The 202,030-nt window shown below is 60.6% G+C and carries 180 protein-coding genes, 1 tRNA gene, 1 other RNA gene and 2 pseudogenes; 96 read left to right on the plus strand and 88 right to left on the minus strand.

Going from position 1 to position 202,030, the window contains the following annotated elements; all coding sequences use genetic code 11:
• The first annotated feature begins 369 nt into the window (after nucleotides 1-369).
• The 5 genes from MF6394_RS10560 (at nucleotide 370) to MF6394_RS10580 (ending at nucleotide 5,672) form a co-directional block, all read left to right on the plus strand.
• A complete protein-coding gene (locus MF6394_RS10560; protein WP_078466651.1) occupies nucleotides 370-1,191 on the plus strand; it encodes an SDR family oxidoreductase in 822 nt (273 codons plus the stop codon).
• A gap of 31 nt (nucleotides 1,192-1,222) precedes the next feature.
• Complete coding sequence (locus MF6394_RS10565; RefSeq protein WP_078466652.1) at nucleotides 1,223-2,203, plus strand: substrate-binding domain-containing protein; 981 nt, start codon at nucleotides 1,223-1,225, stop codon at nucleotides 2,201-2,203.
• The gene (gene araG / locus MF6394_RS10570) at nucleotides 2,200-3,699 is read left to right on the plus strand and encodes an L-arabinose ABC transporter ATP-binding protein AraG (RefSeq protein WP_078466653.1); all 1,500 of its coding nucleotides are present in this window, start codon (nucleotides 2,200-2,202) and stop codon (nucleotides 3,697-3,699) included. The genes MF6394_RS10565 and araG overlap by 4 nt, the downstream gene beginning before the upstream one ends.
• A gap of 22 nt (nucleotides 3,700-3,721) precedes the next feature.
• Nucleotides 3,722-4,687 carry an L-arabinose ABC transporter permease AraH gene (gene araH, locus MF6394_RS10575; protein ID WP_032895695.1) on the plus strand — a complete coding sequence of 322 codons (966 nt, stop codon included), beginning with the start codon at nucleotides 3,722-3,724 and terminating at the stop codon, nucleotides 4,685-4,687.
• Between the two features lie 181 nt (nucleotides 4,688-4,868).
• A complete protein-coding gene (locus MF6394_RS10580; protein ID WP_032895696.1) occupies nucleotides 4,869-5,672 on the plus strand; it encodes an IclR family transcriptional regulator in 804 nt (267 codons plus the stop codon).
• Here MF6394_RS10580 and MF6394_RS10585 read toward each other — a convergent pair whose 3' ends face one another.
• Nucleotides 5,673-6,725 carry an NAD(P)-dependent alcohol dehydrogenase gene (locus tag MF6394_RS10585; protein WP_078466654.1) on the minus strand — a complete coding sequence of 351 codons (1,053 nt, stop codon included), beginning with the start codon at nucleotides 6,723-6,725 and terminating at the stop codon, nucleotides 5,673-5,675. It lies immediately after the preceding gene.
• A gap of 180 nt (nucleotides 6,726-6,905) precedes the next feature.
• Between MF6394_RS10585 and MF6394_RS10590 the strand changes: the two genes are divergently transcribed.
• Nucleotides 6,906-7,799, plus strand: a complete 894-nt coding sequence (locus tag MF6394_RS10590) for an AraC family transcriptional regulator (protein WP_003193483.1) — start codon at nucleotides 6,906-6,908, stop codon at nucleotides 7,797-7,799.
• 593 nt (nucleotides 7,800-8,392) lie between these two features.
• On the opposite strand, the gene MF6394_RS10600 is transcribed toward MF6394_RS10590, so the two are convergent.
• Nucleotides 8,393-10,057, minus strand: coding sequence for an electron transfer flavoprotein-ubiquinone oxidoreductase (locus MF6394_RS10600; protein WP_003193481.1), 1,665 nt, complete (start codon nucleotides 10,055-10,057; stop codon nucleotides 8,393-8,395).
• Nucleotides 10,058-10,573: 516 nt separating this feature from the next.
• Here MF6394_RS10600 and MF6394_RS10605 point away from each other — a divergent pair.
• The 14 genes from MF6394_RS10605 (at nucleotide 10,574) to MF6394_RS10670 (ending at nucleotide 22,250) form a co-directional block, all read left to right on the plus strand.
• Nucleotides 10,574-11,323, plus strand: a complete 750-nt coding sequence (locus MF6394_RS10605; protein ID WP_014719538.1) for an electron transfer flavoprotein subunit beta/FixA family protein — start codon at nucleotides 10,574-10,576, stop codon at nucleotides 11,321-11,323.
• Nucleotides 11,324-11,325: 2 nt separating this feature from the next.
• Nucleotides 11,326-12,255, plus strand: coding sequence for an electron transfer flavoprotein subunit alpha/FixB family protein (locus MF6394_RS10610; protein WP_032895698.1), 930 nt, complete (start codon nucleotides 11,326-11,328; stop codon nucleotides 12,253-12,255).
• Between the two features lie 160 nt (nucleotides 12,256-12,415).
• The gene (locus tag MF6394_RS10615) at nucleotides 12,416-13,231 is read left to right on the plus strand and encodes a substrate-binding periplasmic protein (protein ID WP_044275149.1); all 816 of its coding nucleotides are present in this window, start codon (nucleotides 12,416-12,418) and stop codon (nucleotides 13,229-13,231) included.
• Between the two features lie 9 nt (nucleotides 13,232-13,240).
• Nucleotides 13,241-13,603, plus strand: coding sequence for a DUF4398 domain-containing protein (locus tag MF6394_RS10620; protein WP_003193475.1), 363 nt, complete (start codon nucleotides 13,241-13,243; stop codon nucleotides 13,601-13,603).
• On the plus strand, nucleotides 13,600-14,412 hold the full coding sequence (locus MF6394_RS10625; protein ID WP_003193474.1) for an OmpA family protein: 813 nt from the start codon (nucleotides 13,600-13,602) through the stop codon (nucleotides 14,410-14,412). Before MF6394_RS10620 ends, MF6394_RS10625 begins: the two co-directional genes overlap by 4 nt.
• 265 nt (nucleotides 14,413-14,677) lie before the next feature.
• Nucleotides 14,678-16,117 carry an aminotransferase-like domain-containing protein gene (locus MF6394_RS10630; protein ID WP_003193472.1) on the plus strand — a complete coding sequence of 480 codons (1,440 nt, stop codon included), beginning with the start codon at nucleotides 14,678-14,680 and terminating at the stop codon, nucleotides 16,115-16,117.
• 93 nt (nucleotides 16,118-16,210) lie between these two features.
• Entirely contained in the window at nucleotides 16,211-16,702 is a 492-nt protein-coding gene (locus tag MF6394_RS10635) for a hypothetical protein (protein WP_044275146.1), read from the plus strand.
• 162 nt (nucleotides 16,703-16,864) lie between these two features.
• On the plus strand, nucleotides 16,865-17,119 hold the full coding sequence (locus MF6394_RS10640; protein ID WP_078466655.1) for a YkgJ family cysteine cluster protein: 255 nt from the start codon (nucleotides 16,865-16,867) through the stop codon (nucleotides 17,117-17,119).
• A 41-nt stretch (nucleotides 17,120-17,160) separates the two neighbouring features.
• Entirely contained in the window at nucleotides 17,161-17,766 is a 606-nt protein-coding gene (locus MF6394_RS10645; RefSeq protein WP_044275142.1) for an START domain-containing protein, read from the plus strand.
• Nucleotides 17,767-17,869: 103 nt separating this feature from the next.
• Nucleotides 17,870-18,106, plus strand: coding sequence for a hypothetical protein (locus MF6394_RS10650; RefSeq protein ID WP_047711587.1), 237 nt, complete (start codon nucleotides 17,870-17,872; stop codon nucleotides 18,104-18,106).
• Between the two features lie 213 nt (nucleotides 18,107-18,319).
• Entirely contained in the window at nucleotides 18,320-18,661 is a 342-nt protein-coding gene (locus MF6394_RS10655) for a ribonuclease E inhibitor RraB (RefSeq protein ID WP_003193463.1), read from the plus strand.
• A gap of 445 nt (nucleotides 18,662-19,106) precedes the next feature.
• On the plus strand, nucleotides 19,107-20,516 hold the full coding sequence (locus MF6394_RS10660) for a circularly permuted type 2 ATP-grasp protein (RefSeq protein WP_078466656.1): 1,410 nt from the start codon (nucleotides 19,107-19,109) through the stop codon (nucleotides 20,514-20,516).
• A 4-nt stretch (nucleotides 20,517-20,520) separates the two neighbouring features.
• Nucleotides 20,521-21,471, plus strand: a complete 951-nt coding sequence (locus MF6394_RS10665; RefSeq protein ID WP_060765933.1) for an alpha-E domain-containing protein — start codon at nucleotides 20,521-20,523, stop codon at nucleotides 21,469-21,471.
• Nucleotides 21,468-22,250, plus strand: a complete 783-nt coding sequence (locus MF6394_RS10670) for a transglutaminase family protein (RefSeq protein ID WP_047711586.1) — start codon at nucleotides 21,468-21,470, stop codon at nucleotides 22,248-22,250. Before MF6394_RS10665 ends, MF6394_RS10670 begins: the two co-directional genes overlap by 4 nt.
• A gap of 131 nt (nucleotides 22,251-22,381) precedes the next feature.
• On the opposite strand, the gene MF6394_RS10675 is transcribed toward MF6394_RS10670, so the two are convergent.
• Nucleotides 22,382-23,182 (minus strand): c-type cytochrome, encoded by an 801-nt coding sequence (locus MF6394_RS10675; RefSeq protein ID WP_078466706.1) that lies wholly within the window; start codon nucleotides 23,180-23,182, stop codon nucleotides 22,382-22,384.
• A gap of 653 nt (nucleotides 23,183-23,835) precedes the next feature.
• Here MF6394_RS10675 and MF6394_RS10680 point away from each other — a divergent pair.
• The 3 genes from MF6394_RS10680 to MF6394_RS10690 all read left to right on the plus strand — a co-directional run bounded on the left by MF6394_RS10680 (nucleotide 23,836) and on the right by MF6394_RS10690 (nucleotide 28,133).
• A complete protein-coding gene (locus MF6394_RS10680) occupies nucleotides 23,836-25,041 on the plus strand; it encodes an acetyl-CoA C-acetyltransferase (protein WP_044275134.1) in 1,206 nt (401 codons plus the stop codon).
• Between the two features lie 16 nt (nucleotides 25,042-25,057).
• A complete protein-coding gene (locus MF6394_RS10685) occupies nucleotides 25,058-27,202 on the plus strand; it encodes a 3-hydroxyacyl-CoA dehydrogenase NAD-binding domain-containing protein (protein ID WP_078466657.1) in 2,145 nt (714 codons plus the stop codon).
• A gap of 205 nt (nucleotides 27,203-27,407) precedes the next feature.
• The gene (locus MF6394_RS10690; protein WP_014719523.1) at nucleotides 27,408-28,133 is read left to right on the plus strand and encodes an amidotransferase; all 726 of its coding nucleotides are present in this window, start codon (nucleotides 27,408-27,410) and stop codon (nucleotides 28,131-28,133) included.
• Here the strand turns inward: MF6394_RS10690 and MF6394_RS10695 are convergent.
• The 3 genes from MF6394_RS10695 to MF6394_RS10705 all read right to left on the minus strand — a co-directional run bounded on the left by MF6394_RS10695 (nucleotide 28,130) and on the right by MF6394_RS10705 (nucleotide 30,908).
• Entirely contained in the window at nucleotides 28,130-29,101 is a 972-nt protein-coding gene (locus tag MF6394_RS10695) for a magnesium and cobalt transport protein CorA (protein ID WP_003193449.1), read from the minus strand. The two genes, MF6394_RS10690 and MF6394_RS10695, sit on opposite strands and share 4 nt — an antisense overlap.
• A gap of 158 nt (nucleotides 29,102-29,259) precedes the next feature.
• A complete protein-coding gene (locus MF6394_RS10700; RefSeq protein ID WP_069557576.1) occupies nucleotides 29,260-30,003 on the minus strand; it encodes a 1-acylglycerol-3-phosphate O-acyltransferase in 744 nt (247 codons plus the stop codon).
• A gap of 212 nt (nucleotides 30,004-30,215) precedes the next feature.
• Nucleotides 30,216-30,908 (minus strand): crotonase/enoyl-CoA hydratase family protein, encoded by a 693-nt coding sequence (locus MF6394_RS10705; RefSeq protein ID WP_078466658.1) that lies wholly within the window; start codon nucleotides 30,906-30,908, stop codon nucleotides 30,216-30,218.
• Nucleotides 30,909-31,229: 321 nt separating this feature from the next.
• Between MF6394_RS10705 and MF6394_RS10710 the strand changes: the two genes are divergently transcribed.
• Nucleotides 31,230-31,319: transfer RNA gene (locus MF6394_RS10710), tRNA-Ser, on the plus strand.
• 147 nt (nucleotides 31,320-31,466) lie between these two features.
• Here the strand turns inward: MF6394_RS10710 and MF6394_RS10715 are convergent.
• From MF6394_RS10715 to MF6394_RS10735, 5 genes and pseudogenes are all read right to left on the minus strand, one after another.
• A complete protein-coding gene (locus MF6394_RS10715; protein ID WP_044275130.1) occupies nucleotides 31,467-32,507 on the minus strand; it encodes a DMT family transporter in 1,041 nt (346 codons plus the stop codon).
• A gap of 68 nt (nucleotides 32,508-32,575) precedes the next feature.
• A complete protein-coding gene (locus MF6394_RS10720) occupies nucleotides 32,576-32,911 on the minus strand; it encodes a hypothetical protein (protein WP_032895768.1) in 336 nt (111 codons plus the stop codon).
• Nucleotides 32,912-33,136: 225 nt separating this feature from the next.
• On the minus strand, nucleotides 33,137-33,502 hold the full coding sequence (locus MF6394_RS10725) for a DUF2784 domain-containing protein (protein WP_044275129.1): 366 nt from the start codon (nucleotides 33,500-33,502) through the stop codon (nucleotides 33,137-33,139).
• Between the two features lie 50 nt (nucleotides 33,503-33,552).
• Entirely contained in the window at nucleotides 33,553-33,879 is a 327-nt protein-coding gene (locus MF6394_RS10730; RefSeq protein WP_078466659.1) for a helix-turn-helix domain-containing protein, read from the minus strand.
• Nucleotides 33,863-34,001, minus strand: a pseudogene (locus MF6394_RS10735) (type II toxin-antitoxin system RelE/ParE family toxin); the annotation flags it as partial. The gene MF6394_RS10730 and the pseudogene MF6394_RS10735, both read right to left, overlap by 17 nt.
• 160 nt (nucleotides 34,002-34,161) lie before the next feature.
• On the opposite strand from MF6394_RS10735, the gene MF6394_RS10740 reads away from it, so the two are divergent.
• Nucleotides 34,162-34,848, plus strand: coding sequence for an HAD-IA family hydrolase (locus tag MF6394_RS10740; RefSeq protein WP_047711581.1), 687 nt, complete (start codon nucleotides 34,162-34,164; stop codon nucleotides 34,846-34,848).
• A gap of 131 nt (nucleotides 34,849-34,979) precedes the next feature.
• Here the strand turns inward: MF6394_RS10740 and MF6394_RS10745 are convergent, their stop codons facing one another.
• Nucleotides 34,980-35,726 carry a 3-oxoacyl-ACP reductase family protein gene (locus tag MF6394_RS10745; RefSeq protein ID WP_047711580.1) on the minus strand — a complete coding sequence of 249 codons (747 nt, stop codon included), beginning with the start codon at nucleotides 35,724-35,726 and terminating at the stop codon, nucleotides 34,980-34,982.
• A gap of 107 nt (nucleotides 35,727-35,833) precedes the next feature.
• Between MF6394_RS10745 and MF6394_RS10750 the strand changes: the two genes are divergently transcribed.
• Nucleotides 35,834-36,757 carry a LysR family transcriptional regulator gene (locus tag MF6394_RS10750; protein WP_069557573.1) on the plus strand — a complete coding sequence of 308 codons (924 nt, stop codon included), beginning with the start codon at nucleotides 35,834-35,836 and terminating at the stop codon, nucleotides 36,755-36,757.
• A 105-nt stretch (nucleotides 36,758-36,862) separates the two neighbouring features.
• Here MF6394_RS10750 and MF6394_RS10755 read toward each other — a convergent pair whose 3' ends face one another.
• The 3 genes from MF6394_RS10755 to MF6394_RS10765 form a co-directional block, all read right to left on the minus strand.
• Complete coding sequence (locus MF6394_RS10755) at nucleotides 36,863-37,591, minus strand: aspartate/glutamate racemase family protein (RefSeq protein WP_034136192.1); 729 nt, start codon at nucleotides 37,589-37,591, stop codon at nucleotides 36,863-36,865.
• Between the two features lie 13 nt (nucleotides 37,592-37,604).
• Nucleotides 37,605-39,134 carry an NCS1 family nucleobase:cation symporter-1 gene (locus MF6394_RS10760; RefSeq protein ID WP_078466660.1) on the minus strand — a complete coding sequence of 510 codons (1,530 nt, stop codon included), beginning with the start codon at nucleotides 39,132-39,134 and terminating at the stop codon, nucleotides 37,605-37,607.
• Between the two features lie 493 nt (nucleotides 39,135-39,627).
• A complete protein-coding gene (locus tag MF6394_RS10765; protein WP_078466661.1) occupies nucleotides 39,628-40,362 on the minus strand; it encodes a phosphoadenylyl-sulfate reductase in 735 nt (244 codons plus the stop codon).
• Between the two features lie 151 nt (nucleotides 40,363-40,513).
• Between MF6394_RS10765 and thrH the strand changes: the two genes are divergently transcribed.
• The gene (thrH, locus tag MF6394_RS10770; protein WP_014719505.1) at nucleotides 40,514-41,131 is read left to right on the plus strand and encodes a bifunctional phosphoserine phosphatase/homoserine phosphotransferase ThrH; all 618 of its coding nucleotides are present in this window, start codon (nucleotides 40,514-40,516) and stop codon (nucleotides 41,129-41,131) included.
• A gap of 110 nt (nucleotides 41,132-41,241) precedes the next feature.
• On the opposite strand, the gene pabB is transcribed toward thrH, so the two are convergent.
• The 4 genes from pabB to rloA form a co-directional block, all read right to left on the minus strand.
• Nucleotides 41,242-42,585, minus strand: coding sequence for an aminodeoxychorismate synthase component I (gene pabB, locus MF6394_RS10775; protein ID WP_078466662.1), 1,344 nt, complete (start codon nucleotides 42,583-42,585; stop codon nucleotides 41,242-41,244).
• A gap of 99 nt (nucleotides 42,586-42,684) precedes the next feature.
• The gene (locus MF6394_RS10780) at nucleotides 42,685-43,671 is read right to left on the minus strand and encodes an alpha-L-glutamate ligase-like protein (RefSeq protein WP_069557568.1); all 987 of its coding nucleotides are present in this window, start codon (nucleotides 43,669-43,671) and stop codon (nucleotides 42,685-42,687) included.
• A complete protein-coding gene (gene rloB, locus MF6394_RS10785; protein ID WP_003193324.1) occupies nucleotides 43,671-45,203 on the minus strand; it encodes an osmotic stress tolerance membrane protein RloB in 1,533 nt (510 codons plus the stop codon). Before rloB ends, MF6394_RS10780 begins: the two co-directional genes overlap by 1 nt.
• 18 nt (nucleotides 45,204-45,221) lie before the next feature.
• On the minus strand, nucleotides 45,222-45,746 hold the full coding sequence (gene rloA, locus MF6394_RS10790) for a retropepsin-like aspartic peptidase RloA (RefSeq protein ID WP_014719501.1): 525 nt from the start codon (nucleotides 45,744-45,746) through the stop codon (nucleotides 45,222-45,224).
• Nucleotides 45,747-46,016: 270 nt separating this feature from the next.
• Between rloA and MF6394_RS10795 the strand changes: the two genes are divergently transcribed.
• The 6 genes from MF6394_RS10795 (at nucleotide 46,017) to prpD (ending at nucleotide 54,457) form a co-directional block, all read left to right on the plus strand.
• Nucleotides 46,017-46,730: a GntR family transcriptional regulator gene (locus tag MF6394_RS10795; RefSeq protein ID WP_003193321.1), complete on the plus strand. Its 714-nt coding sequence runs from the start codon at nucleotides 46,017-46,019 to the stop codon at nucleotides 46,728-46,730.
• A complete protein-coding gene (prpB, locus tag MF6394_RS10800) occupies nucleotides 46,727-47,620 on the plus strand; it encodes a methylisocitrate lyase (RefSeq protein ID WP_078466663.1) in 894 nt (297 codons plus the stop codon). The genes MF6394_RS10795 and prpB overlap by 4 nt, the downstream gene beginning before the upstream one ends.
• A gap of 42 nt (nucleotides 47,621-47,662) precedes the next feature.
• Nucleotides 47,663-48,790, plus strand: coding sequence for a bifunctional 2-methylcitrate synthase/citrate synthase (gene prpC, locus MF6394_RS10805; protein ID WP_078466664.1), 1,128 nt, complete (start codon nucleotides 47,663-47,665; stop codon nucleotides 48,788-48,790).
• A 188-nt stretch (nucleotides 48,791-48,978) separates the two neighbouring features.
• Nucleotides 48,979-51,573, plus strand: coding sequence for a Fe/S-dependent 2-methylisocitrate dehydratase AcnD (acnD, locus tag MF6394_RS10810; protein ID WP_078466665.1), 2,595 nt, complete (start codon nucleotides 48,979-48,981; stop codon nucleotides 51,571-51,573).
• An 11-nt stretch (nucleotides 51,574-51,584) separates the two neighbouring features.
• Nucleotides 51,585-52,775, plus strand: coding sequence for a 2-methylaconitate cis-trans isomerase PrpF (gene prpF / locus MF6394_RS10815; RefSeq protein ID WP_078466666.1), 1,191 nt, complete (start codon nucleotides 51,585-51,587; stop codon nucleotides 52,773-52,775).
• Between the two features lie 197 nt (nucleotides 52,776-52,972).
• Nucleotides 52,973-54,457: a 2-methylcitrate dehydratase gene (gene prpD, locus MF6394_RS10820; RefSeq protein ID WP_078466667.1), complete on the plus strand. Its 1,485-nt coding sequence runs from the start codon at nucleotides 52,973-52,975 to the stop codon at nucleotides 54,455-54,457.
• A 137-nt stretch (nucleotides 54,458-54,594) separates the two neighbouring features.
• On the opposite strand, the gene MF6394_RS10825 is transcribed toward prpD, so the two are convergent.
• From MF6394_RS10825 to MF6394_RS10845, 5 genes are read right to left on the minus strand one after another with little or no spacing between them, the layout of a single operon-like run.
• On the minus strand, nucleotides 54,595-55,341 hold the full coding sequence (locus tag MF6394_RS10825) for an alanyl-tRNA editing protein (RefSeq protein WP_032895793.1): 747 nt from the start codon (nucleotides 55,339-55,341) through the stop codon (nucleotides 54,595-54,597).
• Nucleotides 55,342-55,343: 2 nt separating this feature from the next.
• Nucleotides 55,344-56,336 carry a serine O-acetyltransferase gene (locus tag MF6394_RS10830; protein ID WP_044275112.1) on the minus strand — a complete coding sequence of 331 codons (993 nt, stop codon included), beginning with the start codon at nucleotides 56,334-56,336 and terminating at the stop codon, nucleotides 55,344-55,346.
• Between the two features lie 37 nt (nucleotides 56,337-56,373).
• The gene (locus MF6394_RS10835) at nucleotides 56,374-57,288 is read right to left on the minus strand and encodes a PLP-dependent cysteine synthase family protein (protein ID WP_047711572.1); all 915 of its coding nucleotides are present in this window, start codon (nucleotides 57,286-57,288) and stop codon (nucleotides 56,374-56,376) included.
• A 16-nt stretch (nucleotides 57,289-57,304) separates the two neighbouring features.
• Nucleotides 57,305-59,167 carry a molybdopterin-synthase adenylyltransferase MoeB gene (gene moeB, locus MF6394_RS10840; RefSeq protein ID WP_078466668.1) on the minus strand — a complete coding sequence of 621 codons (1,863 nt, stop codon included), beginning with the start codon at nucleotides 59,165-59,167 and terminating at the stop codon, nucleotides 57,305-57,307.
• Between the two features lie 23 nt (nucleotides 59,168-59,190).
• Nucleotides 59,191-60,135, minus strand: a complete 945-nt coding sequence (locus MF6394_RS10845; RefSeq protein ID WP_032897827.1) for a DMT family transporter — start codon at nucleotides 60,133-60,135, stop codon at nucleotides 59,191-59,193.
• Nucleotides 60,136-60,244: 109 nt separating this feature from the next.
• Here MF6394_RS10845 and MF6394_RS10850 point away from each other — a divergent pair, with 109 nt between their 5' ends.
• Complete coding sequence (locus MF6394_RS10850; RefSeq protein WP_078466669.1) at nucleotides 60,245-61,669, plus strand: aminotransferase-like domain-containing protein; 1,425 nt, start codon at nucleotides 60,245-60,247, stop codon at nucleotides 61,667-61,669.
• Nucleotides 61,670-61,790: 121 nt separating this feature from the next.
• Here the strand turns inward: MF6394_RS10850 and ppsR are convergent, their stop codons facing one another.
• Nucleotides 61,791-62,609 carry a posphoenolpyruvate synthetase regulatory kinase/phosphorylase PpsR gene (ppsR, locus tag MF6394_RS10855; RefSeq protein WP_003193298.1) on the minus strand — a complete coding sequence of 273 codons (819 nt, stop codon included), beginning with the start codon at nucleotides 62,607-62,609 and terminating at the stop codon, nucleotides 61,791-61,793.
• Nucleotides 62,610-62,787: 178 nt separating this feature from the next.
• On the opposite strand from ppsR, the gene ppsA reads away from it, so the two are divergent.
• The 8 genes from ppsA (at nucleotide 62,788) to MF6394_RS10895 (ending at nucleotide 70,926) form a co-directional block, all read left to right on the plus strand.
• A complete protein-coding gene (gene ppsA, locus MF6394_RS10860) occupies nucleotides 62,788-65,163 on the plus strand; it encodes a phosphoenolpyruvate synthase (protein WP_032895796.1) in 2,376 nt (791 codons plus the stop codon).
• A 106-nt stretch (nucleotides 65,164-65,269) separates the two neighbouring features.
• Nucleotides 65,270-66,259, plus strand: a complete 990-nt coding sequence (locus MF6394_RS10865; RefSeq protein WP_078466670.1) for an alpha/beta fold hydrolase — start codon at nucleotides 65,270-65,272, stop codon at nucleotides 66,257-66,259.
• 229 nt (nucleotides 66,260-66,488) lie between these two features.
• The gene (rraA, locus tag MF6394_RS10870; protein ID WP_003193293.1) at nucleotides 66,489-66,980 is read left to right on the plus strand and encodes a ribonuclease E activity regulator RraA; all 492 of its coding nucleotides are present in this window, start codon (nucleotides 66,489-66,491) and stop codon (nucleotides 66,978-66,980) included.
• Between the two features lie 25 nt (nucleotides 66,981-67,005).
• The gene (locus tag MF6394_RS10875; RefSeq protein ID WP_014719487.1) at nucleotides 67,006-68,001 is read left to right on the plus strand and encodes a zinc transporter ZntB; all 996 of its coding nucleotides are present in this window, start codon (nucleotides 67,006-67,008) and stop codon (nucleotides 67,999-68,001) included.
• Between the two features lie 86 nt (nucleotides 68,002-68,087).
• Nucleotides 68,088-68,333: a hypothetical protein gene (locus MF6394_RS10880; protein WP_003193290.1), complete on the plus strand. Its 246-nt coding sequence runs from the start codon at nucleotides 68,088-68,090 to the stop codon at nucleotides 68,331-68,333.
• A 2-nt stretch (nucleotides 68,334-68,335) separates the two neighbouring features.
• A complete protein-coding gene (locus MF6394_RS10885; protein WP_003193288.1) occupies nucleotides 68,336-69,160 on the plus strand; it encodes a mechanosensitive ion channel family protein in 825 nt (274 codons plus the stop codon).
• An 87-nt stretch (nucleotides 69,161-69,247) separates the two neighbouring features.
• Entirely contained in the window at nucleotides 69,248-69,838 is a 591-nt protein-coding gene (gene sigX / locus MF6394_RS10890) for an RNA polymerase sigma factor SigX (protein ID WP_003193286.1), read from the plus strand.
• Nucleotides 69,839-69,945: 107 nt separating this feature from the next.
• Nucleotides 69,946-70,926: an OmpA family protein gene (locus MF6394_RS10895; RefSeq protein ID WP_003193285.1), complete on the plus strand. Its 981-nt coding sequence runs from the start codon at nucleotides 69,946-69,948 to the stop codon at nucleotides 70,924-70,926.
• A gap of 60 nt (nucleotides 70,927-70,986) precedes the next feature.
• On the opposite strand, the gene cobA is transcribed toward MF6394_RS10895, so the two are convergent.
• From cobA to MF6394_RS10935, 8 genes are all read right to left on the minus strand, one after another.
• Entirely contained in the window at nucleotides 70,987-71,730 is a 744-nt protein-coding gene (cobA, locus tag MF6394_RS10900; RefSeq protein WP_047711569.1) for a uroporphyrinogen-III C-methyltransferase, read from the minus strand.
• A gap of 10 nt (nucleotides 71,731-71,740) precedes the next feature.
• On the minus strand, nucleotides 71,741-74,449 hold the full coding sequence (locus tag MF6394_RS10905; RefSeq protein WP_078466671.1) for a nitrate reductase: 2,709 nt from the start codon (nucleotides 74,447-74,449) through the stop codon (nucleotides 71,741-71,743).
• Nucleotides 74,449-74,766 carry a nitrite reductase small subunit NirD gene (gene nirD, locus MF6394_RS10910; protein WP_003193279.1) on the minus strand — a complete coding sequence of 106 codons (318 nt, stop codon included), beginning with the start codon at nucleotides 74,764-74,766 and terminating at the stop codon, nucleotides 74,449-74,451. The genes MF6394_RS10905 and nirD overlap by 1 nt, the downstream gene beginning before the upstream one ends.
• On the minus strand, nucleotides 74,763-77,216 hold the full coding sequence (nirB, locus tag MF6394_RS10915; protein WP_044275100.1) for a nitrite reductase large subunit NirB: 2,454 nt from the start codon (nucleotides 77,214-77,216) through the stop codon (nucleotides 74,763-74,765). Before nirB ends, nirD begins: the two co-directional genes overlap by 4 nt.
• A gap of 233 nt (nucleotides 77,217-77,449) precedes the next feature.
• Complete coding sequence (locus tag MF6394_RS10920) at nucleotides 77,450-79,117, minus strand: bifunctional protein-serine/threonine kinase/phosphatase (protein WP_078466672.1); 1,668 nt, start codon at nucleotides 79,115-79,117, stop codon at nucleotides 77,450-77,452.
• A complete protein-coding gene (locus MF6394_RS10925; protein WP_003193275.1) occupies nucleotides 79,117-80,328 on the minus strand; it encodes a nitrate/nitrite transporter in 1,212 nt (403 codons plus the stop codon). Before MF6394_RS10925 ends, MF6394_RS10920 begins: the two co-directional genes overlap by 1 nt.
• A 147-nt stretch (nucleotides 80,329-80,475) precedes the next feature.
• The gene (locus tag MF6394_RS10930; RefSeq protein WP_034136176.1) at nucleotides 80,476-81,051 is read right to left on the minus strand and encodes an ANTAR domain-containing response regulator; all 576 of its coding nucleotides are present in this window, start codon (nucleotides 81,049-81,051) and stop codon (nucleotides 80,476-80,478) included.
• A gap of 13 nt (nucleotides 81,052-81,064) precedes the next feature.
• A complete protein-coding gene (locus tag MF6394_RS10935; RefSeq protein WP_078466673.1) occupies nucleotides 81,065-82,264 on the minus strand; it encodes a CmpA/NrtA family ABC transporter substrate-binding protein in 1,200 nt (399 codons plus the stop codon).
• Nucleotides 82,265-82,510: 246 nt separating this feature from the next.
• On the opposite strand from MF6394_RS10935, the gene MF6394_RS10940 reads away from it, so the two are divergent.
• The 5 genes from MF6394_RS10940 (at nucleotide 82,511) to MF6394_RS10965 (ending at nucleotide 86,124) form a co-directional block, all read left to right on the plus strand.
• Nucleotides 82,511-83,242, plus strand: coding sequence for a secretin N-terminal domain-containing protein (locus MF6394_RS10940; RefSeq protein ID WP_078466674.1), 732 nt, complete (start codon nucleotides 82,511-82,513; stop codon nucleotides 83,240-83,242).
• A gap of 15 nt (nucleotides 83,243-83,257) precedes the next feature.
• Nucleotides 83,258-83,473 (plus strand): FliM/FliN family flagellar motor switch protein, encoded by a 216-nt coding sequence (locus MF6394_RS10945; RefSeq protein WP_003193267.1) that lies wholly within the window; start codon nucleotides 83,258-83,260, stop codon nucleotides 83,471-83,473.
• A gap of 702 nt (nucleotides 83,474-84,175) precedes the next feature.
• Nucleotides 84,176-84,565 carry a winged helix-turn-helix domain-containing protein gene (locus MF6394_RS10955; protein WP_044275094.1) on the plus strand — a complete coding sequence of 130 codons (390 nt, stop codon included), beginning with the start codon at nucleotides 84,176-84,178 and terminating at the stop codon, nucleotides 84,563-84,565.
• Nucleotides 84,552-85,019 (plus strand): transglycosylase SLT domain-containing protein, encoded by a 468-nt coding sequence (locus MF6394_RS10960; protein ID WP_044275092.1) that lies wholly within the window; start codon nucleotides 84,552-84,554, stop codon nucleotides 85,017-85,019. The genes MF6394_RS10955 and MF6394_RS10960 overlap by 14 nt, the downstream gene beginning before the upstream one ends.
• Nucleotides 85,020-85,104: 85 nt before the next feature.
• A complete protein-coding gene (locus MF6394_RS10965; protein ID WP_069557139.1) occupies nucleotides 85,105-86,124 on the plus strand; it encodes a quinone-dependent dihydroorotate dehydrogenase in 1,020 nt (339 codons plus the stop codon).
• Between the two features lie 121 nt (nucleotides 86,125-86,245).
• Here MF6394_RS10965 and rmf read toward each other — a convergent pair whose 3' ends face one another.
• Nucleotides 86,246-86,461 (minus strand): ribosome modulation factor, encoded by a 216-nt coding sequence (rmf, locus tag MF6394_RS10970; protein WP_002553055.1) that lies wholly within the window; start codon nucleotides 86,459-86,461, stop codon nucleotides 86,246-86,248.
• A 532-nt stretch (nucleotides 86,462-86,993) separates the two neighbouring features.
• Between rmf and rlmKL the strand changes: the two genes are divergently transcribed.
• Nucleotides 86,994-89,258 carry a bifunctional 23S rRNA (guanine(2069)-N(7))-methyltransferase RlmK/23S rRNA (guanine(2445)-N(2))-methyltransferase RlmL gene (rlmKL, locus tag MF6394_RS10975; protein ID WP_034128371.1) on the plus strand — a complete coding sequence of 755 codons (2,265 nt, stop codon included), beginning with the start codon at nucleotides 86,994-86,996 and terminating at the stop codon, nucleotides 89,256-89,258.
• 253 nt (nucleotides 89,259-89,511) lie between these two features.
• Nucleotides 89,512-91,923 (plus strand): sensor domain-containing diguanylate cyclase, encoded by a 2,412-nt coding sequence (locus MF6394_RS10985; protein WP_078466677.1) that lies wholly within the window; start codon nucleotides 89,512-89,514, stop codon nucleotides 91,921-91,923.
• A gap of 81 nt (nucleotides 91,924-92,004) precedes the next feature.
• Here the strand turns inward: MF6394_RS10985 and dacB are convergent, their stop codons facing one another.
• Nucleotides 92,005-93,465, minus strand: coding sequence for a D-alanyl-D-alanine carboxypeptidase/D-alanyl-D-alanine endopeptidase (gene dacB, locus MF6394_RS10990; protein WP_003193256.1), 1,461 nt, complete (start codon nucleotides 93,463-93,465; stop codon nucleotides 92,005-92,007).
• A 236-nt stretch (nucleotides 93,466-93,701) separates the two neighbouring features.
• Between dacB and MF6394_RS10995 the strand changes: the two genes are divergently transcribed.
• A complete protein-coding gene (locus MF6394_RS10995) occupies nucleotides 93,702-94,046 on the plus strand; it encodes a YggL family protein (protein WP_003193255.1) in 345 nt (114 codons plus the stop codon).
• A 37-nt stretch (nucleotides 94,047-94,083) separates the two neighbouring features.
• On the opposite strand, the gene MF6394_RS11000 is transcribed toward MF6394_RS10995, so the two are convergent.
• Nucleotides 94,084-95,274, minus strand: a complete 1,191-nt coding sequence (locus tag MF6394_RS11000; RefSeq protein WP_019820510.1) for a benzoate/H(+) symporter BenE family transporter — start codon at nucleotides 95,272-95,274, stop codon at nucleotides 94,084-94,086.
• A gap of 339 nt (nucleotides 95,275-95,613) precedes the next feature.
• Here MF6394_RS11000 and MF6394_RS11010 point away from each other — a divergent pair, with 339 nt between their 5' ends.
• Nucleotides 95,614-96,378, plus strand: a complete 765-nt coding sequence (locus MF6394_RS11010; RefSeq protein WP_014719469.1) for a GntR family transcriptional regulator — start codon at nucleotides 95,614-95,616, stop codon at nucleotides 96,376-96,378.
• A 140-nt stretch (nucleotides 96,379-96,518) separates the two neighbouring features.
• Here the strand turns inward: MF6394_RS11010 and guaD are convergent, their stop codons facing one another.
• From guaD to xdhA, 4 genes are all read right to left on the minus strand, one after another.
• Complete coding sequence (gene guaD, locus MF6394_RS11015) at nucleotides 96,519-97,823, minus strand: guanine deaminase (RefSeq protein WP_078466679.1); 1,305 nt, start codon at nucleotides 97,821-97,823, stop codon at nucleotides 96,519-96,521.
• A gap of 12 nt (nucleotides 97,824-97,835) precedes the next feature.
• Nucleotides 97,836-98,675 carry a xanthine dehydrogenase accessory protein XdhC gene (xdhC, locus tag MF6394_RS11020; RefSeq protein WP_069557136.1) on the minus strand — a complete coding sequence of 280 codons (840 nt, stop codon included), beginning with the start codon at nucleotides 98,673-98,675 and terminating at the stop codon, nucleotides 97,836-97,838.
• A 115-nt stretch (nucleotides 98,676-98,790) separates the two neighbouring features.
• The gene (gene xdhB / locus MF6394_RS11025; RefSeq protein ID WP_047711560.1) at nucleotides 98,791-101,190 is read right to left on the minus strand and encodes a xanthine dehydrogenase molybdopterin binding subunit; all 2,400 of its coding nucleotides are present in this window, start codon (nucleotides 101,188-101,190) and stop codon (nucleotides 98,791-98,793) included.
• Nucleotides 101,183-102,631, minus strand: coding sequence for a xanthine dehydrogenase small subunit (gene xdhA / locus MF6394_RS11030; RefSeq protein ID WP_069557135.1), 1,449 nt, complete (start codon nucleotides 102,629-102,631; stop codon nucleotides 101,183-101,185). The genes xdhB and xdhA overlap by 8 nt, the downstream gene beginning before the upstream one ends.
• A gap of 280 nt (nucleotides 102,632-102,911) precedes the next feature.
• Here xdhA and MF6394_RS11035 point away from each other — a divergent pair, with 280 nt between their 5' ends.
• From MF6394_RS11035 to ligA, 4 genes are all read left to right on the plus strand, one after another.
• Nucleotides 102,912-103,571: a GntR family transcriptional regulator gene (locus tag MF6394_RS11035; RefSeq protein ID WP_044275079.1), complete on the plus strand. Its 660-nt coding sequence runs from the start codon at nucleotides 102,912-102,914 to the stop codon at nucleotides 103,569-103,571.
• A gap of 2 nt (nucleotides 103,572-103,573) precedes the next feature.
• Complete coding sequence (gene smc / locus MF6394_RS11040) at nucleotides 103,574-107,062, plus strand: chromosome segregation protein SMC (RefSeq protein ID WP_078466680.1); 3,489 nt, start codon at nucleotides 103,574-103,576, stop codon at nucleotides 107,060-107,062.
• Between the two features lie 258 nt (nucleotides 107,063-107,320).
• Nucleotides 107,321-108,184 (plus strand): cell division protein ZipA, encoded by an 864-nt coding sequence (gene zipA, locus MF6394_RS11045; RefSeq protein ID WP_032895820.1) that lies wholly within the window; start codon nucleotides 107,321-107,323, stop codon nucleotides 108,182-108,184.
• 87 nt (nucleotides 108,185-108,271) lie between these two features.
• Nucleotides 108,272-110,638: an NAD-dependent DNA ligase LigA gene (gene ligA, locus MF6394_RS11050; protein WP_078466681.1), complete on the plus strand. Its 2,367-nt coding sequence runs from the start codon at nucleotides 108,272-108,274 to the stop codon at nucleotides 110,636-110,638.
• Between the two features lie 14 nt (nucleotides 110,639-110,652).
• Here the strand turns inward: ligA and MF6394_RS34555 are convergent.
• Nucleotides 110,653-110,775 (minus strand): annotated as a pseudogene (locus MF6394_RS34555) (outer membrane lipoprotein carrier protein LolA); the annotation flags it as partial.
• Nucleotides 110,776-110,823: 48 nt separating this feature from the next.
• Here MF6394_RS34555 and MF6394_RS11055 point away from each other — a divergent pair.
• The 5 genes from MF6394_RS11055 (at nucleotide 110,824) to MF6394_RS11075 (ending at nucleotide 116,095) form a co-directional block, all read left to right on the plus strand.
• Entirely contained in the window at nucleotides 110,824-111,990 is a 1,167-nt protein-coding gene (locus tag MF6394_RS11055) for a zinc-binding metallopeptidase family protein (RefSeq protein WP_078466682.1), read from the plus strand.
• A 98-nt stretch (nucleotides 111,991-112,088) separates the two neighbouring features.
• Nucleotides 112,089-112,185: signal recognition particle sRNA small type (gene ffs, locus MF6394_RS11060), an RNA gene on the plus strand.
• Between the two features lie 151 nt (nucleotides 112,186-112,336).
• Nucleotides 112,337-114,298, plus strand: a complete 1,962-nt coding sequence (locus MF6394_RS11065) for a hypothetical protein (RefSeq protein WP_078466683.1) — start codon at nucleotides 112,337-112,339, stop codon at nucleotides 114,296-114,298.
• Between the two features lie 158 nt (nucleotides 114,299-114,456).
• The gene (locus MF6394_RS11070) at nucleotides 114,457-115,503 is read left to right on the plus strand and encodes an N-acetylmuramidase family protein (protein WP_047711554.1); all 1,047 of its coding nucleotides are present in this window, start codon (nucleotides 114,457-114,459) and stop codon (nucleotides 115,501-115,503) included.
• A 1-nt stretch (nucleotide 115,504) separates the two neighbouring features.
• Complete coding sequence (locus MF6394_RS11075; RefSeq protein WP_078466684.1) at nucleotides 115,505-116,095, plus strand: hypothetical protein; 591 nt, start codon at nucleotides 115,505-115,507, stop codon at nucleotides 116,093-116,095.
• A gap of 121 nt (nucleotides 116,096-116,216) precedes the next feature.
• Here MF6394_RS11075 and MF6394_RS11080 read toward each other — a convergent pair whose 3' ends face one another.
• The gene (locus MF6394_RS11080) at nucleotides 116,217-117,080 is read right to left on the minus strand and encodes a LysR family transcriptional regulator (RefSeq protein ID WP_003193202.1); all 864 of its coding nucleotides are present in this window, start codon (nucleotides 117,078-117,080) and stop codon (nucleotides 116,217-116,219) included.
• Between the two features lie 98 nt (nucleotides 117,081-117,178).
• Between MF6394_RS11080 and MF6394_RS11085 the strand changes: the two genes are divergently transcribed.
• The 6 genes from MF6394_RS11085 (at nucleotide 117,179) to MF6394_RS11110 (ending at nucleotide 123,854) form a co-directional block, all read left to right on the plus strand.
• Nucleotides 117,179-118,120 carry a DMT family transporter gene (locus MF6394_RS11085; protein ID WP_078466685.1) on the plus strand — a complete coding sequence of 314 codons (942 nt, stop codon included), beginning with the start codon at nucleotides 117,179-117,181 and terminating at the stop codon, nucleotides 118,118-118,120.
• A gap of 77 nt (nucleotides 118,121-118,197) precedes the next feature.
• Nucleotides 118,198-120,273, plus strand: coding sequence for a DNA polymerase III subunit gamma/tau (gene dnaX, locus MF6394_RS11090; protein WP_069557129.1), 2,076 nt, complete (start codon nucleotides 118,198-118,200; stop codon nucleotides 120,271-120,273).
• A gap of 43 nt (nucleotides 120,274-120,316) precedes the next feature.
• A complete protein-coding gene (locus MF6394_RS11095; RefSeq protein WP_003193199.1) occupies nucleotides 120,317-120,655 on the plus strand; it encodes a YbaB/EbfC family nucleoid-associated protein in 339 nt (112 codons plus the stop codon).
• Between the two features lie 139 nt (nucleotides 120,656-120,794).
• Nucleotides 120,795-121,829 (plus strand): NADP-dependent oxidoreductase, encoded by a 1,035-nt coding sequence (locus MF6394_RS11100; protein WP_078466686.1) that lies wholly within the window; start codon nucleotides 120,795-120,797, stop codon nucleotides 121,827-121,829.
• 66 nt (nucleotides 121,830-121,895) lie between these two features.
• On the plus strand, nucleotides 121,896-122,498 hold the full coding sequence (recR, locus tag MF6394_RS11105; RefSeq protein WP_032895829.1) for a recombination mediator RecR: 603 nt from the start codon (nucleotides 121,896-121,898) through the stop codon (nucleotides 122,496-122,498).
• A 207-nt stretch (nucleotides 122,499-122,705) separates the two neighbouring features.
• On the plus strand, nucleotides 122,706-123,854 hold the full coding sequence (locus tag MF6394_RS11110) for an acyl-CoA dehydrogenase family protein (RefSeq protein ID WP_003193193.1): 1,149 nt from the start codon (nucleotides 122,706-122,708) through the stop codon (nucleotides 123,852-123,854).
• Nucleotides 123,855-123,966: 112 nt separating this feature from the next.
• On the opposite strand, the gene MF6394_RS11115 is transcribed toward MF6394_RS11110, so the two are convergent.
• Both MF6394_RS11115 and fnr read right to left on the minus strand, forming a co-directional pair.
• A complete protein-coding gene (locus MF6394_RS11115) occupies nucleotides 123,967-124,515 on the minus strand; it encodes an adenine phosphoribosyltransferase (RefSeq protein WP_003193191.1) in 549 nt (182 codons plus the stop codon).
• Between the two features lie 76 nt (nucleotides 124,516-124,591).
• The gene (gene fnr, locus MF6394_RS11120) at nucleotides 124,592-125,326 is read right to left on the minus strand and encodes a fumarate/nitrate reduction transcriptional regulator Fnr (RefSeq protein ID WP_005790290.1); all 735 of its coding nucleotides are present in this window, start codon (nucleotides 125,324-125,326) and stop codon (nucleotides 124,592-124,594) included.
• Nucleotides 125,327-125,480: 154 nt separating this feature from the next.
• On the opposite strand from fnr, the gene MF6394_RS11125 reads away from it, so the two are divergent.
• Nucleotides 125,481-125,942: a hypothetical protein gene (locus MF6394_RS11125; protein WP_044275063.1), complete on the plus strand. Its 462-nt coding sequence runs from the start codon at nucleotides 125,481-125,483 to the stop codon at nucleotides 125,940-125,942.
• A 6-nt stretch (nucleotides 125,943-125,948) separates the two neighbouring features.
• Here MF6394_RS11125 and hemN read toward each other — a convergent pair whose 3' ends face one another.
• The 16 genes from hemN to ccoN (MF6394_RS11205) all read right to left on the minus strand — a co-directional run bounded on the left by hemN (nucleotide 125,949) and on the right by ccoN (MF6394_RS11205) (nucleotide 140,756).
• Nucleotides 125,949-127,331, minus strand: a complete 1,383-nt coding sequence (hemN, locus tag MF6394_RS11130) for an oxygen-independent coproporphyrinogen III oxidase (protein WP_078466687.1) — start codon at nucleotides 127,329-127,331, stop codon at nucleotides 125,949-125,951.
• 103 nt (nucleotides 127,332-127,434) lie between these two features.
• The gene (locus tag MF6394_RS11135) at nucleotides 127,435-128,118 is read right to left on the minus strand and encodes a sulfite exporter TauE/SafE family protein (protein ID WP_032895833.1); all 684 of its coding nucleotides are present in this window, start codon (nucleotides 128,116-128,118) and stop codon (nucleotides 127,435-127,437) included.
• On the minus strand, nucleotides 128,111-128,323 hold the full coding sequence (gene ccoS / locus MF6394_RS11140) for a cbb3-type cytochrome oxidase assembly protein CcoS (protein WP_003193184.1): 213 nt from the start codon (nucleotides 128,321-128,323) through the stop codon (nucleotides 128,111-128,113). The genes MF6394_RS11135 and ccoS overlap by 8 nt, the downstream gene beginning before the upstream one ends.
• A gap of 22 nt (nucleotides 128,324-128,345) precedes the next feature.
• Nucleotides 128,346-130,790, minus strand: coding sequence for a heavy metal translocating P-type ATPase (locus MF6394_RS11145; RefSeq protein ID WP_069557125.1), 2,445 nt, complete (start codon nucleotides 130,788-130,790; stop codon nucleotides 128,346-128,348).
• 100 nt (nucleotides 130,791-130,890) lie between these two features.
• Nucleotides 130,891-131,430, minus strand: coding sequence for a FixH family protein (locus MF6394_RS11150; protein WP_014719446.1), 540 nt, complete (start codon nucleotides 131,428-131,430; stop codon nucleotides 130,891-130,893).
• Between the two features lie 14 nt (nucleotides 131,431-131,444).
• Complete coding sequence (gene ccoG / locus MF6394_RS11155; protein ID WP_034128398.1) at nucleotides 131,445-132,848, minus strand: cytochrome c oxidase accessory protein CcoG; 1,404 nt, start codon at nucleotides 132,846-132,848, stop codon at nucleotides 131,445-131,447.
• A 207-nt stretch (nucleotides 132,849-133,055) separates the two neighbouring features.
• On the minus strand, nucleotides 133,056-133,466 hold the full coding sequence (locus tag MF6394_RS11160; protein WP_032895837.1) for a type II toxin-antitoxin system VapC family toxin: 411 nt from the start codon (nucleotides 133,464-133,466) through the stop codon (nucleotides 133,056-133,058).
• The gene (locus MF6394_RS11165) at nucleotides 133,466-133,720 is read right to left on the minus strand and encodes a type II toxin-antitoxin system Phd/YefM family antitoxin (RefSeq protein WP_003193175.1); all 255 of its coding nucleotides are present in this window, start codon (nucleotides 133,718-133,720) and stop codon (nucleotides 133,466-133,468) included. The genes MF6394_RS11160 and MF6394_RS11165 overlap by 1 nt, the downstream gene beginning before the upstream one ends.
• Nucleotides 133,721-133,886: 166 nt before the next feature.
• Nucleotides 133,887-134,864, minus strand: a complete 978-nt coding sequence (ccoP, locus tag MF6394_RS11170; protein ID WP_069557123.1) for a cytochrome-c oxidase, cbb3-type subunit III — start codon at nucleotides 134,862-134,864, stop codon at nucleotides 133,887-133,889.
• Nucleotides 134,861-135,046, minus strand: a complete 186-nt coding sequence (locus MF6394_RS11175; protein WP_003193169.1) for a CcoQ/FixQ family Cbb3-type cytochrome c oxidase assembly chaperone — start codon at nucleotides 135,044-135,046, stop codon at nucleotides 134,861-134,863. Before MF6394_RS11175 ends, ccoP (MF6394_RS11170) begins: the two co-directional genes overlap by 4 nt.
• Nucleotides 135,047-135,051: 5 nt before the next feature.
• Nucleotides 135,052-135,660 carry a cytochrome-c oxidase, cbb3-type subunit II gene (ccoO, locus tag MF6394_RS11180; RefSeq protein WP_003193167.1) on the minus strand — a complete coding sequence of 203 codons (609 nt, stop codon included), beginning with the start codon at nucleotides 135,658-135,660 and terminating at the stop codon, nucleotides 135,052-135,054.
• Nucleotides 135,660-137,102 (minus strand): cytochrome-c oxidase, cbb3-type subunit I, encoded by a 1,443-nt coding sequence (gene ccoN, locus MF6394_RS11185; RefSeq protein ID WP_003193164.1) that lies wholly within the window; start codon nucleotides 137,100-137,102, stop codon nucleotides 135,660-135,662. Before ccoN (MF6394_RS11185) ends, ccoO (MF6394_RS11180) begins: the two co-directional genes overlap by 1 nt.
• A 462-nt stretch (nucleotides 137,103-137,564) precedes the next feature.
• Nucleotides 137,565-138,512, minus strand: coding sequence for a cytochrome-c oxidase, cbb3-type subunit III (gene ccoP / locus MF6394_RS11190; protein ID WP_078466688.1), 948 nt, complete (start codon nucleotides 138,510-138,512; stop codon nucleotides 137,565-137,567).
• Entirely contained in the window at nucleotides 138,509-138,709 is a 201-nt protein-coding gene (locus MF6394_RS11195) for a cbb3-type cytochrome oxidase subunit 3 (RefSeq protein WP_003193161.1), read from the minus strand. The genes ccoP (MF6394_RS11190) and MF6394_RS11195 overlap by 4 nt, the downstream gene beginning before the upstream one ends.
• 3 nt (nucleotides 138,710-138,712) lie before the next feature.
• The gene (gene ccoO / locus MF6394_RS11200; RefSeq protein ID WP_003193159.1) at nucleotides 138,713-139,321 is read right to left on the minus strand and encodes a cytochrome-c oxidase, cbb3-type subunit II; all 609 of its coding nucleotides are present in this window, start codon (nucleotides 139,319-139,321) and stop codon (nucleotides 138,713-138,715) included.
• A 10-nt stretch (nucleotides 139,322-139,331) separates the two neighbouring features.
• Nucleotides 139,332-140,756, minus strand: a complete 1,425-nt coding sequence (ccoN, locus tag MF6394_RS11205; RefSeq protein WP_003193158.1) for a cytochrome-c oxidase, cbb3-type subunit I — start codon at nucleotides 140,754-140,756, stop codon at nucleotides 139,332-139,334.
• Between the two features lie 79 nt (nucleotides 140,757-140,835).
• Here ccoN (MF6394_RS11205) and MF6394_RS11210 point away from each other — a divergent pair, with 79 nt between their 5' ends.
• Nucleotides 140,836-141,549: an alpha/beta family hydrolase gene (locus MF6394_RS11210; RefSeq protein WP_078466689.1), complete on the plus strand. Its 714-nt coding sequence runs from the start codon at nucleotides 140,836-140,838 to the stop codon at nucleotides 141,547-141,549.
• 32 nt (nucleotides 141,550-141,581) lie between these two features.
• On the opposite strand, the gene MF6394_RS11215 is transcribed toward MF6394_RS11210, so the two are convergent.
• The 4 genes from MF6394_RS11215 to MF6394_RS11230 form a co-directional block, all read right to left on the minus strand.
• A complete protein-coding gene (locus tag MF6394_RS11215; protein WP_078466690.1) occupies nucleotides 141,582-142,034 on the minus strand; it encodes a hypothetical protein in 453 nt (150 codons plus the stop codon).
• A 142-nt stretch (nucleotides 142,035-142,176) separates the two neighbouring features.
• Entirely contained in the window at nucleotides 142,177-143,019 is an 843-nt protein-coding gene (locus MF6394_RS11220; RefSeq protein ID WP_078466691.1) for a hypothetical protein, read from the minus strand.
• A 164-nt stretch (nucleotides 143,020-143,183) separates the two neighbouring features.
• The gene (locus MF6394_RS11225; protein WP_032895841.1) at nucleotides 143,184-144,749 is read right to left on the minus strand and encodes a methyl-accepting chemotaxis protein; all 1,566 of its coding nucleotides are present in this window, start codon (nucleotides 144,747-144,749) and stop codon (nucleotides 143,184-143,186) included.
• A 204-nt stretch (nucleotides 144,750-144,953) separates the two neighbouring features.
• Nucleotides 144,954-145,745: a CPBP family intramembrane glutamic endopeptidase gene (locus MF6394_RS11230; RefSeq protein ID WP_032895842.1), complete on the minus strand. Its 792-nt coding sequence runs from the start codon at nucleotides 145,743-145,745 to the stop codon at nucleotides 144,954-144,956.
• A 421-nt stretch (nucleotides 145,746-146,166) separates the two neighbouring features.
• Between MF6394_RS11230 and MF6394_RS11235 the strand changes: the two genes are divergently transcribed.
• Entirely contained in the window at nucleotides 146,167-147,027 is an 861-nt protein-coding gene (locus MF6394_RS11235) for a DMT family transporter (protein ID WP_032895843.1), read from the plus strand.
• A gap of 136 nt (nucleotides 147,028-147,163) precedes the next feature.
• On the opposite strand, the gene MF6394_RS11240 is transcribed toward MF6394_RS11235, so the two are convergent.
• The gene (locus MF6394_RS11240) at nucleotides 147,164-148,045 is read right to left on the minus strand and encodes a DMT family transporter (protein ID WP_047711542.1); all 882 of its coding nucleotides are present in this window, start codon (nucleotides 148,043-148,045) and stop codon (nucleotides 147,164-147,166) included.
• A 161-nt stretch (nucleotides 148,046-148,206) separates the two neighbouring features.
• Here MF6394_RS11240 and aceK point away from each other — a divergent pair, with 161 nt between their 5' ends.
• From aceK to MF6394_RS11270, 5 genes are all read left to right on the plus strand, one after another.
• Entirely contained in the window at nucleotides 148,207-149,916 is a 1,710-nt protein-coding gene (aceK, locus tag MF6394_RS11245) for a bifunctional isocitrate dehydrogenase kinase/phosphatase (RefSeq protein WP_047711541.1), read from the plus strand.
• Between the two features lie 207 nt (nucleotides 149,917-150,123).
• Complete coding sequence (gene hrpA / locus MF6394_RS11250; RefSeq protein ID WP_078466692.1) at nucleotides 150,124-154,035, plus strand: ATP-dependent RNA helicase HrpA; 3,912 nt, start codon at nucleotides 150,124-150,126, stop codon at nucleotides 154,033-154,035.
• A 306-nt stretch (nucleotides 154,036-154,341) separates the two neighbouring features.
• Nucleotides 154,342-155,463 carry a beta-ketoacyl-ACP synthase III gene (locus tag MF6394_RS11255; RefSeq protein ID WP_003193141.1) on the plus strand — a complete coding sequence of 374 codons (1,122 nt, stop codon included), beginning with the start codon at nucleotides 154,342-154,344 and terminating at the stop codon, nucleotides 155,461-155,463.
• Nucleotides 155,464-155,608: 145 nt separating this feature from the next.
• The gene (locus MF6394_RS11265) at nucleotides 155,609-156,223 is read left to right on the plus strand and encodes an RNA polymerase sigma factor (protein WP_032895849.1); all 615 of its coding nucleotides are present in this window, start codon (nucleotides 155,609-155,611) and stop codon (nucleotides 156,221-156,223) included.
• Complete coding sequence (locus MF6394_RS11270) at nucleotides 156,217-156,450, plus strand: anti-sigma factor family protein (RefSeq protein WP_078466694.1); 234 nt, start codon at nucleotides 156,217-156,219, stop codon at nucleotides 156,448-156,450. The genes MF6394_RS11265 and MF6394_RS11270 overlap by 7 nt, the downstream gene beginning before the upstream one ends.
• 104 nt (nucleotides 156,451-156,554) lie before the next feature.
• On the opposite strand, the gene MF6394_RS11275 is transcribed toward MF6394_RS11270, so the two are convergent.
• The gene (locus MF6394_RS11275; RefSeq protein ID WP_003193136.1) at nucleotides 156,555-157,877 is read right to left on the minus strand and encodes a putative porin; all 1,323 of its coding nucleotides are present in this window, start codon (nucleotides 157,875-157,877) and stop codon (nucleotides 156,555-156,557) included.
• A 284-nt stretch (nucleotides 157,878-158,161) separates the two neighbouring features.
• On the opposite strand from MF6394_RS11275, the gene MF6394_RS11280 reads away from it, so the two are divergent.
• The 3 genes from MF6394_RS11280 to MF6394_RS11290 all read left to right on the plus strand — a co-directional run bounded on the left by MF6394_RS11280 (nucleotide 158,162) and on the right by MF6394_RS11290 (nucleotide 159,868).
• On the plus strand, nucleotides 158,162-159,286 hold the full coding sequence (locus MF6394_RS11280) for a GNAT family N-acetyltransferase (RefSeq protein WP_044275043.1): 1,125 nt from the start codon (nucleotides 158,162-158,164) through the stop codon (nucleotides 159,284-159,286).
• Nucleotides 159,287-159,363: 77 nt separating this feature from the next.
• Nucleotides 159,364-159,642, plus strand: a complete 279-nt coding sequence (locus tag MF6394_RS11285; RefSeq protein WP_003193132.1) for a BrnT family toxin — start codon at nucleotides 159,364-159,366, stop codon at nucleotides 159,640-159,642.
• The gene (locus MF6394_RS11290; protein WP_032895852.1) at nucleotides 159,620-159,868 is read left to right on the plus strand and encodes a BrnA antitoxin family protein; all 249 of its coding nucleotides are present in this window, start codon (nucleotides 159,620-159,622) and stop codon (nucleotides 159,866-159,868) included. The genes MF6394_RS11285 and MF6394_RS11290 overlap by 23 nt, the downstream gene beginning before the upstream one ends.
• Before the next feature lie 148 nt (nucleotides 159,869-160,016).
• Here the strand turns inward: MF6394_RS11290 and aqpZ are convergent, their stop codons facing one another.
• The 5 genes from aqpZ to MF6394_RS11315 form a co-directional block, all read right to left on the minus strand.
• Entirely contained in the window at nucleotides 160,017-160,718 is a 702-nt protein-coding gene (aqpZ, locus tag MF6394_RS11295; RefSeq protein WP_044275039.1) for an aquaporin Z, read from the minus strand.
• Between the two features lie 175 nt (nucleotides 160,719-160,893).
• Nucleotides 160,894-162,726, minus strand: a complete 1,833-nt coding sequence (locus MF6394_RS11300) for an ABC transporter ATP-binding protein (protein WP_003193125.1) — start codon at nucleotides 162,724-162,726, stop codon at nucleotides 160,894-160,896.
• 82 nt (nucleotides 162,727-162,808) lie between these two features.
• The gene (locus MF6394_RS11305) at nucleotides 162,809-163,372 is read right to left on the minus strand and encodes a peptidylprolyl isomerase A (RefSeq protein ID WP_014719428.1); all 564 of its coding nucleotides are present in this window, start codon (nucleotides 163,370-163,372) and stop codon (nucleotides 162,809-162,811) included.
• 3 nt (nucleotides 163,373-163,375) lie between these two features.
• Complete coding sequence (locus MF6394_RS11310; RefSeq protein ID WP_047711538.1) at nucleotides 163,376-164,179, minus strand: alpha/beta fold hydrolase; 804 nt, start codon at nucleotides 164,177-164,179, stop codon at nucleotides 163,376-163,378.
• A 14-nt stretch (nucleotides 164,180-164,193) separates the two neighbouring features.
• The gene (locus tag MF6394_RS11315) at nucleotides 164,194-165,117 is read right to left on the minus strand and encodes a LysR family transcriptional regulator (protein ID WP_078466695.1); all 924 of its coding nucleotides are present in this window, start codon (nucleotides 165,115-165,117) and stop codon (nucleotides 164,194-164,196) included.
• Between the two features lie 49 nt (nucleotides 165,118-165,166).
• On the opposite strand from MF6394_RS11315, the gene MF6394_RS11320 reads away from it, so the two are divergent.
• The 3 genes from MF6394_RS11320 to MF6394_RS11330 all read left to right on the plus strand — a co-directional run bounded on the left by MF6394_RS11320 (nucleotide 165,167) and on the right by MF6394_RS11330 (nucleotide 167,305).
• Nucleotides 165,167-165,481 (plus strand): 3-phosphoglycerate kinase, encoded by a 315-nt coding sequence (locus tag MF6394_RS11320; RefSeq protein WP_078466696.1) that lies wholly within the window; start codon nucleotides 165,167-165,169, stop codon nucleotides 165,479-165,481.
• 151 nt (nucleotides 165,482-165,632) lie between these two features.
• Complete coding sequence (locus tag MF6394_RS11325; RefSeq protein WP_044275035.1) at nucleotides 165,633-166,232, plus strand: FMN-dependent NADH-azoreductase; 600 nt, start codon at nucleotides 165,633-165,635, stop codon at nucleotides 166,230-166,232.
• A gap of 203 nt (nucleotides 166,233-166,435) precedes the next feature.
• Nucleotides 166,436-167,305: a carboxylate/amino acid/amine transporter gene (locus tag MF6394_RS11330; protein WP_078466697.1), complete on the plus strand. Its 870-nt coding sequence runs from the start codon at nucleotides 166,436-166,438 to the stop codon at nucleotides 167,303-167,305.
• Here the strand turns inward: MF6394_RS11330 and MF6394_RS11335 are convergent.
• Together MF6394_RS11335 and MF6394_RS11340 are read right to left on the minus strand one after the other, a co-directional pair.
• A complete protein-coding gene (locus MF6394_RS11335; protein WP_032895858.1) occupies nucleotides 167,262-168,290 on the minus strand; it encodes an NADP-dependent oxidoreductase in 1,029 nt (342 codons plus the stop codon). The two genes, MF6394_RS11330 and MF6394_RS11335, sit on opposite strands and share 44 nt — an antisense overlap.
• Nucleotides 168,291-168,351: 61 nt before the next feature.
• Nucleotides 168,352-169,140 (minus strand): SDR family NAD(P)-dependent oxidoreductase, encoded by a 789-nt coding sequence (locus MF6394_RS11340; protein WP_047711536.1) that lies wholly within the window; start codon nucleotides 169,138-169,140, stop codon nucleotides 168,352-168,354.
• A gap of 126 nt (nucleotides 169,141-169,266) precedes the next feature.
• On the opposite strand from MF6394_RS11340, the gene MF6394_RS11345 reads away from it, so the two are divergent.
• On the plus strand, nucleotides 169,267-169,833 hold the full coding sequence (locus MF6394_RS11345) for a TetR/AcrR family transcriptional regulator (RefSeq protein ID WP_032895860.1): 567 nt from the start codon (nucleotides 169,267-169,269) through the stop codon (nucleotides 169,831-169,833).
• A 16-nt stretch (nucleotides 169,834-169,849) separates the two neighbouring features.
• Here MF6394_RS11345 and MF6394_RS11350 read toward each other — a convergent pair whose 3' ends face one another.
• Nucleotides 169,850-171,142 (minus strand): mechanosensitive ion channel family protein, encoded by a 1,293-nt coding sequence (locus MF6394_RS11350; protein ID WP_078466698.1) that lies wholly within the window; start codon nucleotides 171,140-171,142, stop codon nucleotides 169,850-169,852.
• 192 nt (nucleotides 171,143-171,334) lie between these two features.
• Between MF6394_RS11350 and MF6394_RS11355 the strand changes: the two genes are divergently transcribed.
• A complete protein-coding gene (locus tag MF6394_RS11355) occupies nucleotides 171,335-172,681 on the plus strand; it encodes a DEAD/DEAH box helicase (protein ID WP_003193110.1) in 1,347 nt (448 codons plus the stop codon).
• Between the two features lie 47 nt (nucleotides 172,682-172,728).
• Here the strand turns inward: MF6394_RS11355 and MF6394_RS11360 are convergent, their stop codons facing one another.
• Complete coding sequence (locus MF6394_RS11360; RefSeq protein WP_044275027.1) at nucleotides 172,729-173,004, minus strand: hypothetical protein; 276 nt, start codon at nucleotides 173,002-173,004, stop codon at nucleotides 172,729-172,731.
• 153 nt (nucleotides 173,005-173,157) lie between these two features.
• On the opposite strand from MF6394_RS11360, the gene MF6394_RS11365 reads away from it, so the two are divergent.
• The 3 genes from MF6394_RS11365 to MF6394_RS11375 all read left to right on the plus strand — a co-directional run bounded on the left by MF6394_RS11365 (nucleotide 173,158) and on the right by MF6394_RS11375 (nucleotide 176,224).
• Nucleotides 173,158-173,547, plus strand: coding sequence for a hypothetical protein (locus MF6394_RS11365; protein ID WP_044275025.1), 390 nt, complete (start codon nucleotides 173,158-173,160; stop codon nucleotides 173,545-173,547).
• Between the two features lie 126 nt (nucleotides 173,548-173,673).
• Nucleotides 173,674-175,386 carry a copper resistance system multicopper oxidase gene (locus MF6394_RS11370; RefSeq protein WP_078466699.1) on the plus strand — a complete coding sequence of 571 codons (1,713 nt, stop codon included), beginning with the start codon at nucleotides 173,674-173,676 and terminating at the stop codon, nucleotides 175,384-175,386.
• Between the two features lie 10 nt (nucleotides 175,387-175,396).
• On the plus strand, nucleotides 175,397-176,224 hold the full coding sequence (locus MF6394_RS11375) for a copper resistance protein B (protein WP_047711533.1): 828 nt from the start codon (nucleotides 175,397-175,399) through the stop codon (nucleotides 176,222-176,224).
• Between the two features lie 13 nt (nucleotides 176,225-176,237).
• Here the strand turns inward: MF6394_RS11375 and MF6394_RS11380 are convergent, their stop codons facing one another.
• The 3 genes from MF6394_RS11380 to MF6394_RS11390 all read right to left on the minus strand — a co-directional run bounded on the left by MF6394_RS11380 (nucleotide 176,238) and on the right by MF6394_RS11390 (nucleotide 178,285).
• On the minus strand, nucleotides 176,238-177,104 hold the full coding sequence (locus tag MF6394_RS11380) for a DUF6279 family lipoprotein (RefSeq protein ID WP_069557111.1): 867 nt from the start codon (nucleotides 177,102-177,104) through the stop codon (nucleotides 176,238-176,240).
• 66 nt (nucleotides 177,105-177,170) lie between these two features.
• Nucleotides 177,171-177,893, minus strand: a complete 723-nt coding sequence (locus MF6394_RS11385) for a TorF family putative porin (RefSeq protein ID WP_044275019.1) — start codon at nucleotides 177,891-177,893, stop codon at nucleotides 177,171-177,173.
• A gap of 212 nt (nucleotides 177,894-178,105) precedes the next feature.
• Nucleotides 178,106-178,285: a hypothetical protein gene (locus tag MF6394_RS11390; protein WP_003193095.1), complete on the minus strand. Its 180-nt coding sequence runs from the start codon at nucleotides 178,283-178,285 to the stop codon at nucleotides 178,106-178,108.
• Nucleotides 178,286-178,608: 323 nt separating this feature from the next.
• On the opposite strand from MF6394_RS11390, the gene MF6394_RS11395 reads away from it, so the two are divergent.
• Complete coding sequence (locus MF6394_RS11395) at nucleotides 178,609-179,445, plus strand: CvfB family protein (protein WP_044275017.1); 837 nt, start codon at nucleotides 178,609-178,611, stop codon at nucleotides 179,443-179,445.
• A 111-nt stretch (nucleotides 179,446-179,556) separates the two neighbouring features.
• Nucleotides 179,557-179,955: a DUF2177 family protein gene (locus MF6394_RS11400; RefSeq protein WP_044275016.1), complete on the plus strand. Its 399-nt coding sequence runs from the start codon at nucleotides 179,557-179,559 to the stop codon at nucleotides 179,953-179,955.
• On the opposite strand, the gene MF6394_RS11405 is transcribed toward MF6394_RS11400, so the two are convergent.
• Nucleotides 179,899-181,077, minus strand: coding sequence for an MFS transporter (locus MF6394_RS11405; RefSeq protein WP_069557110.1), 1,179 nt, complete (start codon nucleotides 181,075-181,077; stop codon nucleotides 179,899-179,901). The two genes, MF6394_RS11400 and MF6394_RS11405, sit on opposite strands and share 57 nt — an antisense overlap.
• A 104-nt stretch (nucleotides 181,078-181,181) precedes the next feature.
• Here MF6394_RS11405 and ptrR point away from each other — a divergent pair, with 104 nt between their 5' ends.
• Nucleotides 181,182-182,075, plus strand: a complete 894-nt coding sequence (ptrR, locus tag MF6394_RS11410) for a putrescine utilization regulator PtrR (RefSeq protein ID WP_069557109.1) — start codon at nucleotides 181,182-181,184, stop codon at nucleotides 182,073-182,075.
• A 142-nt stretch (nucleotides 182,076-182,217) separates the two neighbouring features.
• Complete coding sequence (locus MF6394_RS34930; protein ID WP_003193089.1) at nucleotides 182,218-182,340, plus strand: PA1414 family protein; 123 nt, start codon at nucleotides 182,218-182,220, stop codon at nucleotides 182,338-182,340.
• A 177-nt stretch (nucleotides 182,341-182,517) separates the two neighbouring features.
• Here MF6394_RS34930 and MF6394_RS11415 read toward each other — a convergent pair whose 3' ends face one another.
• Nucleotides 182,518-183,900 carry a sodium:solute symporter gene (locus MF6394_RS11415; protein ID WP_078466700.1) on the minus strand — a complete coding sequence of 461 codons (1,383 nt, stop codon included), beginning with the start codon at nucleotides 183,898-183,900 and terminating at the stop codon, nucleotides 182,518-182,520.
• 134 nt (nucleotides 183,901-184,034) lie between these two features.
• Complete coding sequence (gene speB, locus MF6394_RS11420; protein ID WP_078466701.1) at nucleotides 184,035-184,985, minus strand: agmatinase; 951 nt, start codon at nucleotides 184,983-184,985, stop codon at nucleotides 184,035-184,037.
• A 257-nt stretch (nucleotides 184,986-185,242) separates the two neighbouring features.
• On the opposite strand from speB, the gene MF6394_RS11425 reads away from it, so the two are divergent.
• The 7 genes from MF6394_RS11425 to MF6394_RS11455 all read left to right on the plus strand — a co-directional run bounded on the left by MF6394_RS11425 (nucleotide 185,243) and on the right by MF6394_RS11455 (nucleotide 193,026).
• Nucleotides 185,243-186,136 carry a LysR family transcriptional regulator gene (locus MF6394_RS11425; protein ID WP_032895879.1) on the plus strand — a complete coding sequence of 298 codons (894 nt, stop codon included), beginning with the start codon at nucleotides 185,243-185,245 and terminating at the stop codon, nucleotides 186,134-186,136.
• A 7-nt stretch (nucleotides 186,137-186,143) separates the two neighbouring features.
• Nucleotides 186,144-186,743 carry a tRNA-uridine aminocarboxypropyltransferase gene (locus MF6394_RS11430; RefSeq protein ID WP_069557106.1) on the plus strand — a complete coding sequence of 200 codons (600 nt, stop codon included), beginning with the start codon at nucleotides 186,144-186,146 and terminating at the stop codon, nucleotides 186,741-186,743.
• Between the two features lie 105 nt (nucleotides 186,744-186,848).
• Entirely contained in the window at nucleotides 186,849-187,751 is a 903-nt protein-coding gene (gene cysM, locus MF6394_RS11435; protein WP_003193080.1) for a cysteine synthase CysM, read from the plus strand.
• Nucleotides 187,751-189,103, plus strand: a complete 1,353-nt coding sequence (gene rlmD / locus MF6394_RS11440; RefSeq protein WP_044275009.1) for a 23S rRNA (uracil(1939)-C(5))-methyltransferase RlmD — start codon at nucleotides 187,751-187,753, stop codon at nucleotides 189,101-189,103. Before cysM ends, rlmD begins: the two co-directional genes overlap by 1 nt.
• Before the next feature lie 121 nt (nucleotides 189,104-189,224).
• Nucleotides 189,225-191,468: a GTP diphosphokinase gene (gene relA / locus MF6394_RS11445; RefSeq protein WP_003193076.1), complete on the plus strand. Its 2,244-nt coding sequence runs from the start codon at nucleotides 189,225-189,227 to the stop codon at nucleotides 191,466-191,468.
• A 153-nt stretch (nucleotides 191,469-191,621) separates the two neighbouring features.
• Nucleotides 191,622-192,455: a nucleoside triphosphate pyrophosphohydrolase gene (gene mazG, locus MF6394_RS11450; protein ID WP_078466702.1), complete on the plus strand. Its 834-nt coding sequence runs from the start codon at nucleotides 191,622-191,624 to the stop codon at nucleotides 192,453-192,455.
• 25 nt (nucleotides 192,456-192,480) lie between these two features.
• Entirely contained in the window at nucleotides 192,481-193,026 is a 546-nt protein-coding gene (locus MF6394_RS11455; protein ID WP_003193073.1) for a DUF2058 domain-containing protein, read from the plus strand.
• 66 nt (nucleotides 193,027-193,092) lie between these two features.
• Here MF6394_RS11455 and MF6394_RS11460 read toward each other — a convergent pair whose 3' ends face one another.
• The 7 genes from MF6394_RS11460 to purM form a co-directional block, all read right to left on the minus strand.
• Nucleotides 193,093-195,213, minus strand: a complete 2,121-nt coding sequence (locus MF6394_RS11460) for a TonB-dependent receptor (RefSeq protein WP_078466703.1) — start codon at nucleotides 195,211-195,213, stop codon at nucleotides 193,093-193,095.
• Nucleotides 195,214-195,215: 2 nt separating this feature from the next.
• The gene (locus MF6394_RS11465; protein WP_078466704.1) at nucleotides 195,216-196,436 is read right to left on the minus strand and encodes an MFS transporter; all 1,221 of its coding nucleotides are present in this window, start codon (nucleotides 196,434-196,436) and stop codon (nucleotides 195,216-195,218) included.
• A complete protein-coding gene (locus MF6394_RS11470; RefSeq protein WP_078466705.1) occupies nucleotides 196,426-198,351 on the minus strand; it encodes an IucA/IucC family protein in 1,926 nt (641 codons plus the stop codon). The genes MF6394_RS11465 and MF6394_RS11470 overlap by 11 nt, the downstream gene beginning before the upstream one ends.
• Before the next feature lie 186 nt (nucleotides 198,352-198,537).
• Nucleotides 198,538-198,726, minus strand: coding sequence for a hypothetical protein (locus tag MF6394_RS11475; RefSeq protein ID WP_003193064.1), 189 nt, complete (start codon nucleotides 198,724-198,726; stop codon nucleotides 198,538-198,540).
• A gap of 841 nt (nucleotides 198,727-199,567) precedes the next feature.
• Nucleotides 199,568-200,281: a DUF3108 domain-containing protein gene (locus MF6394_RS11480; RefSeq protein WP_032895894.1), complete on the minus strand. Its 714-nt coding sequence runs from the start codon at nucleotides 200,279-200,281 to the stop codon at nucleotides 199,568-199,570.
• Between the two features lie 8 nt (nucleotides 200,282-200,289).
• Nucleotides 200,290-200,940, minus strand: coding sequence for a phosphoribosylglycinamide formyltransferase (purN, locus tag MF6394_RS11485; RefSeq protein WP_044268401.1), 651 nt, complete (start codon nucleotides 200,938-200,940; stop codon nucleotides 200,290-200,292).
• On the minus strand, nucleotides 200,940-201,998 hold the full coding sequence (gene purM, locus MF6394_RS11490; RefSeq protein WP_014719398.1) for a phosphoribosylformylglycinamidine cyclo-ligase: 1,059 nt from the start codon (nucleotides 201,996-201,998) through the stop codon (nucleotides 200,940-200,942). The genes purN and purM overlap by 1 nt, the downstream gene beginning before the upstream one ends.
• Nucleotides 201,999-202,030 lie beyond the last annotated feature (32 nt).

Here is a 202,030-nt window from a genome sequence, read left to right on the forward strand (position 1 = left end):
ATGGGTTGGGTTGGTGGTCAGTCTATGTATTAGTCTGAGAGTGCGTTTGAATTGATTCAGTGTGTAGTTAGTGGCAGGAGGGTAGTAGAGAATGTGGATGATGGGTGTTTGGTGTTTTTTTTAATGAGGCGACGACCACCGGGTTCTACGCCTCTCTCTTCGTCGGCAGCGTCAGATGTGTATAAGGGACGGGTGTATCAGTCAGCCATGCTTTAACTGACACACCGCATTCGCGAGCAAGCCCGCTCCCACATTTTTTTTAGCTTTGTCCATTATATGGGATGATAATTTATATATTGAGATATTTCAGGCGATGGGTTTATAGTCGCCAGCATCAGCACTCACTACTAAAAATAAAAAGGTGAAGCGATGCAGGCACAACCGTTGTCCCTACCCGCCGTGCCCGAGCCCACTTACGGCGAGCGCCTGAAGAACAAGGTGGTGATCATCACCGGCGCCGCCCAAGGCATTGGCGAAGCCATCGTTGCCTGTTTCCAGGCTCAGCAGGCGCGGTTGATCATTGCCGATATCCAGGGCGACAAAGTCGAGAAGGTCGCCGCCCATTGGCGCGAACGCGGCGCGCAGATTTACGCCCAGCCGGTTGATATCACCTCCAAGGATCAATGGCAGGCACTGGTCAACCTGGCCATCGAGCGCTTTGGCCGCGTGGATGTGCTGGTCAACTGTGCCGGGGTCAATGTGTTCCGTGACCCGCTGGAGATGAGCGACGAGGACTGGCGCCGCTGTTTCGCCATCGACCTCGACGGCGCCTGGTACGGCTGCCGGTCGGTGTTGCCGCACATGATCGAGCAGGGCGTCGGCAACATCATCAATATCGCGTCCACCCATTCCAGCCACATCATTCCCGGCTGCTTTCCTTACCCTGTCGCCAAGCACGGCCTGCTCGGCCTCACCCGTGCCCTGGGCATCGAGTACGCGCCCAAAGGCATCCGCGTGAATGCCATCGCCCCCGGCTATATCGAAACCCAGCTCAACGTCGATTACTGGAACGGTTTCCCAAACCCCCACGCCGAACGCCAGCGCGCGTTCGACCTGCACCCGCCCAAACGCATTGGCCAGCCCATCGAAGTGGCCATGACGGCTCTGTTCTTGGCGACCGACGAGGCGCCCTTTATCAATGCCACTTGCCTGATGATCGATGGCGGGCGGTCTGTGATGTACCACGACTAAGCGTTTTTCAATAACAAGAAGGAGGTGGTCCATGTTCAAGCAAACACTCGGTGCCGTGGCACTGGCGATGGCGTTCAGCGGCTGGGTATCGGCTGAAGAAGTGAAGATCGGTTTCCTGGTCAAGCAGGCTGAGGAACCCTGGTTTCAGACGGAGTGGGCATTCGCGGAAAAGGCCGGCAAGGAGCATGGTTTCACCGTGATCAAAATCGCCGTGCCCGATGGTGAAAAGACCTTGTCGGCTATCGACAGCCTGGCCGCCAACGGCGCGAAAGGCTTTGTGATCTGCCCGCCAGACGTGTCCCTGGGCCCGGCCATCGTCGCCAAGGCCAAGGTCAACGATTTGAAAGTGATGGCCGTGGATGACCGATTTGTCGATGCCAAAGGCAACTTTATGGAAGAGGTGCCGTACTTGGGCATGGCCGCATTTGAGGTGGGCCAGAAGCAGGGCGCTGCCATGGCCGCCGAAGCGAAAAAACGCGGTTGGGACTGGAAGGACACCTATGCGGTGATCAACACCTTCAACGAACTCGACACCGGCAAGAAGCGCACTGACGGCTCGATCAAATCCCTGGAGGAGGCCGGTATTCCCAAGGACCACATCCTCACCTCTGCGCTGAAAACCCTCGACGTGCCCGGCAGCATGGACGCCACCAACTCGGCCCTGGTCAAGCTGCCGAGCGGGGCGAAGAACCTGATCATCGGCGGCATGAACGACAACACCGTGCTCGGCGGCGTGCGCGCCACCGAAAGTGCCGGCTTCAAGGCCGCCAACGTGATCGGCATCGGCATCAATGGCACCGACGCCATCGGCGAATTGAAAAAAGCCGACAGCGGCTTCTTCGGTTCCATGCTGCCCAGCCCGCATATCGAGGGCTACAACACCGCGCTGGCGATGTATGAATGGGTCACCACTGGCAAGGAACCGGCCAAATACACCGCCATGGACGAGGTGACCTTGATCACCCGCGCCAATTTCCAGGAAGAACTGACCAAGATCGGCCTGTGGAAATGAGCGGCGCGGCCCTGCGTTTCAATGGCATCGGCAAGGAGTTTCCCGGTGTGAAAGCCCTGGCGCAGATCAGCTTTGAAGCGCGGCCGCATTCGGTGCACGCGCTGATGGGCGAGAACGGCGCAGGCAAGTCGACCCTGCTGAAAATCCTCGGCGGCGCCTACATTCCATCCACCGGCACCGTGCAAATCGGCGCGCAAACCATGGCGTTCAAATGCGCCGCCGACAGCATCGCCAGCGGTGTGGCGGTGATTCACCAAGAGCTGCACCTGGTGCCGGAAATGAGCGTGGCCGAGAACCTCTTTCTCGGGCATTTGCCCACGCGCTTTGGCGTGGTCAACCGAGGCCTGCTGCGCAAGCAGGCCCTGACCTGCCTCAAGGGCCTGGCCGATGAAATCGACCCCGACGAGAAGCTCGGGCGCCTGTCCCTGGGCCAGCGCCAATTGGTGGAAATCGCCAAAGCGCTGTCCCGCGGCGCCAACGTGATCGCCTTTGATGAACCCACCAGCAGTTTATCGGCGCGGGAAATCGACCGCTTGATGGCGATCATCGCGCGCCTGCGCGACGAGGGCAAAGTGGTGCTCTACGTGTCCCATCGCATGGAAGAAGTATTCCGTATTTGCGATGCGGTGACGGTGTTCAAGGACGGCCGCTATGTGCGCACCTTCGAGGACATGAGCACGCTGACCCATGACCAGTTGGTGACCTGCATGGTCGGTCGCGATATCCAGGATATCTACGATTACCGAGTGCGTGAGCAAGGCGAGGTGGCGCTCAAGGTGGACGGCTTGCTCGGTCCCGGCCTGCGTGAACCAATCAGTTTCCAGGTGCGCAAGGGCGAGATCCTGGGCCTGTTCGGGCTAGTGGGCGCGGGGCGTACCGAGCTGTTTCGCCTGCTCAGTGGGTTAGAGCGCGCCAGTGCCGGCAGCCTGGAACTGTGCGGGCAAGCGCTGCAACTGCGCTCACCCCGCGACGCCATCGCCGCCGGGGTATTGCTGTGTCCGGAGGACCGCAAGAAAGAGGGCATCATCCCGCTGGGCAGCGTCGCTGAAAACATCAACATCAGCGCCCGTGGCGCCCATTCCACCTTTGGCTGGCTGTTGCGCGAAGGCTGGGAGAAAGGTAACGCCGACCGGCAGATCCAGGCGATGCGGGTCAAAACGCCGAACGCAGCGCAGAAGATCATGTACCTGTCCGGCGGCAACCAACAGAAAGCCATCCTTGGCCGCTGGTTGTCGATGCCGATGAAGGTGTTGCTGCTCGACGAACCTACTCGCGGTATCGACATCGGCGCCAAGTCGGAGATCTACCAGATCATCCATAACCTGGCGGCCAGTGGCATCGCGGTGATCGTGGTGTCCAGCGACCTGATGGAGGTGATGGGCATCTCTGACCGCATCCTGGTGATGAGTGAAGGCGCCTTGACCGGTGAGTTGCCCCGCGCCCAAGCGGATGAAGCGCGCCTGCTGCAACTGGCGCTGCCACAGTCGCGGGCTTGAACAAGAATAAGAGGGTTAGGCTATGTCTGAGGTAAAAACTGCAAAGGGCTTCTGGCCGGGTTTCAATCAGCGCAAATTTCTCGATGACTGGGTGATGCTGTTGGCGGCGCTGGGCATTTTTGTGCTCAGCGCGGTGTTCATCGATAACTTCCTGTCGCCGTTGAACATGCGCGGCCTCGGTCTGGCGATTTCCACCGTGGGCATTGCCGCGTGCACCATGCTGTTCTGCCTGGCGTCGGGGCACTTCGATTTGTCGGTGGGTTCGGTGATCGCCTGTGCCGGGGTGGTGGCGGGCATCGTGATGCGCGACACCGACAGCGTGCTACTCGGCGTGTCGGCGGCCTTGGCCATGGGCCTGGTGGTCGGGCTGATCAACGGCATCGTGATCGCCAAGCTGCGCATCAATGCGTTGATTGCCACCCTGGCGACCATGCAGATCGTGCGCGGCCTGGCCTACATCTTCTCCAACGGCAAAGCGGTGGGGGTGATGAATGAAGGATTCTTCGTATTCGGCAACGGCCAACTGCTGGGCGTGCCGGTGCCGATCATCATCACCGTGTTGTGCTTTGTGTTCTTTGGCTGGCTGCTCAATTACACCACCTACGGGCGCAACACCATGGCCATTGGCGGCAACCAGGAAGCCGCGTTGCTCGCCGGGGTGAATGTCGATCGCACCAAGATCATCATCTTTGCCGTGCACGGTTTGATCGGCGCCCTGGCCGGGGTGATCCTCGCGTCACGCATGACCTCGGGCCAGCCGATGATTGGCCAGGGGTTCGAACTGACCGTGATCTCGGCTTGTGTGCTGGGCGGGGTGTCGCTGAGCGGCGGCATCGGCATGATCCGCCATGTGATTGCCGGGGTGTTGATTCTGGCGATCATCGAGAATGCGATGAACCTGAAGAACATCGATACCTTTTACCAATATGTGATTCGTGGCTCGATCCTGTTGCTGGCCGTCATCATCGACCGCATGAAACAACGTTAATGTTCGCCCTGTGAAGATCAAACTGTGGGAGCTGGCTTGCCTGCGATAGCGGTGTGTCAGCCAGCCTATCTTTAATTGACCCACCGCCATCGCAGGCAAGCCAGCTCCCACCTTGGATCTCCTGTGTTCAAGAGGGCGGTATTTGCCATAATGCCCCCGCTTTCATACTTATAGGCCCGATATGCAGGAAAACGCCCACACCCCCGTCAAAGACGCCGCCCCCACCGGCACCCAGACCCTGTTGCGCGGCCTGGGCGTGGTGCAAGCGGTGGCGGCCGGTGCGCGGGATCTCAAGGAGATCGCCCGGCGCATCGGCACCACGCGCAGCACGACGCACCGCCTGGCCAGTTGCCTGGTGGACGAGCGCTACCTGCGCGTGGTGCCCCAGGTCGGTTACCTGCTGGGCCCCAAGCTGATCGAGTTGGGGTTCCAGGCCCGTGAAGAGTTGCCCTTGGTGAACCTGGCAGTGCCGTACCTGGACGAGTTGTCGGCGCTGACCGGCGACACCATTCACCTGGCGATTCGTGAATACGACGAGGTGCTTTACCTGCACAAGAACCCCGGCCGCAACGGCCCGGAAATGCGCTCTCGGGTCGGCCATCGCATGCCGCTGGCGCGCACCGGTATCGGCAAGGCGTTGATGCTCGATGATTCACCGCAGGAATGGCAGCGCTTGTACGAGGCCAGCTTGCCGGCGGCGGGCAAGAGCCTGCAATGGCCGCAGCACCCGGAGCAATCCTGGGCGCAGTTCGAACAGCGCATGCATGAGTATGTGGAGGGGGGGTATGCGTTTGACCTTGAAGACAACGAGCCTTCGATTCGCTGCGTGGCGGCACCGGTGCGTGATGCCAGCGGGCGCATTGTCGCCGGCATCAGCATCGCCAGTACGGTGCCCTACATGCCGCTGGAGAAAATGGCCGAGCTGATCCCTGTGATCAAACAGGTCGCAGCCCGGCTGTCAGCGGAGTTGGGCGCCAAGGCCTGATCAGGCTTTGAGGCTCGCCATGTCGATGACAAAGCGGTACTTCACATCACCGGCAATCATGCGCGCGTAAGCTTCGTTGATCTGCCGGATGTCGAGCATCTCGATGTCGCAGGTAATGCCATGCTCGGCGCAGAAATCCAGGACTTCCTGGGTTTCGGCAATACCGCCGATCAGCGAACCGGCCAACACTTTACGGCCCAGCACCAGCTTGGCGGCGTTGACGGGTGGGTCCACCGGCTCGATCAGGCCGACCAGGATATGCACGCCGTCAAAGCGCAGCACATCGAGGTAGGGGTTCAGGTCGTGCTGCACCGGGATGGTGTCGAGCAGGAAGTCGAAGTGCCCGGCAGCGGCTTTCATCTGCTCGGCATCGGTGGACACGATCACATGGTCGGCGCCCTGGCGACGGCCTTCCTCGGCCTTGCTGGCCGAACGGGTGAACAGCGTGACTTCGGCGCCCATGGCCTTGGCGAACTTGATGCCCATGTGGCCCAGGCCGCCCATGCCGAGGATCCCGACTTTATCGCCGGCCTTTACGCCGTAGTGCTTGAGTGGCGAGTAGGTGGTGATGCCTGCGCACAGGATCGGCGCAGCGCTGGCCAGGTCAAGCTTGGCCGGGATCTTCACCACAAAGTGCTCACTGACCACGATGCTGTCGGAGTAGCCGCCCATGGTGTTGCTGCCATCCACGCGGTCCGGCGTGGCGTAGGTCATGGTCGGGCCTTCGAGGCAATACTGCTCAAGGTCTGATTGGCAGGCTTGGCAGTGGCGGCATGAGTCCACCATGCAGCCTACGCCCACCAGGTCGCCGACTTTATGGGCGGTGACGTTGGCGCCGACGGCGGTGACTTTGCCGACAATCTCGTGGCCCGGCATCAGCGGGTACACGGCGATGCCCCATTCGTTGCGCGCCTGGTGGATGTCGGAGTGGCATACGCCGCAGTAGAGAATCTCGATGGCCACGTCATCGACGCGCGGGCTGCGGCGTTCAAATGACATCGGGGCGAGGGGCGTGGTGGCCGACTGGGCGGCGTAACCGATGGCGATGTACATAGTAAACCTCACAAAAGCTTGGACTGCAGAGGCGGCAAAGTCTGCGCGCCGGCCCCTGGCGCGAACATGGCAATTGCTCCGAGTCTCATGCCTATTCGTCCGGCAGTGCCTGAGGTTTGGATATATTGGCCGCCAGACCTGCGATGATGCTGTCATCCCTCATTCGCGAAGTTTTTTGCCATGCTGTTGACCCGCCATTTGGACGCCAATGCCACGCTGGTTGCCTTGATCGAAGGGCTCACGCCCCGCGACGGTTTTTCCCCGACTCACCTGCCCGGCGTGCAGGTACTGCGCGCCAGTTGCGATGTGGCGCGTGGGCCGCAGATCTATGAGCCAAGCCTGATGTTCGTGGCCCAAGGCAGCAAAGTCGCCTACCTTGGCCCGCGCACACTGGAGTATGGCGCCGGGCATTACCTGATCCAGGCCATGCCGGTGCCGTTCGAATGCGAGACCTTTGCCATGGCCCCCGAGGCGCCGCTGTACGGCGTCACGGTCGGCATCGACCGCGTGGTGTTGGGCGAGTTGGTGATTGCCATGGGCATGCAGGCCGGGCCGCCGCCGACCGCGCAGACCCTGGAGTCGATGAGTTCGGTGGTGCTGGACGATGCGATGCGCGGCTGCGTCGAGCGGTTGTTGCAGTGCCTGCACGATCCGCTGGAAAGCCGGATCATGGGCCCGGCGCGGGTGCGCGAATTGTTGTTCACCGCCTTGCGTGGGCCTCAGGCCGATGTGTTGCGTGCGCTGGTGGAACAGCAGGGGCAGTTTTCGCGCATCGCCACCTCATTGAACCACCTGCATGCCCATTACGCCGAGCCGCTGAATATCGAGACCTTGGCCGGATTTGCGCACATGAGTGCCTCGACCTTTCATGAGCATTTCAAGCGCTGCACCTTGTTATCGCCGGTGCAGTACCTCAAGCGCTTGCGGTTATTGAAGGCCCAGCAGTTGTTGCTGGTGGAAGGCATGAGTGTGGCGCAGGCGGCGCACAAGGTGGGGTATCAGAGTACGTCGCAGTTCAGTCGGGAGTACAAACGCTACTTCCTGCGCAACCCAGGCGAAGAGCGGGCCGCCTGACACCACGCGGTCATTGTGGGAGCTGGCTTGCCTGCGATGACGGCCTGCCAGCCGCCCCCTATCTACCTGACACCCCAACGATCCAACTTGTGGGAGCGGGCTTGCTCGCGAAGGCGGCCTGTCAGTCAACACAGTTGGATTGTGTGCATATTCATTGCTGCGGTAACGGCCGCTTAGGGTTCCGCCTGACGGCGGGTCACTTTGGAAAAGAGCCCCAAAGTAACCAAAGGGCTCTTGCCCCACCACTCGGCACCTCGCCTAGGCTCGGTGTGCCCGTAATCCGCCAGTGATTTGGGGGGCCGCCGCCACGCGCCATCCATGGCGCGGGGCGGCTAAACCGGCATCCCTGCCGGTTTACCCCCCAAATCCCTGTCGAATTCCGGCCAGCGTGGTTCAACGGGGCGCCTGAGATCAAAAGCAGATCAAGATCAAGAGCGGCTCGCTTCGCATCGTGGTTACCGGTGGCTGCGGCGAACTACACAATTGTGTAGATACCTATGGCCATCGCAGGCAAGCCAGCTCCCACATTTTGATCGATGTCGCCCACAAAAAAGGCCCCCATCTCGGGAGCCTTTTCTGGTTAAGCGAACGACTTACATATTCGGGTAAGTCGGCCCACCCGCACCTTCCGGCGTTACCCAGGTGATGTTCTGCGAAGGGTCCTTGATGTCACAGGTCTTGCAGTGCACGCAGTTCTGGGCGTTGATCTGGAAGCGCTTCTCGCCGTCTTCCTTGGTCACCACTTCATACACGCCAGCCGGGCAGTAGCGCTGCGCCGGTTCATCGTAGAGCGGCAGGTTGGTGCCGATCGGGATGCTTGGGTCCTTGAGCTTCAAGTGGCACGGCTGCTCTTCTTCGTGGTTGGTACCAGAGATGAAGACCGAGCTCAGCTTGTCGAAACTCAACTTGCCGTCGGGTTTGGGGTAGTCGATCTTCTGGCTGTCTTTGGCCAGCTTCAGGCAGGCGTAGTCCGGCTTGGTGTCGTGCAGGGTGAAAGGGATCTTGCCGCCGAAAATGTTCTGGTCGAGCCAGTTGAAACCGCCGCCGATGATTGCGCCGAACTTGTGCACGGCCGGGCCGAAATTACGGCTGGCGAACAGTTCTTCGTACAGCCAACTGGCTTTGAAGCTGTCGACATAGGTGGTCAGTTCGTCGCCGCCCTCGGATTCGGCAAACAGGCGGTCGGCCACGGCGTCGGCGGCGAGCATGCCGGACTTCATCGCGGTATGGCTGCCCTTGATCTTGGCGAAGTTGAGGGTGCCCAGGTCGCAACCGATCAGCGCGCCGCCCTTGAAGACCATCTTCGGCAGCGAATTCAGGCCGCCTTTGCAGATCGCACGGGCGCCGTAGCTGATGCGCTTGCCGCCTTCCAGGTACTGGGCCAGCACCGGGTGATGCTTGAGGCGCTGGAATTCATCGAACGGCGACAGGAAGGTGTTGCTGTAGGACAGGTCGACGATCAGCCCGACCACCACCTGGTTGTTTTCCAGGTGATAAAGGAACGAGCCACCGGTGTTCTCGTTACCCATGATGTCCAGCGGCCAACCGGCGGTGTGCACCACCAGGCCCGGCTGGTGCTTGGCCGGATCGATTTCCCAGATTTCCTTCAGACCGATGCCGTAGTGCTGGGCGTCGGCGTCGCTGTCCAGGTTGAAGCGCTGGATCAGTTGCTTGCCGATGTGGCCACGGCAGCCTTCGGCGAACAGCGTGTACTTGCCACGCAGCTCCATGCCAGGGGTGTACAGGCCGTCTTTTGGCTTGCCTTCACGGTCAACGCCAAGGTCGCCGGTGATGATGCCGCGCACCACGCCGTTCTCGTCGAACAGCGCTTCCTGGGCGGCGAAGCCTGGGTAGATTTCCACGCCCAGGTTCTCGGCCTGTTGGGCCAGCCAGCGGCACAGGTTGCCCAGGGAAATGATGTAGTTGCCCTCGTTGTGCATGGTCTTGGGCACAAAGAAGTCGGGCACCTTGGTGGAAGCTTCCGGGCTGCGCAGCACATAGATGTCGTCGCGCACCACCGGCGTGTTGAGCGGGGCGCCGAGTGCTTTCCAGTCCGGGAACAGTTCATTCAGGGCACGTGGCTCAAACACCGCACCGGAGAGGATGTGGGCGCCGACTTCGGAGCCTTTCTCGACCACGCAGACGCTGATTTCCTTACCGGCTTCGGCGGCCTTCTGCTTCAGTCGGCAGGCGGCAGACAGGCCCGCCGGGCCAGCGCCGACGATGACCACGTCGAATTCCATGTATTCGCGTTCCACAGGCTATCTCCTACTCAAGGCTCAACAGGCTTTTTTTTCTAATGGGTGGAGGTTCGGTGTGGTTCTGCGCGAAGGCAGCACCCACCTGTCTCTCTAGGTGGCGCATTATATATAGACCACTGACAGCGTCCAATACAAACGTTTGTTTGAATTGCCTGCAGCCTAGATAAATCAAAGCAACGGGGCTTATGACTGACCATTTTGCCGTATTGACCAGAATAGGCGTTCCGGTCAAGATACGGTCGGTTTTGCGCTTCCCGTAGGCAGACTGCAGGTTTCAAGAGCACGTCCAAAGACAGGCCGAAGGCAATAAAGGTGATGCGCACCCAAACGTTGGGGCGCAGTTTACACGCCGCGATAAAGAATGACCTCTCAGTCACCACTGACGAACGGTCGTCATTTCCCGTGTGCAAGGCCACTGCCGAGGTCTTTGGAGGTGCCCTTGTGTGCCGATGAGCATCAACCGCCAGGTTCGCCTAGGCGACTTTCTTTTCACCGGAGAGTAACGAGGAATCCATGAAGGTTCTTGTAGCTGTCAAACGCGTTGTCGATTACAACGTGAAAGTTCGCGTCAAGGCGGACAATTCCGGCGTCGACCTTGCTAACGTCAAGATGTCGATGAACCCTTTCTGCGAAATCGCTGTGGAAGAAGCCGTACGCCTGAAAGAGAAAGGCGTGGCGACGGAAATCGTCGTGGTGTCCATCGGCCCGACCACCGCCCAAGAGCAGTTGCGTACCGCTCTGGCCCTGGGCGCCGACCGCGCCATTCTGGTGGAGTCCGCTGAAGAGCTGACCTCCCTGGCCGTGGCCAAGCTGCTCAAGGCCGTTGTCGACAAGGAACAGCCACAACTGGTGATCCTGGGCAAACAAGCCATCGACAGCGACAACAATCAGACTGGCCAGATGCTGGCTGCACTGACCGGTTACGGCCAGGGCACCTTCGCTTCGAAAGTCGAAGTGAGCGGCGACAGCGTTGCGGTCACCCGTGAAATCGACGGCGGCGCGCAGACGGTTTCCCTGAAACTGCCGGCCATTGTCACCACCGACCTGCGTTTGAACGAGCCGCGTTATGCGTCCCTGCCAAACATCATGAAAGCCAAGAAAAAGCCCCTGGAGACGCTGACTCCGGATGCTTTGGGCGTTTCTACCGCCTCTACCAACAAGACCGTCAAAGTCGAAGCGCCGGCTGCGCGCAGCGCGGGTATCAAGGTCAAGTCGGTGGCTGAACTGGTCGAGAAACTGAAAAACGAAGCGAAGGTGATCTGATCATGACTATCCTCGTAATCGCCGAACACGATAACAAGGTGCTGGCCCCGGCCACCCTCAACACCGTGGCCGCCGCCGCTAAAATCGGTGGCGACATCCACGTCCTGGTAGCAGGGCAGGGCGCTGGCGCCGTGGTTGAAGCCGCTGCGAAAATTGCGGGCGTGAGCAAAGTCCTGAACGCTGACAATGCCGCTTACGCGCATCAGCTGCCGGAAAACGTTGCACCACTGGTCGCAGAGTTGGGCAAGAGCTACAGCCACATCCTGGCTGCCGCCACCTCCAACGGCAAAAACATCCTGCCACGCGTTGCCGCGCAGCTGGACGTTGACCAGATCTCCGAGATCATCTCGGTAGAAAGCGCCGACACTTTCAAGCGCCCGATCTACGCCGGTAACGCCATCGCTACCGTACAGTCCAACGCTGCGGTCAAGGTCATCACCGTGCGCGCCACCGGTTTCGACCCGGTTGCCGCCGAAGGTGGCTCGGCTGCCGTTGAAGCCGTCTCCGCTGCCCACGACGCTGGCACTTCCAGCTTTGTCGGCGAAGAGCTGGCCAAGTCGGACCGTCCTGAACTGACCGCTGCCAAGATCGTCGTCTCGGGCGGTCGTGGCATGCAGAACGGTGATAACTTCAAGCACCTGTACGCCCTGGCCGACAAGCTGGGCGCTGCGGTCGGCGCTTCTCGCGCAGCCGTTGACGCAGGTTTTGTACCCAACGACATGCAGGTCGGCCAGACCGGCAAGATCGTTGCGCCACAGCTGTACATCGCCGTCGGTATCTCCGGCGCGATCCAGCACCTGGCCGGTATGAAAGACTCCAAAGTGATCGTAGCGATCAACAAGGACGAAGAAGCGCCGATCTTCCAGGTTGCCGATTATGGCCTGGTAGCGGACTTGTTCGAAGCCGTACCGGAGTTGGAGAAGCTGGTCTAATCCAGCTGCTTCACTTATAAAGAGCCCGGTCTTATGACCGGGCTTTTTTATTCCCTGTAGGCGCGAGCTCGCTCGCGAAAAACCCACAGGCGCCGCATTTATTCAGAAAGCACGCGTTATCGTTGACGTTTTTCGCGAGCACTTTAGGAAGGAACATGCCATGGCGCTGCGCCCCTGGACTGTACTGCTGGGCCTTACGCTGCTGCCGAGCCTGACACTCGCCGCCGGCAAGTGCGAGCGCCTGGTGATCACCGGCAGCCCGGACGCACCGCCTTTACTCTGGCGTGACCCTCAGGACCCTACGCACCTGATCGGCGCGACCGCTGACGTGCTGCAACAAGTGGGCAAGGAGCTCGGGCTGAAAATCGACCTGCTCTACGGCGGAAAACGCTCCCTGGCCCTGGAGGAAGCGCGTAGCGGGCGCATGGACATCCTCGCCGACGCACCGCTGAACCTGGGCGAGCTGGACCACTTCGACTACATTCATCCAGCGCTGATGCAGACCGACTACCTGGTGTGGACGCGTAAGGATTCCGCCCTGGTCTATTCCACCGCCGCCGATTTGCACGGCCACAAAGGTGCGGTATCGGAGCGTGCGCGCTTGAGCGCCGAATTCGAGACCTTTGCCGGCCAGCAACTCAACCTGCAACGCCTGCCCAACTTGACGCCGGCCTTCCAGAAACTGTTGTTGGGTGAGGTGGACTACGTGCTGGCCGGGCGCTATTCCGGCATGGCCATGGCCCAGACGCTGGGCATGAGTAATGACCTGGTGGCCCATGCGGTGCCTGTCGATCAGCCGGGCCTGTACCTGGCGATTTCCCACAACTCGGCCTGCAATGATCCGTGGCTGCGCGGACAGCTGACGAAAAAGATGACAGAATTGCCCGCCTCCGGTGTCGCGCAAGCCGCGCTGCAGCGCAATCTGGAGCGCTGGAAGGCGCAACTGCAACAACCTGTCGGCACCCCAACAAAGTAGGGATTTACAGTGATTTTTCGAGCTCTTTTCGCGGCCCTCGCCGTTGTCGCGCTGGCGGGATGTGCAACCGATCCTGCGCCGATCGAACAAATGCGCCTGACCCAGCAAGCCTTGGAACAAGCCACCGCGGTCGGGGCCAACACCGATGAATCCCCCGAACTGAAACTGGCCGAAGAAAAATTCGCCCGGGCCAAGGGCAACATGGCCGACCAATCCTACAAGCGTGCGCGTATGCGCGCCGAGCAGGCTGAGCTGGACGCGCGTCTGGCCGAGGCCAAAGTGCTGACCGGCAAGAGCCAGGAACAATTGAACGTGCTCAATACCCGTATCACTCGCCTGCGTAAGCAGCTGCAGTTGGGAGAGGCACAATGAGCCCGATGATCCGTGGTTTGAGTTGTGTACTGCTGCTGGGCAGCGTGGCCTTGGGCGGTTGTGCCAGCCAACCCACCAGCGAGCAGGCGTTGCAGCAGGCTGGCGATGACTTTCAGAAGGTCAAGGAAGACGCCAACGTGCTGCGCTTCGCGCCCAAAGACGTGATCCGCGCCGGCGAGTCCCTGGCTCGCGCAGACCGCCTGTCCAGCTACTGGGGCAGCGGCGCCGACGTGGTGCATTACGCCTATCTGAGCCAGCGTTACAGCGCCATCGCCCGAGAGCACACCCAGCAGGGCCTGAATGCCGAGCGCGGTACCCAACTGGAACTGGAGCGTCAGCGTCTGCAACTGGCCTTGCGCGAAAACAAGTTGGCCAGCGTGCAACAGCAGGGCAAGTGGGTTGAAGCGCAGATCGCCAGCCTCACCACCCAGACCGACCGTGGCCTGGTGATGACCCTGGGGGACGTACTGTTCGACACCGGCGAAGCTGAACTGCAGAACTCGGCCAACCGCACAGTGCTCAAGATCGTGCAATTCCTGCAACTGAACCCCAAGCGTCGGGTGCGCGTCGAGGGCTACACCGACAACACCGGTGGCGAGCAGGAAAACCTGAAACTGTCCCGTGATCGGGCTCAATCGGTGGCCGACCTGTTGATGGACCTGGGTATCGATGACAAGCGCATCGAAGTCGAAGGTTATGGCGACCAATACCCGGTGGAAGCCAATGCCTCCGAGCGTGGTCGTGCGCAGAACCGCCGCGTGGAAATTGTATTCTCCGACGAAAAAGGCCAATTGGGCGCTGCCCGCTAACAGCTGACGCAGATCCAAATTGTGGGAGCGGGCTTGCCCGCGAATGCGGTGGCTCAGCACTGGATGTGCTGACTGACACACCGCTTTCGCGAGCAAGCCCGCTCCCACATTTCGTTTCGGCGATGCCCACCCCAGCTCCCCCCGCAGTTTTTACTGTCACTCCCGCACGCGCTCGACTATTGTGGCAACTGTCCCCGTACACTTCTAAACTGTGCCGGTATGTTTCACACAAAAATAAAATACCCGTGAAATCGAGTGCTGCGTCATGACCAATCTGTTGCTTTACCAACGTATTGCCCAGCAACTGGCTGAGGACATCCGGCGCGGTGTCTATCAACCGGGGGAGCGCGTGCCGTCGGTGCGCAAAATGAGCTCCCAGCTCAATGTGAGCCATGCCACGGTGCTGCAGGCCTACGCCAACCTGGAAGACCAGGGGCTGATCCGGGCGCGGCCGCAGTCGGGCTATTACGTGCATCAGACGCCAGCACTCACGGCGCCTACGCCCGATATCGCACGGGTCGAGCGCCCAGGGTTGGTTACCCGTAGCAGCATCATCCAGCAGGTGTTGGTCGAGTCGCGCCGTGAAGGGGTGTTTCCCCTGGGGGCGGCGGTGCCAAGTGTCGACTACTTGCCGGTGCGGGCCCTGCATCAGCAGTTGGCCAAGGTCACGCGTTTCCAGAGCCCACGGGCCTTCAGCTACATGTTCAGCCCTGGCTTTGAACCCCTGCGCCGCCAGGTGGCGATCCGCATGCGCGATGCCGGGGTGGTCGTGGACCCTTCCGAAGTGGTGATCACCCATGGCTGTGTCGATGCATTGCAGATGTCGCTGCGCGTGCTGACGCGCCCTGGCGACCTGATCGCGGCTGAATCACCCACCTATTACGGCTTGCTGCAATTGGCTGACCTGCTGGGCCTCAAGGTGATCGAAATCCCCAGCGACCCCGCCACGGGCATGAGCCTGGAGGCCTTGCAACTGGCCGCCAACCAATGGTCGATCAAGGCGCTGGTGCTGACCACGCGCCTGAGTAACCCGCTGGGCGGCACCATGCCGGAGGAGCGGCAGAAACAGTTGCTGCGCCTGGCGTCGGACTTCGATATTCAGATTGTCGAAGATGACATTTACGGCGAGTTGATGTTCGAACTTGGCCGCACCAAAGCCCTGAAGGCCTACGACCGCCTTGACCGGGTGATCTATTGCTCAAGCTTTTCCAAGACCTTGTCGCCGGGCGTGCGCATTGGCTGGATGATTGCCGGTAAATACCAGCAGGAAATCCAGCGCCTGCAGATGTTCAGCACGCATTCTGCTTGCAGCGTCACCCAGATGGGCGTCGCGGCCTATCTGGAAAACGGTGGCTACGACCGTCATTTGCGCTACATCCGCCAGGAATACCGCAAGAACCTCAGCGCCTTCCAATTGGCGGTGCAGCAATATTTCCCCGAAGGCACCCAGATGACCCGCCCGACCGGCGGCTTTATCTTGTGGGTCAGTTTGCCGGGGCGGGTCAATACCCAAGAGCTGCATGTGCGTGCCCTGCAACAAGGCATCAGCATTGCGCCAGGGCTGATTTTCAGTAATACCGAACAGTTCAACCACTGTATTCGCCTCAATTGCGGCACGCCATGGAACCGCGAGGCAGAGCGGGCGTTGATGACCCTGGGAATGCTTGCCAGCCAGCTGTGCCAGGAGGCCGCAGCGGGTTTTTGAGGTATGCAAAGGGGACAAGACTGATCTGTGCCCTTGTCATGCCGCGCACAACAAGCGAGCATATGGCCTTCTGCCGTTAATGCTGTTGGCGATATGACTTCTATTTTTCGCGTTACGTTGATGCTTGGTCTGCTGAGCCTGTGCAATGCCGGCAGCGTGCTGGCTGCAGCGCCGGTGGCCGATGGCAAGCCTGCTGTGAGTGCCGAGCAGAAGACCTCAGCCAAGCAGCCAGCGCCTGCGAAAAAATCCCCCACCGCACAAAAGAAAGCCGCCTCGACCAAAAAGCGTGCACCCGTGGCGAGCAAGTCCAAGTCGGCCCATGAAGTCGCCCAGACCAAACTGCCACCGGCACAGTTGGACCTGTCCCTGCCTTCGGACATGGTCAGGCACCTGCAACCCATCGGCACCATGCCCAAGCCCAAGAGCGTGCCCTTGTTGCCGCCAATGTTTGGCGAAAAACCCACCGACAACAGCGCGTTCCAGATCAACGGCCGCTTGCTCAGCAATGAGATGAAGCTGCAACTGCGTAACGAGGAGCGCCGTGATGTTGAAGGCGCTGCGCTGGATTTCGAATTCAAGCAATAAACTTTCTGAGCTCAGGTGACCCGGGTCGCCGACCATCTGTCGCAGACTGGTCGGTCATTTTTGTTTTGCGCGAAAAACCCCTGTTGGGCCATTTTAAAACGGCTGTTTAAGGGCGTACTCTAGCCCGGCCATCCCTATTGAGTCGTCGAGGACCTGCTGGTCATGAAATGCCGTGAAGGCTGTGGCGCATGCTGCATTGCCCCCTCCATCAGTTCACCATTGCCGGGAATGCCCCTGGGCAAACCCGCTGGCGTTCGCTGCGTGCACCTGTCGGCGGAACAACTGTGCCAGTTGTTCGGTCAACCGCAGCGGCCCGCCGTGTGCAGTGATTTCAAGGCGGATATCGACGTCTGTGGCACCGACCAGGCCGATGCCATCCGGCTGATCGGCTGGTGGGAGCAGATGACGGCGGCTTGATGGGCTTTACTATCGGAACTTCAACAATAAGGAATACAACGATGGGTTCGCTGAAACGAGTGGCTGTGCTGTGCGGTTTTACGCTGTTGTTTGCGGCCACTGCCCAGGCTGAAGATTGGCAAGTCGCCAAGGACGAAGACGGTATCAAGGTGTCCCTGAGCGAGATTGCCGGTTCCAAGTACAAGGCGTATCGCGGTGTGACGGTGATCAAGGCGCCTTTGGCCAAGGTCCAGGCGCTGCAGGAAGACGTGGCCGGTGCTTGCGCATGGATCCATGAATGCAAATCCCAGAAACTCGTCGACAAGAAAGGCGACGAGGCCTGGACCTACACCCAGTTCAAGGCGCCGTTCCCCGTGACGGACCGCGACTCGTACATCCACGTCACCACCACCAAAGCCGCAGACGGCACCGTCACGCGCAAACTGGAAGGTGTGCCGACCTACAAGCCCGAAGCAAAAGGCTACGTGCGGGTCGCCCAGGTGGAGGGTTTCTGGAAACTGGTGCCAAAGGGCGATAACCAGACCGAAGTCACCTATCAGGTACACACCGAGCCAGGCGGCAGCGTACCTTCGTGGCTGGCCAACAAGTTCGTGGTGGACGCGCCGTTCAACACCTTGAAAGCCTTGAAAGAACACGCTGAAAAATAAGTGCAGTTGATCCGGTGCCTCCGGGCTTGAGCGGAACGTTTTGCGCGCCGCCAAGGTCCAGATACTTGTAAGCCCACCTATGGGTTTTATCGAGGAGGCACCGATGCAAACGTGGCAAATTACCTTCGTTGATGATCACGGTGAAAAGTCCGTGCAGCAGTTCACCTGCGAACAAAAGCCCAGCCTCGAAGACGCTGCGCATATGATTCGTGCGAAGCTGGTGCCGATTGCTGCCGAACTCGATCTCAATGACCTGGAGGGCCGTAAACCCGAGCCAACGGTCAAGATTCTCAAAGACCAGAACAGTATCCAGATTCTCGATATTTCCCCCGCCGTCTAAACATTTTTCACACGCCACACGAGCACCTCTGGTGGAGGTGATAGCTTCGCGCTACTCTGCAATCGAGATCAGCGAATGAATCGCTAAGGTCTGGTCTTGTCAGCTACATGCTTGTTTTCCTGCGGCGTTGTTATGCCGTGGTGCCCGCGCCAGCAGGGCGCGGGGCTTCAGGAAGCACGGAAAGTCTATCCATCGGTTTGAGGAGGACGTTTCATGAGCACAGCCTATCAAGAAGACATCAGCACCAACGTACTGCGCCGCATGAAAGAAGGCGGCTTTGATTTCTCGCGTTTTCACCCCATCGAGTTCTACGCCATTTTCCCGGATGAGGAACGGGCGCGCAGGGCTGCGGGTCGATTTCGTGGGGAGTCCCTCAATGCTCAGGTCAGCGCGCGCGACGATGGCGCCTGGTACCTGGAACTGAGCAAAATCATGTTCGCAACCTACGACGGCATAGGAGATTTCGAGCAAGACTTTGAGGCAGTGGTGGAGCCCCTGGGTGGGATTATCGAGGGATGGGGCGTCAAGCAGGAGGTGCGTGGGTTACCCATGTAGTTGGTATTTATGAGCAGCACAGCGTATCGGCTGACCTTTGGGTCGGCCGATTTTGTTTGGGCGGCCGCCGCATCGTGTACGGCCGTTTTACGCGCAAAAAAAAGCCACCCGGATAGGGTGGCGGAAAGGGAAGACTGAGGAGTCATCAGTACACGAATTAACACGTTACTGAATGTGCAAAGGGTTTGGCTGTAGGACGTGTCCTGTTCAACCGATGTGAGCGATTATCCGTATGTGCAGGCGGGCAGTGAAATCAACTCTGACTATGCTGTTGATAGCCAAAGACCGCATTGCAATGAAGCGCACGGTCTGCCCCAGGCAACTGCGCGCACCAGGACGGTGCGGTGCATCCGCTGGGATTATTCAACTGATTGATTATTAAGTGTTTATGCCGCTGGCACGGGCCTTGCGAAGGTTCTTGCGTCCGGGTGACAAGGAGTACGGCATGATCCGCACTTATTACGATGAAATGTACGATGGGGCAGGGCAGGTTCGCCCCCATTACCGCGAGTTTGCCCTTTGGCTGGCCGACACCCCTGCCGAACTGCTGGCCCAGCGCCGGCGTGAAGCCGATTTGCTGTTCCACCGCGCCGGCATCACCTTCACCCTCTACGGGGACGAACAAGGCACCGAGCGCCTGATCCCCTTCGACACCATCCCCCGCAGCATTCCGGCGAGTGAATGGCGGATTGTCGAGCGCGGCTGCATCCAGCGGGTCAAGGCGCTGAACCTGTTCCTCGCCGACCTGTACCACGACCAACGCATCATCAAGGCCGGCATCATTCCTGCCGAACAGGTACTGGCCAACGAGCAATACCAACTGGCAATGCAGGGCCTGGATTTGCACCGCGATATCTATTCGCACATCTCCGGGGTCGACCTCGTACGCGATGGCGACGGCACGTACTACGTACTTGAAGACAACCTGCGCACGCCCAGCGGTGTCAGCTACATGCTTGAAGACCGCAAAATGATGATGCGTCTGTTCCCCGAGCTGTTCGCCGCCCAGCGCATCGCACCCATCGACCATTACCCCAACTTGCTGCTCGATACCCTCAAAAGCGCCAGCCCTCTGGATAACCCCAGTGTGGTGGTACTGACGCCCGGGCGTTTCAACAGCGCGTTCTTCGAACATGCCTTCCTGGCCCGGGAGATGGGCGTGGAGTTGGTGGAGGGCGCGGATTTGTTCGTGCGCGATGACCGTGTATTCATGCGCACCACCGACGGGCCCAAGGCTGTCGATGTGATCTACCGTCGCCTCGATGATGCATTTCTCGACCCCTTGGCATTCAACCCCGACTCGATGCTCGGTGTGCCCGGCCTGCTCGCCGCCTATCGCTGCGGCAATGTGGTGCTGGCCAATGCCATTGGCACCGGGGTTGCGGACGATAAATCGGTTTACCCATTCGTCACTGAGATGATCCGGTTCTATCTGGATGAAGAACCGATCCTGCAGAACGTTCCGACCTTCCAATGCCGTAAGCCTGACGAGTTGTCCCACGTACTGGCCAACCTGCCCGATCTGGTAGTTAAGGAAACTCAAGGCTCAGGCGGCTACGGCATGTTGGTTGGCCCGGCGTCTACAATCGCAGAAATCGAAGCGTTCCGGGCGCGTATCAAGGCCAAGCCACACGCCTATATCGCGCAGCCAACCCTGTGTTTATCCACGTGCCCGACCTTTGTCGAAAACGGCATCGCCCCACGCCACATAGACCTGCGCCCCTTCGTGTTGTCCGGCAAGGAGACCCGTGTGGTACCGGGTGGCCTGACCCGCGTGGCGCTGCGCGAAGGCTCGCTGGTGGTCAACTCGTCCCAGGGCGGCGGGACCAAAGACACCTGGGTGGTCGAGGACTGATGCCATGTTGAGTAGAACTGCCTCGGATTTGTACTGGATGTCGCGCTACCTGGAACGCGCCGAAAACCTCGCGCGCATGCTCGATGTCAGCTATTCGCTGTCGCTGATGCCCCAGGATGGGCGCGGTGATGGCCTGCACGAATTGGCCATGCCGCTGTTGATCACCGGCACCCTGGAGGATTACCACGCGCGCCATGGCCCCTTGCACGCTGAACGCTTGCTGCACTTTTTTGCCCTGGACGCGGCCAACCCGGCGAGCATCTATAGCTGCCTGGGCGCGGCGCGGGCCAGCGCCCATGCGGTGCGTGGGCGCATCACCGCCGACATGTGGGAAAACATCAACGCCACCTGGCTGGACATTCGCGATATCGCCCAGCAGGGGCTGAGCCACTACGGCATGAGCCGGTTTTGTGAGTGGGTCAAGGAGCGTTCCCACCTGTTCCGCGGGGCCACTTACGGCACCATCATGCGCAACGATGCCTTCCGCTTTATTCGCTTGGGCACCTTCATTGAGCGCGCCGATAACACCCTGCGCCTGCTGGATGCCCGCTACGAAATGGCCGGCGAACAGGCTGAGGCGGTCAGCGATGGCACGGCTCACGCGTATTACCAATGGAGTGCGTTGCTGCGCGCCCTGTCGTCATTCGAGGCGTACACCGAGATTTATCGCGATGCACCGGGGGCTCGGCAAGTGGCCGAGCTGCTGCTGTTACGCGCCGATGTGCCGCGTTCGCTGCGCGCTTGCAGCGAAGAGATCGACCAGATCCTCGCCAGCTTGCCCGGCATCAATGGCCGCCCGGCCCAGCGCCTGGCCGCCGAGATGGATGCGCGCCTGCGCTTTACCGCCATCGACGAAATCCTCGAGGAAGGCCTGCATGCCTGGCTGACCGACTTTATCCCCTTGGTCCGCCAGTTGGGCGACGCCATCTACAGTTCCTACCTGGAGGCGGCATGAGACTCTCCATCAGCCACGACACCACCTACCACTACGAAGACCAGGTGCGCGCCAGCATCCAGTACCTGCGCCTGACGCCCCATGACAGCGAGCGCCAGCACGTGCTGAGCTGGCAACTCGACCTGCCGCGCCCGGTGCGGGCGCAGGTGGACCCCTTCGGCAACATCTTGCATGTGCTCACGCTGGATGAACCCCACGACGCCATCATCATCGGCGCCCGGGGCGTGGTGGAGATCGATGAATTGCGCGAGGCCGAACACGAAAGCCAGTCTGCCTTTCCGTTCCTGCGCTCCACGCGTCTCACCGAGCCCGACGACGCCCTGCGCGGGTTTGCCGAGCAACACTGCCATCAGCGCCGCGACCGCACGGCGCTTATCGACTTGATGCAGGCGCTTAACCACGCCATGGTTTACACCCCCGGCGCGACCGACGTCGATACCTGCGCCGCCCAGGCCTTTGCAGGTGCCGCTGGGGTGTGCCAGGACCACACCCATGCGTTCCTGGCCTGCGCACGCAGCCTGGGGATCCCGGCGCGGTATGTGTCGGGGTATTTGTACACCGAAGACAGCGCGCACCTGGCCAGCCATGCCTGGGCCGAAGCCTGGCTGGATGACGCCTGGTACAGCTTTGACGTGACCAACCAACTGGCGCGGCCGGAGCGGCACTTGAAGCTGGCCGTGGGCCTGGACTACCTCGACGCCTGCCCGGTACGCGGCATGCGCCGTGGCGGTGGGCATGAGCAGATGCATGCCAAGGTATTCGTGGCGCCGCAGCAATGATCGCCCCCGCGCTCTGCGTGGGAATGATCGATAACTGTAGGAGCGAGCTTGCTCGCGAAAAACGTTAACGATAACGCAGCGCCATCAGGTGACCCGCGTCGCTTATACGTTTTTCGCGAGCAAGCTCGCTCCTACAACTTGCGGCCTGCCATGTGCCGCAGATACCCCACCAGCAAATCCAACTCATTGTCTGGCAATACACTGGCTGTAAACGCCGGCATCTTCGCCTGTGGCCAATGCCTCAGGCTTTGCGGATCGCGGATGTAACGCTTGAGGAAATCTCCGCTGAAATACTCGGTGGGGTTGTAGGGCACATTCAGGTCCGGGCCCATCTGGGCATCACCGCCGCCATTGAGGCGATGGCACGCCAGGCAGTTCTTCTGGAACAACGCAAAGCCCTGGTTGATCGGGTCGTTCGCCGCCAGTTTCGGGTCGGGCAATAACGCCGGGAAACGCTCGCCAACCGTCTGCAACTGTTTGAATTTCGATACCTGGAACGGCCACTGTTCGGGGCTGATATGCCCGGCTTGAGGGTGGGTCCAGACCAGATAGAACGGCCCGGCGCTGGGCTTGCCCTGTGCCAGCGGTGGCCATGGATGGGCCGGGTCTTCCACGGCCAGCCAGGCGCGGGCGCCGTTTTTTTCCAGTAACGGCGCGGCGGCAAGTTCGGCGGCAAAACCATCAAGGGCAACGGCTTGCAGGTGTTTCGCAGGCTTAAGGCCCGGTAAGAGCACCGCGAGGGGCACCGCGCGATAGGTCATCGTGCGCTTGTAGGACACATCATCGATGATCTGCACCGTCTGAGCGTCGGGGTGCTTGAGCAACTCGGCGGTCTGCCAGGTCTTTTGGCTGTGGTCCAGCTCGATGGTCAAGGGTGCCGCCGCCGCAGGCAGGCTGAGCAGCAGGGCAAAAAGGGCTAGGATCGGTTTCAAGGCACAGGCCCGTTGCAAGAGAGTAAGGGCGCACACGATAACGGAAAACGGCAGGTAAAAAGACAGCCCCTGCAACAGGCGCGCTAAGCGCAATGTCCTGGCAGGTGCTGCCAAAAGCTGCTGGCCTGGTGCGGTGCGTTCACCACAGGTGGGAGCGCAATCGTCACCCAATAACCTTGGGTAAATTGGGCAAGATCAGAATCAGGGTGGTGGCGAACAGAATAAGTCCCGCCTGACGTACTTTCGATTGTTTGAACATGGCTGACTGCCTTTTCTTTTGTTGTTATTCCTGAGCGTCAAATGCGTGCCGTTGTATCCAGTATCGCGAGGTGACGTTGCACTTTTCTTACAGCTGCTCCAGCAAAACCCGGCAGCAGCGTCTTACAAGTTCAACCTTAGAGCGCCCGTTCTTTCTGGCTTAGACCCATTTCATATCAGCTAATAAGCATTTGCGCTAAAAACGGCATGAGGCTTATTGCCATCTTGGCGCCAACCCTAGGGCTAGACCGCTAAAACGATTAATCAGGGTTTTCCCATAGGGACCTACCGTTCGTCCGAGCGAGGGGGTCAAAAGCAATGAGCGCATCCGTCATTGAAACCGTGTCAATCGGGCCTAAGGTAGGGGCACACACCCACAGCGGTTCGAGGATGTCATGACCCAAGCTTTGATCTTTGATGCGATACGCACGCCCCGGGGTAAAGGCAAGGCCGACGGTGCCCTGCACAGCGTCAAGCCGGTAAACCTGGTGGCGGGCCTGCTTACGGCGCTGGCGCAACGCAGCGACCTCGACACCCGCCAAGTGGATGACATCGTCCTGGGCTGCGTCACACCGGTGGGCGACCAAGGCGCCGATATCGCCAAGACCGCCGCGCTGGTGGCCGACTGGGATGTCTGTGTTGCCGGTGTGCAGGTCAATCGCTTCTGCGCTTCAGGCCTGGAAGCGGTGAACCTGGGGGCGATGAAGGTGCGTTCCGGCTTCGAAGACCTAGTGGTGGTTGGCGGTGTCGAATCCATGTCCCGCGTGCCCATGGGCAGCGATGGCGGCGCCTGGGTGCTCGACCCGCAAACCAATATGCACAGCCACTTCACCCCCCAAGGCATTGGCGCCGACCTGATCGCCACCCTGGAAGGCTTCACGCGCCAGGATGTCGACAGTTTTGCCCTACAGTCCCAGCAGAAAGCCGCCAGGGCGCGGGCAGACGGTTCCTTCAATAAGTCGCTGATCGCAGTGCACGACCAGAACGGCATCGTGCTGCTGGACCATGACGAATTTATCCGTGGCGACTCAACCCTCGAGGGCTTGGGCAAGCTCAAGCCCAGCTTCGAAATGATGGGCCAGATGGGCTTCGATGCCACCGCGCTGCGGGTCTACAGCCACGTGGAGCGCATCCACCATGTGCACACGCCGGGCAACAGCTCCGGGATCGTGGACGGCGCCGCGCTGATGTTGATCGGCTCCGAGGCCAAGGGCCGCGAGCTGGGCCTGCAACCACGGGCGCGCATTGTCGCCACGGCGGTGACCAGCACCGACCCGACCATCATGCTCACCGGCCCCGCGCCGGCCACTCGCAAGGCGCTGGCCAAGGCCGGCCTGCGGGTTGAAGACATCGACCTGTTCGAAGTCAACGAAGCCTTTGCTTCGGTGGTGCTCAAGTTCATCAAGGACATGGGCATCGACGCCGCACGGGTCAATGTCAACGGCGGCTCCATCGCCATGGGCCACCCCTTGGGCGCCACCGGCTGCGCGATCCTCGGCACCTTGCTCGACGAGCTGGAGGTGCGCCAGCAACGCTACGGCCTGGCCACCTTGTGTGTCGGCGGTGGCATGGGTATCGCCACCATTATCGAACGCCTCTGAGCCTAAGGAATTTGTCATGACCGATGCCATTCGTTACGAAAAAGGCCAGGACCAGATCGTGGTGCTGACCCTCGACATGCCCGGCCAGAGCGCCAACACCATGAACGCCGCCTACCGTGAAGCCATGGCGGCCACCCTCACGCGCCTGGAAGCGGAAAAGGACGAGATCGCCGGGGTAGTGATCACCTCGGCCAAGAAAACCTTTTTTGCCGGCGGCGACCTCAATGAGCTGATCAAGGTCGACAAAGCCCAGGCCAAGGCGTTCTACGACAGTGTGTTGGTGTTGAAAGCGCAGTTGCGCCGCCTGGAAACCCTCGGCAAACCGGTGGTGGCCGCGATCAATGGCGCGGCCCTGGGCGGTGGGTGGGAGATTTGCCTGGCCTGCCACCACCGGGTCGCGCTGGACGACAAGTCAGTGCAACTGGGTTTACCGGAAGTGACCCTTGGCCTGTTGCCAGGGGGCGGCGGCGTGGTGCGGATGGTGCGCATGCTTGGCCTGGAAAAAGCCTTGCCGTATTTGCTCGAAGGTAAAAAAGTCCGGCCTGCCCAGGCCCTGCAAGCGGGCTTGATTGATGAGGTGGCGGCGGATCGCGAGGCATTGCTGGCACAGGCCCGTGCCTGGGTTCTGGCTAATCCCGAAGTCAGGCAACCTTGGGACAACAAGGGTTACGCGATTCCCGGCGGCACGCCGTCCCACCCTAAAGTCGCGCAGATGCTCGCCATTGCGCCGTCGATTTTGCGCAGCAAGACCCAGGGCTGCTTCCCCGCGCCGGAGAAAATCCTCTGTGCCGCCGTTGAGGGCGCCCAAGTGGACTTCGACACCGCGCACCTGATCGAAACCCGCTACTTCACCGAACTGGTGACCGGGCAAGTGGCAAAAAACATGATCGGCACCTTCTGGTTCCAGCTCAACCAAATCAATGCCGGCAGCTCACGCCCCCAGGGCTATGCGCCCTACGTCACGCGTAAGGTCGGTGTGCTCGGCGCCGGGATGATGGGCGCGGGCATCGCCTATGTCAGTGCCTGTGCGGGTATCGAGGTGGTGCTCAAGGACATCACCCTGGCCGCCGCCGAAAAAGGCAAAGCCCATTCGGCTGCATTGCTGGACAAGAAGGTCAGCCGTGGGCAACTGACCGCCGAACAGCGCGAAACCACCCTGGCGCGCATTCATCCTACCCAGGATGACGCCGACCTGGCCGGCTGCGACCTGATCATCGAGGCCGTGTTCGAAGACCGCGCACTCAAGGCCAAGGTCTCGGCTGCGGCGCAAAACGTGGTGGGGGCCGACGCGGTGATCGCCTCCAACACCTCCACCTTGCCCATCAGCGGCCTGGCCACGGCGGTGCCCGATCAAGCCAAGTTCATCGGCCTGCACTTCTTCAGCCCCGTGGACAAGATGCCCCTGGTGGAAATCATCAAAGGTGCGCGCACCAGCGACGAAACCCTGGCCCGAGGGTTTGACTTCGTACTGCAAATCAAGAAAACCCCGATTGTGGTCAACGACAGTCGCGGCTTTTTCACCTCGCGGGTATTCGGCACCTTTACCAACGAAGGCATCGCCATGCTCGGCGAAGGCGTGGCTGCGCCGATGATCGAGACCGAAGCGCGCAAGGCCGGGATGCCAGTGGGGCCGTTGGCGGTGTCCGATGAAGTGTCCCTCAGCCTGATGAGCCATATCCGACAGCAAACGGCCAAGGACCTGCAGGCCGAAGGCAAGGCCATGCCGAACCATCCGGCGACGGCGGTGATTGATCTGTTGGTCAACGAATACAAGCGCACGGGCAAGGCGGCCGGCGCTGGTTTTTACGACTATCCCGCTGGCGGCCAGAAGCATCTGTGGCCTGAGCTGAAAACCCGCTTTGAACAGCCCGGCAAGCAAATCTCCCCCCAGGATGTGCGTGACCGCTTGCTGTTTATCCAAGCCATCGAAACCGTACGCTGCGTGGAGGAGGGCGTGTTGATGTCCACGGCGGACGCCAACGTTGGTTCCATCTTCGGCATCGGCTTTGCCGCATGGAGTGGCGGCGCGTTGCAGTTTATCAACCAGTACGGGCTGAACGACTTCATCGCCCGCGCCCGCTACCTCGCCGAGGAGTACGGGGAGCGTTTCTCGCCACCGGCGTTATTACTGGAAAAAGCCGCAAAAGGCGCACTGTTTTAGACGCTTCACTGTAGGAGCGAGCTTGCTCGCGAAGAACGCACAGGCAACACTTTTATCCAGGCTACCTGCGTTATCGTTGACGTTTTTCGCGAGCAAGCTCGCTCCTACAGTGTGTGTGGGTGCCCATTGAGGGCTTGCTTTGGGGGTGTATTTCAGGGCAGGCTCTGGGTGTGCAATATTCCCATCGCCGTGTCAGGTATTTTTTATGTCGCTACGCGTCTGCATCCTGGAAACCGATATTCTGCGTCCCGCTTTGATCGATGAGTACCAAGGCTATGGGCAGATGTTCAAGCGCCTGTTCGCCAAGCAACCGATTGCCGCCGAGTTTGTCGTCTACAACGTGGTGCAGGGCGAGTACCCGCCGGATGACGAAGTGTTTGACGCGTACCTGATCACCGGCAGCAAGGCCGACTCGTTCGGTACCGACCCTTGGATCCAGACCCTCAAGACCTACCTGCTCACGCGCTATGAGCGTGGCGACAAGCTGCTGGGGGTGTGCTTCGGCCATCAGTTGCTCGCGCTGCTGCTGGGCGGCAAGGCCGAACGTGCCAGCCAGGGCTGGGGCATGGGCACCCACGCCTACAAACTGGATGCCAAGACGCCATGGATGAGCCCCGAGGTGCCGGAGCTGACGCTATTGATCAGCCACCAGGATCAAGTGACCACCTTGCCGGAAAACGCCACCGTGATCGCCTCCAGCGAATTCTGCCCGTTTGCCGCGTACCACATCGGCGACCAGGTGCTGTGCTTCCAGGGCCATCCGGAGTTTGTTCACGACTATTCCCGTGAGTTGCTGGAAATACTTCAGACAACCCTGGGTGAAAAGGTCTACAGCAACGGCGTGGCCAGCCTGGAACGCGACCACCACGGCGTCACCGTGGCGGAATGGATGATGCGCTTCGTTGCGCATCAGCCTGAAGCCAAGGCTTAAAGCCAGCCCGAACGCTTGAAGCTGGCCCATAACCCGGTACAGCCCAGGGTAATAAACCCGAGCACCGCAAAATAGCCGTAGTGCCATTGCAGCTCGGGCATGTTCTGGAAGTTCATCCCATAAATCCCCGCCACCGCCGTGGGGAACGCCAGGATCGCCGCCCACGCGGCGAACTTGCGCTGCACCACGCTCTGGCGCGAGGCTTCCAGCAGCACACCGATCTCGATGGTCTGGCTGGCGATGTCGCGCAAGGTGGTGAGGTCTTCCATCTGCCGCGTGACATGGATCTGCACGTCACGAAAATACGGGCGCATGTTCTTGTCGATAAACGGGAAGCTGAGCTTCTGCAACTCCTGGCTGATTTCCACCATGGGCGCCACATGCCGCTTGAGCCGCAACACATCGCGGCGCAGGCCGTGGAGGTGCTGGATATCACGCTCGTTGAGTGAACTGCACAGCACGTTACGCTCCAGTTCATCGATTTCGGCGTGGATCGCCTCGCTCACCGGCTGATAGTTTTCGGTGACAAAATCCAGCAACGCATAGAGTACGAAATCTTCCCCATGCTCCAGCAACAACGGGCGCGCCTCACAACGCTGGCGCACAAAACCGTAGGACGCCGAGTGGCCGTTGCGGGCGGTGATGATATAGCCGTTGCCGGCAAAGATATGGGTTTCGATAAACTCCAGCTTGCCGTTCTCGCGCACCGGTGAGTAGGTGACGATAAACAGCGCGTCGCCGAAGGTTTCCAGCTTCGGGCGGCTGTGTTTTTCCATCGCGTCTTCAATCGCCAGCTCGTGCAGGTTGAACTGGCGTTGCAGGTTGTTCAGTTCCTGGGCGCTGGGTTCTTCCAGGCCGATCCACACAAAGTGCCCAGGTTTGGCGGCCCAGGCCGCGCCTTCATCGAGAGTAATATCCGAGACTTTCTTACCGGCGCTGTAGACGGCAGCCGCAACAACTCTACCCATGGTGCTGATCACTTCTTATCAAGAGGACAGATGTTGGGCAGCTTAGCCTGAATGGCGTTCCGTTGTTGCTCACCGACATTGCCCACTCCCCTGTAGGAGCGAGCTTGCTCGCGAAAATCGTCACCGATAACGCAGCGCCATCAGGTGACCCGCGTCGCTTATACGTTTTTCGCGAGCAAGCTCGCTCCTACAAGCTCACGGTCCATCTGCGCGATGCACTCATCCATCTGCGTTTGACACGTCAGCAGCAAATGAGGGATGTCATCCACCGTCAACCCACAGGTAGGAATCGGCGGCAACGAGCGTATCAGCACACTGCCACTGGCCCAACGATTGAGCTTCATCTGCGTCACATAGTTACTTACACACACCTGCACGATAGGCACACCGGCCGCAATCGCCATATGGAACGCGCCTTTCTTGAACGGCAACAACCCTTTGCCCAGGTTGCGCGTGCCCTCCGGGAACACCCAGATCGACGTGTCCTCATGCTGCAAGGTATGCGTGGTGGTCAGCATCGCACGCCGCGCCTTGTGTGCATTGCCACGGTCAATCAGCACATTGCCCGCCAGCCAGAACAGCTGGCCGAACAGCGGTACCCATTTCAGGCTTTTCTTGGCGATGCAGACCGTGCGATGCGGCACTACATTGCCGAGCACAAACAGATCGTAGTTGGACTGATGGTTGGCGATCACCACGCAGGTACCGGGCTTGTTGCGCAGCGAGTCGACGTCGGCCTTCACGTTCAAGCCCAGGATCCGCATGGCTGGCAACGCATAGAGGCGAGCGCAGAGACGGCTGTTGTCCGGATTGAACGGCCGGCACACACCGACCAGCACACCCAGCACGCCGGCGATCATAAAATGCAGGCCCATCAACAACATACGCAACAGAAAAAGCATCGACACGGCCCATCGGGACAAAAGGTGGCGCAGTGTACGGATGTGCACTGTATTCGGCAATTGCCCCTACAGACGTAGGAGATAGCCGATGTTTAAGCGCATGTGTCCACATTGGCCGATAACGGCTAACTAGAGCGGTTATGGAGGTTTCACATTCATAGGTAAGAAAAAGCCCGACTCAAGGTCGGGCTCAGGCACGAAAGGTGTAGGACTTAGCTCAGGCTATGGCCCTGATCCTGGATAATTGCATCGTCCAGGGCTTCGAGCAGTGTGCGGCGTACTTTCAACTTAGTGTGTTTGTGCGCGTTCATATTGATCTTCTTCAACTGCCGTGCCGCTTCCAGTGCAGCCGCTTGCAGTTCTTCCGGTGCAACCACCTTGTCGAGGAAACCTGCGTGCAGGGCGCCTTGTGGATCAAACATCTCGGCATTGATCACCGAACGCTGAAACGCCGACTTACGCAGGCGATCGCGCGCCAACTCGATACCGGCGTGGTGCATGGTCATGCCAATCGCCACTTCATTGAGGCCAATGCTGAACGGGCCTTCGACGCCAATCCGATAATCGGCCGACAACAACAGGAACGCGCCCTTGGCCACCGCATGGCCTGGGCAGGCCACGATCACCGGGAACGGATGCGCCAACATCCGCCGCGCCAGGGTCGAACCTGAAGTCACCAGGCTGATTGCCTCTTTAGGGCCGGCGGTCATCACCTTCAAATCATAACCGCCCGACAAAATCCCCGTCGTGCCCGTGATGATCACCACCGCCCGATCCTTCTCGGCCTGATCCAGCGCCGCATTAAACTCACTGACCACCGCCGGAGAAATGGCATTTACCTTGCCGTTGCTCAGGGTCAGGGTCGCGATACCGTCTTCGAAGTGGTAGGCAATCAACTCACTCATGACGCGGTTCCTTGTAGGGCTTGTTATAGAGATAGATGCACAGACGTTACTCACCACGCCCCCGCGGGTAAAGCGCCGTGACTGACTACCCAGTCAGGCTTTTCCCGCGTCCCCATGGGTAGACACCCCGCAGCAGGGCGCAGCAAGCGCTCCAGACGCCTGCCGCCGATGCCCGAGAATGGCACAATCACCACCCCTCGCCGGGAGGGGAATGGCATAACCGTCTAACCGCATGAAAATTCTGAAAAAAACCTTTGCCATCAGAAAGGCTTTCGACTACATTAGCGCGCCTCGACAGACTGAACTGGTTTGACGAGATACGGTGAAGTGTCCGAGTGGCTTAAGGAGCACGCCTGGAAAGTGTGTATACAAGAAATTGTATCGAGAGTTCGAATCTCTCCTTCACCGCCAAATTCGATGTAAACAAAACCCCTGGTTTCGAAAGAAACCAGGGGTTTTGTGATTTCTGGGTTTGAAAAGTACAACTTTTATCAGCTCAGTTGTCTGGCCTTTCAGTCTGCGGCCGCATGACGTCACACCCTATGCCTAAGCCCGCCCTCAATGCCTATGCCGATGATGCACATCCGGAAAATGCGCATGGCTATGCCTCATCACCCCATGTGCATGCACATGGCTATGAGGCACCTTCGAGTCCCACTCAAACCCATGCTCATGTTGATGATGCTCATCATGCACATGCCAATGCCCATGTTGCGTTGCCTCATGCAGATGCTCATGGGCATGCCGCTCCGTCAGGTGCAGCCACACGCCCACGGCCATCAGCGCCGAGGCAATCCAGAAGGCCACGGTCACCGACTCGCCAAACACCAGCAACGCCACTGCAGCACCGAGAAAGGGTGCCGTGGAGAAGTAAGCGCCGGTGCGCGCGCTGCCCAGCCCGCGGAGGGCCAGCACGAACATCACCAGGCTGATGCCATAGCCGAGGAAACCTACCAGTAGAATCGGCGCCAGTTGCGCCATGCCGGGAATCTGCGCCCCGAGGTAAAGTGCCAGGCTGCAATTGACCAGCCCCGCAATCAAGCCTTTGGCACCTGCGATAAACAATGCGTCAGACGCGGACACTTTGCGCGTGAGGTTGTTATCGATCCCCCAGCACAAACACGCCAGCGCAACGGCAAGCGGTCCGGTCCAGTCCTGGCGGCTGCCGTCAGCACCGGACCCTGACAACACCACGCCGCCCAGCACAATGGCGAGCATGCCGAGGACGATGCGTCGGTCGGCGTTTTCGCGGAACACGACCCAGGCGATCACGGCGGTCAGTACCGACTCAAGGTTGAGCATTAGCGAGGCGCTAGCGCTGGTGGTGCGGGTCAGGCCGAACATCAATGCAACGGGGCCGAGGATGCCGCCGAAGGCTATGGCGCCGAGTAGCCAGGGCCATTCCGATGGGGTTAGCCCGGTAGGTTTCCAGCCGCGATCACGGATCAAGCGCACACCGGCAAGGCCGATGCCGCTGCCGAGGTAGAGCAGGCCGGCGAGCAGGATGGGAGAGAGGCCCAGGCCAAGGCTTTTGGCCAGCGGGGTGCTGGCCCCGAACAGGGCGGCGGCGGCGAGTGCGTAAGCGATACTGAGATTCATGGGCCATCCTCGAAGGTCAGGCCCATGATACGTCGCTTGCCGGGGTCAGCGCCCTGGCAGTTTCATACTTACTGCGCGGTTTTCAGCTTGATCACATCACCGGAGATCTTGGTGGTGTAGCCGTTCAATACCCAGGCCCAGAACCACTTTTCCTGCACTTGGGTGTTGATCAGCGCGTCGCCGCCCTTGGCCTTGATGGCTGCATCCTGGGCGCGCACGAAGCGGTTGTTCTGGCCAATGGGGATAACGCCCAACAGCATGATGCCGGTGGCGCTGGCTTCGCTGTGGCCCAGCACGGTGTATTGGCTGGCGTCGTATTGCTGGGTTTTCATGGCGGTGCCGGTGCAACCTGCCAGGGTGAAACCAAGTACGGCTGCTGCTACGACTTTACTGAGGTATTTCACTTATAACTCCATAGATTCAAGCTCGAGATTCAATTCTCGGGGGCGACACTTTAAGCGCTCAGATGGCAGATTGAAATCGATCAGCGAGGCTGGGATGCAGATGGCTCAGTCTGGCGCGTGCTCTGCGGTGATCCCATCGCAGCCTCGCTGGGGCTCGACAGCTCCCACATATAGATGCAACCACGACGGATTGAGGTGCGCTGATTTTTCACCAGCGCCGCTGTCTCAAGCCTGTACGTAACGGCGAATAACCCGCCCATACACCGCGAGGTTGATCACCACCACCACGGCTCCCAACAGCAATTGGATATTGGCAGTCAGCCCGGCGGGGTAGATCAGCGTGAGGATGTAGTGCTCGATAAACCCGCCGCCATAACCGTCCTGCCCGGCCAGGTGGCGAAACAGGTTTTCCCAACGGGTGAGCGGGCAGGGCAGGTGCAGCACCTCCACCGCGATGCCCCAGGCAACGGCGGGCAAGTGCAGCCACATTACCCTGGGCCACTTCAGGGTGAGCAGGCCACCGAACAGCACGAACAGGATAAAGGCCAGGTGGAACAGCACGAGGCCGTCGGCGGCTAGGCGGTAGAGCATGTTTGAGCTCGATCTGAGTAAAGGAATACGTGAATTCTTGCCGGGTGACGTTATAGCTCCAGTTGACTGGCATTGATACCGAACGCCTTGGCTATCTTTTCCCGCGTGGTGCGGCGAGGTTTGCTGACCGCTTCCTGCTGGGCAAATGCCGATTGTGAAAGACCCAGGCGTTGGGCGACTTCTTCCTGGGTCAAGCTCAGGTGCTCGCGCCACGCGCGGATAGGTGTTGCGCCATCCACCAGGCGGCTGACTACCGCATGGGGGATCAGGTTTGGATCGTTTTGCTGCGCCACATAGTGTTCATAGGGAATCACCACATAGGCTGGCTTGCCCTGCGTATTGTGGATGATCTGTACGGCAGTAGGTTCGCTCGTCACGTTTTTTAACCTCTTGGATGCTGACGACCTGGATGCTGCCGTCCCAGTCGAAAATGCTGATGGTACGAATGCAACCGAAGCAATTGTTTGACGGCTTTTCGCGCCCATTGGATTGAGTTCATGGAAGTCTAATAAGTCTTTTATAAGGTTTTCAATCGATATTTTCAGAACCGCGTCAACGGGTCATGAATCAACGGTCGTGGTCCACGAAGGTTGCTTGCAGGCAACGAGGGCCGTTATTGTGCTGAATCCTTTTAGTCCTCGCCCCAAGGTTGTGTTGTGATGAATGCACCGCGTACCGCTGTCCCGATCAAGGCCGTGATTTTCGATATGGACGGGTTGTTGCTGGATACCGAAGGTATCTACACCGAAGTGACGCAGATCATTGCCGAACGCTATGGCCGTACCTACGACTGGAGCATCAAACAGCACATCATCGGGCGGGGGGCCCAGGATTTGGCCGACTATGTGGTCAAGGCGCTGGACCTGCCGATCACGCCCGCCGAGTTTCTGGAAATTCGTGAACCGCTGATGAGCGAGCGTTTTCCCAAGGCCCTGGGCATGCCCGGCGCCGAGGCGTTGGTGCGGCACTTGAAGGCGCACAATATTCCGATTGCGGTGGGCACCAGTTCATCGCGTAATTCGTTTGGCCACAAGACCACCCTGCACCGTGAATGGTTTGGCCTGTTCGACACCATCGTCACCGCCGACGACCCGGAAGTCGGCGCCGCCAAGCCCGCGCCGGATATCTTCCTCACCGCCGCGCGTCGGTTGGGTGTAGCACCTGAGGATTGCCTGGTGTTCGAAGACTCGCCGTTCGGCGTGACGGCGGCGAAGGCTGCCAACATGACCGCCATTGCGGTGCCCGATGAGGCGATGGCGGACAGCAAGTACCAGCATGCTGACCTGATTATTCGCAAACTCGCCGACTTTGACCTGGCCGCCTACGGCTTGCCTCCCATGGCCTGACCCCGCGCGGTCAAAAATGTGGGAGCTGGCTTGCTCGCGAATGCAGGGTGTCAGTCAGTAGATTTATCAACTGACCCACCGCCTTCGCGAGCAAGCCCGCTCCCACAGTTGGGTTGCGGTTCTGCAAAGAATCAGGCGCTGAACCCACCATCGATGGTCAGGCTGGCGCCCGTGATATAGCCCGCTTCCGGCCCGGCCAGATACGCCACAAAACTGGCGATCTCCTCCACATGCCCATACCGACCTACCGCCATCAACCCGATCAGGCTTTCGGCAAAATCACTGTTCGCCGGGTTCATATCGGTGTCCACCGGGCCAGGCTGCACGTTGTTGATGGTGATGCCCCGTGGCCCCAGGTCCCGTGCCAACCCCTTGGTCAACCCCACCAGCGCCGCTTTGCTCATGGCGTAGGGCCCGCCACCGCCAAAGGGCATGCGTTCGGCGTTGGTGCTGCCGATATTGATCACCCGGCCACCTTCGCCCATGTGCTTGGCGGCTTCCTGGGTGGCGATAAATACGCTGCGTACGTTGATCGCCAAGGTCTGGTCGAAGTCTTCCAGCTTGAATTCGTCCAGCGGCGCGATGGCCAGCACGCCAGCGTTATTCACCAGGATATCCAGGCGTCCAAACGCCTCGACTGTAGCCTTCACCGCAGCGCGAATCGCCGTGGCATCGGCGCTGTCGGCCTGTATCGCCAGGGCTTTGCCGCCTTCGCTGATCACTTCGTTCTGCAACGCTTGGGCCTTGGCGGCCGAGCTGACGTAGGTAAAGGCAACCGCTGCCCCCTGAGCGGCGAGGCGCTTGACGATGGCGGCGCCGATGCCGCGGGAACCGCCTTGAATCAAGGCGACTTTGCCGGTGAGGTTGTGTGTGGTCATGTCGATCTCCGAGGTAGTTGATGGGGCGAGTATCGACCTCACCCGCGCAGCTCGGTAGCCCGTGGTTGCTATAGTCTGTGTAAACCAAAAGTTTAGAGTGGGGCGATATGGAAAGCTTTGGCAGTATCGAATGCTTTGTGCGCAGCGCCGAGGGTGGCAGCTTTGCCGAGGCTGCACGGCACCTGAGCCTCACTCCCGCAGCGGTGGGTAAAAGCGTCGCCAAGCTGGAGGCGCGCCTCGGTGTGCGGCTGTTTCAGCGCAGCACTCGGCGCCTGGCGCTGACCGAAGCCGGCAAGATGTTCCTGGCGGAAGTCAGCGGCAGCCTCACCACCATCCAGAATGCGGTCGCCAACCTGGCCAGTGCCGAAGGGCGGCCGGTGGGTACACTCAAGGTCAGTATGGGGCCGGTGTTCGGCAATCGGTATGTGGTGCCTTTGTTGGGCGAATTTATGCGGCGCTTTCCGGATATCAGTCCGGACTGGCACTTCGATAACCGCCAGGTCGACCTGATCGGCCAAGGCTTCGATGCCGCTATCGGCGGTGGTTTTGAGCTGCCCCAAGGCGTGGTGGCGCGCAAGTTGACCCCGGCGCACCGGGTGCTGGTGGCGTCGCCGGATTACCTGGCGCGGCGCTCGCTGGTGCTGGCGCCCGATGACCTGTCGCACTGCCTTGGCATCTTGATCCGCTCGCCACAAACAGGCCGGGTGCGTTCATGGCAACTGACCCACCGTGAGCGCGAGCACAGCCCTTTAGTGCTGAAACCGGCGATGACCATGAGCGACTCCGAAGCCGCGTGCTGCGCCAGTGCCCAGGGCCTTGGCATCGCGCTGGTGAGCATGCCGATGGCGGTGCCGTTCCTGGACAGCGGTGCGTTGGTGCGGGTGTTACCCGATTGGTATGTGGACGACGGCAATATTTCCATCTACTACGCCGAGCATAAATTGCTGCCGGGCAAGACGCGGGCGTTTGTGGATTTCGTTATTGAGCAGTTTGCCGAGCAAAAACTGGCTCAACGGTTCAGTGCTATCTGAGCACGGCCTTACATCGAGTCGTGGCCATCGCGGGCAAGCCCGGCTCCCACAGTGATCGCGATCCAATGTGGGAGCCGGGCTTGCCCGCGATGCAGGCGCATCGGTCTACCGCCCGAACTTGCCCGGCCAGCCGATGACCTTCTTTGGTCGCGGCGTGGCGTACGTCCTGACCTTCGACGTCGACAACCCCAACCGCACCAACGACTCGGCCACCATCACCGCCGCCGTCACCCCGTCCACCACCGGAACCCCGGTGCGCTGGCGGATCTGCTCATCCAGCCCGGCCATGCCGCCGCAGCCCAGGCAGATCACCTCGGCCTTGTCGTCGCGGATGGCCAGTTCGGCCTGGCGCACGATGGCCTCCATGGCGCCCAGCGGGTCTTCTTCCAATTCCAGCACCGCCATGCCGCTGGCGCGCACCGAAGCGCAACGCTGGTAGAGGCCGGCGAGTTTCAGCCGGTCTTCAATCAGCGGCACAGTGCGGTCCAGGGTGGTCACCACCGAGTAGGCGTGCCCCAGGAACATCGCGGTACTGGCCGCCGCTTCGGTGATATCCACCACCGGTACATTGAGCAGTTCCTGCAGGCCTTCACGGCCATGCTCGCCATAGCCGGCCTGGATCACCGCATCAAAGGGCTGGTCGTAGGCCATCACCCGGTCCATCACGGCGATGGCCGCCAGGTAGCTCTCAAAATTGCCTTCCACCGATTCGGCGCCGAAGTACGGGGTGAGCCCGACAATCTCGGTGCCCGGTGAAGCCACCGCCCGTGCTTGCTGGGCGATGGTCTCGGTGATGGATTCGGTGGTGTTGACGTTGACCACGAGGATACGCATGGAAAGTCCTTGTTTAATGACTGACGTTATCGACGGCAATGCTTTCGCCGCTGACATCGGCGTAGTGCGGTTGACGCTTGGCAATCAGCAGGTACAGCAACCCGGCAATGCCTGCGCCAAACAACCAGGAAAACGGCGAGACGCTGGCAAACCCCGGCAACAGCGCCAGCAGGATGGCGATCACCGCCGCCGGTATGAACGCCGCCACCGCACGCATATTCACCCCCCGGCTGTAGTAATAAATGCCTTGGGGGTCTTCGCTGTACAGCTGCGGCACGTCCACCTGGCTTTTACGGATCAGCCAGTAATCGACCATGATCACCCCGTACAACGGCCCCAGCAGCGCGCCCAGGCCAGAAAGGAAATACACGATCACCAACGGGCTGTTATAGAGGTTCCACGGCAGGATCAGCACGGCAACGAAGGCGCTGATCAACCCGGCGCGGCGGAAGTTCAGGTACTTGGGCGCCAGGTTGCTCAGCACAAAGGCCGGAGCGACGAAGTTGGCCATGATGTTTACCGCCACGGTGACGATCAGGAAAGCCAGGCAGCCGAGCACAAGAAAGAAGGTGTTAGGGATCGCCGCGATGATTTCGGTCGGGCTTTCGATCACGCGGCCATTGAGCTGGAACTGCCCGCCGCACAGCAGCACGGTAATCGCGGCGAACACCAGGATATTCACCGGCAGGCCCCAGAAGTTGCCGACCTGGATGGTCTTGCTGCAGGGTGAGGAACGGGCGAAGTCGCAGAAGTTGAGGATCAGGGTGCCGTAGATGGCCAGCCACAGCGCGCCGCCGGCAAAGATATTGCGCCACATCTCGCCGCCACTCAGGGGCTCGCGGATCGACCAGGCAATTTGCCCGTTCGCCTGGAAGTACATCCAGCCGGCCAGCGCAGCCACGGTCAGCAGAATCACCGGCCCGGCGAAGCCTTCATAGCGACGTACCATTTCCATGCCATAGGCGAGGATCACCAACTGCACCAGCCAGATCGCCACAAAGCACGCCCAACCTAAGGTCGACAGGCCGAGAACCGAGTCGTGGTCATAATCGGCAAACCCTGGATGAATGGCCGTCAGCAGTACGCGGAAAACCACCGAGGCCAGGTAGGTCTGGATACCAAACCAGGCAATCGCAATCACCGCCCGAATCAACGCCGGAATTTGCGCCCCGTGAATGCCGAAACTGATGCGGCTGATAACCGGAAACGGCACACCGGTCTTCTGCCCCATGTAGCCCGACAAGTTCATGAAGAAGTACACCAGCGCCGCGCCGATCCCCAGGGACAGCAATATTTGCCAGCCGCCCAGGCCTAATGCATATAAGCCGATGGCGAATGAGTAGTTGGCGATGTTGTGCACGTCATTGGTCCACAACGCGAAGATGCTATAGCGCCCCCAGCGTCGTCCTTCGACCTTGGTGGGCGCCAGGTCCTTGTTGTGCAGGCGTGGGCTGAGCACCAGCGGGCCGGGGCCTGTGGCTGCAGGATTTAATGGGGAGGAGGGCAGATCCAGTGCGAGGGTGTTCGAGAGACTTGTACGCATTCCGGCAGGCTCCAGCGCATCTGCAGCAAAGCGGCGGATGGCAAAGTGTATGTAGGTTCTGTATTGATTGTATACAAAGCGTACTTCTGCCTAAGCCATATGCGTGCCAATTCTCGATATATGAAAATATTGGCTAATTTCGTTTTTATATAGGTTGAGAATAACTTACTGAATTACGGGCACTATAAGTTGACCGTTTGAACAGGTATTTATTTTTTTGTTAATTGGAGGGCTATTTATAGACGGCGCCATTGGCGCAGGGAGATGTTACGTTTTGGTGCGTTGTATATTAAGTTGCACACAAAAATGGCACTTATGGTTACAGGGTTGTGTACAAGATTTGCCCGGCCACAAAGCAAATCTCGCTTTCTGTAGGAGCGAGCTTGCTCGCCAAAAACTTAACGACCCCGCGTTTATTCAGGAAGCACGCGTTATCGTTGACGTTTTTCGCGAGCAAGCTTGCTTCTACAGGGTTTTTGACCGCGTCAGAGGCTCAAGCCTTGCTGATGATATTCCCCGCATGCAGCCCGCATTCCTTCTGCGTGGCTTCTTCCCACCACCAGCGGCCTTCGCGCTCATGCTGGCGGGGCAATACCGGCCGGGTGCAGGGCTCGCAGCCGATGCTGATAAAACCGCGCTCATGCAGGCTGTTGTACGGCAGCTCCAGCATGCGGATATAACCCCACACCTCCTCGCTGGTTATCTGCGCCAGCGGGTTGAACTTGTACAGGGTACGTTCCGGCGTGGAGAACGCCGTGTCGATTTCCAGCGCCGCCACCTGGCTGCGAGTGCCGGGGCTCTGGTCGCGGCGCTGGCCGGTGGCCCAGGCACTCACAGCTGCGAGTTTGCGGCGCAGCGGTTCGATCTTGCGGATGCCGCAGCATTCGCCATGGCCGTCCTTATAGAAGCTGAACAGGCCTTTGTCTTTGACGAAGGGCTCCAGCTTGCTTGAGTCCGGCGAGATCAGCTCGATGTCGATCTTGTAGAACTCACGCACCTGCTCGATAAACCGGTAGGTCTCGGGGTGCAGGCGGCCAGTGTCGAGGCTGAACACCTTGACGTTCTTGTTCAGCTTCCAGGCCATGTCCACCAGCACCACATCCTCGGCACCGCTGAAGGAAATCCACAGGTCATCGCCGAACTGGCTGAACGCCAGCTTGAGAATGTCCTGGGCAGACTTGTTGGCATAAGTCGTGGCGAGTTCAACGACGTCGAAGGCTTGGTTCATCAGGACGGTTCCTACAGGTCAGTGGCGCTGAGCGCTCTCTAGGAGGGCGATGGTATCAAAATCTGTCCCGCGTTGCGGCGGCGGGCTTGAGTCGCTAGAGTTCGGCAGTCCTTTTGCTCGCTCAACTAACAACATCTAATAGGAGTGTCGTGTGGAAATTGCCTGCCTTGACCTGGAAGGGGTGCTGGTTCCGGAAATCTGGATCGCCTTCGCCGAAAAAACCGGTATCGAATCCCTGCGCGCCACCACCCGTGACATCCCCGACTACGACGTGCTGATGCAGCAACGCCTGCGCATCCTCGACGAGCATGGGCTCAAGCTGGCCGATATCCAGGCCGTGATCGCCACACTCAAGCCGCTGGACGGCGCCATCGAGTTCGTCAACTGGCTGCGTGAGCGTTTCCAGGTGGTGATCCTGTCCGACACCTTCTACGAATTCTCCCAACCGCTGATGCGTCAGCTGGGTTTCCCGACTTTGCTTTGCCACCGCTTGATCACCGATGAAAACGACCGGGTGGTCAGCTACCAACTGCGCCAGAAAGACCCCAAGCGCCAATCGGTGCTGGCATTCAAAACCCTCTACTACCGCGTGATCGCTGCCGGTGATTCCTACAACGACACCAGCATGCTGGGTGAAGCTGACCGCGGGATTCTGTTCCATGCGCCGGACAATGTGATTCGCGAATTCCCGCAGTTCCCGGCGGTGCATACGTTTGAAGACCTGAAGAAAGAGTTTATCAAGGCGTCGAATCGGCAGTTGAGCCTGTAAGTGTTTCTGCGAGGCTGATTGCCCCATCGCAGGCAAGCCAGCTCCCACCTTTGATCGCGGCGCGGTCGAAGGTGGGAGGGGGCTTGCCCCCGATGGGGCCGGTACAGGCCCTACAAACTTTCCAATGTCTGTAACAACACCCGCACCTTCGTCAGCGACTCCTGATACTCCGCCTGCCACTCTGAGTCCGCCACAATCCCACCGCCACCCCAGCAACACACCTGCCCGTCCTTGACCAGCAAGCTGCGGATGGCAATGGAGCTGTCCATCTCGCCGCGCACGTCCAGGTACACCAGCGACCCGCAATAGAGCCCGCGGCGGGTGGGTTCAAGTTCGTCGATAATCTGCATCGCACGAAGCTTCGGCGCGCCCGGGATGGAGCCGCCGGGGAAGCTGCCGGCGATCAGGTCGAGGGCGTCTTTGTCGTCGGCCAATACGCCGGTGACGCTGCTCACCAGGTGGTGCACGTTGGGGTAGCTTTCCAGGCTGAACAGCTCCGGCACTTTCACTGAGCCTATGCGGCAACTGCGGCCGAGGTCGTTGCGCAGCAGGTCAACGATCATCAGGTTTTCTGCGCGGTCCTTGGGGCTGGCGAGCAACTCAGCGGCGTTGGCGGCATCCTCTTCGGGGGTTAAACCGCGAGGGCGGGTGCCCTTGATCGGGCGGGTTTCCACCTGACGCTCGCTGATGCGCACAAAGCGTTCCGGCGACAGGCTCAGCACCGCGCCGTCATCGGGCAAACTCTGGAACCCGGAAAACGGCGTCGGGCAGGCTTCGCGCAGCGCGCAGTAGGCTGCCCATGGATCGCCGATGCACGGCGCACGAAAGCGTTGGGCAAAGTTGACCTGGTAGCAGTCGCCGGCCTGGATGTAATCCTGAATGCGAATGATGGCCTGGTGATACGCCTCGGCGCTGAGGTCCGGGACCATGGGGCCGTGAAGCTTGAAGGTCGTCGGCGCATCGCTTTGTGCCTGACTGAACACGTTGATCAAGCGTTGCCGCTCGCTGTCGGCCAGCGCAGGGTGAAAGACCAACTGGCTGGTTTGCACCTGGTGATCGCTGACCAGCGCCCAGGCATAGAGCCCGAAACGCGCATCGGGCAGATGCAAATCGTCCACGGCCAGGTGTGAAACCTGCTCCAGGTGCCGACCAAAGTCATAGCTCAGGTAACCGATCAAACCACCGGCAAACGGTAAGTCATAGCCGTCAGGCAATGTCGCTTGACCCAACTGCGTCAGGTTCTTGCGCAAGCGTTGCAGGAAATCACCGCCACTTTCGTCCGGCCCAACCGTCAGGGTCGCTTCGGGCCAGGCACTGAGCAGGTCATACCGGCCGCGAACAGCCATCGGGCGGCCGCTGTCGAGCAGCACCGCACCAGGGGCGTGGCGAATGACCGCAAAGAACTCGGTGGGATTGGCCCGGTAGGGCAACGGGTATACGGAACAGGTCGACATGCGGGGGTGGATCAGCCAGTGGCGCGGGGGAGGGATTGTAGTCCCCTGTAGGATTTGCTCCTAGAGGGGATGTCGGGGATAGACAGTTCGAAGACCGGATCAGCCTTCCACGGGCGGTATATGGCCGAACATTTCCTGCACGAACTTCACACGCTCTTCCGGCGTTTCTATCACGCCGGCCGCCTTGAGTTCTTCCAGTCGTGCCTCCACCGCATGGGTGCGCAGAGTCAGGCCGCAGTCGTTGGCAATCTGGATGTTCAGCCCAGGCCGTGCGTTCAGCTCAAGGATCAGCGGGCCTTTTTCCTGGTCCAGCACCATGTCCACGCCGATATAACCCAGCCCGCACAGCTCGTAGCAGCCGGCGGCGAGCTTCATGAAACCGTCCCAGTTGGGCAGTTGCACGCCATCTACCGCGTTGGTGGTGTCGGGGTGCTTGGTGATGATGTTGTTCAGCCAGGTGCCGCGCAGGGTCAGGCCGGTGGCCAGGTCTACACCCACGCCGATCGCGCCCTGGTGCAGGTTGGCCTTGCCGCCGGACTGGCGGGTGGGCAAGCGCAGCATCGCCATCACCGGGTAGCCCATCAGCACGATGATGCGAATGTCTGGCACGCCTTCGTAGCTGATGCTCTTGAAGATCTGGTCGGGCACCACGCGGTACTCGATCAATGCGCGGTCGCGGTGGCCGCCCAGGGAATACAGGCCGGTGAGGATGCTGGAAATCTGGTGCTCGATCTCCTCATGGCTGATGATTTTGCCGGACACCGTGCGATAGCGCCCTTCAAACCGGTCGGCCACCACCAGGATGCCGTCACCGCCGGCGCCCTGGGCGGGCTTGATCACGAAGTCGCTGCGCCCACCGATAATCTCGTCGAGCTTGTCGATTTCCTTTTCGGTGGAGATCACCCCGTACATTTCCGGCACGTGGATGCCGGCCGCCAGGGCCCGTTCCTTGGTGATGATCTTGTCATCCACGATAGGGTACAGGCTGCGCTTGTTGTACTTGAGCACGTAGTCGGCATTACGCCGATTGATGCCCATGATCCCCCGCGCTTCCAGGGCCTTCCAGGTCTTCCAGAAGCCGAACATCAAGAGTCAGCCTTCAGGAACGCCTTGAAGCGCACCAGCTCGGTGAGGCGATAGCCGCGATAGCGACCCATGGCCAGCATGAAGCCCACCAGAATCAACAGGATCGCCGGGAAGGTGAACACGAAGTACACCAGCTCCGGCACGCTCATGATCAGGTGCGCCAGGGAGGCGGCGAACAGCGTGCCAATCGCGACTTTCAGCGCATGGTTGGCACCACGTTCCTCCCAGGTGATCGACAGGCGTTCAATGGTCATGGTCAGGATCACCATCGGGAACAGCGCCACCGACAAGCCACGCTCCAGCCCCAGCTTGTGGCTGAACAGGCTGATGGCGGCAATCAACACCACCACGAAGGTCAGCACCACCGACAGCCTCGGCAGCATTTGCAGTTTCAGGTGTTCAAGGTACGACCTGAGCGACAGGCCCAGGGCCGTGATGATCGTGAACAGCACAATCCCGAAGCCCAACTGGGTCTCGCGGAACGCCAGGGCGATCAGCACGGGGGTGAAGGTGCCCAGGGTCTGCAGGCCGATGAGGTTACGCAGGATCAGGATCACCAGCACGCCAATCGGGATCATCACCATGATCATGAAGGTCTGTTGGGTTTGCAGCGGCAGGCCGTACAGCGAGTATTCGAGGAAGTTGGCGTCGGTGTTTTCGTCGGTCAGCTTGGCCAGGCGAATCGCGTTCATTTCGCTGTTGTTGAGGCTGAAGGTCACCATGGCCTTCTTGCCGCCATCGACCGTAATCAGGTTTTCATCGCCGGTCCACCACAGCAGGCGGTCGGCGGGCAGGCCCTGTTCGCCGGTCTCCGGGTTGAAGTACAGCCAGTCGTTGCCGTTGAAACTGCGCAGCCACAGCTCCGGGGTTTGCGGCTGGTCGGCCACCAGGCGGATGGTGTGGACTTTCTCTACTGGCACGTGGGCGATGGACAGCAGCAGTTCGACGATCTTGGCTTTGTGCGGCGTCGAGGGGTCGCCGGCCAGCAGCAACTTCACATTGTCGTCGTTGAGGTTGTTGGTGCGCTTGATGGCTTCGCTGATAAAGGTCTCGACGTCGGCCGAGTGCTGGCGGATCGGCGCCAGCAGGGCTTCGGCGGCGATCTTCTCGGGGCCTTCCACGGCGATGCTGTCGCGGAAGGTCGGGCCTTTGATCTTGACCTTCTCGCCGCTGTAGCGCTTGGTCAGCACCAGGCGGTAATAGAGGGTCTGGTTGCCCTTGGCCCGGCGCGCCGACCAGGTGACCTTGCGGTTGCCGTCGATACGGTTGACGCTCACCCCATAGTTGTTGGAGATAAAGCTTTCATTGAGGCTGACGAAGTCGCGGCTCAGGGGCGGCACGAACATCTGGATCTTGACCGGGTCTTTCGGGTTGGCGACGAACTCGACCTTGGCGTCGATGTTCCACAAGTCGTCGGTGGCATCTTCGGTGACGGGAATCCCCAGCACGAAGATCTGATAGGCGGTGACCGAAATGCCCAGCACCACCAGCAAGGTGATCAGGATTTTCAGGTGCAGGGTCAGAGAGCGCATTCGGTTTACTCGGCGGTATTAAGCGTCGGCGGCGCAGGCAGGTTTGCCTGCTGCATATTTAAGACTGGGGTCGACCAGCGCATCAAAGCGTTTCAAGGCTTCGGAGCCAATCAGCAGCGGGTATTGGAATGCGCTGCGGTCAGTCAAGTTCACTTCGATGCTGCGTAAAGCACTGCCCATGCAGATATCCAGCGCAATCACTGGGCGGGCGGTGTAGTTCTTGTCTTCATCGGGGTCGTAGTCGCCGGCGCGGCGCTTGATCTTGCTGACACGCGCCAGGGGCAGTTCGATGGGGTGGGAATGGGCGGTGTCGATGGCCAGGTAGAAGCGGACCCAGGATTCGCCATTGCGCTTGAAGCGCTTGATATCGCGGGCACTCAACGAGGCGGTCTTGGCGCCGGTGTCGAGTTTGGCCGCCACTTCCAGGTCGATACCTGCAAGCTTGGCGTATTCATTCAGGCCGTACACGGTCTTCTCGGCGCCAGCGCCAAGGCTCGGTATGCACAGCAGGCACATCACTAGTAGGTAAGGCTTGAGTCTCATAAATCCTGAGGCAGGGCAGTGCACTGTTCATTTCAAGGCGACTGGCATTGCTGCGCAATCTCGGGTGCGCCCTTTCATCATCTGATGTCAGGCAAAAGCGGCGGGCATTCTAACATGATGCTTTTTTGGCGCCAGCGCTGGCAGGCGGCCATGCCTTGGCAAGCGAATGAGGCGGTTATTAGACGATTGTCGACAATGTGTATTTATTCTTTGACTATGCGGGGCTAATTGGCTAGTTTTTGCGGCATTGCTTTTAAAGGTGTCGACAATATGTTGGAGCAACTGGAAAAACCAGCCGTGGCACCAGACGATTCCCAGACCATGTCGGAGAACGTCTTCCGGCGTATCCAGGCCGCCATCGTCAAAGGCGAAATCGCCCCCGGCAGCAAGATTTCCGAGCCGGAGCTGGCGCGCACCTACGGCATCAGCCGCGGCCCATTGCGCGAAGCGATCCATCGCCTGGAAGGCCAGCGCCTGCTGGTGCGGGTGCCTCACGTCGGCGCGCGCGTGGTGTCTTTGAGCCACGCCGAGTTGGTCGAACTGTACGAAATTCGCGAGTCCCTGGAGGGCATGGCCTGTCGCCTGGCCGCCGAGCGCATGACCGACGCGGAAATCGAAGAACTGCGCCAGGTATTGCACACCCATGAACGGGATGCCGCGTTCCAGGCCGGTGTCGGCTATTACCAGCAGGAAGGCGACTTCGATTTTCACTACCGCATCATTCAAGGCGCCGGTAACCGCACCCTCACCCAAATGCTCTGCGGCGAGCTGTACCAATTGGTGCGCATGTATCGCATCCAGTTCTCCGCCACCCCCAATCGTCCACGCCAGGCCTTTGCCGAGCATCACCGCATTCTGGACGCGATTGCCGATCGCGACGGTGAACTGGCCGAACTGTTGATGCGCCGGCATATCGGCGCCTCCAAACGCAACATTGCCCGTCACTTCCCGGACGGTGCGCCTTCATCACGAGGTGAGTCATGAGTTCCAACAACAACAGCACTCCCGGCCAGCGTTTCCGTGACGCCGTCGCCAGCGAACAGCCCTTGCAAGTGGTGGGCGCCATCAACGCCAACCACGCGCTCTTGGCTAAGCGCGCTGGTTTCAAGGCGATTTACCTGTCAGGTGGCGGTGTAGCCGCCGGCTCCCTCGGCGTGCCAGACCTGGGCATCACCGGCTTGGATGACGTGCTCACCGACGTGCGCCGCCTTACCGACGTGTGCGACCTGCCGCTGCTGGTGGACGTGGACACCGGTTTCGGCTCCTCGGCGTTCAACGTGGCGCGTACCGTCAAGTCGATGATCAAGTTCGGCGCCGCCGCCATTCATATCGAAGACCAGGTCGGCGCCAAGCGCTGCGGTCACCGCCCGAACAAAGAAATCGTGTCCCAGCAGGAAATGGTCGACCGCATCAAGGCCGCCGTGGATGCGCGTACCGATGACAGCTTCGTGATCATGGCGCGCACCGACGCCCTGGCGGTCGAGGGCCTGGAGTCTGCCCTGGAACGTGCTGCCGCGTGCATCGAGGCCGGTGCCGACATGGTGTTCCCGGAAGCCATCACTGAACTGGAGATGTACAAGCTGTTCGCCTCCCGCGTGAAGGCGCCGATCCTGGCGAACATCACCGAGTTCGGCGCGACACCGCTGTACACCACCGAACAGTTGAAATCTGCGGATGTTTCCATTGTGCTGTACCCGCTCTCGGCCTTCCGTGCCATGAACAAGGCCGCCGAGAATGTCTACACCGCGATTCGTCGCGACGGTACCCAGCAGAACGTGATCGACACCATGCAAACGCGCATGGAGCTTTACGATCGCATCGACTACCACACCTTCGAGCAGAAGCTCGACGCGCTGTTCGCCGCGAAGAAATAAACCCTGTGGTTCCCTGAACAACTACAAAATTGGAGAACGAACATGGCTGAAGCTAAAGTATTGAGTGGTGCTGGCCTGCGTGGCCAGGTCGCCGGGCAGACTGCACTGTCCACCGTGGGCCAGGCCGGCGCCGGCCTGACCTACCGTGGCTATGACGTGCGCGAACTGGCCGCCGACGCCCAGTTTGAAGAAGTCGCCTACCTGCTGCTGTACGGTGAATTGCCAACCCAGGCAGAACTGGACGCCTACAGCAACAAGCTGAGCAAACTGCGTGACCTGCCCCAAGCCCTGAAAGAAGTGCTCGAACGCATCCCCGCCGACGCCCACCCGATGGACGTGATGCGCACCGGTTGCTCGTTCCTGGGCAATATCGAGCCCGAGAAAGATTTCAGCGTGCAGCGCGATGTCACCGACCGCCTGCTCGCCGCGTTCCCAGCGATCATGTGCTACTGGTATCGCTTCAGCCACGACGGCCAGCGCATCGACTGCGTGACCGACGAACCGAGCATCGGCGGCCACTTCCTGCACCTGCTGCACGGCAAGAAACCAAGCGAGCTGCACGTCAAAGTGATGAACGGGTCGCTGATCCTCTACGCCGAACACGAATTCAACGCTTCGACCTTCACCGCACGGGTGTGTGCATCGACCCTGTCCGACCTGTATTCCTGCGTCACCGCTGCCATCGGCTCCCTGCGCGGCCCGCTGCACGGCGGTGCCAACGAAGCGGCGATGGAAATGATCGAGCGTTTCTCCTCGGCCCAGGAAGCGGTTGAAGGCACCCTTGGCATGTTGGCGCGCAAAGACAAGATCATGGGCTTTGGCCACGCGATCTATAAAGACAGCGACCCGCGCAACGAGGTGATCAAGGGCTGGTCGAAAAAACTCGCTGACGAAGTGGGCGACACCGTGTTGTTCCCGGTCTCCGAAGCCATCGACAAGACCATGTGGGAACAGAAAAAGCTGTTTCCCAACGCCGATTTCTACCATGCCTCGGCGTACCACTTCATGGGCATTCCGACCAAGCTGTTCACGCCGATCTTCGTGTGCTCGCGCCTGACCGGCTGGGCTGCGCATGTGTTCGAGCAGCGCGCCAACAACCGCATCATCCGTCCAAGCGCCGAGTACACCGGCGTTGAGCAGCGCAAGTTCGTGCCAATCGAACGTCGCTGAAAAACTACTATCTCGGGCTGGAAACCCGATCAAAGTGTGGGAGCGGGCTTGCTCGCGAATGCGGTGTAACAGTCGCCGAGTGTGTTGAATGACACGCCGCTTTCGCGAGCAAGCCCGCTCCCACATTTAGGTCTCATTCCAACTCTGGATCCGGCTTCTTTTGCACTTACCGTGACCGAGTCCTGACGATGAACACTGAATTTCGCAAACCGCTCCCCGGCAGCCGCCTGGATTTCTTCGACGCCCGTGCGGCTGTCGAAGCAATCACCCCCGGCGCCTACGCCACCTTGCCTTACACCTCGCGCGTCCTGGCCGAGAACTTGGTGCGCCGTTGTGACCCTGCCACCCTCGACGCGTCCCTGAGCCAACTGATCGAGCGCAAGCGCGACCTCGACTTCCCCTGGTTCCCGGCCCGCGTGGTGTGCCATGACATCCTTGGCCAGACCGCCCTGGTCGACCTCGCCGGCCTGCGTGATGCCATCGCCCAGCAAGGCGGCGACCCGGCGCAGGTCAACCCGGTGGTGCCCACCCAATTGATCGTCGACCACTCCCTGGCCGTCGAGGCCGGTGGCTTTGACCCGCAAGCGTTCGAAAAAAACCGCGCCATTGAAGACCGTCGCAACGAAGACCGTTTCCACTTTATCGAGTGGACCAAAAAGGCCTTCAAGAACGTCGATGTGATCCCGCCGGGCAACGGCATCATGCACCAGATCAACCTGGAGAAAATGTCTCCGGTGATTCAGGTGCGTGACGGTGTGGCCTTCCCGGATACCTGTGTTGGCACCGACAGCCACACGCCCCACGTGGATGCCCTGGGCGTGATCGCCATCGGCGTCGGTGGCCTGGAAGCCGAGAGCGTGATGCTCGGCCGCGCGTCGTGGATGCGCTTGCCGGAAAGCGTGGGCGTGGAACTGACCGGCAAGCTGCAACCGGGCATCACCGCCACTGATATGGTGCTGGCGCTCACCGAGTTCCTGCGTCAGCAGAAAGTTGTTGGCGCCTGGCTGGAGTTCTTCGGCGAAGGGGCTGCGGCACTCACCTTGGGTGACCGAGCGACCATCTCCAACATGGCCCCGGAGTACGGCGCCACCGCCGCGATGTTCTACATCGACGCGCAAACCATCGCTTACCTCAAACTCACCGGCCGCGAAGATGAGCAGGTCGCTCTGGTCGAGCAATACGCACGTCACACCGGCCTGTGGGCCGACGACCTGAAAGGCGCGCGGTACGAGCGCAGCCTGAGCTTTGACCTCTCCAGCGTCGTGCGCAACATGGCCGGCCCGAGCAACCCCCATGCCCGCCTGGCCACCCGCGACCTGGCGTCAAAAGGCATTGCCGGCCAATGGGATGACGTGCCGGGGCAAATGCCCGACGGCGCGGTGATCATCGCTGCCATCACCAGTTGCACCAACACGAGCAACCCGCGCAACGTGATCGCCGCCGGCCTGTTGGCACGCAACGCCAACAAGCTGGGGCTGACCCGCAAGCCGTGGGTCAAGTCGTCCCTGGCGCCAGGCTCGAAAACCGTGGCCATGTACCTGGAAGAAGCGGGACTTGGCCATGAGCTGGAAAAACTCGGTTTTGGCGTGGTGGCCTTTGCCTGCACCACCTGCAACGGCATGTCGGGCGCGCTCGACCCGGTGATCCAGCAAGAGATCATCGACCGCGACCTGTACGCCACCGCAGTGTTGTCGGGTAACCGCAACTTTGACGGGCGCATTCACCCCTACGCCAAGCAAGCCTTCCTGGCGTCGCCTCCGCTGGTGGTGGCCTATGCGATTGCCGGCACCATCCGTTTCGACATCGAGAAGGACGTGCTCGGCCTGGACGCCGACGGCAAGGAAATCCGCCTGCAGGACATCTGGCCGAGCGATGAAGAGATCGACGCGGTGGTCAAGGCTTCGGTAAAACCCGAGCAATTCCGTGCGGTGTATATCCCGATGTTCGCCATCCACGAAGACGCCGGGCCCAAGGTCACGCCGCTGTACGACTGGCGCCCACAAAGCACCTATATCCGCCGCCCGCCGTACTGGGAAGGCGCGCTGGCCGGAGCACGACCGCTCAAGGGCATGCGTCCGCTGGCGGTGCTGCCGGACAACATCACCACCGACCACTTGTCGCCGTCCAACGCGATCATGCTCGACAGCGCCGCCGGTGAATACCTGGCGAAAATGGGCTTGCCCGAGGTCGACTTCAACTCCTACGCCACCCACAGGGGCGACCATTTGACGGCGCAGCGCGCCACCTTCGCCAACCCGAAACTGTTCAACGAAATGGTGCAGGAAAACGGCAAGGTCAAGCAGGGCTCTCTTGCGCGTATCGAGCCGGAAGGCAAAGTCACGCGGATGTGGGAAGCCATCGAGACTTACATGGAGCGCAAGCAACCGCTGATCATCATCGCCGGCGCCGACTATGGCCAGGGCTCGTCCCGTGACTGGGCGGCCAAGGGCGTACGCCTGGCCGGTGTGGAAGCGATTGCCGCCGAAGGCTTCGAGCGCATCCACCGCACCAACTTGGTGGGCATGGGCGTGCTGCCCCTGGAATTCCTGCCAGGCACCGACCGCCACACCCTCAAGATCGACGGCAGTGAAACCTATGATGTGGTCGGCGAGCGCACCCCGCGTGCGCAACTGACTCTGGTGATCAACCGCAAGAATGGCGAACGTGTCGAGGTGCCGGTGACGTGTCGCCTGGACACCGCTGAAGAAGTGTCGATCTACGAGGCGGGTGGCGTGTTGCAACGTTTCGCCCAGGACTTCCTGGAATCAAAGGCGACCGCCTGAAGAGGATAACCATGGCACACGTAGCGCAAATCAGAATCCCCGCCACGTACATGCGTGGCGGCACCAGCAAGGGCGTGTTCTTCAGCCTACAGGACCTGCCCACAGCGGCGCAGGTACCAGGCCCTGCACGCGACGCCTTGTTGCTGAGGGTGATTGGCAGCCCCGACCCCTATGACAAGCAGATCGACGGCATGGGTGGGGCCACCTCGAGCACCAGCAAGACCGTGATCCTGGCCAAAAGCAGCCGCGCCGATCACGACGTGGATTACCTGTTCGGCCAGGTCTCCATCGACAAGCCATTTGTCGATTGGAGTGGCAACTGCGGCAACCTGTCGGCGGCGGTGGGCTCGTTCGCCATCAGCGCCGGCCTGGTCGATGCGGCCCGCGTACCCCATAACGGCGTGGCCGTGGTGCGGGTGTGGCAGGCCAACATCGGCAAGACCATCATTGCCCACGTGCCGATCACTGACGGCGCGGTGCAGGAAACCGGCGACTTTGAACTGGACGGCGTGACCTTCCCGGCCGCCGAAGTGCAGCTGGAGTTCATGGACCCGGCGGCGGAAGAAGAGGGCGGTGGTGGCTCGATGTTCCCCACCGGCAACCTCGTCGACGACCTGGAGGTGCCCGGCGTCGGTACCTTCAAGGCCACGTTGATCAACGCCGGTATCCCGACGATTTTCATCAATGCCCAAGACCTGGCCTACACCGGTACCGAGCTGCAAGGCGCGATCAACAGCGACCCCAAGGCCTTGGCGATGTTCGAGACTGTGCGGGCGTATGGCGCGTTGCGCATGGGCTTGATCAAACACCTGGACGAAGCCGCCCAGCGCCAGCACACGCCCAAGGTGGCGTTCGTGGCCAAGCCTGCCGATTACGTGGCCTCCAGTGGCAAGGCGATCAAGGCCAGCGATGTGGACCTGCTGGTGCGTGCCTTGTCCATGGGCAAACTGCACCACGCGATGATGGGCACCGCGGCGGTGGCGATTGGCACCGCCGCGGCGATTTCCGGCACCTTGGTCAACCTCGCGGCAGGCGGCGTGGAACGCAATGCCGTGCGCTTCGGGCACCCGTCCGGCACCTTGCGCGTCGGCGCCGAGGCCAGCCAGGTGGACGGTGAATGGGTGGTGAAAAAAGCCATCATGAGCCGCAGTGCGCGGGTGTTGATGGAAGGCTACGTGCGCATCCCCGGCGACGCCTTCTAAAGGTCTACACAGCGCCCCTGTGGGAGCGGGCTTGCCCGCGATGACGGAGTATCAGTCGACATTTTTATCAACTGAAAAATCGTAATCGCGGGCAAGCCCGCTCCCACAAGGGATCTTTGTTCCAAGGCAGGCAACCAGACCCGCCCTGATGATTAACCGTGAGCTTGAGGAATAAACCCACCTTTAGGAGAACTGCCATGAGCGCCAACGTCGACCAGAACAACCGCCCCGACTACGACCCGGTGTTGCAGGACATCGCCGACTACGTCCTCAACTACCGCATCGACTCCCAGGACGCCCTGGATACCGCCCGCAACTGCCTGATGGACACCCTCGGCTGTGGCCTGCTGGCCCTGCGCTTCCCCGAATGCACCAAGCACCTGGGGCCGATGGTGGAGGGCACCGTGGTGCCGTTCGGCGCACGGGTGCCGGGCACTTCGTATCGCCTGGACCCGGTCAAGGCCGCTTGGGACATCGGTTGCATCGTGCGCTGGCTCGACTACAACGACACCTGGCTCGCCGCTGAATGGGGCCACCCTTCGGACAACCTTGGCGGCATCCTCGCCGTGGCCGATCACCTGTCGCAAAAGCGCCTGGCCAATGGCGACGCGCCGCTCACTGTGCGTGCGGTGCTGGAAGCGATGATCATGGCCCACGAAATCCAAGGTGTGATTGCCCTGGAAAACTCCTTCAACCGCGTAGGCCTCGACCATGTGTTGCTGGTGAAAGTCGCTACCACGGCGGTCACCGCCAAGCTGATGGGGGCCAACCGCGAGCAACTGCTATCGGCGTTGTCCCACGCGTTTGTCGATGGCCAGGCGTTGCGCACCTATCGGCATGCGCCGAATGCCGGCTCGCGCAAATCCTGGGCGGCAGGCGATGCATCGAGCCGCGGCGTGCGCCTGGCAGACATCGCCTTGCGTGGTGAAATGGGCATCCCCGGCGTGCTGAGTGCGCCGCAATGGGGCTTCTACGACGTGCTGTTCAGCCACACCAACAAGGACCTGGCGCTCAAGCCCGAGGACAAGCGCGCCTTCAGCCTGCCCCAACCCTACGGCACCTACGTGATGGAAAACGTGCTGTTCAAGATCAGCTTCCCGGCTGAGTTCCACGCGCAAACCGCCTGTGAAGCGGCAGTCGCCCTGCACCCGCAGGTCAAGCATCGCCTGCATGAAATCGAGCGCATTGTGATCACTACCCACGAGTCGGCGATTCGCATTATTTCCAAGGTCGGCCCATTGGCCAACGCCGCTGATCGCGACCACTGTCTGCAGTACATGACCGCCGTGCCCTTGGCGTTCGGCAACCTGGTGGCCGAGCAGTATGAAGACGATTTCCACGCGGCCCACCCGATCATCGATGAGCTGCGCGACAAGATGGTCATCGTCGAAGACCCGCGCTACAGCCGCGAATACCTGGAGGCCGACAAACGCTCGATTGCCAACGCGGTGCAGGTGTTTTTCACGGACGGCACCTGCACCGAGCAGGTAGCGGTGGAGTACCCGATTGGCCATCGTCGCCGTCGGGTGGATGGCATTCCACTGCTGGAAGACAAGTTCAAGGCCAACCTGGCCACGCGGTTTACCGCGCAACGCAGCGCGCAGATTTTTGCGTTGTGCAAGGATCAGGCACGGCTTGAGGCGACGCCTGTGAACCGTTTCATGGACCTGCTCACCATCTGAAAAACAACACGGTCACTGTGGGACCTGGTTTGCCCTAACACCTGTAGGAGCGAGCTTGCTCGCGACAAACCCATAGGCGCCGCGCTTATTCAGGAAGCACGCGTTGTCGTTGACGTTTTTCGCGAGCAAGCTCGCTCCTACAAAGGCAATGACGCAGGTTCGAACCGCAGTATCACCCGGCGGTTATGCTTGCTCTTCTTCTCGATCTTCTCGCAGAACACCCGGCCGATTTCCTCGGTGTTGAGCACGTGGGTACCGCCGCAGGGCTGGATATCGATGCCGGGGATTTCTATCACTCGCACCGAGCCCGAGACCACCGGCGGCGCAACCGCCTGGGTGCGGGTGATCTGCAGCAGCGTCGCGTACTCGGTGGCGGGCATCGACAGGGTCTTGACCGCGTGGGCCTGCTCGATCAGGGCGTTGAGGTCGTGGGTGAGGCGGTCTTTGTCCAAGGTCATTTCCGGCAGGTCGAAATCCAGGCGGCCTTTATCTGCGCTGATGCTGCAACCGGTCACGGGCGCGTCGATCAGCGAACACAGCAAGTGCAGGCAGGTGTGCATCTTCATGTGCTGGTAGCGCCGTTCCCAATCCAGCCCGGCGTCAACCTGGACGCCAGCGGCCAACTGTTCGGGGCAGTGGTCCACCTGATGCCAGATGATCGAGCGCAACACCGGGTCGCGCACCGTGCCGGTCACTTGCACCCGTGTGCCGTCGGCCAGGGTGAGGTGGCCGGTATCGCCCGGTTGCCCGCCGCCGGTGGGGTAGAACAGGGTGTGCTCCAGGGCGATACCCTGTTCGCTGACGGCAATCACCCGGGCGCTGAAGGCGTTCTGGTAGGGCGCGCTGTCGAACAGCGCCAGGGTTTCCATGGTATGCACGGACATGTTCAACCTCCGACGATCAATGGGGTGGCTTGCAAGAGGTGGCGCACCAGTGCGCTCAAGCCAGGGGGAGAGAGCAGGGTGATTTCAAATTCCGGCCCGCACACCTTCAGGTTCAGCGGCAGGCGAGGCAGTTGTTCATCGTTGTCGAGGCGACGCAGACGAAACTGCAGGTGGTGCCGCTCTTTCACCGTGGGTTCGAGCATCAGCCCTTGCAGCGGATGAAAGTCGGCGTCCAGCACGGTGACCTTGTGGCCGACACTCACTTCGCCCACCACGTGCAAGCGCTCATCCAGGGCAAAGGCGCCGAGGTAGTTGCTGTGGTCCGATTCATCGTTTTTTTGCAGTTGGATCTGGTTGACCACCTTGACCTTGGTGCCTGCCGGCACGTCCTGGGTAATCACGCAGGAGGGGCTGATAAACACGTTGTCGCCGATCGAAACATAGCCCAGCACCCGGGCGCCGGCGCCGACTTCGACGTTGTTGCCCAGGCGCGGGTGGCGCTTGCCGTCCGGGTTGTTGGCGATACCCCGCGCGCCCAGGGTTACGCCGCAGAGGATGTAGCAGTCGTTGCCGATCACGCAGGTTTCGCCGATGACCGTGCCGTAGCCATGGTCCAGCACAAAGCGCCGGCCAATGCGCGCTGCCGGGTGAATCTCGGCGCCGGAGAGGATCTTGCCCTGGTTGCTGAGCTTGAGGGCGATGCGCGAAAAGTCGCCGTTGTCAGCGGCCTGGAAATGCCACACCAGGTGCGCAAGGCGGTAGAACAGTACGGCCTTGAACGAGGCGTAGGATTCCAGGATCAACTCACCGCGCCCACGGGACGCCGGGTCCCGATAGGCATAGGCGATCAGGTCTTCGGCCACTGCCTGGGCGGCGTTCTGGATCAACGGCGCCAGGTGCGGTTCCAGCTGCTTCATCTGCCCGGGCGTCAGGGTGGTGATGAGGTGGGTCAGCAACTCATCGTGCAGCTGTTGCATGTCGATAAAGCCCCCCATGGAGACACCCCCGTATGTTGAATGGTTAAAAGCCCGGTTATTCGAAGCTGGGCAGGTAGCTGTCGGCATTGTCGTAGACCATGGTCAACACCACCGTTTCGGGCGGCAGTTCGGGGGCAAGTTGGGCGATGGCGACCATGTTGGCGGCCGAAGACAGCCCCAGGCTGATGGCATCGGTGCGCATGATGCGTTTGATCATGTCCAGGCAATCGGCGTGCGACACCTTGAGCATGCCGTCGATCACATCCAGGTTGAGGATGCTGGGGATCAAGCCAATCGACAGGCCCTGAATCGCGTGCGGCGCGTGCCGGTCTTTGAGCAGGTCGCATTCCTCCGGTTCTACGCCCATCACCCGCAGCGCCGGCCAGGCGGCCTTGAGGGTTTCGCCGATACCGGTGATATGGCCCCCGGTGCCTATGCCGCTGACGAAGTAGTCCACGCGCTGTTCGCCGAAGGCGCGCAGGATTTCCGGGGCGGTGGTGTCGCGGTGGGTTTGGGGGTTGGCGCCGTTGCGTTGCTGGTTGAGCATCACGTAGTTGGGGTTCTCCAACTGCAGCTCCATGCACTTTTCACCGTGGGAGTTATTGCCCAGGCGACTGTCGGACAGCACGACCCGGGCGCCGTACAGGCGCAGCAGTTTCTGTTTTTCCGGGCTGTAGTTGTCAGGGATCACCAGCACCACTTTGTAGCCCAGCACATTGCCGGCCATCACCAGACCAATGCCGGTGTTGCCGCCACTGGGTTCGATGATGGTCTGCCCGGAATCACGGATCAGCACACCGCGGCGCTCGGCATCCAGGATCATGCCCAAGGCGATGCGCGCCTTGTGGCTGCCGCCGGGGTTGAGGGACTCCAGCTTGGCGTAGACCTCGATGCCGAGGTCTTCCGAAAACTGGGCCAGACGCACGATCGGCGTTTGGCCGATGACGTCGAGGATGGAGTTATGCAGCATCAGTACGCCCCCACCCTTAGTACAACGGCATGTCAGGTTCGACGTCGCGAACCCAGTGTTTCATGCCGCCCTGCAAGACTTTGGTATTGGCAAAGCCGGCTGCCAACAGGGTGCTGGCGGCTTGCTCGGCGCGAGTGCCTGCGTAGCAGATCAGGTAGTGGGTATTGTCGCGGCTCAGGCTGGCGAGTTGCCCATCCAGTTCTGCCAGCGGGATATGCACCACGCCGGGTAATTTGCACACTTCCAGTTCGCTGGCGTCACGCACGTCCAGCAATACATCGGCGCTGCTGGGGTGTTCGAGCACTTGCTTGAGCACCTGGGGCTTGATGTAGCGTTCTGCGGCCAGGGAGGGCTGGTTCGGTACGGCATCGGCGCAGGTGGCCGGCGCGACGGTTTCGCTGTGGCGCAGGTCTGAACAGCAGGGGCAGTCGGTGCGGCGCTTGAAGCGGATCTCGCTGAACTTCATCGCCAGTGCGTCGAAGCGCATCAAGCGGCCGGACAAAGGTTCGCCAATGCCGATCAGCAATTTGATCGCCTCGGTGGCCTGGATCATGCCGACCACGCCCGGTAGCACACCGATCACCCCGCCCGCGCTGCAATTGGGCGCCAGCTCAGCGGGCGGGGCCTTGGGGAACAGGCAGCGATAGCACGGCCCACCTTTATAGTTGAGCACGCTGATTTGCCCGTCGAAACGGTAGATGGCGCCGTACACCAAAGGTTTGCCCAACTGCACACAGGCGTCGTTGACCAAGTAGCGGGTGTCGAAATTGTCGGTGCCGTCGATCACCAGGTCATAGGCGCCCACCAGTTCCAGGGCGTTGTCAGTGTCAAGCGCGGTGTTGTGCGCGTTGATCTGGATATAGGGGTTGAGGTCCAGCAGGCGTTGCTTGGCGGACTCGACCTTGGGCATGCCCAGGGTGCTGTTGCCATGCACAATCTGGCGTTGCAGGTTGCTGCTTTCCACCACGTCAAAGTCCACCAGGCCCAGGGTGCCGATGCCGGCCGCCGCCAGGTACAGGCTGATGGGCGAGCCCAGGCCGCCGGTACCGATGACCAGCACCTTGGCTTTCTTCAGGTTCAATTGGCCCTCGCGGCCGACGCCCGGCAGGGTGATGTGGCGCACGTAGCGCTGTACTTCTTCGTTGCTCAGTGTGTCGATGTCCATGCCGCCGGAGGTGGCGAGCAATACTTCGATCCGGGCTTTTGCTGGCAGCGGTTCATCGGCGTCGATCAACTCCTCCTCGGCGGTAAACAGGAAGTGTTCCTTGAGCTGGTCGTTCTTTTCATGGAACAGGTGCTGACGCAATTGGGGGTGATCGGTGCAGAGATTTTCAATGACTTCGCGCAATGTCGATCCGGCGCCCTCAAGGGTCGATTCCGGCAGCTTGGCCACGCGAACCAGAATGTCGGGGAAAGAGACAGCGTTCATGGACAACTCCGTGTGCAGGTCGTTGAAAGGTTGAAGGGAGAAATGCTTGCCATCCCAGGCAAACAGCTTGGAGCCCAGGGCCTGGCCCTGACGAACATCCACCACCAGGTAACTGACGGGGAAGATCGGCTCGCCCAGGAACAGCGCCTTGTCCTGGTCTTCGTCACTGAAATAGGCGCCCACATCCGGGTGTGAGTGGTAGATCACCACCACCGGGTTGTCGCTGCGAAACGCCTTGTTCATCAGCAGGGTGTCGGCCACCGAAAAGGTGTAGCCGTTGGCCGCGCTGCGTGGGTACATCTGGGGGTTCTTGCGGTGCAGCTCATTCTGGATATTGCTGCCCAGGTACACGCTGCCGTCGGCGAAGACAAAACCACAGCACTCCTCGGGGTAGCTGCGGCTGGCGTGGGCGTAGATCTGTTCCAGGGCGGTGGGGCGGAGGACGTCCATGTTTCTCTCGCGTTGGTTGAGGGTCACTTTTTCTTGGCCATGAGTTTTTCAATCGGCAATTTGGTGATCGCAAAGCCGGCCAGCAGGATTGCCGAGTACAGCATCAGGTCGCGGGAAATTTCCACGCCTTCGTACCAGGCACCGATGATGACCGCGAACACCGGGAAGATGATGAAGACGAACGACAGGATGATCGGGCTCAGGCGCTTGAGCAGCATGAAATACACAATGAACCCGCCCACCGAGGCCACCAGGCCCAGGTAGAACAGCGCGCTCCAGGAACGCAGGGTGATGGCGTCGAACGTCGGCGTTTCAAACCACAGGCCGGCCAGGAACAGCATCAGCCCGGCAATGCCGATGGGCAGGGTGTTGTAAGTGATGACGCTGATGGCGCTGCCTTTTTGCTTGGTAATGACATAGCACAAGGCGTGCATGATCGCGGCGCTCAGAATGGCCAGCACCCCGAGGAACTCGGCGTGGTCCAGGTGCAGGCCCTGGCTCTTGATGATCATGTAGAGGCTGCCGAAACCGATGCCGATGCCGACCACCTGAGAAAAATAGATGCGCTCGCGCAGGAACAGCGCGGAGAAGATCAGGATGAACACCGGCATGCAGCTGAACAGCAGGGCGGTGAGGCCCGACGACACATGCATTTCGCCGTAGTTGAGCAAATAGTAGGGAACGCTGAAGTAGGACAGGGTCACGAATACGAAGAACCAGCGGCTTTCCCGGGGAAACAGGATCGGCTCACGGCGCACCATGGCAAAACACAGGAACAGCGGAAACGCGATGAGAAAGCGCAGGCCGGCGGATGTCAGCGGCGGCACGCTCTCGACGGCAATCTTGATGCCCAGCCAGGTGGTGCCCCAACTCAGGCACACGATCAGGAACATCACGCTGGTCACCAGCCCGGCGAGCCACTGTTTTTGCGTTTTTGTTTTTGCAGTGTTTTCGAGAACGGCGGACATTGGCATCGTTTATTGCTTCCCTGAGCCGGAATTGAACTCTATATTGAACTTGTAATGAGTTATGTTTATCGGCGATTGAACCCGTAAAAGCACACTATTAGGGCGAAAGATGGCTGTCAAAACAAATATTGACATGGTGTCAATTATGCGTGAAGGCTTGTCCAACGGGCAGGGCGTGAAGTACAAGCGCCTGTCCGATGTGATGGAACGGGGCATCCTCGAAGGCTTGATTGAACCGGGACGAAAACTGCCGCCCCATCGGGTGCTTTCCGACAATTTAGGCGTGACCATCGGCACCATCAGCCGGGCCTACGGTGAGCTGGAACGCCTGGGCCTGGTGGTTGCACGAGTCGGTGACGGCACTTTCGTGCGCAAGCGTGGGATGGAGCGCCAGCGTGATGAGGGCTTTCGCAATTTCAGCGAGGAGCCGCGCCAGTACTTCGACATGAGCCGCAACATGCACATTCCCGGGCAAGAGACGGTATTTCTCGCCCAGAGCTTCCAAACCCTGTCGACCAACGCCAAGTTCCTCCAGGACATCAGCGCCTACACCCCCGACGCCGGCCTGCCGCGTTACCGTGAAGCGGGCGCGCAATGGCTGGTGCAGCGCGAGTTTCATCCGATTCCGGAGCAGGTCATCTGCGTCAACGGCGGCCAGCACGGCTTGCTGTGCGCCATGATGGCGTTGCTGCGCGCTGGCGATACGGTGGTCACCGAGCAGTTGACTTACCCCGGGCTGATTACCGCTGCGCGTATGCTGGGGGTGCGGCTGATCGGCCTGGAGATGGACGAGGAGGGTGTGCTGCCCACGGCGCTGGATGAGGTCTGTCGTAATCACCGGATTTCGGCGTTGTATTGCACGCCGACTATCCAGAATCCGACGACCGCCGTGTTATCGGTTGCGCGCCGAGAAGCCTTGGCCAGGGTGTGTCGCGAACATAACCTGCTGATTCTGGAGGACGAAGCCCACGGTGTGCTGGTGGAGGACCGTCCGCCGCCCCTCAGCTATTTCGCGCCTGAACGTACGATTTTGATCAGCAGCCTGAGCAAGGCGGTGTCGGCCGGTTTGCGGGTGGGCTACGTGCATGCGCCACCGGCACTGGTCAGCCGCATCTCGGCGGCGATCCGTTCGACCTGCTGGATGGCCACACCTGTGACCTTGGAACTGGCGACCCAGTGGATCGAAAACGGCACGGCAGAATATTTGTTGCGTCAGCAGATCAACGAGATCAGTCGGCGCAAGACGCTGGTCGAAGATTTATTGACCGGCCTGGCCTATCGCACTCACCTCAACAGCCCGCACTTCTGGATCGAAGTCCCCGAGCCCTGGCGGGCCTCGGAAATCGAGGCAGAGCTCAAGCAGAACAATTACCTGATCGCCACCGCCGAGGCGTTTGCCGTGGGGCAGACGGCGGTGCCGCAGTTTATTCGGGCAAGTATCTGCAACACGTCGAGCGATGATCAATTATTGCGCGAGGGGTTTGATGCGCTGGCGACGGCGTTGGGGCAGGGGGGCGGGCGGTTTCATCTGTGAGACCGCGTTATCGTTCTTCGCGAGCAAGCCCGCTCCCACATTAGACCGAGATCCTGCTTTGGAATACGGTCAAAATGTGGGAGCGGGCTTGCTCGCGAAAGCGCCAGTTCAGGCAATACAACTATTTGAATCTGCGCTCCACACCCTTCTCCACCAAAATCTTCGCCGAAATCTCTTCCACCGAAAAATGCGTGGAATTGATGTGCGCAATATTCTCGCGGCGGAACAGATTTTCTACTTCACGCACTTCAAATTCACACTGGGCATAGCTGGAGTAGCGGCTGTTGGGCTTGCGTTCGTTGCGGATGGCGGTCAGCCGGTCCGGGTCGATGGTCAGGCCGAACAGCTTGTGTGAATGCGCGCGCAAGGCGGCGGGCAGGGTCAGGTGTTCCATGTCGTCTTCGGTCAGCGGGTAGTTGGCCGCACGGATACCGAATTGCATGGCCATGTACAGGCAGGTCGGGGTCTTGCCGCAACGCGATACGCCCACCAGGATCAGGTCGGCCTTGTCGTAGTAGTGGGTGCGGGCGCCGTCGTCGTTGTCGAGGGCGAAGTTCACCGCCTCGATACGCTCCATATAGTTGGAGTTATGCCCGATGGAGTGGGACTTTCCGACGGAATAGGACGAATGTTCACTCAACTCCTGTTCCAGCGGCGCCAGGAAGGTAGAGAAAATGTCGATCATGAAACCATTCGACGTTGCGAGAATCTCACGAATGTCTTGATTGACGATGGTGTCGAAAATGATCGGGCGAAAACCGTCTTTTTCAGCCGCCAGATTGATTTGTTGTACCATGGCCCGCGCTTTATCCACGCTGTCTATATAAGGCCGGGTGAATTTGGCGAAGGTAATGTTTTCGAACTGCGCGAGCAGGCTCTGACCCAATGTTTCGGCTGTAATGCCGGTGCCGTCGGAAATAAAGAAAGCAGATCGTTTCATTTGAGCCCTGGGCCTTAAGCTGATGGCGAATCTTGGATATGATAGGCGCGATTTTGCCGTCCCGCAGTGGGCTGCATTCTCACTTATTTTCCAGGTCCAGGCCACAAGCGCTGGCGTTAGCTCCTACTGAGCAACCCGCGTCCTGAGCTTTTCCAACACAGAAAGTGGAGAGATCACCTTGGTAGAGTACGTAGTTTCCCTCGATAAGCTCGGCGTCCATGATGTAGAGCATGTGGGGGGCAAGAACGCATCCCTCGGCGAGATGATCAGTAATCTTGCAGGCGCTGGTGTCTCGGTGCCCGGTGGTTTCGCCACCACGGCCCAGGCTTACCGCGACTTCCTCGAGCTGAGCGGCCTCAACGCCCAGATCCACGCCGCGCTGGACGCCCTGGACGTCGATGACGTCAACGCCCTGGCCAAGACCGGCGCCCAGATCCGCCAGTGGATCATGGAAGCCGAGTTCCCCGAGAAGCTCAACGAAGAAATTCGCACCGCCTTCGCCACCCTGTCCGCCGGTAACCCGGACATGGCCGTTGCCGTGCGCTCCTCGGCCACCGCCGAAGACTTGCCGGACGCCTCCTTTGCCGGCCAGCAGGAAACCTTCCTCAACATTCGCGGCGTCGAAAACGTGATCCGCGCGGCCAAGGAAGTGTTTGCCTCCCTCTTTAATGACCGTGCGATTTCCTACCGCGTACACCAGGGTTTCGACCACAAGCTGGTGGCCCTGTCTGCCGGCGTGCAGCGCATGGTGCGTTCGGAAACCGGCACGGCCGGCGTGATGTTCACCCTCGATACCGAATCCGGTTTCCGTGACGTGGTGTTTATCACCGGCGCCTACGGCCTGGGCGAAACCGTCGTACAAGGCGCGGTCAACCCGGACGAATTCTACGTACACAAGGGCACCCTCGAAGCGGGTCGCCCGGCCATCCTGCGCCGTAACCTGGGCAGCAAGGCCATCAAGATGATCTACGGCGACGAGGCCAAGGCCGGTCGCTCGGTTAAAACCGTTGACGTCGACAAGGCAGAGCGCGCGCGTTTCTGCCTCACCGACGCTGAAGTCAGCGAGTTGGCCAAACAAGCGATGATCATCGAAAAGCACTACAAGTGCCCGATGGACATCGAGTGGGCCAAGGACGGTGACGACGGCAAGCTGTACATCGTGCAGGCGCGCCCGGAAACCGTGAAGAGCCGCACCTCGGCCAACGTCATGGAACGCTACCTGCTCAAGGAAACCGGCACCGTGCTGGTGGAAGGCCGTGCCATTGGCCAGCGCATTGGCGCAGGCAAGGTGCGGATCATCAAGGACGTGTCCGAGATGGACAAGGTCCAGCCGGGTGACGTACTGGTTTCCGACATGACCGACCCGGACTGGGAACCGGTGATGAAGCGCGCCAGTGCCATTGTCACCAACCGTGGCGGGCGTACCTGCCACGCGGCGATCATCGCTCGTGAACTGGGGATTCCGGCCGTCGTGGGTTGCGGCAACGCCACCCAACTGCTCAAGGATGGCCAGGGCGTGACCGTGTCCTGCGCCGAGGGCGATACCGGCTTTATCTTCGAAGGTGAGCTGGGCTTCGATATCAAGCAAAACTCCATCGACGCCATGCCCGACCTGCCGTTCAAGATCATGATGAACGTCGGCAACCCGGACCGCGCCTTCGATTTCGCGCAATTGCCGAACGCCGGTGTGGGCCTGGCCCGCCTGGAGTTCATCATCAACCGCATGATCGGTGTGCACCCCAAGGCACTGCTGAACTATGACGGTCTGCCGCTGGACATCAAGGAAAGCGTCGACAAGCGCATCGCCGGCTACAACGACCCGGTAGGGTTCTACGTCGAGAAGCTGGTCGAAGGCATCAGCACCCTGGCTGCGGCGTTCTACCCGAAAAAGGTCATCGTGCGTCTATCGGACTTCAAGTCCAATGAATATGCGAACCTGATCGGCGGCAAGCTCTACGAGCCAGAAGAAGAAAACCCGATGCTGGGCTTCCGCGGTGCCTCGCGTTACATCAGCGAAGCCTTCCGTGACTGCTTCGAGCTCGAATGCCGTGCGCTCAAGCGCGTGCGCAACGAGATGGGCCTGACCAACGTCGAGATCATGGTGCCGTTCGTGCGCACCCTGGGCGAAGCGAGCCAGGTGGTGGACCTGCTGGCCGAAAACGGCCTGACCCGTGGCGAGAACGGCCTGCGCGTGATCATGATGTGCGAATTGCCGTCCAACGCCATCCTGGCTGAAGAGTTCCTGGAGTTCTTCGACGGTTTCTCCATCGGCTCCAACGACCTGACCCAGTTGACCCTGGGCCTGGACCGCGACTCGGGGATCATCGCCCACCTGTTCGACGAGCGTAACCCGGCGGTCAAGAAGCTGTTGGCCAACGCCATCCAGGCCTGCAACAAGGCTGGCAAGTACATCGGTATCTGCGGCCAAGGCCCTTCGGACCACCCTGACCTGGCCAAATGGCTGATGGAACAGGGAATCGAGAGCGTTTCGCTGAACCCCGATTCCGTGCTGGAAACCTGGTTCTTCCTGGCTGAAGGCCAAGCGTCCGCCTAAGATCGCCTGGTCAAAAGTGCCGGTCACTCGTTGCGGGTGACCGGCATTCTTATCTGTACAGGGCGGGAATCCTTGCGGACGCCGCCCTTTTTTGTGCAAGAGCATTATGCAAAGCAGCAGCAATCTATTTCCTGTCGCCCTGATCAGCGCTGAACGTCGTGGCGACCTGAGTGAAGATGTCTATCGGCTCAAACCCGGTAACAGCCCGGACGGCACCGTCGAGCTGGCGGTGACCCGTTTGGGCCTGGCCGATGTCCCGGAAAACCGGGGCACGCCGATTATTTTATTGCATGGCAGTTTTTCCAATCGGCGTTTCTGGTATTCGCCCAAGGGCATCGGCCTGGGGGCCTACCTGGCGCGTCGCGGATTTGATGTGTGGATCCCGGAAATGCGCGGCCATGGCTTGTCCAAGCGCAATCACGACTACGCCAGAAACCGTGTCGCCGATTACGCGCGCTACGATTTGCCGGCTGTGGGGGCGTTTGTGTCTGAGCAAAGCGGGCAGGTTCCGCACTGGCTCGGGCATTCCCTCGGCGCCACCACCTTGGCTGCGGCCTTGGGCGGGCAGCACTTGGATGCATCTGCGGTGGCATCGGTGGCGTTGTTCGGCTGCCAGGTCAGTCGTAACCATTGGCCGTTGAAAATCCCACCGGTGCAGTGGGGTGGGCGCTTTATTCTCAAGCGCCTTGGCCACCTGTCGGGCCCGCGCTTCAAGCGTGGGCCCGAGGACGAACCGGCCGGGGTGATGATCGAGGCGATGCGTTGGAACGGCCTGTTCGGCCGGTTTGGCGATGCCGAGCATGACTGGTGGAAAGGCTTGGCGCAGGTCGATGTGCCACTGTTGGCAGTGAGCGCAGCGGGCGACCGGCAAGACCCGGACTGGGCCTGCCGCAAGCTCTTCGAGCAAGTGGGCAGCGAGCATCGCCAGTACCTGTGCCTGGGGCGTCAGCAAGGTTTCAGCGAGGATTTCGGGCATGTGCAGATGCTGGTCAGCAAAGCCGCCCAGGCCCAAGTGTGGCCTTTGGTCGAGCGTTGGTTGAACGACCCGCTGACACCTTTATTCGGCCCGCAGCCCGAGGTGGCTGCAACGGTTTGACGAAACGCTCTGCCAGGGGCGTTTCACTCTTGAAGGGTTGCGGCTAAGATATGACGCGCCAGGCGCTTCTGGTCATATTCAGTCGCGTAACGTGTATTGCGTTGCGCTGATCGTGGTTTGATCATGGCCGCCGCCAAGGCGCAGGCACTTAAAGAATGCCTGTCGCGGGGCGTTTTCTTGATGTACACCGTGGATGTTCGACCTCTTCTTTGATGACAGGAGTTTCTCGATGAACCATTACGTGACCCCCGACCTGTGTGACGCCTACCCGGAGCTGGTGCAGGTAGTGGAGCCGATGTTCAGCAACTTCGGCGGACGAGACTCCTTTGGCGGCGAAATTGTCACCCTCAAATGCTTCGAGGATAACTCCCTGGTCAAGGCGCAGGCTGACCTGCCGGGCGCTGGCAAAGTGCTGGTGGTCGACGGTGGCGGTTCCCTGCGCTGCGCGCTGCTGGGTGACATGATTGCCGAGAAAGCCGCGAAAAACGGTTGGGAAGGGCTGGTGATCTACGGGTGTATCCGTGACGTCGACGTCATTGCCCAGACCGACCTGGGTGTGCAGGCCCTGGCCTCGCATCCGAAAAAAACCGACAAGCGCGGCCTTGGCGACCTGAACGTGGCGGTGACATTCGGGGGCGTGACGTTCCGCCCCGGTGAGTACATTTACGCCGACAACAACGGGGTGATCGTGTCGCCCAGCCCACTGAAAATGCCTGAATAAACTGCCGTAACCGATTGGGGTGAGGATGTTCGAAGAAGAAAACGCGCAATGGGGGCTGGTGCATGCCCTGGTGCTGGACGGTAAAGGTGGTGCGCGTTCGATTGCCCGGACTGAGCTCGACGATCTGCAGTTGCAGCCCCAGGAAAGCCTGTGGCTGCACTGGGATCGCAGCCATCCTCAAACCCAGACCTGGCTGCGTAAATCCAGCGGCCTGAGCGAGTTTGCCTGTGACCTGCTGCTGGAGGAGAACACTCGCCCACGCCTGTTGCCGCTGCCGGACGCCGAATTGCTGTTGTTTCTGCGCGGGATCAACCTCAACCCAGGCGCCGAGCCCGAAGACATGGTGTCGGTGCGCATCTTCGCCGCTGCCAACCGAGTGATCTCGTTGCGTTTGCGCCCCTTGCGCGCCACCGATGAGTTGCTGGTGCAACTGGCAGACGGTAAAGGCCCCAAGACCGCATCCGAGCTCATCCTTTATATGGCTCAGTACCTGACCAATAAAGTGCAGGATCTGGTCGCTGGCTTGTCTGAAATCGTCGATTCCGAGGAAGAAAAGCTCGATGCCGACGAACGGTATACCCCGGAGCATGGCAGCGTTCTGCAGATCCGTCGAAGAGCCGCCGGACTCAAGCGCTTCCTGGCCCCCCAGCGGGATATTTTCGCCCAACTGACACGAATCAAATTGGCGTGGTTCTGCGACGACGATGCCGACTATTGGAATGAATTGCACAACAGTCTGACCCGTTACCTGGAAGAGCTGGAATTGGCCAGAGAGCGCGTGGGGCTTGTGCTTGAGGCCGAAGACCGGCGTTTGAGCCTGCGCATGAACCGCACCATGTACCGCTTCGGGATCATCACCGGGATCTTCTTGCCGATGAGTTTTCTCACCGGTCTGCTCGGTATAAATGTGGGCGGCATTCCGTTCTCTGCCAGCCCTTATGGATTCATGATTGCGTGCCTGTTGATGGTGTCTGTGGCATTGGGGCAATGGTGGTTATTTCGACGATTGCGCTGGGTTTGACCTGAATATGACCTGAACGTAAGAAAGGGCCGATGTGACCCGATGAATTTTACCCTCGTCTTTTAAATCACTTGCGAGAGGTCTCTATGCACGATCCGTTCGAACAGTCTTTGCGTGACATGCTCAATGCTTCGCCATCCAACCGTGATGACGATGCTTGCCTGGGCCGCGTACTGAAAACCGCCAACCGTCAGGTAGGGGCGGGTGACCTGTTCGGTCTGCTCGGGCGTTGGGTGCCGGCATTGATGATGGCCCTGAACAACGGTTCGGCCCATGTGTCACCGGTTTCCCGTCGTAAACCTCTTGCTAGCACTGCTGATAAGGCTGATTGAATATGGAACTTGATCTCTGGACCCAGAGCCTGGTCACCGCGATGACCGCATTGTGGACCAAGGTGGCGAATTTCATTCCCAACTTGTTTGGTGCCCTGGTCCTGGTATTGCTGGGTTTTGTCGTCGCCAAGCTGCTCGATACCCTGCTGTCCAAATTGCTCGCCAAACTGGGCCTCGATCGCCTGATGGCCGGCACTGGCCTGACCAAATTGCTCGGCCGCGCGGGGTTGCAAGTACCGATTTCCACCCTGATCGGCAAGATCGTCTATTGGTTCGTTCTACTTATTTTTCTGGTTTCTGCGGCGCAGTCCCTTGGACTTGAGCGAGTTTCAGCTACGCTCGACATGCTGGCACTGTATTTGCCGAAAGTGTTCGGCGGCGCGCTGGTGCTGCTGGTGGGGGTTTTACTCGCGCAATTGGCCAACGGGCTGGTGCGCGGGGCCGCCGAAGGCGTGGGCTTGGACTACGCGGCGGGCCTTGGGCGAATCGCCCAGGGGCTGGTGATCATCATCAGTATTTCTGTCGCGATCAGCCAGTTGGAGGTCAAAACTGACCTGCTCAACCACGTGATTGTGATTGTTTTGATTACCGTTGGTCTGGCAGTTGCGCTGGCCATGGGGTTGGGAAGCCGGGAAATTGCCGGTCAGATTCTTGCGGGAATCTATGTGCGTGAGCTGTATCAAGTTGGGCAACAGGTGCGTGTGGGCGAGGTCGAAGGGCAAATCGAGGAGATCGGCACAGTCAAGACGACCGTGCTGACCGATGACGGGGAACTGGTGTCGCTGTCTAACCGGATTCTCCTGGAGCAGCAGGTCAGTAGCCGCTAATCCGGCAAATCCTGCTAATGTACGCCGCCGCAAACCCGGGTGACCGGGTTGCAGCGGACATTGACCTGACTGTCGGCACGACTTGTTTTGAATAAAGCCCAAACGCTGTCCACGCGCTATGACCCCCGTGAGCTCTCTGATGAGGAGTTGGTCGCGCGCTCGCACACGGAGCTGTTTCACGTAACACGCGCGTACGAAGAATTGATGCGCAGGTATCAACGCACTCTGTTCAACGTTTGTTCAAGGTATTTGGGGAACGATAGAGACGCGGATGATGTCTGTCAGGAAGTGATGCTCAAGGTGCTATACGGCCTGAAGAACTTCGAGGGCAAATCGAAGTTCAAGACCTGGCTGTACAGCATCACGTACAACGAGTGCATCACGCAGTATCGCAAGGAACGGCGAAAGCGTCGCTTGATGGACGCTTTGAGTCTGGACCCCCTTGAGGAGGCGTCTGAAGAGAAGGCGCCGGCACCCGAGGAAAAGGGCGGACTTGATCGCTGGTTGGTGCATGTGAACCCGATTGACCGCGAAATTCTGGTGCTTCGCTTTGTCGCAGAGCTGGAATTTCAGGAAATCGCTGACATCATGCATATGGGTTTGAGTGCTACAAAAATGCGGTACAAGCGTGCTCTTGATAAATTACGTGAGAAATTTGCGGGCGAGACTGAAACTTAGTGCGTAGCAAATATCTCTTACGTGTAGGCAAGTTCTGTTAGACTTGTCGCCGAGTTGTCCCCCGGTTTGTGGGACTGCTTTACAATCACCAGATGGGGATTTAACGGATGAAACTGAAAAACACCTTGGGCTTGGCCATTGGTTCTCTTATTGCCGCTACTTCTTTCGGCGTTCTGGCACAAGGCCAAGGCGCAGTTGAAGGCGAGCTGTTCTACAAGAAGCAGTACAACGATAGCGTTAAGCACATCGAAGACGGCTTCAACCCAGGCGCTCGCATTGGTTACTTCCTGACCGACGATCTGTCGTTGAATCTGTCGTACGACAAGACCAACCACACCCGTTCGAACGACGGCACTGGCAACCAGAAGATCAAAGGTGACACTGGCAGCCTCGTTGCTCAGTACCACTTCGGTCAGGCTGGCGTTGATAGCCTGCGTCCATACGTTGAAGGCGGTTTCGGCCACCAGAGCCGTGGCAACGTGCGCGCTGACGGCCACACCGGTCGCGATCAGACCACTTTCGCTACCATCGGTACCGGCGTGAAGTACTACTTCACCAACAACCTGTACGCTCGTGCTGGTGTTGAAGCTGACTACGGTCTGGACAACGGCAAGTGGGACTACTCCGCACTGGTTGGCCTGGGCGTGAACTTCGGCGGTAACGCTGGCGCAGCTGCTCCAGCTCCTACCCCAGCACCAGCTCCAGAGCCAGTTCCAGAGCCAGAAGCTCCGGTTGCTCAGGTTGTTCGTGTTGAGCTGGACGTTAAGTTCGACTTCGACAAGGCCGTTGTTAAGCCTAACAGCTACGGCGACGTTAAAAACCTGGCCGACTTCATGGCTCAGTACCCAGCTACCAACGTAGAAGTTGCTGGTCACACTGACTCCGTAGGTCCAGACGCTTACAACCAGAAGCTGTCCCAGCGTCGTGCTGACGCTGTTAAGCAAGTCCTGGTTAAAGACGGCGTTGCTCCTAGCCGTGTAACTGCTGTTGGTTACGGCGAATCCCGCCCAGTTGCTGACAACGCAACTGAAGCTGGTCGCGCTGTTAACCGTCGCGTAGAAGCGTCGGTTGAAGCTACCGCTCAGTAATTACTGAGTAGTAAAGAAAAGCCCGGCTCAGGCCGGGCTTTTTTTCGCCTGGGATTTGCCTCAGGCGCTTGCCGCAGCGGCGATGCTAGCCATCTGTGCGGCGCCGGCAACCTGGCCAATCACCAGGATGGCCGGGCTTTTGAGTGCAAAGGCTTTTGCAGCTTCATGCATGGCCGCCAGCGAGCTGCGGCATTCGCGTTGTTGGGGCAATGAAGCGTTTTCGATCATTGCCACTGGCATATCCGCAGCCATGCCGCCGTTGAGCAGCTGTTCGCGGATTTCGTCCAGCTTGGCCACGCCCATATACACCACCAGCGTGGTGCCTCCCTCCGCCAGCGCACGCCAGTTCAGGCTGCTGTCATCCTGGGTATGCGCGGTGACCAAGGTCACTCCACGGCTCACGCCACGCAAGGTCAACGGGATATCGCACTGGGTCGCCCCGGCCAGCCCTGAGGTGATGCCATTGACCAATTCCACCTCGACGCCACGCTCGCGCAGCCAGGTTGCCTCTTCGCCACCGCGGCCAAAAATACATGGGTCACCGCCTTTAAGGCGTACCACGCACTTGCCCTGGCGTGCATAACGCAGCATCAGGCGGTGAATAAACTCCTGCGGGGTAGAGCGGCAGCCGCCGCGCTTGCCGACGGTAATCACCCGGGCGCTGGCGCAGTGTTCCAGTACTGCCGGGTTGACCAAGTCATCAATCAGCACCACGTGCGCTGCCTGCAGAGCCCGGACCGCTTTGAGGGTCAGCAACTCCGGATCACCCGGCCCTGCGCCTACCAGCCATACTTTTGCGCTCATGTTGTTCCCCTTACACACTGATGGCGATTGGCTGCGGGTTGCTGGCCAAAAGACGTTTGATTTCCGGCACGCAGGAGCCGCATTGGGTGCCGCAGCCCAGTGCCTGTTTGAGGCCATCCAGGTCCAGGCCGCTGCCGATACCAGCACACACGGCGTTTTCGCTGACGTTTTTGCAGTTGCACACAATCTTGTTGCTGGCCGTGTTACCGCCCGGTGGCGCGCTCAAGGGCGCCAGCAACCAGCGCCGCAGTTGCTCGTCGGCGCGGCCTTCCAGCCACAGGCTTTGCAGCCAGTGACGGGCCAGGGTTTCGCCGGCCAGGCGCAGGGCGGTGATGCGGCCTTTCTCGATTTTCACGCGCTTGCCGATTGAGCGGCGCGGGTCGTCATAGGCCATTACCGGGCCGTCGTTGAGGCCCAGCAGGTGGTCGATGCGGGTCAACAGTTGCAGGTCGGGCGCCTCGGTATGCGCGGCGCGCACCAGCAGCGCGGGGCGTTCACGGCCGGCCAGGCTCAGGCTGACGTAGGCAAAGGTTTCACACAGTGGGCGCAACGCTTCGAAGTGCTGCTGCACATCGCCTTCGATCAGCGCAAACAGCTGCCATGGCAGTTGCACTGCTTCCAGGCGCACGCCGCTGTGCTTGAGCTCCGGCTGCTTGGACAAAGGGTCGAACGCCGGTTGCGTGAGGGTATTGACGCCGCCCTTGAGAAAGCGGTCGCCCCAGTGCATGGGCAGAAACGCTTGGCCGGGGCGCACACTGTCATCGCTGCCCACCGCGACGATCACGCTGCCGCGACGGCTTTTCAGGCTGACCAGGTCACCCTCTTTGAAACGGTGACGGCGCAGCTCGTCCGGGTGCAGGCTCAGCAACGCCTCACTGACGTGCCCGAACAGCTGGGCGGCGGTGCCGGTGCGGCTCATGCCGTGCCACTGATCACGCAGGCGACCAGTGATCAGGGTCAACGGGAATCGCGCATCGCGCTGTTCCTTGGCGGCGCGATAAGGCTCGGCGACAAACCGCGCCCGCCCACTGTCAGTGGGGAAAATACCGTCGGTGTACAAGCGCGACGTACCCGCCTGCGCACCCTCGGGAAACGGCCACTGCTGCGGGCCGAGCCGGTCGAGCAGGGCATGGCTGATGCCGGACATATCCAGGTCACGGCCTTGAGTCAGTGGCTTGAATTCATCAAACAGCTGCGCCGCTTGTTCAAAGGCGAACAGGCTCGGCAACCCCGGACGCAGACGGCGCTCCAGGCGCTGGGCGAAATCCACCGTGATCGCCCAGTCCGCGCGTGCTTCACCCGGTGGGTTGATGGCGCGGCGCACGTGGGAAATACGCCGCTCGGAGTTGGTCACCGTGCCGTCTTTTTCACCCCAACTGGCGGCGGGCAGTAGCAGGTCGGCATAGGCGGCGGTTTCGGTGGTACGAAACGCTTCCTGCAACACCACGAACGGGCAAGCGGCCAAGGCGGCGCGCACCGCGTTCTGGTCGGGCAGCGATTGGGCTGGGTTGGTACAGGCGATCCACAACGCCTTGATCTTGCCAGCCTGCACCTGTTCAAACAGTTCGATGGCGGTAAGGCCGGTGTTCGCGGGCAGTTGTTCCACGCCCCAATAGGCCGCCACTTCAGCGCGGTGTTCAGGGTTGGCCGCGTCGCGGTGGCCCGGCAGCAAGTTGGACAGGCTGCCGGTTTCGCGCCCACCCATGGCGTTCGGTTGGCCGGTCAGGGAAAACGGCCCGCAGCCCGGCCGGCCAATGGTCCCCGTGGCTAAATGCAGGTTGATCAGTGCACTGTTTTTGGCGCTGCCAGCGGTGGATTGGTTAAGCCCCATGCACCACAGCGACAAAAAGCTGCTGGAGGTGCCGACCCACTGCGCACACAGGCGCAACTGTTCGACGCTGATGCCGCACAACTGCGTGACCATCTGCGGCGTGTAGTCATGCACCAGGCGCTTGAGTTCGGCCAGGCCGTCGGTGTGGGCCTGGATAAACGCGCGGTCGACCCAGTCTTCCCACAGCAACAGATGCAAAATCCCGTGGAACAACGCCACATCCGTGCCCGGCAAGATCGCCAGGTGCAGGTCGGCCAAGTCGCAGGTGTCGGTACGGCGAGGGTCAATCACCAGCACTTTCATCTGCGGGCGCTGCGCCTTGGCTTGCTCCAGGCGTCGGAACAATACCGGGTGGGCGTAGGCCATATTGCTGCCGACGATCATCACGCAGTCGCTGTTTTCCAGGTCTTCATAACTGCACGGCGGTGCATCGGCGCCCAGGCTGCGCTTGTAGCCGACCACCGCCGAAGACATGCACAGCCTAGAATTGCTGTCGATATTGTTAGTGCCCACCAACGCCCGCGCCAACTTGTTGAAGCTGTAGTAGTCCTCGGTCAGCAGTTGCCCGGAGATATAGAACGCCACACTGTCGGGCCCGTGTTCGGCAATGGTATCGGCGAACACGTTGGCCGCGTGCTCCAGGGCGGTGTCCCAGTTGGTGCGAGTGCGTGCCAGTGCTTTGCCCAAGCGCAATTGCGGGTAAAGCGCACGGGCGCTCAAGTCGCCGGTCAGGTGCAGGCTCGCGCCTTTGCTGCACAACTTGCCGAAGTTGGCCGGATGGCTGGGGTCGCCTTGCACCCCCAGGATCTGTTCGCCGTCATGCTCGATCAGCACGCCGCAGCCCACCCCGCAATAACAGCAGGTGGACGCGGTGGTCTGACGGTTCATCAACCCGCGTCCCGCAGGGCCAGCATCACCCGGCCGTTTTCGACCCGGGCCTGATGATGGTGGGCACAGCCGATATCCGGGGCCTGGGCTTGGCCGGACTCAAGGTCGATCTGCCAGTTGTGCAGCGGGCAGGCCACCCGCTTGCCGTAGATCAAGCCTTGGGATAGCGGCCCGCCCTTGTGCGGGCAGCGGTCGTCGAGGGCAAAGACTTCATCGTCACTGGTGCGAAAAATCGCAATGTCACCTTTGGGCCCGCTGATGATGCGCGAGCCCAAGGCGTTGATTTCGTCGAGGGCGCAGATATCCAGCCAGTTCATAGCGAGACCTCCAGGTGTTTGACAGGGATCACGTCGAATTCCTTTTTCAGCAGCGGCTGTTCCAGGCGTTCCTTCCACGGGTCCTGCTCGAATGACAACGAGAACTGCAAACGCTCATTCAGGGCCTGGCGGCGCGCCGGGTCTTCCAATACGGCCTTCTTGATATGCTCCATGCCCACCCGCTGCAGGTAGTGCACGGTGCGCTCCAGGTAGAAGGCTTCTTCGCGGTACAACTGCAGGAACGCGCCGTTGTATTCGCGCACTTCTTCGGCGGTTTTCACCTTGACGAAGAACTCCGCAACTTCGGTCTTGATCCCGCCGTTGCCGCCGATGTACATCTCCCAGCCCGAGTCGACACCGATAATGCCCACATCCTTGATGCCCGCTTCCGAGCAGTTGCGTGGGCAACCGGAGACCGCCAACTTGACCTTGTGGGGCGACCACATATTGAACAGGTCATGCTCCAGCTCAATGCCCAGTTGCGTCGAGTTCTGCGTGCCAAACCGGCAGAACTCGCTGCCCACACAGGTTTTGACGGTGCGGATGGATTTGCCATAGGCATGCCCGGACGGCATATCCAGGTCCTTCCATACCCCTGGCAAGTCCTGCTTCTTGATACCGAGCAAGTCAATGCGCTGGCCGCCGGTGACCTTGACCATCGGCACGTTGTACTTGTCGGCCACATCGGCGATGCGGCGCAGCTCCGAAGGATTGGTCACGCCGCCCCACATCCGTGGCACCACAGAATAGGTGCCGTCTTTTTGAATATTGGCGTGGGCCCGTTCGTTGATCAGCCGCGATTGCGGGTCGTCCTTGGCTTCGCCGGGCCAGGTGGAGATCAGGTAATAGTTGAGCGCCGGGCGGCAGGTGGCGCAGCCATTGGGGGTGCGCCAGTTCAAGTAGCGCATGGTGCTGTCGATGGTCAGCAGGTGCTGCTCGCGAATGGCCTGGCGGATCTGCCCGTGGTTGAGGTCGCTGCAGCCGCAGATGGCTTTTTCACTTTTGGGTTTTACGTCGGCGGCGCCGCCTACAGTGTTGATCAGGATCTGCTCGACCAACCCGGCACAGGAACCGCAGGAGCTGGCGGCCTTGGTGTGTTTTTTCACCTCATCGACACTGAACAACCCTTGTTCCTGGATCGCCTTGACGATGGTGCCCTTGCATACGCCATTGCAGCCGCAGACTTCGGCGCTGTCGGCCATGCTCATGGCTTTGTCCTGGCCTTGGTGGCCGACATCGCCGAGTGCATTTTCACCGAACATCAGGTGGTCGCGGATTTCACCGATGGCGTGGTTCTCACGGATCTGGCGGAAGTACCAACCGCCATCGGCGGTATCGCCGTACAGGCAGGCGCCGACCAGGATGTCGTCCTTGATCACCAGCTTTTTGTACACGCCACCAATCGGGTCGGAGAGGGTGATGGTCTCGGTGCCTTCGCCACCCATGAAGTCGCCGGCGGAGAACAGGTCGATGCCGGTGACTTTCAGCTTGGTCGAGGTCACCGAGCCCTTGTAAGTGGCAAAGCCCAATTGGGCCAGGTGGTTGGCGCAGACCTTGGCCTGTTCGAACAAGGGCGCCACCAGGCCATAGGCGATGCCGCGATGGCTGGCGCATTCACCGATGGCGTAGATGCGCGGGTCGTAGGTTTGCATGGTGTCGTTGACCAGGATCCCACGGTTGCAGGGGATGCCCGACTTTTCCGCGAGTTCGGTGTTGGGGCGGATGCCGGCAGCCATCACCACCAGGTCGGCGGGGATGATGTCGCCATTTTTGAACTGCACCGAGCCGACGCGGCCGTTGCCGGCATCGTGCAGGGCCTGGGTCTGCTCGCACAGGCGGAACACCAGGCCGCGACTTTCCAGTTCGGTTTGCAGTAGCTGGCCGCTGGTCTTGTCCAGTTGCCGCTCCAGCAGCCATTCACCGATGTGCACCACCGTCACGTGCATGCCGCGCAGCATCAGGCCGTTGGCCGCTTCCAGGCCGAGCAGGCCGCCGCCGATCACCACTGCATGCTTGTGAGTCTTGGCGGTGTCGATCATCGCTTGGGTGTCGGCGATGTCGCGGTAGCCAATTACGCCCTGCAGGGTATTGCCGGGAATCGGCAGGATAAACGGCGTGGAACCGGTGGCGATCAGCAGGCGATCATACTCGGCCTCGGTGCCGTCTTCGGCGATGACTTTGCGCTTGACCCGGTCGATCTGCACCACCTTGCGGTTGAGCAGCAGCTTGACGTTGTTGTTCAAGTACCAGTCCAGGTCGTTGAGCACGATCTCCTCGAAGGTTTGCTCACCGGCCAGTACCGGCGACAGCAGGATGCGGTTGTAGTTGGTGTGAGGCTCGGCGCCGAACACGGTGATGTCGTACAGCTCGTTGCTCAGCTTGAGCAGTTCTTCCAGGGTGCGAACCCCGGCCATGCCGTTGCCGATCATCACCAGTTTGAGTTTTTTCATGTCGTTCTCCGCAATGGCTCGACAAATCGTGCGCAAACAAAAAAGGCGTCCCCGCTAGTCAGCTAGCGAGGACGCCTTTGTCCTGGTCCCGTTCTCTCGGGAAGCTCGACCCTTCGACGTTGAAGGGGCGGCTATATGTGGGGTGTTGGGAAAGCTAATGCAGCAGCTGTGCCAAGTCCCTATAGCCCCAGTTTTACTGGGCGTTTACACGCAGAACCGGCGGATTCTGCCCGTTAGTGGTGCAGCAGCCAGTACAGCAGCACCAGATTGAGCAGCAGCGAAGCCACCGCCAGGGTTTGCCAGACCTTCAAGGGTTCGCGTTCGAGCAAAGGCCGTGGGCGTAGGCTCAATTCGCGGCGGTCGGCCTGCTCCAGCACCAACAGCCATTCTTCGGCGGTTTCATAACGTTGGGCCGGGGCTGCGGTCACCGCCCGTTCCAGGCTGTGTGGCAACCACTCCGGCAAGTCGGGGCGATAACGGCTGGCGCTGACGGGCTGGTTAAACCTGGGCCGTTGGAAGGCCTCGATTTCACCGTAGGGGTAATGCCCGGTCAGCAGGTAATACAAGGTCACGCCGACGCTATACAAATCCTGTTGCGCCGTAGGCTGCTCGCCAGCGAACGCCTCGGGCGCGATAAAACTCGGGGTGCCGGGCAGCAGGTGGGCACGGTCTTCGGAGAGCCCGGGGCAATAGGCCAGGCCGAAGTCCAGCACCCGCAGTTCGCCATCTTCTCCCAGCAGCAGGTTTTCCGGCTTGATGTCGCGGTGCAGGATCTGCCGGCGATGCAGCAGGCCCACGGCGCGCAGCAAGCGTTCGGCAACCGACTGCCATTGCGCCAGTGGCAGCGGGCCCTGTTGTTGGAACAGTTGGGCCAGGGTTTGTCCGGCGTATTCGCGCATCACGTAGTACAAATGCTGACGACCGCTGGCGGCATGCACTTCGGGAAAGGCGCGGCCGGCGACCCGGCGCAGAAACCATTCCTCCGATAACAAGGCCTGGGCCGCATCGGTATCCTCGCAACGCAACGGCAAGGTCTTGAGCAGCCAGGGTTGCCCCTGGGCGTCGTGCACGCGGTACAGCAATGACTGGCGACTCTGCGCCAGCACGCTTTGCACCTCCCAGCCTTCAAAGGTTTGCCCGACTTTCAGCGGTGGCGGCAGTGGCCATTGCTGCAACTGCACCAGGGCGTCGCCGAGGGTGGCGGCGCCGAGTTGATCGATGCGCACCAGCAAGGCGCTGGCGTTGTCTTGGCTACCCGCCAGGTGGGCGGCGTTGACCAGGGTGTTGACGGCCAGGTCGAGGTCGCTTTGCTCGCGCAGGATCGCGCCGATGCTGTGATCGCCCAGCGTGGCCCACACCCCATCGCTGAGCAGCAGGAAACTTTCGCCCTCGCGCAGTTGGCCATCAAGGAAGTCCAGCACCAGGTGCTGATCCAGGCCGAGGGCGCGCTTGAGCACATGCTGCATGCCCGGCTGTTCCCACACATGGTCTTCGCTGATGTGTTGCAACTCGCCGTCAAGCCAACGATACGCCCGGCAATCACCGACATGGGCCAGGGTGAAACGTTGGCCGCGAAACACCAGGGCGCTGAGGGTGGTGAGCAACGGTTGCCCGCCGCCGTTGGCTTGCAACCAGCGATTCTGCGCCAGTAACAGACGCTCCAGCGCCTGGGCCACGCTCCAGGTCTGTGGCGTGGCGTAGTAGTCCAGGGCCAGGGCCTGCACGGTCGAGCGTGCGGCCAGGCCACCGTCGGCGCATTGGCTGACGCCATCGGCCAGTGCGCACAGGTAGCCTTTGCTGGCGGCCAGTTCCGCCATGGGCGTGACCACCCGCAGGGCATCCTGGTTCTCGCTGCGCGGGCCGATGGCACTGGCCTGGGCGACGCTCAGTCGTAGGCTCATCAGACGCGGGCGGCGGTCACGGCGGCCGAACCCCAGGTGGTTCTCCAGCGCCGTTTCACCCCATGCAGGCCGAACCAGGCCAGCACACCGAGGCTGGCGAACAACCACAGGGCCAGTTGATAGCTGCCGGTGCTCTGCTTGATAGCGCCCATGCCCGCCGCGAGGGCGAAGCCACCAATGCCACCGGCCATGCCGATCAGGCCGGTCATGACGCCGATCTCACTGCGAAAACGCTGCGGCACCAGCTGGAATACCGCGCCATTGCCGGCGCCCAGGCCGAGCATGGTGCAGACGAAAAGCGCCAGCGCCGCGTAGGAACTGGGCAGATTGAACCCCACTGCCGCAATGCAGATCACCGCCACGCTGTACATGCCGAGCAGAGTCTTGATCCCGCCGAACCGGTCTGCCAGGGCGCCGCCCAAGGGGCGCATCAGGCTGCCGCCGAACACACAGGCGGCGGTGTAGTAGCCGGCGGTCACCGGGCTCAGGCCGTACTGGTCGTTGAAGTAGCCGGGCAGGGCGCTGGCCAGGCCGATAAACCCGCCGAAGGTCACGCTGTAGAAGAACATGAACCACCAGCTGTCACGGTCGCCCAGGGCCTTGAAGTAGTCGGCCATGGCTTTGGCTTTTGGCCGCTGAGGCGCGTTGCGCGCCAGCCAGGCGAACACGATCAGGGTCAGCACCAGTGGGATCAGCGCAAAACCGAACACGTTGCTCCAACCAAACGCGGCAGCCAGCACGGGCGCCAGTAGCGCGGCAAACACGGTACCGGAGTTGCCGGCGCCGGCGATGCCCATGGCTTTGCCCTGGTGCTCCGCCGGGTACCACTGGGACGCCAAGGGCAGGGCGACCGCAAAGGACGCGCCGGCCATGCCCAGGAACATGCCCAGCAGCAACGCTTGTTCGTAGCTGTGGATCCCCAGTTTCCAGGCGCAGAACAGTGCCACGATCACAATTACCTGGCCAATCAGCCCGGCGGTCTTGGGCGACAGCTTGTCGGCCAGCATCCCCATCAAGAAGCGCAGCACCGCGCCCGCCAGGATCGGTGTGGCCACCACCAGGCCACGTTGTTGGGTGGTCAGGTGCAAGTCAGCGGCAATCTGCACCGCCAGGGGGCCCAACAGGTACCAGACCATGAAGCTCAGGTCGAAATACAGGAACGCGGCAAACAGGGTCGGGGTGTGCCCGGATTTCCAGAAGCTTGATTTCATCACGCACCTCAACGGTTGGGGGTCTAGAAACGAAAAAACGCCGCCACCGGGTTCGCGAGGGCAAACCGGGTGGGCGACGTCTTTGTCGTGGAGGGGGCAACCGCCGTTGGCTACCTGTGATAATTCTTTAGCAAGAGCTGAGCCACATCAGCCGAGCAACTCGCTCATGGCAATAATCTGCTCTGCCACCTGGATCAGTTTCTGTTGACGGCTCATGGCCTGGCGGCGCATCAGGGTGTAGGCCTCTTCTTCGTTACAGCTCTTCATCTTCATCAACAGGCCCTTGGCCAATTCGATGCGCTTGCGTTCGGCCAGTTGCTGGTCGCGTGCATGCAGCTGGGCGCGCAGGGCCTGGTCACTCTCGAAGCGCGCCATGGCCACATCGAGGATCGGTTGCAGGCGCTGGGCCTGGATGCCTTCGACGATATAGGCACTGACGCCGGACTTGATGGCCTGGCGCATCACAGTCGGGTCGTGCTCGTCGGTGAACATCACGATGGGCCGGGGCTGATCGCGGCTGACCAGCACCACTTGCTCCATCACATCGCGCCCAGGTGACTCGGTATCGATCAGGATCACATCCGGGCGCACTGTTTCGACGCGTGCGGGCAGGTCGATGGTCAAGCCGGACTCATCGATCACCTCAAAGCCGGCCTCGGTCAATGCGGCCTTGAGGCGTCCGACCTTGCGCGGGGTGTCGTTGATCAACAGGATTCGCAGCATCGTCAGGCTCCTGTCAGCGCAGCGCTTGGCGGTTGGCGTCACCGGCCAGGGCATGCAGCTGGAAGCTGCGCGCATAGCCGGCGGGGTCGCTGCCGTCCCAGGTCTTGCCGTCGAGAAATTGGCTGCGGCGCATGTCCGAGTTGCCTGCGGCCATGCCCAGCGCCTCGGCCGCCTGGCGGTACAGCGCCAGTTGCTGCACCGGCCGGGCGACGCCCAGGTAGTCCGGGTCTTCACGCAGCAAGCCCCAGCGCCGGAACTGGGTCATGAACCACATGCCATCGCTGAGGTAAGGCAGGTTCACCTCGCCGTCGGCGAAAAAGCGCAGTGCATGGGGATCCTGCCACTGGTTGCCCAGGCCGTCGTCATAGTGCCCCAGCAGGCGTGGTTCGATGCAAGCCACAGGCGCATCGAGGTATTCAGGGGCACTGAGCAACTGGGCGGTAGAGCGGCGGTTTTCAAGGCTCTGCTCGATAAACCGGCTGGCCTCCAGGATCGCCATGACCAGCACGCGTGCGGTATTGGGGTAGGCGTCAACGAAGGCTTGGGTGCAGCCCAGGACTTTTTCCGGATGGTCCGGCCAGATCGCCTGGCTGGTCGCCAGGGTAAAGCCCTGGTTCTGTTGCACTGCGCTGGCGCACCAGGGTTCACCCACGCAAAGGCCGTCGATGCGGCCGGCTTGCAGGTGCGCCACCATTTGCGGCGGCGGCACTACTACGCTGTTCACATCCTGCAAGGGATGAATGCCTTGGCTCGCCAGCCAGTAATACAACCACATGGCGTGGGTGCCGGTGGGAAACGTCTGGGCGAAGGTCAGTTTTGTCCGGCTTTGGTGCACGTGGCGTTTCAATGCTTCAGGAGTGATCACCCCTTGCTGTTGTAGGCCATGGGACAGGTTGATGCCCTGGCCATTCTGGTTCAGCCCCATCAGCACCGCCATGGGGCTGGGGGCGACGCCGCCGATGCCCAGGTGTACGGCATAGATCAGCCCGTAGAGACTGTGGGCGGCGTCCAGTTCACCGCTGACCAGCTTGTCGCGCAGGTTGGCCCAGGACGCCTGGCGCTTGAGGTTGAGGGTGAGGCCGTAGGGTTGGGCGAAGCCCTGGGTGGCGGCGACCACCAGCGAGGCGCAATCGGTCAGGGCCATGAACCCCAGGTCCAGGCTGCTCTTTTCCGGGGCATCGCTGCCGTTTACCCAAGCCAGCGGATCGTTCATCAATACCTGCCTTTTTCTGAAAAAAAAGCGCCGTTTCCCAGGTTGGCGTATAGGCCATTGCAGGGGAACGACGCCTTTGTCCGTAGGCCCGTGCCGCCGTTGGTGCGAGCCTGATACAGAGTGCAAAGCAAGGCACATGCCATGGGTGGGGCGGTGCAACTGGCCGTCAGCTTTCGATCATGATTGAACCTCGTGCGCCTCGCAGTATGGCCGCTTCTTCAGGCCAGACCGCCAGGTATACCCACGGTGCACGCTGATTTACTCGCAACCCTCAATTGCCGCTGGCTGTTCAGCGCGCTGCTGTGCGCCGCGCTGTTGCTGGGCAGTCGCACGGCCTGTGGCGAGGTGTTGCAGCTCTACGCTTTCGACGACACGAGAAGCTCGGCGGTGGTGCTGCGGCATATTTCCGTCAGTAGGCTGCGCGGCATCATGCGCCGTGCAGGGCTGGAAGAGCCGCGTTACCCACTGCGTGAACACGGCGGGCGTACGTTCTATGTAACCGGCCCTTCCAGCTATGTCGACCAGGTGTTGCGTCTCGCCCAACGGATGGACCGACCCCCTCGCAAGGTGCCAGAGCGCGCCCCGGTGTTCGGCGTGGTGAAAGTGATCAATGTCCTCGTGGACGATCACCTGCAAGGCGCGGGCGCCAACAAGGTCCAGGTACCGGGCATGGCCTCCATGCTCGAAGCTCGGCTATCCCAGGCGCAGAAGGATCAACTGGCCGATGGCCGCCTTGCGGTGATGGCCTATCCGGATACCAACAGTCTGTTGGTCAAGGGCCCACCCGCCCAGGTGAAGGTTATCGAAAAACTGGTGGCCGAGCTGGATGTCGCCCAGCCGCTGGATGACGCCTCGCCAGGGCAGGCTGGCGTAGATGGCGACGTACTGCCCTGGATTGGCCCACCTCAGTTGAGCGCCGCGCAACACGAGCGTGTGCGACGTGCGTTCCTGGGAGCGGACCCTGAGTTTTCCCCCTAAAAAAGGCGTTTGTCCATGCACCTGGAAATATTGCTGCAGGAGCAACTGATCAGCCGCAAGCGTTTGGCCGCATTCGCACCGGGGAAGGTGCTGCCCTTGGACCCAGGCGTCACCCGCTGTGTGGAGGTGCGGGTCAATGGACAACTGATGGCAGTGGGAGAGTTGGTGCAGTTGGAGGATCGGCTAGGGGTTGAATTGCAGGAGACGTTTCAGGAGTGGTTGCCGCGATAAGCATAGGTATCTACACAACTTTGTGGGTTGTAACAGCAGACGGTAACCACGATGCGAAGCGAGTCGCTCTTGATCTTGCTCTTGATCTGCTTTTGATCTTAGGCGCCCCGTTAAACCACGCTGGCCGGAATTCGACAGGGATTTGGGGGGTAAACCGGCAGGGATGCCGGTTTAGCCGCCCCGCGCCATGGATGGCGCGTGGCGGCGGCCCCCCAAATCACTGGCGGATTACGGGCACACCGAGCCTAGGCGAGGTGCCGAGTGGTGGGGCAAGAGCGTTTTGCTTACTTTTGCGCTTTTCAAAAGTGAGCCGCCGTCAGGGCGGAACCCTAAGTGGCCGTTACCGCAGGAATGGATATGTACACAATCCAACTGTGTCGACTGTCAGGTCGCTATCGCAGGCAAGCCAGCTCCCACATTTGGATCGCGGGGCGTCAGTTAGAACAGCGTCGGCTATCCGGTCGTCACGGGAGCAAGCTCTCTCGCCGCAGGTCCAGCGTCGCACCAAAGTTGTGTAGATACCTATGCCGCGATAAGGGTGCGTTAGCGAATTGTCTGACCGGCAGTGGCCAAAAAAAGGCGAATGAATGGGTTTTTTCCTAACGCGGGTCTTCGAGCCGTTTTTTTATAGTCGTGCCAATGGCAGATGAGCTGGTCACACAGTAAGGATTTGAATGTCAGTAGTCGACTACAGAGGTGCGTATGGCCGTCGTGACGGATGAAACGACGACGTCCCTGGTTTTCGCGCGTTGGACCTTGCATGGCGACGGCCGGTTGACGGGCGTGGAGGCGGATATTCAGTTGCCTCCCAAGGAGGGGCACGTGCTGCGGTTGCTGCTGGCCTCCGGTGGCGCGCTGATGACCAAGGACCGTTTGCTGGAGCTGGCCTGGCCTCGGGGTGAAGTGGCCGAAGAGTCACTCACGCGGTGTATCTATTCCCTGCGCAAGCACTTGAGGGCCGACAAAGGCTTTATCAAGACGATTTATGGCAAGGGCTATCGCTTTACCTGCCCGGTGCGCACAGGTGATCAACCCAGGGCAGTGGCACACGTGTGCGCCGTCTGTGGTCAGGCCAGCAATGTCCAGGGTTAAGGCATGGGGCAAAGGCCTGATGCTCGGGGTATTGATGGGCAGCAGCCAGGCCTGGGCCTTTTGCTGGGAAGAGGCGGCCAGCCGCTACGACCTTGAGCCGGAGTTGCTGCAAGCTATCGCCTCGGTCGAATCGGGTTACCGGGCCCAAGCGATGAACTACACCAACCGCAATGGCACGCGGGATATCGGCTTGATGCAAATCAACAGCATCCACTTGCCGCGCTTGCTCAAGCAGGGCATTACCGAAGAACGGCTGTTGAGCGAGCCTTGCCTGTCGGTGGAAGTAGGCGCCTCGATTCTTGCCGAATTCATCCAGCGGTTTGGCTACAACTGGACGGCGGTGGGAGCTTACAACGTGGGGCCGGGGCCCGGGCCACAGCGTGAGGCATTGCGTCTGCGCTACGCCGAAAGGATCTGGGTGCGTTATGAGGCGTTGACGGCGCAACGTCAATGAGATCAGGTGGCACGCCTCGCATGCAGGCCGCCACCCTGGCTATAATCACCGCCACCTTTTGTCGCCATCCGAGTCTAGCCCGCCCATGTATACCCTGGCCCGCCAGCTGTTGTTCAAACTCTCCCCGGAAACCTCCCACGATCTGTCCCTGGACCTGATCGGTGCCGGTGGCCGCCTGGGGCTCAATGGCCTGGTATGCAAGGCACCGGCGAAAGTGCCGGTGTCGGTGATGGGGCTGAACTTCCCCAACCCGGTCGGGCTGGCAGCCGGCCTGGACAAGAACGGCGCGGCCATCGACGGGTTTGCGCAGTTGGGTTTCGGCTTTGTCGAAATCGGCACCGTGACGCCGCGGCCGCAACCGGGCAACCCCAAGCCGCGCATTTTCCGCCTGCCGGAAGCGGAGGCGATCATCAATCGCATGGGCTTTAACAACCTCGGGGTCGACCATCTGCTGTCGCGGGTTCAGGCGGCGAAGTACACCGGCATCCTCGGTATCAACATCGGCAAGAACTTCGACACGCCGGTGGAGCGTGCGGTGGATGACTACCTGATTTGCCTGGACAAGGTCTACGCCCACGCCAGCTATGTCACCGTCAACGTCAGCTCGCCCAACACCCCGGGCCTGCGCAGCCTGCAATTTGGTGATTCCCTCAAGCAACTGCTCGAAGCCTTGCGCCAGCGCCAGGAAGACTTGGCCGTGCGTCATGGCAAGCGTGTGCCGCTGGCTATCAAGATAGCGCCGGACATGAGCGATGAAGAAACCATACTGGTGGCCCAGGCCCTGGTGGATTCAGGGATGGATGCGGTGATTGCGACCAACACCACCCTCAGCCGCGTGGGCGTCGAAGGTCTGGCCCATGGTGACGAGGCGGGCGGCCTGTCGGGCGCGCCGGTGCGTGACAAGAGCACCCATATCGTCAAGGTGCTGGCAGCCGAGTTGGCCGGGCGTTTGCCGATCATCGCGGTGGGCGGTATCACCGAAGGCAAACACGCGGCTGAGAAGATCGCGGCCGGCGCCAGCCTGGTGCAGTTGTACTCCGGCTTTATCTACAAGGGGCCGGCGCTGATTCGCCAGTCGGTGGACGCCATCGCTGCCTTGCGCTGAGCAGGCAATAAAAAGGGCTCCGTAAAGGAGCCCCTGGGCCGAAGCCCGCCGCCCGGATGGGGCGCGCGTGGTTAAGTCGTTACAGATTCAAAGATGTGTGTGTCGCAATTAAATCCCCTGATTAGCCGACGGCGTGAAGTTCGTTGAGTCTGTGGATGCCCGCAGTGCCAGTCATACCGTCCCAGTTGTCGCCGCGTCCTTCTCGCCAGCCGTTGATCCAGGCTTGGCGTACCGACGGTAGAGTAAATGGGCAAAGCTCACGGGATTTTCCATGAACGCCATATTGATATCCGCGTAAAAATGCTCTTTCCAACGGATCACGCTTAAGTCTTCTCATAGGGTGTTTCCCTCACTTGTTGACTGTCTAGATATCCTTCGGCCTTGTCCAAGGCCGGGCAGAGTTTTTCTGCCGTTGGTGGGCTCGCTGCCGGCGTGGCGAGCCGATGTGTTGGCACCGTTACGGCGCCAACCTGTGTTGAGTTCTAACCAATAGGTCACATGTATTCAATGATCGTTTTGTCATAAGCACGTAACGATAACGATGCTATAGCCATAAGCTGCGCTGGTTATTCGCCCCTTTTATAGGGCAAAGCCAGCTATGATGTGCCCTGCAAAGAGGAAAGGTTTAATTCCTTAGTGAGAATGCCCGCCTGTTGCAGTCGGTTATTATTCGACGAAGGGTCGGAATATTTCTTTTTGTTGCGCAACATTCTTCTTCTGCCTCGCCAATAAAGGCTCAAGAGCCCGCCAGACGGGGTGGAACGGCACATTCGTGCCACGCGAGCACTCTTCGAGAAAAGTGCTTGATTGAAAACCGAACCGGCGATGCGTCGCCTGTTCACTTATTGCTGAAAAGCCTGGAATGCCCCATGTCGGACCGTTTTGAACTCTTCCTCACCTGCCCCAAGGGCCTCGAAGGCCTGCTGATCGAGGAAGCCGTCGGGCTTGGCCTTGAGGAAGCCCGCGAGCACACCTCGGCCGTGCGCGGCATGGCCGACATGGAAACCGCCTACCGCTTGTGCCTCTGGTCGCGCCTGGCCAACCGTGTGTTGCTGGTCCTCAAGCGCTTCCCTATGAAGGACGCCGAGGATCTTTACCACGGCGTGCTGGACATCGAATGGGCTGACCACATGGTCCCCGACGGTACCCTCGCGGTGGAGTTCAGCGGCCATGGCTCGGGCATCGACAACACCCACTTCGGCGCGCTGAAGGTCAAGGATGCGATCGTCGACAAACTGCGCACCCCGACCGGCGAACGTCCGTCCATCGACAAGATCAACCCTGACCTGCGCATTCACCTGCGCCTGGACCGTGGCGAAGCCATCCTGTCCCTGGACCTTTCCGGCCACAGCCTGCACCAGCGCGGCTACCGCCTGCAGCAGGGCGCGGCACCCCTGAAGGAAAACCTGGCGGCGGCGATCCTGATCCGCGCCGGTTGGCCGCGTATTGCAGCCGAAGGCGGCGCACTCACAGACCCGATGTGCGGTGTGGGTACCTTTCTGGTCGAGGGCGCGATGATTGCCGCCGACATGGCCCCCAACCTCAACCGTGAACTCTGGGGGTTCACTACCTGGCTGGGCCACGTCCCGGCGCTGTGGAAAAAACTGCACGCAGAAGCCACTGAGCGTGCCGCCATCGGCATGAACAAGCCGCCGTTGTGGGTACGTGGCTATGAAGCCGACCCACGCCTGATCCAGCCTGCGCGCAATAACATCGAGCGCGCCGGGCTGAGTCATTGGATCAAGGTGTACCAGGGCGAAGTCGGCACGTTCGAGCCGCGCCCGGACCAGAACCAGAAAGGCCTGGTCATCTGCAACCCGCCTTACGGCGAGCGCCTGGGTGATGAAGCCAGCCTGTTGTACCTCTACCAGAACCTCGGCGAGCGTCTGCGCCAGGCCTGCATGGGCTGGGAGGCGGCGGTGTTTACCGGCGCGCCAGACCTGGGCAAGCGCATGGGGATCCGTAGCCACAAACAGTATTCGTTCTGGAACGGCGCATTGCCGTGCAAGTTGCTGCTGATCAAGGTTAACCCGGATCAGTTCGTCACTGGCGAGCGCCGCACCCCTGAGCAGCGCCAGGCCGAACGTGAGCAAGCGGCTTACGACCAGGCCCCGAGCGAGCCGGCAGAGCGTCAGTACAACAAGAACGGCAACCCGATCAAACCCGCCCCGGCCCCCGTGGTGGAGCAGGCGCGCTTGAGCGAAGGCGGGCAGATGTTTGCCAACCGCCTGCAGAAGAACCTCAAGCTGTTGGGCAAATGGGCCAAGCGCGAAGGCGTGGATTGCTACCGTGTGTATGACGCCGACATGCCTGAGTACTCCATGGCCATCGACCTGTACCACGATTGGGTGCACGTGCAGGAATACGCCGCGCCTAAATCCATCGACCCTGAAAAAGCCTCGGCCCGCATGTTCGATGCCCTGGCGGCCATTCCCCAGGCATTGAACGTCGACAAGAGCCGTGTGGTGGTCAAGCGTCGTGAGCGTCAGAGCGGCACCAAGCAATACGAGCGTCAGAGCGCCCAAGGTAAATTCACCGAGGTCAGCGAAGGCGGTGTGAAGTTGCTGGTCAACCTCACCGATTACCTGGACACCGGCCTGTTCCTCGACCATCGCCCGATGCGCATGCGCATTCAGAAGGAAGCGGCGGGCAAGCGTTTCCTCAATCTGTATTGCTACACCGCCACCGCCAGTGTGCATGCTGCCAAGGGCGGCGCGCGCAGCACCACCAGCGTCGACCTGTCCAAGACCTACCTGGACTGGGCGCGTCGCAACTTCTCCCTCAACGGCTTTTCCGACAAGAACCGCCTGGAACAGGGTGACGTGATGGCGTGGCTGGAAGCGAGCCGCGATGAATTCGACATGATCTTCATCGACCCGCCGACCTTCTCCAACTCCAAGCGCATGGAAGGCATCTTCGACGTGCAGCGTGACCATGTGCAGTTGCTCGACCTGGCCATGGCGCGCCTGGCGCCGGGTGGCGTGTTGTACTTCTCCAACAACTTCCGCAAGTTCCAGCTGGAAGACAACCTCAGCGAACGCTATGCGGTCGAGGAAATCAGCGACAAGACCATCGACCCGGATTTTGCGCGCAATGCCAAGATCCACCGCGCCTGGAAAATCACCGCACGCTGATTTTCCCCTGTAGGAGCGAGCTTGCTCGCGAAGATCGTCAACGGTAACGCGGATATCCTGGATGAACGCGGTGCCTGTGAGTTTTTCGCGAGCAAGCTCGCTCCTACGGTAAGCCTCTGTGGCGAGAGAGCTTGCTCCCTCGCCCCAATAAGCCTGTTGACGGTTTTGCACTGGTCAAACCCCTGACCGATGGCTATAACTTAAGCCCTAGCCAAAGTGACACCCCCGCACACTGGCGCTGTGAGTGTTGCCTATGCCGATGCAAGTCGTTCGCCCGAAAATCCTTGGTTTTATCAGTGAGCAGGCATCGGCTTGGCTGGTGGCATTGGTGGTGTTATTAATCGGTAGCGCGCTGACGGTGGTTGTCGCGTGGGCGGCATCCGACTTATATCAGCAACAGGTGCGCCAGCGGTTCCAGTTGCTGGTCAACGAGCGCTACACCCGCATTCAGGAACGTTTCGAAGACCAGGAGCAACGCCTGGGCAGCTTGCAGCGCTTTTTCGTCAATTCCGGCGAGGTGTCTCGCGCCGAGTTCGACGGTTTCGCCAAACCGCTGTTGTTGCATGCCCGTGCTTATGCCTGGGCTCCACGGATATTTCGCACGCAGCGCAGCCTGTTTGAGCAGGACATTTCTCGCCAGCGCGGCATTCCTTTCAGTATCCGCGAACTGAATACTGCAGGTGAGTTGGCGCCAGCGGCCGAACGCGATGAATACGTACCGGTGCTGTACAGCCAGACACAAAGTCTGCTGGGCTCGCCGCTGGGCTTTGATCTGCTGGCCCAACCCCTGCGTCGCTCAGCCCTGGAGCGTGCGCAACAAAGCGGCCAGTTGGCGGTGTCGCAACCCATGCAACTGGTGGGGGTGGAACCCGCTTATGCGGCAGGCGTGTTGTTGGTGGCGCCCGTGAGCAAGCTCGCAGGTGTCGAGCCCTACGGCTATGTGATGGCGGTGATCAGCATGCGTCAGCTGGTAGCCGAGGGGTTGCCCAGGCCCAACCGGGACAACCTGGTGATGCAGATCGTAGACACTTCCGACACCCAGCAACGGGTGTTGTATGCCTCCAGCAACGCCTTGGGCAGCAGTGGCTTGACGGCTGCGCGCCGCCTCACCCTGGGCGACCATGTCTACGCCCTGAGCCTGAGCGCCAGCGAAGTGTTCGACAGGGCCAACCATTCCTCGATGCACGCCATTCTGGCGATGGGCGTGTTGCTCAGCGCCTTGCTCAGTGCGCTGCTTTACATGCTGGTGAGCCAGCGCCAGCGCGCACTGAAACTGGTGGAGCAACGCACCGTGCAATTGCGTGCCCGTGAGCAGGAGTTGCGTGGCGCCCATGGGCAACTGCGCAGTGTGCTGAATGCGGCGACTCAAGTGGCGATCATTGCCACGGACCTGCGCGGCGTGATCAACACCTTCAATGCCGGTGCCGAGCAGATGCTGGGCTTTACGGCCGAGGAGGTGCTGGGGCATATGACCTTGGACCGTCTGCACGTAGCCATGGAACTCGACGCCCGCGCTGAGCCGTTGAGCAGGGCGCTGGGCAAGCGCATCCCCGCGAGCCAGGCGATGCTGGTGGAGAGCCCGGACAGTCAACATGAAGGACGTGAGTGGACGCTGGTGCGCAAGGACGGCAGCCAACTGACGGTCAACATGTTGCCGACCGTGCTCTTGGATGACCATGGCCTGTGGGTCGGGCACCTGGCGATTTACCTGGATGTCACCGAGCAAAAGCGCGCCTATGAGGCCCTTGCCGTACGCGACCGCCTGCTGAAAAAACTCAGCGCCCATGTGCCGGGTGGGATCTTCCAGTTCACCCTGGAACCCCAGGACACCTGGCGTTTCATCTATGCCAGCGAAGGCATGCGCGATATCTATGAAATCGAGTTGGGCGTGCTGCAGCAGGATGGGAGCACGGTCCTGGAGCGCATTCATCCTTTGGACCTGGAGCGCGTGCGTGCGTCGATACGCCTTTCTGCGTTGCAACTGAGCCATTGGCGTGAAGAGTACCGCGTGCAATTACCCCAACGAGGCCTGCGCTGGATTCGCGGCGAAGCGACGCCGGAAGAGTTGCCGGGAGGCGGTACGCTTTGGCACGGTTATGTCTCGGATATTTCGGATCTCAAACGGGTCGAGGAAGAACTGCGTGCGCTGTCCATCACCGACTCTCTGACAGGGATCTATAACCGCCGCTATTTCCAGGATCGCCTCAAGGGCGAAATGCTCCGGCTCAACCGTATGTCTGGCGCGCTGTCGTTGATCATGCTCGATATCGACCACTTCAAGCGCATCAACGATCAGCACGGCCATGCCGTGGGCGACGGCGTGCTGCAGGAGTTGTGCAAGCGTATCGGCCAACGCTTGCGCCGCACCGATGTATTTTGCCGGATCGGCGGGGAAGAGTTTGTGGTGCTGTGCCCCAACACCGATGGCGCCCAGGCCTACAGCCTGGCGATGCAGTTGTGGCAGTCGCTGCGCGATGCGGCGATGGAACCGGTGGGGGTGGTTACCGCCAGTTTTGGCGTGGCCAGTTGGCGAGTCGATGAAGGTATCGATGGGTTGCTGCTGCGCGCGGATTCGGCGGTGTACGTGGCCAAGCAGGCGGGCAGGGATCGGGTCGAGGAAGCCCTTATGCCTGTAGGAGCGAGCTTGCTCGCGAAAAAACCATAGACGCCGCGTTTATTCAGTAAGCACACGCTATCGTTGACGTTTTTCGCGAGCAAGCTCGCTCCTACAGGGCAATGTTAGGCTTTAGAGGACCGGCGCGGCGGCAACGGCCTTCGGCTGGCGATACAGGTCCAGCAGCACCTGATCCAACACCGACGAGGCTCCCCAAGGCTTGGGGTCGTTGAGAATCGCCACCACCGCCCAGGTATTGCCATTGTTGTCGCGGCTGTAGCCGGCGATGGCGCGTACGGTGTTCAAGGTGCCGGTCTTCACATGGGCTTCGCCGCGCAGGGCGGTGGTTTTCAGGCGTTTACGCATGGTGCCGTCGGTGCCGGCGATCGGCATCGAGCTGATGTACTCCGCCGCATAAGGGCTTTTCCACGCGGCTTGCAGCATGGCCGCCATCTCGCGGGCGCTGACCCGTTCGGCGCGGGACAGGCCGGAGCCGTTTTCCATCACCAGGTGCGGCGCGGTGATGCCTTTTTTGGCCAGCCACTGGCGCACGACACGTTGCGCGGCCTTGGCATCGTCGCCATCGGCATCGTTGCGAAACTGTGCACCCAGGCTCAGGAACAACTGCTGGGCCATGGTGTTGTTACTGTATTTGTTGATGTCACGGATGATCTCCGCCAGGTCCGGTGAGAAGGCGCGAGCCAGGACTTTTGCATCCTTGGGCACCGGTGCCTGGATATCACGGCCCTGGATGGTGCCGCCCAACTCCTTCCAGATCGCCCGCACGGCGCCTGCGGTGTAGGTGGCGTGGTCGAGCAGCGACAGGTAGGTCTGCGAGCTGCAGCCATCACCCAGTTGGCCGCTGACGGTCACGGTCACGCTGCCGTCGGCGGCGGTCACCGGGCTGTAGCGCACGTCACCGGTGCACTGTTTGGCGTTGGTGACTTTCACCTGATTGTCGATGCGGATGCTGGCAATCGGCGGTTCGACCGACACGATCACCCGCCCTGAATCATTGCGGGTTACAAAGCGTAGGGCCTTGAGGTTGACCAGCAAGGCGTCGGGCTTGACCAGGAATGGCTTGTTCTCATCGTTGCCGTCGTCGTTGAACTCGGGCAATTGCGGCTGGTTGAAGAAGTTGCGGTCCAGCACCAGGTCGCCGGTGACTTGCTGCACACCATTGGCGCGCAGGTCGCGCATCAGCAGCCAGAGTTTTTCCATGTTCAGCTTGGGGTCGCCGCCGCCCTTGAGGTACAGGTTGCCGCGCAACACGCCGCCGCTGAGGGTGCCATCGGTGTAGAACTCGGTCTTCCACTGATGGTTGGGGCCGAGCATTTCCAGGGCCGCGTAAGTGGTGACCAGCTTCATGGTGGAGGCCGGGTTCACCGAGACGTCGGCGTTGAAAACCGTAGGGGTACCAGGGCCGTTCAGGGGCAGCATCACCAGGGACAGCGCGGTATTTTGCAGCTTGGCCTTCTGCAAGGCCTGGGCAACGCTGGGTGGCAGGGTGTTATTGACGGGAGCGGCGCAAACGGAAAAGGCCAGGGGCAAGACAACACTGGCAAGTAACACTGAACGCAAAGATTTGATCATAAGAAATAAAACCCTACTGCTGAGGAGGGTGAAAAAGGCGAGGGGTATGGAAGAAAATCCCTCAGTGGTCACGAAAGTGTCGGCATTATGCCCCAAGCTGGCGCCACGTGTAGCTGAACGATAGCTGCTAATCGTGGTTTTTTTGCGCGCATTTGCCCGTCGGTCCCAGAGAGTCGGGCAATTGCCGCCTTAAACTGCTAAAGTGCCGCCCGTTAATACTTATGAGGATTGTTCCAATGGCGACTAACCGTTCCCAGCGTCTGCGCAAAAAACTGTGCGTTGATGAATTTCAAGAGCTGGGTTTCGAACTGAACCTGGACTTCAACGAAGGCCTGAGTGAAGAAGCTATCGACGCTTTCCTCGAAGCATTCATCAAAGAAGCCATGGAAGCCAATGGCCTGGGCTATGTGGGCGGCGATGACTACGGTCTGGTTTGCCTGCAGAAGCGTGGCTCGGTCTCCGAAGAGCAGCGTGCTGCGGTCGAAGCCTGGCTGAAAACCCGTTCCGAGCTGACCAAGGCTGAAGTCAGCCCGTTGCTGGACGTGTGGTATCCAGAAAAGCCGATCAACGCGGCTAAGTGATACTGAAAAAAACGGCGACCTGAGGGTCGCCGTTTTTTTATGCCTTGCGCCAATTCAGAATCAGCAGCGTCAACACCCCCGCCACAATCCCCCAGAACGCCGACCCGATGGAAAACAACGTCAAGCCTGACGCGGTGACCATAAAGGTGATCAGCGCCGCTTCCCGTTCCTTCGGCTCATTCATGGCGATGCTCAAGCCATTGATGATCGAGCCAAACAACGCCAACGCCGCAATCGACAGCACCAACTCCTTGGGCAGCGCCGCGAATAGTGCCGCCAGCGTGGCGCCGAACACCCCGGCAATGCCGTAGAACACCCCGCACCACACCGCCGCGGTGTAGCGTTTGTTGCGGTCTTCATGGGCATGGGGCCCGGTGCAGATCGCCGCGCTGATCGCCGCCAGGTTGATGCCGTGGGAGCCGAACGGTGCCAGCACCAACGAGGCCAGGCCGGTGGTGGTGATCAACGGCGAAGCTGGCACGGTGTAACCGTCGGCCCGCAGCACGGCTACACCGGGCATGTTCTGCGAGGTCATGGCCACCACGAACAGCGGGATGCCGATGCTGATGGTCGCCGCCAGCGAGAAGTGTGGCGTGGTCCACACGGGCGTCGCCACTTCCAGATGAAAGCCGCTGAAGTCCAGCAGCCCCATCAGCCCTGACAAAGCGGTGCCGATGAGCAAGGCGGCCAGCACGGCATAACGCGGCGACAGGCGCTTGATGATCAGGTAGGTGAAAAACATCCCCAGCACCAGCCCGGTACGGTGCTGGGCGGCGACGAAAATTTCGCTGCCGATCTTGAACAGAATCCCCGCCAGCAGCGCCGCCGCCAGTGATGCTGGAATCCGCTTGACCAGTTTCTCAAAGCTGCCGGTCAACCCGCAGAGCGTCACCAGTACCGCGCAGGTGATGTAGGCACCGATGGCCTCGCCATAGCTTACGCCGCCCAGGCTGGTGATCAGCAGCGCCGCGCCAGGGGTAGACCAAGCGATGGTGATCGGTGTGCGATAGCGCAGGGACAGGCCGATGCTGCACACCGCCATGCCGATGGAAATCGCCCAGATCCACGAAGAAATCTGCGCCGTGGTCAAACCGGCCGCCTGGCCGGCCTGGAACATCAGCACCAGGGAGCTGGTGTAGCCGGTCATCATGGCGATAAAGCCGGCGACGACGGCCGACGCAGAAGTGTCGGCCAGTGGGCGCAAGGGCGCTTGGGTGGCGTCGGTCATGGAGAGGTGTTCCTTTTTACCTGACTCCGCACGCTGTAGGAGCGAGCTTGCTCGCGAAAATCGCCGACGATAACGCGGGCAATCAGATTAAACGCGGCGCCCTTGGGTTCTTCGCGAGCAAGCTCGCTCCTACAGTGGGATGTCGTTCATGGGAAATCGTGGAATCAAGCCTAAACTCAAACGTAACGAGTCATTGCAATACAGCCGTGGCCGCAAACAGCCGTACAGTGTGTTGGCGCAATGGGTTGTGTACAATGTGCGCTGTTTTTAGGTGATACTTGCCAGCGACACGCTGTTGCCGTATTACCGTTAATTCGCCGTTCTCAAACCCGAGTGCCCATGAACGAACAGTTGCAACCTCTCAAGAAACAACCGCGAGCCGGCAAGGCCGGTCGCAGCGGAACCCAGGACGATATCGTCTATGCGCATATCTTCGAGGCGATCCTTGAACAACGCCTGGCGCCCGGAACCAAATTGAGTGAAGAGGCACTGGGCGAGATCTTCGGCGTGAGCCGCACCATCATTCGCCGCGCGCTGTCGCGCCTGGCCCATGAAAGCGTGGTACTGCTGCGGCCCAATCGCGGTGCGGTGGTTGCCAGCCCAAGCGTCGAAGAAGCGCGCCAGGTGTTCATGGCCCGGCGCCTGGTGGAGCGGGCGATCACGGAGTTGGCGGTGCAGCACGCCACGGCCGAGCAGTTGGCCGAGTTGCGCCAGATGGTCAACGACGAGCGCGACAGCTTCTCCCGTGGGGACCGTGGCGCCGGTATCCGTCTCTCCGGCGAATTCCACTTGAAGCTGGCCGAAGCCGCGAAGAACGCGCCGCTGATCAGCTTCCAGCGCAGCCTGGTGTCGCAGACGTCATTGATCATCGCCCAGTACGAAAGCGGCAACCGCTCGCACTGTTCCTACGATGAACACACCCAGTTGATCGACGCGATCGAAGCCCGTGATGCGACGTTGGCGGTGAACTTGATGATGCATCACATGGATCACATCGACAGCAAGCTCAACCTCGATGAAGAGAGTGCGTCGGATGATTTGCATGCGGTGTTTTCGCATTTGTTGCAGACCAAGAAGCCAGGGCGTTCTTCAGTAAAACTCTAGTTTCCCTGGCTCACTGAGAACAAAATTGTGGGAGCGGGCTTGCTCGCGAATGCGGTGGATCAGTCAATATACCTAGAGACTGACACTGCGCATTCGCGAGCAAGCCCGCTCCCACATTTGTTTCGATGGTGTATCCGAAATCAGCGCTGGTGCACGAGCTGCCCGGCTGCATAGGTTTGCAGCACCGTCCGGTCATCCCCCAACGTCATCAGCACAAACAACGTCTCGGCAATGTTATTGGCCTGTTTCAGGCGATAGCTCAGCAGTGGCGTGGCGTTGTAATCCAACACTAGGAAGTCCGCATCGGTGCCCGGCTGCAAGGTGCCGATCCTGTCTTCCAGGCGCAGCGCCCGTGCGCCGCCCAGGGTTGCCAGGTACAGCGACTTGAACGGGCTCAAGCGCGCACCTTGCAACTGCATGACCTTGTACGCTTCGTTCAGGGTTTGCAGCAGCGAGAAGCTGGTGCCGCCACCCACGTCGGTGCCCAGGCCCACGTTCAAGTTGTGTTTCTCGGCCATCGGCAGGTTGAACAACCCACTACCGAGGAAGAAGTTCGAAGTCGGGCAGAACGCCACCGCCGAGCCAGTCTCTGCCAGCCGTGCGCATTCGTCATCACACAGGTGTACGCCGTGGGCAAACACCGAGCGCTCGCCGAGCAGCTTGTAATGGTCGTAGACATCCAGGTAGCCGTTGCGCTCCGGGAACAGCTCGTTTACCCACTCGATTTCCTGCTTGTTTTCGCTGATGTGGGTCTGCATGTACAAATCCGGGTACTCGCCCAGCAGCTGCCCGGCCAGCGTCAGTTGCTCCGGCGTGCTCGTAGGCGCGAAGCGTGGCGTCACCGCGTAATGCAGGCGGCCCTTACCGTGCCAGCGTTCGATCAGCGCCTTGCTTTCCTGGTAGCCGGATTCGGCGGTGTCGGTCAGGTAGTCCGGTGCGTTGCGGTCCATCATCACCTTGCCGGCAATCATGCGCAGGTCGAGTTTCTCGGCCGCTTCAAAGAATGCATTCACCGATTGCGGGTGCACGCTGCCGAACACCAGCGCCGTGGTGGTGCCGTTGCGCAGCAGTTCCTTGATGAAGATGTTGGCGACTTCTTCAGCGTGAGCCTTGTCGGCAAACTGGCTTTCACAGGGGAAGGTGTAGGTGTTGAGCCAGTCCAGCAGTTGCTCGCCATAGGCGCCGACCATCCCGGTTTGCGGCAGGTGGATATGGGTGTCGATCAAGCCGGGGGTGATCAGCGCGTCCTGGTAATGGGTGATGTCGATATCGGCGGGCAGGCTCGGCAGCAGGTCGCTGGCGTGACCAAGGGCGCTGATCTGGCCGTTGTCGATCACCAGCAGGCCGTCCTCGAAATATTCGTAGGAGGCTTCGATCCCAACAACGGCAGGGTCGGCGATGCTGTGCAGGATGGCGGCACGGTAGGCTTTGCGAGTCAAAGGCATGATCGTCTCAACTTAGATAGCGTGGCTGCGGCGCGAAGCCGGCAGCAGTTTGGCAATAGGTTCGGCGCCGGCAAGGTGCTGGCCGAAATTGGCGTTATAGGTGGCGATGATTTCGCCGGCGATGGAGATGGCGATCTCCACCGGTAGCTTGCCCTTGACCTCGGGGAGGCCCATGGGGCAACGCATGCGCTGTAACTGCGTGGCATCAAAGCCACGGTCACGCAGGCGGTGTTCGAATTTGACCCGCTTGGTTTTCGAGCCGATCAGGCCGAAGTAGGCGAAGTCGTTGCGCTTGAGCAGGGCGGCGGTCAGTTCCAGGTCCAGCGCGTGGTTGTGGGTCATGACGATGCAGTAACTGCCTGCTGGCAAGTCGGCAATTTCGTCGACCGGCTCTTCGCTGACGATTTTACGCACGCCTTGGGGGATGTGCTGCGGGAATTCCTGCTCGCGGGAATCGATCCAGTGCACCCGGCAGGGCAGGCTTGCCAGCAATGGCACCAACGCACGGCCGACATGGCCGGCGCCAAATACAGCGATGTGCGCCTGCGCCTGGCCCATGGGCTCGAACAGCAGCACGGTCACGCCGCCGCAACATTGGCCCAGGCTGGCGCCGAGGCTGAAGCGCTCCAGGTGAGTGTTCTGCTGGCCGCGCACCAACATGTCCCGGGCGATCTGCATCGCCTTGTATTCCAAGTGCCCGCCGCCGATGGTGTCGAAGGCCTGCGCGGCGCTGATGACCATTTTGGAACCGGCGTTGCGCGGGGTGGAGCCGAGTTCTTCGATGATGGTCACCAGTACGCAGGGTTCGCCCTGGTTTTGCAGGGTGGCGAGGGCGCTGATCCAGTTGTCCATGTCTACCTCAACATTTCTGCTGTTAGTTCGGCCGCCTTCGCGAGCAAGCCCGCTCCCACATGGGAATGCATTTCAAATGTGGGAGCGGGCTTGCTCGCGAAGGCGGCGCCTGGGTCTAGAGCGAAGCCATCTCGGTGTCAGCCTCGACAGCTTTCGCCACCTGCAACTGCCGCATCTGCTCACATCCCCACAACACCCGCTCGGGCGTCGCTGGCGCATCAATGTGGGGCTGATGGCGATAATCACCGAGGCTCGCCACCGCATCCTTGATCGCACACCACGACGCAATGCCGAGCATGAACGGCGGCTCACCCACGGCCTTGGAATGGAACACTGTGTCTTCCGGGTTCTTGCGGTTCTCTACCAGCTTCACCCGCAGGTCCAGCGGCATGTCGGCCACCGCCGGGATCTTGTAGCTGGCCGGGCCGTTGGTCATCAGCTTGCCCTTGTTGTTCCACACCAGCTCTTCCATGGTCAGCCAGCCCATGCCCTGAATGAAGCCGCCTTCGACCTGGCCGATGTCGATGGCCGGGTTCAGCGAGGCGCCCACATCGTGCAGGATGTCGGTGCGCAGCATTTTGTATTCGCCGGTCAGGGTGTCGACGATCACTTCGCAGCAGGCCGCGCCGAACGCGTAGTAGTAGAACGGCCGCCCGCGTGACTGGCTGCGGTCGTAGAAGATTTTCGGGGTCTTGTAGAAACCTGTGCTGGAGAGCGACACCTGGGCGAAATACGCCTGCTGGATCAACGCTTCGAAGCTGAGGATCTGCTCGCGCACGCGCACATGGCCGTTGCGAAACTCCACGTCCGCCTCGCTCACGTCGTACTTGCGCGCCGCAAATTCCACCAGCCGCTGCTTGATGGTTTCGGCCGCATTCTGCGCGGCCTTGCCGTTCAGGTCGGCGCCGCTGGAGGCCGCGGTGGGCGAGGTGTTAGGCACCTTGTCGGTGTTGGTGGCGGTGATCTGGACGCGGTCGATGTCGACCTGGAATACCTCGGCCACGACTTGCGCAACCTTGGTATTCAAGCCCTGGCCCATCTCGGTGCCGCCGTGGTTCAGGTGGATGCTGCCGTCGGTGTAGATATGGATCAGTGCGCCAGCCTGGTTGAGGAAGCTGGCAGTGAAGGAAATACCGAATTTCACCGGGGTCAGCGCCAAGCCCTTTTTCAGAATCGGGCTGTGGGCGTTGTACAGGCGGATCGCTTCGCGGCGCTCGGCATATTGGCTGCTGGCTTCCAACTCGGCGGTCATTTCTTCGAGCATGTTGTGCTCGACGGTCTGGTAGTAGTGGGTAACGTTGCGCTCGGTCTTGCCGTAGTAGTTGGCCTTGCGCACCGCCAGCGGGTCTTGGCCCAGATGGCGTGCGATGGCGTCCATCACCTCTTCGATGGCAACCATGCCCTGGGGGCCGCCAAAGCCGCGATAGGCGGTGTTGGAGGCGGTGTTGGTCTTGCAGCGATGGCCGTTGACCGTGGCGTCGCCGAGGTAATACGAGTTGTCGGCGTGGAACATGGCGCGGTCGACAATCGAGTTGGACAGGTCCGGCGAACAGCCGCAGTTACCCGCCAGCTCCAGGTTGATGCCGTGCAGGCGGCCGTTGTCGTCAAAGCCCACGTCGTATTCGATATAGAAGGGGTGGCGCTTGCCGGTCATCAGCATGTCTTCGACCCGTGGCAGGCGCATCTTGGTCGGCTGGCCAGTGAGGCGCGCCACCACGGCGCACAGGCACGCCGGGCTGGCGGCCTGGGTTTCCTTGCCGCCAAAGCCACCGCCCATGCGGCGCATGTCCACCACAATCTTGTTCATCGACACATCCAGCACCTCCGCCACCAGCTTCTGCACTTCGGTGGGGTTTTGCGTGGAGCAATAGACGATCATGCCGCCATCTTCGGTGGGCATCACCGAAGAAATCTGGGTTTCCAGATAGAAGTGTTCCTGGCCACCGATATGCAAGGTGCCCTGAATACGGTGCTTGGCACTTGCCAGCGCAGCGGCCGAATCGCCGCGCTGGTGAGTGTGGCTGTCGAGCACGAAGTGCTTGTTGCGAAACGCCTCGACCACATCCAGCACTGGCTCCAGGTCTTCATATTCGATCACCGCCGCCATCGCCGCCTTGCGTGCGGTTTCCAGGTCGCGGGCGGCCACGGCCAGCACCACCTGGCCGACGAACTGCACGGTGTCGATGGCCAGCAGCGGGTCGCCGGGCATCAGCGGGCCGATGTCTTTCAGGCCTGGCACGTCTTCGTGGGTGATGACTATGCGTACGCCGTCGAAGGCATAGCAGGGCGCGGTGTCGATGCTGATGATGCGGGCGTGGGCACGGTCGGACATGCGCGCATACAGGTGCAACTGGTTGGGGAATTCCAAGCGGTCGTCGATGTACTGCGCTTCACCGCTGACGTGCTTGGCGGCGCTGTCATGCTTGACGCTGCGACCGACCCCGGTGGTGAGGTCCTGGGCAAACAGTGCGGCAAGTTCGGCCTGGGTTTTTACCACGGCGTGATGGTTAGACATAAGCGGTCACCCGAGTCTCGATGTGCGGCGTTTGCAGTTCGATGAAGTATTTGCGCAGCAGGTTTTGCGCGCTGAGCAGGCGGTATTCCTTGCTGGCGCGAAAGTCCGACAGTGGGGTGAAGTCCTGTGCCAGGGCGGCGCAGGCTTTCTCGACCGTGGCCAAGTTCCAGATGGCGCCCAACAACGCGGCCTCGCAATTTTTTGCGCGTTTTGGTGTGGCGGCCATGCCTCCGAAGGCAACGCGAGCCTCGCTGATCACACCGTTGTCGATCTTCAGGTTGAACGCTGCGCACACGGCGGAAATATCGTCGTCCAGACGCTTGGACACCTTGTAGGCCCGAAACAGCGTGTGGCCCTTGGGCACGATGATGGTCTCGATGAACTCACTGTCCTGGCGGGCGGTGACGCGGTAGTCGATGAAGTAGTCTTCCAGCGCCAGGGTACGGCGGGTGTTGCCCTTGCACAGTACGATCTGTGCGCCCAGGGCAATCAGCAGCGGCGGCGAATCACCAATGGGCGAAGCGTTGCCGATATTGCCGCCCAGGGTGCCCTGGTTGCGAATTTGCAGGGAGGCGAAGCGGTGCAGCAGTTCGCCGAAGTCCGGGTATTCGTGGTGCAGCGCGGCGTAGCAGTCGGAGAGGGCGGTGGCTGCGCCGATTTCCAGGCGGTCGTCGAACTGCTCGATGCGTTTCATGGCTTCAATGTTGCCCACGTAGATCATCACCGGCAGGGTGCGGTGGAACTGGGTGACTTCCAGCGCCAGGTCAGTGCCACCGGCCAGCAGGCGGGCCTGCGGGTAGGCGTCATAGAGGTCGGCCAGGTCGGCGACGGTCAACGGCACCAGGCAGCGCTTGTCACCGCTGTTGAGTTCACCGGTCTGGGTCGGCGCGATGGCTTTAAGGCGTGCGATGGTTTCAGCCTGGCGGCTGTCGAATTGATCCTGGGGTTTGTTGCAGCAGGCCTGTTCGGCAGCGGCGAGGATCGGGCGATAACCGGTGCAGCGACACAGGTTGCCGGCCAGGGCTTCATGGGCTTTCTGGCTGTCGGGGGCGTCGCTGTTTTTTTGCAGGGCAAACAGCGACATCACAAAACCTGGGGTGCAAAAGCCGCACTGCGAACCGTGGCACTCGACCATGGCCTGTTGCACGCTGTGCAGTTGGCCCTGGTGCTTGAGGTCTTCGACGCTGATCAGTTGTTTGCCGTGCAGTGACGACACGAACGTCAGGCAGGAATTGAGGCTGCGATAACGAATCTGCTCGGCGCCGTGCTCGTCGGTGTGCAGCTCGCCGACCACCACGGTGCACGCGCCACAGTCGCCACTGGCGCAGCCTTCCTTGGTACCGGGTTTGCCCACATGCTCGCGCAGATAGTTGAGCACGGTCAGGTTGGGGTCCAGGGCGTGCTCGCTACGGAGTTCCTGGTTAAGTAAAAACTGGATCACGGAAGGCCTCGCAGACTCATTATTGTTGTTAACCGCTTTGCGCCGAATCTAGTCATGTCTGACTTTTCGGTCAATGGTTTTCTGACCTAAGGGTCAAGAAAATGCGGTCGCAACACGTTCAATTATGGTCCAGTCTTCTGGAACCGGCGTTTTTGGCGGCTTACAGGCTTTCAACGTTGCTTATTTCATGCCAAATTCGCCACGGTGGGCGTAGCGCCATCAGCGGGCCAATGCGCTACACTGCGGCGCTTGTACCGATAGCAGATTTTGAAGGGAAAACATGACGTTCAAGGCGCCGGACAGTCTCGCCGAGCAAATTGCTCACCACCTCGCCGAACGTATCATTCGCGGCGATCTCAAGCCTGGGGAGCGGATCCAGGAACAGAAGGTCACGCTGGCGCTCAACGTCAGCCGTGGTTCCGTGCGCGAAGCCTTGCTGATCCTTGAGCGCCGCCATCTGATTGCGATCCTGCCGCGCCGTGGCGCCCACGTCACCGAACTCACCGCGCACAAGGTGCAGAGCCTGTGTACGTTGATGGGCGAGATGTACATCCTGCTCGGCAATGCGGTTGCCGAAGGCTGGCAGACCCAGGCCGACATGGCGCCGTTCCTGCAGATCCAACAACGCCTGCAACTGAGCCTGGAGCGCGAGGACATCCGCGCCTTCGTCGAAGAAAGCTTCAACGTGATGCGCGCTGCGTACCCCTTCGCCAACAACCCGTATTTGCAGGAAACCGTTGAAAACCTGCAGCCGGCGATGAACCGTGCTTATTACCTGGCCCTGGATCAGCGCAAGGCGTCCATGAGCGAGTTCCAGGCGCTGTTCGCGCAATTGCTCGCTGCGGTGCTTGCCCGTGACCTGGTGCAGATTCGCCTGGTGCTCACAGCCTATTGCCAGCGCAGCAGTTCGCTGGTCATCGCAGCCTTGGCGGACGCCTAAGCGTGCGGCTCAAGTGCATCAAGTTGGCGGGGTTCAAATCCTTCGTCGACCCCACCACCGTGAACTTCCCCAGCAACATGGCGGCGGTGGTGGGGCCCAATGGCTGCGGCAAGTCGAACATCATCGACGCCGTGCGTTGGGTGATGGGCGAGAGCTCAGCGAAAAACCTGCGCGGCGAGTCGATGACCGACGTCATCTTCAACGGCTCCACCAGCCGCAAGCCGGTGAGCCAGGCCAGTATCGAGCTGGTATTCGATAATTCCGACGGCACCCTGATCGGCGAATACGCGGCCTACGCGGAAATCTCCATCCGTCGTAAAGTCACCCGCGACAGCCAGAACAGTTACTTCCTCAACGGCACCAAGTGTCGCCGTCGCGATATCACCGATATTTTCCTCGGCACCGGCCTGGGCCCGCGCAGCTACTCGATCATCGAGCAGGGCATGATCTCCAAGCTGATCGAAGCCAAGCCCGAAGACCTGCGTAACTTTATCGAAGAAGCGGCCGGCATCTCCAAATACAAGGAGCGCCGCCGCGAGACCGAAAACCGTATTCGCCGTACCCATGAAAACCTCGCCCGCCTGACCGACCTGCGCGAAGAGCTGGAGCGCCAGCTCGAACGCCTGCACCGCCAGGCCCAGGCCGCCGAGAAGTATCAGGAATACAAGGGCGAGGAGCGCCAGCTCAAGGCGCAACTGTCGGCCCTGCGCTGGCAGGCATTGAATGATCAGGTGGGCCAGCGCGAAGCGATTATTGGCACCCAGGAAGTCAGCTTTGAAGCACTGGTGGCCGAGCAGCGTAACGCCGACGCCAGCATTGAACGCCTGCGTGACGGCCACCATGAGTTGTCCGAACGCTTCAATCTGGTGCAGGGCCGCTTCTATTCGGTGGGCGGTGACATTGCTCGGGTCGAGCAGAGTATCCAGCACGGCCAGCAGCGTTTGCGCCAGTTGCAGGACGACTTGAAGGAAGCCGAACGCGCACGCCTGGAAACCGAATCGCACCTGGGCCATGACCGCACCTTGCTGCTGACCCTGGGCGAAGAGCTGGAGATGCTCACCCCCGAGCAGGAAATCACCAGCGCCGCCGCCGAAGAAGCCGCCGCGGCCCTGGAAGAATCCGAAACTACCATGCACGGTTGGCAGGAACAGTGGGACGCTTTCAACCTGCGTTCCGCCGAGCCACGCCGCCAGGCCGAGGTGCAGCAGTCGCGCATCCAGCAGTTGGAAACCAGCATGGAACGCCTGGCCGAGCGCCAGCGCCGGCTGCAGGAAGAGCGCGTACTGCTCGCCGCCGACCCGGAAGACGCGGCAATCATGCAGTTGAGCGAGCAACTGGCCGAAAGCGAAATGACTCTGGAAGAGCTGGAGGCCAGCGAAGAACAGCAAGTGGAGCGCCTGGAGCAACTGCGTCAGCAATTGCACACCGCGACCCAGGCGCAGCAGCAGGCCCAAGGCGATTTGCAGCGGCTCAATGGTCGGTTGGCTTCGCTGGAAGCCTTGCAGCAAGCCGCGCTCGACCCCGGCACCGGCACCGCTGAATGGCTGCGCGACCAGCATTTGGCCGAGCGTCCGCGCCTGGCCGAAGGCTTGAAAGTCGAAGCCGGCTGGGAACTGGCGGTGGAAACCGTGCTGGGTGCCGATCTGCAAGCGGTGCTGGTGGATGATTTCGGCGGCTTCGACCTGGCCGGGTTTGCCCAGGGCGATTTGCGCCTGCTCAGCCCGGCGGCCGACGGCACGCGGGTGCCGGGCAGTTTGCTGGACAAGGTCGAGGCGGCGATAGATCTGTCGCCCTGGCTGGGCCAGGTCAGGCCGGTGGAGTCCCTTGAGCAAGCCCTGGCCCAACGCGGGCAATTGGCGGCTGGTGAAAGCCTGATCAGCCGCGATGGCTATTGGGTCGGCCGCCACTTCCTGCGGGTGCGCCGCGCCAGTGAAGCGGAAAGTGGCGTGTTAGCCCGTGGCCAGGAAATCGTCAACCTGAGCGCCGAGCGTGAAGAACGCGAAGCCACCCTGGAAAGCCTGGAAACTGAATTGCAAACCCTGCGCGCCACCCAGCGTCAGCAGGAAACCGGCCGCGAACACCTGCGTCGTCTGTTGCAGGACGAAGCGCGCCAGCAAGGCGAGTTGAAAGCCCAACTGTCGGCGAGCAGGGCCAAGGTCGAACAATTGACCCTGCGCCGCACCCGTCTTGACGAAGAAGTAGCCGAGATGGGCGAACAGCGCGCCCTGGAACACGAACAGATCGGTGAAGCGCGCCTGCACTTGCAGGAAGCCCTCGACAGCATGGCCCTGGATACCGAACAGCGCGAATTGCTGTTGGCCCAGCGCGACAGCCTGCGTGAGCGCCTTGACCGCGTGCGCCAGGAAGCCCGGCAGCACAAGGATCACGCCCATCAGTTGGCCGTACGCCTGGGCTCGTTGCGCGCCCAGCACGATTCCACGCGCCAGGCCCTTGAGCGCCTGGAGATGCAGTCCGAACGCCTGACCGAAAAGCGCGAGCAACTGAGCCTCAACCTGGAGGAGGGCGAGGCGCCGCTGGAAGAGCTGCGCCTCAAGCTTGAGGAATTGCTCGACAAGCGCATGACCGTCGACGTCGAACTCAAGACCGCACAGATCGCCCTGGAAGACGCCGACCGCGAACTACGCGACGCCGAAAAGCGCCGCACTATGGCCGAGCAGCAGTCCCAGTTGATCCGCGGCCAGCTCGAACAACAACGCATGGAATGGCAAGCCCTCACCGTGCGCCGCAAGACCTTGCAAGACCAATTGCTGGAAGACGGCTATGACCTGCACGGCGTACTCAACACCCTGACCGCCCAGGCCAACGAGAAAGACGCCGAAGAAGAACTTGAACGGATTGCCGCACGTATTCAACGCCTGGGCGCGATCAACCTCGCCGCCATCGATGAGTACCAGCAGCAGTCCGAGCGCAAACGTTATCTGGATGCTCAGGATGCCGATCTGGTCGAAGCCCTGGACACCCTGGAAAACGTGATCCGCAAAATCGACAAGGAAACCCGCAACCGCTTCAAAGATACCTTTGATCAGATTAATGGCGGTTTACAGGCGTTATTCCCAAAAGTTTTCGGTGGTGGCAGTGCCTACTTGGAACTGACGGGCGAAGATCTACTCGATACAGGGGTAACGATCATGGCGCGGCCTCCGGGCAAGAAGAACAGCACCATCCATTTGTTGTCCGGCGGCGAAAAAGCCCTGACCGCATTGGCCCTGGTATTTGCCATCTTCAAGTTGAACCCGGCGCCGTTCTGCATGCTCGACGAAGTTGACGCACCGCTGGATGACGCTAACGTTGGACGCTACGCTCGGTTGGTTAAAGAGATGTCCCAGACCGTGCAGTTCATCTATATCACCCACAACAAGATCGCCATGGAAATGGCCGACCAGTTGATGGGCGTGACGATGCATGAGCCGGGCTGTTCGCGATTGGTAGCAGTGGATGTGGAAGAGGCGATGGCGATGGTGGAATCCTGAGCCATGCCCGAGAGAGAATTTACAGCGCGGCGTAGGGCGATTTACCGGTCTGGGGAAAGTGGCAAATGGACATATTTGTTCAAGGCATTTTGACAGACGGTGTAAAGTTATCTTTGGTCGTGCTAGTTTAATGTCAATTTTTCGTGTGCGTGGGCAAAACGTCAGTCAGAACATAGAGTTGGCGCCACGTTTTAAAGCGGTTTGCACGGTGCTAAACCCCTTATTTTTCAGCATTTTTTATTAGAGGCACGGGATTACATGGAAATCGGTCTGCGCGAGTGGCTGATCGTCATCGGCATTATTGTCATTGCCGGTATTCTTTTTGATGGCTGGCGCCGCATGCGCGGTGGCAAGGGCAAGCTCAAGTTCCGTCTGGACCGAAACCTGTCCAACTTGCCTGACGACGACGGCGCCGCCGAGCTGCTGGGGCCGCCCCGTGTGCTGGATACCCACAAAGAGCCGCAACTGGACGAGCATGATTTGCCGTCGATGAGCGCGCCGCTGCGTGAAGCCCGCGAACCATCGTCCAAGCGTGGCAAGCGCGGGAGCGCGGCGGTTGCCGAGCCGCATCAGGGCGACCTGAACCTCGACGTCGATGATGGCCCGAGCTTCAGCAGCCGCGATGACGATTTCCCGGACGAGACGTCCAGCAAGAGCGCGGCACGCCAATCGGTGAACGATCAGCCGGCGGCCGAAGAAGTCCTGGTCATCAGCGTGATCTGCCGCGACGCCGGCGGTTTCAAAGGCCCGGCACTCTTGCAGAACATCCTCGAAAGCGGCCTGCGTTTCGGCGAGATGGATATCTTCCATCGTCACGAAAGCATGGCCGGTAACGGCGAAGTGCTGTTCTCCATGGCCAACGCGGTCAAGCCGGGCACCTTCGATCTGGACGATATCGACCTGTTCAGCACCCCGGCGGTGAGCTTCTTCCTTGGCCTGCCAGGCCCGCGTCACCCCAAACAAGCGTTCGACGTGATGGTGGCCGCCGCCCGCAAGCTGTCCCAGGAACTCAACGGCGAGCTCAAGGACGACCAACGCAGCGTGCTTACCGCCCAGACCATCGAACACTACCGTCAGCGCATCGTCGAGTTCGAGCGTCGCGCCCTGACACAGAAACGCTGAGGATCGATCTTAAGCGTTGTCTGTAGAATCCGTGCACTAACATATTGAGCAGCTTCGGCTGCTCTTTTGCTTTATGAGAGAACACCCATGACCGCCGCCCATACCCGCATTCTCGAACTGCGCGCTGAACTGGATCAGCACAACTACCGTTACCACGTCCTCGACGAGCCGAGCATTCCGGACGCCGAGTACGACCGCCTGTTCCACGAGCTCAAGGCCCTGGAGGCCGAGCACCCGGAACTGGTGACGCGTGATTCGCCGACGCAGCGGGTTGGCAGTGCGGCGTTGTCGGCGTTCACCCAGGTCAAGCACGAGATCCCGATGCTCAGCCTGGGCAACGCCTTTGATGAAACCACCATGCTGGAGTTTGATCGCCGGGTCACCGAGGGCCTTGATCTGCCGGTGGGCGATCTGTTTGGCGCTGGCGCGGCGGTGGAATACAGCTGCGAGCCGAAGCTGGACGGCCTGGCGGTCAGCCTGCTGTACCAGGATGGCGAGTTGGTGCGCGGTGCTACCCGGGGTGATGGCACCACCGGCGAGGACATCAGCGTCAATGTGCGCACCGTGCGCAATATCCCTCTGAAACTGCACGGCACGGGCTGGCCGGCCACCCTGGAAGTGCGCGGTGAAGTGTTCATGTCCAAGGCCGGTTTCGAGCGATTGAACGCCTCGCAACTGGAAGTGGGCGGCAAGACCTTCGCCAACCCGCGCAACGCCGCAGCAGGCAGCCTGCGCCAACTGGACTCGAAGATTACCGCCAGTCGCCCGCTGGAGTTCTGCTGCTATGGCATCGGCCAAGTGACCGCGGATATCAGCGACACCCATATCGGCAACCTCAAGCAGTTGCAGAAGTGGGGCATGCCGATCAGCCACGAATTGAAGCTGGCCAAGGGTATCCAGGAATGCCTGGACTACTACCGCGACATCGGCGAGCGCCGCAATGCGCTGGGCTACGAAATCGACGGCGTGGTGTTCAAGGTCAACAGCATTGCCTACCAGCGTGAACTGGGCTTCCGCGCCCGCGAGCCGCGCTGGGCGATCGCGCACAAATTCCCGGCCATGGAAGAACTCACCGAACTGCTCGACGTGGAATTCCAGGTCGGCCGTACCGGTGCGGTGACGCCGGTGGCGCGCCTCAAACCGGTCAAGGTGGCCGGCGTGACCGTGTCCAATGCCACCCTGCACAACATGGACGAAGTGGCACGCCTGGGGCTGATGATCGGCGACACCGTGATCATCCGCCGCGCCGGTGATGTGATTCCGCAGGTGGTCTCGGTGGTCACTGAACGCCGCCCGGAAAACGCCCGCGCCGTGCAGATCCCGCAAAATTGCCCGGTGTGTGGATCCCATGTGGAGCGCACGCAACTGGTCAAGCGCAGCAAAGGCAAGGAAACCGTCAGCGAAGGCGCGGTGTACCGTTGCGTCGGGCGGCTGGCCTGCGGTGCGCAGCTCAAGCAGGCGATCATTCATTTCGTCTCGCGCCGGGCCATGGACATCGACGGCCTGGGTGACAAGACCATCGAGCAACTGGTGGATGAACAGCTCATCGGTTCGCCGGCCGATCTCTACAAGCTCAAATACGAACAGATCATCGACCTGGAAGGCTTTGCCGATATCTCCAGCAAGAAGCTGATCGGCGCCATCGAAAACAGCAAGACCCCGACCCTGGCACGCTTCATCTACGCCTTGGGCATTCCCGATGTGGGCGAGGAGACGGCCAAGGTTCTGGCGCGCTCGCTGGCGTCCCTGGAGCGCGTACAAAAGGCGTTGCCAGAAGTGCTGACGTACTTGCCGGATGTCGGGCTGGAAGTGGCCCATGAGATCCATAGCTTCTTTGAAGACGGCCACAATCAGCAGGTGATTGGCGCGCTGTTGTCGCCGGACGAATGCGGCCTGCAATTGCAGGAGCAAGGCGAACTCAGTGCCGAATTCGCCGCCAGCACCACCTTGGGCGGTTTGCTCGACAAGCTGCACGTACCGTCGGTGGGGCCAGGCGCGGCGCAGAAGCTCGCGGACAAGTTCGGTTCGCTGGAAGGCGTCATCAAGGCTGACTGGCTCGACATGCGCCAGGCGCTGCCCGAGAAGCAAGCCAAGGCTGTACGGGAGTTTTTCGACAATGCCGACAACGCCAACCATGCCCTGGCTATCGAGCAACAGCTCAAGGACTTTGGCATGCACTGGCAGAGCGAGAAAAAGCTCGTCGAAGGTTTACCTGAAGCCGGGCACACCTGGGTACTCACCGGCTCCCTGGAGCTGATGAGTCGCGATGTGGCCAAGGACAAGCTCGAAAGCCTGGGGGCCAAGGTGGCCGGTTCCGTTTCGGCGAAAACCCACTGCGTGGTGGCCGGGCCGGGCGCCGGTTCGAAATTGGCCAAGGCCAATGAGCTGGGCCTGAAAGTACTGGACGAGGAAGCCTTCGTCGCCTTCCTGGCCAAGCACAACATCACCGTCTGAACGGAGCGATCTCTCCACACTGTAGGAGCGAGCTTGCTCGCGAAGAACCGGAGGGCGCCGCTGTGAACCAGGCAGCCCGCGTTATCGTTGACGATCTTCGCGAGCAAGCTCGCTCCTACAGGGAGTAGTTGAACGATCTCTCACGAGAAATGATCTAGTCTCTGTCACCCCAGGGAGAGATCGCCATGTTCCGCTACTTCGAGCAACTCAGCACGCGCATCGCCGCTCCGTTCATGGCCGAAACCTCGCGCAACAGCAAGGTGTGGCAATGCCGGTGTGGCCAGTCGCTGTTCTTTCGCAACAGCCAATGCCTGGCCTGTCAGGCGGCGTTGGGTTACCAGCCGCAGCAAAGCCGCCTGTCGTCCCTGCAACCTGGGCCGGTGGTCGGTACGTGGCTGGCCGACGACAATCTCGATGCCGGCGCTTTCCGGCGCTGCGCCAACCTCGACTCACCGGCTGCGTGCAATTGGTTGATTCCTGCCCACAGCACCGCGCCGTTGTGCGTGGCCTGTAGCCTGAACCGCACCATCCCTGATCTTTCCGTTGCGGAAAACCCCGAACGCTGGCGCAAAGTCGAAACCGCCAAGCGCCGACTGGTGGCGCAACTGATCAGCCTGGGCCTGCAAGTGGTGCCCAAGAGCGTTGACGAAGAGACTGGCCTGGCCTTCGACTTTATCGGTATCGACCTGGAAGGCAACGCGCCCACCACCGGCCACGCCAATGGGCTGATCACCCTGGATATCAAGGAAGCCGATGACGCCCACCGCGAAAAAGTCCGGGTACAGATGCGCGAGCCGTACCGCACCTTGCTCGGCCATTTTCGCCATGAAGTCGGCCATTACTACTGGGATCGCCTGATCGCCAACGGTCACTGGCTTAGCCCTTTTCGCGACCTGTTCGGCGACGAACGCGCCAGTTACGCCGAGGCCCTCGACCGGCACTACCAGAACGGCCCGCGCCCGGACTGGCAACTCACCTGCGTGAGCGCCTACGCCACCATGCACCCCTGGGAAGACTGGGCCGAAACCTGGGCCCACTACCTGCACATGATGGACGCCGTGGACACGGCCCTGGGCTTTGGCATGAGCGCCCGCGAGATGGACCTGGATTACCAGCCATTCCCCCTGACCACGCTCTACGACCCTCAACACTCTGGCGGCCCGGCATTCCTCTGCTTCGTCAATGCCTGGATCGAACTGGCCGGCATGCTCAACGAACTGTCCCGTGCCATGGGCCAGCCGGATTTCTATCCCTTCGTGCTGCCGCCCGCGGTGATTGCCAAGCTGCACTTTATTCACCTGGTCATCCAGGAAGAAGGCGGCAGAGCCGATGGGGTTATGGCAAGTGCTTGAGCCTTCTCATTTTTTAATCCGGAACCAACGGTTGTAACTTCCGATGAGATGGGTACAATGGCGCGGCTTGCCGAGAGGCAGCGTCGTTATGGTGACCCCATCGGTCCCCCCGCAACGATTACCCGTGAACCTGGTCAGAGCCGGAAGGCAGCAGCCACAGCGGGAACATTGTGTGCCGGGGTGTGGCTGGTGGGGTTGCCTCCATAACGCTCCCTTCTGCAGTCCCTTCTAAAACCCAAGTTATTTTCAGCCAGTCATCTGTGATGCTTATTGCACAGTGCATGACGGTCATTTCGCATCTAGTGGCATACTCCCAAGCGTCTCTTCCCCCTGGCTACGAGGCTCTATGCACTCGGAACATTTCGACTTATCCAGCCCTGTTTTCTTGCCGATCACGGAGCAAACCTGCGCGGGTTTGTTGGGCAGCGAGGGTTTCGATGCGCTTGTAGCCCTGAGTGAGCCGCAATTGGCGGCGGTGCTGGTGATCCAGAACCTGGCGCAGGTGCCGGAAAGCGACCTGAGCGCCAGCGGTGCGGAAAAAGTGTTGGCCAAGCTGATTGACTGGGCAGTAGATGCCAGCCATTCGGCCAGTGTGTCCCTGCTCTCTGAAGCGCAGCGGCTGTTTGATCAGAGGAAGTTGTACTTCGGCCTCAATGTGGTCAAAAGCTTGAAGCTGCGCTTTCTGCTGGAGGAGGAAGTACAGGCGCGGGACTATCTGTTGCCCAGTGGCAAATGGGACGTCGAGTATAAAGTCCGCCACCTCAAGGCCAATGACCCGTTCAGCCAGCAGGCGATCACGCCCAGGCACCGCGAGCGCTGGTTGAGCGCCGAGCAGGACAAGCTGCTCAGAACCTTCCGCGCCAACCTGAACGAAGACCTGCACGTGCAAGGCTACGCCGGCATTGGCAAGAGTCACCTGCTGGTGGCCTTGCTGGAGCACCTGCGCCCGGAAAAGACCTTGTTGCTGGCGCGTACCCCGGCAAAACTCGAAACCCTGCGTGCCCGCATGGTGGGTGTACGGGAGCGTAAGGCCGGGCATACCTTCCAGGGCTTTGCCCATGCCCTGTTGCATGGCCCCAGGCCACAGCCGCTGAATACACCGGCGAGGGTGCCGACCAAACAGGCGCTCGCTCAAGAACTGAATATCTTTGGTTTTCGCCGCCTGGAAGGGCAGGCGGTGGTGGAGGTGTGCCTCAAGGTGCTTGAAGCCTACTGCCGCTCTTGGGAGTACAGCCTGTCGGCCCAGCATTTGCCGCATTTCAAGCAACCGCTCGCCGGCGTCGATGCCAGGGTGCTGCTCGAATATTCCAGCCGGTTGTGGGGCTACCTTGAGGCGAACCCGGCCTGGGGCCGCCACACCGGGTTTGAAGCCTTGTTGATGATCAAACGCGCGAGCCTGGCAGGCTGCGTGGTGCCCGAGCGCTATACCCATGTGCTGATCGATGAGAGCCAGGATATTCCGGCGCCGCTGCTGCAAATCATCGAGCGCGGCCGCCAGGTGCTGATCACCCTGGGGGATGAGTATCAGCAGGCCAGCGGCGGCGTGGTCAAGCGCGCCCGTGAGGTTCGCCATACCGACGTGTGCTACTCCGTGCGTTCCGGGCGCAATGTCGAGCGCCTGGTCAACCCATTGATCAGCTTGCACTCGGAAAAAACCAAATCGCTTTTCGAGGGCGCCCGCGATGCCGACGTGGGTATTGAGTTTTACCCCCAGGGTTTTGTGCCCCCGCAAGGTTGCGTGGTGTTGACCGCCTCCCATTGGGACACCATGCAGTGGGCGATCCAACTGAGCCACGCCCGTTGTGCGTTCGGCCTGGCGAGCAAAGAGGCCCAGCAGTCGCTCAAGCACTTCATGGACACGGTCATCGCGTTGTTCAAACCCGATTTCTATAGCAATGAGTTCAATGACCTCGGCCCCCATCCGTTTTTCAGCGATATGGCCGATTGGCAGCAGGTGCGCGAAGCCTGCCAGTTCGATGAGGCGTTTGTGTGGGTCGAGGCCGAGCTGGAAAAAGGCTTCAACGTGGCGGATGTCACGCGGTTGAACCGGTTGAGCGGCCATCCGGACGAGCGCGTCCTGCTGATGCTGGCGCAGGACGCGGGCGGCATGGAGTTCGACCGAGTACTGCTCACCCCGGAACTGTTGACCAATGTGAAGTTCCAGGACGCCTACGCGTTCGATCAACGACTCTGCGCGGTGTATATCGCGATTTCACGGGCCAGGGTGCAGTTGTATCTGCCCTACGATGTGGTCGAGTGGCTCGACTACCACAAGTATCAAAAGACCCGTGAATCCCACGGTTACTAAGCAATTTAATCCGGATGTTTCACAACTTTCATAAAGCCCTCTGGACAACCCGCAGACCGCCTTGTTAGCTTGCGCCGGCCACTTGTTTCAGAGTATGACAAGGGCATGGATTTGATATTGAAGTGCTATCACTTCTTTCACTCACAAGGATGTCTGTCATGAAAAGCCTGCAAGGGTTGCCTCGTCTTATCAGTGCTCCGGTAGGGACGCCCGGCAAAGCCCGCAACTTGCCCGCCGATGTTCAGTGCATCCAGTATTTATTCAATTTGATCATTCCCAAGATGGGGTTTGCCTTGCTCGAAAACGGCAAGTGCGACGGCCAGTTGGTGCAGTGCATCAGCCAGTATCAGTTTCGCCATCTCAAGTACGCCCATCCCGATGGCGTGATCGACCCCACCGGGCGCACGTTCAACAGTCTGATCGAAGAGGCACTGAAGGTGCCGGTGCGGGCTTTTCCCACTACGCGCATTCCGACGTTTCTCAATATCTTTGGCAATAACAACGTCGATGCGGTGCAGGCCACGGTCAATGTGTACCTGGACCGCGTGCGTGCGGTCATCGAGGCTGAGCGGCGTAACCGGCAGTTGATGATGCAGTCCACCTGCGACGGCGGGACAACCTTGAGCGATACGGATTTCCAGAATGCCGCCAAGCTATTGGGCAACGGCATTTCGGTGAATGTGGTCAAGGCGTTCGCCACGGTGGAGTCGGGCGGGAAGGTGGGTTTCGGGCCCGCCAAGTTGCCGATCATCGCCTTTGAAGGGCACCACTTTCGCAAGTACACCAAGCACATCTACGACCAGTCGCAGCCGCTGCTGTCGTATGTCTACAAGAAAAAAGCCGGCCCGCAATGGCAGACGAACAACAAGGATCAGGTCAAGGCCTGGGAGACCATGGCCACTGCCTTTGCGCTGGACCAGGAAGCCGCGCTGATGTCGGCCTCCTGGGGCATGTTTCAGATCATGGGGTTCAATTTTGCGGCGTGCGGATTCAAGACCGTGTTTGAGTTCGTGGCGTCATTGAAGATCAATGCCGGTAACCAACTCAAGGCCTATCTCAGCCTCTGCAGCCACAACTCGGCATTGTTGAGCGCGATGAAAAACAAGGATTTCACCGCCATGGCGCGTAACTATAACGGCGATGATTACGGCAACTATGACGTCCTGATGAAACAAGCCTACGAAGCCTTTGAAGGGAAGAAATAAGATGATTCGTTATCTGGCGATGGGAGTGTTGTCGTGGTGCGCCGTGGCGCCCGCGTTGGCCGGCTCGGCGGCGTTGCATTCAGGTAAATATGAAGGGCTGATGCTGGCGGTGACGCCTGGGCATCAGGTCGAGGGGTTCTATCAGGAATCGATGGGCGAGGGTGTGGCCCGTGGCTGCACGTTCTACCTCCAAGGCAAGCCAGAGGCGCTCACCACCTGGCTGGACGCTGCCTACCCAGGCAGTGTGGCCGCGGCGCCCGACGGGGTGACCCTGACGGTGGAGCAGGGCCGCCAGCACCCTGGCTGCATCAATGTGCTGATGCCGGAAATCGCTACCGGCCTGGAGTTGAGCCAGACCGCCAGCAAGCAATGGATCGGCTTGGTGACGGTGTCTGCCGACAAGGCTTACCTGCTGAAAACGCCGGGCGCCAAAGCGGCAAAGCGGCCCTACATCGTCAAGCATGACGTGGTGGGCGTACTGGCATTCAAGGACGGCTGGGCGCAGGTGGAATTTATCAACGCTGACGACCGTTCGTTCACGGGCTGGATCAGCCAGGGCCAGTACGCACGGTTGGCCGCGCCCAAGCCCTGAATTGTAGGAGCGAGCTTGCTCGCGAAAAACCTCAACGATAACGCGTGCTTTCTGAATAAACGCGGCGCCTGTGAGTTTTTCGCGAGCAAGCTCGCTCCTACATTAGGGTTATTAGGGCGAGTCAGCCGAAGGTCTCGCGCAGTAGCCCGGCAAACGCATCTCGCGCCAGGTGCCGCTGGGTGTCCGTGTGCCAGAACAACAGGTTGTCCACGGGCGCCAGTGCTTCAAAGCGATACGACGCCAGCTGATTGGCCTGCTCATAGCGCGCCAGGATCCCCTCGGGTGCCAACGCCACGCCAATCCCCGCACTGACGCATCCGATGATCGTGCCCCAACTGGCATAGCTGGCGATCGCAGGCTTGACGTCGTGGGGCTTGAGCCAGTTTTCCAGGGCGGCGCGATAAGGGCAGCCCGGCGGCCATACCAGCAATGTACGGCCGGCCAAGTCCTCGGCGCTGTTGATAGGTGCGCTGCACGCGCTGGCGATCAGCACCAGGCGTTCACTGTAGACCACGCTCTGTTCCAGCTTCGTGCGTTTGCCGCCGGCGGCCACCAGTGCCACATCCAGGCGGTGGTGTTGCAGGTCGTCCAGCAGTTGCGCCCAGGCACCGGTGACCAGTTCCAGGCTGACATCGGGATAACGCCGGTGGTATTCCGCCAGCAATGGCGGCAGGCGCCCGCTGGCACTGGATTCCACCGCACCGATGCGCAAGGTGCCACGGGGAATGGCGTTGGCATCCACCGCGCGTTTGGATTCATCCACCAGCGCCAGGATACGTTCGCAGTAATCCAGGAAGATCTCTCCCGCAGCGCTGATCGCCAGCCCTCGGCCAGCACGGATAAACAACGGCGTGCCCAACTCGCTTTCCAGCTGCTTGATGCGCGTGGTGATGTTGGACGGCACGCAGTGCAATTGCAGCGCAGCCTGGGCCACGCTGCCGGTTTGCGCCACGGCTCGCACCATTTTCAGTTGGGCCAGTTCCATTGCTCAGTTCCAGTGATTTCAGAAGTCAGAAACGCTTAATTGTCCTATGCCTGGCGTGGGCCAAGACTGGCAGCATTCCTTTTGCGTGGATGCTGTCGATGAATACTCCGTCACCTCTAAAGCTTACGCTAGTCATTGCCAGCGTTATCCTCTGTTGGGCGTATTCGCCGATCGGCGTGCACATGGGGCTGCACAGTTATAGCCCCGGCCAATTGGCGCTGCTGCGGTTTCTGATCGCGTCGGTATTCATGGGCGGTGTGGCCTGGGTGGTGGGCATTGGACGGCCACCGTTGCGCGACGTGCCGTGGCTGTTGGTGCTGGGCTTTTTCGGGGTGTTCCTGCACCACACCAGTCTCAACTATGGGCAACAATGGGTGACGGCGGCAGCGTCGAGTGTGTTGGCGCAGTCGGCGCCGTTGTTCAGTGTGTTGATCGCGTTTTTGTGCTTGAAAGAGCGGGTCAGCGCCTGGCGCTGGGGCTGCGTGCTGTTGGGGTTGGCCGGAGTAGTGGTGGTGATCTGGGGCGACCGGGGCATAGGCGATATCAACCCACGGGGTTTGCTGATCTTGTTGGCAGCCTGCTCATGGAGTGTGTACTTCGCCATCCAGCGGCGTCATGCCCAGCGCTACAGCCCGTTGACCATGGCGTGCTACATGGTGTGGTCTGGCACCCTGATGCTGTGCGTGAACCTGCCGGGCCTGCCCGTCGCCATCGTGCAGGCACCGATGGTGGAGAATCTTGCCGTGCTGGTGCTGGGTATTTTCCCCAGTGCCTTGGCCTATCTGGCCTGGGGTTACGTGTTGAAGCACGTCGAGGTCAGTCGTGCGTCGGTGGCGATGTACCTGATTCCACCGGTTGCCATGCTGATGGCCGCCACGCTGCTTGGCGAACACGTCACCCTGCAGGTGATGCTGGGCGCAGTGATCGTGCTGGCAAGTGTCGCCGCTATCAGTCTGGAAGGGCGTTGGCGCTCCAAGGTGCCAGCAAATCGCCCGCAGGTGCCCTCCGGGAGGCCAATTGAACAAGCTTCGTCAGATTAGACGAGCGTGCCGGATGCAATTTCCCCCTTGCTCCGCTAGCATTACCGGCTTCCGCTTCCCAGTTGCGACGGTTTTCGATGAGTTATCAGGTTCTTGCACGTAAATGGCGCCCGCGCTCGTTCCGCGAAATGGTCGGCCAGACCCATGTGCTCAAGGCTCTGATCAATGCCTTGGACAGCCAACGGCTGCACCACGCCTACCTGTTCACCGGTACACGCGGGGTGGGCAAGACCACGATTGCGCGCATCATCGCCAAGTGCCTGAATTGTGAAACCGGTATCACCTCGACGCCTTGTGGCACCTGTTCGGTGTGCCGTGAGATCGACGAAGGGCGTTTCGTCGACCTGATCGAGATCGACGCCGCGAGCCGTACCAAGGTCGAAGACACCCGCGAGCTGCTGGACAACGTGCAGTACGCGCCGAGCCGTGGCCGCTTCAAGGTCTACCTGATCGACGAAGTGCACATGCTGTCCAGCCACTCCTTCAACGCCTTGTTGAAAACCCTGGAAGAGCCGCCGCCCTACGTCAAGTTCATCCTGGCCACCACCGACCCGCAGAAACTTCCGGCAACGATTTTGTCGCGGTGCCTGCAGTTCTCCCTGAAAAACATGACCCCCGAGCGTGTGGTCGAGCATTTGACCCATGTACTGGGCGTCGAGAACGTACCGTTCGAAGACGACGCGCTGTGGTTGCTGGGCCGCGCCGCCGACGGTTCGATGCGCGATGCCATGAGCCTCACCGACCAGGCCATCGCGTTTGGTGAAGGCAAGGTCATGGCCGCCGACGTGCGCGCCATGCTCGGTACCCTGGACCACGGCCAGGTGTTCGACGTGCTGCACGCGCTGATCGAGGGTGACGCCAAGGCGTTGCTCGAGGCCGTGCGCCACCTGTCGGAGCAAGGCCCAGACTGGAACGGTGTGCTCTCGGAAATTCTCAACGTATTGCACCGCGTCGCCATCGCCCAGGCGCTGCCGGAAGGCGTGGACAACGGCCATGGCGACCGTGATCGCGTATTGGCCCTTGCCCAAGCCTTGCCGGCCGAAGACGTACAGTTCTACTACCAGATGGGCCTGATCGGCCGCCGCGACCTGCCCCTGGCACCCGACCCGCGGGGTGGCTTTGAAATGGTGCTGCTGCGCATGCTGGCGTTCCGGCCAGCAGATTCGGCAGACGCGCCGAGACAGCCGCTAAAGCCAGTGGGGATCAGCCAGGCCACAGTTGATTCCGCCAAACCCGTGGCTGGCGCGGCCGTTGTTGCGCCAGTGGTTGCTGCGCCTGCGGTTGCTGTGCCTGAGCCGGTTGCGCCGGCACCTGAGCCCGAACCTGCGCCGGTTGCCGTCGCACCGGTGGTCGAGCCCGAGCCGGTCATCGAGCCTGCGCCCGTGGTCGACTTGCCTTGGAATGACCCGATCGAAGCGCAAGTAGAGCCCGAGCAACAACCCGCCGTGGAGCCCGTGCTGGAAACCACCGGCGAGCAGCCCGAGCTGACGCCGATGCCTGCGCCGACTCCGGACAGCGTGGTGCCGGATGCCCCTGAGTGGGTATCGGCCCCGGTTCCCGAGCCGACGGTCGCCCAGGTTGACGCGGCCACCCCAGGCATTGACCTGGACGACGAACCGCCGCTGGACGAAGACTACATCGAGCCGGACATGGATTCGGCCTACAGCTACCTGGACGACTTGGCCAGCGAGCACACCGCCGAACCTGCGCCCGAGCCCGAGGCAGAACCTGCCGCGGCCCCGGCTACCGGCCTGGCCTTGCAATGGCTGGAATTGTTTCCGAAATTGCCGATCTCCGGCATGACCGGCAGTATCGCCGCCAACTGCACCCTGATTTCCATCGAAGGCGACCACTGGCTGCTGCACCTGGACCCGGCCCATAGCGCCTTGTTCAACGCCACCCAGCAGCGCCGGCTCAACGATGCGCTCAACCAGTACCATGGGCGCACGCTGACCATCGCCATCGAGCTGATCAAGCCCGAGCAGGAAACCCCGGCCCAGGCCGCGACCCGTCGGCGCCTTAACCGCCAGCGCGAGGCCGAGGATTCGATCCACGCAGATCCGCTTATCCAACAAATGATGCAACAGTTCGGTGCGGTCGTCCGCCACGATACTATTGAACCTGTCGAAGCCCCGGTGTCCCAAGCGTCATGACTCCGGGCTACTCATTGATCCACGTACTTTTGAGGTGATTCCCATGATGAAAGGTGGCATGGCCGGCCTGATGAAGCAGGCGCAGCAGATGCAGGAAAAAATGGCCAAGATGCAGGAAGAACTGGCCAACGCCGAAGTCACCGGTAAAGCCGGTGGCGATATGGTCAGCGTGGTGATGACCGGTCGTCACGACATCAAGCGTGTCAGCATCGACCCAAGCGTATTGCCGGGCGTGGGTGAAGATGACCTGGAAATGCTCGAAGCGCTGTTCGCCGCAGCCGTCAATGACGCTGTGCGCAAGATCGAAGCCAACAGCCAGGACAAAATGTCCGGCGTGACCGCTGGCATGCAACTGCCACCGGGCATGAAACTGCCGTTCTGATACACGCTTTAGCTAGACTCAAATGCCAGGCATAGCGCCTGGCATTTTTTTGCGCGGTCGAAACATCGAACCCCAAGCCTTCACCGATGGTCTGCACCCTATACCGTTGAAACCACTCACCGATAAAGGAGCCCCGCTGATGCCTCAAGAAATGACGCTCAACCAACGCATCGTTCTGGTCTCACGCCCTCAAGGCGCCCCCACGCCGGAAAACTTTCGCCTGGAACGCGTGAGCCTGCCGGAGCTGGCAGACGGCCAGGTGCTGCTCAAGACGCTGTACCTGTCTTTGGACCCCTACATGCGTGGACGCATGAGTGACGCGCCGTCCTATGCAGCACCCGTGGAAATCGGCGAGGTGATGACCGGTGGGGCTGTCAGCCGTGTCGAGCAATCGCGCAACCCGAAATTCGAAGTGGGCGACCTGGTGGTCGGCGCCACTGGCTGGCAAAGCCACTGTATTTGCGAAGGCCAAAACCTGATCCCGCTGCCCAAGGGCCTGCCGAGCCCGTCGATGGCCTTGGGCGTACTGGGAATGCCGGGCATGACCGCCTATATGGGCCTGATGGATATCGGCCAGCCCAAGGCCGGGGAAACCCTGGTGGTGGCGGCTGCGTCTGGCGCGGTGGGGTCGGTGGTGGGCCAGGTGGCCAAGCTCAAGGGCTTGCGCGTGGTGGGCATTGCCGGTGGCGCCGACAAGTGCCGCTATGTGGTGGATGAGTTGGGCTTTGACGCCTGTATCGACCACAAGCGCGAAGATTTTGCCCACGAGCTGGCCCTGGCCTGCTTCAAAGGCGTGGACATCTACTTTGAAAACGTCGGCGGTAAAGTCTTCGATGCCGTGCTGCCCTTGCTCAACCCCAAGGCGCGCGTGCCGCTGTGCGGGTTGATCGCCGGCTATAACGCCCATGAAGCGCCCAGTGGCCCTGACCGTTTGCCGACGCTGCAACGCACTTTGCTTACCAAGCGGGTGCGCATCCAGGGCTTTATCGTGTTCGACGACTATGGCGACCGCCAGCCGGAGTTCCTCAGCGCCATGGCGCCTTGGGTGCGCGAGGGCAAGATCAAGTTCCGCGAGGCCGTGGTCGATGGCCTGGAGCAGGCGCCCGAAGCCTTTATCGGCCTGCTCGAAGGGCGCAACTTCGGCAAGTTGGTGGTGCGCGTCGCGCAGGATTGAGTATTTGACGCTAATCCGGGGCGCGGGTATAAACCGCGTCTCGTTGTTTTGTCGGACCCTTCGCCCATGAGCTTCAGCCCCCTGATTCGCCAACTGATCGACGCCTTGCGCACTTTGCCCGGTGTCGGCCAGAAAACTGCCCAGCGCATGGCGCTGCAACTGCTGGAGCGTGATCGCAGCGGCGGCACTCGCCTGGCCCAGGCTCTGAGCCAGGCCATGGAAGGCGTGGGCCACTGCCGCCAGTGCCGTACCCTCACCGAAGAAGAGCTCTGCCCACAATGCGCCGACCCGCGTCGCGACGACACGTTGCTGTGCGTGGTGGAAGGGCCGATGGATGTGTACGCCGTGGAGCAGACCGGTTACCGCGGGCGTTACTTTGTGCTCAAGGGCCACCTGTCGCCGCTCGATGGCCTGGGGCCGGAAGCCATCGGTATTCCACAACTGGTGGCGCGGATCCAAGAGCAGGGCACCTTTACTGAAGTGATCCTGGCAACCAACCCGACGGTGGAAGGTGAAGCCACGGCGCACTACATTGCCCAACTGCTGACCAACAAAGGCTTGATCACTTCGCGGATTGCCCATGGCGTGCCGTTGGGAGGGGAGTTGGAACTGGTGGATGGCGGTACCTTGGCGCACTCGTTCGCAGGCCGCAAGCCGATCGCCCTCTAAAACCCACTGCAATCTGGGACTTCCTAACCCTGTAGGAGCGAGCTTGCTCGCGAAAAACCAATAGGCGCCGCGTTCACGCAGGAAGCACGCGTTATCGTTGACGGTTTTCGCGAGCAAGCTCGCTCCTACCGGGTTAGCGCAGACACATGACTTGATAACCAAGCAAGCGCTTGGTAAGTTCGCTCCATCCCGCCATGGAGCTTGCCGATGTCTGCCTATCAGGAATACTTCGATCCCAGCCACCAATTGGTCCGCGACAGCGTGCGCCGCTTCGTGGAGCGTGAGATGTTGCCCGGCATCGAGCAGTGGGAGGAGGCACAAAGCTTTCCTCGCGAGCTCTACCTCAAGGCCGGTGCGGCGGGGATTCTAGGCATTGGCTACCCCGAAACCCTGGGTGGCAGCCACGAAGGCGATCTGTTCGCCAAGGTCGCTGCCAGCGAAGAACTGATGCGCTGCGGCTCCGGTGGCGTGGTGGCAGGGCTCGGCTCCCTGGATATCGGCCTGCCGCCCATCGTCAAATGGGCCCGGCCCGACGTGCGTGAGCGCATAGCGCCTCTGGTGCTGGCTGGCGAAAAGATCATCGCCCTGGCGGTCACCGAGCCCAGCGGCGGCTCTGATGTGGCCAACCTGCAAACCCGCGCCGTACGGGAAGGCGAGCATTACCGCGTAAGCGGCGCCAAGACCTTTATCACCAGCGGCATTCGCGCTGACTTCTACACCGTAGCCGTGCGCACGGGCGGGCCGGGCTTTGGCGGCATCAGCTTGCTGCTGATCGAAAAAGACACCCCGGGTTTCACCGTCGGCCAGCCACTGAAGAAGATGGGCTGGTGGGCATCGGACACCGCCGAGTTGTTCTTCGACGATTGCCGCGTGCCTGTGGGCAACCTTATCGGTGTCGAGAACATGGGCTTTGCCTGCATCATGGGCAACTTCCAGAGTGAACGTCTGGCCTTGGCGCTGATGGCCAACATGACTGCACAGCTGGCCCTGGAGGAAAGCCTTCAGTGGGCCGCCCAGCGTGAAGCATTCGGCAAACCTATCGGCAAATTCCAGGTGCTCAAGCATCGCCTGGCGGAAATGGCTACCGCCGTGGAAGTTTCCCGCGAGTTCACCTATCGCCAGGCCGCGAAAATGGCCGCTGGCAAGAGCGTGATCAAAGAGATTTCCATGGCCAAGAACCTCGCCACCGATACCGCCGATCGAGTGACGTATGACGCGGTGCAGATCCTGGGCGGGCAGGGGTATATGCGGGGCAGTCTGGTGGAGCGGCTGTATCGTGATAACCGGATTCTGTCGATTGGTGGCGGGACGCGTGAAGTGATGAATGAAATCATCAGTAAGCAGATGGGGCTTTGATTTTTAATGGTGTTCTTTCGAGTGCCTTCGCGAGCAAGCCCGCTCCCACATGTGGAATGCATTTCAAATGTGGGAGCGGGCTTGCTCGCGATGGCGGCAGTATTGACGACCCTTATCTTTCAGTCAGCCCAAACTGCGTCAGACAAAACGTCGGAATGCCCATGTCTGCCAACCGCTGCGAGCCACCCAGCTCCGGCAAATCGATAATCGCCGCCGCTTCAAAGATCTTTGCCCCCATGCGCCGCACCAGGTTCGCCGCCGCAATCAGGGTGCCGCCGGTGGCGATCAGGTCATCGAACATCAGTACGGAGTCGCCTTCGCACAGGCTGTCGGCGTGCACTTCCAGGAAGGCTTCGCCGTACTCGGTCTGGTAACCCTCGGCCAGCACGTCCGCCGGCAGCTTGCCTTGCTTGCGAAACAGGATCAGCGGCTTGTTGAGCTGGTAAGCGATGATCGAGCCGATCAGGAAGCCACGGGCATCCATCGCACCAATATGGGTGAAGTCGGCTTCGACATAGCGTTGGGCAAAGCTGTCGGCCACCAGGCGCAGGGCGCGGGGCGATTGGAACAGCGGCGTGATGTCACGGAAGATCACCCCAGGCTTGGGGAAGTCGATGACGGGGCGAATCAGGGATTTGATGTCGAACGAATCAAAGGTCATCGTCGAGGAGTCCAGAGCGGAAAACGGACTCGAAGTATACCTGCGGCCTCACCGATTGGCGCGGCCGCAGCCTGGATTAGACCTCCAGAGAACCGCCAGCCAAGGCACACAGCTGGATCGGGTCGAGGATATGCACCTCTTTACCTTCTGCGGCAATCAACTGGTTCTGCTGGAAACGGGTAAACACGCGGGACACGGTCTCCACCGCCAGGCCCAGGTAATTACCGATTTCATTACGCGACATGCTCAGGCGGAACTGGTTGGCCGAGAACCCACGGGCACGGAAGCGCGCCGACAGGTTGACCAGGAACGTGGCGATGCGCTCATCGGCGGTTTTCTTCGACAGCAGCAGCATCATTTGCTGGTCGTCACGAATCTCGCGGCTCATCACGCGCATCAACTGGCGGCGCAACTGCGGCAGTTGCAGGGCCAATTCATCCAGGCGCTCGAAAGGAATTTCGCACACCGACGTGGTTTCCAGGGCCTGGGCCGACACCGGGTGAATCTCGGTGTCCATCCCCGACAGCCCGACCAGCTCGCTGGGCAGGTGGAAACCGGTGATTTGCTCTTCGCCGCCGTCGCTGAGGCTGAAGGTCTTCAACGCGCCCGAGCGTACTGCATAGACGGAATCAAACTTGTCGCCCTGGCGAAACAGAAACTCGCCTTTTTTCAGCGGGCGGCCGCGTTTGACGATGTCGTCCAGCGCATCCATGTCTTCCAGATTCAATGAAAGTGGCAGGCAGAGGGGGGCCAGGCTGCAATCCTTGCAATGGGCCTGGCTGTGAGCGCGCAGTTTGACTGGCTCGGACATTTCTTAAATCCTTGTGGGAAAACACACATAAGACGTAAGGGTAACGCACTGAGGGGCACGGAGGCCAGCGTGTACAAAAACCTGTCGCGAGGTAAAGATTTGCCCGAAACGGCCGATAGCACTGCCATCGAATACCAACACGGTGGCTCAGACCATGTTATCCCTCAGTACTCAACTGGCTTCACGCACCCAGATCCAGGCACTGCCCGAAACCAAGAAGGCGGCCGCGACCGATGCTGCTGCGGTTGCGCCGACGGATGAAGCCAAGCCTGCGGTGTCAGTGACCATTTCCGGCGCTGCGATGAAAGCGGCGGCGGCTGAGAAAACCTCAAACAGTGATATCGACGACAGTGGCTTGGCGGACAACGTCAAGAACCTGCTGAAGATGATCCGTGAGATTAAAAAGCAAATTGCCGAGAAACAGGCCGAGATGGCTGCGGTGATGGCCGACAAGACCCTCAGCCCGGAACAGGCCCGCGCCCGACTCTCTGGCCTGCAATCGGCCTTGAGTGGGCTGCAAGCCAGCCTGACCAGCGCCCAGGCATCCCTTGCCAAGGCCATGAAAGACATGAGCGCCGGTGATGCGGTCAAGGCCGCCAGCCTGGCCATGAAGTAAAGGCCTTCAGATAACCCGCGAAAACCGCTGCCTGTTCTGGTGCTCCAGGTAGGCATCGAACACCATGCACACCGAGCGCACCAGCAAGCGCCCGGCCGGCAGTACGCGAATTCTCTGGGCGTCCAATTCGATCAAGCCATCATCAGCCATGGTCTGCAATTGCGGCCATAACTCGGCAAAGTAGCCGCGAAAATCGATGTTGTACGCTTGTTCGATCGCCTCGAAGCCCAGGCTGAAATTGCAGATCAATTGCGAAATCACCTCCCTTCGCAGACGGTCGTCCGTTGTGCACACCAAACCACGGCTGGTCGCCAACTGCGCGCCCGCCAAAGCGTTCTGATACTGGTTCAGGTCACTGCTGTTCTGGCAATACAGGTCGCCGATCTGGCTGATCGCCGACACCCCCAGCCCAATCAGGTCGCAGTGCCCGTGGGTGGTGTAACCCTGGAAGTTGCGCTGCAGCTTGCCTTCTTCCTGGGCCACCGCCAGTTCGTCGTCGGGCAGGGCAAAGTGGTCCATGCCGATGTAGCGGTAACCGGCCTGGGTCAGTTGTTCGATGGTGGTTTGCAGCATCAACAGTTTTTCTGCCGGCGAGGGCAGGTCGTCGGTGTTGATCCGCCGCTGGGGCATGAAGCGTTCCGGCAGGTGCGCGTAGTTGAACACCGACAGGCGGTCAGGCTGCAAGCGGATGACTTCTTCCACGGTGCGCGCAAAGTTCAACGGCGACTGCTTGGGCAGGCCGTAGATCAGGTCGATATTGATCGAGCGAAATTGCAAGGTGCGCGCTGCATCGATCACGGCGCGGGTTTCCTCCAGGCTTTGCAGGCGATTGACCGCCCGTTGCACCTCGGGGTCGAGGTCTTGCAGGCCGATGCTCACGCGGTTGAAGCCCAGTTCGCGCAGCAGGCCCATGGTGGCCCAGTCGGCTTCGCGCGGGTCGATTTCGATGCCGTAGTCGCCCGAATCGTCATCCAGTAAATTGAAATGCTGGCGCAGGCATTTCATCACCTGGCGCAGTTCATCGTGGCTGAGAAAGGTTGGCGTACCGCCGCCGAAGTGCAACTGTTCCACGGGCTGCTGCGGGTCGAGGTGGCAGGCCACCAATTGGATTTCCTGCTCCAGGCGCTGCAGGTAGGCCTGGGCGCGGCCACGGTCCTTGGTGATCACCTTGTTGCAGGCGCAGTAGTAACAAATGTTGGCGCAGAACGGCACGTGCACATACAACGACAGTGGCCGCACGGCCTTGCGGCTGTCACGCAGGGCGTGGAGCAGGTCGAAGGTGCCGACCTGGCTGTCAAATTGTACGGCGGTGGGGTAGGACGTGTAGCGCGGCCCCGCCAAGTCGTAGCGGTGAATCAGATCTGTGTCCCAACGAATGGCGTCGAGCATGCGGGCGGTCCCCCGGATTGGCTAGTGGGCCGAGTCTAGGGGCAGGGCGGTGCGGGCATCTTGATTTGCATCAACGGGGAGCGGCGCTATGCCACAGGGCCTGTTAATGCCCCATTAGCCAGTGCTGATGGGGCCCGGGCAAGGTCCAGAGACCGAAGATCATCACCAGCACGCCACCGGCCACCCGCACGCTGCGCTTGCGCAACAACGCTGTCACCCGTTCGGCGGCCAGCCCGGTGGCCAACAGCACCGGCCAGGTGCCCAGCCCGAACGCCAGCATCAGTAAGGCACTGTCCAGCGCATTGCCCTGGCTCGCCGCCCATAGCAGGGTGCTGTAGACGAGCCCGCACGGCAACCAGCCCCACAGCGCGCCCAGCAGCAAGGCTCGCGGCAGGCTGGACACCGGCAGCAAACGGTTGGCCACCGGCTGCAGATGCCGCCACAGGCCGCGCCCCAGGCTCTCGATACGGGTGAGGCCGCTCCACCATCCGGCCAGGTACAGGCCCATACAGATCAGCAGCAACCCGGCCAGCACACGCATGAACATCGCCGCCGGGCTGTTGGCCACCGCCCAGCCGGCCAGGCCGATCAATAAGCCGGCGGTGGCATAGCTGAGGATGCGCCCCAGGTTGTATGCCAGCAGCAGGCGAAAACGGCGGCTGCGCTGTTCCTTGGGGATCGCCAGGGTCAGCGCGCCCATCAGTCCGCCGCACATGCCCAGGCAATGGCCGCCGCCGAGCAGGCCGAGGATCAGCGCCGAGACCAGCAAAGGCGCCAGCTCAAGCATGAGGGGGCTCTTTGGGCGGTTGCTCGGGGCTGTTGGCTTCGTCGATGGCGGCCAGGTGGTTCGGGTCCTGGTCGTCGAACAACACGCTGTGTGCCGGGCCATCGAGGTCTTCGTACTGGCCGCTGTCCACGGCCCAGAAGAAGATGTAGATGGCCACGCCCACTAACAGCAGTGCCGCAGGAATCATCACGTAGAGAGCTGGCATCTGTACTCCATGCCCACGCGGCTCAGGCCGGCAGCGGGCGGGTTACTGGGGCGGTGCCCGAGGCTTGCGCGCTCGGCAGGCGAGTGAGGCGCAACGCGTTGAGCACCACGGTCAACGAACTGAGGGACATGCCGATCGCCGCCCAGATCGGAGTGATCCAACCCAGGGCCGCAAACGGCAGCATAAGCCCATTGTACAACCCGGCCCACAACAGGTTCTCGATGATCACCCGGCGAGTACGCCGCGCCAGGCTGAAGGCCTGCACCAGCGCATCCAGGCGGTTGGACAACAGCACCGCATCGGCGCTGGTTTTCGCCAGGTCCGTGGCCGAGCCCATCGCCACGCTGATATCAGCGGCGGCCAGCACCGGCACATCATTGACTCCATCGCCCAGCATCAGCACTTTGCGACCTTCCTTGTGCAGGGTTTGCAGCACCTGCAGCTTATCGTCAGGGCGCAGGCTGCCGTGGGCTTCGTCGATACCCAGCTCAGAGGCGACACTGGCCACCATCGGCGAGCTGTCGCCGGAGAGCAGCAGCGTGCGCCAGCCCCGCGCCTTGCAGGCGGCGAGCAAGGCGGGGGCGTCGCTGCGCAGGCGGTCATCCAGTACGAACCAGGCCAGGGCGCCGCTGCGGTCGCCCAGCAGCAGCCATTGCCCGGCCTCGTCCGGTGAGGCGGGAATCGCGCAGCCACTGAGTTCACAGACAAAACCCGGCTGGCCGATGCGCAACAGACGTTCGCCCACACGACCTTCCAGGCCCAGGCCTGGGGTGCTCAGCACTTCATCGGCGGCCAGCGGCGCGCGGCCGAAGGCACGGGCAATCGGGTGTTCGGAACGGTTCTCCAGGGCGGCAGCGAGGCCCAGGCATTGGTCGCTGTCCAGCGCACTCAAGGGCCGAATGGCGCGCAACGCCAGGCGCCCTTCGGTGAGGGTGCCGGTCTTGTCGAAAATCACCGTATCAATCTGGTTCAGGCCCTCGAGCACATGGCCGCGGGTCAGCAGCAACCCAAGGCTGTGCAAGGTGCCGGTGGCGGCGGTGAGCGCGGTGGGCGTGGCCAGGGACAGCGCGCACGGGCAGGTCGCCACCAGCATCGCCAGTACAATCCAGAACGCCCGCGACGGGTCCAGCTCCCACCACAGCAAGCCGATCAGCGCGGCGGCGATCAGCGAGCACAACAAGAACCACTGCGCAGCGCGGTCGGCGATCTGTGCCAGGCGCGGCTTCTCGGCCTGGGCGCGCTCCAGTAGGCGCACGATGGCAGACAAGCGCGTGTCATGGCCCAATGCGCGCACTTGGACGGTCAGCGCGCCCTCGACATTCAGCGTGCCGGCCGTGACGTTGTCGCCCGTGCGCCGAGGTTGCGGCAGGTACTCGCCGGTCAGCAGGGATTCATCGATGCTGGATTGGCCGTCGAGAATTACGCCATCCGCCGGCAGCACCGCACCGGGATGCACCAGCACCCGATCACCCAGCGCCAATTCGCTAAGCAGGATGCGCTCGCTCTGGCCATCGTCTTTGAGTCGTAGGCAGGAGGCGGGCAACAGGTTGACCAGTTGGGCGGTGGCTGCGGCGGTGCGTTCCCGGGCGCGGCGCTCAAGGTAGCGCCCGGCCAGCAGGAACAGGGCAAACATGCCCACGGCATCGAAATACAGTTCGCCCACGCCGGTGATCGCGGTCCAGATGCCGGCCAGGTACGCGCCGCCAATCGCCAGGGACACCGAGACGTCCATGGTCAGGTGGCGCGTGCGCAGGTCACGCAGGGCGCCTTTGAAGAAGGGCGCGCAGCTGTAGAACACGATGGGCGTGGTGAGAAACATCGCCACCCAGCGCAGGATGATGTGCAGCTCCGGGCTCAGGTCGATATTGAATTCCGGCCAGGTGGCCATGGTTGCCATCATGGCCTGGAACCACAGCAAACCAGCGACCCCCAGTTGTCGCAGGGCCAGGCGATTCTCGCTGGCCAATTGTTCGGCGGCGCGGTCGGCCTGGTAAGGGTGGGCGGCGTAACCGATATGGCGCAGCTCGCTGAGCAGTTGGCTCAACGGCAATTGCCCATCGGCCCAGCGCACGTGCAGGCGGTGGTTGGACAGGTTCAATCGCGCTTCGGCCACGGCGGGCAGGCTGCGCAGGTGTTTCTCGATCAACCAGCCGCAGGCGGCGCAACTGATGCCTTCCATCAGCAGGGTGGTTTCGGCCAGCTCGCCTTGATGGCGCACAAAGGGTTTTTGCACATCGGCGCGGTCGTACAGCGCCAGTTCGTCCACCAACTGCACGGGCAGCGCGTCGGGGTTGGCCGAGGCTTCGCTGCGGTGTTGGTAATAGCTTTCCAGCCCGCCGGCCACTATCGCCTCGGCCACGGCCTGGCAGCCCGGGCAGCAGAGTTCACGGCGTTCGCCGAGGATCTGGGCGGTGAACCGACTGCCGGAGGGGACGGGTAGGGCGCAGTGGTAGCAGGGGGTGGTCATGGTTCGAGGTCTTTGGTGGCTGGGAGGGCCTCTTCGCGGGCAAGCCCGCTCCCACAGGGTATCGAGCGGGCTTGCTCGCGAAGCGCGGAGCGCAGGCTGTTTATTTTTTCAGGTCTTCAGCGCCCTGCAACGGTTCGTCACCCAACAGCAAGTCCTTGTCGTGGCTGACCTCTTCTTCTTCGAACAGGCGCCAGGTGTTGCCGCCTTCCACGCCAAGCAGTTCCACGAAACGGCGACCTTCGACCTTGTCGGTGACCTGGCCGATGTAACGACCGGGCTCGCTGTCGCTGCGGGTGAGGTTGATCTTGCGATCCTTCTCTGGCTGGGTCGGGGAGATGAGGTTCAGCTCCAGAGTATTTGGATTGCTGTAGCCAGTCAGTTGCAGCTCGACCTCGCCGGTCAGTTCGTCCAGGTGCAGCTTGCCGCGCAGTTGCAGGGTCTGGGCCAGGCGCTCGCGGTCCAGGGAACGGTTGATGCCTTTGCCGGCCTCGTAGTAGTTGTCGTTGACCAGGTTGTCCGGGTTGTTCACTGCGATGGTCACCATGGACAAGGTCAGGGTCACCGAGCAGGCCAGGATCGCGATGATGATCCAGGGCCAGAGGTGTTTGTACCAAGGGCTGGCGGCAGTAGTTGCGGGCATGCGTAGGTTCCCCGTTAACGGACTTGTGGGCCGATGAATCGGCTCTTGGCTTCAATATGGACGCTGGTGTCATCGGCGTCTTCGAGGATGAAGGTCACCTCGTTGGTGCTCGACGGCAACTGCTCCGGCGCACTCGACAACTCCACTGGCATGCTGACGATATCGCCGGCGGCCACTTTGATTTCGCGACGGCCTTGCAGCTTGAGGTCCGGCAGGCCGGCGGCGTCGAGCACGTAGGTGTGGTCGCGCTGGTCTTTGTTCATGATCTTCAGGCTGTAGACGTTTTCGATGCGCCCTTCGGCGTTTTCGCGGTACAGCACGCGGTCCTTGCTGACGTCGAAACCCACCAGCGAGCGCATGAAGAAGGCGGCCACCAACAGGCTGATCATCGCCAGCAACACCAGGGCGTAACCGATCAGGCGCGGGCGCAGCTTATGGGTTTTCTGCCCCGACAGGTTATGTTCGGTGGTGTAGCTGATCAGTCCGCGTGGGTACTCCATCTTGTCCATGATGTTGTCGCAGGCATCGATACAGGCGGCGCAGCCGATGCATTCGATTTGCAGACCATCGCGGATGTCGATACCGGTAGGGCACACCTGTACGCACATCGTGCAGTCGATGCAGTCGCCCAGGCCCTGGGCCTTGTAGTCGGTACCCTTTTTACGTGGCCCACGCACTTCGCCACGGCGCGGGTCATAGGACACGATCAAGGTGTCCTTGTCGAACATCACGCTCTGGAAGCGCGCATAGGGGCACATGTAGATGCACACCTGCTCGCGCAGCCAGCCGGCGTTGCCGTAGGTGGCGAGGGTGAAGAAACCCACCCAGAAATACGACCAGCCATCGGCCTGGCCAGTGAAGAAATCGAATACCAGTTCGCGGATCGGCGAGAAGTAGCCGACAAAGGTAATGCCGGTGGCAAAGCCAATCAGCAGCCACAGGCTGTGCTTGCTGAACTTGCGCAGAAACTTGTTGGCGCTCATCGGCGCCTTGTCGAGCTTGATGCGCTGGTTGCGGTCGCCTTCGGTGACCTTTTCACACCACATGAAGATCCACGTCCACACGCTTTGCGGGCAGGTATAGCCGCACCACACGCGCCCGGCGTACACGGTGATAAAGAACAGGCCAAATGCCGCGACAATGAGAATGCCCGACAGCAGGATGAAATCCTGGGGCCAGAACGTCGCACCAAAAATAAAGAACTTACGCTCCGGCAGGTTCCACCACACCGCCTGATGACCGCCCCAGTTCAGCCACACGGTGCCGAAGTACAACAGGAACAGAGCGGCACCGCCGACCATGCGCAAGTTGCGGAACAAGCCAGTGAAGGCGCGGGTGTAGATCTTCTCTCTTGAAGCGTAGAGGTCGACGGTTTTGGCAGGCGGGGTAACGTCATGTACCGGTATCTGGTCGCTCATCATTGCATCCCACGGCGGTGGAGATTTGCCTCGGCCAGTACGTGCCAACCGGGGTCAAATTAAGGGTGTTGCAGTGGCCTAATGATACGCCCCCGAGGGTGTGCAAAGGGTGCGACCTTTGGTCGCGTTGGGGGAAATCAATTGATGGTGTACGTGATCTGGATCAATTGACTTGGCAAGTATGGACGGTTTTTGCCAGTAAGCCGGTCATTCGTCCCATGGATTGAGCAGTGGCACGCCACTCGATTTGAAGTCGCTGACGTTGCGCGTGACTACGGTGAGTCCGTGAACCAGCGCGGTTGCGGCAATCAATGCATCGCTTTCGTTGGCCCGGTCGGGTACATGCAAGTGCGCGCAACGCAACGCGACTGCTGCATCGACGGGCAGGATTCTGGCATCGAAGGCGGGCATTACATGACGCTTGAGCCAGGTTCTCAACACCTTCCCCTGAACCGGGTCTCGCCGTTCAATTCGCAGGACTCCGGTTTCCAGTTCCTTCAGCGTGATCGCCGAAATAAACATGCGCGGCGCTACTACGCTTTTTGCCCAAGCCACGACATTTGCATCAGCCTGAGGTTTACGCAGTTCAGAGATCACATTTGTGTCGAGTAGATACATCAAGAAAAGTCCACGGGTCGATGAATGATCACGGCACGTTCGGTTTCGAAGTCGATATCGGCCGCTTCCGGCATCACCAACAGGTCGACAATGTCGGCGTTCAGACCTGTCAGCTTCTGGTACTCCTCAATGCTTAGCAGTACATGGGCAGGCTTGCCGCGATCAGTGATAAAAACCGGCCCTTTGCGGGCGGCTTTTTTGGCACCACTTGTGTCTTGATTGAATTCGCGGCTGGAAATGGTCGTGATGGTCATGGGGTAGGCCCCCTTCGCTGGACTGAATGTAGTTACGTTACTACTTGGCGAGTGCGCACGGCAAGGTTGAGGTTACGAACGGTAGAGTTGGCTTTGCAAGGTTCGGCGCCAGAACAAAAAAGCCCCGCCAGCATTCGCTGCGCGGGGCTCCATTGTTTCAGAGGTCTTACTGCGCCTCAGCCTTCTTATCCCCATGAGACAAGCTATATACATACGCCGCAAGCAGGTGCACCTTGTCATTCCCTTGCAACTGCTCCTGCGCCGGCATCTGGCCCTGGCGGCCATAACGGATGGTCTGCTGCAGTTGCGCGAAGCTTGAGCCGTAGATGAACGCACCTGGATGCGTCAGGTCGGGCGCGCCCATGGCTGGGGTGCCTTTACCGGCCGGGCCGTGGCAGGCCACGCAGTTGGCGGCGAAGAGTTTCTCACCGTTGGCCACATCGGCCTTGGCGCCTTCCGGCAGTTTGCGGCCGTCGAGGTTGGTCACCACAAAGGCTGCTACGTCGGCCACGCCCTGCTCGCCGATGACTTCGGCCCAGCCTGGCATCACCGCGTGGCGGCCCTTCATGATGGTTTCCTTGATGGTGTTGGGTTCGCCACCCCAGCGCCAGTCGGCGTCGGTCAGGTTGGGGAAGCCGTAGGCGCCCTTGGCGTCGGAGCCGTGGCACACCGAGCAGTTGGAGGCAAACAGGCGGCCGCCCATCTTCAAGGCTTGCGGGTCCTTGGCGACTTCTTCAATCGGCATCGACGCGAACTTGGCGAAGATCGGCCCGAACTTGGCCTCCGATCTGGCCATTTCCTTTTCCCATTCGTGTACGCCGGTCCAGCCGGTCTGGCCGTTGGCGAACGGGGTTTGCTTGTCGTTGTCGAGGTAGTTGTAGCCCGGCAGCAGGCCTTTCCAGTTACCCAGGCCAGGGTAGAGCACCAGGTAGCCAAGGGCGAAGACGATGGTGCCGACAAACAGCATGAACCACCACTTGGGCAGCGGGTTGTCGTACTCCTCGATGCCGTCGAACGAGTGGCCGACGGTCTCGTCCGTCTGCTCGGTGCGCTGGCCCTTGCGGGTCGACAGCAGCAGCCAGGTCAGGGCGAAGATGGTACCCAGACTGAGGACTGTGACGTACAGACTCCAGAACGTAGTCATTCTTTGTTACTCCTAGAAGCTTGCTCGACGTGCTTGATGGCTTCGGGGTCATCTGCGAAGGGCAGCATGGTCGCGTCGTCAAACTCCGACTTGCGCCGTGGGCTGAACACCCACAACGCCAGGCCGATAAAGGCCACCATCACCACAACGGTGCCCAGGCCACGAATCATCCCGATATCCATGTAGGTCACCGTTTGCTTTTGATGATGGTGCCAAGGCCTTGCAGGTAGGCCACCAATGCGTCCATTTCGGTCTTGCCCTTCACGGCGGCGGCCGCACCGGCGATGTCTTCGTCGGTGTAGGGCACGCCCAGGGTGCGCAAGACTTCCATCTTCTTGGCGGTGTCCTTGCCGTCGAGCTTGTTTTCCACGAGGAACGGGTACGCCGGCATTTTCGACTCAGGCACGACGTTGCGCGGGTTGTACAGGTGCGCACGCTGCCAGTCATCGGAGTAACGCCCACCCACGCGGGCCAGGTCCGGGCCGGTGCGCTTGGAACCCCACAGGAACGGGTGGTCCCACACGCTTTCACCGGCGACCGAGTAGTGGCCGTAGCGTTCGGTTTCGGCGCGGAAGGGGCGGATCATCTGCGAGTGGCAGCCCACGCAACCGTTGGCGATGTAGACGTCGCGGCCTTCCAGTTCAAGGGCGGTGCGCGGCTTCATGCCTTCGACCGGCTTGTTGGTCACGTCCTGGAAAAACAGCGGGACGATTTGGGTCAGGCCGCCGATGCTCACGGCGATGACCATGAAGAAGGCCAGCAGGCCGATGTTCTTCTCGACTACTTCATGCTTCATCAGTGAGCTCCCACAACGGCGATCTTGGTGGCGGCTTCGGCTTCAACAGGGTCGCTGGCACGCACGGTGCGCCACACGTTGTAGGCCATCAACAGCATGCCGCTGGCAAAGAACGCACCGCCCAGGGCACGTACGATAAAGCCCGGGTGGCTGGCTTGCAGCGCTTCGACGAAGGAGTAGGTGAGGGTGCCGTCATCGTTGATCGCACGCCACATCAGGCCCTGGGTGATGCCGTTGACCCACATCGAGGCGATGTAGAGCACGGTGCCAATGGTGGCCAGCCAGAAGTGCGCGTTGATCAGCCCGACGCTGTGCATCTGCGCGCGGCCGAACAGTTTGGGGATCATGTGGTACAGCGCGCCGATGGAGATCATCGCCACCCAACCCAGCGCCCCGGCGTGCACGTGGCCGATGGTCCAGTCGGTGTAGTGGGACAGCGAGTTGACGGTCTTGATCGCCATCATCGGCCCTTCGAAGGTCGACATGCCGTAGAACGCCAGCGATACCACCAAAAACCGCAGGATCGGGTCGGTGCGCAGCTTATGCCAGGCGCCCGAGAGGGTCATCATGCCGTTGATCATGCCGCCCCAGCTTGGTGCCAGCAGGATGATCGACATCGCCATGCCCAGGGACTGTGCCCAATCCGGCAGGGCGGTGTAGTGCAAGTGGTGAGGGCCGGCCCAGATGTACAGGGTGATCAGCGCCCAGAAGTGCACGATGGACAGGCGATACGAGTAGATCGGACGCTCGGCCTGCTTGGGCACGAAGTAGTACATCATCCCCAGAAAGCCGGTGGTGAGGAAGAAGCCTACGGCGTTGTGGCCGTACCACCACTGGATCATCGCGTCCGTCGCACCGGAGTAGGCTGAGTAGGACTTGAACAGGTTCACCGGCAGGGAGGCGTGGTTGACGATGTGCAGCATCGCCGTGACCACGATAAAGGCGCCGTAGAACCAGTTGCCCACGTAGATGTGCTTGGTCTTGCGCTTGACGATGGTGCCGAAGAACACCAGGCCGTAGGTCACCCACACGATGGCAAGCAAAATGGCGATCGGCCATTCCAGCTCGGCGTATTCCTTGGTGGTGGTGTAGCCCAGGGGCAGGCTGATGATGGCGCCGACGATGACCGCCTGCCAGCCCCAGAAGGTGAAGGCGGCAAGGCCATCGGAGATCAGTCGCGTCTGGCAGGTGCGCTGCACGACATAGTAGGAGGTGGCAAACAGTGCACATCCGCCGAAGGCGAAGATCACCAGGTTGGTGTGCAGCGGGCGCAGGCGGCCGAAGGTCGTCCAGGGCAGGTCGAAATTCAATTGCGGCCAAACCAGTTGCGAGGCGATGAACACCCCGAGCCCCATGCCAAGGATCCCCCAGACCACCGTCATGATGGCGAACTGGCGGACTACCTTATAGTTATAAGCAGTCGGACTGATTGCTGTGCTCATTCTAAGGTTCCACGGTTTAGGTTTTTTTATAGGTAAAATCGGTCGCAAGTATGTAGAAAACGAGGGGCCATTGCAACGCAATGGCTGACCTGGATCAATGCGTTCCACGCCAGATTCTGCGCCCTTTCCATGTTTGGCGTAGGGACAAAATCCAAAATAGAAAGCTGATCGAGTGGACAGGAAATTTCAGGGGCGCAACGGCTACCGTCGCGTAGGCCAGGAATGGTCCACTGTGGGAACAAGCGTAGACCCGAATGGGAGGAGGGGAAAGGCGGGCTTGGAAGGGGTGCGACACTTGGTCGCGCAAATGAAAACAACACCCGATTCCTGTAGGAGCGAGCTTGCTCGCGAAGAACCTGAGGGCACCACGCTTATCCAGCATAAACGCGGCGCTCTGAAGTTCTTCGCGAGCAAGCTCGCTCCTACAGTGAAACGGGTTGCCGCCCCGGGCCGGGGCAGCGGTTACTCGGTCGCGCTGTCTGGCGTTGCACCTTCAGCGTTATGGGACAGGCTGTACACGTAAGCCGCCAGCAGGTGCACCTTGTCATTACCTTGCAGCACGTCCTGGGCCGGCAGCTGGCCCTGGCGACCATGGCGGATGGTCTGCTGCAACTGCGCCAGGCTGGTGCCGTAGATAAACCCGGCAGGCTCGGTCAGGTTGGGCGCGCCCATGGCTTCCACACCGTGGCCTTGCGGGCCGTGGCAGGCCACGCAGGTGGTGTTGAACGCGGCTTGCCCGGCTGCCAGGTCTGCGCTGTTGTCTGCAGGCAACGGCAGCTTGGCCAGGTCGTGGCGCACGTAAGCGGCGACGTTCTTCACCCCGTCTTCGCCCAGCACTTCACCCCAGGCCGGCATCGCCGCGTGGCGACCGTTCAGGATGGTGGTCTTGATAGCCTCAGCCGAGCCGCCCCAGCGCCAGTTGTTGTCGGCCAGGTTCGGAAAGCCATAGGCGCCCTTGGCGTCCGAGCCGTGGCATACCGCGCAGTTGGAGGCGAACAGGCGACCGCCCATTTTCAACGCTTGCGGGTCCTTGGCGACTTCTTCCACCGGCATGGCCGCGAACTTGGCGAAGATCGGCCCGAACCTGGCGTCGGCCTTGGCCATTTCCTTGTCCCATTCCTTGGTCTGGGTCCAGCCGTCTTCATAGCCCGGCAGCACGCCTTTCCAGTTGCCCAGGCCCGGGTAGAGGATCAGGTAGCCGACGGCAAACACCAGGGTGCCGGCGAACAACATGAACCACCACTGGGGCAGCGGGTTGTCGTATTCCTCGATACCGTCGAAGGCGTGGCCCATGGTCTGGTCGACGCTGCCCTTGGTCTCGCCCTTGCGGGTGCCGACCAACAGCCAGGTCAGGCCGATGAGGCTGCCCAGGGTCAATACGCAGATCCATGTACTCCAGAACGTAGTCATGGCCGAGTGCTCCTTGTGGCTGGCTCTGCTTGAGCGTCGGGTGGGGAAGGTTCATCGGCAAACGGCAGCAGGCGCGCCTGCTCGAATTCCGCATTGCGGCGGTTGTTGAATACCCACAGCGACAGGCCGATAAAGGCGATGGCAACCACCAGCGTGCCCAGGCCGCGGATGGTGCCTGCATCGAATTCAAATCCCATGGCTCACCTCTTGCTCTTGATGGCAGTGCCGAGCACTTGCAGGTAGGAAACCAGCGCGTCCATCTCGGTCTTGCCCTTGAGGCTGGCGACGGCGCCATTGATGTCGTCGTCGGTGTACGGCACGCCGAGGGTGCGCATCACTTTCAGCTTGGTCTCGGTGTGGCTGCTGTCGACGGCGGCGGTGACCAGCCAGGGGTAGGCCGGCATTTTCGACTCCGGCACCACGTTGCGCGGGTTGTACAAGTGCGCGCGGTGCCAGTCGTCCGAGTAGCGTGCGCCGACGCGGGCCAGGTCCGGGCCGGTACGTTTGGAGCCCCACAGGAACGGGTGGTCCCACACGCTTTCGCCAGCCACCGAATAGTGGCCGTAGCGCTCGGTCTCGGCGCGGAACGGGCGGATCATCTGCGAATGGCACTGTACGCAGCCTTCGCGGATGTAGATGTCGCGGCCTTCCAGTTGCAGCGCGGTGTAGGGCTTCATGCCTTCGACCGGCTTGTTGGTCACGTCCTGGAAGAACAGCGGGACGATCTGGGTCAGGCCACCGATGCTCACGGCGAGCACCATCAGCAGCATCAACAGGCCGACGTTCTTTTCAATCGTTTCGTGTTTCATCATCGACTCCTCAGGCCATCTGCGCGGCAGCGGTGACTTCGGCAGGTTGCGCCGAACGCACGGTGCGCCATGTGTTGTAAGCCATCAGGAACATGCCGCTGAGGAAGATCGCACCGCCCACCAGACGCACGATGAAGCCTGGGTGGCTGGCCACCAGGGTTTCGACGAAGGAGTAGGTGAGGGTGCCGTCTTCGTTGACCGCACGCCACATCAGGCCCTGGGCGATGCCGTTGACCCACATCGAGGCGATGTAGAGCACGGTGCCGATAGTGGCCAGCCAGAAGTGCGCATTGATCAGGCCGAGGCTGTACATCTGCTCGCGACCGAAGATTTTCGGGATCATGTGGTACAGCGCGCCGATGGAGATCATCGCCACCCAGCCCAGCGCGCCGGCGTGTACGTGGCCGATGGTCCAGTCGGTGTAGTGGGAGAGGGCGTTGACGGTCTTGATCGCCATCATCGGGCCTTCGAAGGTCGACATGCCGTAGAACGCCAGGGAGACCACCAGAAAGCGCAGGATCGGGTCGCTGCGCAGCTTATGCCAGGCGCCCGAGAGGGTCATCATGCCGTTGATCATGCCGCCCCAGCTCGGTGCCAGCAGCACCAGTGACATCACCATGCCCAGGGACTGTGCCCAGTCCGGCAGGGCGGTGTAGTGCAAGTGGTGCGGGCCGGCCCAGATGTACAGGGTGATCAGCGCCCAGAAGTGCACGATCGACAAGCGATACGAATACACCGGGCGTTCGGCCTGCTTGGGCACGAAGTAGTACATCATGCCGAGGAAGCCCGCAGTGAGGAAAAAGCCTACTGCGTTATGCCCATACCACCACTGCACCATGGCATCCGTCGCACCGCCGTACAGCGAGTAGGACTTGGTCAGGCTGACCGGGATTTCCAGGTTATTGACGATATGCAAAATGGCCACGGTGATGATGAACGCACCGAAGAACCAGTTGCCCACATAGATGTGCTTGGTCTTGCGTTTCATGATCGTGCCGAAGAACACGATGGCGTAGGCGACCCAGACAATAGTGATCAGGATGTCGATCGGCCATTCCAGCTCGGCGTATTCCTTGGAGCTGGTGTAGCCCAGTGGCAGGCTGATCGCGGCCAGCAGGATCACAAGCTGCCAGCCCCAGAAGCAGAACGCGGCGACTTTCGGCGCGAACAGCTGCGTCTGGCAGGTGCGCTGCACCGAGTAAAAGGAGCTGGCGAACAGCGCACAGCCACCGAACGCGAAGATCACCGCGTTGGTGTGCAAAGGGCGCAGGCGGCCGAAGCTGGTCCAAGGCAAATCGAAGTTGAGCGCAGGCCAAACCAATTGGGCGGCGAGAAAAACCCCGAGCCCCATGCCGACGATGCCCCACACCACCGTCATAATGGCGAATTGGCGGACCACCTTGTAGTTATAGGCGGTACTTAAAGTAGTGTTCATGGTTCCCCATCCACGGTTCAACCCAAGCAAGTGCGACACTTGGGCTGGAGTTATAGGCAGACTAAAAAGCGAGGCAAGCATGGGCAAAGAGCACAAGGCCAGTATTGACGGGGATCAATGGGCGCAGTGTGTACGGGAACATGGCTGGTTGTGGGATGTCGCCACGGGCACGACGTCGGGTGAGCCGGTCACGCTGATCCTGGCCCACGGCGCCGGCGCACCGATGGACTCGGCGTTCATGAACGACATGGCTGCACGCCTTGCCGGGCATGGCGTGAGCGTGTTGCGCTTCGAGTTCCCGTACATGGCCCAGCGCCGCTTGGACGGGGGCAAACGCCCGCCGAATCCGGCGCCGAAACTGCTGGAGGCGTGGCGTGAGGTGTATGCCCAGGTGCGACGTCATGTCGCTGGGAAACTGGCGATTGGCGGCAAGTCGATGGGCGGGCGCATGGCCAGTTTGTTGGCCGATGAATTGGGCGCCGATGGGTTGGTGTGCCTGGGCTATCCGTTCTACGCGGTGGGCAAGCCAGAGAAACCCCGTGTGGAGCATTTGGCTGCGCTGAAGACGCCCACCTTGATAGTGCAGGGCGAGCGCGATGCCTTGGGCAATCGGGCGGCGGTGCAGGGTTATCAGTTGTCACAGAGTATCGAGGTGATGTGGCTGGTGGCGGGGGATCATGATTTGAAGCCGTTAAAGGCGTCGGGGTTCAGTCATGAGCAGCATTTGGAGGCGGCGGCCATCAAAACGTCAGGTTTTCTCGCCGGACGCTTTGCAGGCTCCTCCATGTTGTGATATTTCGGCTAGTGTTTTCGTGAGGTTTAACACTAGCGGTCCCTAATAAGCGTGAAGTGTCCTGTCGCGTCGTATTGAGCATACTCACTGTCGAAGAACGCCTCGAAGTTGCCAATGGCCGTGCGTTCAACGGGGTTGAGCTTGATTGTCAGTGTTGCGTTTTTGGCAGGAATCATTGCAACGCCAGGTAGGTCCCCAGGGCCGGAGATGTAATGAGCATATTTTAAAATTCCGTCAAGTACGTACGTATCGTCTATTGGCGCTTCTCCTAGGTAAGGAATATGAAAAATAAATGAAGAGAAATTCTTTTCTCGTTGGCTTCCTGTGGACCCTGAAAACAGCCAGTGATTTGCATGCTCTACATGGCCGAACACTGTTCGTTCTGCAGTGATTGGCGTTTGAGCGTTTTTGAATGTCCATTCAAAATGGTTGTTTGGATTGTGAGAAAGATTGAAGTCAGGGATGAAGATGATGTCTCGGTTCATGGTGAGGGCTCTTTGTTAGTGGGGGGGCGTTATATGAGAGTTGACAGAAAACCAGCTTGAATGTGTTGTGCTCGGCTAAGGCCTGATACCTAGTGTGTTTCAAGTCTCTTTGTCGAACCCTGTTACGATGGGGTGGGTAAGCTCAGTATGTGATGGGCTTAAACGTGCCATCCGTCATGTCTACAAGCTCGACGATTTTATTTTTAAAGGTGGCGTTGCAGCGCAATGGCTGCTGAGTCAGTGTAAGCGCTACTTCGTATATTCCTTCATGGGTGCCACCGTCGAAAGGAACATAGTAAAAATTGGATTTCTCATCACCCTGTCTAAATGTTTTATCGATGATCTGTTCATTTTCATCGTCGCTGTAAATATAAATAGCCCAGTAACGGTATTGAGGCGTACCCCATTCTCCCTCCTCGCCGGTCAGATACCATGCCTTGCTCGAATCGGAGTAGGCCAGCCAGCCCTGCGCCTTGTATTGAGTGTGTCCCTCTGTCCACTCAAAGATCGAATGTTGTGAGGCAGCGGTAGTTTCAGGCCATTCACAGCAGCATTTTATTTCGCGTAATGCTGACCCTGTGTCAGTGAAAGAGCCTTCGAAACTTAGCGTTGTTTTTCCTGTGCTTTCGTCAATGGTTATCTCACTGTCGCCAACAGATTCAAAGTGTGCTTCAGTTTCAGGCGCGTTAATGTCTGCACCTTTAATATAAAGGTGGGTGAAGGTTTCTGGGTGTTGCTTGATTGAAGTGTCAGGTGATGTGCTTTTGGAGGCGCAAGGTATTTTCAGTAACAGTGATTGTTGAGTGTCTGAGGACTGGAGCGTCAACTTAATCCAGTACTGATTGTTACGTTCGGATAGGTGCAGTGGGAGGGCCCAGCCCTCCAATGTTTTTACGTTGTTTGATGATTTTTCAGTCCATTGCACACGCCCCATGGTTTTTGGGAATAGAGGCAGGGCGCTATTTGAGTCGGTAGGCCGGGACATGGCGGTGTGCTCCTGTTTGACAGGTTCACACTATAAAGGGGGAGACGTTCAAAGATTAACTGTGAGAGTTGACAGTTTTATAGAACGCTTGGCGATAAAGAGATTATGAGTGATAGCCATCTGCAGGGGGCTCACTTGTGGGAGAAAGTGAGCCCCCTGAAGTTCTACCGGTTAAAACGCTCTACCAGCGAGTACTGAGTATTCGCCGTATGAGTCAATTCTTCACTCAACTGCGCCGAGTTCATTGCCTGCTCCGAGGTCTGGTCCGCCAACAGCGCAATGGTGCTGATGTTGCGGCTGATCTCCTCGGCCACCGCGCTTTGCTCTTCGGTAGCAGCGGCAATCTGGGTGGTCATGTCGGTGATATTGGCCACCGCCTCACTGATGCCCACCAGGGCCTGGTCCGCTTCCATCACCCGCGCTACACCTTCTTCAGCCTGGCGGTGCCCGGCGTCCATGGTTTGCACGGCCGCGCTGGCGGTTTGCTGCAGCTTGGCGATCAGGGTATGGATCTGCCCGGTCGATTCAGCGGTGCGTTGCGCCAGTTGGCGCACTTCATCGGCGACCACCGCGAAACCACGGCCCATTTCACCGGCACGCGCGGCTTCGATAGCGGCATTGAGTGCCAGCAGGTTGGTCTGGTCGGCGATGCCTTTGATCACATCGACCACGCCGCCGATTTCATCGCTGTCCTTGGCCAGTTGCGTGACGGTCACGCCAGTCTCCCCAACGGCTGCCGAAAGACGCTGAATCGCCTCGCGGGTTTCCCCGGCGATATCGCGGCCGCGCCCGGTCAGGCGGTTGGCTTCCTGCGTGGCATCGGCGGTGCGCTGCACGTGGCTGGCCACTTCCTGGGTGGTCGCCGCCATCTGGTTCACCGCAGTGGCCACCTGTTCGGTTTCCACGCGCTGGCGTTCCAGGCCGCTAGAGCTGTTGTGCGCCAGGGTGTTGGATTGCGCGGCCTGGTCGTTGAGGTGCTCGGCGGTATCTTGCAGGCGGGTAAGACAGGTCTTCAGGCGCGCTTCCTGGCTGAGGATCGACATTTCCAGGCGCGCTTGTGCGCCACGGCTGTCGGTGTACATCTGCGCGATCAACGGGTCGGACGTGGTCTGTTCGGCCAGGCGCAGCAAACGCTTGAGGCCGCGCTGCTGCCAGCTCAGGCCCAGCAGGCCCAACGGCACCGACAGCGCCGCTGCCAGGGCAAAGCCCCATTGGGAGGTGAGGGTGGCGCCGATCATGAAGCTCAGTTGGCTGACCAGGATAAACGGCAGCCAGTCCTGCAACACCGGCAGCCACTTGTCCCGCTGGGGAACGGCCGACTTGCCCTGGTTGATGCGTTGATAGAGCGCTTCGGCCCGGCGGATCTGCTCGGCGGTGGGCTTGATGCGCACCGATTCGTAGCCGATCACCTGGTTACCGTCGAAGACTGGCGTCACATAGGCGTTCACCCAATAGTGGTCACCGGTCTTGCAGCGATTCTTGACAATGCCCATCCATGGCAAGCCTTGTTTGAGCGTGGACCACATATGCGCGAACACGGCCGGCGGCACATCCGGGTGACGCACCAGGTTGTGTGGGGCGCGGATCAGTTCTTCACGGGTGAACCCACTGATTTCGACAAAGGCGTCGTTGCAGTAGGTAATCACACCCTTGGCATCCGTGGTGGAGATCAACCGTTGCTGAGCGGGGAAGGTACGTTCGCGCTGGGTAACGGGTTGGTTATTACGCATGATTGTTCAATCCGCAAGGCTTTCAGGGGGTATCGGCCATGCGGGGCATTTATTTAACTTATTTTTGCAACAATCCTGCGAACGGCGTTGCCCCTGTAGGAGCGAGCTTGCTCGCGAAGCACCCAAGGGCAACGCGTTCATTCAGGATGCCCGCGTCAGCGTTGAAGTGCTTCGCGAGCAAGCTCGCTCCTACAGAAGAAAGGTTTAGCCGGCGAGCATCGGGTAGGTGAACAGGCCGAAGTGCAGCAGATTCAAGCCAAAGTGCGTGGCAATCGCCGCGCCCAAGCCACCAAAGCGATAGGCCAGGCCGTAACCCACGCCAGCAATACTCGCCAGCAGCATCCACTGCCAACCCGCAGCAAAATGCACCAGGCCGAATAACAGTGAGGCCAGCAGCAGCGCGAGGTTCTCGCCATAGGGCAGGTGTTTGAAGCGTCGGCTCAGGCCGCCCTGGATATACCCGCGAAACAGCGCTTCTTCGACCAGCGTCACCAGCAGCAGGTTATTCAGCACCCACAGCCACGCCTCGTCCGGCCACTTGGGCGCCCAACTGATCATCCCCATCAGGGCCGCGCCACCCAAGGCGGCGATAGCGGCCAGGGTCAGGGCCACGGCCGTGACGCAGATCGACAGACGCAATGAGCGCCGCGCCACAATCCACGGGCAGGCCAGCAACAGCCAGAAGCCGATCAGGGGTTTGTCCTGGTTCAGGTACATCGAGAACGGCACTGAGTCCGGAGTAAAACGCTGGGGCGCAATACCCCGGCCGTTATAGAAACCCGGCAGCCAGTGCATCGCCAGGCCCAGGGCCAGGACGATAAACAAACCGTGGCCCAGGTAGCGTGCCCAAGGGTTGCGTTGTTGGCGTACGGCATACCCGGCCACCAGCAGCAGTGCGATGGAGACCGCCGCCAGTACGCCCAGTTGGCCGTAGATCAAAGCCACGACATAGCCAATGGAAAGTAGGGTGAGGTACAGCCAGGGCAAAGCAATCATGTGAAATCCTTCGAAAAATCCGGGCGGCATTATAGCGAGTGGCCAGGTTCTAGGGCATGAAAACGCCTCCACGTACAAGGCAAGAGGGAAAGGATTGCAAAATGTATTTACGGCTGGTTATAGTCGTCGCGTCTTTATCCCTTCAAAAAAGATCAGCACATGCCAGCTTCCCAGCGCATAGCGGTAGTCGATTCAGCGGTCAACGCTGTGGTCGTGCCGTGCCGTGGCAAGCAGCCTGCGCAGATCAGTCACTACCCCCCACCTGTCAGTAGCACGCCGGTGTACGCAGTCGTATCACCGCCGGGTGTTGGCATTTCGGGCTGATCAGCAATCCGCTGTTGCCCCGTGCCTGCCTGAAAAAAACCTACTGAATTTCAGTTTCTACTGAGTCGGCTTTTTGGCCTGATAACAGGTGGTAACCATGTCTGTGCTTTCGAAACAATCCGTGGCCGCGGCGGCCTCGACGAGCGTGTTTGTCCTGCTGTGGAGCAGCGGGGCGATATTCTCCAAGTTGGGCCTGGCCCATGCTTCGCCCTTTGCCTTTCTGCTGATCCGCTTTGCCATCGCCCTGATGGGGTTGGTGGTGCTGGTACCGATCCTCAAGTTGAAGCTGCCACGTCCCGGCAAGCCCCTGCTGTATGCGGCGGCGACGGGCCTGGTGTTGCTGGGTGCCTACCAGATTTTCTATCTGCTGGCCCTGGACCTCAACGTCACCCCTGGGGTGATGGCGACCATCATGGGCGTGCAGCCGATCCTTACCGTGGTACTGATGGAGCGCCAACGCTCCTGGCGCCGGCTGTTCGGCCTGGGGTTGGGGTTGGCGGGCTTGATCATGGTGGTGTACCAGGGCATCGGGCTGGCGGGCATGTCCCTGGCGGGGATGCTGTTCGGGCTGCTGGCGCTGGCGAGCATGACGTTTGGCTCGATCATGCAAAAGCGCATCACCGACAACCCCTTGGGCACGCTGCCACTGCAATACCTGGCCGGGTTGCTGCTGTGCGCGGTGTTCGTGCCGTTCCAGCCGTTCCACTTTGAACACAGTGCACGCTTTTACCTGCCGGTGCTGTGGATGGGGCTGGTGGTGTCCGTGCTGGCGACGCTGTTGCTGTACCGCCTGATCGCCCGGGGCAACCTGGTGAATGTCACCAGTTTGTTTTATCTAGTGCCAGCGGTGACGGCAGTGATGGACTACCTGATCTTCGGCAATCGCCTGGCCCTGTTGAGCGTGTTGGGAATGGCGTTGATCATCGTCGGGTTGGTCTTCGTGTTCCGTAAGCATTGAAACCCACCCCTGTAGGAGCGAGCTTGCTCGCGAAGAACGTCAACGATAACGAGGGCATCCTGAATGAACGAGGGGCTCTCGGGTTTTTCGCGAGCAAGAACTAGGCGTCCCCCTCGCTCCTACAGTAATGAGGTGGTCATTTGGTGCGGCGCAGCACCAACCACAACGCCCCGGCAATCAACACTCCGCCATACAGATGAGCCATGGACAATGGCTCATCCAACAGCAACGCCCCCCACAACACGCCGAAAGGCGGGATCATAAAGGTCACCGTCATCGACTTGACCGGGCCAATGGATGACAGCAGGCGAAAGTACAGGATGTAGGCAAACGCCGTACACACCAGCCCCAACCCCAGCAGCGACGACCACACCTGCCAGCCGCCCCAGCTCGCCGGTGGATGGCTGATGGCGCTGTAGGCAAAGAACGGCAGCAGAAACAACGTCGCCCCCAACATGCTGCCCAAGGCCGAGAGACGGCTGTCCAACCCGCCGCGCTGGTCCAGCCAACGCCGCGCCAGGAAGCCGGCAAAGCCATAGCAGGTGGTTGCCAGCAGGCACGCCAACGCGCCCATCAACAACGGCGCATCAAACGCCACCGGCCCCGCGCGGGTCAGGACAGCCACGCCAAACAGCCCCAGGGCCACCCCCGCGATTTTCGACGGCGTCAGGCGTTCGCTGAAGAACAGCCCGCCAATCAACACACCCATCAACGGTGTGGTGGCGTTGAAAATCGCCGAATAGCCCGCCGGCAGTACCTGCGCCGCCACCGAGTACATAGTCGCGGGAATCCCCGAGTTGATCACCCCCAGCAGCAGGACCGTCTTGAACTTGCCCTGGAAATCCCAGCTCACGCGCAGCATCGCCAGGATCACCAATAAACCCGCGGCGGCAATCGACACGCGGAAAAACGCGGTGGGCACCGTGCCGATTTCCGGCGCGATCATGCGCATGAACAGGAAACTCGCGCCCCAGATGGCAGCCAGCCCCAGCAGATACAGGGTGTCAACAGGTCTCACGGAAAACTCCTACGCCAATCGGGCGCAGAAGTGTTGCCCAGCGGGCAGGTCGGCACAATGGCTAATTGCAGTCAGTTCGCCCCCGTGCAAAATCATTCTTCTCCTGCCTCGGTTCACTGGCTAAGCTCTGGGCTTCCAGATACCCGTTCGAGGTTTCCCGCATGTCGCAGTCCGCCCTCGCTATCGCCCGGATGATCCTCGACGGTTTCGACGATTACCGTGAGCACTTCCGCCAGATCACCGATGGTGCCCGTGAGCGCTTCGAGAAGGCCCAGTGGCAGCTGGGGCAGGCCGCGTCGGCGGCGCGCATCAACCTCTATGAAGAGAAAGTCGCTGAGGTGACGACCCGCCTGCGCGCCGGTTTTGACGCGGCAACGTTGCAGGACATCGGCCAGTGGCCCTTGGTAAAAAGCGCTTATATCGGCTTGATCGACCTGCGCTTTGACGATGAGCTGTCCGAGACCTGGTACAACTCGATCTTCTGCGGTTTGTTCAGCCATGACCTGATCAGCGACGGCTGCATGTTCATCCACACCACCCGGCCAAGCCTGCGCCGGGCGCGGGCGGCGCAAACCCGCATCTACACGCCGGCCGGTAAAATTTCGGACATGCTCGCGCAGGTGTTCTCTGACTACAGCTTCAGCGAGCCCTACGCCGACCTGCCCGCCGACCTGCGCCGCCTCGAAGCCCAGTTGCGGGAAAACCTGCCGGATTGGGTGTGCAAGGACCCAGACCTCAAAGTCGAGTTGTTTTCCTCGGTGCTGTACCGCAACAAAGGCGCCTACCTCGTGGGGCGCATCTACACCCGCGACGAACAATGGCCGCTGGTGATTCCGCTGTTGCACCGCGAAGGGCGTGGCATTCAGATCGATGCGTTGATCACCGACGAAGCCGACGTGTCGATCATCTTCTCGTTCACCCGTTCCTACTTCATGGTCGATGTACCGGTGCCCGCCGAGTTCATCGGCTTTCTCAAGCGCATCCTGCCGGGCAAGCACATTGCTGAGCTGTACACCTCCATCGGTTTCTACAAGCACGGCAAATCCGAGTTCTACCGCGCGCTGATCAACCACCTGGCCACCACTGACGACCAGTTCATCATGGCCCCCGGCGTGCGCGGTATGGTCATGAGCGTGTTCACGCTGCCGGGTTTCAATACGGTGTTCAAGATCATCAAGGACCGCTTTTCGCCGTCGAAAAACGTCAACCGCGCCACGGTGATCGAAAAGTACCGCCTGGTGAAAAGCGTCGACCGGGTAGGGCGCATGGCCGACACCCAGGAGTTCGCCGACTTCCGCTTCCCCTTGAGCAAGTTCGAGCCCGAGTGCCTGGCCGAGCTGCTGGAAGTCGCCGCCGGTACTGTCGAAGTGGAGGGCGACACCGTGCTTATCCGCCACTGCTGGACCGAGCGACGCATGACCCCGCTCAACCTCTACCTCGACAACGCCAACCCCGCCCAGGTGCGCGAAGCATTGGAGGATTACGGCCTGGCGATCAAGCAACTGGCGGCGGCGAATATCTTCCCCGGCGACATGCTGCTCAAGAACTTTGGCGTCACCCGCCACGGCCGCGTGGTGTTCTACGACTACGACGAAATCTGCTTTCTCACCGAAGCCAACTTCCGCCATATCCCCGCGCCGCGCACCCCCGAGGACGAAATGGCCTCCGAGCCCTGGTACTCCATCGGCCCGCTGGACGTGTTCCCCGAAGAGTTCCCGCCGTTCCTGTTTGCCGACGCCGGGCAACGCCGATTGTTCGATGAACTGCATGGCGAGTTGTACAACGCTGACTACTGGAAGGGCCTGCAGGACGCGATTCGTGCCGGCAAGGTGATCGACGTCTTCCCCTACCGCCGCAAAGACCCCCTGTAACGCATTCTCCCCTTGTGGGAGCGGGCTTGCTCGCGAATGCGGTGTGTCAGTCACAGATGGATCAACTGAACCACCGCATTCGCGAGCAAGCCCGCTCCCACATTTTGGTTCGGTTTACACCCGTTGAAGCTCAACCGCCTGCCAGATGGGCTGCTTTTCTGCCACACTTGCCGGCCGTGCATAAATAGATGACCGTCGAAATAGCTGATGACTGACCAAGCACCCACCCTCGACCAACTGCTCAAAACCCTCGATCACGCCATGCTCGCCGACCGCCACCGCTTGCGGCGCCAGTTGCTTGAGCTGCGCAAGAAGCCCGACGAGGACAAAATGGCGCAGTGGGTGGCGCGCATGCAGGCATCTTGCGCGCAGGTTACGGCGCGGCGCGCCAGCCTGCCGGTGATTCGCTACGACGACAGCCTGCCGATTGCTGCCAAGCGCGATGAGATCAAAGACGCGCTGAACAAGCACCAGGTGCTGATCATCGCCGGTGAGACCGGCTCGGGTAAAACCACGCAGTTGCCGAAAATCTGCCTGGAAATCGGCCGCGGCCAGTTCGGCCTGATCGGCCATACCCAGCCGCGTCGGATCGCCGCGCGCAGTGTCGCCAGCCGCGTCGCTGAAGAGTTGGCCACGCCGCTAGGCGCTCTGGTCGGCTATCAAGTGCGCTTTGAAGACCAGAGCGATGCCAACACCCTGATCAAGCTGATGACCGACGGCATCCTGCTGGCCGAAACCCAGAACGACCGTTACCTGGAACGCTACGACACGATCATCGTCGACGAAGCTCACGAACGCAGCCTGAACATCGACTTCCTGCTCGGCTACCTCAAGACCCTGTTGCCGCGTCGCCCCGACCTGAAAGTCATCATCACCTCGGCCACCATCGACCTGGAGCGCTTTTCCAAGCATTTTGACGATGCGCCGATTGTCGAGGTGTCGGGCCGTACCTTCCCGGTGGACACCTGGTATCGCCCGCTCACCCTGGAACAGGACGAGGAGGGCAACCGCGTCGAGGACGACCTGACTGTCGACCAGGCGATCCTCGCTACCCTCGATGAAATCGCCGCCTATGAGCGCAGCGAACGGCGCAGCCCTGGCGACGTGCTGGTGTTTTTGCCCGGCGAGCGCGAGATTCGTGACGCGGCCGACATGCTGCGCAAGGCCCAGCTCAAGCACACCGAGATTTTGCCGTTGTACGCACGGCTGTCGCCGGCCGAGCAGCAGCGCATTTTCCAGTCCCACCCGGGCCGGCGCGTGGTACTGGCGACCAACGTCGCGGAAACCTCGCTGACCGTGCCGGGCATTCGCTATGTGATCGACAGCGGCACGGCGCGCATCAGCCGCTACAGCTACCGCGCCAAGGTGCAGCGTTTGCCCATCGAGGCGATTTCCCAGGCCAGCGCCAACCAGCGTAAAGGCCGCTGCGGCCGGGTTGAGCCGGGCATTTGCGTACGCCTGTACAGCGAAGAAGATTTTATCGGGCGCCCGGAATTTACCGACCCGGAGATCCTGCGTACCAACCTCGCGGCCGTGATCCTGCAGATGCTGCACCTGCGCCTGGGCGAGATTACCGATTTCCCGTTTATCGAACCGCCGGATGGCAAGGCCATCAGCGACGGTTTCAACCTGCTGCAAGAACTCTCGGCGGTAGACCGCAACAGCCAGCTCACGCCGTTGGGCCGCCAGCTCGCCCGCTTGCCGGTGGACCCGCGCATGGGCCGTATGTTGCTGGAAGCGGCCAAGCTCGGCAGTTTGCAGGAAGTGTTGATCGTCGCCAGCGCCATGTCGATCCAGGACCCGCGCGAGCGGCCGCCGGAGCGCCAACAGGCCGCCGACCAGGCCCACGCACAGTGGAAAGATCCGGATTCGGACTTCGCCGGGTTGGTCAACCTGTGGCGCGGTTTCGAGGAGCAGCGCCAGGAACTGACCGCCAGCCCGTTGCGCAACTGGTGCCGCAAGAACTTCCTCAACTACTTGCGCCTGCGCGAGTGGCGCGACTCCCATCGCCAATTGAGCCTGATCTGCCGCGACATGCAGCTGAGCCTCAACAAAGAGCCCGCCGATTATCCGAAGCTGCATAAAGCCGTGTTGTCCGGCCTGCTTAGCCAGATCGGCCAGAAGACCGAAGACGGCGATTACCTCGGAGCGCGCCAGCGTCGCTTCTGGATTCACCCGTCTTCGGGCATCGGCAAGAAGCGCCCGCAATGGCTGATGACCGCCGAACTGGTGGAAACCACCAAGCTCTATGCACGCATGGTGGCGAAAATCGACGCGGATTGGATCGAACCGCTGGCCGGGCACCTGATCAAGAAAAATCACTTCGAACCCCATTGGGAGAAGAAGCGCGGCCAGGTGGTGGCCTTTGAGCAGATCACCCTGTTCGGGTTGATCGTGGTCGGGCGCCGGCCGGTGCATTACGGGCCGATTGACCCGGTGGTGTCCCGTGAGTTGTTTATTCGTGAAGGCTTGGTGCGCGGCGAAATTCAGTCCCGGGCCAAATGCCTGACGGCCAACCAGAAACTGCTGGAGCAACTCGACGAGCTGGAAGCCAAGGCTCGCCGTCGCGACATCCTGGCCGACGAAGAAACCCTGTACGCCTTCTACGATGCGCGCCTGCCCGCAGAGATTCACCAGACCGCCACCTTTGACAGTTGGTACAAGGTCAACAGCCAGAAAGACCCACAACTGCTGATCATGCGCGAAGAAGACGTACTGGCCCGCGAGGCCAGCGAAGTCACCGCCGCGCATTACCCGGACACCTTGCACTTGGGCGACCTGGCCCTGGCCCTGAGTTACCACTTCGAACCCAACCACCCCCGTGACGGCGTGACCCTGCGGGTGCCGGCGCCGTTGTTGCCGGCGTTGCCAGCCGAGCGCCTGGAGTGGCTGGTGCCGGGGTTGATCGAAGCCAAGTGCATCGCCCTGGTGCGCAACTTGCCCCAGGCGCTGCGCAAAAACTTTGTGCCGGTGCCGGACTTCGTCAAGGCCGCGCTGCAACGCATCGAGTTCGGCCAGGGTTCGCTGCCCCAGGCGCTGGGGCGTGAATTGCTGCGCATGACCGGCGCGCGGGTCAGCGATGAGGCGTGGGCCGAGGCGGCGCAGCAGGTGGAAAACCACCTGAAGATGAACCTGGAAGTGGTCGACGGCCAGGGCAAGTTCCTCGGCGAAGGCCGCGACCTGGCCGAGCTGACCGCACGGTTCGCCGAAGCCAGCCAGGCCGCCTTGGCCGTGCCGCAAACCGCCAAAAGCCAGCAGCCGGTAGAGGCCAAGGTGTTTGCGGCGGTGGCGGAAAAAACCCAGCAGAACATCGCCGGCCTGTCGATGACGGTGTACCCGGCCCTGGTGGAAGAGAACGGCACGGTCAAGGAGGGGCGTTTCTCTACCGCTGCCGAAGCCGAGTTCCAGCACCGTCGCGCCTTGCAGCGCCTGCTGATGCAGCAATTGGCGGAACCGGCGAAATTCCTGCGCGGCAAATTGCCGGGCTTGACCGAGCTGGGCTTGATGTACCGCGAACTGGGGCGTATCGACGCGCTGGTGGAAGACATCCTGCTGGCCAGCCTCGATACCTGTGTACTTGAAGGCGAAGACAGCCTGCCACGCGATGGCGCGGGTTTGGCGGCCTTGGCTGAACGCAAGCGCGGCAGTTGGACTGAGCACGCCGAACGGCTGGCGCGCCTGACCCTGGAGGTGCTGAAACTCTGGCACGGCCTGCAAAAACGCTTCAAGGGCAAGATCGACCTGGCCCAGGCCGTGGCCTTGAACGATATCAAGCAGCAACTGAGCAACCTGGTGTACCCAGGCTTTGTGCGGGAAACCCCGGCCCAGTGGTTCAAGGAACTGCCGCGTTTTCTCAAGGCCATTGAGCTGCGCCTGGAAAAACTGCCGAGCCAGGTGCAAAAGGACCGGGTGTGGAGCAGCGAATTGGGCGGTTTGTGGGCGCAGTACCAGAACCGCCTGAACAAACATACCCAGGAAGGCAAGCGCGACCCGCAACTGGAGCTGTACCGCTGGTGGCTGGAGGAATACCGCGTGTCGCTGTTTGCCCAGCAGTTGGGCACCAAGGTACCGATTTCCGATAAGCGCCTGAGCAAGCAATGGAGCCAGGTAGAGCCCTGAAGGCCTGTAGGAGCGAGCTTGCTCGCGAAAAACCTCAACGATAACGCGTGTTTCCTGAATAAACGCGGCGCCTGTGAGTTTTTCGCGAGCAAGCTCGCTCCTACAGGCATCAGGGCAAGCCCCCATCCCACAATGGGATGTTTGTCTGGCCTATAGCGCCAAATCCCCAGGGTTGTGGCAAACTTCGCGGTTACAAGAGTGAATAAAAGCATTGCCAGTTTGATGCCCGCTGGATGACATCAAACCACTTTAAGTTTGGTACGACGGTACCAATATCTTCTGCCTGACAGATTTAGAGGAACGACCGTGCATAACGTCGTCATCAGCGGCACTGGCCTGTACACCCCGGCCAACAGCATTTCCAACGAAGAGCTGGTGCAGTCTTTCAATGCCTACGTACAACAGTTCAATGCCGACAACGCCGCCGCTATCGAACGTGGCGATGTGCAGGCGCTGACTGAGTCGAGCGCGGCATTCATCGAAAAAGCATCCGGCATCAAGAGCCGTTTTGTGATGGACAAGGACGGCATCCTCGATCCGCAGCGCATGGCCCCACGCCTGCCCGAGCGCAGCAACGATGAATGGTCGGTGCTTTGCCAGATGGCCATCGGTGCCGCCGAACAAGCCTTGCAGCGCGCCGGCAAGACCGCCGCCGACATCGACGGCGTGATCGTTGCCTGCTCCAACCTGCAACGCGCCTACCCGGCGATCGCCATTGAAGTCCAGGAAGCCTTGGGTATCCAGGGCTTCGGTTTCGACATGAACGTGGCGTGCTCCTCGGCCACCTTCGGCATCCAGAACGCGGCCAACAGCATCCAGTTGGGCCAGGCCCGGGCGATCCTGATGGTCAACCCGGAAGTCTGCACCGGCCACCTGAACTTTCGTGACCGTGACAGCCACTTCATCTTCGGTGACGCCGCCACGGCGGTGATCCTGGAGCGTGCTGACCTGGCGACGTCCGAACATCAGTTCGATGTGGTGAGCACCAAGCTGCTGACCAAGTTCTCCAACAACATTCGCAACAACTTCGGTTTTCTCAACCGCACGGCGGAAGAGGGCATCGGCGCCCCCGACAAGCTGTTCGTGCAGGAAGGCCGCAAGGTATTCCGTGATGTCTGCCCGATGGTGGCCGAATTGATCGGCGAGCACTTGGCAGAAAACCAGCTGAGTGTCACCGATGTGAAGCGCTTCTGGCTGCACCAGGCCAACCTGAGCATGAACCACCTGATCGTGAAGAAACTGCTGGGGCGCGACGCGTCGGTGGAAGAAGCGCCAGTGATCCTCGATACTTACGCCAATACCAGCTCGGCCGGCTCGGTGATTGCGTTCCACACTTATCAAGATGACCTGCCCAAGGGCGCGGTTGCCGTCCTCAGCTCCTTTGGCGCCGGGTATTCGATTGGCAGTGTGATCCTGCGCAAACGCTGAGTGTGTGGCCGGACGCGGTCAACTGTGGGAGCTGGCTTGCCTGCGAAGGCATCGGCTCGGTGTGCCTGATTCACCGAGTTGTCTGGATCGCAGGCAAGCCAGTTCCCACATTGACCGTATTTCCACGGCAAGATTGAGGTAAACGATGGCAGCAGCGGACGACACGCACCTGCTTCAACGCCTGCTCAAGGGTGAGCAGCGGGCTTATAAGGATTTGGTCAACACCTACCAGAGTGCAATGCGGGCAGTGGCCTATGCCATCGTCGGCCAGCGCCACGCCGACGAAGTCGTGCAAGACGCCTGGCTTTCCGTGGTGCGCAACCTGGCCAAGTTCGAAGGGCGATCAAGCCTCAAGACGTGGTTATTGACCATTACTGCCAACTCCGCAAAGAGTCGTTACAAACAAAATCGTCGGGAAGTGCTGCTCGATGATTTGCCCTCACCCCACGGCACTATCGGTGATGACCGCTTCAGTCCGGATGATGGCCATTGGGCTGTCGCCCCGTATGCCTGGCATCAGGACACCCCGGAAGCGCTGCTGACCGAAGATGAATTGCGCAAATGCCTGGAGCATACGATTCTGAGTTTGTCCGAATTGCAAAGCAGCGTGTTGGTGTTGCGTGAACGCCAGGGCCTGGAGCTGGAAGAGATCTGTAATCTTCTGACCCTTTCACTCTCCAACGTCCGTGTGCTGTTGCATCGAGCACGGCTTAAAGTCTTCGCCACGGTGGAGCATTTTGAGGAAACGGGCGAATGTTGACCTGTAAAGAGCAAGTAGCGCGTTCCAGTGACTATCTCGATGGGCAATTGACCTTTCGCGAGCGTCTGATGGTGCGTCATCACTTGATGTTTTGCCCGAACTGCCGGCGCTTTATCCGTCAGATGCGCCTGATGCAGGCGACGCTCAAGCGTATGTCGCAGGAGCCGGTGGAGGGTGTGGATGCGTTGGCCGACCAACTGGTGGCCGAACGGCGTAAGGATATGTAGGAGCGAGCTTGCTCGCGAAGAACGTCAACGATAACGCGGGTATTCTGGATAAACGCGTTGCCTGTGGGTTCTTCGCGAGCAAGCTCGCTCCTACACGTTAGGCATCAGAACTTGGCTTCAGCGTCCAGCTGCAAGGTGTTGGTGTCGGCATCCCGCTGGGTCCGGCTGGCGAAGTCAGCCTTGGTCAGGAAGTAGGTGGCGCCGATGGCGAAGTTCTTGTCGATGTCGTAGCTGACTTTCATCTTGTGACCGCGCGAACCGGTGGTGCCGTTGGCGAAGTCCGAATCGGTGAAGGCGCCTACGACGGCGTTACGTTGAACGTCGCGGTAGTTGTAGTCCAGGTTCAAACCGAACACCTTGGACTTGGCACCCAGCAACCAGGCGGTGTCCTGGTCGGTCACCGCATCGTTGTTTTTCACGTACTGACCGTAGAACGACAGCGGCACGGCCAGGCCGCCGATGTCTGCTTGTGCAAAGCCTTCGTACAAACGGAATTCGTTGTTGGCCGAGTTGCCGTTGACCGCCAATGCGCAAGGCGTGGTGGTGGTTGTGCAACGGCTGTCTTCGTCATTCTTGTAGGCGTAGATGCTGCCGCCCAAGGTCATTTTCAGGTTGTCGGTGACCGAGAAACGCGTACCCAACTGGCCGGACGTCAGGCGCAGGTCATGGCGAAATTGCACGCCGTCACCGTCCACGTTGTCCTTGAGGTTGTAGTTACCCAGGCTGCCGAACAGTTCTGCGCTGCTCCCCAGCGGGTATTTGTAGGTGACGGCCAGGCCTTCAGGGTTGATGTCGCTATCCCAGATCACGTCGCCCATGTTCACCCACGGTTGCAGCATCTTGCCGCCGATCACGTGCAGGTTCTTGATCTGGTCCGGGTGGTAGTCGATGTAGCCGAGGTCCAGCCAGATCGATTTCTTATCGAAGTAACCATCCTGGTCCTGGTTAGTGGAACGTGCATCGTCGCCGCCGCCGGTGGCGATACGGATACCGGTGTCCACTTGCGGGTTGATTTCGGTGTAGGCACCCAGGCGCGCACGGATACGTTGACGGTCCTTGTCACGCCCACCGTTGTTGGGCTCGCCGTCGATCTTGATGGTTTCCTGACGGAAGCGCACATCACCCTTGAACTGGGTCTTGGCTGCCCAAGCCAATTTCTGGTCGAAGCTGCTCAGCTCGTTGGTTTTTTTCGCAGTGGCCGCGATCTGCTCGTTGGTCTCTTGTTGAGCCTGGCGGGCGATCTGCTGTTCTTTCTGATCCCTGGCCAGCTCCATTTGCAGTTCGGTGTACTGCGCCGCGGTGATCTGGCCGTTGGCCTTGAGCATGTCGAGCAATTTAGCGTCGACTGCAGCGCTGGCCGGAACGCTCAGTGCCAGCAACAGGCCGCCGCACAGGACCGCCGCAGTTTTAGTGGAAGCAAGACGCATATCAATCTCCGAAAGTGAGGAGGGAGGGCAACACCCTCCAGGACACAACCGACCCATGACGGACGGAAAAATGTCGCCCGGTAGACCCGGACGCTCTAAAAACTGGCGTCAGTATCGCGACCGTTTATGACGGAGTAGTGGCTAAGTGATTTCATCTAGATGACAAATCGTTACGCTACGGAACTAAGGGTTTTGAGGTCTGTCCGCGTGTTTTGAGGATGTGCGCGCGGCTGTGATCAGCGATACTCGCCAGGTTTTCATGCCAAGAAACAATGAGGATGCCGATGCCGTTGCAACGCCTGGACAGCCTGTCCGATATCGCTGCGCACACGTGGGATGCCCTGATGCCACAGGCCCAGCCGTTTATGCAGCATGGGTTTCTGAGCGCGCTGGAAGACAGCGCCAGCGTCGGCCCGCATTCGGGCTGGCAGACGGAGCATTTGCTGCACTGGGAAGGCGACCGGTTGATGGCGGCATTGCCGGGTTATCGAAAATGGCATTCTTATGGCGAGTACGTGTTCGATCACGGCTGGGCCGACGCCTGCGAGCGCGCTGGCATCGACTACTACCCCAAGTTGCTGACGGCCGTGCCGTTCAGCCCGGTCGGTGGGCCGCGCGTGTTGGCTGCCAGTGCCGCAGACGCTTTCGAATTGCTCAATAGCCTGCCGGGGTATCTGGAGATCGAAGGCCTGTCGAGCGCCCATATCAACTTTACCGATGCCCTCGCCGATGAAGCCATGGCCCAACACCCCGGCTGGTTGCAACGCCTGGGTTGTCAGTTTCATTGGCAGAACCGAGGCTACCGCGACTTCCAGGATTTCCTCGACGCCCTGAGTTCACGCAAGCGTAAACAGATGCGCAAAGAGCGCGAACAAGTGGCGGGGCAGGGTATCGAGTTCGAGTGGTTGCAAGGCCACGAGCTGAGCGAAGCCCAATGGGATTTTGTCTACGCCTGCTACGCCAACACCTACGCGGTGCGCCGGCAATCGCCCTACCTGACCCGCGCGTTTTTCAGCCTGCTGGCTGAGCGCATGCCCGCAGCCATCCGCGTAGTCTTGGCCAAACAAGGCACGCGCCCGGTGGCCATGGCCTTCAGCCTGCTTGGTGGCGACAGCATCTACGGCCGCTACTGGGGGTGCCTGGCGGAATTCGACCGCCTGCATTTCGAAACCTGCTTCTACCAAGGCATGGACTACGCCATCGCCCACGGCCTGCAACGCTTCGATGCCGGTGCCCAGGGGGAGCACAAATTGATTCGCGGGTTTGAACCGGTGATTACGCGCTCATGGCACTATTTGCGCCACCCGGGCTTGAAGAACGCTGTGGAGGATTTTCTTGAGCGAGAGCGGGTGGGGGTTCTGGCGTATGCCGAAGAGGCGAGGGCGGCTTTGCCTTATCGGCAGGTCTGAACCACCGGTCTGGCAACCGTGCTGACTAACAATAAAATCGCTAATCTGTATGTACAAACGTACATACAGGATGTGCCATGCATTTTGAGTGGGATGAATCTAAGAACAAAGCCAATATTTCTAAGCACGGCATCGACTTTAACGACGTCCCAGATATTTTTCGGCATCCAATGCTGGCCTTGCGCGATGATCGGGCAGATTATGGCGAAGAGCGTTGGATCAGTATTGGCTGGATCAAATTGTTAATGGGTGTGGTCGTATATACCGAGCGGTGTGGTGATGTGATCCGTATCATCTCTGCGCGAAAAGCAACCAAGAAGGAGGCCAAATACTATGACGCAAACATCGAAAACTGATTGGGAGCGCCTGGCCAACATGAATGATAAAGAAATCGACACCAGCGATATTCCTGAGCTGGACGCCGAATTTTTCCGACGCGCCGAGTTACGTGTTCCGGTTAAGCAGGCGGTGACCATTCGACTGGATGCCGATGTTCTGGAGTGGTTCAAAGGTCAAGGCACCGGATATCAGACACGTATTAATCAATTGTTGCGTCAGTACATGCAAGCCCACCAGGGTTGAAGCGCATTCAATAGAGGTCAAGCCGTAAAACACCTTGTAGGAGCGAGCTTGCTCGCGAAGAACGTGCAGGCGACGCGGGTTCACAGCTGTAAGCACTGCGTCATCGTTGGCGTTTTTCGCGAGCAAGCTCGCTCCTACAGGGAGTGGGTCAAGCTGTTTTCTCTGCACCTAACCATCGGTAGGTGATGCCGCCAATCACCGCGCCGAGGATCGGCGCGAGCCAGAACAGCCACAACTGCTGCAGCGCCCAGCCGCCGACAATCAATGCAGGCCCTGTGCTGCGGGCCGGGTTGACCGAGGTGTTGGTCACCGGGATGGAGATCAGGTGGATCAGCGTCAATCCCAGGCCAATGGCGATGGGCGCGAAGCCTGCCGGGGCTCGACGGTCGGTGGCGCCAAGGATGATCAGCACGAACATCGCCGTCATCACCAGCTCACAGACAAAGCCTGCCGCCATGGAATAACCACCGGGTGAATGCTCGCCGTAACCATTGCTTGCCAGCCCGGAGGCCAGTTCGAACCCGGGTTTGCCGCTGGCGATGAAGTACAGCAGTGCGGCAGCGATGGCGCCACCGATCACTTGGGACACGATGTAGGCCGGCAACTCTTTGGCCGGGAACCTGCCGCCGACCACCAGCCCCACCGAGACGGCCGGGTTAAGGTGGCAACCGCTGATATGCCCGATGGCAAACGCCATGGTCAGTACCGTGAGCCCGAAAGCCAGTGACACACCGAGCAGGCCGATGCCTACATTGGGGAACGCTGCGGCCAACACCGCACTCCCGCAGCCACCCAACACCAGCCAAAACGTACCCAGTCCTTCCGTTACGGAACGTTTGAACAGTGACATGAACACTTCCTTAGATTGCTCTATCTGATTAACGGTCTGTGTGGCTTCCCTGCCGCCTTAAATCAGGGCCCTCCTGGGGCCTGATTGCAGTACAGCAGGATTGTGCCGCAAGACCAGTCAGATAGAGAAAGCTGTCAGAATTGTTCGGAATTGAGCGGGGCTTTACCCAACAAAATCAGTCTATACCGACAAATCCCCCGGTTTGATGCTGCCATAACCGCGAATAAAGCCCGCCGTATGCCAGCAACTCGGAATGGCTGCCGCTTTCGGCGATCTGGCCTTTTTCCAGCACCACCAGGCGGTCCATGCGTGCGATGGTCGACAACCGGTGCGCAATCGCAATGACCGTCTTGCCCTGCATCAGGGTTTCCAGGCTCTCCTGGATCGCCGCTTCCACTTCCGAGTCCAGCGCAGAGGTGGCTTCGTCCATGATCAGGATCGGTGCGTCCTTGAGCAGCACGCGGGCGATAGCGATACGCTGGCGTTGCCCGCCGGAGAGTTTTACCCCGCGTTCACCCACATGGGCATCCAGCCCGGTGCGGCCCTCGGAGTCCGACAGCAGCGGGATGAACTCATCGGCGCGGGCCTTGTGCACCGCCGCCCACAGTTCCTCATCAGTCGCGTCGGGCTTGCCATACAACAGGTTGTCGCGGATCGAGCGGTGCAGCAACGAGGTGTCTTGGGTGATCATGCCGATCTGTGCGCGCAGGCTTTCCTGGGCGACCTCGGCGATGTCCTGGCCGTCGATGAGGATGCGCCCGCCCTGCAGGTCGTAAAGGCGCAGCAGCAGGTTGACCAGCGTCGATTTGCCTGCGCCGGACGGGCCGATCAAGCCGATCTTTTCCCCGGCCTTGATCTCAAGGTTCAGGCCGCCAATGATTCCGCTCTTTTTGCCGTAGTGGAAGTCCACCTGCTCAAAGCGCACCTGGCCGTGGGGCACTGTCAGGCGCGGCGCGTTTTCACGGTCGACCACGGCCAGTGGCTGGGCGATGGTCTTCAGGCCGTCCTGCACGATACCGATGTTTTCGAAGATGCCGTTGACCACCCACATGATCCAGCCGGACATGTTGACGATGCGGATCACCAGCCCGGTAGCCAGGGCAATCGCACCCACGGAGATCAGCGACTGTGTCCACAGCCACAGGGCCAGGCCAGTGGTGGTGACGATCAGCAGGCCGTTCAAAATACAGATCACGGTGTCCATGCTGGTGAGCACGCGGGCGGCCAGTTGGGTTTTTTCGGTCTGCTCGATGATCGCTTGCTTGGCGTATTCCTGTTCATTCTGCGTATGGGCGAACAGCTTCAAGGTGGTGATGTTGGTATAGCCGTCGACAATTCGGCCCATCAACTTGGAGCGCGCCTCCGAGGAGACCACCGAGCGTTCTTTCACACGAGGTACGAAGTAACGCAGGGCCAGGCTGTAGCAAACGATCCAGGTGATCAGCGGGATCATCAGCCGCCAGTCGGCCTCGGCAAACAGCACCAGGGCACTGATGGCGTAGATCGACACGTGCCAGATAGCCTCAGCGGTCGCCACCGCCGAGTCACGCAAGGAGTTGCCGGTTTGCATGATCCGTTGGGCGATGCGCCCGGCAAAATCGTTCTGGAAGAAATTCAGGCTCTGCTTGAGCACGTAGCTGTGGTTCTGCCAGCGGATCAGGCTGGTCATGCCGGGGTTGATGGTCTGGTGCACCAGCAAGTCATGCAGGCCGTTGAAGAGCGGGCGCAGCAACAGGGCGACCACGGCCATCCAGATCAGCTCGGCGCTGTGGATCTGGAAGAAGTTCGCCGGCGGCGTGCCCTGGGCCAGGTCGATGATGCGGCTCAGGTAGCTGAACAGCGCGACTTCGATCAGGGCGCCGACCAGTCCCACTACCAAGAGCGCGGCGAAGCACGGCCACACCTGGCGCAGGTAATAGAGATAGAAGGGCAGGACTTTTTCGGGAGGGGCCGCGCTGGGGGCGTCGCGGAAAATATCGATCAGCTGTTCAAAACGACGATAGAGCATTAGGTTTGACGCCCGCCGGGCGGGCTCTCCTTTCAAAGGTGCACGGTGCCGTGCGGGCACCGCGCAAAGCTGCCTGCAGACCTCAGTCGATGCGCTTGGCCGACTTGATGATCACAGGATCGATAGGCACGTTCTGCATGCCTTGCTTGGTGGTGGTCTGGGAGTTGACGATGATGTCGACCACGTCCATGCCCTTGACCACTTTGGCGAACACGGCATAACCGGCATCGCGGCCTGGGTCGAGGAAGGCATTGTCGGCCACGTTGATGAAGAATTGGCTGGTGGCCGAGTTCGGGTCATTGGTGCGAGCCATGGACAAGGTGCCACGCACGTTATGCAGGCCATTGCTGGCTTCGTTCTTGATCGGTGCTTCGGTCGGCTTTTGCGACATTTGCTGGGTGAACCCGCCGCCCTGAACCATGAAGCCCGGGATCACGCGGTGAAAGATCGTGTTGGTGTAGAAGCCCTTGTCGACATAGGCCAGGAAGTTCTTGGTGCTGATCGGCGCCTTGACCGGGTCCAGTTCGATTTCAATCTGGCCGTTGGTGGTGTCGAGCAACACGTGTGGCGCCTTGGCCGGCTCAGCCGCCATCAGGTTGGCAGCGAACAAGGCGGAACCGGCAAAGAAGGCGATTTTTTTCAGCATGGGTCAGTGATCCTGGGTAGTGGTTTCGACGGTCTTTAGAAAATCGAGCAAGGTCGCGTTAAAGACCTCGGGTTGATCCAAGGGCGTGGCATGGCGGGAATCTTCGATGACCACCAGTCGCGCATCGGGCAGCAGTTTTACATAGATTTCTTTCTGCGCCACGGGGGTGTAGTCATGGTCGGCGCTGATGACCAGGGTTGGACAGGCAATTCTCGACAGTTGTTCCTGCACGCCCCAGCCCACAATGGCGTCGAAGCTGGCGAGATAAGCACGTTTGTCGTTGCTTGCCCAGCGCTCGGCCATCTTGCGGCGCAGGTCGGCCTGCTCAGGTTTGGGGAACAGCCGATCGCCCAAGGCCTTGCCGATGGTGCCCAGGCTGAGCACGCGGGCCAGGGTCCAGCGTTTGGCCCACTGCCAATAGTCATCGGCACTGCGCACCTTGACCTCAGGCGCGCTGTTGACGATGCACAGGCTCTTGACCCGCAGGGGTTCATCCACCGCCAGTTGGAAGGCGATCATGCCGCCCATGGATAAACCCACCACGTGGGCCGCTGGCAGGTCGAGGTGTTCGATCAGCGCGATCAGGTCGAAGGTAAACCCTTTGATGCTGTAGCGCTCTCGGGGTTTGTCCGAGCGACCATGGCCGCGCACGTCAACCACGATCAGGCGGTAGTGCCGGGCGAGTACCGGTATTTGCAGTTCCCAATCCTGGCTGCTGGAGCCCAGGCCGTGGATCAGGATCAGCGGGTTGCCATGACCATATTCTTCGTAATGCAGGCTGCAGCCTTCATGGTCGAACCAGGCCATGGGTGAACTCCGTTTCAGGCTTGTTGGGGAGCGGCAAAGGGCGCGTCCAGGGGAGCGGTGTCAAAGGTGCGCAGCAATTCCACGAGGATCTGCGTGGCGGGCCCCAGTGGTTTGTCTTTGTTGGAGTACAGGTAAAATGTCGGGTTGCGACTGCCGCCTTTTTCCAGGGGAAGCTGCTTGAGCACGCCTTCCTTGAGTTCGCGCTCGATCATGTGCCGGGGCAGCCAGGCAAAGCCCAGGCCGCTGCCGACGAAGGTGGCCGCGGTCGCGAGGCTGCCAACGGTCCAGCGCTGTTCGGCGCCGAGCCAGCCGACGTCGCGCGGTTGCTGGCGGCCGGAGTCACGGATCACCACCTGCATCTGGCTTTCAAGGTCGTGGAAACTCAGCTCACGGTTGACGCGATGCAGCGAGTGATCGGGGTGGGCCACGGCGACGAACTCCACATCGCTCATTTCCGTGCCCAGGTAGCCTGGGATGATAAACCCGCAAATGGCCAGGTCCGCCATGCCGTCGAGCAGCAACTCTTCGACCCCGGACAGCACCTCTTCGCGCAGGCGCACCCGGCAGCCACGGCTTTGCGGCATAAAAGCGGTTAACGCGCGAACCAGACGTGCGCTGGGGTAGGCGGCATCCACCACCAGGCGCACTTCGGCTTCCCAGCCCTGTTCCATGTGATGGGCGAGGTCTTCCAGTTGGCTGGCGTTTTTCACCAGTTGGCGAGAGCGGCGCAGCAGCACCTCACCGGCCTCGGTCAGCACCGCCTTGCGCCCGTCGATGCGCAGCAGCGGGACGCCGAGTTGGTCCTGCATGCGCGCCACGGTGTAGCTCACCGAAGATTGCGAACGGTGCAGCGCTTCGGCGGCTTGGGCAAAGCCGCCATGGTCGACCACGGCTTGCAAGGTGCGCCATTGATCGAGGGTAACGCGGGGCGCTTTCAAGATGAGCTCCTCTTGTCCTAAGCTGGCGGTCCTTATTGGAGACTGCCGAATGAGAAAATTGTGTTGTGTGTTGCTGGCGCTGCTGCCGATGAGCGCGTTTGCCTATCCTATCGACGTGACGAAAAAGATCGATGGCGTCAGCATTGATTACACCGCGTCCGATGTGGACGCAGACATCAGTTCGATTCAGCTAAGCAACTACGGCACCCGGGATGCTGTGTGTTCGGTAACCTTCACCAACGGCCCGGAATCGCCACGCCGTCGTACCGTGACCGTGCCTGCTGGCAAAAACACTAACACCACGGTCAAGTTCAACCGCGCCATCATCAAGATGCGTATTGCCCTGGACTGCGCGCCAAAATAAAGCACCAGCGGGGCATGCCCACAGGAATACTCCGCATATAAACAAATTTCTAGATGGGTTGTAGCAGTTTTTTGCGCTTTTTTATCGAATTGGACCTGGTTAACCTTCTCTCCATCGACTTACAGCAATTACCGATGGAGCCTACGAAGCCATGTCCAATGTTCTGATCATCGAAAGCAGTGCGCGCCAGCAGGATTCCATTTCCCGCCAGCTCACCCAACAGTTCATCAGCCAATGGCAAGTCGCCCATCCGGCAGACCACATCACCGTGCGCGACGTTGCGCTCAATCCGGTCCCCCACCTGGATGCCAACCTGCTGGGCGGCTGGATGAAGCCGGCGGAGCAGCGTAACGACGACGAACAGGTGTCCCTGGACCGCTCCAACGAGTTGACTGACGAACTGCTGGCCGCCGACGTGTTGGTGATGGCCGCTCCGATGTACAACTTCGCCATCCCCAGCACCCTCAAAGCCTGGCTGGATCACGTGTTGCGGGCCGGTGTGACCTTCAAGTACACCGCTACCGGGCCTCAGGGTTTGTTGACCGGCAAGCGCGCTATCGTGCTCACCGCGCGCGGTGGTATCCACACGGGTGCTACCTCGGATCATCAGGAACCGTACCTGCGCCAGGTCATGGCATTTATCGGCATTCATGACGTCACCTTCATTCACGCCGAAGGCGTCAACCTGGGCGGCGACTTCCAGGAGAAGGGCGTCAATCACGCCAAGGCACTGCTGGCCCAGGTGGCCTGAGGCGTTAATCGTCAGATAATCCCGTGCTGCTTATATAGCCCCACGCAAACCCTTCAAGTGCGCGTATCGAACCTCCCTTTGCACTTTTTGCTCCTGAGTGCTCCTGCCCGACTGCCGCTTTAGCGAGGTCGGGTTTTTTTTGCGCCGAGTTTCTTCAAGCCCCAAAAAGCTTTAATGTCGCGCCCATTCGAAATGAGGCGCGCATGGGCTATCTACTGGTTGTCACCCTGATTCAGGCATTTTCCTTCAGCTTGATTGGCGAATACCTCGCCGGTCACGTCGACAGCTACTTTGCCGTGCTGGTGCGTGTAGTGCTGGCCGGGCTGATCTTTATTCCGCTGACGCGCTGGCGCTCGGTGGAGCCCGCGTTCATGCGCGGCATGTTGGTGATCGGCGCATTGCAGTTTGGCGTGACCTACGTATGCCTGTACCTGAGCTTTCGCGTGCTGACGGTGCCGGAAGTGCTGCTGTTCACCATCCTCACACCGCTGCATGTGACGCTGATCGAGGACGCGCTTAATCGCCGCTTCAATCCCTGGGCGCTGGTGGCGGCCCTGGTGGCGGTGGGTGGTGCGGCGGTGATTCGTTTCGATCAGATCACCCCGCACTTTTTGATGGGGTTCTTGCTCCTGCAATTGGCCAACTTCACCTACGCCGCCGGGCAAGTCATGTACAAGCACCTGGTGGCGCGTTATCCCAGTGACCAGCCGCACTTTCGGCGTTTCGGTTATTTCTATCTGGGCGCCTTGTTGGTGGTGTTGCCGGCGTTCCTGCTGTTCGGCAAAGCTGACTTCCTGCCGCAAGCGCCACTGCAATCGGGCGTACTGGTGTTCCTCGGGTTGGTCAGCACCGCGCTGGGCATGTACTGGTGGAACAAGGGCGCCTGCCTGGTCAATGGCGGCACCCTGGCGGTGATGAACAACCTGCATGTGCCGGTGGGGTTGCTGCTGAACCTGCTGATCTGGAACCAGCACGAGCCGCTGGGCCGTTTGGCCCTGGGCGGTCTGGTGATTCTGGGGGCGGTGTGGATCAGCCGGCTGGGTGTGCGTCGGACGGTGCCGTCGCCATTGTGATCACCACCTTGCCTTTGGCGCGGCCTTGTTCGACATAGTCCAGGGCCGCAGCCGTGGATTCGAAAGGAAAGGTACGGTCGATGACCGGCCGGATAATCCCGGACTCAACCAACGCGGTGATTTCATCCAGTTGGGCGCCACTGGCACGCATGAACACAAAGTCATAGCTCACGCCTTGCTTGCGTGCTTTCCTGCGGATACCGCTGCTCAACACACCCATGACCAGGCCTAATACCCATGGCAGGTTCTGGGCACGGGCGAAGGCGGGCGTCGGCGGCCCGGAGATGGAGATGAGTTGACCGCCGGGCTTGAGAATCTTCAGTGACTTGGCCAGCGCATCCGCGCCTAGGCTGTTGAGCACCACATCGTAATCTCGCAGCACGGCCTCGAAGGCTTGCTGTTTATAGTCGATCACCACATCCGCCCCCAACGCCTTGACCCACTCCACATTGGCGGTGCTGGTGGTGGTCGCGACAAAAGCGCCCAAATGCTTGGCCAGTTGGATGGCGATACTGCCCACCCCGCCTGAGCCCGCATGAATGAACACCTTCTGGCCTTTCTTCAGTTTCGCGGTTTCCACCAGCACCTGCCACGCCGTCAGCGCGACCAGGGGCAGGGACGCGGCTTGCTCCATGTTGATATTCGTGGGTTTGCGCGCCAGTGCGTCTTCGCGCACGGCAATGAACTCGGCGAAGGTGCCGATACGCTGCTGGGGCGGGCGGGCGTAGACTTCGTCCCCCGGCTTGAAGCGTCGTACCGCCGCGCCGACGCTGAGCACCACGCCGGCCAGGTCATTGCCCAGTGTCAACGGCAACGCATAGGGCAGGATCAGTTTGAATTCGCCTTTGGCGATCTTTGCATCCAGCACATTGACGCTGCTGGCCCGCACCTGAACCAGCACGTCGTGCTCACCCACGACAGGCGCGGGGGCCTCGATGAGGCGGCCGGGCTGCTTGCCGTACCGCTCGATGGAAAATGCCTTCATGGTTCAACGCTCGTTGCTTTAGTGAGAAGGGCAGGCGCGGAGCACGCCTGCTATCGGTTGATCAGGCGTTGGCCAGATAACGCTCAGCAACCTGAGACTGCTTAATCTGCGTCAGCAGGCCTTGTCGCGCAGCTTGCAACGCATCCCAGCGGGCGCCGTCCTGCAACGGCGGAATGGTCACCGGCTCGCGGCGATCGAAGCCCACCAACGCCGCGTCCACCAGATCGCCCACTTCCATCACGTCCGTGAGGGTGTTGATATCAATGCCCGCACGTTCCCAGATCTCGGTACGTGTGGCGGCGGGCAGCACGGCTTGCACGTACACGCCTTTGGGCGCCAGTTCGAGGCTCATGCCCTGGGACAGGAACAGCACGAACGCCTTGGTCGCGCCGTAGACCGTCATGCCGAATTCCGGGGCCAGGCCCACTACCGAGCCAATGTTGATGATAGCGCCGTTGCCCGCTGCCGCCAGGCGCGGGGCGATGGCACTGGCCAGGCGTACCAGCGCGGTGGTGTTGAGGGCGACCAACTGCGCGACGCTGTCGGTGGATTGTTCGATAAAACCGCCGGACTGCGCGGCGCCGGCATTGTTGACCAGGGTGCCAATGCTGGCGTCATCGCGCAGGCGCGCTTCAACCACTGCCAGGTCCGCGCTCTGGGTCAGGTCGGCCGGGAGGATATCAATGCTGACGGCGTGGTGTTCACGCAGTCGGGCGGCGAGCGCTTCCAGGCGCGTGACGTCACGGGCGACCAGTACGAGGTCGTGGCCGCGTGCGGCAAAGCGTTCGGCGTAGGCGGCGCCAATGCCGGTCGAAGCGCCAGTGATCAGAACGGTGTTGGAAGTGCTCATGGTGTGATGCTCTGTGAGTGCGAGGAGGTTTTATGATGTCGATCATAATCAAAGCTGTCAACGGTTTTGATTATGATCGACATCATAGTAATATGCCTATCTCGCAAAGCTGGCAGGACCACTGACATGAAGATCACCAAGGCACAGTCACAGAACAATCGGGCTCATATCGTCGCGACAGCTTCCGAGTTGTTCCGCGAGCGGGGTTTCGATGGGGTGGGCGTGGCCGAGTTGATGGCCGCGGCCGGGTTTACCCAGGGCGGCTTTTACAAGCACTTCGGTTCCAAGGCGGACCTGATGGCGGAAGCAGCCGCCAACAGCCTGGCGCAGTCACTGGCCGACAGCGCAGAGATGGAGGTGGAGCAGTTTTTCGAGGTTTACCTGTCCAGGCAGCACCGCGATCATCGCGGCGGTGGATGCACCTTGGCGGCGTTGTGTGCCGATGCTGCCCGTCAATCGGACACGCTGAAGGCGACCTTCGCCGAGGGTTTGGAAAATACCCTGCAGGCCTTGGAAGCAAAATACAGCGCGGCTCATGACGGGCCACAGGAAGACGTGCGGGCGAAAATGCTCGACAGCATGGCCCATGCCATCGGCGCAATCATGCTGTCGCGGGCGTGCCCGGACGATTCCGCCCTGGCCGATGAAGTGCTTGAGGTGTGCCGCAAGGAGATTACGGCATCACTGCCGTAATCCCGTTCGCATCACCTTATGCCGTTTCGGCGACGGGCACCGGCATGGCCCCAGCCAACGCCGGCAGCACGCCGGCGCGCAGGTCGTTGCCACTCGGCTGCTGATACAGGCTCAGCCCGAACTCCGGCAACACGGCCAATAGATAATCGAAGATATCCCCCTGGATCCGCTCGTAATCGCCCCACGCCGTGGTGCGGGTAAAGCAGTAGATCTCCAGCGGCACGCCCTGGGCGGTGGTTTGCATCTGGCGCACCATGCAGGTCATGTTCGGCTGGATGTCCGGGTGGCTTTGCAGGTACGCCAGGGCGTAGGCGCGGAAGGTGCCGAGGTTGGTCATGCGCCGACGGTTGGCCGACAGTTGCGCGCTCTGGCCCTGGGCCTCGTTCCAGGCCTTGAGTTCGGCCTGTTTGCGGCTGATATAACCGCTGAGCAGGTGCACCTGGGTCATGCGCACTTCTTCCTCATCGTTCAGGAAGCGTACGCCGCTGGCGTCGATGTACAGGCTGCGCTTGATACGGCGCCCACCGGAGGCCTGCATGCCACGCCAGTTCTTGAACGACTCGGACAGCAAGCGCCAGGTGGGGATGGAGACGATGGTCTTGTCGAAGTTCTGCACCTTCACCGTGTGCAGCGTTATATCCACCACATCACCATCGGCGCCGACCTGGGGCATTTCGATCCAGTCACCCACGCGCAGCATGTCGTTGCTGGTCAATTGCACACTGGCGACGAACGACAGCAGGGTGTCCTTGTACACCAACAGAATTACCGCCGACATCGCACCCAAGCCTGACAGCAGCAACAGCGGCGAGCGGTCGATCAGGGTGGCGACGATGATGATCGCGCCAAACACGAACAGCACCATTTTCGCCAGCTGCACATAGCCCTTGATCGAGCGGGTGCGTGCGTGTTCGGTGCGTGCGTAGATATCCAGCAGCGCGTTGAGCAGGGCGCTAATCGCCAGCACCATGAACAGAATGCTGATCGCCAAGGCCACGTTGCCGATGAACAGGATGGCGGTCTTGCTCAGGTCCGGCACCAGGTACAGGCCGAACTGGACCACCAGCGACGGCGTCATTTGCGCCAGGCGATGGAAGACTTTGTTATGCCGCAGGTCGTTCAGCCAGTGCAGGGCCGGTTGCCGGCCGAGCAATTTGACGGCGTGCAGGATGAGATAACGGGCAATCCGTCCCACCACCAATGCCACCACCAGCAACACCAGCAAACCGAGGCTGGAATGCAGGACCGGGTGTTCATCGAGGGCGCCCCAAAGGTCTTGGACGTTGAGCCAGAGCTGTTTGATATCCATGAGTGAACCGATTCTTCTTTAAGACAACACGGGGCGATTAGAGCATTTAAGTGCAACAAAGTTGACGCCCTGGACAAAATCGCTGACAAAAAAGCAGCTGATTAGCCCCGTTCGCGTAAAGAAACTCGGTTTGGGCGCCCGAAACCGGTAACCTATGCAGCTGATATTTTGTATTTCTTCGAGGTAGCACCCGTGTTTTCCCAATTCGCCCTGCACGAACGCCTGCTCAAAGCCGTGGCCGAGCTTAAATTTGTCGAGCCTACGCCTGTGCAAGCAGCGGCCATCCCGCTCGCGCTGCAAGGGCGTGACCTGCGGGTGACGGCGCAAACCGGCAGCGGCAAGACCGCCGCTTTCGTCCTGCCGGTGCTCAACCGCCTGATCGGCCCGGCCAAGGTGCGCGTCAGCATCAAGACCCTGATCCTGCTGCCGACCCGCGAGCTGGCCCAGCAGACCCTCAAGGAAGTCGAGCGCTTCTCGCAGTTCACCTTCATCAAGTCCGGCATCATTACCGGTGGCGAAGACTTCAAGGTCCAGGCCGCCATGCTGCGCAAGGTGCCGGATATTCTGATCGGCACCCCTGGCCGCATGATCGAGCAGCTCAACGCTGGCAACCTTGACCTCAAGGAAGTCGAAGTGCTAGTGCTCGACGAAGCCGACCGCATGCTCGACATGGGCTTTGCCGATGATGTGCAGCGTCTGGTCGGCGAGTGCGTCAACCGCCAGCAGACCATGCTGTTCTCCGCCACCACCGGTGGTTCGACCCTGCGTGACATGGTCGCCAAGGTGCTGAACAACCCTGAGCACTTGCAGGTCAACAACGTCAGCGACCTGAACGCCACCACGCGCCAGCAAATCGTTACCGCTGACCATAACGTGCACAAAGAACAGATCCTGAACTGGTTGCTGGCCAACGAGACCTACCAGAAGGCCATCGTGTTCACCAACACCCGTGCCGCCGCCGACCGTATCTACGGGCGCCTGGTTGCGCAGGAATACAAGGCGTTCGTGCTGCACGGCGAGAAAGACCAGAAGGACCGCAAGCTGGCCATCGACCGTCTCAAGGCGGGCGGCGTGAAGATCCTGGTGGCCACCGACGTTGCCGCACGCGGCCTCGACGTGGACGGCCTGGACCTGGTGATCAACTTCGACATGCCACGCAGCGGCGACGAATACGTGCACCGTATTGGCCGTACCGGCCGGGCCGGCAACGATGGCCTGGCCATCTCGCTGATCTGCCACGGCGACTGGAACCTGATGTCGAGCATCGAACGCTACCTGAAGCAGTCGTTCGAGCGCCGCACCATCAAGGAAGTCAAAGGCACGTACACCGGGCCGAAGAAGGTCAAGGCGTCGGGCAAGGCCGTTGGCGTGAAGAAGAAAAAGACCGACGCCAAGGGCGACAAGAAGAAAACCGGCGCCAAGTCGCCGACCAAGCGCAAGATCGCCAACCGGCCGAAGACCGACAACCTGTCGCTCGTCAGCAAGGACGGCATGGCCCCGCTCAAGCGCCGCAAGCCAGAAGCTCCGGCTGCCGAATAAGCAGGCGGGCATAAAAAAACCGGACGATGTCCGGTTTTTTTTCGCCATCAGTTTTTGGTTTTGGCGGCCGCTTCCTTGAGCTCTTTGAGCCGCGCATCGATCAACTGGCACTTGTCGGGAAACTCGGCGCTTTCGGTATCCAGGTCCATTTTCTGCAACTGGTCATTCATCTCCTTGGCCTTGGTTGGGTTCTGCTCTGTGAGCTTGGTCACTTGCTTGGCGAGTTCTTCGCGCTTGGCGGTGGCCTCCTCGGGCGTGCAGGCCCAGGCGGGCAGGGCGCTTAGCAGCGTGGCGGCGAGAGTCAGCTTCATCAAGGTTTTCATGGTCGGACTTCCTTGGCAGTGATGTGCAGTTGAGGTGGCGAACCTCTGGAAAGTTCAGAGAAATGACGCCCGTCCGTTCGGTTGAACGGCCAGTGCCAGGACGTGTCACTCCCTTAGACGGGCTAACTCCATCGGCCTGCAGGAGGAATCAGGATGAAGGCTTACAATTGGGATCTGATCGAACGTCTGCTGCATGAAGTGCAGAACGGCGAGGGCAGCTTTGCCCCGCGCAAATACGCCGAGCAGGAAGCGGCCGAGAAGGCGACGGCCGGCGAGGACACTGGCAACCTGGATGCGCTGAAGAAGACCGCTGCCGATTACGAGGCGCTACTGTTCAAGCGTGGCTTTATCGAGTCGCGGCCGGAAGAAGAGGGCGGCAATGGCGAGAACTTCATCCTGACGGCGCTGGGTGCGCAATTGCTGGCGCTGATCGACAGCTCGATTCCGGGCAATGATCATCCGCGCCAGGTGTTGGATGAGCAGGCTGACGCGCTTGATCCGGCAACCTTCGCTGAAGTGGCCTCCAAAGCCCAGATCGCCTGATCCTCTTATGCCCCGGCGCCCCCGAGGGTGCCGGGTGAACCTGTCGAATCGGTAATCTGCCGCTAAGGTTGCTGACAGCCGGCGACTTCTAATCTGCTGCCATTCAACTCACGGACTTGAATCGGCATGCACTCCACAACCTCCAGACGCACATTCGTCAAAGGCCTGGCCGCAGGCGGCCTGCTGGGCGGGCTCGGGCTTTGGCGCCCGCCGGTGTGGGCACTGACCAGCCCCGGCCAGCCCACGGTACTCGCCGGCAGCGAATTTGACCTGTTTATTGACCAGACCCCCGTCAACCTGACCGGCCGTGCGCGCACCGCGTTGACCGTCAACGGCAGCCTGCCCGGCCCGCTGTTGCGCTGGCGCGAAGGCGACACCGTGACCCTGCGCGTGAAAAACCGCCTCGGGGAGCCCACCTCGATCCACTGGCACGGCATCCTGCTGCCATCGACCATGGACGGCGTGCCCGGCCTGAGCTTCAAGGGCATCGAGCCGGGCGGCCTTTACGTCTACCAGTTCAAGGTCAAACAGCACGGCACTTACTGGTATCACAGCCATTCCGGGCTTCAGGAACAGCAGGGCGTGTATGGTCCGCTGGTCATCGACCCCAAGGAGCCCGAGCCGTATGCCTACCAGCGCGACTACGTGGTGATGCTGTCGGACTGGACCGACGAAGACCCCGTCGCCCTGATGAAGACCCTCAAAAAGCAGTCCGATTACTACAACCTGCACAAACCTACCCTGGGCGATTTCATCCGGGATGTGGGCGAGCAGGGCTGGTCGGCCACGGTTGCCGACCGGCTGATGTGGGCACAAATGAAGATGAACCCCACCGACCTTGCGGACGTCAGCGGCGAGACCTACACCTACTTGCTCAACGGCCAGCCGCCTGGGCAGAACTGGACCGGGGTGTTCAAACCGGGAGAAAAGATTCGCCTGCGCTTTATCAATGGCTCGGCGATGACCTATTTCGATGTGCGTATTCCCGGGTTGAAGATGACCGTGATCGCCGCGGATGGGCAGCCGGTGAAGCCGGTGAGCGTCGATGAATTCCGTATCGCCGTGGCGGAAACCTACGATGTGCTGGTCGAGCCCGTAGCAGACGCCTACACCCTGTTTGCCCAGTCCATGGACCGCACAGGGTTTGCTCGTGGCACCCTTGCCAGGCAGCAGGGCGCGACCGCGCCGGTACCGTCGCTGGATCCGCGCCCGTGGCTGATCATGGACGATATGGGCATGGGCGGCATGGACCACGGCGCGATGGCCGATATGCCAGGCATGGAAGGCATGGATCACAGTGCCATGGGCATGGCGATGCAGAACCACCCCGCCAGCGAGCAGAACAACCCGCTGGTGGACATGCAAGCGATGAACCCGGTGCCCAAACTGGACGACCCCGGAATCGGCCTGCGCAACAACGGCCGCCGGGTGCTCACCTATGCCGACCTGCGCAGTACCTTCGAAGACCCCGATGGCCGCGCCCCCTCGCGCACGCTTGAATTGCACCTCACCGGGCATATGGAGAAGTTCGCTTGGTCGTTCAATGGCGTGAAGTTTTCCGATGCAGAACCCCTGCAACTGATCTACGGCGAGCGCGTGCGGTTGGTGTTGGTCAACGACACCATGATGGCCCACCCGATTCACCTGCATGGCTTATGGAGCGACCTGGAGGACGAAAACGGCCAGTTCCAGGTGCGCAAACATACGATCGACATGCCACCGGGCTCCCGTCGCAGTTACCGCGTCACCGCCGATGCCCTGGGGCGCTGGGCCTATCACTGCCACCTGCTGTACCACATGGAAATGGGCATGTTCCGTGAGGTGCGCGTGCATGAATAAGGAAGCGAGCATGAACCGTTGTGTTCTACCCGTTTGCATCGCCTTCGCCGCGCTGGGGTTCGCCCCATGGGCGTTGGCGGCCGAGGATGAATTTCAGGGCATGAGCCCGGCGACGCCAGCGCTGACCGAAAGCCGTACGCCGATTCCGGCGCTGACCGACGCAGACCGTGCAGCGGTCTACAACGCGCCGGGAGGGCATCAGGTGCACGACAGCGGCGTGAACTCGATGCTGCTGATCAACCAGTTGGAATGGCAGGGCGGCGACGGCAACGCGCAGAGTTGGGACATCAAGGGTTGGGTCGGCGGTGACATCGACCGGTTGTGGCTACGCAGTGAAGGCGAGCGCAGCGCCGGCCGCACTGAAAGCGCCGAAGCCCAAGCGTTATGGGGGCATGCCATCAGTCCGTGGTGGGACCTGGTCGGCGGCGTGCGCCAGGACTTCAAACCCGGTGACAGCCAGACCTGGGCGGCCTTTGGCCTACAAGGCATGGCGCTCTACAACTTCGAGGCCGAAGCCACGTTGTTTGTTGGCGAATCGGGGCATACCGCGGCACGCTTGGAAGGTGACTACGACATCCTGCTCACCAACCGCCTGATCCTGCAGCCCACCGCAGAACTCAATTTCTATGCGCAGAACGATCCGCAACGCGGTATCGGTTCGGGCTTGGCAGAAAGTGAACTGGGCCTGCGCTTGCGCTACGAAATTCGCCGGGAGTTTGCGCCCTACGTTGGGGTCAGCTGGAACCGGGCTTATGGTCAGACCGCGCAATATGCACGGGACGAAGACGAGGACGTTCACCAACTGCGCTGGGTAGTTGGCGTGCGCCTGTGGTTCTGACGGGAGGCTCGCATCAAGACTGCGCGCTTTTCAGGCATTTGAGTGCCTGGAAGTCGCTGCGGACCTTGTCGATTTTCTGGGTGAGTTTCAGGCGCTGCGCTGCAGAGCTTTGGGCCATCACGTCGACGAGCAAGCTGCGCGCGGCGGCTTCGGTCTGGGCATAGGCGGCGCGGTATTGCGGGGTCCACAGGCTTTCACGATCCACCAGCAATTGCTGGATTTTCTGCGGGAAATCGGCACTGTGACGCTGTTGCAGCGCCTCGATAAATTGCGCCTGCCAATGGGCGCGGTTACCGATCCATGCCTGGTTTTGCGCGCCCAACTCGATGGACCAGGCCGTCACGCGGTTTTGCTGGCCGGTGCTCAACGGGCCAATCCAGGCGTCAAGGCGCTTGCTCATGCGTTCGGCGCGATCCTTGATTTGCTGGGCCAGCGGCGGCTTGAGGTATTCGTCCTGGCGTTTGCGCAGGTCCTTGGCCAGGGCATCGCTCATGTCCTTGACCTGCTGATCGTCCAGGCCTTGCAGCAATTGCACGGCTGATGGGGTGATTTCTCGCGCAATCTCGGCAATTGCCTGTTTGGCTTCGACAGTACGGGTTTGCAACGCGGCGTCGGTGACCTGGTTGCTGTCGACCATCTGCTGCAGGCGGTCGAGCCAGTCCAGGTAGCCAGGCAATTGCGTGGTGCAGTGCCAGGCCAGGTGTTCCTTGAGGGTGTCGTTGAACCAACTCTTCTGCCCGGCATTCATGTCCAGGTAATCGTTGAGGGTCCAGGGAATGATCACGTCGAGGTTACGGTAGGCCAGGCCCACGCGATTACAACCGGCAAGCACCAGGCTCAGGGTCAGCAGTACCATCAGGAGTTTGAGCCGGCGCAACATGGGCAGGTCCTTGCATGGAGGGCGTTAATGCATGTGAACCTGCGCGGGGTGCGACAGTTCAGCCCATCAATAAAACGACCGTGCAGCCTTCAAGGTCAACAGCCCATCACATTGCGAATTGTGTCCAGAATAGGCCGAGCAGTCACTGCCGCTGAGGCTGGAGCCGCTGTAGATCAGGTCCAGGTCAATGCCTTTCCAGGCCCGGGAAAATTGCACCGACCAATCGCTGAAACTGCTGATGGCGCCGTTCTCTACCGAGACCGGTGTGCCCAGTTGATGGGTGGTGTACTTCATGCTGACGCCGATGCCAAAAGGCTGGGTGCCGCCGAGGTCGGCGAACAGGGTGCTGTCCTGGCGGTCGGGGTCATTGCTGAAAGACACGCCAAAGCGGTTGCCCAACAGGTTCAGCCCACCGTAGAACTCCTGGCTGTCGAGGGGGCTGACCTTTGGGTAGCTGTAGTGGATCAAGCCGACTTCGTAGCCCAAGGTCTGGTCGAACGGACGCTTGAAGCCCATGTAGGAGTCGACTTCAAGGTTATTGGCCGACGACAGGCCCATGTTCGGGGAAAACTGGCCGAAATACAGGCCGCTGTCGTGGGTAAGGTCCAGGCCACCGTGGAACGAGTCGCTGCCAGGGGTGGTCGGCTTGACCAGGCCCTGGGCCATGGTACGGCTGGGGGTTGTACCTAACTTCAGGTCGAAGTCACCCAATTCGCGCTGGAAGATATGCGCTTGGGCCAAAGGACTGGCGACCAGAATGCTGACCACGAAAATACAGCGTTTAAGCATGCTTCACTCCATGAAAAGCGAGGAGCAGTAACGGAAAGGTTCAGGCGGATGCCCGTGCTAGACGTGTGCAAGGATACCGGCGAATGCCAGGCGTTGAGGCCCGTTCGTCGATTAGCTGCGTATTGAAGGTGTTAGGAGGGGGTTGCAACTCTAGTCCTAGCGCCTTGAAGGCAAGACGCTTAGGGACCAGATGCAGTGCGCGGGTAAGACTATTACTTCTTGCCCAGGCTGATCTGCTTGGACGGGCCGAAAGTCTGGCCGCTCACGCCCTTGGCAATTTGCTGGATTTCGCCGCCGGACTTGAGGAACGCAGCGATCTGGCTGTTGATCGATTCGCTGGTTTCAACGGCGGGAGCTGGCTTTGCTTTGCTGTTGGATGCTTTTACACGCATGGCGGCCACTAACCTGTAGAAAATTAACTTGGCCAGGCATCGTACAGGAAATACTTGACAATTGCTTGGCAAATATCCCTCAGAATTAATACGCAGCGTTGGAAATAGCCGAAGTTCAGCGCCGAAATAACGCGCTAACTTACTGTTTTAGCAAGAAACCACAGCCTGGGTGGCCCGCTGGTGGCCTGCTCAAAGTGAACCGAACGATCAGACGAGTGGGGCGCTGCCATTGGAACGCCATGCCAGTCCGCGATTTTTCAGGCGCGCGCGCGTGCAGGGCCCAACTCGGGTAGAATGCCGCCCACGCAATGAGGGTATTGGAAATGGCTTTAGTCGGGCGCTACAACAGCTTGCAAGTGGTCAAGCACACTAACTTTGGTTTGTACCTCGATGGTGCGCAAGATGGGGAAATCCTCTTGCCTAATCGGTATATCCCTAAAGATATTCCCAGTGAAGATGAAGACTGGCTCAACGTTTTCATTTATCTGGACAGCGATGACAAACTTATCGCCACCACCGAAAAACCCAAAGTTCAAGTCGGTGAATTCGCCAGTTTGAAAGTTGTGGAAGTCAACAGCATTGGCGTGTTCCTTGATTGGGGATTGCCCAAGGATCTGCTGCTGCCGTACTCCGAAGAAAAACGCCAGATGACCGCGGGCGAATATTGCGTGGTGCACGTCTACCTCGACAAGCACACCAAGCGCATCACCGCCACCGCTCGCCTTGACCGTTACCTGGACAAGACGCCGGCCAACTACCAGGTGGGCCAGGAAGTCGATTTGCTGGTGGCCGAAGCCACCGACATGGGCTTCAAGGCGATCATCAACAATAAGCACTGGGGCCTGATCCACAAGAACGAAGTGTTCAAGTTCCTGCGCCCGGGCAAGGAAGAGAAGGGGTTCATCAAAGAGATCCGCGCCGATGGCAACATCAGCCTGAGCCTGCAACCGGTGGGCCAGGAAGCGGCCTCCAGCCTGAACTCGAAGATCCTCGCCAAGTTGCGCGACAACAACGGCACCCTGCCGGTCAGCGACAAAAGCGACCCGGCGGTGATCAGCAACTTGTTCGGCGTGAGCAAGGGCAACTTCAAGAAGGCTATTGGCGCGCTCTACAAGCAAGGGCAGATCGTGATTCATGCGGACCGCATTGAACTAAGCTGAGTACAGGCTGCTCTCCTGTAGAAGCGAGCTTGCTCGCGAAAATATTCCAGGCGCAGTGTGGCGTCGGATGTACGTTTTTCGCGAGCAAGCTCGCTTCTACAGGGTTGTGTCATGTCGAAAAGAACGGTTTTTGCCTACCTCGGCACCTTGCTCGCCTTCCTGGTCCTCGACGGCCTCTGGCTCGGCGTGCTCATGGGCTCCACCTATAAATCCCTGCTCGGCGCGCTGATGCTTGATCAGCCACGCCTGTTGCCTGCGGTATTGTTCTATCTCCTGTATGTCCTCGGTTGCGTAGTATTGGTGGTCTTGCCCAGCGCCAGTTGGCAGCGCGCCGCGCGTTTGGGCGCCTTGCTTGGCCTAGTGGCCTACGGCACCTATGACCTGAGCAACTGGGCCACGCTTCAGGGTTGGTCTGCCGGGTTGGCGCTGATGGACATGGCGTGGGGCACCTGCCTAACCGCCATTTGCTGCACCGTTGGCCACTGGTGTGCAAATCGGCTGCGCCGGTAGCGGGCGGTTGATCAGTACTGAACCGGCTAATAACAACCCGGTACCGGCGACGACCAGCGCCGGTTGCAGGCCGCCGCTGAGGTGGCTGCTGACCGACGCCAACAGGGGCCCGCTCAATTGGCCGACGGCGAAGCTGGCGGTCAGCAACCCCGTGCTGCGTTGGTAGCCATGGGGCGCGACTTCTCTGAGCCGTGCCATCACCAGTTGCATGCAAGCCAGAAATGGCGCACCGCACAGCAACACGCCCAGCGCCAAGCCCCAGCCATTGCCAAGCAGGCAGGCGAACACCCCGGCCGCTTGCAGCCATAAAGTCGCCATCAACCAGCGACGGGTGGTATTCGGGTGCTTGCGGCGCAGGCTCGCCACCCCTACACCCAGCGCGGCCGCCAAGCCAAAGCAGGGCCAGAACAGATCGGCCTGCCAGGCGCCTTGGAATTGTGCGCTGGCCATCTGCGAAAGAAAGGTCGCCGGGATGATGTAGCCCAGGCCGTACAGGAAATAAATCCAGCACAAGTGCGCGATGCTGCCGTTGCTCCCCGCGCTGGAGACCTGAGTAACCGTGACGGCCGGCTTGGGTAAAAACGGCAGGATCGCCAGCAGCATCACCAGCGCTACCGTCCCGTAGAGCAACCACAGCGTGGCAGAGCTTTGCCCTAATAGGTTGGAAACCAACGCCAGCAGCCCCGTCAGCACAATCCCCAACCCCGGCCCTGCAAACACCAACGCACCCAGGCGCGGGCGGCCAGCGGCAATCGCCAGTGGCTGGCTCAGGCTGGTAATCATCACCAGGGCCCAGGCACTGGCGACCCCGGTGCCAAAGCGCAGCAACAAGTGCGGCCAGAACCCGTTAGCCCAGGAGGACGCCAGGGTCAGCAATACGCACAGCCACAACCCGCCGTAGAGGCGCCCGCGCACATGCTGATGGCTACGGGCAAAGATCGAGTCCACCGCGCCGACGAAATAACCCAGGTAATTGGCAGCAGCGAGCAGGCCGGCGCCGGTCAGGTCGATCTGGCCTTCACTGAGCAAATGCGGCATTTGCGGAGTCAGGGCGAAGCGGCCAATGCCCATGGCCATCATCAGGGCGACGAAGCTGGCGAGTAAACGAATCAGCGGGGACATGTTCAGGTTTCCTGCAAAGAAGCGAATGCCTGGCAGGCTAAGACGGATTGACTTTCTGTAAAATTGAATAATAGTGAGTAACTTGTTCAGTTTTGGAGAAAGTAATGGAGTTCAGTCAATTGCGCATTTTCCAGGCCGTGGCGGAAGAGGGCTCCATCACCCGCGCCGCCGAGCGCCTGCATCGCGTGCCGTCCAACCTGTCGACCCGGCTTAAACAAATGGAAGAGCAATTGGGTGTCGACCTGTTCGTGCGCGAGCGCCAGCGTTTGCAGCTTTCTCCGGCGGGCAAGGTACTGCTGGACTACAGCACTCGCCTGCTGGCGCTGCATGATGAAGCCCACGGCGCCGTACAAGGGGGGCAGCCCGCCGGCGATTTCGTCCTGGGCAGCATGTACAGCACTGCCGCGGTTCATTTGCCCAAGCTGCTGGCGCGCTATCACAAGACCTACCCCATGGTGAACCTGCAGGTGCAGTCGGCGCCCAGTGGGGAGTTGCTGGAAGGGCTGATTACCGGACGCCTGGACGCAGCCTTCGTCGACGGCCCGCTGACCATCGCCACCCTGGATGGCGTACCGCTGTGCGAAGAGCGCCTGGTGCTGATTTGCGAGGCTGATCACCCGCCAGTACGCGGCCCCCAGGATGTGGCGGGCCGTGCGGTGTTCACGTTCCGGCGCAGTTGCGCCTACCGCACGCGCCTGGAAACCTGGTTTTCCCACGAGCGTGTGGCGATGGGGCGAGCCATCGAGATCGAGTCTTACCAAGGCATGCTCGCCTGCGTGATCGCGGGTTCCGGCGTGGCGTTGATGTCTGAGTCCATGCTCGCAAGCCTTCCCGGCAAGGACAGCGTGTCCGTTCATCCGCTGACCGGGCCTTTTGCCACTGCGACCACCTGGCTGATGTGGCGAAAGGGTATGCTCGGCGCTAACCTCAATGCATGGATCGACCTGCAGCAAGACGGCAACCCGCGATGCGTGCAAGACACACGTGCCATTGCTTGAACGATCCGTCAGGATTCGGATCAATTCAGTAATAGTTCGTTGTGGTTTCCTTCAAGCATTACCTAGGACTTAGGGCTACTATCACTGTAGGAAACGGCGACAGAACTCACGCCGGCCAGCACTACCCTCAAAGGGGGCAATCATGAAAGAGAAAATCCAAAACTGGCTCCACGACCTTGGTGTTGCATTGGGCTTGATCGAGCCTCCACTGCAACCGGTGCCGATCCGCACGGATGACGAGCAGCGTCGGCCACGTCGCCGCTAAAAAATGTGGGAGCGGGCTTGCTCGCGAAAGCGGTGTATCAGTCAACGAAAAGGTTGAATGACACACCGCTTTCGCGAGCAAGCCCGCTCCCACAATTATTTTGTACCCGGCGAAAAAAACGGGCGCGACCTCCGACGTCGTGCCCGCTGAAGAAAATATTCCCGTCCTTGTTATAGCTCAAACCACCGCAGCCGCCACTTTCTCGGGTCGACGCGACAGCAAGCTCACCAGTACAAAGCTCACCAGCGCCACCGCCAGGCTGCAGTAGATCGGCGTGTTTGCATCCAACCCATCCTTGAACATGAATACCAGCGCGGTCACAAAGCCCAGGCTCATGGACGTGATTGCGCCCGAGGTTGTCGCGCGCTTCCAGAAGATCGCGCCGATCAAGGGCACCAACATACCGCCCACCAACAGGTTATAGGCCAGGGTCAGGGCGCTGATCACATCGTTCACCACCAAGGCGATACCCAGCACGGCAATGCCAGTCAACAGGGTGAACAGGCGGTTGATACGCAGGCTCGACGACTTGCCGCCGCGCAGGCGGGGCAGCAGGTCTTCGGTCAACACGGTGGGGGCGGCGAGCAGGCCGGCGCTGGCGGTGGACATCATGGCGGCCAGCGCGGCGGCGATGACCAGGCCGCGAATGCCGTCCGGCAGCGAAGCTTTGACGATCGCGGCGAAGGCATTGTTGACGTTGTCGAGGTCCGGGATCAGCACATGGGCAGCCATGCCGATCAGCGCACAGGCCAGGCCGTACAGGATGCAATAAAAGCCGGCAAAAGTGCCTGCGTACTGGGCGACCTTTTCGTCACGGGCGGTGAACACCCGTTGCCAGATATCCTGGCCGATCAGGATGCCGAAGAAGTAGATCATGAAGTAGGTGATGATCGTGTCCCAGCCGATCGCGGTGAAGCTGAAGTTCGACGCTGGCAGCTTGGCCACCAGTTCGTCCCAGCCGCCGACGCGGTACAGGCAGATCGGCAGCAGGATGAACATCAAGCCGACGGTCTTGATCACGAATTGCACAATGTCGGTGAGGGTCAGCGACCACATGCCACCGATGGTCGAATACACCACCACCACGCCGCCGCCCACCAGTACTGACATCCAGAACGGCAGGTCGAACAGCACTTGCAGCACCGTGCCGATGGCCAGGATCGAGGTCACGCCGATCATCAGCGCGTAGGCCAGCATGATCACAGCGCTGGCCTGGCGGGCCATGGGGTTGTAGCGTTTTTCCAGGACCTGGGTGACGGTGAAGATTTTCAGCTTCAACAGGGGCTTGGCCAGGAACAGGTTCAGGGCAATGATGCCCGCGCCCAGCGCGGCGCACAGCCAGAAACCCGAAATACCATGCACATACCCCAGGCGCACGGTGCCGACGGTGGAGGCACCGCCCAGCACCGTGGCGGCCATGGTGCCCATGTACAGCGATGGGCCGAGGTTGCGGCCGGCGACCAGGTAGTCTTCGTGGGTTTTGGCGCGACGCATGCCGTAGTAGCCGAGCACCAGCATGCCGGCGGCGTAGATGAGTACGACGAATAAATCCAAAGCCATGACGGCGGTTCTCCGATTATATTTTTTATGGGCGATCAGGCGGCAGCTGGCTCGGTAAACACGCGAGCGAAAGTCAGGTACATCGTTGTGGGGACCTGTTAGATCCCCTGGGTTGTTAATGTGAAGACGCTGTATCAGCGATGCGCGACGCCAGGCAGTACGCAGAGCATCTCGTACAGCAAGTTGGCGCCCAGCAGCGAGGTATTGCCGGTGGTGTCATAGGGCGGCGACACTTCTACCAAGTCGCAACCAATCAGATCCAGGCCCTGGCAGCCACGGATGATTTCGACGGCCTGGATGGTGGTCAGCCCGCCGATTTCCGGGGTGCCGGTGCCGGGCGCCCAGGCGGGGTCGATGCCATCGATATCGAAGCTCAGGTACACCGGGCCGCCGCCGACTTTTTCCCGCACTTCGGCCATCAGCGGCGCGAGGGAGTGGTGCCAGCATTCTTCGGCCTGGACCACGCGAAAGCCTTGCTTGCGGCTCCAGTTGAAGTCTTCGGCGGTATACCCCTGGGCACGCAGGCCGATCTGCACCACGCGGTCGCAATCGAGCAAGCCTTCTTCCACGGCGCGGCGGAAGGTGGTGCCGTGGGCAATTTTCTCGCCGAACATATGGTCGTTGACGTCGGCGTGGGCATCGATGTGCACCAGCCCGACCTTGCCATGTTTCTTGTGGATCGCCCGCAGGATCGGCAGGGTGATGGTGTGGTCGCCGCCCAGGGTCAGGGGGATGACGTCGTGCTCGAGGATCTCATCGTAGGCCTCTTCGATGATGCGCACCGCGTCGAGCAGGTTGAAGGTGTTGATCGCCACATCGCCGATATCGGCTACCGACAGTGAGTCGAACGGGGCGGCGCCAGTGGCCATGTTATAGGGCCGGATCATCACCGACTCGGCGCGGATTTCCCGGGGGCCGAAGCGCGTACCGGCGCGCAGCGAGGTGCCGATATCCAGGGGTACGCCGATAAAGGCAGCATCCAGGCCCTGGGCCGTTTGCAGGTGGGGAAGACGCATCATGGTGGCGATGCCGGCGAAGCGCGGCATTTCGTTGCCGCCCAGTGGTTGGTGGAGAATCTTGTCCACGGGATTGCCTCATCGTTGTTTTGTTTATTGATGGCCGATTCTGCGAAAAGCCTGGCGTGGGAAGAATCGGCAGAGGCAAATACTTAGTTCAGATTTTTCTAAACTAAAGCCTGGGTTAAACTCCCTGATCCCTGTAGGAGCGAGCTTGCTCGCGAAAAACGTCAACGATGATGCGCAGCCCCAGAATGTGCGCGGCGTCCTCAGGTTTTTCGCGAGCAAGCTCGCTTCTACAGTTAGTTGCAGTTTATGGAGCCCCCATGGCCAACGCCTTGCCCGATTTGAAACTGCTGCGCATCTTCGTCAGCGTCGTGCGCCATCAAGGGTTCGCCAATGCCCAGCACGAACTCAACCTGTCGACGTCGGCCATCAGCACCTACATGAGCCAACTCGAATCTGCCTTGGGCCTGGTGCTGTGCCATCGTGGCCGTGGCGGCTTCAGCCTGACCAGCAAGGGCGAACTGTTTCATCAGGAAACCCTGCGCCTGTTGGGCGAACTCGAAGGTTTCGAGCAATACGCCGCTGCGTTGAAAGGCGAATTGCGCGGCACCCTCAAACTCGGGGTGCTTGACTCCACCGTCAGCGACAAGGCCTTGCCGTTCGCTGAAGTGATTGGCGCCTACAGCCTGGAGCACCCGGCAGTGCATTTGCACCTGTCGGTGATGAGCCCCTACGAATTGCAACTGGGGGTTCAGGACAACCGTCTGGACCTGGCCATCGGCGCGTTTTCCAACCGCATGAGCGGGCTGGTCTACATGCCGCTGTACCGCGAACAGCACTGGTTGTATTGCAGCACCCGGCACCCATTGTTCAACGAGCGGCGCATCCCGGAACAAGTGATCACCCAGCAACGCATGGTCGGGCGAGGTTACTGGAGCCAGGCCGAACTGGCGCGCCACGGCTTCAAGCACAGCGCTGCGACGGTGGAAAGTATGGAAGCGCAACTGATTCTGGTGCTGTCGGGCGCTTACATTGGCTACCTGCCGGAGCACTACGCCCAGGCCTGGGCAGACAAGGGCGACCTGCGTGTACTGCTGCCAGCCACCTTCGGCTACCAGGCACCGTTTTCGATGATCATGCGCCGTGGCCGCAGCCGCGAGCCACTGATCCAGACCTTCCGCGATTTGCTCAAGACCCAGCTCAACCAGGCCTGAACACACCATGTCTCGACCCCACTGCCCGCGCTGCCTGCGCCCGACCACGCACTGCCTCTGTGCGCTGATCCCCCACCTCGACAGCCGCACCCGCGTGTTGCTGTTGCAGCACCCGAGCGAGGTCGGCCATGCGCTCAATACGGCGCGGTTGGCGGCGTTGGGCCTGAACAATGCGCAGTTGGTGGTGGGGGAGGTGTTTGATGACTTGGCGACGCTATTGAACCCGCCTGGCTATCGGGCACGGCTGTTGTTCCCGGCGGATGACGCCGAGCCGCTGCACGCCTATGCACCTGACGATCAGCCACTGCTGTTGGTGGTTCCCGATGGCACTTGGCGCAAGGCACGCAAGCTGTTGCACCTCAACCCTTTGCTGGCGGCATTGCCCCGGGTGACCTTGGTCGAAAGCGGCGTTTCCCGCTATCGCTTGCGCAAAGCGCCGGGGCCTGGCGCCTTGTCGACGGTCGAAGCGATCACGCAAGCCTTGCAGGTATTGGAAGCGCCGACGTCGTTCGAGCCGCTGCTCAAACCCTTTGAAGCGCTGATCGAAGGGCAGATTGCCGCAATGGGCGATGAAGTTTTCCAGCGTAACCATGGCGACCCGACATAAACGCTGCTTATGCCTTTAAGCCATAAGCACCGCACTTTGCGTGATATGGCCCGCCGGCCTTTCCCGGTATGATGTGCGCCCCGCAGTCTGGATTGCGAATACGCCATGACCTTGCAGTACCCAACAATCGCCGATTGCGTCGGCAACACGCCCCTGGTCCGCTTGCAACGCATGGCGGGTGAAACCAGCAATACCCTGTTGCTCAAACTCGAGGGCAACAACCCGGCGGGCTCGGTCAAAGACCGCCCGGCGCTGTCGATGATCGCCCGCGCCGAGTTGCGTGGGCAGATCAAGCCCGGCGACACCCTGATCGAAGCCACCTCGGGTAACACCGGGATCGCCCTGGCCATGGCCGCGGCGATCAAGGGCTACAAAATGGTGTTGATCATGCCCGACAACGGCAGCGCCGAGCGCAAGGCGGCGATGACCGCCTATGGCGCCCAGCTGATCCTGGTGACCCAGGAAGAAGGCATGGAAGGCGCCCGTGATCTTGCCGAGCGCATGGCCGCCGAAGGCCGTGGCGTGGTGCTCGATCAGTTCGCCAACGGCGACAACCCCGAGGCGCACTACACCAGCACCGGCCCGGAGATCTGGCGCCAGACCCAGGGCACCATCACCCACTTCGTCAGCTCCATGGGCACCACCGGTACCATCATGGGCAACTCGCGCTACCTCAAGGAGCAGAACCCGGCGATCCAGATCGTCGGCCTGCAACCGATGGAAGGCGCGGCCATCCCGGGTATTCGTCGTTGGCCCGAAGAGTATTTGCCGAAGATCTACAACGCCACGCGGGTAGACCGCATCATCGACATGGCCCAGCGCGAAGCCGAAGACACTACCCGCCGCCTGGCCCGTGAAGAAGGCATTTTCTGCGGTGTGTCCTCCGGTGGCGCCGTGGCCGGTATGTTGCGCTTGTCCAAAGAAGTGGAAAACGCGGTGATCGTCGCGATCATCTGTGACCGAGGCGACCGTTACCTGTCGACCGGCATTTTCGACGAACCCAACTGATGGCCAAGCACGAGAGAGGCCTGCGCTTCCAACCGACGGGCGGCAGCCGGGCCCCACAGATACCCGTGGGCAAGAAACAGCGCCTGACCATCGAGCGCCTGGCCAATGACGGCCGGGGCATCGTGTTCTTTGAAGGCCGCACCTGGTTTGTGAATGGCGCGTTGGCCGGTGAAGAGGTGGAAGCACGGGTGTTGGGCACCCATGGCAAAGTGGTCGAGGCGCGTACCGAACGGGTATTTCAGGCCAGCGAACTGCGTCGCCCGGCACCCTGCGCCCATGTTGGCCGCTGCGGCGGTTGCAGCGTGCAGCACCTGCCCCATGAAGAACAACTTGCCCTGAAACAGCGCATGCTCGCCGAGCAATTGTCTCGGGTGGCCGGCGTCGAGCCGCAGGAGTGGGCAGCGCCGTTGAGCGGGCCGGAATTCGGTTATCGGCGCCGCGCCCGCGTGGCCGTACGTTGGGACGCCAAGGCGAAGAAACTCGAAGTGGGTTTTCGCGCCGTGGCCAGCCAGGACATCGTCGCTATCGATGATTGCCCGGTGCTGGTACAGGCCTTGCAACCGATCATGCAGCGTTTGCCAACGATGCTGCGTCGCTTGAGCAAACCGCAGGCGTTGGGGCATGTCGAGTTGTTCAGCGGTTCGTCCATCGCCGTGTTGCTGCGGCATATGGCACCGTTGTCCGAGGCTGACCTGCAGATCCTCAAGGAATTCTGCGCCTTCCATGACGCCCAACTGTGGCTGCACGGGGAAGGGCAGCCGGAGCCCGTCGAACCGGGCCAGGCCCTGGGCTTTCGCCTGGATGCCTGGGATCTGGAGCTGGCATACCGCCCGGGTGACTTTGTGCAGGTCAACGCCGGGGTCAACCAGGCGATGGTCGCCCAGGCCCTGCAATGGCTGGCGCCACAAGCCGACGAACGGGTACTGGACCTGTTTTGCGGCCTGGGCAACTTTGCCCTGCCACTGGCTCGCAATGTGCGCGAAGTGGTGGCGGTGGAGGGCGTGCAGGCCATGGTGGAGCGTGCGGCGCTCAATGCCGTCAGCAACCATTTGCATAACGCGCAGTTTTTTCAGGCCGATTTGTCCCAGCCTTTGACCGACGCAGAATGGGCCAAACAGGGCTTTTCTGCGGTACTCTTGGACCCACCCCGCGATGGTGCCCTGGAGGTTGTGCGCAAACTTGCAGCCTTGGGGGCCAAGCGCCTGGTGTATGTGTCCTGCAACCCAGCCACGCTGGCGCGGGACACAGTTGAGTTGGTCAAGCAAGGCTACCGGCTAAAGCGTGCCGGGATCCTCGACATGTTTCCGCAGACCGCGCATGTCGAGGCCATGGCGTTATTTGAAGCGGGCTAGGATGCCCGTTTAATCCGACTGGCCTGCGTTCTCCAGGGCCTGAACACTGCCACGGAGCTCGCAGTAAAAGTCGGCGATGATTTTGGCGCATCCAAGGTGCGTCGTAGGGAAGGTAAGCAAGATGGTACAGGTGAGAGCACACCAGCCGATCAACACCGACGGCAGTATCAATCTCGAGGCATGGCTGGATCATGCCGTCAGTGTCGACCCGGCACTGGACCGTGAAGCCTTGAAAGCAGCCTGCGAGTTCGCTCGTGAGTCTGAACAGCAAGACAATGCGGCCAAGAACCTGTGGGCCGAAGGCACTTCAAGTTTTCGCACCGGCCTGGAAATCGCCGAGATCCTCGCCGATCTCAAGCTGGACCAGGATTCGCTGATCGCCGCCGTGCTCTATCGCGGCGTGCGCGAAGGGCACATTGCGTTGCCGCTGGTCAGCCAGCGTTTCGGCGCGGTGGTGGCCAAGCTGATCGACGGCGTGCTGCGCATGGCGGCCATCAGCGCCAGCCTCAGCCCGCGCCAGTCGATGGTGCTGGGCACCCAGGGCCAGGTAGAGAACCTGCGCAAAATGCTGGTGGCGATGGTCGACGACGTGCGCGTCGCCCTGATCAAGCTGGCCGAACGCACCTGCGCGATCCGGGCGGTAAAGACCGCTGATGACGAAAAGCGCAACCGCGTGGCCCGCGAAGTCTTCGACATCTACGCGCCGCTGGCCCATCGCCTGGGCATCGGCCATATCAAGTGGGAGCTGGAGGATTTGTCCTTCCGCTACCTGGAACCCGACCAATACAAACAGATCGCCACCCTGCTGCATGAGCGGCGACTGGACCGCGAGCGCTTTATCAGCGACGTAATGGGCCAGTTGCGTTCGGAGTTGCAGGCCACCGGCGTGGACGCCGATATCAGCGGCCGCGCCAAGCACATCTATTCCATCTGGCGCAAAATGCAGCGCAAGGGCCTGGCCTTCAGCCAGATCTACGATGTGCGTGCGGTGCGCGTGCTGGTGCCGGAAATGCGCGATTGCTACACCGCGCTGGGTATCGTCCACACGCTGTGGCGGCACATCCCCAAGGAATTCGACGACTACATCGCCAACCCCAAGGAAAACGGCTACCGCTCGCTGCACACGGCGGTAATCGGCCCTGAAGGCAAGGTGCTGGAAGTGCAGATCCGCACCCACGCCATGCACGAAGAGGCCGAGCTGGGGGTGTGCGCGCACTGGCGCTACAAGGGCACCGACGTCAAGGCCGGGTCCAACCAGTACGAAGAGAAAATTTCCTGGCTGCGCCAAGTGCTGGAATGGCACGAAGAGCTCGGCGACATCGGCGGCCTGGCCGAACAGCTGCGGGTGGATATCGAACCGGACCGGGTCTATATCTTCACGCCCGACGGCCACGCCATCGACCTGCCCAAGGGCGCCACGCCGCTGGACTTTGCCTACCGCGTGCACACCGAAATCGGGCATAACTGCCGCGGCGCCAAGATCAACGGGCGCATCGTGCCGCTCAACTACAGCCTGCAAACCGGTGAACAGGTCGAGATCATCACCAGCAAGCACGGCACGCCGAGCCGCGACTGGCTGAACCCGAACCTGGGCTACATCACCACTTCGCGGGCGCGGGCGAAGATCGTCCACTGGTTCAAACTGCAGGCGCGTGACCAGAACGTCGCCGCCGGCAAGACCTTGCTTGAACGCGAACTGGCGCGCCTGGGCCTGCCTCAGGTGGACTTCGACAAGCTGGCCGAAAAGGCCAACATGAAGATCGCCGAAGACATGTTCGCCGCCCTCGGCGCGGGCGACCTGCGCCTGGCGCAACTGGTCAACCTGGCCCAGCAACTGGTCGAGCCGGAGCGCGGCAACGAACAGCTGGAGCTGATCCCGCGCAAAGCCACTGGCTACAAGCCGGGCAAGCGTGGCGATATCCAGATCCAGGGCGTGGGCAACCTGATGACGCAGATGGCCGGCTGCTGCCAGCCGTTGCCGGGCGACGCGATTGTCGGCTACATCACCCAGGGCCGTGGCGTGAGCATTCACCGCCAGGATTGCGCCTCGGTGCTGCAGTTGGGCGGGCGCGAACCGGAGCGGATCATCCAGGTCAGCTGGGGCCCGGTGCCGGTGCTCACGTACCCGGTGGACATCATCATCCGTGCCTACGACCGTTCCGGCCTGCTGCGTGACGTCTCGCAAGTGCTGCTCAACGAGCGGATCAACGTGCTGGCGGTCAACACCCGCTCGAACAAGGAAGACAACACTGCGTTGATGTCGCTGACCATCGAGATTCCGGGTTTGGACGCACTCGGGCGGTTGCTGGGGCGGATTTCCCAGTTGCCGAACATCATCGAAACCCGGCGCAACCGCACACCATGAAAATCTGAATGAACACGCAGTAACCTGTGGGAGCGGGCTTGCTCGCGAATGCGGTTTGTCAGTGCCGGATGTGTCGACTGGCCCACCGCTTTCGCGAGCAAGCCCGCTCCCACATTGGATTTTCAGTGTTTTCACTCCAGCGGAAAGAGATTGATGTATTCACTCGAAGACCTGCTGCACCTGATGAGCCGCCTGCGCGACCCGCAGTACGGCTGCCCGTGGGACATCAAGCAAACCTACGCCACCATCGTCCCGCACACGCTGGAAGAAGCCTATGAAGTGGCCGACGCCATCGAGCGCGGCGATTTCGATCATCTGCAAGGCGAGCTGGGCGACCTGCTGTTCCAGGTGGTCTATTACAGCCAACTGGCCCGCGAAGAAGGGCGCTTCGAATTTGCCGGCGTGATCGACAGCATTACCCGTAAGTTGATTCGCCGGCATCCTCACGTGTTCCCAACCGGCGACCTGTACGCGCCGCTGGATATCCCGCAGTTGAGCGAAGAACAGGTCAAGCAGCGCTGGGAGCAGATCAAGGCTGAGGAGCGCGCAGAAAAGTCCGACGCCCCCGAGCAACTCTCCCTGCTCGATGATGTGCCCACCGCCTTACCGTCGTTGTCCCGTGCGGCCAAATTGCAAAAGCGCGCCAGCCAGGTCGGTTTCGACTGGCCGTCCGCGTTGCCGGTGGTGGACAACGTGCGCGAAGAGTTGGACGAAGTGCTCGAAGCCATGGCCGATAACGACTCGGCAGCCATTGCCGATGAAGTCGGCGACCTGCTGTTTGCCGCGGTCAACCTGGCGCGTCACCTCAAGGTCGACCCGGAAACCGCCTTGCGCGGCGCCAATGCCAAGTTCGAACGACGTTTCCGATTTATCGAACAGGCATTGCGCGATACACACCAACCCATAGAAGATTGCACCCTCGAAGTGTTGGACGCCCTCTGGGGTGAAGCCAAACGTCAGGAAAAGAATGTGTCCAACTGCGGTTGAGCAGTTGCCTAAGTGAGTAAGCACCATGAGCCTTTCCCTTCGCGACCAGTTGCTCAAAGCAGGTCTGGTCAACCAAAAGCAGGCCAAGCAGGTCGGCAAAGAGAAACAGAAACAGCAGCGCCTGGTCCACAAAGGCCAGGCCGAAGTCGATGACACCCAGGCGCGCCTGGCCGCCGAGGCCCAGGCCGAGAAGGTCAAGCGTGACCAGGAGCTGAACCGTCAGCAGCAGGAAAAAGCCGAGGCCAAGGCGCGTACCGCCCAGGTCAAGCAACTGATCGAAACCTCACGCCTGCCCAAGCTGACCACCGAGGACTACTACAACTTCGTGGATGACAAGAAGGTCAAGCGCCTGTCGGTCAACACGCTGATGCGCAACAAGCTGAGCAACGGTTCCCTGGCGATCGTGCACCACGGTGGCGGCTACGAGGTGATCCCGCGCGAGGCCGCGCTGAAGATCCAGGAGCGCGCGCCGGAGCGTATCGTGCAGCTCAACATCCTCACCGAAAGCCAGGTGCCGGATGAGGACGATCCGTACGCCGCTTACCAGATCCCTGATGATCTGATGTGGTAAGCATCTAGAAACGACAAACCCCGCCAAAAGGCGGGGTTTGTGTTTTAAGCGTGCAGCGTCAGCCTGTTACCAATCCACGGCGTAACTCAGGCTGAAGGTACGACCCTCGGCATTCGGGTACGGTGCACGGGCGTTGGCCTGGGCGAACATGTTCTGGTAGTTGCGATTGGTGAGGTTGTACACCGCACCTTCCAGGCGGCCTACCGGTAGCCTTACCGAGCCCAGCAGGTCAACCAGGGTGTAGCCCTGGATATCGCGACCGTTGTTGTCCTTGGCCGCCGCGTCGTAATTGGCCAGGCGCATGCCCTGCAAGCGCAGGCTGTAGTCGTCACGCTCATAGCCGACAAAGGCTGTGGTCTTGGCGGGAGAGATGCGGGTGGCAGGCAAGTCGATCCACTTGCCGTTCTGCTGGGTCTCGCCTTTGGCGTACGCGTAAGTACCGCCGACGGACCATTGGTCGGTGATGTTATAGGTCAGGCCGGTTTCGACGCCACGCACGCGCTCTTTCTGATTGATCAGGCGCAGCACACGATCATTGGCATCATAGAACTGCGTGACATCCGAGGTGTTTTCATACGCGGTGACACTGGCCTGCCACTTGTCCCAGTCGCCGCGCCAGCCCAGCTCGTAGCTGTCGACTTTAAGGGCCTGGGCATTGAGGTCCTGGATATCGTATTTGCTGCTCACGTCACGCAGGAAGCGCTGGATATCCGGCAGGGAAAAGCCTTGGCTGAAGTTGACGAACACATCCTGGTTGTCGGTCAGGTGGTACACCGCACCGAGGTTATACAGCGTGTCATCGTATTTGAGCGTGCCACCGGGCAGTGTCGCGCGGTTGCCGGTCTGGACGATTTCGCCATACGCGATGCTGTCAGAGACCTTGCTCTCAATCCACTCGCGACGTACGCCACCGCGCAAGGTCCAGTTGTCGATGTCGTAGGACAGTTGGCCAAAGATGGCTTTGGTGGTGGTCTCGATGTCCGGGCCCAGTTCGAACGTGGTACCGGTTTTGGTGTAGGTCAGGCCATTGACCCGGTATTGGTCGCCACGCTGGCGTGAGGTTTCATGGTCGTAGTCCGCGCCCCATACCAGGTTGCCCGTTGCCGGGCCGATGTCCGGCATCTGGGTATCGACCGCTGCACGCAGGCCGTAGACGTCCTGCACGCTGTTGTTGTCTGACACGCCTGCCCGGCCTCGGGACAGGTCCGGGAAGAACAGTGCATCCGCCCGCCGCCAGTAACTTTCGACCTGCAAGCCCTGGCCGTAAAAATCCTTGTCGGCGTAGTTGAGGTTGACCGCCTGGTTATGGGTGTAGGGTTGGTCGCCCAGGTCCAGGCCTTTTACGGCGACTGCGTCGCTGGTGATGCGGGGGTTCTTGGTGTAGCGGGTGTCTTGTTCGTCTTTATAGTCTTGCAGCGACAGGCTGATCTTCTTGTCATCATCAAGCTCATAGCCGAAGCGACCTTGCAGGTCGTAGGTATCGGTGTCCATGTTGCTGCCCTGGGACGTGTCCTGGGGAATGCGCTTGCCATTACCGTCGAACTGATCGTTGCGCTGTACGGTGTTGCCCGAGAGGTACCAGTCCACCGGGCCCTTGCGCCCGGTGGCGCTTTGGAACGCCTGGTAAGCGAACCCCTTGTGGCTGAGGTTGTTGCCGGCGGTCATGCCGATCTTGCTGCTGAACGCCAGGTCTTCACCTTGGTTGCGTTTGGTGATGATGTTGATGATGCCGCCCGATGCGCCTGCGCCATAGACACTGCTGGCGCCAGAGATCACTTCGATACGCTCGATGCTTTCTGGTGCCACGCTGTTGAGCTGGCGGAAGTTATCGCGCGTGGCGTTTTGCGAAACCCCGTCGATCAGGATCAGGGTATTACGCCCGCGAAGCGTCTGACCGAAGTTGCTCATGCCGCCGCTGGAGGGCGCAATGCCAGGCACCAGTTGGCCGAGGATATCGGCGACCCGACGTCCTGCACCCGTCTGCTGGCGGATCTGCTCTTGATTGATCACCTGCACCGAGCCTGGAATCTGCGCAATGCTGGTTTCGCTGCGCGTGGCCGAAACCACTGTCGCCTGTAGTTGCAGGCTGGTCGGCGTTGCCGGTGTCTGCTCGGTCTGATCGGCCCAGGCAGGGGCGCTTATCGACCCAAGAAGTGGCAGCAGTACTGCCCATTGCGATGTGTTCATGATCATGTCTCAGAGTTATTAGAAGTATTGACAGAAAAATCGGATGTCTCAGGCGCTCGCGCAAACGAACGGATGGCGCGGATACTCATGGCGGCCAAGGCGTAGGTCAGTGCGACCAGCCAGAAGCTGTGCGCCAGGCCCACCCATCCCATGCCGATACCGCCCAACAGTGCGCCGCACAGTGCACCGGCTTTGGCGGCGCTGTTGCCCATGCCCAGGGCAAAACCCTGCTGGTTGTGCGCTACGGTAGTGGCGATCAGTGTGTAGGCCACGGGCAACAAAGCACCCTGCCACACGCCCCACAGCAGCCGGCTGGCGATAAAACCCAACCATTCACTGGCCAGTGCCGTGCAGGCCAGCGTGACCGCGCAGGCCCAGGTGACCCACTCGATGATGCGCAGCGTATGGGCTGGCTGATGCCGATCGAACAGGCGGCCCCACAACGGCGCGGACAGTGCCAGGGTCAAGGCGCTGGCGCCATAGCTGGCGCCGATCAGCCACGCGGGTGCGTGCAAAACCTCGGCGACATACAGGGCGTAAAACGGTTGCGGCATCATCCTGGCTGCCTGGATCAATACGATGATCCCCAGCATCGCGCCAATCCAGCCTTTGGGGAGTGCGGCAGGCTGGGACGTGCGGGCGGGTCTCGATCGTGGTGAGTCGCTGGGTAAAAACGCGCTGATTATCGCGCACAACAGGCAGACGCCGGTGGCGCTGTAGCACAGCAATGCGAAACCGGATATGTCCATCAGCCAGCCGCCCAACACCGGCCCGGCCAGGGAACCTACGGCGGTGGCTGATTGCAGCCGGGCAAGAATGTGCCCCCGTCCGCCGTCACCGCAGCAGGCCAGCGCGTAGGCTTGGGCTGCGGCGATGAAACCGGCCAATGCGCCTTGTACTACACGGATAGCCACCAGCCACCATGGATCAGGCGTAATTGCAGCCAGCGCCTGGCACACCGCTAACGCCAGCAGCGCGCGGATAATCATGAGCTTATGGCCGGTGCGGTCGCCCAGTTTCCCCCACATGGGTGTGAGGATCATCGCCGCCATCATTGGCCCTGCATACACCAGCGAAGACAGCAGGCCGGTGTACTGGGCATTGGCAACGCCCAGCAGCTTCTGGATTTGCAGCGGCCAGAACGGGCCGCTCATTTCCATCGCTCCCATCGACACCAACTGAATCACCACCAGCAGCCGCAGCGCTGTGTTGTTAGTCGGCATTGGCGGCCGCGCTCAACGGGTTAGGCAGACGCCCGACGATATCGGCATGACTCTCCAGCAGGCGCATGCGCATGAACGACTTGGCCGGCCACGCGTGCTCCAGCAGTGCTTCGCGTTCGGTGGCCCAGCGCTGCGGATCAACCTGCGAGCGCAGGTCGTCAAAACACTGGCTGACCTGTGCCGATAGTTCATCCCAGAGCAGCGCCTGGGGGATGTCGAAGTGGCGCGCGGCAAGCAGGATGAGCTCGCCCAGATGGCACATGAATACGGTGTGCAGGAGTTTGTCCCGTACGAAACCGGCGTCGTCGTACAGCGTCATCTTCGGGTCGTGCAGTTCAATGTCGAGGCCATGGGCGTGCAAGGTCTTGCGGTCGATTCGGATATCGCCGAAGTCGCGCAGCAACAGGCGGCTCAATTGTCCGTCTGCGGCCATCACCATGAAGGAGTTTTGCTGATGGGCCTCAAAAGCGATGCCATAACGCAAGTACATGCCCAGCAGTGCTGGCACGGTGATCGCTGCGTAGTCATGGAAGAACGCGAGCATGGCCGCCGCGTCATCCTTGCCTTGGCTCAGGCGCACCCACTGGCGTAGCAGTGGCTGGCCGTGTTGATCAATGGCAAACAGGCTGCCCACTGGCACGGCCATTTCCCCTGGCTGGAGCTGGCTCTGGGGATTGTCGCGATAGAGCACCGCCAAGTGGCGGGAGTGCTCATCATTGGCCGGTTGTGGCTGGAAATGCACGCCGATCCGCTCGGGAACGATGTTCAGGCGTTTTTGAATGACCGGTTCGCGTTCCAGGATGCTCAGCAGCAGATGGCTGATCCGTGGACCCATGCGCGCTGAGCGCGGCGATACGGTGCGCTGTACGCTGGTCAGGCGCAGTGACACGGGCAGCTTGACCATCGGCGCATCGCGACGGCCCTCAGGTAACACGGTCCTGAATGACATGGTGGGGTGGGCGGTAAACGCGACGATATCGGTCAGCACCAGCAGCTTGTCGCCGATTTCGTTGGCGAACAGTTGGGGCAGCTCCTGGCGTGCCTGCCAAGGGTGGGCGGGCAATGGCAGATAATCGCCTGCCTCAAGACCCTGTGCTTGCAGGGCTGCGGTCAATTGCTGTGCCGCTTGCGGGAAGTGCTCGTTCCACCACTGCCAGTAATCGGCGGTACCGGCCAACTTTTCGACATGGGCAAACTGGCGATGTAGCGCACACAGCAGCACCGGGAAGCGTGCTTCGAACTCTGGCGAATAGTCGATGACTTGCTCGGTATTCAGGCCCAGCTTGGTCTTGTAGTTGGGGTGCCATGGGTGACCCAATGTTCCCCACTGTTCAAGCACGGAAGTCGGGTTGATAACGCTCGGGCTGTTTTTGAGATGACTCAGCAGGTTGTCTTGATGCACTGGGTCCATGGACGCCTGCAACTTGAGCGTCCATTGCTCATGGAAGGCCAGGCACAAGGTGTCGTTGATGAAGCTGTCGTCGATCTCAACGTTGAGGCGGTTGAGCACTTCCCGGTCGGCAGGCGACTCAAGGCTGGCGTTAAGCAACGTCAACAACTGTGAGGGGAACTGGATTTTCTGTTCGGGCTGGCCTTGGCGCAACAGGATGACTTCGCCGCGCAGGTCCCAGCTTGCCATGCGGCCAGGACGCAAATGTTCGAAACGCAGTCGGGCCTGGCAAGGCAGTGTCAGTGAGCAATGCCCATGTTCGTCATAAATGAGGGTGCTGGGGTCCAGCAGGCTTTCACGAAACAAAGCTTGGATCAGGCGTTGGAAGCTACGTTCGGCGGCGGGTGCCAGCGTTTTGATCAGGGCTTGGAGGCTGATGTGGCTGGCCTGAAATTGCTCGGTGGCAAGTGCTTCGCTCCAGCGTTGCAGTAACGCGTTTTCTGGCTTGCTGCTGTTTCCATGCATCTAATTGATTCCCTGATTCGTGAGCCTGAATGAAAGGTGCACGAATGATATCGAGAATCATTATTTGTGTGTGTTTTTGTTACATTAATTTATGGCGATTATTGACAAAAAAACCGCGCTCCAAAGGCGCGGTTTCTTGTAGACGGCCCGGCTGCGTGGGCCGGGCGTCAACATGATTTCAGAGCTTCAGGAGCTTTTTGCCTGGCGTTGCAGTTCGAGAGTTTCGAGCTCGTTTTTATAATTATGGGCGTCGCTCTCGTTGTGAAACATGCCGACCAATACGTCTTGCTGATGGACATCCCAGATGTGAATCCCGTGGCCTACGGCCTCATGGGACATATGTTCATCGTCGCGTTCAGTTACTTTTACAGTCATCTGTTTGCTCCAATCTCTGGTTGATCTGCGGCAAGTCGTCGCAGGCCTCTGTTATATGATTTGTTAGCTTGCTAAGTAAACTGATTTTGCGCGCAATAATTCATTGCAGGAAGCGCAACAATGCTGGAGGCCGCGTAAACCAAGGCATTGCGTCGCCACCACCGGGGCTTTATGACAAAAGTTTCATGTTCCGGGCGGCCAGGTTGACCTCGGCACCGCCATCGCAGGCAAGCCATAGGTATCTACACAACTTTGTAGGCTGTAGCAGCAGACGGTAACCACGATGCGAAGCGAGCCGCTCTTGATCTGCTTTTGATTTTGATCTTAAGCGCCCCGTTAAACCACGCTGGCCGGAATTCGACAGGGATTTGGGGGGTAAACCGGCAGGGATGCCGGTTTAGCCGCCCCGCGCCATGGATGGCGCGTGGCGGCGGCCCCCCAAATCTCTGGCGGATTACGGGCACACCGAGCCTAAGCGAGGTGCCGAGTGGTGGGGCAAGAGCGTTTTGCTTACTTTTGCGCTTTTCAAAAGTGAGCCGCTGTCAGAGCGGAACCCTAGGTGGCCGTTACCTAAATAACGGATATGTACCCGGTCCAACTGTGTTGACTGTTAGGCCGTCTTCGCGAGCAAGCCCGCTCCCACAGGTTGATCGCGGGGTGCCAGATAGATGGGCGTCGGCTGTCCGGTCGTCACGGGAGCAAGCTCCCTCGCCACAGGTTTAGCGTCGTACCGAAGTTGTGTAGATACCTATGCTGCGATAGCGGTAGTGGCTCCTCCTAAAAATGCCAGGCAAAAAAAAGCCCCGCATTCAGCGAGGCTCTTTCCAGCACATCAGCCCAATCAGCTACCCTTGACGGCCTTACCGTCAACAGTGCCATCCTGCAGCATGATGTTGTATTCCTTGCCATCGGTCTCAACCTGACGCAGGGCAACCAGGATGCCGCCCTGGTTCTTGGCAAACCACATCTGGGTGATGCGCTTGCTCTGCGACGGGTCGCGCACGCGCTCGACCTTGATCGCGTCGATCGAACCGACCTTGGTCTGGACTTTTTCCGAGCCGATCACGCGGAAGTCGTAGGTATCGGTATCAGTACCCTCAACCACGCGGTAGCTCATGCTCTTTTTGCCCGCAGCCACATCACGCTGCAGGGCGAGTTGATAGGTGGACTTGTCGAGCATGCCGCTTTCGAGCGTGACATTGACCGGGTCTTTGTTTTCAAAGCCGGTGACTTTCTTGGCGCTCTGGTCGAAATCCAGGTTGATCTTCTTCGCCTTGCCCAGGCCGCCGCGTTCGAAGCTGTAGCTCTTGGGTTGCAGGGTGTCCTTGTCGAACAGGATCACACTGGTTTCGGTCAGGCTGGCAATCATCATCGAGGCCTTGAAATTCAAGGTCCAGGTACCGTCGCCATTCTTGGCCAGGCTGCGTTCAGCCGAACCGCTCATGGGCAGTTGTTTCCAGTCGGCGGTGTAGCTGACGGAGAAGGGGTGAAGGTCTGCCGCTTGTACGGCAGGCAAAGCGAACAGCGCAAAAGCGAAAAGCAGGGCGCGACGCATAAAATCTCCTAGGTTCGAATCAAGTGGCCGCTGGCCGCGAGTAACTGGCCGTCCAATAATGCACCCTGGTCGCCAAGAATCAACCGTCCTTCGGCAAACCAGCGAACAGCCAGCGGGTAAATCCTGTGTTCCTGGGTATGAACCCGTTGCGCAAGCGTCTGCGCCGAGTCGCCTGACTCTACCGGAACCACTGCCTGTACGACCAGAGGCCCGCCATCGAGTTCCTCGGTCACAAAGTGCACGCTGCAGCCATGCTCACTGTCGCCGGCGTCGAGGGCGCGCTGGTGGGTGTGCATGCCTTTGTACTTGGGCAGCAGGGAAGGGTGGATATTGAGCAGGCGCCCTTCGTAGTGCCGGACGAAATCTGCGCTGAGGATGCGCATGAAACCGGCAAGGACCACGAGTTTGGGCTTGAAGGCGTCGATCAGTTCGATCAAGGCGCTGTCGAAGGCCTCGCGACCGTCGAACGCCTTGTGATCCAGGGAGCGAGTATCGATACCCGCGTCACGGGCGCGTTGCAGACCGTAGGCGTCGCTGCGGTTGGAAATCACCGCAGCGATGCGCACCGGGCTGTCGCCGGTGCGCGTGCTGTCGATCAGGGCCTGCAAGTTACTGCCGGTGCCGGAAAGCAGCACCACGACATCACAGGTCTGGGGCATCAGTGAGCCTTGAGGTTCTTCAGTTCAACCTGGGCTGCGCCTTCGGCAGCAGTGGCGATCTGGCCAATGACCCAAGGTTGCTCGCCGGCTTCACGCAGCACGTTCAGTGCGGTTTCAACGTGTTCCTGCGCAACGCAGATCACCATGCCCACGCCGCAGTTGAGCACGCGGTGCATTTCGGTTTCGTTGACGTTGCCTTTTTCCTGCAGCCAATCGAAGACTGCCGGGCGCTGCCAGCTGGCCACGTCGACAATCGCCTGGGCGCCTTTTGGCAGGACGCGCGGGATGTTGTCCAGCAGGCCGCCACCGGTGATGTGGGCCATGGCCTTGACAGCGCCGGTGTCCTTGATCAGCTTGAGCAGTGGCTTGACGTAGATGCGGGTCGGCGCCATCAGCAGGTCGGTCAGTGGCTTGCCGTCGAGCTGGATGTTCTCGATGTCGGCGCCGGACACTTCGATGATCTTGCGGATCAGCGAGTAACCGTTGGAGTGCGGGCCGGACGATGGCAAGGCGAGCAGGGCGTCACCCGCGGCTACTTTGGAACCGTCGATGATCTCGGCTTTTTCCACCACGCCGACGCAGAAACCGGCCAGGTCGTAGTCTTCGCCTTCGTACATGCCTGGCATTTCAGCGGTTTCACCGCCCACCAGGGAGCAACCCGACAGTTCGCAGCCAGCACCGATGCCGGTCACGACCTGGGTAGCGGTCTCGACATTGAGCTTGCCGGTGGCGTAGTAGTCGAGGAAGAACAGCGGCTCGGCGCCGCACACCACCAGGTCGTTGACGCACATGGCGACCAGGTCGATGCCGATGCTGTCGTGCTTGTTCAGGTTCAGGGCCAGGCGCAGCTTGGTGCCCACGCCGTCGGTGCCGGACACCAGTACAGGCTGCTTGTAGCCGGCCGGGATTTCGCAGAGGGCGCCAAAACCGCCCAGGCCACCCATGACTTCAGGGCGCGCAGTGCGCTTGGCGACGCTCTTGATGCGTTCGACCAATGCTTCACCGGCGTCGATGTCTACACCGGCGTCCTTGTAGCTCAGGGAGGGTTGCTTGCTCATGATCCAGGCCTTTAGGGGGGATTTCTGGGTAA

Origin of the sequence: Pseudomonas sp. MF6394 (assembly GCF_002018845.1) — a bacterium.
Classification (GTDB): domain Bacteria; phylum Pseudomonadota; class Gammaproteobacteria; order Pseudomonadales; family Pseudomonadaceae; genus Aquipseudomonas; species Aquipseudomonas lactis.

Coding starts and splice junctions, on each gene's coding strand:
- rlmD (WP_044275009.1), top strand. CDS start 187,751: ATGGCCAAGCACGAGAGAGGCCTGCGCTTCCAACCGACGGGCGGCAGC.
- MF6394_RS10930 (WP_034136176.1), bottom strand. CDS start 81,051: ATGCTGCGAATCCTGTTGATCAACGACACCCCGCGCAAGGTCGGACGC.
- MF6394_RS11265 (WP_032895849.1), top strand. CDS start 155,609: ATGGCAGCAGCGGACGACACGCACCTGCTTCAACGCCTGCTCAAGGGT.
- prpB (WP_078466663.1), top strand. CDS start 46,727: ATGAGTTCCAACAACAACAGCACTCCCGGCCAGCGTTTCCGTGACGCC.
- MF6394_RS10995 (WP_003193255.1), top strand. CDS start 93,702: ATGGCGACTAACCGTTCCCAGCGTCTGCGCAAAAAACTGTGCGTTGAT.
- MF6394_RS10760 (WP_078466660.1), bottom strand. CDS start 39,134: ATGCGTACAAGTCTCTCGAACACCCTCGCACTGGATCTGCCCTCCTCC.
- MF6394_RS10685 (WP_078466657.1), top strand. CDS start 25,058: ATGACCGATGCCATTCGTTACGAAAAAGGCCAGGACCAGATCGTGGTG.
- rlmKL (WP_034128371.1), top strand. CDS start 86,994: ATGTCGGACCGTTTTGAACTCTTCCTCACCTGCCCCAAGGGCCTCGAA.
- MF6394_RS11345 (WP_032895860.1), top strand. CDS start 169,267: ATGAAGATCACCAAGGCACAGTCACAGAACAATCGGGCTCATATCGTC.
- ccoN (WP_003193164.1), bottom strand. CDS start 137,102: ATGAGCACAGCAATCAGTCCGACTGCTTATAACTATAAGGTAGTCCGC.
- MF6394_RS11340 (WP_047711536.1), bottom strand. CDS start 169,140: ATGAGCACTTCCAACACCGTTCTGATCACTGGCGCTTCGACCGGCATT.
- prpF (WP_078466666.1), top strand. CDS start 51,585: ATGGCACACGTAGCGCAAATCAGAATCCCCGCCACGTACATGCGTGGC.
- MF6394_RS11075 (WP_078466684.1), top strand. CDS start 115,505: ATGATTCGTTATCTGGCGATGGGAGTGTTGTCGTGGTGCGCCGTGGCG.
- MF6394_RS11475 (WP_003193064.1), bottom strand. CDS start 198,726: ATGACTGTAAAAGTAACTGAACGCGACGATGAACATATGTCCCATGAG.
- MF6394_RS11080 (WP_003193202.1), bottom strand. CDS start 117,080: ATGGAACTGGCCCAACTGAAAATGGTGCGAGCCGTGGCGCAAACCGGC.
- MF6394_RS11350 (WP_078466698.1), bottom strand. CDS start 171,142: ATGGATATCAAACAGCTCTGGCTCAACGTCCAAGACCTTTGGGGCGCC.
- ptrR (WP_069557109.1), top strand. CDS start 181,182: ATGGAGTTCAGTCAATTGCGCATTTTCCAGGCCGTGGCGGAAGAGGGC.
- MF6394_RS11270 (WP_078466694.1), top strand. CDS start 156,217: ATGTTGACCTGTAAAGAGCAAGTAGCGCGTTCCAGTGACTATCTCGAT.
- MF6394_RS10755 (WP_034136192.1), bottom strand. CDS start 37,591: ATGCGTATCCTCGTGGTCAACGTCAACACCACCGAATCCATCACCGAG.
- purM (WP_014719398.1), bottom strand. CDS start 201,998: ATGAGCAAGCAACCCTCCCTGAGCTACAAGGACGCCGGTGTAGACATC.
- MF6394_RS11225 (WP_032895841.1), bottom strand. CDS start 144,749: ATGCGTAATAACCAACCCGTTACCCAGCGCGAACGTACCTTCCCCGCT.
- MF6394_RS11405 (WP_069557110.1), bottom strand. CDS start 181,077: ATGTCCCCGCTGATTCGTTTACTCGCCAGCTTCGTCGCCCTGATGATG.
- MF6394_RS11285 (WP_003193132.1), top strand. CDS start 159,364: ATGCATTTTGAGTGGGATGAATCTAAGAACAAAGCCAATATTTCTAAG.
- MF6394_RS10700 (WP_069557576.1), bottom strand. CDS start 30,003: ATGCTTTTTCTGTTGCGTATGTTGTTGATGGGCCTGCATTTTATGATC.
- MF6394_RS11370 (WP_078466699.1), top strand. CDS start 173,674: ATGCACTCCACAACCTCCAGACGCACATTCGTCAAAGGCCTGGCCGCA.
- MF6394_RS10965 (WP_069557139.1), top strand. CDS start 85,105: ATGTATACCCTGGCCCGCCAGCTGTTGTTCAAACTCTCCCCGGAAACC.
- cobA (WP_047711569.1), bottom strand. CDS start 71,730: ATGAGCGCAAAAGTATGGCTGGTAGGCGCAGGGCCGGGTGATCCGGAG.
- MF6394_RS10935 (WP_078466673.1), bottom strand. CDS start 82,264: ATGAACGATCCGCTGGCTTGGGTAAACGGCAGCGATGCCCCGGAAAAG.
- MF6394_RS11365 (WP_044275025.1), top strand. CDS start 173,158: ATGAAGGCTTACAATTGGGATCTGATCGAACGTCTGCTGCATGAAGTG.
- MF6394_RS10635 (WP_044275146.1), top strand. CDS start 16,211: ATGACTTCTATTTTTCGCGTTACGTTGATGCTTGGTCTGCTGAGCCTG.
- MF6394_RS10645 (WP_044275142.1), top strand. CDS start 17,161: ATGGGTTCGCTGAAACGAGTGGCTGTGCTGTGCGGTTTTACGCTGTTG.
- hemN (WP_078466687.1), bottom strand. CDS start 127,331: ATGCTCGACGCCATTCGTTGGGACACAGATCTGATTCACCGCTACGAC.
- MF6394_RS11165 (WP_003193175.1), bottom strand. CDS start 133,720: ATGACCATCACGACCATTTCCAGCCGCGAATTCAATCAAGACACAAGT.
- MF6394_RS11360 (WP_044275027.1), bottom strand. CDS start 173,004: ATGAAAACCTTGATGAAGCTGACTCTCGCCGCCACGCTGCTAAGCGCC.
- MF6394_RS11375 (WP_047711533.1), top strand. CDS start 175,397: ATGAACCGTTGTGTTCTACCCGTTTGCATCGCCTTCGCCGCGCTGGGG.
- MF6394_RS10705 (WP_078466658.1), bottom strand. CDS start 30,908: ATGAGTGAGTTGATTGCCTACCACTTCGAAGACGGTATCGCGACCCTG.
- MF6394_RS11385 (WP_044275019.1), bottom strand. CDS start 177,893: ATGCTTAAACGCTGTATTTTCGTGGTCAGCATTCTGGTCGCCAGTCCT.
- araG (WP_078466653.1), top strand. CDS start 2,200: ATGAGCGGCGCGGCCCTGCGTTTCAATGGCATCGGCAAGGAGTTTCCC.
- xdhB (WP_047711560.1), bottom strand. CDS start 101,190: ATGTCTAACCATCACGCCGTGGTAAAAACCCAGGCCGAACTTGCCGCA.
- MF6394_RS10625 (WP_003193474.1), top strand. CDS start 13,600: ATGAGCCCGATGATCCGTGGTTTGAGTTGTGTACTGCTGCTGGGCAGC.
- MF6394_RS11160 (WP_032895837.1), bottom strand. CDS start 133,466: ATGTATCTACTCGACACAAATGTGATCTCTGAACTGCGTAAACCTCAG.
- MF6394_RS11010 (WP_014719469.1), top strand. CDS start 95,614: ATGAACGAACAGTTGCAACCTCTCAAGAAACAACCGCGAGCCGGCAAG.
- MF6394_RS11215 (WP_078466690.1), bottom strand. CDS start 142,034: ATGAACCGAGACATCATCTTCATCCCTGACTTCAATCTTTCTCACAAT.
- MF6394_RS10665 (WP_060765933.1), top strand. CDS start 20,521: ATGTTGAGTAGAACTGCCTCGGATTTGTACTGGATGTCGCGCTACCTG.
- dacB (WP_003193256.1), bottom strand. CDS start 93,465: ATGATCAAATCTTTGCGTTCAGTGTTACTTGCCAGTGTTGTCTTGCCC.
- MF6394_RS11320 (WP_078466696.1), top strand. CDS start 165,167: ATGAGAAAATTGTGTTGTGTGTTGCTGGCGCTGCTGCCGATGAGCGCG.
- MF6394_RS11460 (WP_078466703.1), bottom strand. CDS start 195,213: ATGAACACATCGCAATGGGCAGTACTGCTGCCACTTCTTGGGTCGATA.
- aqpZ (WP_044275039.1), bottom strand. CDS start 160,718: ATGTCACTGTTCAAACGTTCCGTAACGGAAGGACTGGGTACGTTTTGG.
- MF6394_RS11390 (WP_003193095.1), bottom strand. CDS start 178,285: ATGCGTGTAAAAGCATCCAACAGCAAAGCAAAGCCAGCTCCCGCCGTT.
- rloB (WP_003193324.1), bottom strand. CDS start 45,203: ATGCGCTCTCTGACCCTGCACCTGAAAATCCTGATCACCTTGCTGGTG.
- MF6394_RS11275 (WP_003193136.1), bottom strand. CDS start 157,877: ATGCGTCTTGCTTCCACTAAAACTGCGGCGGTCCTGTGCGGCGGCCTG.
- MF6394_RS10920 (WP_078466672.1), bottom strand. CDS start 79,117: ATGAGCCTACGACTGAGCGTCGCCCAGGCCAGTGCCATCGGCCCGCGC.
- ccoG (WP_034128398.1), bottom strand. CDS start 132,848: ATGAGCGACCAGATACCGGTACATGACGTTACCCCGCCTGCCAAAACC.
- MF6394_RS10585 (WP_078466654.1), bottom strand. CDS start 6,725: ATGTACATCGCCATCGGTTACGCCGCCCAGTCGGCCACCACGCCCCTC.
- MF6394_RS11280 (WP_044275043.1), top strand. CDS start 158,162: ATGCCGTTGCAACGCCTGGACAGCCTGTCCGATATCGCTGCGCACACG.
- rloA (WP_014719501.1), bottom strand. CDS start 45,746: ATGAGACTCAAGCCTTACCTACTAGTGATGTGCCTGCTGTGCATACCG.
- ccoS (WP_003193184.1), bottom strand. CDS start 128,323: ATGCCAGCTCTCTACGTGATGATTCCTGCGGCACTGCTGTTAGTGGGC.
- pabB (WP_078466662.1), bottom strand. CDS start 42,585: ATGTCGACCTGTTCCGTATACCCGTTGCCCTACCGGGCCAATCCCACC.
- xdhC (WP_069557136.1), bottom strand. CDS start 98,675: ATGGACAACTGGATCAGCGCCCTCGCCACCCTGCAAAACCAGGGCGAA.
- dnaX (WP_069557129.1), top strand. CDS start 118,198: ATGAGTTATCAGGTTCTTGCACGTAAATGGCGCCCGCGCTCGTTCCGC.
- MF6394_RS10780 (WP_069557568.1), bottom strand. CDS start 43,671: ATGTTCGGCTTCTGGAAGACCTGGAAGGCCCTGGAAGCGCGGGGGATC.
- MF6394_RS11195 (WP_003193161.1), bottom strand. CDS start 138,709: ATGGGATTTGAATTCGATGCAGGCACCATCCGCGGCCTGGGCACGCTG.
- MF6394_RS10660 (WP_078466656.1), top strand. CDS start 19,107: ATGATCCGCACTTATTACGATGAAATGTACGATGGGGCAGGGCAGGTT.
- MF6394_RS10845 (WP_032897827.1), bottom strand. CDS start 60,135: ATGTCCGCCGTTCTCGAAAACACTGCAAAAACAAAAACGCAAAAACAG.
- MF6394_RS10750 (WP_069557573.1), top strand. CDS start 35,834: ATGGAAAGCTTTGGCAGTATCGAATGCTTTGTGCGCAGCGCCGAGGGT.
- MF6394_RS11115 (WP_003193191.1), bottom strand. CDS start 124,515: ATGACCTTTGATTCGTTCGACATCAAATCCCTGATTCGCCCCGTCATC.
- MF6394_RS11235 (WP_032895843.1), top strand. CDS start 146,167: ATGTCTGTGCTTTCGAAACAATCCGTGGCCGCGGCGGCCTCGACGAGC.
- MF6394_RS10565 (WP_078466652.1), top strand. CDS start 1,223: ATGTTCAAGCAAACACTCGGTGCCGTGGCACTGGCGATGGCGTTCAGC.
- MF6394_RS10630 (WP_003193472.1), top strand. CDS start 14,678: ATGACCAATCTGTTGCTTTACCAACGTATTGCCCAGCAACTGGCTGAG.
- MF6394_RS11290 (WP_032895852.1), top strand. CDS start 159,620: ATGACGCAAACATCGAAAACTGATTGGGAGCGCCTGGCCAACATGAAT.
- MF6394_RS11150 (WP_014719446.1), bottom strand. CDS start 131,430: ATGCCCGCAACTACTGCCGCCAGCCCTTGGTACAAACACCTCTGGCCC.
- MF6394_RS10880 (WP_003193290.1), top strand. CDS start 68,088: ATGCACGATCCGTTCGAACAGTCTTTGCGTGACATGCTCAATGCTTCG.
- MF6394_RS10875 (WP_014719487.1), top strand. CDS start 67,006: ATGTTCGAAGAAGAAAACGCGCAATGGGGGCTGGTGCATGCCCTGGTG.
- MF6394_RS10825 (WP_032895793.1), bottom strand. CDS start 55,341: ATGTCCGTGCATACCATGGAAACCCTGGCGCTGTTCGACAGCGCGCCC.
- MF6394_RS11380 (WP_069557111.1), bottom strand. CDS start 177,104: ATGTTGCGCCGGCTCAAACTCCTGATGGTACTGCTGACCCTGAGCCTG.
- MF6394_RS10690 (WP_014719523.1), top strand. CDS start 27,408: ATGTCGCTACGCGTCTGCATCCTGGAAACCGATATTCTGCGTCCCGCT.
- MF6394_RS11085 (WP_078466685.1), top strand. CDS start 117,179: ATGAATACTCCGTCACCTCTAAAGCTTACGCTAGTCATTGCCAGCGTT.
- MF6394_RS10615 (WP_044275149.1), top strand. CDS start 12,416: ATGGCGCTGCGCCCCTGGACTGTACTGCTGGGCCTTACGCTGCTGCCG.
- MF6394_RS11125 (WP_044275063.1), top strand. CDS start 125,481: ATGTTATCCCTCAGTACTCAACTGGCTTCACGCACCCAGATCCAGGCA.
- prpC (WP_078466664.1), top strand. CDS start 47,663: ATGGCTGAAGCTAAAGTATTGAGTGGTGCTGGCCTGCGTGGCCAGGTC.
- MF6394_RS11300 (WP_003193125.1), bottom strand. CDS start 162,726: ATGCTCTATCGTCGTTTTGAACAGCTGATCGATATTTTCCGCGACGCC.
- MF6394_RS11145 (WP_069557125.1), bottom strand. CDS start 130,790: ATGACCACCCCCTGCTACCACTGCGCCCTACCCGTCCCCTCCGGCAGT.
- MF6394_RS10925 (WP_003193275.1), bottom strand. CDS start 80,328: ATGAAATCAAGCTTCTGGAAATCCGGGCACACCCCGACCCTGTTTGCC.
- recR (WP_032895829.1), top strand. CDS start 121,896: ATGAGCTTCAGCCCCCTGATTCGCCAACTGATCGACGCCTTGCGCACT.
- ccoO (WP_003193159.1), bottom strand. CDS start 139,321: ATGAAACACGAAACGATTGAAAAGAACGTCGGCCTGTTGATGCTGCTG.
- rmf (WP_002553055.1), bottom strand. CDS start 86,461: ATGAGAAGACTTAAGCGTGATCCGTTGGAAAGAGCATTTTTACGCGGA.
- MF6394_RS11100 (WP_078466686.1), top strand. CDS start 120,795: ATGCCTCAAGAAATGACGCTCAACCAACGCATCGTTCTGGTCTCACGC.
- MF6394_RS11415 (WP_078466700.1), bottom strand. CDS start 183,900: ATGGCTTTGGATTTATTCGTCGTACTCATCTACGCCGCCGGCATGCTG.
- MF6394_RS10765 (WP_078466661.1), bottom strand. CDS start 40,362: ATGAACCAAGCCTTCGACGTCGTTGAACTCGCCACGACTTATGCCAAC.
- MF6394_RS11470 (WP_078466705.1), bottom strand. CDS start 198,351: ATGCATGGAAACAGCAGCAAGCCAGAAAACGCGTTACTGCAACGCTGG.
- MF6394_RS10850 (WP_078466669.1), top strand. CDS start 60,245: ATGGCTGTCAAAACAAATATTGACATGGTGTCAATTATGCGTGAAGGC.
- MF6394_RS11135 (WP_032895833.1), bottom strand. CDS start 128,118: ATGCTTGAGCTGGCGCCTTTGCTGGTCTCGGCGCTGATCCTCGGCCTG.
- MF6394_RS11465 (WP_078466704.1), bottom strand. CDS start 196,436: ATGCCGACTAACAACACAGCGCTGCGGCTGCTGGTGGTGATTCAGTTG.
- MF6394_RS10725 (WP_044275129.1), bottom strand. CDS start 33,502: ATGCTCTACCGCCTAGCCGCCGACGGCCTCGTGCTGTTCCACCTGGCC.
- purN (WP_044268401.1), bottom strand. CDS start 200,940: ATGCCCCAGACCTGTGATGTCGTGGTGCTGCTTTCCGGCACCGGCAGT.
- MF6394_RS11070 (WP_047711554.1), top strand. CDS start 114,457: ATGAAAAGCCTGCAAGGGTTGCCTCGTCTTATCAGTGCTCCGGTAGGG.
- MF6394_RS11220 (WP_078466691.1), bottom strand. CDS start 143,019: ATGTCCCGGCCTACCGACTCAAATAGCGCCCTGCCTCTATTCCCAAAA.
- MF6394_RS10960 (WP_044275092.1), top strand. CDS start 84,552: ATGTCCAGGGTTAAGGCATGGGGCAAAGGCCTGATGCTCGGGGTATTG.
- MF6394_RS10830 (WP_044275112.1), bottom strand. CDS start 56,336: ATGGGGGGCTTTATCGACATGCAACAGCTGCACGATGAGTTGCTGACC.
- aceK (WP_047711541.1), top strand. CDS start 148,207: ATGTCGCAGTCCGCCCTCGCTATCGCCCGGATGATCCTCGACGGTTTC.
- fnr (WP_005790290.1), bottom strand. CDS start 125,326: ATGTCCGAGCCAGTCAAACTGCGCGCTCACAGCCAGGCCCATTGCAAG.
- MF6394_RS10560 (WP_078466651.1), top strand. CDS start 370: ATGCAGGCACAACCGTTGTCCCTACCCGCCGTGCCCGAGCCCACTTAC.
- MF6394_RS10865 (WP_078466670.1), top strand. CDS start 65,270: ATGCAAAGCAGCAGCAATCTATTTCCTGTCGCCCTGATCAGCGCTGAA.
- MF6394_RS10605 (WP_014719538.1), top strand. CDS start 10,574: ATGAAGGTTCTTGTAGCTGTCAAACGCGTTGTCGATTACAACGTGAAA.
- MF6394_RS11425 (WP_032895879.1), top strand. CDS start 185,243: ATGGCCAACGCCTTGCCCGATTTGAAACTGCTGCGCATCTTCGTCAGC.
- MF6394_RS10580 (WP_032895696.1), top strand. CDS start 4,869: ATGCAGGAAAACGCCCACACCCCCGTCAAAGACGCCGCCCCCACCGGC.
- MF6394_RS10945 (WP_003193267.1), top strand. CDS start 83,258: ATGCACCTGGAAATATTGCTGCAGGAGCAACTGATCAGCCGCAAGCGT.
- MF6394_RS10655 (WP_003193463.1), top strand. CDS start 18,320: ATGAGCACAGCCTATCAAGAAGACATCAGCACCAACGTACTGCGCCGC.
- MF6394_RS11210 (WP_078466689.1), top strand. CDS start 140,836: ATGGGCAAAGAGCACAAGGCCAGTATTGACGGGGATCAATGGGCGCAG.
- MF6394_RS11455 (WP_003193073.1), top strand. CDS start 192,481: ATGAGCCTTTCCCTTCGCGACCAGTTGCTCAAAGCAGGTCTGGTCAAC.
- mazG (WP_078466702.1), top strand. CDS start 191,622: ATGTATTCACTCGAAGACCTGCTGCACCTGATGAGCCGCCTGCGCGAC.
- MF6394_RS10740 (WP_047711581.1), top strand. CDS start 34,162: ATGAATGCACCGCGTACCGCTGTCCCGATCAAGGCCGTGATTTTCGAT.
- MF6394_RS34930 (WP_003193089.1), top strand. CDS start 182,218: ATGAAAGAGAAAATCCAAAACTGGCTCCACGACCTTGGTGTTGCATTG.
- ppsR (WP_003193298.1), bottom strand. CDS start 62,609: ATGAAACGATCTGCTTTCTTTATTTCCGACGGCACCGGCATTACAGCC.
- cysM (WP_003193080.1), top strand. CDS start 186,849: ATGACCTTGCAGTACCCAACAATCGCCGATTGCGTCGGCAACACGCCC.
- MF6394_RS10745 (WP_047711580.1), bottom strand. CDS start 35,726: ATGACCACACACAACCTCACCGGCAAAGTCGCCTTGATTCAAGGCGGT.
- ccoO (WP_003193167.1), bottom strand. CDS start 135,660: ATGAAGCATGAAGTAGTCGAGAAGAACATCGGCCTGCTGGCCTTCTTC.
- MF6394_RS10640 (WP_078466655.1), top strand. CDS start 16,865: ATGAAATGCCGTGAAGGCTGTGGCGCATGCTGCATTGCCCCCTCCATC.
- MF6394_RS11400 (WP_044275016.1), top strand. CDS start 179,557: ATGTCGAAAAGAACGGTTTTTGCCTACCTCGGCACCTTGCTCGCCTTC.
- MF6394_RS11310 (WP_047711538.1), bottom strand. CDS start 164,179: ATGGCCTGGTTCGACCATGAAGGCTGCAGCCTGCATTACGAAGAATAT.
- MF6394_RS10650 (WP_047711587.1), top strand. CDS start 17,870: ATGCAAACGTGGCAAATTACCTTCGTTGATGATCACGGTGAAAAGTCC.
- prpD (WP_078466667.1), top strand. CDS start 52,973: ATGAGCGCCAACGTCGACCAGAACAACCGCCCCGACTACGACCCGGTG.
- MF6394_RS10985 (WP_078466677.1), top strand. CDS start 89,512: ATGCCGATGCAAGTCGTTCGCCCGAAAATCCTTGGTTTTATCAGTGAG.
- MF6394_RS10680 (WP_044275134.1), top strand. CDS start 23,836: ATGACCCAAGCTTTGATCTTTGATGCGATACGCACGCCCCGGGGTAAA.
- MF6394_RS10695 (WP_003193449.1), bottom strand. CDS start 29,101: ATGGGTAGAGTTGTTGCGGCTGCCGTCTACAGCGCCGGTAAGAAAGTC.
- MF6394_RS10905 (WP_078466671.1), bottom strand. CDS start 74,449: ATGAACCGTCAGACCACCGCGTCCACCTGCTGTTATTGCGGGGTGGGC.
- MF6394_RS11110 (WP_003193193.1), top strand. CDS start 122,706: ATGTCTGCCTATCAGGAATACTTCGATCCCAGCCACCAATTGGTCCGC.
- MF6394_RS11430 (WP_069557106.1), top strand. CDS start 186,144: ATGTCTCGACCCCACTGCCCGCGCTGCCTGCGCCCGACCACGCACTGC.
- MF6394_RS11175 (WP_003193169.1), bottom strand. CDS start 135,046: ATGGATATCGGGATGATTCGTGGCCTGGGCACCGTTGTGGTGATGGTG.
- nirD (WP_003193279.1), bottom strand. CDS start 74,766: ATGAACTGGCTGGATATCTGCGCCCTCGACGAAATCAACGCCTTGGGC.
- zipA (WP_032895820.1), top strand. CDS start 107,321: ATGGAAATCGGTCTGCGCGAGTGGCTGATCGTCATCGGCATTATTGTC.
- MF6394_RS10895 (WP_003193285.1), top strand. CDS start 69,946: ATGAAACTGAAAAACACCTTGGGCTTGGCCATTGGTTCTCTTATTGCC.
- MF6394_RS11395 (WP_044275017.1), top strand. CDS start 178,609: ATGGCTTTAGTCGGGCGCTACAACAGCTTGCAAGTGGTCAAGCACACT.
- ligA (WP_078466681.1), top strand. CDS start 108,272: ATGACCGCCGCCCATACCCGCATTCTCGAACTGCGCGCTGAACTGGAT.
- MF6394_RS11065 (WP_078466683.1), top strand. CDS start 112,337: ATGCACTCGGAACATTTCGACTTATCCAGCCCTGTTTTCTTGCCGATC.
- MF6394_RS10670 (WP_047711586.1), top strand. CDS start 21,468: ATGAGACTCTCCATCAGCCACGACACCACCTACCACTACGAAGACCAG.
- MF6394_RS11325 (WP_044275035.1), top strand. CDS start 165,633: ATGTCCAATGTTCTGATCATCGAAAGCAGTGCGCGCCAGCAGGATTCC.
- ccoP (WP_069557123.1), bottom strand. CDS start 134,864: ATGACTACGTTCTGGAGTCTGTACGTCACAGTCCTCAGTCTGGGTACC.
- MF6394_RS11095 (WP_003193199.1), top strand. CDS start 120,317: ATGATGAAAGGTGGCATGGCCGGCCTGATGAAGCAGGCGCAGCAGATG.
- MF6394_RS10610 (WP_032895698.1), top strand. CDS start 11,326: ATGACTATCCTCGTAATCGCCGAACACGATAACAAGGTGCTGGCCCCG.
- MF6394_RS10835 (WP_047711572.1), bottom strand. CDS start 57,288: ATGCTGCATAACTCCATCCTCGACGTCATCGGCCAAACGCCGATCGTG.
- moeB (WP_078466668.1), bottom strand. CDS start 59,167: ATGGACGTCCTCCGCCCCACCGCCCTGGAACAGATCTACGCCCACGCC.
- nirB (WP_044275100.1), bottom strand. CDS start 77,216: ATGAAAAAACTCAAACTGGTGATGATCGGCAACGGCATGGCCGGGGTT.
- MF6394_RS11335 (WP_032895858.1), bottom strand. CDS start 168,290: ATGAAGGCATTTTCCATCGAGCGGTACGGCAAGCAGCCCGGCCGCCTC.
- MF6394_RS11000 (WP_019820510.1), bottom strand. CDS start 95,274: ATGACCGACGCCACCCAAGCGCCCTTGCGCCCACTGGCCGACACTTCT.
- MF6394_RS10955 (WP_044275094.1), top strand. CDS start 84,176: ATGGCCGTCGTGACGGATGAAACGACGACGTCCCTGGTTTTCGCGCGT.
- acnD (WP_078466665.1), top strand. CDS start 48,979: ATGAACACTGAATTTCGCAAACCGCTCCCCGGCAGCCGCCTGGATTTC.
- MF6394_RS10590 (WP_003193483.1), top strand. CDS start 6,906: ATGCTGTTGACCCGCCATTTGGACGCCAATGCCACGCTGGTTGCCTTG.
- ccoP (WP_078466688.1), bottom strand. CDS start 138,512: ATGACTACGTTCTGGAGTACATGGATCTGCGTATTGACCCTGGGCAGC.
- MF6394_RS11330 (WP_078466697.1), top strand. CDS start 166,436: ATGGGCTATCTACTGGTTGTCACCCTGATTCAGGCATTTTCCTTCAGC.
- MF6394_RS10885 (WP_003193288.1), top strand. CDS start 68,336: ATGGAACTTGATCTCTGGACCCAGAGCCTGGTCACCGCGATGACCGCA.
- MF6394_RS10715 (WP_044275130.1), bottom strand. CDS start 32,507: ATGAATCTCAGTATCGCTTACGCACTCGCCGCCGCCGCCCTGTTCGGG.
- hrpA (WP_078466692.1), top strand. CDS start 150,124: ATGACTGACCAAGCACCCACCCTCGACCAACTGCTCAAAACCCTCGAT.
- MF6394_RS11035 (WP_044275079.1), top strand. CDS start 102,912: ATGACGTTCAAGGCGCCGGACAGTCTCGCCGAGCAAATTGCTCACCAC.
- guaD (WP_078466679.1), bottom strand. CDS start 97,823: ATGCCTTTGACTCGCAAAGCCTACCGTGCCGCCATCCTGCACAGCATC.
- MF6394_RS11305 (WP_014719428.1), bottom strand. CDS start 163,372: ATGCTGAAAAAAATCGCCTTCTTTGCCGGTTCCGCCTTGTTCGCTGCC.
- rraA (WP_003193293.1), top strand. CDS start 66,489: ATGAACCATTACGTGACCCCCGACCTGTGTGACGCCTACCCGGAGCTG.
- MF6394_RS11480 (WP_032895894.1), bottom strand. CDS start 200,281: ATGCGTCGCGCCCTGCTTTTCGCTTTTGCGCTGTTCGCTTTGCCTGCC.
- ccoN (WP_003193158.1), bottom strand. CDS start 140,756: ATGAACACTACTTTAAGTACCGCCTATAACTACAAGGTGGTCCGCCAA.
- relA (WP_003193076.1), top strand. CDS start 189,225: ATGGTACAGGTGAGAGCACACCAGCCGATCAACACCGACGGCAGTATC.
- MF6394_RS10795 (WP_003193321.1), top strand. CDS start 46,017: ATGTTGGAGCAACTGGAAAAACCAGCCGTGGCACCAGACGATTCCCAG.
- MF6394_RS11230 (WP_032895842.1), bottom strand. CDS start 145,745: ATGATTGCTTTGCCCTGGCTGTACCTCACCCTACTTTCCATTGGCTAT.
- MF6394_RS11055 (WP_078466682.1), top strand. CDS start 110,824: ATGTTCCGCTACTTCGAGCAACTCAGCACGCGCATCGCCGCTCCGTTC.
- araH (WP_032895695.1), top strand. CDS start 3,722: ATGTCTGAGGTAAAAACTGCAAAGGGCTTCTGGCCGGGTTTCAATCAG.